The sequence below is a fragment of the Rhodanobacter ginsengiterrae genome (assembly GCF_050026815.1).
Lineage (GTDB): Bacteria > Pseudomonadota > Gammaproteobacteria > Xanthomonadales > Rhodanobacteraceae > Rhodanobacter > Rhodanobacter ginsengiterrae.
Map to the genome: position 1 here is coordinate 55,622 of NZ_JALBWO010000056.1, position 222,029 is coordinate 277,650.

Annotated in this window: 208 protein-coding genes, 7 tRNA genes and 1 pseudogene (1 of these 216 cut by a window edge); 125 read left to right on the plus strand and 91 right to left on the minus strand. The window is 65.7% G+C overall.

Features of this window, described 5'->3' with window-relative positions:
* Positions 1 to 33 precede the first annotated feature (33 nt).
* The gene (locus ACQGNJ_RS13060; RefSeq protein ID WP_426689687.1) at positions 34 to 270 is read left to right on the plus strand and encodes an LPXTG cell wall anchor domain-containing protein; all 237 of its coding nucleotides are present in this window, start codon (positions 34 to 36) and stop codon (positions 268 to 270) included.
* A gap of 49 nt (positions 271 to 319) precedes the next feature.
* Here ACQGNJ_RS13060 and ACQGNJ_RS13065 read toward each other — a convergent pair.
* Together ACQGNJ_RS13065 and rnd are read right to left on the minus strand one after the other, a co-directional pair.
* A tRNA-Ala gene (locus tag ACQGNJ_RS13065) sits at positions 320 to 395 on the minus strand.
* A 59-nt stretch (positions 396 to 454) separates the two neighbouring features.
* Positions 455 to 1,570, minus strand: a complete 1,116-nt coding sequence (rnd, locus tag ACQGNJ_RS13070; RefSeq protein ID WP_426689688.1) for a ribonuclease D — start codon at positions 1,568 to 1,570, stop codon at positions 455 to 457.
* Positions 1,571 to 1,682: 112 nt separating this feature from the next.
* Between rnd and ACQGNJ_RS13075 the strand changes: the two genes are divergently transcribed.
* Positions 1,683 to 3,620 (plus strand): formylglycine-generating enzyme family protein, encoded by a 1,938-nt coding sequence (locus ACQGNJ_RS13075; protein WP_426689689.1) that lies wholly within the window; start codon positions 1,683 to 1,685, stop codon positions 3,618 to 3,620.
* Positions 3,621 to 3,664: 44 nt separating this feature from the next.
* On the opposite strand, the gene ACQGNJ_RS13080 is transcribed toward ACQGNJ_RS13075, so the two are convergent.
* The 21 genes from ACQGNJ_RS13080 to ACQGNJ_RS13180 all read right to left on the minus strand — a co-directional run bounded on the left by ACQGNJ_RS13080 (position 3,665) and on the right by ACQGNJ_RS13180 (position 21,627).
* Positions 3,665 to 3,750: transfer RNA gene (locus tag ACQGNJ_RS13080), tRNA-Leu, on the minus strand.
* 27 nt (positions 3,751 to 3,777) lie between these two features.
* Positions 3,778 to 4,359: a cysteine dioxygenase family protein gene (locus tag ACQGNJ_RS13085; protein WP_426689690.1), complete on the minus strand. Its 582-nt coding sequence runs from the start codon at positions 4,357 to 4,359 to the stop codon at positions 3,778 to 3,780.
* A 94-nt stretch (positions 4,360 to 4,453) separates the two neighbouring features.
* Positions 4,454 to 5,578, minus strand: coding sequence for a homoserine O-acetyltransferase MetX (gene metX / locus ACQGNJ_RS13090; protein ID WP_426689691.1), 1,125 nt, complete (start codon positions 5,576 to 5,578; stop codon positions 4,454 to 4,456).
* A gap of 2 nt (positions 5,579 to 5,580) precedes the next feature.
* Entirely contained in the window at positions 5,581 to 6,642 is a 1,062-nt protein-coding gene (locus ACQGNJ_RS13095; RefSeq protein WP_426689692.1) for a tetratricopeptide repeat protein, read from the minus strand.
* Entirely contained in the window at positions 6,639 to 7,046 is a 408-nt protein-coding gene (locus ACQGNJ_RS13100; protein ID WP_426690053.1) for a cytochrome c-type biogenesis protein, read from the minus strand. Before ACQGNJ_RS13100 ends, ACQGNJ_RS13095 begins: the two co-directional genes overlap by 4 nt.
* A gap of 110 nt (positions 7,047 to 7,156) precedes the next feature.
* Positions 7,157 to 7,699, minus strand: a complete 543-nt coding sequence (locus ACQGNJ_RS13105) for a DsbE family thiol:disulfide interchange protein (protein WP_426689693.1) — start codon at positions 7,697 to 7,699, stop codon at positions 7,157 to 7,159.
* On the minus strand, positions 7,696 to 9,681 hold the full coding sequence (locus ACQGNJ_RS13110) for a heme lyase CcmF/NrfE family subunit (protein WP_426689694.1): 1,986 nt from the start codon (positions 9,679 to 9,681) through the stop codon (positions 7,696 to 7,698). Before ACQGNJ_RS13110 ends, ACQGNJ_RS13105 begins: the two co-directional genes overlap by 4 nt.
* Entirely contained in the window at positions 9,678 to 10,148 is a 471-nt protein-coding gene (ccmE, locus tag ACQGNJ_RS13115) for a cytochrome c maturation protein CcmE (RefSeq protein WP_426690054.1), read from the minus strand. The genes ACQGNJ_RS13110 and ccmE overlap by 4 nt, the downstream gene beginning before the upstream one ends.
* A gap of 23 nt (positions 10,149 to 10,171) precedes the next feature.
* Positions 10,172 to 10,378: a heme exporter protein CcmD gene (gene ccmD, locus ACQGNJ_RS13120; protein ID WP_426689695.1), complete on the minus strand. Its 207-nt coding sequence runs from the start codon at positions 10,376 to 10,378 to the stop codon at positions 10,172 to 10,174.
* On the minus strand, positions 10,375 to 11,133 hold the full coding sequence (locus tag ACQGNJ_RS13125; RefSeq protein ID WP_426689696.1) for a heme ABC transporter permease: 759 nt from the start codon (positions 11,131 to 11,133) through the stop codon (positions 10,375 to 10,377). The genes ccmD and ACQGNJ_RS13125 overlap by 4 nt, the downstream gene beginning before the upstream one ends.
* A gap of 9 nt (positions 11,134 to 11,142) precedes the next feature.
* Positions 11,143 to 11,829 carry a heme exporter protein CcmB gene (gene ccmB / locus ACQGNJ_RS13130; RefSeq protein WP_426689697.1) on the minus strand — a complete coding sequence of 229 codons (687 nt, stop codon included), beginning with the start codon at positions 11,827 to 11,829 and terminating at the stop codon, positions 11,143 to 11,145.
* A gap of 126 nt (positions 11,830 to 11,955) precedes the next feature.
* Positions 11,956 to 12,591, minus strand: coding sequence for a cytochrome c biogenesis heme-transporting ATPase CcmA (gene ccmA, locus ACQGNJ_RS13135; protein WP_426689698.1), 636 nt, complete (start codon positions 12,589 to 12,591; stop codon positions 11,956 to 11,958).
* A 60-nt stretch (positions 12,592 to 12,651) separates the two neighbouring features.
* The gene (locus ACQGNJ_RS13140) at positions 12,652 to 13,059 is read right to left on the minus strand and encodes a DUF3293 domain-containing protein (RefSeq protein WP_426689699.1); all 408 of its coding nucleotides are present in this window, start codon (positions 13,057 to 13,059) and stop codon (positions 12,652 to 12,654) included.
* Positions 13,052 to 14,458, minus strand: a complete 1,407-nt coding sequence (locus tag ACQGNJ_RS13145; protein ID WP_426689700.1) for an FAD-dependent oxidoreductase — start codon at positions 14,456 to 14,458, stop codon at positions 13,052 to 13,054. The genes ACQGNJ_RS13140 and ACQGNJ_RS13145 overlap by 8 nt, the downstream gene beginning before the upstream one ends.
* Before the next feature lie 76 nt (positions 14,459 to 14,534).
* Positions 14,535 to 15,296: an acetoacetyl-CoA reductase gene (gene phbB / locus ACQGNJ_RS13150; protein ID WP_426689701.1), complete on the minus strand. Its 762-nt coding sequence runs from the start codon at positions 15,294 to 15,296 to the stop codon at positions 14,535 to 14,537.
* 126 nt (positions 15,297 to 15,422) lie between these two features.
* Positions 15,423 to 15,920: a polyhydroxyalkanoate synthesis repressor PhaR gene (gene phaR, locus ACQGNJ_RS13155; protein WP_426689702.1), complete on the minus strand. Its 498-nt coding sequence runs from the start codon at positions 15,918 to 15,920 to the stop codon at positions 15,423 to 15,425.
* Positions 15,921 to 16,000: 80 nt separating this feature from the next.
* Complete coding sequence (locus ACQGNJ_RS13160) at positions 16,001 to 17,566, minus strand: DHA2 family efflux MFS transporter permease subunit (RefSeq protein WP_426689703.1); 1,566 nt, start codon at positions 17,564 to 17,566, stop codon at positions 16,001 to 16,003.
* 8 nt (positions 17,567 to 17,574) lie between these two features.
* Complete coding sequence (locus tag ACQGNJ_RS13165) at positions 17,575 to 18,780, minus strand: HlyD family secretion protein (protein WP_426689704.1); 1,206 nt, start codon at positions 18,778 to 18,780, stop codon at positions 17,575 to 17,577.
* Complete coding sequence (locus tag ACQGNJ_RS13170) at positions 18,767 to 20,245, minus strand: efflux transporter outer membrane subunit (protein WP_426689705.1); 1,479 nt, start codon at positions 20,243 to 20,245, stop codon at positions 18,767 to 18,769. Before ACQGNJ_RS13170 ends, ACQGNJ_RS13165 begins: the two co-directional genes overlap by 14 nt.
* A gap of 11 nt (positions 20,246 to 20,256) precedes the next feature.
* Complete coding sequence (locus tag ACQGNJ_RS13175) at positions 20,257 to 20,781, minus strand: MarR family winged helix-turn-helix transcriptional regulator (RefSeq protein ID WP_426689706.1); 525 nt, start codon at positions 20,779 to 20,781, stop codon at positions 20,257 to 20,259.
* Positions 20,782 to 20,859: 78 nt separating this feature from the next.
* Positions 20,860 to 21,627 carry a TatD family hydrolase gene (locus tag ACQGNJ_RS13180; protein ID WP_426689707.1) on the minus strand — a complete coding sequence of 256 codons (768 nt, stop codon included), beginning with the start codon at positions 21,625 to 21,627 and terminating at the stop codon, positions 20,860 to 20,862.
* 170 nt (positions 21,628 to 21,797) lie between these two features.
* On the opposite strand from ACQGNJ_RS13180, the gene ACQGNJ_RS13185 reads away from it, so the two are divergent.
* Together ACQGNJ_RS13185 and ACQGNJ_RS13190 are read left to right on the plus strand one after the other, a co-directional pair.
* Positions 21,798 to 22,379, plus strand: coding sequence for a glycine zipper 2TM domain-containing protein (locus ACQGNJ_RS13185; protein ID WP_426690055.1), 582 nt, complete (start codon positions 21,798 to 21,800; stop codon positions 22,377 to 22,379).
* Between the two features lie 31 nt (positions 22,380 to 22,410).
* Positions 22,411 to 22,905, plus strand: coding sequence for an outer membrane lipoprotein (locus tag ACQGNJ_RS13190; RefSeq protein ID WP_426689708.1), 495 nt, complete (start codon positions 22,411 to 22,413; stop codon positions 22,903 to 22,905).
* 85 nt (positions 22,906 to 22,990) lie between these two features.
* Here the strand turns inward: ACQGNJ_RS13190 and ACQGNJ_RS13195 are convergent, their stop codons facing one another.
* A complete protein-coding gene (locus tag ACQGNJ_RS13195) occupies positions 22,991 to 23,425 on the minus strand; it encodes a cell wall hydrolase (RefSeq protein ID WP_426689709.1) in 435 nt (144 codons plus the stop codon).
* 473 nt (positions 23,426 to 23,898) lie between these two features.
* The gene (gene ygfZ, locus ACQGNJ_RS13200) at positions 23,899 to 24,765 is read right to left on the minus strand and encodes a CAF17-like 4Fe-4S cluster assembly/insertion protein YgfZ (protein WP_426689710.1); all 867 of its coding nucleotides are present in this window, start codon (positions 24,763 to 24,765) and stop codon (positions 23,899 to 23,901) included.
* 81 nt (positions 24,766 to 24,846) lie between these two features.
* Here ygfZ and ACQGNJ_RS13205 point away from each other — a divergent pair, with 81 nt between their 5' ends.
* The 14 genes from ACQGNJ_RS13205 to lpxK all read left to right on the plus strand — a co-directional run bounded on the left by ACQGNJ_RS13205 (position 24,847) and on the right by lpxK (position 37,780).
* Positions 24,847 to 25,014 (plus strand): DUF1674 domain-containing protein, encoded by a 168-nt coding sequence (locus ACQGNJ_RS13205; protein ID WP_426689711.1) that lies wholly within the window; start codon positions 24,847 to 24,849, stop codon positions 25,012 to 25,014.
* A gap of 86 nt (positions 25,015 to 25,100) precedes the next feature.
* Positions 25,101 to 25,496, plus strand: coding sequence for a succinate dehydrogenase, cytochrome b556 subunit (gene sdhC / locus ACQGNJ_RS13210; RefSeq protein WP_426689712.1), 396 nt, complete (start codon positions 25,101 to 25,103; stop codon positions 25,494 to 25,496).
* The gene (gene sdhD, locus ACQGNJ_RS13215) at positions 25,493 to 25,897 is read left to right on the plus strand and encodes a succinate dehydrogenase, hydrophobic membrane anchor protein (RefSeq protein WP_426689713.1); all 405 of its coding nucleotides are present in this window, start codon (positions 25,493 to 25,495) and stop codon (positions 25,895 to 25,897) included. Before sdhC ends, sdhD begins: the two co-directional genes overlap by 4 nt.
* A 24-nt stretch (positions 25,898 to 25,921) precedes the next feature.
* Positions 25,922 to 27,709 (plus strand): succinate dehydrogenase flavoprotein subunit, encoded by a 1,788-nt coding sequence (gene sdhA, locus ACQGNJ_RS13220; RefSeq protein ID WP_426689714.1) that lies wholly within the window; start codon positions 25,922 to 25,924, stop codon positions 27,707 to 27,709.
* Between the two features lie 97 nt (positions 27,710 to 27,806).
* Positions 27,807 to 28,589, plus strand: coding sequence for a succinate dehydrogenase iron-sulfur subunit (locus tag ACQGNJ_RS13225; RefSeq protein WP_426689715.1), 783 nt, complete (start codon positions 27,807 to 27,809; stop codon positions 28,587 to 28,589).
* Positions 28,590 to 28,692: 103 nt separating this feature from the next.
* On the plus strand, positions 28,693 to 28,941 hold the full coding sequence (locus tag ACQGNJ_RS13230; protein WP_426689716.1) for an FAD assembly factor SdhE: 249 nt from the start codon (positions 28,693 to 28,695) through the stop codon (positions 28,939 to 28,941).
* A complete protein-coding gene (locus tag ACQGNJ_RS13235; protein ID WP_426689717.1) occupies positions 28,913 to 29,350 on the plus strand; it encodes a protein YgfX in 438 nt (145 codons plus the stop codon). Before ACQGNJ_RS13230 ends, ACQGNJ_RS13235 begins: the two co-directional genes overlap by 29 nt.
* A gap of 97 nt (positions 29,351 to 29,447) precedes the next feature.
* Positions 29,448 to 30,689 (plus strand): lipoprotein-releasing ABC transporter permease subunit, encoded by a 1,242-nt coding sequence (locus ACQGNJ_RS13240; RefSeq protein ID WP_426689718.1) that lies wholly within the window; start codon positions 29,448 to 29,450, stop codon positions 30,687 to 30,689.
* Positions 30,690 to 30,696: 7 nt separating this feature from the next.
* A complete protein-coding gene (gene lolD, locus ACQGNJ_RS13245) occupies positions 30,697 to 31,395 on the plus strand; it encodes a lipoprotein-releasing ABC transporter ATP-binding protein LolD (RefSeq protein ID WP_426689719.1) in 699 nt (232 codons plus the stop codon).
* A gap of 95 nt (positions 31,396 to 31,490) precedes the next feature.
* Positions 31,491 to 33,791, plus strand: coding sequence for a DNA internalization-related competence protein ComEC/Rec2 (locus ACQGNJ_RS13250; RefSeq protein WP_426689720.1), 2,301 nt, complete (start codon positions 31,491 to 31,493; stop codon positions 33,789 to 33,791).
* A gap of 116 nt (positions 33,792 to 33,907) precedes the next feature.
* Positions 33,908 to 34,564 carry a MotA/TolQ/ExbB proton channel family protein gene (locus ACQGNJ_RS13255; protein ID WP_426689721.1) on the plus strand — a complete coding sequence of 219 codons (657 nt, stop codon included), beginning with the start codon at positions 33,908 to 33,910 and terminating at the stop codon, positions 34,562 to 34,564.
* A gap of 10 nt (positions 34,565 to 34,574) precedes the next feature.
* A complete protein-coding gene (locus ACQGNJ_RS13260) occupies positions 34,575 to 35,006 on the plus strand; it encodes an ExbD/TolR family protein (RefSeq protein WP_426689722.1) in 432 nt (143 codons plus the stop codon).
* Positions 35,003 to 36,787: a lipid A export permease/ATP-binding protein MsbA gene (msbA, locus tag ACQGNJ_RS13265; protein ID WP_426689723.1), complete on the plus strand. Its 1,785-nt coding sequence runs from the start codon at positions 35,003 to 35,005 to the stop codon at positions 36,785 to 36,787. The genes ACQGNJ_RS13260 and msbA overlap by 4 nt, the downstream gene beginning before the upstream one ends.
* Positions 36,788 to 36,796: 9 nt before the next feature.
* Positions 36,797 to 37,780 (plus strand): tetraacyldisaccharide 4'-kinase, encoded by a 984-nt coding sequence (gene lpxK, locus ACQGNJ_RS13270; RefSeq protein ID WP_426689724.1) that lies wholly within the window; start codon positions 36,797 to 36,799, stop codon positions 37,778 to 37,780.
* Here lpxK and hutI read toward each other — a convergent pair.
* The 3 genes from hutI to ACQGNJ_RS13285 are packed head-to-tail and all read right to left on the minus strand — an operon-like array spanning position 37,766 to position 42,112.
* Entirely contained in the window at positions 37,766 to 38,995 is a 1,230-nt protein-coding gene (gene hutI / locus ACQGNJ_RS13275; protein WP_426689725.1) for an imidazolonepropionase, read from the minus strand. The genes lpxK and hutI overlap by 15 nt on opposite strands.
* Positions 38,996 to 39,018: 23 nt before the next feature.
* A complete protein-coding gene (locus ACQGNJ_RS13280) occupies positions 39,019 to 40,512 on the minus strand; it encodes a chloride channel protein (RefSeq protein ID WP_426689726.1) in 1,494 nt (497 codons plus the stop codon).
* Between the two features lie 40 nt (positions 40,513 to 40,552).
* Entirely contained in the window at positions 40,553 to 42,112 is a 1,560-nt protein-coding gene (locus tag ACQGNJ_RS13285) for a GNAT family N-acetyltransferase (protein WP_426689727.1), read from the minus strand.
* A 90-nt stretch (positions 42,113 to 42,202) separates the two neighbouring features.
* On the opposite strand from ACQGNJ_RS13285, the gene ACQGNJ_RS13290 reads away from it, so the two are divergent.
* The 7 genes from ACQGNJ_RS13290 (at position 42,203) to ACQGNJ_RS13320 (ending at position 50,911) form a co-directional block, all read left to right on the plus strand.
* The gene (locus ACQGNJ_RS13290; RefSeq protein WP_426689728.1) at positions 42,203 to 43,573 is read left to right on the plus strand and encodes a formimidoylglutamate deiminase; all 1,371 of its coding nucleotides are present in this window, start codon (positions 42,203 to 42,205) and stop codon (positions 43,571 to 43,573) included.
* Positions 43,574 to 43,652: 79 nt separating this feature from the next.
* A complete protein-coding gene (locus ACQGNJ_RS13295) occupies positions 43,653 to 44,384 on the plus strand; it encodes an ABC transporter ATP-binding protein (protein WP_426689729.1) in 732 nt (243 codons plus the stop codon).
* Positions 44,381 to 46,747: an ABC transporter permease gene (locus ACQGNJ_RS13300; protein WP_426689730.1), complete on the plus strand. Its 2,367-nt coding sequence runs from the start codon at positions 44,381 to 44,383 to the stop codon at positions 46,745 to 46,747. The genes ACQGNJ_RS13295 and ACQGNJ_RS13300 overlap by 4 nt, the downstream gene beginning before the upstream one ends.
* Positions 46,748 to 46,757: 10 nt before the next feature.
* On the plus strand, positions 46,758 to 47,957 hold the full coding sequence (locus ACQGNJ_RS13305) for an efflux RND transporter periplasmic adaptor subunit (RefSeq protein ID WP_426689731.1): 1,200 nt from the start codon (positions 46,758 to 46,760) through the stop codon (positions 47,955 to 47,957).
* A gap of 176 nt (positions 47,958 to 48,133) precedes the next feature.
* Positions 48,134 to 48,340 (plus strand): hypothetical protein, encoded by a 207-nt coding sequence (locus tag ACQGNJ_RS13310; RefSeq protein ID WP_426689732.1) that lies wholly within the window; start codon positions 48,134 to 48,136, stop codon positions 48,338 to 48,340.
* Between the two features lie 213 nt (positions 48,341 to 48,553).
* Positions 48,554 to 49,540 (plus strand): DMT family transporter, encoded by a 987-nt coding sequence (locus ACQGNJ_RS13315; protein WP_426689733.1) that lies wholly within the window; start codon positions 48,554 to 48,556, stop codon positions 49,538 to 49,540.
* Between the two features lie 93 nt (positions 49,541 to 49,633).
* Positions 49,634 to 50,911 (plus strand): MFS transporter, encoded by a 1,278-nt coding sequence (locus ACQGNJ_RS13320; RefSeq protein ID WP_426689734.1) that lies wholly within the window; start codon positions 49,634 to 49,636, stop codon positions 50,909 to 50,911.
* Between the two features lie 179 nt (positions 50,912 to 51,090).
* Here ACQGNJ_RS13320 and ACQGNJ_RS13325 read toward each other — a convergent pair whose 3' ends face one another.
* Positions 51,091 to 52,386 (minus strand): alkaline phosphatase family protein, encoded by a 1,296-nt coding sequence (locus tag ACQGNJ_RS13325; RefSeq protein WP_426689735.1) that lies wholly within the window; start codon positions 52,384 to 52,386, stop codon positions 51,091 to 51,093.
* Between the two features lie 52 nt (positions 52,387 to 52,438).
* Here ACQGNJ_RS13325 and ACQGNJ_RS13330 point away from each other — a divergent pair, with 52 nt between their 5' ends.
* Complete coding sequence (locus ACQGNJ_RS13330; protein ID WP_426689736.1) at positions 52,439 to 52,852, plus strand: hypothetical protein; 414 nt, start codon at positions 52,439 to 52,441, stop codon at positions 52,850 to 52,852.
* Positions 52,853 to 52,896: 44 nt separating this feature from the next.
* Here the strand turns inward: ACQGNJ_RS13330 and ACQGNJ_RS13335 are convergent, their stop codons facing one another.
* From ACQGNJ_RS13335 to ACQGNJ_RS13345, 3 genes are read right to left on the minus strand one after another with little or no spacing between them, the layout of a single operon-like run.
* Positions 52,897 to 53,409, minus strand: a complete 513-nt coding sequence (locus tag ACQGNJ_RS13335) for a methylated-DNA--[protein]-cysteine S-methyltransferase (protein WP_426689737.1) — start codon at positions 53,407 to 53,409, stop codon at positions 52,897 to 52,899.
* On the minus strand, positions 53,406 to 54,917 hold the full coding sequence (locus ACQGNJ_RS13340) for a DNA-3-methyladenine glycosylase 2 family protein (RefSeq protein WP_426689738.1): 1,512 nt from the start codon (positions 54,915 to 54,917) through the stop codon (positions 53,406 to 53,408). Before ACQGNJ_RS13340 ends, ACQGNJ_RS13335 begins: the two co-directional genes overlap by 4 nt.
* Before the next feature lie 49 nt (positions 54,918 to 54,966).
* Positions 54,967 to 55,512 (minus strand): YybH family protein, encoded by a 546-nt coding sequence (locus ACQGNJ_RS13345; RefSeq protein WP_426689739.1) that lies wholly within the window; start codon positions 55,510 to 55,512, stop codon positions 54,967 to 54,969.
* Between the two features lie 165 nt (positions 55,513 to 55,677).
* Here ACQGNJ_RS13345 and ACQGNJ_RS13350 point away from each other — a divergent pair, with 165 nt between their 5' ends.
* Together ACQGNJ_RS13350 and ACQGNJ_RS13355 are read left to right on the plus strand one after the other, a co-directional pair.
* Positions 55,678 to 57,291 carry a tetratricopeptide repeat protein gene (locus ACQGNJ_RS13350; protein ID WP_426689740.1) on the plus strand — a complete coding sequence of 538 codons (1,614 nt, stop codon included), beginning with the start codon at positions 55,678 to 55,680 and terminating at the stop codon, positions 57,289 to 57,291.
* 96 nt (positions 57,292 to 57,387) lie between these two features.
* On the plus strand, positions 57,388 to 58,599 hold the full coding sequence (locus ACQGNJ_RS13355) for a GAF domain-containing sensor histidine kinase (RefSeq protein WP_426689741.1): 1,212 nt from the start codon (positions 57,388 to 57,390) through the stop codon (positions 58,597 to 58,599).
* A gap of 15 nt (positions 58,600 to 58,614) precedes the next feature.
* On the opposite strand, the gene ACQGNJ_RS13360 is transcribed toward ACQGNJ_RS13355, so the two are convergent.
* Positions 58,615 to 58,983 (minus strand): response regulator, encoded by a 369-nt coding sequence (locus tag ACQGNJ_RS13360; protein WP_426689742.1) that lies wholly within the window; start codon positions 58,981 to 58,983, stop codon positions 58,615 to 58,617.
* A gap of 260 nt (positions 58,984 to 59,243) precedes the next feature.
* Positions 59,244 to 59,636, minus strand: a complete 393-nt coding sequence (locus tag ACQGNJ_RS13365; protein ID WP_426689743.1) for a response regulator — start codon at positions 59,634 to 59,636, stop codon at positions 59,244 to 59,246.
* 116 nt (positions 59,637 to 59,752) lie between these two features.
* On the opposite strand from ACQGNJ_RS13365, the gene ACQGNJ_RS13370 reads away from it, so the two are divergent.
* From ACQGNJ_RS13370 to ACQGNJ_RS13380, 3 genes are all read left to right on the plus strand, one after another.
* On the plus strand, positions 59,753 to 61,057 hold the full coding sequence (locus ACQGNJ_RS13370) for a two-component system sensor histidine kinase NtrB (RefSeq protein WP_426689744.1): 1,305 nt from the start codon (positions 59,753 to 59,755) through the stop codon (positions 61,055 to 61,057).
* 74 nt (positions 61,058 to 61,131) lie between these two features.
* A complete protein-coding gene (gene hutU / locus ACQGNJ_RS13375; RefSeq protein WP_426689745.1) occupies positions 61,132 to 62,802 on the plus strand; it encodes a urocanate hydratase in 1,671 nt (556 codons plus the stop codon).
* Positions 62,803 to 62,870: 68 nt separating this feature from the next.
* Positions 62,871 to 64,241 carry an RNA-binding domain-containing protein gene (locus ACQGNJ_RS13380; RefSeq protein ID WP_426689746.1) on the plus strand — a complete coding sequence of 457 codons (1,371 nt, stop codon included), beginning with the start codon at positions 62,871 to 62,873 and terminating at the stop codon, positions 64,239 to 64,241.
* A 96-nt stretch (positions 64,242 to 64,337) separates the two neighbouring features.
* On the opposite strand, the gene ACQGNJ_RS13385 is transcribed toward ACQGNJ_RS13380, so the two are convergent.
* Positions 64,338 to 64,997 (minus strand): guanine nucleotide-binding protein subunit alpha, encoded by a 660-nt coding sequence (locus tag ACQGNJ_RS13385; RefSeq protein ID WP_426689747.1) that lies wholly within the window; start codon positions 64,995 to 64,997, stop codon positions 64,338 to 64,340.
* Between the two features lie 559 nt (positions 64,998 to 65,556).
* Between ACQGNJ_RS13385 and ACQGNJ_RS13390 the strand changes: the two genes are divergently transcribed.
* On the plus strand, positions 65,557 to 65,850 hold the full coding sequence (locus ACQGNJ_RS13390; RefSeq protein WP_426689748.1) for a hypothetical protein: 294 nt from the start codon (positions 65,557 to 65,559) through the stop codon (positions 65,848 to 65,850).
* A 464-nt stretch (positions 65,851 to 66,314) separates the two neighbouring features.
* Here ACQGNJ_RS13390 and ACQGNJ_RS13395 read toward each other — a convergent pair whose 3' ends face one another.
* Positions 66,315 to 66,491 carry a hypothetical protein gene (locus ACQGNJ_RS13395; RefSeq protein ID WP_377324202.1) on the minus strand — a complete coding sequence of 59 codons (177 nt, stop codon included), beginning with the start codon at positions 66,489 to 66,491 and terminating at the stop codon, positions 66,315 to 66,317.
* 260 nt (positions 66,492 to 66,751) lie between these two features.
* On the opposite strand from ACQGNJ_RS13395, the gene ACQGNJ_RS13400 reads away from it, so the two are divergent.
* On the plus strand, positions 66,752 to 67,504 hold the full coding sequence (locus tag ACQGNJ_RS13400; RefSeq protein ID WP_426689749.1) for a transporter: 753 nt from the start codon (positions 66,752 to 66,754) through the stop codon (positions 67,502 to 67,504).
* Positions 67,505 to 67,531: 27 nt separating this feature from the next.
* A complete protein-coding gene (locus tag ACQGNJ_RS13405; RefSeq protein WP_426690056.1) occupies positions 67,532 to 67,660 on the plus strand; it encodes a type II toxin-antitoxin system RelE family toxin in 129 nt (42 codons plus the stop codon).
* 187 nt (positions 67,661 to 67,847) lie between these two features.
* Here ACQGNJ_RS13405 and ACQGNJ_RS13410 read toward each other — a convergent pair whose 3' ends face one another.
* Complete coding sequence (locus ACQGNJ_RS13410; RefSeq protein WP_426689750.1) at positions 67,848 to 68,750, minus strand: AraC family transcriptional regulator; 903 nt, start codon at positions 68,748 to 68,750, stop codon at positions 67,848 to 67,850.
* Positions 68,751 to 69,109: 359 nt separating this feature from the next.
* Positions 69,110 to 69,718 (minus strand): TetR/AcrR family transcriptional regulator, encoded by a 609-nt coding sequence (locus ACQGNJ_RS13415; protein WP_426689751.1) that lies wholly within the window; start codon positions 69,716 to 69,718, stop codon positions 69,110 to 69,112.
* 106 nt (positions 69,719 to 69,824) lie between these two features.
* Here ACQGNJ_RS13415 and ACQGNJ_RS13420 point away from each other — a divergent pair, with 106 nt between their 5' ends.
* The gene (locus ACQGNJ_RS13420; protein ID WP_426689752.1) at positions 69,825 to 71,021 is read left to right on the plus strand and encodes an FAD-binding domain; all 1,197 of its coding nucleotides are present in this window, start codon (positions 69,825 to 69,827) and stop codon (positions 71,019 to 71,021) included.
* Positions 71,022 to 71,365: 344 nt separating this feature from the next.
* Complete coding sequence (locus tag ACQGNJ_RS13425; RefSeq protein ID WP_426689753.1) at positions 71,366 to 73,168, plus strand: putative bifunctional diguanylate cyclase/phosphodiesterase; 1,803 nt, start codon at positions 71,366 to 71,368, stop codon at positions 73,166 to 73,168.
* Between the two features lie 150 nt (positions 73,169 to 73,318).
* Here ACQGNJ_RS13425 and ACQGNJ_RS13430 read toward each other — a convergent pair whose 3' ends face one another.
* Positions 73,319 to 73,906 carry a hypothetical protein gene (locus ACQGNJ_RS13430; RefSeq protein ID WP_426689754.1) on the minus strand — a complete coding sequence of 196 codons (588 nt, stop codon included), beginning with the start codon at positions 73,904 to 73,906 and terminating at the stop codon, positions 73,319 to 73,321.
* Positions 73,907 to 73,951: 45 nt separating this feature from the next.
* On the opposite strand from ACQGNJ_RS13430, the gene ACQGNJ_RS13435 reads away from it, so the two are divergent.
* The 4 genes from ACQGNJ_RS13435 to ACQGNJ_RS13450 all read left to right on the plus strand — a co-directional run bounded on the left by ACQGNJ_RS13435 (position 73,952) and on the right by ACQGNJ_RS13450 (position 76,997).
* Positions 73,952 to 74,383 (plus strand): winged helix-turn-helix transcriptional regulator, encoded by a 432-nt coding sequence (locus tag ACQGNJ_RS13435; RefSeq protein ID WP_426689755.1) that lies wholly within the window; start codon positions 73,952 to 73,954, stop codon positions 74,381 to 74,383.
* A gap of 151 nt (positions 74,384 to 74,534) precedes the next feature.
* Entirely contained in the window at positions 74,535 to 74,963 is a 429-nt protein-coding gene (locus ACQGNJ_RS13440) for a hypothetical protein (protein ID WP_426689756.1), read from the plus strand.
* Between the two features lie 181 nt (positions 74,964 to 75,144).
* Positions 75,145 to 75,567, plus strand: a complete 423-nt coding sequence (locus ACQGNJ_RS13445) for a hypothetical protein (protein ID WP_426689757.1) — start codon at positions 75,145 to 75,147, stop codon at positions 75,565 to 75,567.
* 200 nt (positions 75,568 to 75,767) lie between these two features.
* Positions 75,768 to 76,997 (plus strand): carbohydrate porin, encoded by a 1,230-nt coding sequence (locus tag ACQGNJ_RS13450; RefSeq protein ID WP_426689758.1) that lies wholly within the window; start codon positions 75,768 to 75,770, stop codon positions 76,995 to 76,997.
* 62 nt (positions 76,998 to 77,059) lie between these two features.
* Here ACQGNJ_RS13450 and ACQGNJ_RS13455 read toward each other — a convergent pair whose 3' ends face one another.
* The 3 genes from ACQGNJ_RS13455 to ACQGNJ_RS13465 form a co-directional block, all read right to left on the minus strand.
* Positions 77,060 to 77,401 carry a YciI family protein gene (locus ACQGNJ_RS13455; RefSeq protein WP_426689759.1) on the minus strand — a complete coding sequence of 114 codons (342 nt, stop codon included), beginning with the start codon at positions 77,399 to 77,401 and terminating at the stop codon, positions 77,060 to 77,062.
* 216 nt (positions 77,402 to 77,617) lie between these two features.
* Positions 77,618 to 78,556, minus strand: a complete 939-nt coding sequence (locus ACQGNJ_RS13460; RefSeq protein ID WP_426689760.1) for a hypothetical protein — start codon at positions 78,554 to 78,556, stop codon at positions 77,618 to 77,620.
* The gene (locus ACQGNJ_RS13465; RefSeq protein ID WP_426689761.1) at positions 78,553 to 79,035 is read right to left on the minus strand and encodes a hypothetical protein; all 483 of its coding nucleotides are present in this window, start codon (positions 79,033 to 79,035) and stop codon (positions 78,553 to 78,555) included. The genes ACQGNJ_RS13460 and ACQGNJ_RS13465 overlap by 4 nt, the downstream gene beginning before the upstream one ends.
* Before the next feature lie 769 nt (positions 79,036 to 79,804).
* Here ACQGNJ_RS13465 and ACQGNJ_RS13470 point away from each other — a divergent pair.
* The 3 genes from ACQGNJ_RS13470 (at position 79,805) to ACQGNJ_RS13480 (ending at position 82,337) form a co-directional block, all read left to right on the plus strand.
* Entirely contained in the window at positions 79,805 to 81,379 is a 1,575-nt protein-coding gene (locus ACQGNJ_RS13470) for an ankyrin repeat domain-containing protein (protein WP_426690057.1), read from the plus strand.
* A gap of 165 nt (positions 81,380 to 81,544) precedes the next feature.
* Complete coding sequence (locus ACQGNJ_RS13475; protein ID WP_426689762.1) at positions 81,545 to 81,877, plus strand: ArsR/SmtB family transcription factor; 333 nt, start codon at positions 81,545 to 81,547, stop codon at positions 81,875 to 81,877.
* The gene (locus tag ACQGNJ_RS13480) at positions 81,870 to 82,337 is read left to right on the plus strand and encodes an SRPBCC family protein (protein ID WP_426689763.1); all 468 of its coding nucleotides are present in this window, start codon (positions 81,870 to 81,872) and stop codon (positions 82,335 to 82,337) included. Before ACQGNJ_RS13475 ends, ACQGNJ_RS13480 begins: the two co-directional genes overlap by 8 nt.
* Before the next feature lie 122 nt (positions 82,338 to 82,459).
* On the opposite strand, the gene ACQGNJ_RS13485 is transcribed toward ACQGNJ_RS13480, so the two are convergent.
* Entirely contained in the window at positions 82,460 to 83,386 is a 927-nt protein-coding gene (locus ACQGNJ_RS13485; RefSeq protein WP_426689764.1) for a cupin domain-containing protein, read from the minus strand.
* 133 nt (positions 83,387 to 83,519) lie between these two features.
* On the opposite strand from ACQGNJ_RS13485, the gene ACQGNJ_RS13490 reads away from it, so the two are divergent.
* From ACQGNJ_RS13490 to ACQGNJ_RS13500, 3 genes are all read left to right on the plus strand, one after another.
* Positions 83,520 to 84,056, plus strand: coding sequence for a carboxymuconolactone decarboxylase family protein (locus tag ACQGNJ_RS13490; RefSeq protein WP_426689765.1), 537 nt, complete (start codon positions 83,520 to 83,522; stop codon positions 84,054 to 84,056).
* Positions 84,057 to 84,179: 123 nt separating this feature from the next.
* Positions 84,180 to 84,620, plus strand: coding sequence for a TonB-dependent receptor (locus tag ACQGNJ_RS13495; protein ID WP_426689766.1), 441 nt, complete (start codon positions 84,180 to 84,182; stop codon positions 84,618 to 84,620).
* 357 nt (positions 84,621 to 84,977) lie between these two features.
* Positions 84,978 to 87,359, plus strand: coding sequence for a hypothetical protein (locus ACQGNJ_RS13500; RefSeq protein ID WP_426689767.1), 2,382 nt, complete (start codon positions 84,978 to 84,980; stop codon positions 87,357 to 87,359).
* Positions 87,360 to 87,458: 99 nt separating this feature from the next.
* Here ACQGNJ_RS13500 and pdxR read toward each other — a convergent pair whose 3' ends face one another.
* Positions 87,459 to 88,937 (minus strand): MocR-like pyridoxine biosynthesis transcription factor PdxR, encoded by a 1,479-nt coding sequence (gene pdxR, locus ACQGNJ_RS13505; protein ID WP_426689768.1) that lies wholly within the window; start codon positions 88,935 to 88,937, stop codon positions 87,459 to 87,461.
* A gap of 228 nt (positions 88,938 to 89,165) precedes the next feature.
* Between pdxR and ACQGNJ_RS13510 the strand changes: the two genes are divergently transcribed.
* The 4 genes from ACQGNJ_RS13510 (at position 89,166) to ACQGNJ_RS13525 (ending at position 92,537) form a co-directional block, all read left to right on the plus strand.
* Complete coding sequence (locus ACQGNJ_RS13510; RefSeq protein WP_426689769.1) at positions 89,166 to 90,809, plus strand: alpha/beta fold hydrolase; 1,644 nt, start codon at positions 89,166 to 89,168, stop codon at positions 90,807 to 90,809.
* A 161-nt stretch (positions 90,810 to 90,970) separates the two neighbouring features.
* On the plus strand, positions 90,971 to 91,372 hold the full coding sequence (gene arr, locus ACQGNJ_RS13515) for an NAD(+)--rifampin ADP-ribosyltransferase (RefSeq protein WP_426689770.1): 402 nt from the start codon (positions 90,971 to 90,973) through the stop codon (positions 91,370 to 91,372).
* 201 nt (positions 91,373 to 91,573) lie between these two features.
* A complete protein-coding gene (locus tag ACQGNJ_RS13520) occupies positions 91,574 to 91,927 on the plus strand; it encodes a YciI family protein (protein ID WP_426689771.1) in 354 nt (117 codons plus the stop codon).
* Positions 91,928 to 91,955: 28 nt separating this feature from the next.
* Positions 91,956 to 92,537: a dihydrofolate reductase family protein gene (locus tag ACQGNJ_RS13525; protein ID WP_426689772.1), complete on the plus strand. Its 582-nt coding sequence runs from the start codon at positions 91,956 to 91,958 to the stop codon at positions 92,535 to 92,537.
* 243 nt (positions 92,538 to 92,780) lie between these two features.
* Here ACQGNJ_RS13525 and ACQGNJ_RS13530 read toward each other — a convergent pair whose 3' ends face one another.
* Complete coding sequence (locus ACQGNJ_RS13530; protein ID WP_426689773.1) at positions 92,781 to 93,821, minus strand: cytochrome-c peroxidase; 1,041 nt, start codon at positions 93,819 to 93,821, stop codon at positions 92,781 to 92,783.
* Positions 93,822 to 94,525: 704 nt separating this feature from the next.
* Between ACQGNJ_RS13530 and ACQGNJ_RS13535 the strand changes: the two genes are divergently transcribed.
* Genes ACQGNJ_RS13535 through ACQGNJ_RS13545 form a run of 3 tightly spaced genes read left to right on the plus strand, consistent with a single transcriptional unit; the run spans position 94,526 to position 101,027 of the window.
* On the plus strand, positions 94,526 to 97,435 hold the full coding sequence (locus ACQGNJ_RS13535) for a PAS domain S-box protein (RefSeq protein WP_426689774.1): 2,910 nt from the start codon (positions 94,526 to 94,528) through the stop codon (positions 97,433 to 97,435).
* Positions 97,436 to 97,443: 8 nt separating this feature from the next.
* A complete protein-coding gene (locus ACQGNJ_RS13540; RefSeq protein ID WP_426689775.1) occupies positions 97,444 to 97,824 on the plus strand; it encodes a response regulator in 381 nt (126 codons plus the stop codon).
* On the plus strand, positions 97,821 to 101,027 hold the full coding sequence (locus tag ACQGNJ_RS13545) for a GGDEF/EAL domain-containing response regulator (RefSeq protein ID WP_426689776.1): 3,207 nt from the start codon (positions 97,821 to 97,823) through the stop codon (positions 101,025 to 101,027). The genes ACQGNJ_RS13540 and ACQGNJ_RS13545 overlap by 4 nt, the downstream gene beginning before the upstream one ends.
* A gap of 206 nt (positions 101,028 to 101,233) precedes the next feature.
* Here the strand turns inward: ACQGNJ_RS13545 and ACQGNJ_RS13550 are convergent, their stop codons facing one another.
* On the minus strand, positions 101,234 to 102,241 hold the full coding sequence (locus ACQGNJ_RS13550) for a zinc-dependent alcohol dehydrogenase family protein (protein WP_426689777.1): 1,008 nt from the start codon (positions 102,239 to 102,241) through the stop codon (positions 101,234 to 101,236).
* A gap of 120 nt (positions 102,242 to 102,361) precedes the next feature.
* On the opposite strand from ACQGNJ_RS13550, the gene ACQGNJ_RS13555 reads away from it, so the two are divergent.
* Entirely contained in the window at positions 102,362 to 103,210 is an 849-nt protein-coding gene (locus ACQGNJ_RS13555) for a LysR family transcriptional regulator (RefSeq protein ID WP_426689778.1), read from the plus strand.
* A gap of 158 nt (positions 103,211 to 103,368) precedes the next feature.
* Here the strand turns inward: ACQGNJ_RS13555 and ACQGNJ_RS13560 are convergent, their stop codons facing one another.
* From ACQGNJ_RS13560 to ACQGNJ_RS13570, 3 genes are read right to left on the minus strand one after another with little or no spacing between them, the layout of a single operon-like run.
* The gene (locus ACQGNJ_RS13560) at positions 103,369 to 103,980 is read right to left on the minus strand and encodes a hydrolase (protein WP_426689779.1); all 612 of its coding nucleotides are present in this window, start codon (positions 103,978 to 103,980) and stop codon (positions 103,369 to 103,371) included.
* Positions 103,977 to 104,489 carry a cupin domain-containing protein gene (locus tag ACQGNJ_RS13565; RefSeq protein WP_426689780.1) on the minus strand — a complete coding sequence of 171 codons (513 nt, stop codon included), beginning with the start codon at positions 104,487 to 104,489 and terminating at the stop codon, positions 103,977 to 103,979. The genes ACQGNJ_RS13560 and ACQGNJ_RS13565 overlap by 4 nt, the downstream gene beginning before the upstream one ends.
* Positions 104,486 to 105,409, minus strand: coding sequence for an alpha/beta fold hydrolase (locus ACQGNJ_RS13570; protein ID WP_426689781.1), 924 nt, complete (start codon positions 105,407 to 105,409; stop codon positions 104,486 to 104,488). Before ACQGNJ_RS13570 ends, ACQGNJ_RS13565 begins: the two co-directional genes overlap by 4 nt.
* Before the next feature lie 374 nt (positions 105,410 to 105,783).
* Here ACQGNJ_RS13570 and ACQGNJ_RS13575 point away from each other — a divergent pair, with 374 nt between their 5' ends.
* From ACQGNJ_RS13575 to ACQGNJ_RS13590, 4 genes are all read left to right on the plus strand, one after another.
* Positions 105,784 to 107,406, plus strand: a complete 1,623-nt coding sequence (locus ACQGNJ_RS13575; protein WP_426689782.1) for a histidine kinase — start codon at positions 105,784 to 105,786, stop codon at positions 107,404 to 107,406.
* Positions 107,406 to 108,062 (plus strand): response regulator, encoded by a 657-nt coding sequence (locus ACQGNJ_RS13580; protein WP_426689783.1) that lies wholly within the window; start codon positions 107,406 to 107,408, stop codon positions 108,060 to 108,062. Before ACQGNJ_RS13575 ends, ACQGNJ_RS13580 begins: the two co-directional genes overlap by 1 nt.
* Before the next feature lie 155 nt (positions 108,063 to 108,217).
* Positions 108,218 to 108,829, plus strand: coding sequence for a helix-turn-helix transcriptional regulator (locus ACQGNJ_RS13585; protein WP_426689784.1), 612 nt, complete (start codon positions 108,218 to 108,220; stop codon positions 108,827 to 108,829).
* Positions 108,830 to 109,170: 341 nt separating this feature from the next.
* On the plus strand, positions 109,171 to 109,377 hold the full coding sequence (locus tag ACQGNJ_RS13590) for a hypothetical protein (RefSeq protein WP_426689785.1): 207 nt from the start codon (positions 109,171 to 109,173) through the stop codon (positions 109,375 to 109,377).
* Positions 109,378 to 109,402: 25 nt separating this feature from the next.
* Here ACQGNJ_RS13590 and ACQGNJ_RS13595 read toward each other — a convergent pair whose 3' ends face one another.
* The 3 genes from ACQGNJ_RS13595 to ACQGNJ_RS13605 all read right to left on the minus strand — a co-directional run bounded on the left by ACQGNJ_RS13595 (position 109,403) and on the right by ACQGNJ_RS13605 (position 112,016).
* Positions 109,403 to 110,056, minus strand: a complete 654-nt coding sequence (locus ACQGNJ_RS13595; protein WP_426689786.1) for a glutathione S-transferase family protein — start codon at positions 110,054 to 110,056, stop codon at positions 109,403 to 109,405.
* A gap of 81 nt (positions 110,057 to 110,137) precedes the next feature.
* Positions 110,138 to 111,367: an acetyltransferase domain-containing protein gene (locus ACQGNJ_RS13600; protein WP_426689787.1), complete on the minus strand. Its 1,230-nt coding sequence runs from the start codon at positions 111,365 to 111,367 to the stop codon at positions 110,138 to 110,140.
* Positions 111,368 to 111,536: 169 nt separating this feature from the next.
* Positions 111,537 to 112,016 (minus strand): VOC family protein, encoded by a 480-nt coding sequence (locus ACQGNJ_RS13605; protein WP_426689788.1) that lies wholly within the window; start codon positions 112,014 to 112,016, stop codon positions 111,537 to 111,539.
* Positions 112,017 to 112,310: 294 nt separating this feature from the next.
* Here ACQGNJ_RS13605 and ACQGNJ_RS13610 point away from each other — a divergent pair, with 294 nt between their 5' ends.
* Positions 112,311 to 112,811 (plus strand): pilin, encoded by a 501-nt coding sequence (locus ACQGNJ_RS13610; protein WP_426689789.1) that lies wholly within the window; start codon positions 112,311 to 112,313, stop codon positions 112,809 to 112,811.
* A gap of 215 nt (positions 112,812 to 113,026) precedes the next feature.
* On the opposite strand, the gene ACQGNJ_RS13615 is transcribed toward ACQGNJ_RS13610, so the two are convergent.
* The 3 genes from ACQGNJ_RS13615 to ACQGNJ_RS13625 form a co-directional block, all read right to left on the minus strand.
* Positions 113,027 to 113,413 carry a carboxypeptidase-like regulatory domain-containing protein gene (locus ACQGNJ_RS13615; RefSeq protein ID WP_426689790.1) on the minus strand — a complete coding sequence of 129 codons (387 nt, stop codon included), beginning with the start codon at positions 113,411 to 113,413 and terminating at the stop codon, positions 113,027 to 113,029.
* A gap of 318 nt (positions 113,414 to 113,731) precedes the next feature.
* Entirely contained in the window at positions 113,732 to 114,385 is a 654-nt protein-coding gene (locus ACQGNJ_RS13620; protein WP_426689791.1) for a Vgb family protein, read from the minus strand.
* 9 nt (positions 114,386 to 114,394) lie between these two features.
* Positions 114,395 to 115,615 (minus strand): helix-turn-helix domain-containing protein, encoded by a 1,221-nt coding sequence (locus tag ACQGNJ_RS13625; RefSeq protein WP_426689792.1) that lies wholly within the window; start codon positions 115,613 to 115,615, stop codon positions 114,395 to 114,397.
* A gap of 166 nt (positions 115,616 to 115,781) precedes the next feature.
* Here ACQGNJ_RS13625 and ACQGNJ_RS13630 point away from each other — a divergent pair, with 166 nt between their 5' ends.
* Genes ACQGNJ_RS13630 through ACQGNJ_RS13640 form a run of 3 tightly spaced genes read left to right on the plus strand, consistent with a single transcriptional unit; the run spans position 115,782 to position 117,393 of the window.
* The gene (locus tag ACQGNJ_RS13630; RefSeq protein WP_426689793.1) at positions 115,782 to 116,435 is read left to right on the plus strand and encodes a glutathione S-transferase family protein; all 654 of its coding nucleotides are present in this window, start codon (positions 115,782 to 115,784) and stop codon (positions 116,433 to 116,435) included.
* 20 nt (positions 116,436 to 116,455) lie between these two features.
* Positions 116,456 to 117,223 carry a DUF899 domain-containing protein gene (locus ACQGNJ_RS13635; protein ID WP_426690058.1) on the plus strand — a complete coding sequence of 256 codons (768 nt, stop codon included), beginning with the start codon at positions 116,456 to 116,458 and terminating at the stop codon, positions 117,221 to 117,223.
* The gene (locus ACQGNJ_RS13640; RefSeq protein ID WP_426689794.1) at positions 117,220 to 117,393 is read left to right on the plus strand and encodes a hypothetical protein; all 174 of its coding nucleotides are present in this window, start codon (positions 117,220 to 117,222) and stop codon (positions 117,391 to 117,393) included. The genes ACQGNJ_RS13635 and ACQGNJ_RS13640 overlap by 4 nt, the downstream gene beginning before the upstream one ends.
* A gap of 215 nt (positions 117,394 to 117,608) precedes the next feature.
* Here the strand turns inward: ACQGNJ_RS13640 and ACQGNJ_RS13645 are convergent, their stop codons facing one another.
* Both ACQGNJ_RS13645 and ACQGNJ_RS13650 read right to left on the minus strand, forming a co-directional pair.
* A complete protein-coding gene (locus tag ACQGNJ_RS13645) occupies positions 117,609 to 118,442 on the minus strand; it encodes a helix-turn-helix domain-containing protein (protein WP_426689795.1) in 834 nt (277 codons plus the stop codon).
* Positions 118,443 to 118,469: 27 nt separating this feature from the next.
* Positions 118,470 to 119,468: a VOC family protein gene (locus ACQGNJ_RS13650; RefSeq protein ID WP_426689796.1), complete on the minus strand. Its 999-nt coding sequence runs from the start codon at positions 119,466 to 119,468 to the stop codon at positions 118,470 to 118,472.
* A gap of 200 nt (positions 119,469 to 119,668) precedes the next feature.
* On the opposite strand from ACQGNJ_RS13650, the gene ACQGNJ_RS13655 reads away from it, so the two are divergent.
* Together ACQGNJ_RS13655 and ACQGNJ_RS13660 are read left to right on the plus strand one after the other, a co-directional pair.
* Positions 119,669 to 120,976, plus strand: a complete 1,308-nt coding sequence (locus ACQGNJ_RS13655; protein WP_426689797.1) for a GGDEF domain-containing protein — start codon at positions 119,669 to 119,671, stop codon at positions 120,974 to 120,976.
* Between the two features lie 93 nt (positions 120,977 to 121,069).
* On the plus strand, positions 121,070 to 121,402 hold the full coding sequence (locus ACQGNJ_RS13660) for a hypothetical protein (RefSeq protein WP_426689798.1): 333 nt from the start codon (positions 121,070 to 121,072) through the stop codon (positions 121,400 to 121,402).
* Between the two features lie 6 nt (positions 121,403 to 121,408).
* Here ACQGNJ_RS13660 and ACQGNJ_RS13665 read toward each other — a convergent pair whose 3' ends face one another.
* Together ACQGNJ_RS13665 and ACQGNJ_RS13670 are read right to left on the minus strand one after the other, a co-directional pair.
* Positions 121,409 to 122,866, minus strand: coding sequence for a nitrilase-related carbon-nitrogen hydrolase (locus tag ACQGNJ_RS13665; RefSeq protein ID WP_426689799.1), 1,458 nt, complete (start codon positions 122,864 to 122,866; stop codon positions 121,409 to 121,411).
* Positions 122,850 to 123,431 (minus strand): TetR/AcrR family transcriptional regulator, encoded by a 582-nt coding sequence (locus tag ACQGNJ_RS13670; protein WP_426689800.1) that lies wholly within the window; start codon positions 123,429 to 123,431, stop codon positions 122,850 to 122,852. The genes ACQGNJ_RS13665 and ACQGNJ_RS13670 overlap by 17 nt, the downstream gene beginning before the upstream one ends.
* Before the next feature lie 15 nt (positions 123,432 to 123,446).
* On the opposite strand from ACQGNJ_RS13670, the gene ACQGNJ_RS13675 reads away from it, so the two are divergent.
* Entirely contained in the window at positions 123,447 to 124,217 is a 771-nt protein-coding gene (locus ACQGNJ_RS13675) for a YdeI/OmpD-associated family protein (protein WP_426689801.1), read from the plus strand.
* Positions 124,218 to 124,277: 60 nt separating this feature from the next.
* On the opposite strand, the gene ACQGNJ_RS13680 is transcribed toward ACQGNJ_RS13675, so the two are convergent.
* Both ACQGNJ_RS13680 and ACQGNJ_RS13685 read right to left on the minus strand, forming a co-directional pair.
* Positions 124,278 to 125,129 carry a diguanylate cyclase domain-containing protein gene (locus tag ACQGNJ_RS13680; RefSeq protein ID WP_426689802.1) on the minus strand — a complete coding sequence of 284 codons (852 nt, stop codon included), beginning with the start codon at positions 125,127 to 125,129 and terminating at the stop codon, positions 124,278 to 124,280.
* Positions 125,130 to 125,382: 253 nt separating this feature from the next.
* Positions 125,383 to 125,739, minus strand: coding sequence for a DUF1428 domain-containing protein (locus tag ACQGNJ_RS13685; RefSeq protein ID WP_426689803.1), 357 nt, complete (start codon positions 125,737 to 125,739; stop codon positions 125,383 to 125,385).
* A 154-nt stretch (positions 125,740 to 125,893) separates the two neighbouring features.
* Between ACQGNJ_RS13685 and ACQGNJ_RS13690 the strand changes: the two genes are divergently transcribed.
* Positions 125,894 to 126,112, plus strand: a complete 219-nt coding sequence (locus tag ACQGNJ_RS13690; protein WP_426689804.1) for a hypothetical protein — start codon at positions 125,894 to 125,896, stop codon at positions 126,110 to 126,112.
* 23 nt (positions 126,113 to 126,135) lie between these two features.
* Here the strand turns inward: ACQGNJ_RS13690 and ACQGNJ_RS13695 are convergent, their stop codons facing one another.
* Complete coding sequence (locus ACQGNJ_RS13695) at positions 126,136 to 126,924, minus strand: alpha/beta hydrolase (RefSeq protein WP_426689805.1); 789 nt, start codon at positions 126,922 to 126,924, stop codon at positions 126,136 to 126,138.
* 116 nt (positions 126,925 to 127,040) lie between these two features.
* Entirely contained in the window at positions 127,041 to 127,634 is a 594-nt protein-coding gene (locus ACQGNJ_RS13700) for a DsrE family protein (RefSeq protein ID WP_426689806.1), read from the minus strand.
* A gap of 169 nt (positions 127,635 to 127,803) precedes the next feature.
* Here ACQGNJ_RS13700 and ACQGNJ_RS13705 point away from each other — a divergent pair, with 169 nt between their 5' ends.
* The gene (locus tag ACQGNJ_RS13705) at positions 127,804 to 129,171 is read left to right on the plus strand and encodes a serine hydrolase domain-containing protein (RefSeq protein WP_426689807.1); all 1,368 of its coding nucleotides are present in this window, start codon (positions 127,804 to 127,806) and stop codon (positions 129,169 to 129,171) included.
* 38 nt (positions 129,172 to 129,209) lie between these two features.
* Here the strand turns inward: ACQGNJ_RS13705 and ACQGNJ_RS13710 are convergent, their stop codons facing one another.
* Complete coding sequence (locus tag ACQGNJ_RS13710; protein WP_426689808.1) at positions 129,210 to 129,653, minus strand: SRPBCC family protein; 444 nt, start codon at positions 129,651 to 129,653, stop codon at positions 129,210 to 129,212.
* 285 nt (positions 129,654 to 129,938) lie between these two features.
* Between ACQGNJ_RS13710 and ACQGNJ_RS13715 the strand changes: the two genes are divergently transcribed.
* The 4 genes from ACQGNJ_RS13715 (at position 129,939) to ACQGNJ_RS13730 (ending at position 133,307) form a co-directional block, all read left to right on the plus strand.
* Positions 129,939 to 131,402, plus strand: coding sequence for a dihydrolipoyl dehydrogenase (locus tag ACQGNJ_RS13715; protein ID WP_426689809.1), 1,464 nt, complete (start codon positions 129,939 to 129,941; stop codon positions 131,400 to 131,402).
* Positions 131,403 to 131,524: 122 nt separating this feature from the next.
* Positions 131,525 to 132,127, plus strand: coding sequence for a type II secretion system protein GspG (locus ACQGNJ_RS13720; RefSeq protein WP_426689810.1), 603 nt, complete (start codon positions 131,525 to 131,527; stop codon positions 132,125 to 132,127).
* Positions 132,128 to 132,211: 84 nt separating this feature from the next.
* Positions 132,212 to 132,787 carry a TMEM175 family protein gene (locus ACQGNJ_RS13725; protein WP_426689811.1) on the plus strand — a complete coding sequence of 192 codons (576 nt, stop codon included), beginning with the start codon at positions 132,212 to 132,214 and terminating at the stop codon, positions 132,785 to 132,787.
* A 49-nt stretch (positions 132,788 to 132,836) separates the two neighbouring features.
* On the plus strand, positions 132,837 to 133,307 hold the full coding sequence (locus tag ACQGNJ_RS13730) for a YybH family protein (protein ID WP_426689812.1): 471 nt from the start codon (positions 132,837 to 132,839) through the stop codon (positions 133,305 to 133,307).
* Between the two features lie 27 nt (positions 133,308 to 133,334).
* Here the strand turns inward: ACQGNJ_RS13730 and ACQGNJ_RS13735 are convergent, their stop codons facing one another.
* Positions 133,335 to 134,141 (minus strand): NAD-dependent protein deacetylase, encoded by an 807-nt coding sequence (locus ACQGNJ_RS13735; protein ID WP_426689813.1) that lies wholly within the window; start codon positions 134,139 to 134,141, stop codon positions 133,335 to 133,337.
* 368 nt (positions 134,142 to 134,509) lie between these two features.
* Here ACQGNJ_RS13735 and ACQGNJ_RS13740 point away from each other — a divergent pair, with 368 nt between their 5' ends.
* From ACQGNJ_RS13740 to bla, 6 genes are all read left to right on the plus strand, one after another.
* The gene (locus ACQGNJ_RS13740; protein WP_426689814.1) at positions 134,510 to 135,625 is read left to right on the plus strand and encodes a DUF1615 domain-containing protein; all 1,116 of its coding nucleotides are present in this window, start codon (positions 134,510 to 134,512) and stop codon (positions 135,623 to 135,625) included.
* A 234-nt stretch (positions 135,626 to 135,859) separates the two neighbouring features.
* On the plus strand, positions 135,860 to 136,477 hold the full coding sequence (locus ACQGNJ_RS13745) for a TetR/AcrR family transcriptional regulator (protein WP_426689815.1): 618 nt from the start codon (positions 135,860 to 135,862) through the stop codon (positions 136,475 to 136,477).
* Positions 136,467 to 137,135, plus strand: a complete 669-nt coding sequence (locus tag ACQGNJ_RS13750) for a CPBP family intramembrane glutamic endopeptidase (protein WP_426689816.1) — start codon at positions 136,467 to 136,469, stop codon at positions 137,133 to 137,135. Before ACQGNJ_RS13745 ends, ACQGNJ_RS13750 begins: the two co-directional genes overlap by 11 nt.
* 67 nt (positions 137,136 to 137,202) lie before the next feature.
* Positions 137,203 to 137,466, plus strand: coding sequence for a hypothetical protein (locus tag ACQGNJ_RS13755; RefSeq protein ID WP_426689817.1), 264 nt, complete (start codon positions 137,203 to 137,205; stop codon positions 137,464 to 137,466).
* A 54-nt stretch (positions 137,467 to 137,520) separates the two neighbouring features.
* On the plus strand, positions 137,521 to 138,225 hold the full coding sequence (locus ACQGNJ_RS13760) for a glutathione binding-like protein (RefSeq protein ID WP_426689818.1): 705 nt from the start codon (positions 137,521 to 137,523) through the stop codon (positions 138,223 to 138,225).
* Between the two features lie 102 nt (positions 138,226 to 138,327).
* On the plus strand, positions 138,328 to 139,212 hold the full coding sequence (gene bla, locus ACQGNJ_RS13765; protein ID WP_426689819.1) for a class A beta-lactamase: 885 nt from the start codon (positions 138,328 to 138,330) through the stop codon (positions 139,210 to 139,212).
* A gap of 76 nt (positions 139,213 to 139,288) precedes the next feature.
* On the opposite strand, the gene ACQGNJ_RS13770 is transcribed toward bla, so the two are convergent.
* Positions 139,289 to 141,514, minus strand: a complete 2,226-nt coding sequence (locus ACQGNJ_RS13770; RefSeq protein WP_426690059.1) for a penicillin acylase family protein — start codon at positions 141,512 to 141,514, stop codon at positions 139,289 to 139,291.
* A gap of 202 nt (positions 141,515 to 141,716) precedes the next feature.
* Here ACQGNJ_RS13770 and ACQGNJ_RS13775 point away from each other — a divergent pair, with 202 nt between their 5' ends.
* Positions 141,717 to 142,145, plus strand: a complete 429-nt coding sequence (locus tag ACQGNJ_RS13775; RefSeq protein WP_426689820.1) for a VOC family protein — start codon at positions 141,717 to 141,719, stop codon at positions 142,143 to 142,145.
* Positions 142,146 to 142,368: 223 nt separating this feature from the next.
* The gene (locus ACQGNJ_RS13780) at positions 142,369 to 143,133 is read left to right on the plus strand and encodes a hypothetical protein (protein WP_426689821.1); all 765 of its coding nucleotides are present in this window, start codon (positions 142,369 to 142,371) and stop codon (positions 143,131 to 143,133) included.
* A gap of 98 nt (positions 143,134 to 143,231) precedes the next feature.
* On the opposite strand, the gene ACQGNJ_RS13785 is transcribed toward ACQGNJ_RS13780, so the two are convergent.
* Positions 143,232 to 143,552 (minus strand): hypothetical protein, encoded by a 321-nt coding sequence (locus tag ACQGNJ_RS13785; protein ID WP_426689822.1) that lies wholly within the window; start codon positions 143,550 to 143,552, stop codon positions 143,232 to 143,234.
* Positions 143,553 to 143,770: 218 nt separating this feature from the next.
* Between ACQGNJ_RS13785 and ACQGNJ_RS13790 the strand changes: the two genes are divergently transcribed.
* From ACQGNJ_RS13790 to ACQGNJ_RS13810, 5 genes are all read left to right on the plus strand, one after another.
* Positions 143,771 to 144,547, plus strand: coding sequence for an iron-containing redox enzyme family protein (locus ACQGNJ_RS13790; protein WP_426689823.1), 777 nt, complete (start codon positions 143,771 to 143,773; stop codon positions 144,545 to 144,547).
* Positions 144,548 to 144,659: 112 nt separating this feature from the next.
* The gene (locus ACQGNJ_RS13795) at positions 144,660 to 147,368 is read left to right on the plus strand and encodes a putative bifunctional diguanylate cyclase/phosphodiesterase (RefSeq protein WP_426689824.1); all 2,709 of its coding nucleotides are present in this window, start codon (positions 144,660 to 144,662) and stop codon (positions 147,366 to 147,368) included.
* A gap of 105 nt (positions 147,369 to 147,473) precedes the next feature.
* The gene (gene lipA / locus ACQGNJ_RS13800; protein ID WP_426689825.1) at positions 147,474 to 148,463 is read left to right on the plus strand and encodes a lipoyl synthase; all 990 of its coding nucleotides are present in this window, start codon (positions 147,474 to 147,476) and stop codon (positions 148,461 to 148,463) included.
* A gap of 35 nt (positions 148,464 to 148,498) precedes the next feature.
* Positions 148,499 to 148,840 carry a carboxymuconolactone decarboxylase family protein gene (locus ACQGNJ_RS13805; RefSeq protein ID WP_426689826.1) on the plus strand — a complete coding sequence of 114 codons (342 nt, stop codon included), beginning with the start codon at positions 148,499 to 148,501 and terminating at the stop codon, positions 148,838 to 148,840.
* 1 nt (position 148,841) lies between these two features.
* A complete protein-coding gene (locus ACQGNJ_RS13810) occupies positions 148,842 to 149,792 on the plus strand; it encodes a PLP-dependent cysteine synthase family protein (protein WP_426689827.1) in 951 nt (316 codons plus the stop codon).
* 53 nt (positions 149,793 to 149,845) lie between these two features.
* Here ACQGNJ_RS13810 and ACQGNJ_RS13815 read toward each other — a convergent pair whose 3' ends face one another.
* Positions 149,846 to 151,645 carry a M24 family metallopeptidase gene (locus ACQGNJ_RS13815; protein ID WP_426689828.1) on the minus strand — a complete coding sequence of 600 codons (1,800 nt, stop codon included), beginning with the start codon at positions 151,643 to 151,645 and terminating at the stop codon, positions 149,846 to 149,848.
* Between the two features lie 172 nt (positions 151,646 to 151,817).
* Here ACQGNJ_RS13815 and ACQGNJ_RS13820 point away from each other — a divergent pair, with 172 nt between their 5' ends.
* The 13 genes from ACQGNJ_RS13820 (at position 151,818) to truD (ending at position 167,634) form a co-directional block, all read left to right on the plus strand.
* Entirely contained in the window at positions 151,818 to 153,401 is a 1,584-nt protein-coding gene (locus tag ACQGNJ_RS13820; protein ID WP_426689829.1) for a class I SAM-dependent DNA methyltransferase, read from the plus strand.
* Complete coding sequence (locus tag ACQGNJ_RS13825; protein ID WP_426689830.1) at positions 153,398 to 154,570, plus strand: restriction endonuclease subunit S; 1,173 nt, start codon at positions 153,398 to 153,400, stop codon at positions 154,568 to 154,570. Before ACQGNJ_RS13820 ends, ACQGNJ_RS13825 begins: the two co-directional genes overlap by 4 nt.
* 177 nt (positions 154,571 to 154,747) lie before the next feature.
* Positions 154,748 to 155,362: a type IV toxin-antitoxin system AbiEi family antitoxin domain-containing protein gene (locus ACQGNJ_RS13830; protein ID WP_426689831.1), complete on the plus strand. Its 615-nt coding sequence runs from the start codon at positions 154,748 to 154,750 to the stop codon at positions 155,360 to 155,362.
* A 24-nt stretch (positions 155,363 to 155,386) separates the two neighbouring features.
* Positions 155,387 to 156,250, plus strand: a complete 864-nt coding sequence (locus ACQGNJ_RS13835; RefSeq protein WP_426689832.1) for a nucleotidyl transferase AbiEii/AbiGii toxin family protein — start codon at positions 155,387 to 155,389, stop codon at positions 156,248 to 156,250.
* Entirely contained in the window at positions 156,247 to 159,648 is a 3,402-nt protein-coding gene (locus tag ACQGNJ_RS13840; RefSeq protein WP_426689833.1) for a DEAD/DEAH box helicase family protein, read from the plus strand. Before ACQGNJ_RS13835 ends, ACQGNJ_RS13840 begins: the two co-directional genes overlap by 4 nt.
* A 144-nt stretch (positions 159,649 to 159,792) precedes the next feature.
* Positions 159,793 to 161,463 carry a CTP synthase gene (locus ACQGNJ_RS13845; protein WP_426689834.1) on the plus strand — a complete coding sequence of 557 codons (1,671 nt, stop codon included), beginning with the start codon at positions 159,793 to 159,795 and terminating at the stop codon, positions 161,461 to 161,463.
* A complete protein-coding gene (gene kdsA / locus ACQGNJ_RS13850) occupies positions 161,460 to 162,296 on the plus strand; it encodes a 3-deoxy-8-phosphooctulonate synthase (RefSeq protein WP_426689835.1) in 837 nt (278 codons plus the stop codon). The genes ACQGNJ_RS13845 and kdsA overlap by 4 nt, the downstream gene beginning before the upstream one ends.
* Positions 162,297 to 162,356: 60 nt before the next feature.
* Entirely contained in the window at positions 162,357 to 163,655 is a 1,299-nt protein-coding gene (gene eno, locus ACQGNJ_RS13855) for a phosphopyruvate hydratase (protein ID WP_426689836.1), read from the plus strand.
* Positions 163,656 to 163,672: 17 nt separating this feature from the next.
* Complete coding sequence (gene ftsB / locus ACQGNJ_RS13860) at positions 163,673 to 164,005, plus strand: cell division protein FtsB (protein ID WP_426689837.1); 333 nt, start codon at positions 163,673 to 163,675, stop codon at positions 164,003 to 164,005.
* Positions 164,002 to 164,697: a 2-C-methyl-D-erythritol 4-phosphate cytidylyltransferase gene (ispD, locus tag ACQGNJ_RS13865; RefSeq protein ID WP_426689838.1), complete on the plus strand. Its 696-nt coding sequence runs from the start codon at positions 164,002 to 164,004 to the stop codon at positions 164,695 to 164,697. Before ftsB ends, ispD begins: the two co-directional genes overlap by 4 nt.
* Positions 164,697 to 165,170 carry a 2-C-methyl-D-erythritol 2,4-cyclodiphosphate synthase gene (gene ispF / locus ACQGNJ_RS13870; protein ID WP_426689839.1) on the plus strand — a complete coding sequence of 158 codons (474 nt, stop codon included), beginning with the start codon at positions 164,697 to 164,699 and terminating at the stop codon, positions 165,168 to 165,170. The genes ispD and ispF overlap by 1 nt, the downstream gene beginning before the upstream one ends.
* Positions 165,167 to 166,561 carry a magnesium transporter gene (mgtE, locus tag ACQGNJ_RS13875; RefSeq protein ID WP_426689840.1) on the plus strand — a complete coding sequence of 465 codons (1,395 nt, stop codon included), beginning with the start codon at positions 165,167 to 165,169 and terminating at the stop codon, positions 166,559 to 166,561. The genes ispF and mgtE overlap by 4 nt, the downstream gene beginning before the upstream one ends.
* A 62-nt stretch (positions 166,562 to 166,623) precedes the next feature.
* Positions 166,624 to 167,634, plus strand: coding sequence for a tRNA pseudouridine(13) synthase TruD (gene truD / locus ACQGNJ_RS13880; RefSeq protein WP_426689841.1), 1,011 nt, complete (start codon positions 166,624 to 166,626; stop codon positions 167,632 to 167,634).
* Between the two features lie 13 nt (positions 167,635 to 167,647).
* Here truD and ACQGNJ_RS13885 read toward each other — a convergent pair whose 3' ends face one another.
* The gene (locus ACQGNJ_RS13885; protein WP_426689842.1) at positions 167,648 to 168,193 is read right to left on the minus strand and encodes a Smr/MutS family protein; all 546 of its coding nucleotides are present in this window, start codon (positions 168,191 to 168,193) and stop codon (positions 167,648 to 167,650) included.
* 156 nt (positions 168,194 to 168,349) lie between these two features.
* Between ACQGNJ_RS13885 and surE the strand changes: the two genes are divergently transcribed.
* The 4 genes from surE to ACQGNJ_RS13905 are packed head-to-tail and all read left to right on the plus strand — an operon-like array spanning position 168,350 to position 171,515.
* Complete coding sequence (gene surE / locus ACQGNJ_RS13890) at positions 168,350 to 169,147, plus strand: 5'/3'-nucleotidase SurE (protein ID WP_426689843.1); 798 nt, start codon at positions 168,350 to 168,352, stop codon at positions 169,145 to 169,147.
* 3 nt (positions 169,148 to 169,150) lie between these two features.
* Entirely contained in the window at positions 169,151 to 169,846 is a 696-nt protein-coding gene (locus ACQGNJ_RS13895; protein WP_426689844.1) for a protein-L-isoaspartate(D-aspartate) O-methyltransferase, read from the plus strand.
* Positions 169,846 to 170,454 carry a YqaA family protein gene (locus tag ACQGNJ_RS13900; RefSeq protein ID WP_426689845.1) on the plus strand — a complete coding sequence of 203 codons (609 nt, stop codon included), beginning with the start codon at positions 169,846 to 169,848 and terminating at the stop codon, positions 170,452 to 170,454. The genes ACQGNJ_RS13895 and ACQGNJ_RS13900 overlap by 1 nt, the downstream gene beginning before the upstream one ends.
* Positions 170,455 to 170,507: 53 nt before the next feature.
* The gene (locus ACQGNJ_RS13905; protein ID WP_426690060.1) at positions 170,508 to 171,515 is read left to right on the plus strand and encodes a peptidoglycan DD-metalloendopeptidase family protein; all 1,008 of its coding nucleotides are present in this window, start codon (positions 170,508 to 170,510) and stop codon (positions 171,513 to 171,515) included.
* Positions 171,516 to 171,569: 54 nt separating this feature from the next.
* Here the strand turns inward: ACQGNJ_RS13905 and ACQGNJ_RS13910 are convergent, their stop codons facing one another.
* Positions 171,570 to 171,947, minus strand: coding sequence for an Mth938-like domain-containing protein (locus ACQGNJ_RS13910; protein ID WP_426689846.1), 378 nt, complete (start codon positions 171,945 to 171,947; stop codon positions 171,570 to 171,572).
* Positions 171,947 to 172,243, minus strand: a complete 297-nt coding sequence (locus tag ACQGNJ_RS13915) for a YhbY family RNA-binding protein (RefSeq protein WP_426689847.1) — start codon at positions 172,241 to 172,243, stop codon at positions 171,947 to 171,949. Before ACQGNJ_RS13915 ends, ACQGNJ_RS13910 begins: the two co-directional genes overlap by 1 nt.
* Positions 172,244 to 172,325: 82 nt before the next feature.
* On the opposite strand from ACQGNJ_RS13915, the gene rlmE reads away from it, so the two are divergent.
* The 7 genes from rlmE to ACQGNJ_RS13950 all read left to right on the plus strand — a co-directional run bounded on the left by rlmE (position 172,326) and on the right by ACQGNJ_RS13950 (position 175,770).
* Entirely contained in the window at positions 172,326 to 172,976 is a 651-nt protein-coding gene (gene rlmE / locus ACQGNJ_RS13920; protein WP_426689848.1) for a 23S rRNA (uridine(2552)-2'-O)-methyltransferase RlmE, read from the plus strand.
* A complete protein-coding gene (gene ftsH / locus ACQGNJ_RS13925; protein WP_426689849.1) occupies positions 172,973 to 174,931 on the plus strand; it encodes an ATP-dependent zinc metalloprotease FtsH in 1,959 nt (652 codons plus the stop codon). Before rlmE ends, ftsH begins: the two co-directional genes overlap by 4 nt.
* A gap of 203 nt (positions 174,932 to 175,134) precedes the next feature.
* A tRNA-Arg gene (locus ACQGNJ_RS13930) sits at positions 175,135 to 175,211 on the plus strand.
* A gap of 178 nt (positions 175,212 to 175,389) precedes the next feature.
* Positions 175,390 to 175,466: transfer RNA gene (locus ACQGNJ_RS13935), tRNA-Pro, on the plus strand.
* A gap of 24 nt (positions 175,467 to 175,490) precedes the next feature.
* Positions 175,491 to 175,567: transfer RNA gene (locus ACQGNJ_RS13940), tRNA-Arg, on the plus strand.
* A gap of 15 nt (positions 175,568 to 175,582) precedes the next feature.
* Positions 175,583 to 175,659 (plus strand) — tRNA-His (locus ACQGNJ_RS13945).
* Between the two features lie 35 nt (positions 175,660 to 175,694).
* Positions 175,695 to 175,770 (plus strand) — tRNA-Lys (locus ACQGNJ_RS13950).
* Positions 175,771 to 175,919: 149 nt separating this feature from the next.
* Here the strand turns inward: ACQGNJ_RS13950 and purB are convergent.
* Complete coding sequence (gene purB, locus ACQGNJ_RS13955; protein ID WP_426689850.1) at positions 175,920 to 177,284, minus strand: adenylosuccinate lyase; 1,365 nt, start codon at positions 177,282 to 177,284, stop codon at positions 175,920 to 175,922.
* A 147-nt stretch (positions 177,285 to 177,431) separates the two neighbouring features.
* On the opposite strand from purB, the gene ACQGNJ_RS13960 reads away from it, so the two are divergent.
* Complete coding sequence (locus ACQGNJ_RS13960) at positions 177,432 to 178,823, plus strand: class II fumarate hydratase (RefSeq protein ID WP_426689851.1); 1,392 nt, start codon at positions 177,432 to 177,434, stop codon at positions 178,821 to 178,823.
* Between the two features lie 72 nt (positions 178,824 to 178,895).
* On the opposite strand, the gene ACQGNJ_RS13965 is transcribed toward ACQGNJ_RS13960, so the two are convergent.
* From ACQGNJ_RS13965 to ACQGNJ_RS13985, 5 genes are all read right to left on the minus strand, one after another.
* Positions 178,896 to 179,600, minus strand: coding sequence for a YggN family protein (locus tag ACQGNJ_RS13965; protein ID WP_426689852.1), 705 nt, complete (start codon positions 179,598 to 179,600; stop codon positions 178,896 to 178,898).
* 87 nt (positions 179,601 to 179,687) lie between these two features.
* A complete protein-coding gene (locus tag ACQGNJ_RS13970) occupies positions 179,688 to 180,671 on the minus strand; it encodes a hypothetical protein (protein WP_426689853.1) in 984 nt (327 codons plus the stop codon).
* Positions 180,668 to 181,525: an ABC transporter ATP-binding protein gene (locus ACQGNJ_RS13975; RefSeq protein ID WP_426689854.1), complete on the minus strand. Its 858-nt coding sequence runs from the start codon at positions 181,523 to 181,525 to the stop codon at positions 180,668 to 180,670. The genes ACQGNJ_RS13970 and ACQGNJ_RS13975 overlap by 4 nt, the downstream gene beginning before the upstream one ends.
* Positions 181,522 to 181,917 (minus strand): GntR family transcriptional regulator, encoded by a 396-nt coding sequence (locus ACQGNJ_RS13980; RefSeq protein ID WP_426689855.1) that lies wholly within the window; start codon positions 181,915 to 181,917, stop codon positions 181,522 to 181,524. Before ACQGNJ_RS13980 ends, ACQGNJ_RS13975 begins: the two co-directional genes overlap by 4 nt.
* Before the next feature lie 3 nt (positions 181,918 to 181,920).
* Positions 181,921 to 182,262 (minus strand): hypothetical protein, encoded by a 342-nt coding sequence (locus ACQGNJ_RS13985; RefSeq protein ID WP_426689856.1) that lies wholly within the window; start codon positions 182,260 to 182,262, stop codon positions 181,921 to 181,923.
* Between the two features lie 135 nt (positions 182,263 to 182,397).
* On the opposite strand from ACQGNJ_RS13985, the pseudogene ACQGNJ_RS13990 reads away from it, so the two are divergent.
* A pseudogene (locus tag ACQGNJ_RS13990) lies at positions 182,398 to 183,272 on the plus strand (SDR family NAD(P)-dependent oxidoreductase).
* Positions 183,273 to 183,329: 57 nt separating this feature from the next.
* Here ACQGNJ_RS13990 and ACQGNJ_RS13995 read toward each other — a convergent pair.
* Positions 183,330 to 184,997, minus strand: coding sequence for an amidohydrolase (locus tag ACQGNJ_RS13995; protein ID WP_426689857.1), 1,668 nt, complete (start codon positions 184,995 to 184,997; stop codon positions 183,330 to 183,332).
* A 175-nt stretch (positions 184,998 to 185,172) separates the two neighbouring features.
* Here ACQGNJ_RS13995 and ACQGNJ_RS14000 point away from each other — a divergent pair, with 175 nt between their 5' ends.
* The 3 genes from ACQGNJ_RS14000 (at position 185,173) to ACQGNJ_RS14010 (ending at position 188,153) form a co-directional block, all read left to right on the plus strand.
* Positions 185,173 to 186,147, plus strand: a complete 975-nt coding sequence (locus ACQGNJ_RS14000) for a LysR substrate-binding domain-containing protein (RefSeq protein WP_426689858.1) — start codon at positions 185,173 to 185,175, stop codon at positions 186,145 to 186,147.
* A 63-nt stretch (positions 186,148 to 186,210) separates the two neighbouring features.
* Entirely contained in the window at positions 186,211 to 187,350 is a 1,140-nt protein-coding gene (locus ACQGNJ_RS14005; RefSeq protein ID WP_426690061.1) for a pyridoxal phosphate-dependent aminotransferase, read from the plus strand.
* A 2-nt stretch (positions 187,351 to 187,352) separates the two neighbouring features.
* Positions 187,353 to 188,153: an amidohydrolase gene (locus ACQGNJ_RS14010; RefSeq protein WP_426689859.1), complete on the plus strand. Its 801-nt coding sequence runs from the start codon at positions 187,353 to 187,355 to the stop codon at positions 188,151 to 188,153.
* Between the two features lie 97 nt (positions 188,154 to 188,250).
* Here the strand turns inward: ACQGNJ_RS14010 and arsC are convergent, their stop codons facing one another.
* Genes arsC through ACQGNJ_RS14030 form a run of 4 tightly spaced genes read right to left on the minus strand, consistent with a single transcriptional unit; the run spans position 188,251 to position 192,005 of the window.
* A complete protein-coding gene (gene arsC / locus ACQGNJ_RS14015) occupies positions 188,251 to 188,595 on the minus strand; it encodes an arsenate reductase (glutaredoxin) (RefSeq protein WP_426689860.1) in 345 nt (114 codons plus the stop codon).
* A 26-nt stretch (positions 188,596 to 188,621) separates the two neighbouring features.
* A complete protein-coding gene (locus ACQGNJ_RS14020; protein WP_426689861.1) occupies positions 188,622 to 190,166 on the minus strand; it encodes a pseudouridine synthase in 1,545 nt (514 codons plus the stop codon).
* Positions 190,163 to 191,020, minus strand: a complete 858-nt coding sequence (gene scpB / locus ACQGNJ_RS14025; RefSeq protein ID WP_426689862.1) for an SMC-Scp complex subunit ScpB — start codon at positions 191,018 to 191,020, stop codon at positions 190,163 to 190,165. The genes ACQGNJ_RS14020 and scpB overlap by 4 nt, the downstream gene beginning before the upstream one ends.
* 49 nt (positions 191,021 to 191,069) lie before the next feature.
* The gene (locus tag ACQGNJ_RS14030) at positions 191,070 to 192,005 is read right to left on the minus strand and encodes a segregation and condensation protein A (protein WP_426689863.1); all 936 of its coding nucleotides are present in this window, start codon (positions 192,003 to 192,005) and stop codon (positions 191,070 to 191,072) included.
* A 931-nt stretch (positions 192,006 to 192,936) separates the two neighbouring features.
* Here ACQGNJ_RS14030 and ACQGNJ_RS14035 point away from each other — a divergent pair.
* Positions 192,937 to 193,305 (plus strand): PilZ domain-containing protein, encoded by a 369-nt coding sequence (locus tag ACQGNJ_RS14035; protein WP_426690062.1) that lies wholly within the window; start codon positions 192,937 to 192,939, stop codon positions 193,303 to 193,305.
* Positions 193,306 to 193,397: 92 nt separating this feature from the next.
* Here the strand turns inward: ACQGNJ_RS14035 and ACQGNJ_RS14040 are convergent, their stop codons facing one another.
* The gene (locus ACQGNJ_RS14040) at positions 193,398 to 195,080 is read right to left on the minus strand and encodes a long-chain-fatty-acid--CoA ligase (RefSeq protein ID WP_426689864.1); all 1,683 of its coding nucleotides are present in this window, start codon (positions 195,078 to 195,080) and stop codon (positions 193,398 to 193,400) included.
* Positions 195,081 to 195,231: 151 nt separating this feature from the next.
* Here ACQGNJ_RS14040 and ACQGNJ_RS14045 point away from each other — a divergent pair, with 151 nt between their 5' ends.
* The gene (locus tag ACQGNJ_RS14045) at positions 195,232 to 195,672 is read left to right on the plus strand and encodes a hypothetical protein (protein WP_426689865.1); all 441 of its coding nucleotides are present in this window, start codon (positions 195,232 to 195,234) and stop codon (positions 195,670 to 195,672) included.
* Between the two features lie 134 nt (positions 195,673 to 195,806).
* Here ACQGNJ_RS14045 and acnA read toward each other — a convergent pair whose 3' ends face one another.
* Positions 195,807 to 198,548: an aconitate hydratase AcnA gene (acnA, locus tag ACQGNJ_RS14050; RefSeq protein ID WP_426689866.1), complete on the minus strand. Its 2,742-nt coding sequence runs from the start codon at positions 198,546 to 198,548 to the stop codon at positions 195,807 to 195,809.
* Between the two features lie 265 nt (positions 198,549 to 198,813).
* On the opposite strand from acnA, the gene ACQGNJ_RS14055 reads away from it, so the two are divergent.
* Positions 198,814 to 199,752 (plus strand): LysR family transcriptional regulator, encoded by a 939-nt coding sequence (locus tag ACQGNJ_RS14055; RefSeq protein ID WP_426689867.1) that lies wholly within the window; start codon positions 198,814 to 198,816, stop codon positions 199,750 to 199,752.
* A 154-nt stretch (positions 199,753 to 199,906) separates the two neighbouring features.
* Here ACQGNJ_RS14055 and typA read toward each other — a convergent pair whose 3' ends face one another.
* Both typA and ACQGNJ_RS14065 read right to left on the minus strand, forming a co-directional pair.
* Complete coding sequence (gene typA / locus ACQGNJ_RS14060; protein WP_426689868.1) at positions 199,907 to 201,733, minus strand: translational GTPase TypA; 1,827 nt, start codon at positions 201,731 to 201,733, stop codon at positions 199,907 to 199,909.
* Positions 201,734 to 201,907: 174 nt separating this feature from the next.
* The gene (locus ACQGNJ_RS14065; RefSeq protein ID WP_426689869.1) at positions 201,908 to 203,305 is read right to left on the minus strand and encodes a GntP family permease; all 1,398 of its coding nucleotides are present in this window, start codon (positions 203,303 to 203,305) and stop codon (positions 201,908 to 201,910) included.
* Between the two features lie 171 nt (positions 203,306 to 203,476).
* On the opposite strand from ACQGNJ_RS14065, the gene ACQGNJ_RS14070 reads away from it, so the two are divergent.
* The 3 genes from ACQGNJ_RS14070 (at position 203,477) to ACQGNJ_RS14080 (ending at position 210,249) form a co-directional block, all read left to right on the plus strand.
* The gene (locus tag ACQGNJ_RS14070) at positions 203,477 to 205,705 is read left to right on the plus strand and encodes a TonB-dependent receptor (RefSeq protein WP_426689870.1); all 2,229 of its coding nucleotides are present in this window, start codon (positions 203,477 to 203,479) and stop codon (positions 205,703 to 205,705) included.
* A 178-nt stretch (positions 205,706 to 205,883) separates the two neighbouring features.
* Positions 205,884 to 206,921 (plus strand): extracellular catalytic domain type 2 short-chain-length polyhydroxyalkanoate depolymerase, encoded by a 1,038-nt coding sequence (locus tag ACQGNJ_RS14075; RefSeq protein WP_426689871.1) that lies wholly within the window; start codon positions 205,884 to 205,886, stop codon positions 206,919 to 206,921.
* Positions 206,922 to 206,943: 22 nt separating this feature from the next.
* Positions 206,944 to 210,249, plus strand: a complete 3,306-nt coding sequence (locus ACQGNJ_RS14080) for a hybrid sensor histidine kinase/response regulator (RefSeq protein ID WP_426689872.1) — start codon at positions 206,944 to 206,946, stop codon at positions 210,247 to 210,249.
* A 55-nt stretch (positions 210,250 to 210,304) separates the two neighbouring features.
* Here the strand turns inward: ACQGNJ_RS14080 and ACQGNJ_RS14085 are convergent, their stop codons facing one another.
* Positions 210,305 to 210,964 (minus strand): response regulator, encoded by a 660-nt coding sequence (locus ACQGNJ_RS14085; protein WP_426689873.1) that lies wholly within the window; start codon positions 210,962 to 210,964, stop codon positions 210,305 to 210,307.
* Between the two features lie 159 nt (positions 210,965 to 211,123).
* Between ACQGNJ_RS14085 and ACQGNJ_RS14090 the strand changes: the two genes are divergently transcribed.
* The 3 genes from ACQGNJ_RS14090 to ACQGNJ_RS14100 all read left to right on the plus strand — a co-directional run bounded on the left by ACQGNJ_RS14090 (position 211,124) and on the right by ACQGNJ_RS14100 (position 214,095).
* Positions 211,124 to 212,917, plus strand: a complete 1,794-nt coding sequence (locus ACQGNJ_RS14090) for a 3-hydroxybutyrate oligomer hydrolase family protein (protein ID WP_426690063.1) — start codon at positions 211,124 to 211,126, stop codon at positions 212,915 to 212,917.
* A 102-nt stretch (positions 212,918 to 213,019) separates the two neighbouring features.
* On the plus strand, positions 213,020 to 213,529 hold the full coding sequence (locus ACQGNJ_RS14095; RefSeq protein WP_426689874.1) for a peptidylprolyl isomerase: 510 nt from the start codon (positions 213,020 to 213,022) through the stop codon (positions 213,527 to 213,529).
* A gap of 134 nt (positions 213,530 to 213,663) precedes the next feature.
* Positions 213,664 to 214,095 (plus strand): YidB family protein, encoded by a 432-nt coding sequence (locus ACQGNJ_RS14100; protein WP_426689875.1) that lies wholly within the window; start codon positions 213,664 to 213,666, stop codon positions 214,093 to 214,095.
* A 40-nt stretch (positions 214,096 to 214,135) separates the two neighbouring features.
* Here the strand turns inward: ACQGNJ_RS14100 and ACQGNJ_RS14105 are convergent, their stop codons facing one another.
* Positions 214,136 to 214,390 carry a GlsB/YeaQ/YmgE family stress response membrane protein gene (locus ACQGNJ_RS14105; protein WP_426689876.1) on the minus strand — a complete coding sequence of 85 codons (255 nt, stop codon included), beginning with the start codon at positions 214,388 to 214,390 and terminating at the stop codon, positions 214,136 to 214,138.
* Between the two features lie 161 nt (positions 214,391 to 214,551).
* On the opposite strand from ACQGNJ_RS14105, the gene ACQGNJ_RS14110 reads away from it, so the two are divergent.
* A complete protein-coding gene (locus ACQGNJ_RS14110) occupies positions 214,552 to 215,751 on the plus strand; it encodes a pyridoxal phosphate-dependent aminotransferase (RefSeq protein ID WP_426689877.1) in 1,200 nt (399 codons plus the stop codon).
* A 49-nt stretch (positions 215,752 to 215,800) separates the two neighbouring features.
* On the plus strand, positions 215,801 to 216,787 hold the full coding sequence (locus ACQGNJ_RS14115) for a malate dehydrogenase (RefSeq protein ID WP_426689878.1): 987 nt from the start codon (positions 215,801 to 215,803) through the stop codon (positions 216,785 to 216,787).
* A 66-nt stretch (positions 216,788 to 216,853) separates the two neighbouring features.
* On the opposite strand, the gene ACQGNJ_RS14120 is transcribed toward ACQGNJ_RS14115, so the two are convergent.
* On the minus strand, positions 216,854 to 217,882 hold the full coding sequence (locus ACQGNJ_RS14120) for a MerR family transcriptional regulator (protein WP_426689879.1): 1,029 nt from the start codon (positions 217,880 to 217,882) through the stop codon (positions 216,854 to 216,856).
* Between the two features lie 158 nt (positions 217,883 to 218,040).
* Here ACQGNJ_RS14120 and prpE point away from each other — a divergent pair, with 158 nt between their 5' ends.
* Positions 218,041 to 219,936 (plus strand): propionate--CoA ligase, encoded by a 1,896-nt coding sequence (prpE, locus tag ACQGNJ_RS14125; RefSeq protein WP_426689880.1) that lies wholly within the window; start codon positions 218,041 to 218,043, stop codon positions 219,934 to 219,936.
* A 52-nt stretch (positions 219,937 to 219,988) separates the two neighbouring features.
* Here the strand turns inward: prpE and ahpF are convergent, their stop codons facing one another.
* Positions 219,989 to 221,584, minus strand: a complete 1,596-nt coding sequence (gene ahpF, locus ACQGNJ_RS14130; protein ID WP_426689881.1) for an alkyl hydroperoxide reductase subunit F — start codon at positions 221,582 to 221,584, stop codon at positions 219,989 to 219,991.
* 183 nt (positions 221,585 to 221,767) lie between these two features.
* Positions 221,768 to 222,029, minus strand: the 3' portion of a protein-coding gene (gene ahpC, locus ACQGNJ_RS14135; protein WP_426689882.1) for an alkyl hydroperoxide reductase subunit C. 302 nt of this gene lie beyond the right edge of the window; only the last 262 of its 564 coding nucleotides appear in the window; the start codon falls outside the window, past its right edge; the stop codon is at positions 221,768 to 221,770.

The following is a 222,029-nucleotide window of genomic DNA, read 5'->3' on the forward strand; positions in this document are numbered from 1 at the left end:
GTGGGCAGGCAGTCAACCGGGCGCGCGAGCAGGATGCGCCCGCGCGGGCCGAATACAGGGGTTGCCTTGAACGCATCGGCACTGTGGTGGGGTTTGCTGTTCGGCTCGATCGGCCTGGGCTTCTTCATCTATGGAAAAAGGCAGCAGGCGATCGTGCCGCTGGTCTGCGGCATCGCGCTGATGGCGTTTCCCTATTTCGTCACCGGCACGGCCTGGCTGATCGTCATCGGCATGCTGCTGATCGCGCTTCCCCGCTTCCTCAAGTTCTGAGCGCGCAAACGAAAGGCCCCGGCAATGCCGGGGCCTTTCGTTTGATCCGTGGTGGAGCGGATGGGGATCGAACCCACGACCTCCACGATGCGAACGTGGCGCTCTCCCAGCTGAGCTACCGCCCCACGGAAGCGACGAATATTAGCAGCGCACCGGCGCTTCGCCAAGACCCGCTGTGTGCAGTTCACCCCGGCAGCAGGCCCGGCAGCCGGTCGCGCAACACCTCGCCACGCCAGCCGTCGAGAAAATCCGGCCACTGGGCGGTGACCACGTATTCCTCCAGTACCTTGCGCGGGCACAGCAATCCCGGTGGCAGATCGAGATCGCCCGCGCGGGTATCGACCAGCTGCTTCATCTCGGCCAGCGCCTTCTTTGCCTCGCCCTGCGGATGGGCCGGGATGCGCGCGGTGGCGGCGACTTCCTCGGCGCTGACGGCGGGGACAAGCAGCTCGAACAATTCGCTGCGCTGGGCCGAGCGCAGAGCCCGCTGGCCACGACTGCGTTGTTCGAGATCGCCCGCTGTGGTCGGTGGCTGGTACGCCAGATTCAGCGCGAGGTTGTCGTCGAGCAGCCAGGGGCGCGGCACGTCCAGTCGTCGTGCGCTGCGGTCGCGCCACAGCAGCAGGCGGCGCAGCAGGGCCTGCTGTCCGGGTGACCATTCGGCGGCGCCACGCAAGGCGCGCTGCGGTTGCGGATCGCCATCGCGGTGGCTGGCGCGTTGCTTCAGCCGCGCACAATCTTCGGCGTGCCACGCGCTGCGGTCGCGCTGCTGCAGGCGTTCGGCCAGTTGCTCGTGGATCGTCTTCAGGTAGACCACGTCGAGCGCGGCGTAGCTGCGCTGCGAATCGGTCAGCGGTCGCTGCAACCAGTCCGAGCGGGTTTCACCCTTGTCCAGCTCGTCACCGGCCAGTTCGGCGACCAGCGCGCGGTAGCTGATACCCAGGCCCATGCCGACGAAGGCGGCGGCGATCTGGGTGTCGAACAGCTCATGCGGACCATCGGGCAGCAGTGGTGCGAGGGTTTCCAGGTCTTCGCTGGCGCTGTGCATGATGGTGACGGCCGGGCCGGCGCCGAGCAACGGCTGCAGCGCGGCGCCGATGTCGAACGCCAGCGGATCGACCAGTGCGTAGCGCCCGTTCCAGCCCAGTTGCAGCAGGGCCAGTTGTGGATAGAAGGTGTTGCGTCGCATGAACTCGGTGTCCAGGCCGATCGCCGCGTCTGTCGGTATCGTGGCCAGCCAGGCCTGCAGCGCGTCGGGGTGATCGATCCAGTCGGCGGCAGGGGGTTCGGGCAATGACATCGGTACTCCTCGAGTTTGACGCGGAACGGCGTGGACACGGATTGCCCTGCCGGCAGTTTGTGCCTATGGTGAGCAGCGCACGATAACAGGCCGCACCCAAGGACGCCCATCTATGCCGAACAACGCAACCCTGCGCCGTCAGCGCTTTCTTGGTGGTGCGTTGGGGGTGATCGTGCTGGGGTTCGCGCTGACCTACCATTTCTTTCCGCAGCTGTTCCATGTCGATCCGACCCTTGCGCCTCGCCGGTCGATGTCGCTGGGCGCGGCGGCGCCGGGAAGTGGCCTGCAGCCGGAACGGCAGGCGGCCATCAGCGAACTGAATGCCGGGCCGCCGCTGACGCTTGCGCCGGCGGCGGTGATCGCCGCGCGCAACAGCGCAATGGCCGACCTGCCCAAGCAGCTGAGTGTGGATCCGCCCGAGGTGCAGGCCCTGCTCGATCGTGCTACCAAGGCACTGCACGCCGGCGCGCTGGCCGGTGACGACAACAGCGCCGCAGCCTTGTTCGAGCAGGCGCTGAAGCAGAAGGCGGACAGCCGGCGCGCCGTGCAGGGACTGTTCGACGTGCGCGCGCGGCTGGTGGCGGAGATCGACCAGGACATCGCCGTGGGCGATGTCGACGCGGCGCGCGACTTGCTCGGCGCCTTGCGCACGCTACCCAACGCCGAGGCCGAGGTGGCGCAACTGGAAACCAGTCTGCAGACCTTGGAAAAGGTGCGCCCGATGCTGGCCAGGGCGGCCGGGCTGTTGCAGCAGGGCAAGGCCGACCGGCCTGCCGGTGGCAGTGCGCTGGACCTGTACCACGAGGTGCAGGCGCTGGACCCGCAAAACGCCGTGGCCGAGCAGGGCATCCTGCAGGTGCAGCGTGCGGTGCTGGATCGTGCCCTGGCCGCGGTGGCGCAGAACGATTTTGTCGGTGCCGATCGCGAACTGGCTGCGGCGCAGGTGATCCGCCCGGGCTCGCAGCAGATGCGCGATGTGCACCAGCGCGTCGACGACCTGCGCGAGCAGCGCGCGAGCGGCGTGCTGACCCAGGCTCATACGGCCCTGGATGCCGGCAACGTGGCGCTGGCCACCAGGCTGGCGGACCAGGCCGGCTCGATTGATCCGCAACTGCCTGCGCTGGCGTCTTTCAGCGAGCAACTCACCAACGCGCGCCTCTATGCCAGCTACAAACCCGGTCAGGTCTTCGTCGACCATTACGTCGATCTGCCGGGCAAGACGCCGGCGATGGTGGTCATTCCCACCGGCAGCTTCCTGATGGGCTTGCCGGCGGCGGATACCGACCGGATCGAATCCGCCCAGCCGCAGCATGCGGTGACCATCGCCAAGGGTTTCGCCATGGCGCGCACCGCGGTCACGGTGGCCCAGTTCCGCGAATTCGTGCGCGCCAGCGGCTACGTGCCCGACGCGGTCAAGCTGGGTGGCGCCAGCGTCTACGACGAACGCAGCGGCGCCTTGCGCGACGACAGCACGGCCACCTGGGAGGACGACTATGCCGGGCGCAAGGCCGACGACAATCTGCCCGTGGTGAACGTGTCCTGGGCCGACGCCACCGCCTACGCGGACTGGTTGCGCCAGCGCACCGGCAAGGCCTATCGACTGCCCAGCGAAGCGGAGTTCGAGTACGCGCTGCGTGGCGGCACGCAGACGCGCTACTGGTGGGGCAACGGCACGCCCTCGCGTCCGGTCGAGAATCTCACCGGCTCGGTCGACCGCTCACGCAGCGGCCGGCGCTGGAGCAATGCGTTCCGCGGTTACCGCGATGGCTATTGGGGGCCGGCGCCGGTGATGAGCTTCGCCGCCAACCCGTTCGGGCTGTACGACATCAACGGCAACGTCTCCGAGTGGGTGGCCGACTGCTGGCACGACAGCTACCTGCGTGCACCCACCGATGGCAGCGCCTGGATCAATCCCGGCTGCCGTGCCCACGTGCTGCGCGGCGGTTCGTGGGGCAGCTCGCCCGAACAGGTGGACTCGGCCTACCGGCAAGGCGCCAACGGCGACGCCCGCAGCGGTCGCGTCGGTTTCCGCGTGGTGCGCGAGTTGTAGCCCGACACGAAAAACCCCGCGCGCGGCGGGGTTCTTCAAGGCATTGGTACCGGTGAGAGGACTCGAACCTCCACTGTGTCACCACAAGCGGATTTTGAGTCCGCCGCGTCTACCATTCCGCCACACCGGCATGTGTGAGCGGGAGATTATGCCGGGTTCAGTGGACGCGGTCGAGTCCCAGCTGCCGAATGTCGCGACCGTACCAGCGATCTTCCGGCAGCGGCTGGAACACCGAGCAGCGCAGCATCGGGCCGGAATAGATGTGCAGGCTGACGGTGACGGCGTCGTCGCTGGGGTTGCGGATGCTGTGATATTCGTGTGGCGGTATCAGGCTGCCGGCTGAACCGGCGCCGGCCTGGATCGAGCCGACCGGCTGGAAGCAAAAGCGTTGTTCGTCATGCTCCAGCAATTCGTACTGCACGATTTCCAGCGCACCGTTCCACACGCCTTCGACGCACCACATGCCGTCGTGGTCATGGATCGGCGTGCCCTGGCCCGGACCCCAGGTCATCGCCACCACGCAATAGCCGTGGTCTTCGCTGCGATAGAGCTCGCGGCGGGCGTAGTGTTCGGCATTCGCCTCGAACACGCATTCGGGCAGGGTCACCGACTTGTCGCGGATCATCCGGCACAGGCTGTTGCGCAGGCTGTCGGTGAGTTCGTGGGTGGTGGGCTTGGCCACGGCGGCGTCGATCGCGTCGATCAGGGTGCGGCTGCCGGGGAAATCCAGGGTAAGCATGGCGGTCTCGGGTGGTGCGTGATGCCGGGCATCTTAGCAGCGGGAGGGTTAACGCGATGGCAGTCAAGTGACTCCCACCGACATCGTGGCGTGCTCAGGGCAGGGCGAGCCGGCTCAGGAAACCACCGATCGCATGGCTGTAATTCTCGATGTCGACCAGGAACGCGTCGTGGCCCTGCGGCGAGTCCAGCGCCACGAACTCGACCCGGGCGCCGGCGGCCTGGAGGCCTTGGGCAATCTGCTCCTGCTGCTGCAGCGGGAACAGGATGTCGGTGCTGACGCCGATCACCATCGCCTGTTCGATGCAGATGCGCTGCAGCCCTTCGTGCACGCTGCCGTGGCCGTACTCGGCGATGTCGAACCAGTCGCTGGCGCGCGACAGGTACAAATAGCTGTTCGGATCGAAGTTGCGCACGAAACGCTGAGCGTGGCCTTCCAGGTACGACTCCACCTGGAACTCGCGGCCGAACGGTTCGTCTTCGCGTTGTTCGGGATCGAGCCGGATCCGCGCGAAGCGTCCATTCCATTCCATCGCCGAGCGATAGGTGATCACGCCGAGCTTGCGCGCGATGCTCATGCCCAGGTCGGGATAGGCGCCGCCGTGCTCGGCATGGATGTCGTATTGGCCGTCGTTGAACTGCGGGTCGAGCCGGATCGCCTCGCGCTGCAGCGAGCGGATCGCGATCGCGAACGGTTGCGCCTGCGGCGCCGTGTCCACGCTGATGTGGGTGCGCACGCTGCCTGGATGCAGCAGCATGTAGGCCAGCGCGCTCATGCCGCCCATCGAGCAGCCGATCAGGCAGGCAAGCTGCTCGATACCCAGGCTGGCGACGACGGCATGGGCGGCGTTCGCGACGTCTTCCAGCGCCAGCTCCGGAAAGGCCAGGCGGTAGGGCTTGCCGGTGGCCGGATCGATCGAGGCGGGGCAGGTCGAGCCCTTGTCGCTGCCCAGCGAATTCACGCAGATGACGAACCAGCGCGTGGTGTCGATGGCCTTGCCGGGGCCGGCCATCTCCTGCCACCAACCGGGCGTCGGGTCTTCATCGCACGAGGTCATGTGAGCGCTGGGCGACAGGCCGGTCAGCACCAGCACCGCGTTGCTGCGCGCCGCATTCAGCGCGCCCCAGGTCTCGTACGCAACATGCGCATCATGGAGTTCGCCGCCGCGCTTCATCGCGAAGGGCGAGGGCAGGGCGAGATAACGGCGCGCGTCGCCCATCGTCAATGCACCTTGTCGATGCTGATCTTGATCGGTGTCTTGCTGTCCACCGCGACCACACCGGCATCGCCTTCGAGGTCGCCGGGCTGGGCGACCGGCTGACCGCTGTGACTGATCCGGGCGCCGACGAAGACCTGCGCCACCGTGGACAACTTGAACGCCGGCGTCATCGCCATCGCGTCGTTCAGCGTGACGGTGGCGGGCAGGCTGGCGGGATCGAGTTTCGCCACGGCCAGCGGCATCGGCGGGCCGTCCGGCGAGCGGGCATAGACGAACAGCACGTCGCCCGCGGCCAGTTTGTCTTTCAGTGCCGGCGCCAGCGCCACCTGGACCTGCAGCGAGGCGGTTGGGGCGGTAGCGTTGGCTTCAGCGGGGCGGGTGCTTGAGCTGCTGGCGGGCGCACCACCGGCGCGGGCATCGGCTACGGCGATCTGCTCGGCGACCGATCTGGCGACGCTTGATCCTGGCTCCAGCTGCGGTTGCAGCAAGCGCCAGGTGGCGGCGGCATCGCGATAGTCGCCGCGCTGGAAATCGGCGATGCCGAGCAGCCACAGTCCGCGCTGGCTGTCCGGTTGCAGTTTCACCGCGCGCTGCAGCAGCTCGCGTGCGCGGCCGTCGATGCGATGGTCGGCGCGCTTCATCGAGTCGTTCTCGGCCCAGCCGATCATCGCCTCGGCATTGTTCGGCGACAGCTTCAAGGCATGCTCGAACGCGTCACGTGCGTCGGCCGGCTGGTGCAGCATGCTGCTGGTCTGGGCCAGCAGCATCCAGCCCTGCAGGTCGTCGGGCTGCTGCTGCAGGTGGGTGCGCAGCTCGAGCAGTGCCTGCTCCATCGTCAGCGATGGCGGTGCCTGCGCGCTGGCGCCATTCAGTGCGGCTGGCGTGCCCACCAGCAGATACAACGCGCCGGTACCCAGTGGCAAGGCCAGGGCGATCAGCAAGGCAACGGCGAATACGCTGCGCGGTCGACCCGACTCGCGCCCCTGACGCAGCAGCGGCAACAACAGCACGGCCAGCGCTACCGCCACCATCACGGCAGCAGCTACAAGAAAAGCGATCTTCACCAGTCGTCCCCGGAATCGGTAGGTGTTTCAACCACGCTGCGCGCCGCGCGGCTGCGCTGGCGGATCACCGCCAGCATCACGCCGGCACCGCCGAGCAGAATCAGCAAGGGGCCGAACCAGAGCAGCCAGGTGCCCGAGCTCAGCGGCGGGTCGTACAGCACGAACTCCGAGTAACGCGCGACCAGGTATTGCTTGATCTGCTCGTCGCTTTTGCCGGCCTGCATCATGCGGAAGATCTGGTTGCGCAGGTCACGCGCGATCGGTGCATTGGAGTCGGCCAGCGTCTCGTTCTGGCACATCGGACAGCGCAGCTGATGAGTGAGGTGCTGGAAGCGCAACTCCTGCGCATGATCCTTGAACGGCATCGGCTCGATCGCCTGCGCATGGGCGAAGCCTGCGCACATCAGCAGCGCCAGGAATACCACGCGCAGGAGCCCGCTCGCGGGCGATGCTTTTCCGAATCCCGAATCCCGGCTTTCAACAGACGAAAGTCTGGTCATCCCCAATCCCGGCTTCACGGTGCCTCCTTCAGCATCGCCGCGATGGCCGGCTTCAGTTCCTTCGCCACCACATCGGGGGTGATCGGGCCGATATGCTTGTAGCGGATCACGCCCTTGGCATCGATCAAGAAGCTTTCCGGCGCGCCGTACACGCCGAAGTCGATCGCGGTCTGGCCCGGCTCGTCGGCGATCAGCAGGGCATACGGATTGCCATGTTGTGCCAGCCAGCTTTTCGCATCGGCCGGCGCATCCTTGTAGTTGTAGCCGACCAGGGCCACGCCCAGGGTCGGCGCCTCGGCGCTCAGCACCGGGTGCTCCACGCCGCATTCGATACACCAGCTGGCGAACACGTTGAGCAGGTAGGGCTTGCCGAGCAGGTCGGCCTTGCTGACCATCCGGGTGGGCTCGTACAGCTTGGGCAGGTTGAACGCGGGCGCGGGCTTGTTCAGCAGCGGCGTCGGGATCGCATTCGGGTCGTGCTGCGTGTTCCACCAGATGCCGAAGCCGAACAGGCCGACCAGCAGCATGAAGCCGATAAAGGGAAGCAGGCGGTTCATGCCTGGTTTTCCCGTACCTGCAGGGGCAAAGCTGCATCGGCGCCACCTTCGGCCTGCGCGGTGCGCTTGAGGCGGAAGCGCTTGTCGGTGGCGCAGACGATGCCGCCCAGCATCATCAGCAGGCCGCCGCCCCAGATCCAGCGGATGAACGGCTTGGTGTACAGGCGCAGCGCCCACGCGCCTTCGAGGTTGTTGGCGTCCATCGGCTCGCCCAATGCCACGTAGAGGTCGCGGGTGACGCCGGCGTTCACCGCCGATTCGGTCTGCACCTGACCGCGCGGATAGGTGCGTTTCTGCGGATGCATCACAGCAATCTGCTGGTCGCCGCGGGTCACCGTGACCGTGCCCTGGTCAGCGGTCCAGTTCGGTCCGGTGGTGTGATGCACGCCGTCGAAGCGGAAATCGTAGCTGCCGATGTGCTGGGTTTCGCCCGGCGCCATGCGCACGTCGCGGGTCACGCTGAGCGACTCGGACAGCAGCACGCCGATCACGAAGATGCCCACGCCCAGATGCGCCAGCAGCATGCCGGCCAGCTCGCCGGGATAGCGCCGGCCGCGTGGCATTTCACGCCAGCGCTTGTACGCATACAACAGCACGCCAACGACGATCCACACGCCGGCGGCGACGCCGACGATCGCCTTCAGGTTTCCGTCGACGAAGAAGGCGGCGATGATCGCGCAGGCCAGCGCAGCGATACCCACGCGCAGCAGCAGGCCCTTGAGTACCGGTGCGTCGCCCTTGCCCCAGCGCAGGAAGGGGCCGAATGGCATCAGCAGCACCACCGGCGCCATCAGCAGCGGAAACAGGAAGCCGAAGTAGGGCGGCCCGACCGAGATCCGGCCCAGGTTCAACGCATCGCCGATCAGCGGAAACAGCGTGCCCAGCAAGACCATGGCGGCAGCCACCGCGAACATCAGGTTGCCGATCAGCAGCACCGTCTCGCGCGAGACCACGTTGAACGCCTTGCCGCCGAGCACCTTGGGTGCCCGCAGCGCATACAGCAGCAGCGAGCCGCCGACCACGATGGTCAGGAAGGCCAGGATGAACACGCCACGACGCGGGTCCGAAGCAAATGCATGCACCGAGGTCAGCACGCCGGAACGTACCAGGAAGGTGCCCAGCAGGGACAGCGAGAAGGCGAAGATCGACAGCAGGATGGTCCACGCGCGCAGCGAGCCGCGCTTTTCGGTCACCGCCTGTGCATGGATCAGCGCGGCGCCGACCAGCCACGGCATGAAGCTGGCGTTCTCCACCGGGTCCCAGAACCACCAGCCACCCCAGCCCAGTTCGGCATAGGCCCACCAGCTGCCGGCGACGATGCCGCAGGTGAGGAAGGCCCAGGCCATGTTGGTCCACGGCCGTGCCCAGCGCACCCAGGCCTGTTCCAGCTCCCCGCCGAGCAGGGCGGCGATCGAGAACGCGAACGCCACGGAGAAGCCGACGTAACCCATGTACAGCATCGGCGGATGGAAGGTCATCCCCGGGTCCTGCAATACCGGGTTGAGGTCCGCGCCGTCGCCGGGCATCGGCAGCAGGCGGCCGAACGGGTCGGAGGTGAAGATGATGAAGGCAAGAAAGCCCACCGCGATCAGGCCCATCACTGCGATCACGCGCGAGGCGAACACCTCAGGCAGTTTCTGGCTCAGCGCGACCAGCGCGATCGTCCATACGTTGAGGATCAGGATCCACAGCAGCAGCGAACCCTCATGCGCGCCCCATACCGCAGCGATGCGGTAATACCAGGGCAAGGCCAGGTTCGAGTTGTCGGCGACGTATTGCACCGAGAAGTCGAAGCGCAGGAACGCCCAGGCCAGGATGCCGAACGCCATGGCGACGAACACCGCCTGTCCGGCAGCGGCCGGACGCGCCACTGCCATCAGCGCGCGGTTTCCGCGCCACGCACCGATCAGCGGCAGGATGCTCTGCGCCAGTGCCAGCAGCAGGGCGAGGATCAGCGCGAGTTGGCCGAGTTCCGGAGTCATGGCATTTTGTCCTGTGCCGCAGCGCCTTCTTCGATCTTCTTGCCTTCGTGTGCCTTGGCCATCGCGTCCTTCAGCTCTTTCGGCATGTAGGTTTCGTCATGCTTGGCCAGCACTTCGGTGGCGACGAAATGGGCGTTGTCCATGTGGCCGGTAGCGATCACCGACTGGTTGTCGCGGAACAGGTCGGGCAGGATACCGGTGTACTCCACCGGCATCGCGCCACCGGCGTCGACCACGGTGAAGGTGACCTTGAGCGAATCGCCGGAACGCTGGATCGAGCCGGCCTTGACCATGCCGCCGAGGCGGAAGGTCTTGTAGCTGGCCGCTTCGCCGGATTGCACCTGGCTCGGCGTGAGCAGGTAGTTCATGTTGTTCTGCAGCGCCAGCACGACCAGCACGGCGGCGACGGCGGCCGCGGCGAGGATCGACAGCACGATGGTGAGTCGGCGCTTGCGGGTGGGGTTCATGGGCATGTGGGCAACCGCCCCGGTCAGGGGGATGGTGGAATTGGAATGGATGGGCGTTCCCGGCGTGCACTCTGACGCGCCAGCCGGGCGCGAAGTTCACCGAGCACGCGGCGACGACGCAGGATCGGCGCGACGGTGTCGGCGATCAGCACGAGGAAGAACAGCGCGTAGGCCGGCCAGACATAGGCGGCGTAGCCACCCATGGAAAAAAAGACCTGCAAGGCGCTCATCGGTCGGCCTCGTCTGCGGCGATCTGACGCACCCAGTCCTTGCCGCCCTCGAGGTCGAGCAGGTCGGTGCGCACGCGGCGGAACAGGCTGGCGGCGTAGTAGAACTTGGTGGCGAGGGTCATCGTCAGCAGCGGCCACAGCATGTCCCATGACATGGTGGACTTGCCGAACACGTTGACCGTGCTGCCCTGGTGCAAGGTGTTCCACCAGTTCACCGAGAAATGCACGATCGGCACGTTGATGATGCCGATGATGGCGAGAAAAGCCGCGGCGCGCGCGCCCTGGCGGCGATCCTCGAACGCGTGGTACAGGCCGATCACGCCCAGGAACAGGAACAACAGCACCAGTTCGGAGGTGAGCCGGGCGTCCCAGGTCCACCAGGTGCCCCACATCGGCTTGCCCCACAGGGAGCCGGTGACCAGGGTGATGAAGGTGAACGCGGCGCCGATCGGGGCCGATTCCATCGCCACCACCTCGGCCAGCTTGATCCGCCAGACCAGCGCGATGAACCCGGCCACGCCCATCACGGCGTAGATGAACATGCTCATCCAGGCACTGGGCACGTGGATGAAGATGATCCGGTAGGCGTCACCCTGCTGGTAGTCCGCCGGCGCCAGTACCAGCCCGCCATACAGCGCGACCATGCCCAGCAGCAACGCCAGCGTCGTTGCCCACGGTTGCAGCGTTCCGGCGAAGCGGTAGAAGGTTGGCGGCGAACTCAGCCGGTGCAACCAGAGCGGGATCCAGTTAGACATGGTGAATCGTCATGCGTCCAGGGCAATACGAAGGGCGGCGGCGCAGGCCAGCGGCGCCAGTACCACGGCCAGCACCAGCGAGGCAGCGAGCCAGGCGATCGGCGCAAGCCACGGCAGACCCTGTTGGGCGGCTGCCACGGCGCCGGCGGCGAAGATCACTGCCGGCACGCAAAGTGGCAGCAACATCAAGGCCAGCAGCATACCAGAGCGCCGGGTACCGGCCGTCAGCGCCACCAGCACCGCGCCGAGCAGGCTGAGCAGTGGCGTGGCCAGCAGCAGGGCCAGCAACAGCACCGGAATCACCGCGCCTGGCAGGTGCAGCATCGCCGCCATCAGCGGCGCGATCACGATCAGCGGCAGCGCGGTGGCGATCCAGTGCGCAAGAATTTTCATGCCCAGCATCGGTGCCAGCGGCTGCGGCGCCAGCACCAGCTGTTCCAGCGAGCCGTCCTCGATGTCGCTGGAGAACATCGCGTCCAGCGCCAGCAGCATCGCCAGCAGCACGGTGACCAGCACCACGCCGCCGGCGATCCGCTGCAACAGGCTGTCCTCCGGCCCCAGTGCGAACGGGAACAGCATGGTCACGATCAGCGCGTACAGCACCGGCATCGCGATGTCGCCGCGGCGGCGCCAGGCCAGCGTGAGGTCGCGCCGCAGCATCGCGGCGCAGGCGGTGGCAAGATTCGGCGGGCTCATGGCTGTACTCCCTCCCCTGCTTGCAGGGGAGGGGTGGGGTGGGGTAAAGCTCTTCCGCAAGAGCGAACCCCCTTCCAGCCTCCCCCTGCGAGCAGGGGGAGGAGCTCATGCATGGGGCGTCTCGTCTCAGTCATGCAGGCGGATCCGTCGTGGCTCGCCACCGTGGAAGCTGACCGTGCCGTGGCTGGTAACCATCGCGGCGCCGCCGGCATCGGTATGCCGCTCCAGCAGTTCGTTCACCAGCGCGATGCCGATCCGGTCGAGATTGGCGTAGGGCTCGTCGAGCAGCCACAGCGTGGCAGGCAACAACAGCAGGCGAGCGAGCGCGGCACGCTTCTTCTGGCCGGCGGAGAGCCGGCGTACCGGTTCGTCCTCGTAACCGCGCAGGCCGATCGCGGCCAACACCGACGCCACGCTGACGCCCTCGCGCGAGCCATGCAGACCGGCAGCGACACGCAGGTTCTCGCGCGGACTCAGATCGGCCTTCAGGCCAAGCTGGTGACCGAGGAACAGGATGTCGCCCGCGCACTGGTCGCGCTGCAAGGGTTCGCCGCGCCAACGCACTGCACCGACGCCGATGTGCAGCAGGCCGGCCAGCATGCGCAGCAAGGTGGTCTTGCCGCTGCCGTTGTCGCCCTCGACCAGAGCCAGGTCCCCTTCGCGCAGCTGGAAATCCAGCGGCGCGAACACCGGTTCGTCCTGGCGATGGAAACTCAGGGCCCGCGCTTCGAGCAGGGGTACGGCGGTACTGGCAGCAGTCATTCCCGCGATTGTCCGCAATGGCGTGGGTGCTTGTCCATGCGGCGCACTGCCGCTGAAGCTTCAGTCCAGCATGCGCAGCAGGGCGGCTCCGGCGGCTTCGCCATGGACATAGGCCAGTTGTCCGTGGCTCCTGGCCAACCGGTCCAGCGCGGCGATGTCGGCGCCGATGGCGAACAGACTGGGCTCGCTCCAGCCGCTGCTGCCCACGCCGATGGCCGGCAGCACGATGGTATCCGGCAGGGCTTTCAACGCGGCCAGCAACGCGTACTGGGCAGCGAGGTTCGCTGCCGGCGCACGTCGCCGGGCCTGGGGATTCCAGGCGGTGATGAAGGCCCACGGATGGGCGCCGACCAACCCGGCCAGCGTGTCGGGCAGGGGCAGGTCGACGCGCAGGGTCGCCCAGCTCACCGTGTCGATGCACACATGGTAGGCGGTGGAGCGGAACGCCTCGAGCAGCGCCTCATCCATGACGCAGTGCCGGCAGTGGGGCCAGGGTGGAGACGAACAGCTGTGCAGCCGCGTCGAGATCGATCGCGCCCACGTCAGCCTTGCCGAGCAGCAGTTGCTCCAGCAGCCGATCCTGCGCGCGGCCACGCTCGAGCGCGTAGGCATACGGCAAATGGGTGAAGCTGACCATGCGGTAGCGCGCCATGTAATGAGTGGGGATACGGGCGGCCAGCAGCGCGCCCAGTTCGCGCTTGGCCAGGTAGTGCGGGTCGGCCACCGAGTCGCGCATCTCGACGTAGTTTTCCAGCGCCATGCGGGCGATCGCGTCGGCGTTCGGCTGGCGTACGCGCTGGAATTCGGTGAATACCCCGGCGCTGTCATTCGGTGCTTCGGCCAGCAGGTTCGCCAGCACCACGGTGTCCTCGAAACCGCAGTTCATGCCCTGGCCGTGGAATGGCACGATCGCGTGGGCGGCGTCGCCCAGCAGCAGGGCGCGACCGTCCAGATGCCAGCGCTCGAGGTACAGCGTGGACAGCGTGCCGACCGGGTTCCGTTCGAAGTCCGCGTTGAAGTGCGGGATCAGCGACAGCAGGCCCGGAAACTGTTCGCTGAAGAACGTCGCTGCGGTCCCGGCATCGGTCAGGGTGGCGAAACTCGGCGCCGCGCCCTGCGTCGGCAGAAACAGCGTGACGGTGAAGCTGCCCTCGGTGTTCGGCAGCGCGATGCACATGTAACCGCCGCGCGGCCAGATGTGCAGCGCGTTTGGCTCCAGCGCGTACTGGTCGCGGCCGCCGCTGAGCTGCAACACGGCGGCGGGCAGTTCACGCGACGACGGAATTTCCAGTTCCTTGTAGCCATGACCGAGCGATTCGATGCGCTCGCCCAGCGGGCTGTACGCGTTCATCGCCGCTCGTACTGCGGAACCTGCGCCATCGGCACCGATCAACAGGCCAACCTGCAGTTCGCGTTCCACCCCGGCGGCATCGGCAAGCCGGATGCGTTGTGCGTCGAAGTCGGTACCGATCAGCGACTGTCCGAAATGGAATTGCACGCCGGTCGCCTCGGCTGCATCCAGCAGCAACATGTTCAAGGCGCCGCGGGAGACCGACCAGATCACTTCGCTGTCGTCCACGCCGTAGCGCTGCAACGCGCGGTTGCCCTCGCGATCGTGCACCATGCGTCCGCGCATCATCACCGCGCGTTGCAGCACGTCGTCGGCCAGGCCTGCCGCACGCAATGCCTGCAGGCCGCGTTCGGCCAGTGCCAGGTTGATTGATCGGCCACCGAGGAAGCCGGCCAGCCGCGGATCGGGGCGCTTCTCGTAGACGTCGACCACAAAACCGCGGGTCGCCAGCTGCTGCGCCAGCAGAGCTCCGACCAGGCCGCCGCCGATGAGGGTGATGGATTGTTGCTGCGCCATGCTGCGATCCGTGGAGGGAGTCTGCCCACTGTTCCCCAAGCAGCGCGCGACTGCAATCGCGCGTTGGCGCGGGAACTCAGAAGCTCATGAAATAGCCGCCGTTGACCGGCAGGTTGGCGCCGGTGATGTAACCGGCGTCGTCGGCAGTGAGGAAGGCCACCGCGCGGGCGATGTCCGCCGGCGAGCCGAGTCGGCCGACCGGGATGCCGGCAATGATCTGTGCGCGGATTTCCGCGGAGACCGCGGCCACCATCGGCGTGTCGCAATAACCGGGCGAGACGGTGTTCACGGTAACGCCCTTGCGCGCCGTTTCACGTGCCAGCGCCATGCTGAAGCCGTGCACGCCGGCCTTTGCGGCGGAGTAGTTGGTCTGCCCGAACTGGCCGGTCTGGCCGTTGACCGAACTGATGTTGACGATGCGGCCGAAGCTGCGTGCGGTCATGCCTTCGACCACGTTGCGGCAGATGTTGAACACGCCGTCGAGGTTCACGTGCATCAGCTCGTGCCATTGCTGCGGGGTCATCTTGCGCAGGCCGGCGTCGCGGGTGATGCCGGCCGCGTTGACCACGATATCGACGCTGCCGTGCTGCTGCTCAAGCCGCGAAATCAGTTGCTGGCAGCTGTCGAAGTCGCTGACATCGACTGGCTCGAAGCTGATGGCGCCGTTGAACTCGGCAACGTCGTCGCGGAACGCGGCCACGCGCTCGCTGCGCGATGCCAGGTCCAGCGCGATCACCCGGCGACCGGCCCGGGCCAACTGGCGGCAGATTTCCGTGCCCAGGCCGCCGATGCCGCCGGTGACCAGTGCGACGCGTTGGGGAAGGGCAGTCTGGCTCATCGGTTATCGATCCATGGCACGATCATGCGGCAAGGCAGCACGTGCTGTGCTGCAGCGGACTGATCGGAGAAGGCGGGGGGCAACAAACAAACGGCGCGTCGATGCGCGCCGTCGGCCGGGTCGGAATCAGCCGGACTTCTTGCCGCTGCGGGTGCCGGCACCCGGCGTCGGGATCACCTGGGCCGCGGTGTCGATCAGGCCGCGCTGCATGGCCTGGAAGGCGGCCATGTTGCGCTCGGTCAGGTCGTTCAGCGTGTTCCAGGGCGTCTGTCCCATCAGGCTGTTGAGCTGGCTGCGGAACTGGGTCTGCTGGTCGAGAAACACCTGCAGGCTGCGCTCCAGGTAAGGGCCCATGAAGCCCTGCAGCGAATCGCCGTAAAAGCGGATGATCTGGCTGAGCAACTGTGGCGACAGCATCGGCTGCCCCTTGTCCTCGTGCTCGGAGATGATCTGCAGCAACACCGAGCGGGTCAGGTCCTCGCCGCTCTTGGCGTCGCGGACCTCGAAATTCTCGTTGTCCAGCACCAGCTGGCGGACTTCCTCCAGCGTGATGTAGCTGGAGATTTCCGTGTCGTACAGACGCCGGTTCGGATACTTCTTGATGGTGCGTTTGGTTTGTGCCATGCGCCACAAGCTAGCAGAAGATATTGCGCCGCACCAGTCGACCGGGAGTTTTCATGTTGCGGCCGCCGGCCGCAGCATTTTCAGTGGCCGACCGCGCCGCCGGCGCTGCCGAACGGCGGCTTGGCAAACCACAGCACCGGAATCAGCAGCACGAACAGGATCGCGCAGGCCCAGAACACATCGTTCACCGCCAGCGTGAGTGCCTCGCGCGTCAGCAACTGGTCGACCAGGCCCAGGCTTTGCGTATGCGAGAGCCCCGCATGCGACAGTTGTCCGATGAACCGGGTTGCGGCCGGGTGGCCGGGGCTGACGTACTCGGTCAGCGTCGCATGGTGGGTTTCGCCGCGGTGTTGCCACATTGTCACCATGATCGCGGTGGACACGCTCGAACCGATCGTGCGGCAGAAATTGGACAGGCCCGAGGCGCTGGCGATCTGGTCCACCGGCAGGCCGGACAGGTAAACCTGGTTCAGCGGGATGAAGAAGCACGGGATCGCCAGGCCCATCACGAAACGCGGGATCACCAGCGTGGAGAACGAAGCGGAACTGTCGAAGGTGGAGAACCAGTACGCGGTACCGGCGAACACCAGGAAGGCGAACGTCACCACCGCGCGCAGGTCCAGTTTGTGCATGTTCTTGCCAAGGATCGGCGCGATCAGGAACGCCAGCACGCCGACCGGTGCGGTGGCCAGCCCGGCCCAGGTGGCGGTGTAGCCCAGGGTGATCTGCAGCCACAGCGGGAACACCACGTTGATGCCGAAGAACGCGAACATGCCCAGCGACAGGCTTATCACGCCAACCGTGAAGTTGCGTTGCCTGAACAGCGACAGTTCGACCACCGGATGCTTCGCATGCAGTTCCCACACGATCAGGAAGGTCAGGCAGATCAGCGCGGTGAGGCCCAGCACCAGGATCATCGGTGAGGAGAACCAGTCGTGGTCGTTGCCGTTGTCCAGCATGAACTGCAGCGCGCCCACGCCAACCACCAGCAATACCAGCCCGATCATGTCGATCGGCGCCTTGTAGGTTTTCGTCTCGCGCTTGCGCAGCAGGCCCCAGGTAATCACTGCCGCCGCCAATCCGACCGGCAGGTTGATGTAGAAGATCCACGGCCACGAGAAGTTGTCGGTCAGCCAGCCGCCCAGGATCGGTCCGAAGATCGGCGCCACCACCACGGTCATCGCCCACAGCGCCAGCGCGATGCCCTGTTTCTCCTTCGGATAGTTCGACAGCAGCAGGGTCAGTGACAGCGCCACCATCGGGCCGGAGCCGGCGCCCTGCAGCAGGCGGCCGATCACCAGCATCGGCATGCTGGTGGCCAGGCCGCACAGCATCGAGAAGATCACGAACATCAGTACCGAACCGACGAAGGTCTTCACCTCGCCGAAGCGGCGCGCGAGCCAGCCGGTCAGCGGCTGCATGATCGCGCTGGCCAGCGCGTACGAGCTGATCGTCCAGGTGCCTTCGCTGGGGCTCACGCCGAGACTGCCGGCGATGTGCGGCACCGCGACGTTGACGATCGTCATGTCCAGCACTTCCATGAAAGTGCTGAACGCGACGGCGATGGTGAGCAGCGCCAGCGGGCCGCCGTGCAAGGGCTTCAGCGGCGTGGCGTCGGAGGTGGCGTCGTTTGGCGTGGTGGCCATGGTCCGGCTCAGTGGGCAGCGGCAAGATGGGGCAGATTGGCGCGGATGATCCGGTCCGCTTCCGCATCGGCCTTGCTGGCCATCTGGTCGTAGACGTCGGTCTGCGCCACCGGCGGCTGTGCCGAGGTGTTCGCCAGCACGCTGCCCCGGTCATCGTGGATGTCGACAGTGACATCGGTGGACAGGCCGATCCGCAACGGGTGCTTGTCCAGTTCCCGGTTGTCCAGCGAGATCCGCACCGGCACGCGTTGCACCACCTTGATCCAGTTGCCGGTGGCGTTCTGCGCCGGCAGCAGCGAGAACACGCTGCCGGTGCCGGCGCCCAGGCCGATCACCTTGCCGTGGAATTCGGCATCGTCGCCGTAGACATCCGAGACGATCTTCACCGGCTGCCCGATGCGGATGTGGCGCAGCTGGCTTTCCTTGAAGTTGGCGTCCACCCACAGATCGTGCAGCGGCACTACGGTCATCAGCTGCTGGCCGGCAGCCACGCTGTTGCCCAGTTGCACACTGCGCTCGGCGACGTAGCCGGAGACCGGCGCGTAGATCGCGTTGCGCTGTGCGGCGACCCACGCCGCGCGGAAGTTCGCGCGCGCCTGCAGCACCGCGGGATTCTCCGGCACATCCGTGCCTTCGATCGCCGCATGTGCGGCGGCGGCCTGCGCCTCGGCGGCATCCACCGCAGCCTGCGCCTGGGCCACGCCATCGCGCAGGTGCTGCACGATCTCCGGCGATTCGGCCTGGGCGGCGATCAGCGGCAGGCGGCGCTTCAAATCGGCCTGGGCTTTGCTCAGGTCGAGTCGGGCCGCCGCCACCCGCGCGTCGGCGCCCGTGGCCGAGCTGGTCTGCTGACGCACTCCGCGCACGGCCTGGGCCAGTGCGCTGCGCGCCTGCTGCAGTCGCGTCTCGGCATCGGTGCCATCCAGCTTCACCAGTACCTGGCCTGCTTCGACGCGCTGGGTGTCGTCGGCGAGGATCGCCACCACGGTGCCCGGCACCTGGGCGGAGATGGCCACCTGGTTACCGCCAACATAGGCGTTGTCGGTTTTCACGCGGGTGGAGAGAACCAGCAGCCACAACAGGAACCAGATCACGCCGGCGAGAACGAAGACGCCGGCAACGATCAGCAGGGCGCGGCGACGCTTCGCCGGGTTCTTTGCGGCCATGCCGCTGTCGTTGCTGTCGACAGTGGTTTCGGATTCAGTGGCGCTCATGGTCGGCAGCTCCGGCATTGACAGAAGTGGAAGGGCGAGTGGTGTCGACGGTGGTGCGGTAACCGCCGCCAAGTGCCTTGATCAAGGCCAGGTCGGTACTCAATGCCTGCGCCTGCAACTGGGCGGCAGCATCGTCCTGCTGCAACAGCGTGGCCTGTGCACCGAGGCTTTCGCGCAAGTCGCGCACGCCCTGGCGGGCACGCGCCCGGGCGCTGGCCAGCAAGGCGCGATCGGCGTCCCGTTGAGCCTGCTGCTCACGCTGGCGCGCGGCGACCTGTTCGGCGCTCAGCGACTGGGTGGCCACTTCGCGAGCGGCGATGAGCACCGTGCTGTTGTACTGCGCCACGGCGGCGTCGAGCTGGGCCTTGCTCACGCCATAGTTGGCTTCGAGCGTGCCGCCGTTGAAGATCGGCAGGTGCAACGCCGGCGTCAGCGCGAAAGTACGGCTGCCCGCGGTGAACAGCTGGCCCATGTCGATGCTGGACAGTCCAGCAAGAGCCTTGATGCTGAGGTCGGGGAAGAACTCGGCGCGCGCGGCATCGGTCTGTTTCAGGGCGGCCTCGACCTGCCAGCGACTGGCCGCGATATCGGGGCGACGTGCAATCAGGTCGAGCCCGGCGTTTGCCGGCACGCCGCTGTCGACGCGGGGCAGTGGGCTGGCGTGAAGTTCGGGCAGCTCGGCTGGGGCCACGCCGAGCAGGGAGGCCAGCGCGACACGGCGGATATGCGCCGAGCCATCCAGCGCCACCCGCATCTCGCGCACGGCGGCCAGCTGGGCGCGCGCTTTCTGTGCTTCGTCGGGCAGGTCCACGCCCTGCTGCACGCGCAATTCGACGATGCGGGCGAGATGCTGCTGCGTGGCCAGCAGGCGATCGGCCAGTTGCAGCCGGGCCTGGTCGGCCTGCCAGGCAAAGTAGGTGTCGGCGACCGCGTACTGGATCGCCAACGCGGCGGCACTGCGCTGGGCCCGGGCTGCGCGCGCCTGGTCCAGCGCCGCTTCCATGCTTGCGCGCTTCTTGCCCCACCAGTCGAAGTCGTATTGCAGCTGGACGCCGAGATCGGCCTGGTTGTACCAGCTGAAGCCGAGGAACTTGCTGGGTATCAGGCCATGGTCGCTCATCCGCGTACGGGATACCTGGGCGCTGCCATTCACCGACAGACCAAGCTGGGCCGCGGCCAGCTTCGCCGACTGCTCGGCGTTCTGCACCCGGCTCTGCGCCAGCGCCAGGTCGGGAGATTGCTGCATCGCGCGGTCGATCAAGGCATCCAGTTGCGGGTCGTCGTACTGGCGCCACCAGTCGGTACTCGGCCAGCCGGCGCGTACCGGCGCCTGCAGGCCGGCCAGCGGCGCTTCGTCGTGCAGCGCGGGCGCATCCAGTTTGGCCGGCGCGCGGGCACAGCCGGCCAGCATCAGCACGATTGCGGCTGCCAGCACGATGCGACCGCCGGGCGGGGCATGCTTCATCGGTTTTTCCTTCATGGGTGGCGGCCTTCGTCCAGTTGGTCGATGTTGCCGGCCAGTTTGCGCAACAGGCGGTCCAGCTGACGCTTGTCGGTGGCGCTGAAACCGGCGAACAGGTTGGCAAGGCGCGGAAACATCGGCGGCAGCATCTTCTGCACCATGCGCCGACCCGCCGGGGTGATGCGGATCACCACCTGGCGGCGGTCGCTTTCGCCGGCACCGCGGCTGATCAGGCCGCGCTTGACCAGCGCATTGCCGATGCGCGTCATGTTGGTCGCGCCCTGGTTGGTGTACTCGCACAGCTCGCCCGGGGTCGAGATGCCGTCGGGACGGCTGTACAGGATCATCAGGGTGAGGAACTCGCTGTGGTTGAGCTTGTTCGGCTTCAGCTCGGACTCGAGTTCCTCTTCGATGTCACGGCCAAGCATCAGCATCAGACGGCACAGGCGCGCCTCGGTCGCGGGCATCTGCGGGATGATGCCGCTCACCCGTCCGATGCCTTCGTCCATCATCGCGATGCATTGCTTCAGTTGCGCCATTTCACTGATTCATATTTCACCAGTGAAGTAAAATATCAGCAGGCGACTGGCCCGTGCAAGGGGCTGTTCGTGCGTCGATCAGTCGAGGCCGAACAGTCGGCGGGCGTTCGCGCGGGTCGCAGTGGCGACGTGCTGTTCGGACTCACCACGCAACATGGCCACGCAACGCAGCACTTCGGCCACCCGGGCCGGCTCGTTGCGCTGGCCGCGGTGCCGGCTGTCGGGCTGGTCGGGGGCGTCGCTTTCCAGCAACAGGAATTCGATCGGCATCTCCGCCACGATGCGACGCAATCGGTGTGCCCGCTCGTAGGTCACCGGGCCGCCGATGCCGAGATGGAAGCCGATCGCCCAGAGTTGCCGGGCCTGCTGTTCGCTACCGGAAAAGCTGTGCACCACGCCGCCAAGGCCGCCCAGACGACGCAGTACAAGAATGACTTCCTCCAGCGCATTGCGCGCATGCACGATGACCGGGAGCGCGTGCTCGCGAGCCAGCCCCAGCTGGCTGACGAAGTAGTGGCGCTGCAGTTCCGGATCGAGACTGTCCAGATGGAAGTCCAGGCCGATCTCGCCGACCGCCACCGGTCTGTGCTCACTCAAAAGTGAAGACAGTGCCTGCACATTCGCCGGCACATGATGTGGCAGGAAAACCGGATGCAGGCCCCACGCCGGGTGCAAGGCCGGATGACGTTCGCAAAGCGCGCCAATCACCGGCCAGCTGGCGGCGTCGACGGACGGCACGATCATGGTGTCCACGCCTGCTGCCAGGGCGCGCTGCATGACTTGATCGCGATCGCCGTCGAACGCGAGATCATTGAGGTGCACGTGGCTGTCGGCAAGTTTGAACATGTATGTATTTTCGTGTCGTGGCCGAGGGAACTGCTAGCTGGATGTGAAGATAATGTAGTCGGAGTGAGCTAACTCCGATTCAGTTGGAGCAAGGTTCAATGAGTGTGCATGTTTTTACGCACGCCCCCGCTTCGCAGCCAGCAGCCAGACAAAACAGAGGAGAGATGGTTATGAACAGAATGACGATCAATGTACTGAATATCGCGATCGCTGCAGTACTGGCGACCGGGGTTTCCGCGTGCAATCGAAATGCCGATGCCGGGGTTTCGGACGCATCCGCCGATGCGGGTGCCAGCGGCGATGCCGGGGTGAAGTACGCCAAGGTCATCAGCGTCGATCCGGTGCGTTCCACGGTCAACAATCCCAGGCAGGTCTGCCACGACGAGACGGTCACCCATACCGCTCCGCCGAAGGATGAGCACCGCATTGCGGGTACCGCCATCGGCGCCGTCGTAGGCGGCCTGCTCGGCAACCAGGTGGGCGGCGGCAAGGGCAAGACCCTGGCGACGGTCGCCGGCGCGGTCGGTGGTGGCTATGCCGGCAATCGCATTCAGGCGAGCAAACAACATGGACAGGTGACTTCGTCGGTCGAGCGCAAATGCGAAACCGTGAACAACAACAGCACCAAGATCGTCGGTTACGACGTGCGTTATCAGTACAACGGCGTCACCCGTACCGTGCGCATGGATCATGACCCCGGTGATCGCGTGCAGGTCCAGGAAGGCGTGACCGCCGTATCGGACGCTCGCTGACACTCTCTCCCCCGGAAAAGGAACTGACTCCATGAATGCACTGACCAGCAAGTTCGCACTGGCCGCGGCGATGACCGCCGGCCTCGCTTTGACCGGTTGCGTCACCTCGCCCTACGGCAACAATGGCAACAACGGCGGCTATCAGGCGCAACAGGGCAATTACGGCAACCGCAATACCCGTTGCCAGGCTTGCGGTGTGGTGCAGGAAGTGCAGCAGGTCTATATCGACGGCGGCAGCGGCAACGGCGGCACCCTGGGCGCGATCATCGGAGCGGTAGCGGGTGGCGTGCTCGGCAACCAGGTCGGCAAGGGCGATGGCCGCAAGGCCGCCACGGTTGTCGGTGCGGTAGCCGGTGGCGTGGTGGGCAACCAGGTTGGCAAGCGCAACAGCGGCAATGATGTCGCATGGCGCGTGGTGGTGCGACTGGACAATGGGCAGTACGCCACGGTCACCCAGCGCGAGAACCCGGGCGTCCGCAACGGCGACTATGTCGAGGTTCGTGGCGACCACGTTTATGCGCGCTGATTTGTTGTTCTTCAAGTAGACGTCTAAACGTCCAAACTAAAAGGCCCTCGAAAGAGGGCCTTTTTTGCGCGTTGCTTGAAAGTGCTCAATTCACCGCATAGAACGCGTGTTCACCGATCGTCACGCTGGGACGATTGTGCGACCAGGTCGGCGAAATGGCGGTCGTGGCGAAGTGGTCGGCGCGTGGTACCAGCATGCGACGTTGCGCCACGGGCAATTGCCAGTTGTGCAGCGACGTGCCGGCGATCTGCCATGCCTTGTTGAACGCTTCGAGATTGGTGATCTCGAACGAGCCCGGCGTGGTGGTCGTGGCGAACTGGTGTGGCGAGGTCACCACCTTGCAGACGGTATCGCCCCAGCGACCGCGATCGCGGCGGCGCAGGGCCACTTCCGCCACCGCGAGCTGACCGTTGACCGGTTCACTGCGTGCCTCGAGATACACCGTGGTGGCCAGGCAGGCCTGGTCGGCGACGGGTTGTGGCATCAATGTAGTCAGCCACAACAGCATGGAAAGTTTCATGTTCTGCCTCCAACGTGCTGTACACAGAAAGCAGACGCAGCTTCATGTGCCGTTGCGGTGGACGGGCGGGCAGGCCGTTCCACCTGGATCAATCGCCGCGGCCGAAACTTGTGGCCAAGACGTTTTGCCACGGGATTGTGGCGGGTCGAGCGACGTATGAGGTCGCACGGGGGATTTGGTGCTGGTCGGGCGTGGCGCGGCGCTGTGGGCCGTATTGCCGGCGATCAGTACGCTCTCGTTGATTGCGAGGCGTTGTTCCATCCGGCGGTGTGGCTGCCGGGTCGCGCCGATTCGGAATTCATCCGGTTCGTCGCGTCAATCGACACCCCGTGTTCCGGATGTCGCGATATTCGATCGGCGGAGCCTAGTGGCGGAATGTGCCGCTGGCAAGTGCCGGGTCTGCGGAGTTTAACCGACGCTCATGATGAGGTGACAAGTGCCATCGCGAAAATCATTGCTCGCGCAGATATTGTTCATGCCGGCCACGACGAGAGCAGGGTGATGGCCACGCCATTGTCCAGTGTCAGCGGCGAGCCGTCGTTCGCTTGCGCTGCCAGTTCATCACTCAACACGGCTAGTGCTTCGTGACCCGTGCCGGTCGCAACGACATCGAGCACGCGGCCGACCTCGCGGCCATCCTGTAGCAATGCACTGCCGGCACTTTCCGCTTGCGACAATGTGACGCAATGCAGATGCCGTTTGTGTCCGCCGCGAAAATGCATGCGCGCGACAATTTCCTGGCCGGGATAACAACCCTTGTCGACTGCCACGGCGTGCAGACGCTGCAGGGAAAGCGCCGGCGGCAGCAGTTCACCGAGGCTGGCTTCCGTGAGCCATGGCCAGCCGTTGCGCAATTGCATGAGCCGCCATGCGTCATCGTCCGTGTGGTTGATGACAAGACTGTGCGAGTCGCAGCCGAATGAAATGATGGCGTTGTCGTCGGTGGCCGCAGCGGTGTCGAGCGATTCGCGCACGAGCGATCCCAGCGACAGCGCGGGTCCGCTGGCAAGCCGCCGCGGCGGCAGCGCCGTGATGCTGACTTTCGAGCGGAACACGAAGCGTCGCAATGCCTGGGCCATCGTGGCAGCGCTGCCGCCACGCAGCAGCAGCAGATAGCGATCGTCCGCCACCCGCGCCAGATGAAAAAATGCCAGTACGCGTCCCTTCGGATCGAGCCATGCACTGAACTGCCATCGACCCACGGACAGCGAGGCAACCGCGCTGCTGAACTGGGCATGCGCGAACGTGGACGCGTCGGCGCCTTCGATCTGGAGAGTTTCGGCGGGGAAGGATGGGTTCATGGGGACTGCAAAGTTGGGGGCGCGGGACGGCGGACGCAAGGGCGTGGATACGTTTCGGACAAGCTCGCATGGTTGTACTGCATTGCCGCAAGTATTAACCTTTCACGGCTCACCAAAACCATGTCCAATACCACTGCTCCCCTCGAATCCCTGCCTGCTTCCGTTCCCGCGGAAATCGCTGACGTGCCTGCGGCTACGTCATCGGACAAGGATTCTTCGGAGCGGGCGGTTCCCGATCCCACGCGTTACGGCGACTGGGAGAAGAACGGACGCTGCATCGACTTCTGAACGTTCGCGCTGGCGTCGTCGCCGTCGTGCAAGGGATCAGGGGCGGCGTGGCGTGGACACCAGCGATTCCACACAGGATAGCCGCCATGGCAGATACGCAACGACCGCTCTCACCGCACCTGCAGATCTACAAGAGACAGGTGCAGATGATGTCCTCCATCACGCATCGCGCCACTGGCATCGCGCTGGCGGTCGGCAGCTTGGCGGTGATCGGCGGCCTGCTGCACCTGGCCGCCGGCGAAGAGAGCTTCAACCACTTCAAGGGCATCCTCGGCAGCCCGATCGGCATGATCCTGATGCTGGGCTGGAGCTGGTCGCTGTTCTACCACCTGTGCAATGGCATCCGGCATCTGATCCAGGACGCCGGCATGGGTTATTCGATTCCCCAGTTCGTGCGTTCCAGCTGGCTCTCGATCATCGGCAGCCTGGTGCTGACGGTGCTGGTGTGGGGTTATGTGTTGATGGCCGGAGGCGCTGCATGAGCACGAAACGAGTCGCCGTGGAGGATCGGCGCAATCCGCTGAAGATCGCCCGTGGGCTGGGCTCGTCCCAGTCCGGCGTGAGCCACTGGTGGACCCAGCGGGTGACCGCCGCGGCACTGGTGTTGCTGGGTATCTGGTTCGTGGTGACCGTGCTGTGCCTGTTGCACGCCGATTACGCCACCGCCCGCGCCACCGTGGCCAAGCCGTGGAACTCACTGCTGCTGATCGCCTTCGTGCTGACCATGTTCTGGCACGCCGTACTCGGTCTGCAGGTAGTGATCGAGGATTATGTGCACACTCGCTGGAAGGAAGTTTTCCTGTTGGTGGCGATCAAGTTCCTCGCGGTGCTGGGCGCTCTGGCCGGTGTGCTTGCCGTGCTGCGCATTGCGCTGACCCCATAAGACAACACGCGAGGCCCGGAATTCATGGAAAGCTACAAGGTTCAGCAGCATCTGTATGACGTCATCGTGGTCGGCGCCGGCGGTGCCGGCCTGCGCGCCACCTTCGGCCTGGCCGAGAAGGGCCTCAAGGCCGCCTGCATCACCAAGGTCTTCCCGACGCGTTCGCATACCGTGGCCGCGCAGGGCGGCATCTCCGCCGCGCTCGGCAACATGGGCGAGGACGACTGGCGCTTCCACTTCTACGACACCGTGAAGGGATCCGACTGGCTCGGTGACCAGGACGCGATCGAGTACATGTGCCGCGAGGCGATTCCCTCGATCATCGAACTGGAACACTACGGCGTGCCGTTCTCGCGCACCGAGGAAGGCAAGATCTACCAGCGCCCGTTCGGCGGCATGACCACGCATTACGGCAAGGGCACCGCGCAGCGCACCTGCGCCGCGGCCGACCGCACCGGCCACGCGATCCTGCACACGCTGTACCAGCAGGCGCTGGCGCATGACGCCACCTTCTTCATCGAATACTTCGCGATCGACCTGATCTTCGATGCCGAGGGCAACTGCCGCGGCGTGCTGGCGCTCGACATGAACGAGGGCACCCTGCATTTCTTCCGTGGACACGCGGTGGTGATGGCCACGGGCGGCTACGGTCGCGCCTATTTCAGCGCCACCTCGGCGCATACCTGCACCGGCGACGGTGGCGGCATGGTGCTGCGCGCCGGCCTGGCGCTGCAGGACATGGAGTTCGTGCAGTTCCATCCCACCGGCATCTACGGCGCCGGTTGCCTGATCACCGAAGGCGTGCGCGGCGAAGGTGGTTACCTGACCAATTCCGAGGGCGAGCGCTTCATGGAGCGCTACGCGCCCAGCGCCAAGGATCTCGCCTCGCGCGACGTGGTCAGTCGCGCGATGACCCTGGAGATCCGCGAGGGTCGTGGCGTCGGCGAGCACAAGGACCACATCTTCATCAACCTGATGCACCTGGGTCCCGAGGTGATCAACGAGCGTTTGCCGGGCATTGCCGAGTCGGCGCGTATCTTCGCCGGTGTGGACGTCACCAGGCAGCCGATCCCGGTCATTCCGACCGTGCACTACAACATGGGTGGCATTCCGACCAACTACCACGGCGAAGTCGTGCAGAAGCGCGGCGACGACGTCGATGCGGTGGTGCCGGGCCTGTTCGCGATCGGCGAAGCGGCGTGCGTGTCGGTGCACGGTGCCAATCGCCTGGGCTCCAACTCGCTGCTCGACCTGGTGGTGTTCGGTCGTGCCGTGGCGCATCGCTGCGCCGAGCTGATCAAGCCGGAGACGCCGCACAAGGACCTGCCGGCCAACGTGCTGGACAAGGCGCTGGCGCGTTTTGACCACCTGCGCAACGCCAACGGCAGCAAGCCCACCGCACAGATTCGCCTGGAGATGCAGCGGATCATGCAGTCCGATGCCGCGGTGTTCCGCACCGGCGTCACGCTGAAGGAAGGCTGCGAGAAGATTTCCGCCGTGCGCGATTCGTTCAAGGATGTGCACGTCAGCGATCGTTCGCTGGTGTGGAATTCCGACCTGATCGAGACGCTGGAGCTCGCCAACCTGCTCGACCAGGCGGTTGCCACCATGCACTCGGCCGAGCAGCGCCCGGAAAGCCGTGGCGGTCATGCACGCGAGGATTTCCCCGAGCGCGACGACGTCAACTGGATGAAGCACACCCTGGTGTGGGTCGATGAAGCCGGCAAGCCGCGCTTCGATTCCCGTCCCGTGCACATGAATCCGATGACCGACGAGGTCAAGGCCGTGCCGCCGGCAAAACGCGTTTACTGATTCCGCGAGGCGGCTGCGGCCGCCCCGTGGCGTGGACATCATCAAGTCGTACGGTCTGGGCGCAAGCCCTCCTGCAGAAAGTCGAAGGGTTCAGCACATGGCAGAGTTTTCGCTCCCCAAGAATTCAAAGATCCAGCCGGGCAAGCACTATCCGGCCAAGGATGCGAAGAAGCCGCGCACCTTCCGCATCTATCGCTGGTCGCCGGATGACGGCCAGAATCCGCGCATCGATACCTACGAGGTCGACATGGCCGCGTGCGGCCCGATGGTTCTGGATGCGCTGCTGAAGATCAAGAACGAGATCGACCCCACGCTGACCCTGCGCCGTTCCTGCCGCGAGGGCATCTGCGGTTCCTGCGCGATGAACATCGACGGCACCAACACGCTGGCCTGCATCTGCGCGATCGACAGCGTGGCCAGCGGCGACGTGAAAATCTACCCGCTGCCGCACATGCCGGTGGTGAAGGACCTGATTCCCGACCTCACCCACTTCTACGCACAGTACGCGTCGATCAAACCGTGGGTCCGTACCCAGAGTCCGGCACCGGCTCGTGAGCGGCTGCAGTCGCCGGAAGAGCGCAAGAAGCTCGACGGCCTGTACGAATGCATCCTGTGCGCCTGCTGCTCGACCAGCTGCCCGAGCTACTGGTGGAACGGCGACAAGTACCTCGGCCCGGCGATCCTGCTGCAGGCCTACCGCTGGATCGTCGACAGCCGCGACGAAGCGACCGGCGAGCGGCTGGACGATCTGGAAGATCCGTTCAAGCTGTATCGCTGCCACACCATCATGAACTGCACGCGCACCTGCCCGAAGGGTCTCAATCCCGCCAAGGCGATCGCCGAGATCAAGAAGCTGATGGTGGAACGGCGCTCGGCCTGATCGTGCTTGCACGGTTCGACCTCGACAGGCCGCCGCGTGCGGCCTGTCGCGTTCTGGCGCAACGGCTACACTTGGGCATGCATGGATACGACCGAGCCCCGTGATGGATGAAGCCCGCATCAAGCGCCTGCGCTGGCGCACCCGCCGCGGTACTCGCGAACTGGATGCCCTGTTCGGCGGCTGGCTGGACGAATGTTTTGCCGGCGCGGACGAAGTGCAACGGCAGGCCTTCGACGAACTGCTCGACGTGCAGGACCCGGACCTGTGGGACTGGGTGATGGGTCACGCGCGCCCGGAGCGGACGGACTGGCAGGCGATCATCGATGACATCCGCGCCCGCCATCGGCTTTGAATACCGACCTTCGCCGTTGCTGCGCGGCGTGCTGGTGCTGGTCGCCGCGCTGGCGTTGCTGGCCACGCTGGCGAGCATGATTGCGTGGTGGTCGAAATTGCTGCTGGCAGCGGCAGTGCTGCTGGCGACCTGGATGGCGCTGCGCCACCTGGCCACCGGCTCGGTGGCCGCTGCGGGCTGGAGCGCCGATCAGGCCTGGACACTGCGGCTGCGCAATCACGAGGACGTCCCCGCCACGCTGGGTTCGTTCCGCGTGCTCGGCGGTTTCATCCTGCTGCGCCTGCGCACCGGGGAACACGGGGTGCAAGTGCTGCTGCTGGCTCCCGACAACAGCGATGCGGACACTCGCCGGCGGCTGCGCATGCGATTGGCCACGATCCAGCCGGGCGAGGCGTTGCCGCGCCTTTAGAAGCACGGCAACTTACGCGGCGCAGCAGGGTCTGAGCGAATACCTGATAATGGATGACCGGGCGGCCTGCCCGGCGATTCCCACAAGCGACCCGCCCATGTTCCGACCGCTCGAACTTTTCATCGGCCTGCGCTACACCCGCGCCAAGCGGCGCAACCAGTTCATCTCGTTCATCTCCACCGTCTCGATCGTGTGCATCGCGATCAGCGTGATCGCGCTGATCACGGTGATGTCGGTGATGAACGGCTTCGACTACCAGATGCGCTCGCGCATCCTCGGCGCGATCTCGCACGCCACCGTCTCCGGCATCGGCGAAAGCGTGCAGGACTGGCCGCGCGCGCTGCAAATCGCCGAGGCCGACCCGCACGTGCTGGGTGCCGCGCCCTATGTCGAGAGCGAGGCCTACCTCAATGCCCGGCGTTCCAGCGGGGCGCTGGTGCGCGGCATCGAGCCGGCGCAGGAGCCGAAGGTTGTCGACATCGACAAGCACATGCTCGAAGGCAAGCTCGGTCAGCTGACCCCGGGCAGCTGGAACATCGTGCTGGGCCGCGAGCTGGCGATGACGCTGGGTGTGTCGGTCGGCGACCGGGTGACCATGGTGGTGCAGCAGTTGCGCGCCACGCCGATGGGCAGCGTGCCGCGGATGCGCAGCTTCCACGTCGTCGGCACGTTCGAACTGGGCATGGAGCAGTTCGACTCCGGGCTGGCCCTGGTCAACATGAGCGATGCGCAGAAGCTCAACGACCTGAGCGGCCCGACCGGCATCCGGCTGAAGCTCGACGACCTGTTCAACGCCCGTCCGGTCGCGCGCGAACTGGCCGATCAGCTCGGTCAGGTCTATCGGGTGCAGACCTGGATGGACACCAATGCGAACCTGTTCGCCGCGCTGTCGATGGAGAAGATGGTGATGTTCATCATCCTGTCGCTGATCATCCTGGTCGCGGTGATCAACCTGATCTCGATGCTGATGATGCTGGTCACCGACAAGCAGGCCGACATCGCGATCCTGCGCACGCTCGGTGCCACCCCGCGCAGCATCATGGGCATGTTCATGGTGCAGGGCGTGCTGGTGGGCTTCGTCGGCATCGGCTTCGGCGTCGGCCTCGGTTCGCTGCTGTCGTGGAAGCTGCCGGGCATCATCAAGTGGATCGAGCACACCTTCCACGTGACCTTCCTGTCGCCGGACGTCTATTACATCAGCGAAGTGCCCAGCCGGCTGGACTGGCACGACGTCGGCTGGACCGCGCTGCTGACCTTCGCGTTCTCGCTGCTGGCCACCCTCTATCCCGCGTGGCGCGCCTCGCGCACGCAGCCGGCGCAGGCGTTGCGCTATGAATAAGGCCGTCATGAACGAGAAGAGCGAAAACGTGCTGCGCGCCAGTGGCGTGGCCAAGACCTACGCCGAAGGCGGCTTGCGCACCGACGTGCTCAGTGACGTCAGTTTCACCCTCAAGCGCGGCCAGACGATGGCGATCGTCGGCGCCTCCGGCTCGGGCAAGAGCACGCTGCTGCACATCATCGGCGGGCTCGATACCTTGACCGCCGGCGAAGTGGAAGTGGACGGCCGCGTGCTGTCGACCCTGTCCGACGCCGAACGTGGCCGCGTGCGCAATCGCTCGCTTGGTTTCATCTACCAGTTCCACCACCTGCTGCCGGAATTCACCGCGCTGGAGAACGTGTGCATGCCGCTGCTGATCCGCGGCACGGCGATTGCCGAGGCCGAGCGCCAGGCCATGGCACTGCTGGAGCGCGTTGGTCTGGGCGGACGCAGCCATCACAAGCCGTCCGAACTGTCCGGCGGCGAGCGCCAGCGCTGCGCGGTGGCGCGGGCGCTGGTGACCAGGCCGGCCTGCGTGCTGGGCGACGAGCCGACCGGCAACCTGGACGAGGCCAATGCGGCGCAAGTCTACGAGCTGATGCTGGAGCTCAATCGCGAGATCGGCACCAGCTTCGTGCTGGTCACCCATGACCCGCACCTTGCCGCGAAGATGGATCGCACGCTGGTGCTGCACAACGGCAGCCTGCAGGAAGCTTCGCGCGGCTGAACCATCGCTGGCCCGCGCCTACACGTTTTTCATCCTCATCGCCGCGTCCTGCGCGCTAGGCTCGAAGCCTTCAAGGAAGGAACGGGGCGCGCGGCATGCGGCGACTGACGGCGATCACGGCGGCGCTGGCCTTGCTGCTCGGCGTGCTGCTGGTGCAATGGTTGCCGCAACTGCCATCGCGCGGATGGCTGGCGCTGTCGCTGCCGATCATCGTCTTGCTGGCCTGGCGTTGTCCGCGCTGGCGCTGGCTGGCCTGCCTGCTGTTCGGCGTGGCGTGGGCGGCATGGCGGGGCGGTTTGGCGATGGATGCGCGGCTGCCGCGCGCTCTGGAAGGCGTCGACCTGGTGGCGGTCGGCACGATCGTCGACCTGCCGCTGGCCCATCCGGATGCCAGCCGTTTCACCTTGCGCGTCGAGCGCGCCACGCTGGATGGCCAGCCGGTCGCGTTGCGTGGCCGGGTCACCGTATCCTGGTATGACGATGCCCCGCCGCTGCGACCGTGTTCGCGCTGGCAGCTCAGCCTGCGCCTGAAACGGCCGCGTGGCCTGATGGATCCGGGCGCGGCCGACAGCGAGCGTTCCGCGCTGGAGCGAGGCATCGTGGCCACCGGTTATGTGCGTGACGATCCCGACAACACGCTGCTGGACGGCCGGCGCTGGTGCGTCGCCGCGACCCGCGATGCGGTGGCCCGCGGTATCGCCGCGCGCGTGCGCGACCATCACGATGCTGCCCTGCTGCAGGCTTTCACCGTAGGCGATACCCGCGGCTTGCAGCCGCAGGACTGGGCGGTGGCGCGCGCCAATGGGGTGTCGCATCTGATCGCGATCTCCGGCTTCCACGTCGGCGTGGCGGCGGTGTTCGGCGTGTGGCTGGCGCTGCTGCTCTACGCGCTGTGGCCGGGACTGGGCCTGCACTTGCCGCGGCCGCAGGCGCAGGCTGCCGCCGCGCTGCTGGTGGCGGCGATCTACAGCGCGCTGGCCGGCTTCGGCCTGCCCACCGTGCGCACGCTGCTGATGATTGCGGTGGTGGCGTTGGCGCGTTGCAGTCGACGCGGCAGCAGCGGCGCACAGTCGTTGGCGCTGGCGATGATCGCGATCCTGCTGGTCGATCCGCTGGCGGTGCTGGCGGCGGGCTTCTGGCTGTCGTTCATCGGCGTGTCGTTCCTGATGCTGTGCCTGCAATCGCGCGGGCGCGGCCTGCGTGCCTTCCTGCACGAACTTACCGCAGGCCAGCTGGTGATGACGGTGGCCTTGCTGCCGCTGACACTGTGGTTCTTTGGCCAGGCTTCGCTGGTTGGCGCGCTGTCGAATCTGATCGCCGTGCCACTGGTCAGTTTCGTGATCGTGCCGTGCGCCTTGTGCGGCATGCTGATGCTGGGCCTGTGCCCGCCGCTGGCGACGCCGGTGCTGTGGCTGGCGGCGCGCATCGCCCATGCGCAGTGGTGGCTGCTGGAGCAGCTGGCGAGCTGGCCGGGTGCCCACTGGTACCTGCCGGCGGTGCAGCCGCATGCCTTGCTGCTGGCGGTGCTGGGTGCGCTGTGGCTGTTCATGCCCCGCGGCGTGCCGCTGCGCTGGCTGGGCCTGTTGCTGTTCCTGCCATTGCTGCGACCGCCGCTGTCGTCGCCGCCGGACGGGGCGTTCCAGATGTGGGTGCTCGATGTGGGGCAGGGCTTGTCGGTGTTGCTGCGTACGCGCGACCACGTGCTGGTCTACGACGCGGGTGCACGCTATCCGTCGGGCTTCGACCTGGGCGAGGCAGCGGTGCTGCCGTCGCTGCATGCGCTGGGCGTCAGCCGGCTGGACGTGTTGATGATCAGCCACGGCGACAATGATCACGCCGGTGGTGCCCAGGCCGTGGCGGCTGCGTTTCCGCTCGCGGTGCGCTATGCCGGCGAGCCGGCGCGGATGCAGCTGCCGATGCGGCAGTGCGTGGCCGGGCAGTCTTGGTGGTGGAACGCAGTGCGTTTTCGCGTGCTCAATCCTGCCCCGGGCCAGGGCGATCGCGACAACGACAGCTCCTGTGTGCTGCTGGTCGAGGGGCGCGGCGGACGGGCGCTGCTCACCGGCGACATCAGCTCCACGGTGGAACCGCAGGTGGCCGCGGCGCTGGGGGCGGGAACGCCACCGATCCTGCTGGTGCCCCATCACGGCAGCAAGACTTCCTCCAGCCCGGCTTTCATCGCCCGCGTGCAGCCCCGCCTGGCGATCGTGTCGGCCGGCTGGCGCAATCGTTTCGGCCACCCGAAACCCGACGTGCTGGCCCGTTATGCCGCCGCCGGGGTGGCGGTCTTCAATACCGCGGAGCAGGGCGCGATCGCGCTGGATTTTCCCGTCGACGGCCCGCCCCGCCGCGAACCGGGCTGGCGCCTGCGGCAACCGCGTTACTGGCGCGAGTGAGGAATGCCACGCCCGCCGCAGTACGGGCGGGTCAGACTGCTATCATGCGCGCTTATTGTCAGGTCGCATGTCGGGGTCGAAAAGTGCTGGAAATTCTGCTCGCTGGCGGTTGGGCGATGGTGCCCATCCTGATCTGTTCGGCGATCGCCCTGGCGATCGTGCTGGAACGTTGCTGGACGCTGCGCCGGAAATCCGTGCTGCCGCCCGGCCTGGGTGAAGAAGTGCGGCAGTGGGCGCGTGCCGGCCAGCTCGACCCGAAGCATCTGGACACGCTGTCCAGCGGTTCGCCGCTGGGCGAACTGCTGGCCGCCGCGCTCGCCGTGCGCCGGCAGCCGCGCGAGATCATCAAGGAGCGCATCGAGGACACCGGTCGGCATGTCGTCCACCGGATGGAGCGCTACCTCAACACGCTTGGCACGATCGCACTGATCGGTCCGCTGCTGGGCCTGTTCGGCACGGTGATCGGGTTGATCCGCATGTTCATGCAGGTGATGGCCGGCGGCATTGGCGATCCGGCGAAGATGGCCGGCGGTATCGGCGAGGCGTTGATCTGTACGGCCTCGGGCCTGACCGTGGCGATTCCCGCCTACGTACTGCATCGCTACTTCCGTTCGCGCGTGGCCGGTTACTGCGTGGAGATGGAAAAGCAGGCGACCGCCTTGCTCGACGATCTCACGCTGACCCCGGCCGCAGCGACCGCAGCGGCCGCAGCGGCCACCGTGCCGGTTCGTCCGCGCCGTGCACCGGCGCCGACCGCGCCGGGTGCAGACTGAGTCCGCACCGATGCGTATCAGCAATGATCGCCGCGGGGACGATTTCGAGATCAACGTGATTCCGTTGATCGACGTGCTGCTGACCCTGCTGATGTTCTTCGTGCTGACCAGCACGTTCATCCAGCACTCGCGGCTGCAGGTGACCCTGCCGCAGGCGAGTGCGCAGGATCGCGACCTGAACACCCAGGCGCTGACCATCATGATCGACCGCGACGGTCGCTTCTTCGTGGGCAGCGACGAGGTGATGGGCGAGGGCATCGAGGCGCTGAAGCAGACCATCGCGCGCAACGCCGGCGACGACCGCGACCGCCCGGTGACGATCCGCGCCGACGCGATGACGCCGAACCAGAACGTGGTCACCGCGATGGATGCCCTCGGCCAGCTCGGCTTCACCCGGCTGTCGATCGCGACCTCGCCGACCAAACCTGGCGCGGCGCAATGAGCAAGGGCAAAAGCGGCGTGTGGGATGCCGACAGTCGGCGCGTCTACGCGCGGCTGCTCGGCTACACCCGGCGCTACTGGATGGTCGGGCTGGCGGCGCTGCTCGGCATGGTGATGGATGGCGGCGGCCTGGCGATGTTCACCAAGTTGCTCAGGCCGATGATCGACCAGCTCTTCGCCGAGAAGAATGCCTACCTGATCTTCTGGATGCCGATCTGGATCATCGGAATCTTCAGCTTGCGCGGCATCGGCACTTTCGTCAGCAGCTACGGGATTGCCTACATCGGGCGCAACATCGTGCAGAACATGCAGCACGACGTGTTCGCTTCCTACCTGCGCCTGCCGGCGGCGTTCTTTGGCCATGAACCTTCGGGCCAGCAAATCTCGCGCATCACCTACACCAGTGAACAGGTCGCCTCGGCCTCCACCGACGCGGTGAAGGTCGCGGTGACCGAGGGCGTCACGGTGATCGGCATGCTGTACGTGATGCTGAGCACCAGCGCGTACCTCACCCTGGTGCTGTTGGTGATGATCCCGCCGATCGTGATGATTGCCACCGTGGTCAGCCGGCGTTACCGGCAGATCAGCCGGCGTATCCAGGGCATGATGGGCTCGGTGACCGGTACCGTGGAGGAGTCGGTCGGCGCGCATCGCGAGGTACGCATCTATGGTGGCCAGCCGCACGAGGCAGCCCGGTTCGACGCGGTCACTCACACGACGCGCCGGTTGAATCTGAAGATCGCTGCAACCAATGCGAGCGCCAGTACCGCGATCCAGACCGTGGCGGCGTGCGCGCTGGCCTTGCTGGTATTTCTGGCAACCCGGCCGAGCGTCATCGACCACATCAGCTCGGGCGTGTTCGTCGCGGTACTGACCGCGATGGGTGCGATGCTGCCGTCGTTGAAGCGACTGACCAATGTCCAGGCGAACATCCAGCGCGGGTTGTCGGCTGCCGAAGACCTGTTCGAGGTGATCGACCTGCCGCCCGAAGTCGACCGCGGCACGCGCGAACTGGCGCGCACCCGCGGCGACCTGCGTTTCGACGACGTGCGGCTCACCTATCCGAACAGCGAGCATGAAGCCCTGCGCGGGGTCGACCTGGCCTGTGCGCCGGGCACGGTGACGGCGCTGGTCGGTCGTTCCGGCAGCGGCAAGAGCAGTCTGGTCAGTCTGCTGCCGCGGTTCTATGAGCCGGGTACCGGGCGCATCGTGCTCGATGATGTGGATTACCAGGAATACACGCTGCCTTCGTTGCGGCGCCAGATTGCCTGGGTCGGCCAGAGCGTGGTGTTGTTCGACGATACCGTGGCCAACAACATCGCCTACGGCGAACTGGCCGGCGCCAGCGAGGCCGACATCGTCGCCGCCGCCGAAGCGGCCAACGCGATGGAGTTCATCGCACGCCTGCCGCAGGGGATCCATACCCGCATCGGGCAGAGCGGCAACACGCTTTCCGGCGGCCAGCGTCAGCGCATCGCGATTGCCCGCGCCATTCTCAAGAATGCGCCGATCCTGGTGCTGGACGAAGCCACCAGCGCACTGGATACCGAATCGGAGCAGCTGATCCAGCAAGCGCTGCAGCGACTGATGCGTGATCGCACCACCCTGGTGATCGCCCATCGGCTGTCCACCGTCGAGGGCGCCGACCAGATCGCGGTGATGGACCACGGCCGCATCATCGAGCGCGGCAGGCATGCCGAACTGATCGCGCTCAACGGCCAGTACGCAGCCCTGCATCGCATGCAGTTCCATGACCATGCGGCCGACCAGGCGGGCGACTGAGGAGCGAGCATGGCGCTGATCGACACGCTCGAATCAGCCTGGTATCGCGGCGCCCCGATGCCGTGGTGGGCGGGTCCGCTGGCGATGGTCTACGGCGCGATCACCCGCCTGCGCGGCTGGCTGTTTCGACGCGGCGTGTTGCGCAGCGTGCGGCTGCCGGTGGCGGTGGTGGTGATCGGCAATCTCAGCGTCGGCGGCACCGGCAAGACGCCGCTGACCATCGCTGTGGTCGAAGCCCTGCGCGAGCGTGGCCTGCGCCCCGGCGTGGTCAGTCGCGGTTACGGCGGCAGCCAGCGCGAACCGCTGCTGCTGGGTGCCGCGCCTGATCCGCGCCAGGTCGGCGACGAACCCTGCCTGATCCATGCCAGCGGCGTGCCGGTGGCGGTGGGGCGCGATCGTCCCGCCGCGGCGCAGCTGCTGCTGGCTGCCGGCTGCAACGTGCTGGTGGCGGACGATGGCCTGCAGCATTACCGGCTGGCGCGCGACGTGGAGATCTGCGTGATCGACGGCGTGCGCCGTTTCGGCAATCGCCGCCTGCTGCCGGCCGGTCCGCTGCGCGAGCCGATCGGGCGTTTGCAGCAGGTCGACCTGCGCGTCTGCAATGGTGGCGTTGCCGAACCCGGCGAGTATCCGATGCAATTGCGCGGTGACCGGGTGATCGCGCTGGGTGATGGCCAGGCGCAGCCGCTGGCAGGCTTCAGCGGCCGGCGCGTGCATGCGGTGGCGGCGATCGGCCATCCGCAGCGGTTCTTCGACAGCTTGCGCGAGCGCCGCATCGAAGTCATCGAGCATGCCTTTGCCGACCACCATGCCTTCGTCCCGACGGACCTGGCCTTCGCCGATGGCTTGCCGGTGCTGATGACCGACAAGGACGCGGTCAAATGCGCGGGCTTTGCCCAGCCGGACTGGTGGCGCGTGCCGGTGCGCGCGGCGTTGCCTGCCGCTTTCTTCGATGCGCTGATCGCGCGGATCGAGGCCTCAGGTCGGCACTGATTCGCCGCCGATCCACAGGCTGCGCAACAGTTGCCCGCCGATCCAGTAGCACAGCTCCGCCGGTTGCCTGGCGTGCCACACCGCCAGGTCGGCGCGTTGGCCCAGCGCCAGCGTGCCGCGGTCAGGCAGTCCCAGCGCGCGTGCGGCGTTCACGGTGACGCCGCGCAGGGCTTCTTCGGGCGTCAGCCGGAACAGCGTGCAGGCCATCCCGGCGGCCAGGCGCAGCGACAACAGCGGCGAGGTGCCCGGGTTGCAGTCGGTGGCGATCGCCATGGGCACGTGGTGTTCGCGCAGCGCCGCGACCGGCGGCAGTTTCGTCTCGCGCAGCGCGTAGAACGCGCCGGGCAGCAGCACCGCCACGGTGCCGGCGGCAGCCATGGCGCGGATGCCGCCGTCGCCCAGGTGTTCCAGATGATCGGCGGACAGGCCGCCGTATTCGGCCACCAGCGCGGCGCCGTCCAGGTCGGACAACTGCTCGGCATGCAGCTTCACCGGCAGGCCGAGCTGCTGCGCCCGGTCGAACATCCGACGGGTTTCCGCGCGGCTGAAGCCGATGCCTTCGCAGAACGCATCGACGGCATCGACCAGGCCTTCGGCAGCCAGCGCCGGCAGCATCTCGTCGCATGCCAGCGCCACATACTCGTCGCGCTGCCCGCGGTACTCCTCGGGCAGCGCATGCAGGCCCAGAAAGCTGGTGCGCACGCCGAGTCCGGTGTCGCGACCGATCCGCCGTGCCACGCGCAACATCCGCCGTTCGCTGTCCAGCTCCAGGCCGTAACCAGACTTGATCTCCAGCGTGGTCACGCCGTCGGCGAGCAGGGCGCGGGCGCGCGGCAGCGACTGCGCCAGCAATTGTTCCTCGCTGGCGGCACGGGTGGCCGCGACGCTGGAGGCAATGCCGCCACCGGCACGGGCGATCTCCTCGTAGCTGGCGCCGTTGAGGCGCAGATCGAATTCGTGCGCACGATCGCCGCCGAACACCAGATGCGTATGGCAGTCGATCAGTCCCGGAGTGACCAGCGCTCCGTCCAGCGAGCGCACCACCGCAGCCAGCGCGGCCGGTTCGCCGGGCAGCTCATGCATGCTGCCGAGCCAGGCGATGCGGCCGTGCTGCATCGCCAGCGCGCCGTGTTCGATCAGGCCGTACGCGGCGTCACCGGCGAACGTGGCCAGCGTGGCGTTGATCAGCAAGGTGTCCCAGCGAGGTTGGCTCATGACGAGATCGTTCCGGCAACAGATCAGGGCTGGGCGGGTGGCGGCGGGTCGGCAGGTGTGGCCGGTTCGTCGAACGCGGTGGTGCGAACCGGCGTGGGTGCGGTCTCATCCGATTCGTCGAGCGACTCCTCGGTCAATTCGTACACCACATCCTGGTTGCGCCGCTGGCTGGCCTGTTGCCGCTCGAAATCCTGCACCATGCGTTCGGCGAAATCGCGGTATACCGGAGTGGGGCAGAACAGCGATGCCGCGGCGCGGGCAAGCAGGCAGGCGGCCATGATCGGAATCACCATGTCCTGGTTGTCGGTCAGCTCCATCGCGATCACCGCCGAGGTCAGCGGCGCGCCGGTGACTCCGGCGAGGTAGGCGCTCATGCCCAGCAACACCACCGACGCCGCCGGCGTGTCCGGCAGGAAGTGGGCGATGTTCTGGCCCAGGCCGGCGCCCACGGCCAGCGCCGGCGAGAAGATGCCGCCGGGAATGCCGGCCCAGTACGACACCACGTTGGCCAGCAGCTTGGCGATGCCGAAGCCCTGGTCGGGCATGCTTGCCGCGCCCTGCACGATGGCCCGCGCCTGATCGTAGCCGGTGCCGTAAACGCTGTTGTGCGTGCATACGCCGATGATGGCGAGGGCCAGCCCGCAACCGCCGGCGAAAAGCACTGGCCAGCGTGCGCGCAGGCGGCCAACGTGAGCCAGCGGCCCGCGCTTGCTGAGCAGGATGAGACGCGCAAACAAGCCGCCCAGCAAGCCGCAGATCACCCCGGTCAGCAGCACCGCCAGCCACGCATGTCCGAACGGCAGACTGGCGTCGACCTCGCCGAAATACGAGTAGTTGCCCATGATGCCCAGCGAGACCACGCCGCCGATGATGACGGCGGTCAGCAGCAGGCCGCTGAAGCGGTGCTCGAAGGTGCCGGCCAGTTCCTCGATGGCGAACACCACGCCCGCCAGCGGCGTATTGAATGCTGCCGCGATGCCGGCCGCACCACCGGCCAGGATGAAGCGCGAGGCGGCTTTCGGATCGGTGAAGCCGAAGCGCCGACCCAGCCAGTGGAACAGTCCCGCGCCCACATGCACGGTCGGACCCTCGCGACCGATCGACGCGCCCACGGCCAGCGCCACCAGGGTCAGCAGCATCTTGCCGGCGGCGATCGGCAAGGCCAGCATGCGTGCGCGGAAGCCCTCGTCCTCGATGTGCAAGGTGCCGATCACCTGCGGAATGCCGCTGCCGCGGGTGGCGCGGAACTTGCCCTCGGTGACCCAGGCGAGCAGGGCGAACACGATCGGCGTAAGGATCAACGGAATCCAGATGCCATAACTGAGGATGCGCAGGAACAGGTCGTACGACCACACGCTGGCCTTGGCAAACAGGATCGCCGCCAGCGCCACCAGCACGGCGCCGAACCACAGCACCAGCCGGCGCTTCCACTGATGGGGGGCAAAGAATTCGTGTCCCAGCAACGCCTGCAGACGCGGGTTGGAGGACTTCGACGGGGGCTGCGCAGATTCGGACATGGCGGGGATTATCGCAGACCCCGCCATGCAACCGGAATTTTCAACGCGGCCGCCAGCGCGTTTCGTACAGATCGTAGCGGCGATCCTTGAGATTGGTCACCGCGCCGGCGTTGCGCGCACGGGCCAGGCTTTCCAGCCGCAGGTCGGCGAACAGCACGGTTTCGATGTTCGGCGTGGAGTCGGCGGCGATACCGTCGCGGGCGAAGCCGAAATCGCTCGGCGTGAGGATGCAGCTCTGGCCATACTGGATATCGAAGTTGTTGACCCCCGGCAGGTTGCCTACATTGCCGGACAGCACCACATAGCACTGGTTCTCGATCGCGCGCGCCTGCGAGCAGTAGCGCACGCGCAGGTAACCCTCGCGCACGTCGGTGCAGAACGGCACGAACAGGATCAGCGCCCCCTGGTCGGTCAGGTGCCGGGCCACCTCGGGGAATTCCGAGTCGTAGCAGATCATCACGCCGATCGGGCCGCAGTCGGTGAGGATGGTGGCCGCGCTGTCGCCGCCGGTGATGTTCCACACGTTGCGCTCGCTGGGCGTGGGATGCAGCTTCTCGCGCTCATGCAGCGAACCGTCGCGCAGGCACACGTAGCAGACATTGTGGATGTCGCCGTTGGCCTGTTCGGTCGGATGCGTGCCGGCGATGATGTTGATGTTGTAGTGCACCGCCAGACGGCTGAACAGCTCCTTCACCTGCGGCGTGTAGTGGCTGAGCTTGCGGATCGATTCGAACGGCGACAGTTCGGTGTTTTCGATCGACAGCAACTGCAGCGTGATCAGCTCGGGGAAGGTGACGAAGTCGGCGTTGTAGTCGGCCGCGATGTCGGTGAAGTACTCCACCTGGGTGGCGAACTCCTCGAACGATTTGATCTTGCGCTGCTGGTATTGCACCGAGGCGACCCGCACCGAATCGGGCAGGTGCCGCTGCGAGGAGATCGGCGGCATGTCCGGCTGGTCGAGCAGGCGCGGATTGCGCCAGATCAGGTGCACGGCGTAGCCCAGCGAATCGTGGTCGGACGGCACGTACCCGCGCAGCAGGCCGATCACCTCGAAATCGTTGTTGAGCTGGAAGCTCAGGGTCAGGTCGCGACGCTTGCCCTCCACCACCGCCTGCACATAGCCCTCGGCACTGCCATAGCGCTGCAGGTTCTTCGCCAGTCCCGGGATGCGCCCGCCGAACACGATGCCGCGCAGTTTCAGGTCGGTGCACAGGCGCTTGCGTGCCTGGTACAGCCGCTGGCCGATGCGCATGCCGCGGTAGTCCGGGTGCACCACCACTTCCATGCCGTACAGCCAGTTGCCGTCGGGCTTGTGGCGCGACCCCATGCCGCCGCCGGTGATCTGCGACCAGGTATGCGGGGCGAGTGCGGTTTCCTCGTCGATGCGGAACGTGGCGCAGTAGCCGACGATCCGGCCCTCGTACTCGACCACGAACTGGCCTTCGGGAAAGTGCGTCTGCTGGGAGCGCAGCATTTCTGCGGAGTGGCCCCATTCGGCGGTGTAGATGCGCGCAGTCAGCTCGGCCAATTGCGGTACGTCGTCGAGCTGCGCCTGGCGCAGCAGAAGTTTCGGAGTGTTTTCGCTGATTTTTCTGGTCATGGATGAATTATGCACAGTCCACTTTGCGCTCGGGTGAAGACCGGACGGGGCGCCGGTTACACTGCGTCATTCGATGGCGGAGCGAGCGTGATGAGCGACTGGAGCAATCCTTCGGCATTCAAGGCCGGCCAGCTGTGGCTGGGCGATGGTTGGCAGGTCGATGCCGGCTTCGCGCTGTCGCCCGGCGGCGTGCTGCTCGACCCGCCGGTCGCCGCCGCCGCGTCGATCGGCCACTGGGTGTTGCCCGGCATGCCGAACCTGCATTCGCACGCCTTCCAGCGTGCCATGGCCGGGCTGGCCGAGCGCCGCAGCAAGGCCGACGACAGTTTCTGGAGCTGGCGCGAGACGATGTACGCGTTCGCCGCCGCGATCACCCCGGAGCAACTGCGGGCGATCGCCACCCAGCTCTATGTGGAGATGCTCAAGGCCGGCTACACCCGGGTCTGCGAATTCCACTACCTGCATCATCAGCCCGACGGCACGCCGTACGCGCAGCCCGAAGCGATGTCGCTGGCGCTGATCGAGGCCGCGCGCGAGGCCGGCATCGGGCTGACCCTGTTGCCGGTGCTGTACATCAGCGGCGGCTTCGATGGTCGCGCGCTCACCGCGCGGCAGCGCCGCTTCGGTCATTCGGTGGAAAGCTATCTGCGCCTGCTGGAAACGCTGCGGGGGCATGAAAGCGACGACGTGTGCGTGGGCATCGCGCTGCACTCGCTGCGCGCGGTGCCGGAGCAGGCCATGCGCGAGGTGCTGGCCAGCCCGCTGGCACAGGATGGCCCGATCCACATCCACATCGCCGAGCAGATCGGCGAGGTACAGGACTGCCTGGCTACCCTGGGCGCGCGTCCGGTCGAGTGGTTGTTCGACCATGCGCAGGTCGATCGTCGCTGGTGCCTGGTCCACGCCACCCACCTGACCGACGCGGAGACCGCCCAGCTGGCGCGCAGTGGTGCGGTGGCCGGCCTGTGTCCCACCACCGAGGCCAACCTGGGCGATGGCCTGTTTCCGCTGGCCAGTTTCCTCGACGCCGGTGGCACGCTCGGCATCGGTTCGGATTCGCATATCTCGATCTCGCCGGTGGAAGAGCTGCGCTGGCTGGAATACGGCCAGCGCCTGCTCAGTCGTCATCGCAACATCGCGGCGCGGCAACAGGGTGATAGCGTGGGCGAGACCTTGTGGCACGCCGCACTGGCTGGTGGTGCACAGGCCAGCGGCGTGCCGATCGGCGCGCTGTGTACCGGCGCGCGCGCCGACCTGATCGTGCTGGACGAGCATTCGCCGCTGCTGGCCGCGCGTGATGCGCGTTCGCTGATCGACAGCTTCCTGTTCGCCGGCAACACGCCGCTGGTGCGCGACGTGATGGTGGGCGGCCGCTGGCAGGTGCGCGACTTCCGCCATCGCGACGAGGAGCGGATCGCGATGCGCTACCGCGACGCCGTTAACTCGCTCGGAGTTGTCTGAAGTCATCAATCCATGTGCCGGATACCGCTAGCCTGAGTTTCGTCGCCGCCCTCGGGCGGCCTCCGAACGGAGCGCGAGCATGGCCCTGTCCACGCCTTTGCCAGTCGCGGAGCCGGTGTTCCGCGCCCGCGGCCTCACCAAGACCTACCGCATGGGCGAGGTCGAGGTGCCGGCGCTGCGCGGGGTGGACCTGGACCTGTACCGCGGCGAGTTCGTGGTGCTGCTGGGCCCCTCGGGCAGTGGCAAGTCGACCCTGCTGAACATACTGGGCGGGCTCGACGTGCCCACCGCCGGCGAGGTCTGGTACGAGGGCCATCACCTCACCGGCGCCACGGAGCGCGAGCTCACCCTGTTCCGCCGCGAGCACGTCGGCTTCGTGTTCCAGTTCTACAACCTCATTCCCAGCCTCACCGCGCGCGAGAACGTGGCGATCGTGACCGAGCTGGCCGGGCAGCCGATGGCGCCGGAGGAGGCGCTGGCGCGGGTGGATCTTGCCGACCGCATGGATCACTTTCCCGCGCAGCTGTCCGGCGGCCAGCAGCAGCGGGTGGCGATCGCCCGCGCGATCGCCAAGCGGCCGGCGGTGCTGCTGTGCGACGAGCCCACCGGTGCGCTCGACTCGGCCACCGGCGTGCGCGTGCTGGAGGCGCTGGAGCGGGTCAACGCCGAGCTCGGCACCACCACCGTGGTGATCACCCACAACGCCGACATCGCGCGCATGGCCCATCGCGTGCTGTACCTGGGCGATGGCCGCATCGTGCGCGAGGAGCGCAATGCGCAGCGCATGCCGGCGGCGGAGCTGCACTGGTGAGCGCGCTGGGCCGCAAGGCGGTGCGCGACCTGTGGCACCTGCGCGGGCAGGCGCTGGCGATCGCGCTGGTGATCGCCGGCGGCGTCGCCACGCTGGTGATGTCGCAGTCCACCTACGAATCGCTCACCGCCACGCGCGAGCAGTTCTACCGGCAGGGTGCGCTGGCCGACCTGTGGGCGCCGCTCAAGCGCGCACCCGACACGCTGCTGCCGCAGCTGGCCGCGATTCCCGGCGTGCAGACCGCGCAGGCGCGGTTGCTGGCGCTGGGCACGCTGGGCGTGCCGGGCTTCAACGAGCCGGTGCGCGCCGAGGTGGTGTCGCTGCCGCTGGACGGCGGCCAGCCGCTGCTCAACCGGGTGCAACTGCGCAGCGGGCGGCTGCCCGACCCGGAGCGCGACAACGAAGTGGTGGTGGGCGAGGCGTTTGCCGCAGCCCACGCCTTGCGCGCCGGCGACACCTTGCGCGTGACCCTGCGCGGGCGCCAGCGCTGGCTGCAGGTGGTGGGCGTGGGCACCTCGCCGGAGTACGTCTACCAGAGCCCGCCGGGCGCGGTGTTTCCCGACTTCAAGCGCTACGCGGTGCTGTGGATGAACCGCCACGCGATGGAAAAGGCGCTGAACATGGACGGCGCGTTCGACAACGTGACGTTGCGCCTGTTGCCCGGCGCGCGCGTCGCCGCGGTGATCGCCGAACTCGATCGCCTGCTGGCGCGCTACGGCGGCGTCGGCGCCTACGGCCGCCACGAGCAGACCTCGGCGCGCTACCTGGAGGAGGAGATGCGCCAACTGCAGACGATGGCGCGGCTGTTCCCGGCGATCTTCCTGGGCGTGGCCGCGTTTCTGCTGCACGTGGTGCTGATGCGCCTGGTCGGCACCCAGCGCGACCAGATCGGCGTGCTCAAGGCGTTCGGCTACAGTCATCGCGCGCTGGCGGTGCATTACCTCGGCATGGCCGCGGCGATCGCGCTGCTCGGCGCGGCGCTCGGCATCGCGCTGGGCGCAGGGCTGGGGCGCTGGCTGGCGCATGTCTACCAGGGCATCTACCGCTTTCCGTTTCTTGCGTATCACCTGAGCATCCAGGCGGTTGCCACCGGCGTGGCGGTGAGCCTGGCGGCCGCGGCCGCCGGCGCGCTGATGGCGCTGCGCGTGGCGGTCCGCCTGCCACCGGCCGAGGCGATGCGCGCACCGGCGCCGGCGCGCTTCGGGCCCACCGTGATCGAGCGGCTGGGTTTGCAACGCTGGCTGTCGCAACCGGCGCGGATGGCGCTGCGCGACCTGGAGCGTCGTCCCGGGCGGGCCGCGTTCACCGTGCTGGGGCTGGCGCTGGCCTGCGCCGTGATCATGGTGGGGCGCTTCCAGGGCGATGCGATCGACTACATGGTCGACACCCAGCTCAGCATCGCGCAGCACCACGATCTGGCGGTGAGCTTCATCGAGCCGGCGCCGCGGCGGGTGCTGTTCGAGCTGGCCGCGCTGCCGGGCGTGCGCTCGGCCGAGCCGTTGCGGATGGCGCCGGTGCGGCTGGTGCACGGCCACCGCAGTTATCGCACCACGATCGAGGGGCTGACGCCGGATGCGCACCTGCGCCGGCCGCTGGATGCGCAATTGCGACCGATCACGCCGTCCGCCGATGGCGTGCTGCTGACCGACTACCTGCAGGGCATGCTGGCGCTCGCGCCTGGCGACGAGATCGAGGTGCAGGCGCTGGAAGGCCATCGCCGCGTCCGCCGCGTGCGCGTCGTCGGCTTCGTGCACGAAACCATCGGCGCGCAGGGCTACATGGATCTGGATGCATTGAACCGGCTGCTCGGCGACGGCGACGTGATTTCCGGCGTGCTGCTTGGCGTGCTGCCGGGCGCCGAGCCGGATCTGTATGCGCGGCTGGATCGGCGCCCGTGGGTAGCCGGCATCAGTTCGCGGCTGGCCTCGGTGCGCAGCTTCTACGCCACCATGGGCGAGAGCCTGCTGGTGTTCTCCCTGGTAGCGGCACTGCTGGGCGGGGTGATCAACTTCGGACTGGTCTACAACGCGGCGCGGATCAGCCTGTCCGAGCGCGGCCGCGAGCTGGCCAGCCTGCGCGTGCTGGGCATGACCGAGGGCGAGGTGAGCGCGCTGCTGCTCGGGCAACTGGGGCTGCTGGTGGTGGTGTCGTTGCCGTTCGGCTTCGCCGCGGGCTGGGGGTTGTGCTGGCTGATGGTGCAGGGCTTCCAGTCCGAGCTGTTCCGCATACCGATCCGGCTGACCACCGCCACCTACGCGTTCGCCGGCCTGATGGTGCTGGGCGCCAGCGTGGTCTCGGCGCTGCTGGTGCGCCGGCGCATCGCGCGGCTGGATCTGATCGCCGTGTTGAAGACCCGAGAATGAGGATCCCCCGATGAGCATGAAACCCCGTCACTGGATCGTCGCCGCCACCGCGACGATCGCCCTTGCGGCCGTCGCGTGGTGGGCGCTGCAGACCGCGCCGCGCACGCTGGACGTAACGCAGGTCACCCGCGGTCCGCTGGTGCAGCGCTTCGAGGAAGAAGGGCGGACCCAGTTGCCGCGGCGCTGGACACTGTCCGCGCCGATCACCGGCACGCTGCGGCGCATCGACCTGCTGCAGGGCGATGCGGTGAAGGCCGGCCAGTTGGTGGCGACGATCGAGCCGCTGCAGGGCGCGCTGCTGGATCCGGCCAACCGGGCGCGGCTGCTGGCCGAGGAGCAGGCCGGACAGGCGTCCATGCAGGCGGCGCAGCAGCGCCTCGCCGCGGCGCAGGCGGACGCCCGGCTGGCCTCGCGCGAGGTGGGCCGCATGCGCACGTTGGGCGCATCCGGCGTGGTCAGCGTGGCCGCGCTCGACGAGGCCGAGGCGCGCGTGGCGCGGGCGCAGGCGGCGGCGTCCGCCGCGCTGGCCGAACAACGCGCCGCCGGACAGCAGCGCGCCGCGCTGAGCGCGTTGCTGGAAGGCCAGGGTCGCAGTGGCGGACAACAAATCGAATTGCGCGCGCCGATCGACGGCGTGCTGCTGCGTCGTTATCAGGAGAGCGCCATGCCGGTACAGGCCGGCCAGCCCCTTCTGGAGTTCGGCGACCTGGGCCAGTTGCAGGTGATGGTGCAGGCGTTGTCGCAACAGGCGATCGCGTTGCGGCCCGGCTCATCGGCGCGAATCCTTCGCTGGGGCGGCGAAGGTGCGCTGCCGGCGCGGGTAGCGCGGATCGAACCGGGCGGCTTTACCAAGGTATCGGCGCTGGGCGTGGAGGAGCAGCGCACGCAGGTCTGGCTGGACATCGTCGCGCCGCGCGCGCAATGGGCCCGGCTGGGCGATGGCTACCGGGTCGAAGTGGAGTTCGAGCTGGCGCGTCGACCCGACGTGCTGCAGGTGCCGTCCAGCGCGCTGTTCCGCGACGGCCGGCGCTGGGCGGCATATCGCGTGGACGGCGGTCGCGCACGCCTGACCGAGGTCAGCCCGGGCATGCAGGGCGATGGCTCGACGGAGATCCTGGCGGGCTTGCGCCAGGGCGACCGGGTGATCGCCTACCCGGACGACCGCCTGGCCGACGGCCTGCGCGTGCGCCCGCTGGCCGCGTCACCGTGACCGCGGGCATTCGCTGCGCTGGCGAGGCGGCAGCCGCGGGGCGGCCTGGAACGGAGCGCTACCCGGTCCAGGCCACGGTGATCGAGCTGAACGCCAGCCGACATCGGCTGGCGTTCGCGTCATCGCCACCCGCGGGAATGCGTTTGCGGAGACACATCCACGGCAAGGAGTGTTTCATGCATCGCATCACGTCCCGTCTCGTCATCGCCCCGCTGCTGCTGCTCGGCAGCGCTGTGCTCTCCGGTTGCATCGTGGCGGCCCCGCGCCCGGTCCGTCACGTGCGCGTGGTGACGCCGGTGCAGGTCGAACGTGTGCGCGTATGGGTGCCGGGCTACTGGGCCCCGCGGCATTTCTGGGTCGAGGGTCATTGGCGCTATCGCTGATCGCCCTCCGGCCGGCGGTTCCGGCCGTTCACGCCGGACGTCGGTGAACGCGCGCGGCTCCGGCCAGGACGAGCAGGTCGCCGCCGGTGCTGCTGCGCTGGCCGGCTGCTAGCCGGTATCGCGCCACTGTGTCCACTCCAACAGGGACACCGTCGGGTGGTACGCAAGCGCAGGGAGATTTGCCACACTCGACTCTTTGGCCGATGGGTCGCAATGCGCTCGAACGCTTTTGCCGCGGTGGGACTGGCGCTGACCTCGGCGCTGTTCTTCACGCTCACCTACGTGCTCAATCGCAGCCTGGTCGCTGGCGGCGGCCATTGGGCGTGGGCGGTGATCCTGCGCTACCTGTTCACCTTGCCGATGCTGGCCATGGTGCTGCCGTTCCAGGGCGGTCTGGGCGACTTGCCGGCCGAGTTGCGCCGGCATGCGCGGCCGTGGTTGCTGTGGAGCGGCGTGGGTTTCGTGCTGTTCGGCGTGCCGTTGACCTGGGCCGCGAACAGCGGGCCGTCGTGGTTGATCGCCGGCAGTTTTCAGTCCACCGTGCTGGCTGGGCCGTTGCTGGCGCCGCTGATCTATCGCGATGAACGACGACGGCTGGCCTGGCGTACGCTGGCGCTGGGCAGTCTGATCGTGGCCGGCGTGTTCGCCTTGCAATGGGGGCATGCGCGCGGCCAGTTGAGTTCGCGCGACTGGCTGGCGATCGGCGCCGTGGTGCTGTCGGCATTTGCCTATCCGCTGGGCAACCGCAAGCTGCTGCTGCACCTCGAACACGGCGACAGCCGGCTCAGTGCGGTGCAGCGGGTGTTCGGCATGACGCTGTGCAGCTGGCCGCTGTGGCTGGCCTTCGCGGCGATCGCCTGGTTCACGCTGGGCCCGCCGACGCTGCGCGAGGCGCTGCTGGCCGGCGGCGTGGCGCTGTCGTCCGGCACCATCGCCACCATCCTGTTTTTTCGCGCCACCGACATGGTGCGCAGCGAGCCGACCGCACTGGCCGCGGTGGAAGCGATGCAGGCCGCCGAACTGCTGTTCGCCAGCTTGCTCGGCGTGCTGTTCCTCGGCGAAGCCTGGCCGCGTGGCTACGCTCTGCTGGGTGCGCTGGCGATCATCGTCGGCATCGCGCTGTTCGGCTGGGTCAGCGGCCGTGGTGCGGCGGGCGACAACCAAGCCGTGCGCGCGCTGCGCAGCGATCGCAGTGCCTGAGTCCACGCACGATACGCGGTCGGCGCAGCCGCAGTTGCTGCCGATCACCCTATGCTTGCGTACCGCGACACTCCGCTGCCCAGGATGAGAACGATGCTGGACCCCACTGCGCCGCCGCTAGGCACAGAGCCTTCGGAAACGTCGCATATCCGCCACGGCACACCCGCCTTCCGGCAAACCAACCTCGCGCTGTTCGCCGCCGGCTTCGCCACCTTCGGCCTGCTGTATTGCGTGCAGCCGTTGATGCCGGAATTCAGCCGGCACTACGGGGTCAGCGAGGCGGGTGCAGCGATGTCGCTGTCCCTGACCACCGGCGTGCTGGCCTTCGCGATGCTGTTTGCCGGCGGGGTGTCCGATGCGTGGGGACGCAAATCGATCATGGTCGCCTCGCTGCTGGCCTCGGCGCTGCTGGTGCTGGTGACCGCGGTGATGCCGACCTGGACCGCGCTGCTGATCGTGCGCAGCCTGCTCGGGCTGACCCTGAGTGGCTTGCCCGCGGTGGCGATGACCTACGTCAGCGAGGAAATGCATCCGGAGTCGATTGGCCTGGGGATGGGCCTGTACATCAGCGGCAGCGCGGTGGGCGGGATGGGCGGGCGGCTTGTTTCCGGCGTGCTGGCCGACTTCCTCGGCTGGCGCGTGGGCGTGGCGACGGTCGGCGTGATCGGCATCGTGGCTGCGCTGATCTTCTGGCGCATGTTGCCGGCATCGCGGCATTTCGTGCGGCAACCGCTGCGCTGGCGCAGCCTGCTCGGCCGTTTCCGTGGCATCTTCCACGACCGCGGCCTGCCATGGTTGTTCGTCGAGGGCTTCCTGCTGCTTGGCGCGTTCGTCACCGTCTACAACTATCTCGGCTATCGCCTGCTGGCGCCGCCGTACAGCCTCAGCCAGACCGTGGTCGGGCTGATCTTCGGCATCTACCTGATCGGCACCTTCAGCTCGGCGTGGATGGGCCATCTGGCCGGCCAGCTGGGCCGACGCAAGGTGTTGTGGACGGCCTTGGCGCTGATGCTGCTGGGCGTGGCACTGACCATGGCGCAGCCGCTGTGGCTGGTGATGTCCGGCATCGTGGCGATCACCTTCGGCTTCTTCGGCGGCCATTCCATCGTCAGCAGCTGGGTCGGCCGCCGCGCCGGCGCGGCCAAGGCGCAGGCGGCGTCGGTGTACCTGTTCTGTTACTACATGGGCTCCAGCATCGCCGGCGCCAGCGGCGGCCTGTTCTACGCCGCGCACGGCTGGAACGGCGTCGCGCTGTTCGTCGGCGCGCTGGTGCTGGCCGGGCTGCTGATCGCGCTGTGGCTGTTCCGCCTGGCGCCGCTGGTCAACGTGGCGACACCGCCTGCGCCGATGAGCAGGGGCGCGATGCCGTAGCGCAGGGGCAGAGGGCAGAAGCGCAGGCGCCGTGCTCCTCCCTCTGCTGGCAGGGGGAGGCTGGCGACCATAGGGAGTCCTTCAGGTGAGGGGGTGTTTTTGATCTTCCTGACTGGCTTGAAGAGCGAACCCCACCCCAACCCTCCGCAGGGGAGGGGGCAGAAGCGCGGGCACGGTGCTCAGCGGGCGGCGGGTTTCAGCATGTCTTTCACGGCGTCGTAGTCGCCGTCGTTCGCGGCGGGCGGCACGCCGAGCAGGTGGGTCATCAGCGGATAGACGTCCACATTGGGGAAGGCCGGGACCCGCGCGCCGACGCGGAACGCCGGGCCGTGCGCCACGAAGATCGCCTGCATCAGCGGCTCGGCATTGTCGAAACCGTGGTCGCCCAGGTTCACCTCGCCCTTGCGCCTGGCGGCGTTTTCCGTGGTGGTGATGCGCCAGTGCACGTTGGCCAGGCACAGCAGTTGCGGCACGCGGGCATTGCGGCCGTAGGCCAGCCGTGCCGGCACACGGGTCTTGTCCCAGCACTGCATGTGCTGCTGCGGTTGTTCCAGGGTCTGCTCGACCTTGCGGAAATCGGCGCGCGCCGCGGCGCTGTCCGACTTCGGGTTGAACCCGGCCAGGATGCCCAGGCTGACCCTCTGCACCCGGCCCAGCGGAATCAACTGGTCGATCATCACGTTGTGCGCTTCCGGCACGCTGGCCATGCCGTGGTCGGACACCACGATCAGGTTGATCCGTTCGAACAGCCCGCGCTGCTGCAGCCCCTGCACCAGCTGCGCCATGGCAGTGTCGGTTTCGCGCAGCGCAGCGTCCACTTGCGGCGTATCCGGGCCATAGGTATGGCCGGCGTGATCGACCCCGTCGAAGTACAAGGTCAGGAAGGCGGGGCGTTCGGCGGCGGGCAGGTCCAGCCACGCCAGCACCTGGTCGACCCGTTGCGCCGGCGTCAGCTTGCCGTCGTACGCCAGCCAGTAATCGGGGCGCTGGCCGTGGATGTCGGCCTCCGAGCCGGGCCAGAACATGGTGGCGGTGCGCAGCCCGCGCTGGTCGGCGGTTTCCCAGATCGGCGTGCCCCCGGCCCACCAGCGGCCATCGCTGACCGCGGTGCGGCTGCTCAGCGAAAACTTGCCCAGCCTGGCGTCGAACATCGTGTTGTTGACCACGCCGTGGTGATCGGGGGTGAGGCCGGTGACCAGGGTGTAGTGGTTCGGAAACGTCAGCGACGGAAACGAAGGCTGCATCGATGCCGCCTGCACGCCGCCGCGGGCAAGCATCGCCAGGGTCGGACTGAGTCCGCGCTGCATGTAGTCGTGGCGGTAGCCATCGATCGAGATCAGCAGCAGTGGAACGGCTGGGCCGGATGGGGCGGCGGCGGGCGGGGTGCTGGCGGACGGCGGGATGGGGCGTTGCGAGGCACAACCGAAACTGAATGCCGCCAGGGAACAAAGCAGCACGCGAAACAGGATTTTCATACGAACAACCTTACGATGCATTGAAATCAGCCGCCCATGATCGCGCACACTTATGACCAAGACACGCACTGTTTGGCACTATCCGGTGAAGCGCCTGCTGCTGGCCGGCTCGTTCGTGCTTGCGCCGCTGGGCACGGCGGCGGCCTGGCAGTCCACCACCCAGCCGGCGATCCGGCCGGTGCCGCCCAGCGTGCAGTTCCAGCAGGCCGCGCAGCAGCAGAAGGTACGCGACGATTTGCAGCAGAGCCAGTTGCAGCAGCAATTGCACAACGCCGTGTCCGAGACGGCCAAGCGCCCGTCGGCGAATGACACGCGCAGCCAGGATCAGCTCGACAAGGCCCGGCAGGCGCAGCGCGAACGCGATCGTGCCGCACAGCAGGATCTGCTCGATCGCGAGCGCGATGCGCAGCCCTTGCCGCGCGTGGTGCCGAAGGCGTTGCCGACTTCGTCGCAGGGCGGCGGCTAGTCAGCTCTCGCGTGGCGCCGGCGCGACTGCAGCCGCCGACGCCATCAACCAAACAGGTCGCCGTGCACGCGGCGCCGTTCCAGATCCAGCAGGTAGCGCTTGGTCGGCAGGCCGCCGCCGAAACCGGTGAGGCTGCCGTCGGCGCCGATCACGCGATGACAGGGCAACACGATCGGCAACGGGTTGCGTCCATTCGCGGCACCTACGGCACGCACCGCCAGCGGCTGGTCGATGCGACGCGCCAGCTCGCCGTAGCTGATCGTGACGCCGTACGGGATCCGGCCCAGCTCCTGCCACACCGCCAGCTGGAACGACGTGCCCAGCGGATGCAGCGGCAGCTCGAAGTGCTGACGTTCGCCGGCGAAATATTCCTCCAGCTGCACGCGGGCGAATTGCAACGGAGCGGCCGCACGGACCCAGCCCGGGTGCAGCTGCTTCGGATGCCGTTCGCGCTCGAACCAGATCTGGCGCAGGCCGTGCACGTCCGCGACCAGCCGCAGCGTGCCGACCGGGCTGTCCATTTCGTCGTAGCAGATCGTGTCGGGTCGTTCGGTCATTTACTCATCTCCGCTTTGCGCTGGCGCGATGGCGGCGGCGCGTCCGCTGCATTGCGCCACAAATGCATCACCGCATACGCACGCCACGGTCGCCACGCTTCGGCCTGCGCGGTCAACGCACGCGTGTCGAGCGGCGTGGCTGCCGTGGTCGCCTCGCGGCGCAGGATCAAGTCGGCCGCGGGGAATGCATCCGGGTCGCCGAGCGCGCGCATCGCGATGTAATGCGCGGTCCAGGCGCCGATGCCGGGCAGCGCCACCCAGCGCGCGACGAACTCGTCCAGCGATTGCCCGGCGCGGAAATCCACGCGGCCGTCCAGCATCGCGCGCGCCACGCCGTTGATCGTCGCCGCGCGGGCACCGGTCACGCCGATCTCGCGCAGGTCCGCGGCGGCGAGCACCGCCGCCGTCGGAAACAGGCGCTCCAGCCCCGGCAGCGGCGCCGACGGCAACGGCTCGCCCCAGCGCAGCACGATGCGCGTGGCCAGCGTGCGCGCCGCCGCCACGCTGATCTGCTGGCCGAGGATCGCGCGTACCGCGATCTCGAAACCGTCCCAGCCGCCGGGCAGGCGCAATCCCGGCAGGCGCTGGCGCAGCGGGCCGAGGATCGGGTCATGGCGAAACGTGTCGGTGATCGCCTGCGGGTTCGCGTCGAGGTCGAACATCCGCCGCAGCGTGGTCACCACGCCGAGAATCTGCGTCGGTTGCGGGCACACCAGTTCCAGCTGCAACGCGTGCTCGCCACCGGGCCAGGCGCGCAGCCGCAGCCAGCCCGGCGTGTGCGCCGGACCGAACACGCGCGCGTACGCGTGCTCGTCGACCAGCTCCACGCCCGGCAGCGCACGCGTGCGCAGGAACGCGAGCACGGCGTCGAACGCATACGGCGGTCGGTAGCCAAGTCGCAACAGCAGCGGCGCACCGGCCACCGCACGCGGATGCCGGCGCAGTTCGCGCGGCGCCATCCGGTTCGCCTGGGCGAACGCCGCGTTGAAGCGGCGCAGGCTGCCAAAGCCTGCGGCCAGCGCCACTTCGGTCACCGGCAGCGCGGTCTCGGTCAGCAGCTGCTTGGCGAACAGCAGCCGGCGCGTCGTGTGCACGCTGATCGGCGGTGCGCCGACGTGGTCGACGAACAGCCGGCGCAATTGCCGTGCGCCGATGCCGACGCACATCGCCAACGCGTCCAGCGACTGCTCCGCCAGCGCGCCCGCCTCGATCAATTTCAACGCATGCGCCACCAGCCGGTTGCCGCGCGGCCACTCGTCATGGCCGGGCGCCAGTTCCGGGCGGCAACGCAGGCACGGCCGGTAACCGGCGGCTTCCGCTGCCGCCGCGTTCGCGAAATAGCGCACGTTCGCGCGCTTCGCCGCCGGCGCCGGGCAGACCGGGCGGCAATAGATGCCGGTGCTGCTCACTGCCGTGAAGAACAGCCCGTCGAAGCGCGCGTCGCGGCTGCGCCGGGCCTGTTCGCAGACATGGGGGGCGGGCAGGGCAGGGGCCGTGGACGGGTTCATGGCCGCAGGCTAGCACCGCTGCGGCAGCCTGACTCGCCGTTTTCGGACATCAATGCCGGATGACGGGAAGCTCCGCCACGCTGTTGCCCGGACACAATTCCACGCGAGCGGCGCGGAACGCCGCGGCCTCCGCTTCGCTGGCGGCCTTGCCGTGGTCACCGGCGTCGAACGCGACGCGCCACGCACCGTCCGTCGCGTGACGCCATGTCGTCGCGAATCGGCCGATCGTGTAACGCCGCTTCGCGCCGGCGGCCAGGTTCTCGAACAGGTACGGGCCGCTGGAATACGCCAGCTTGCCGTCGCTGCTCGTCACCACTTGCTGCGGATACCAGTCCAGCCGCACGGACTTCCCCGCAATCATCGCCGACCAGTGCTGCAGGATCGCCGCGCGCCCGCGGGTCGGCTGTGGCGCGTTCGCATCGAAGATCGCGTCGGCCATCAGGTACCCGGCAAACGCTGCCGCATCGTGCTGCTGCACGCTCCGCGCGAACGACAACTCGCGCTGCCACACCGCGCATGCCGGCGTGGCGGCCTGCGCCACCACCGGGCTGACGACGCACGCCAGCAACAGCCACCCACCGCAACGCCATGCCATCGACCTGCTCCCTGCGGATCATCCACCGGCGCAGGATTCCCCCCGGCCGGCTGCGCGACCAGTGCAGGAAGGCAGGGGTGGCGCGGCAAGCGGTGCGAAACACCGCGACAACGGCGGCGTGCGCAGTATGATCGCCAACGTTCGCCTGGCCTGGGGGAGGCCTGCATGACATCATTGCAACGCGGTTTGCTGATCACCGCGCTGGTCCTGCTGGGCCTGGGCGAATGGGTCTGGACTGCGCTCAAGATGCAGTCGCAGGTCAGCCAGATGGTGCATGTGCAGGCGGTGAAACAAGCCCGGACGCATCCGCTGCCCAGTCACGCGTTCAGTCGCGAGCAGGGCTATGCCTTCATCGCCCGGATGAAGCAGGCCGAGGCGATCGCCGATCCGCTGCAGCGTTGCCTGGCCTATCCCGATCCGCCGGACAGCCACTGGTCCCGCGACACGGTGGTGGCGTATTGCCACTACCGCCTGCAACCGTTGCTCACATTCGCCCAGGCGCAGTCGCTGATCCAGCACGGCCAGGCCGCCGAGCTGGATCGCCGCCTGGCCGCCGCGTTGCACGCGCAGCAGACCGACCCGGCCGCGCGCGGGCTGCTCGACCGGATCTACCAGGAAGCGTTCGACGACGGCTCGTTCGATATCCGCCCCACGCTGGACGCATGGAAGCGCGATGCGCCGAACAGCGCGTTCGCGTTCGCCGCCAGCGGCACCGCCTACGTCGCGATGGCCGCCGATGCGCGCGGCAGCGGCTACCTGAGCGACACGCCGGACAGCCAGATACAGGCGATGCACAACTTGCTCGCGCAAGCCGACAGCGACCTGCGCCGTGCCATTGCGCTGAACCCGAAGATGCCGCCCGCACACGCCGCGCTGATCCACGCCGATGGACTGGGCAGTGGGCGCGGCCAAGTCGACGCGGCGATCCGCGACGCGCTGGCCGCGGTTCCGGACGACTACGCCATCTACCTCACCGCGATGTGGACGCGCCAGCCGAACTGGGGCGGCTCGCTGGATGCGATGGACCGGCTCGCTGCCCGGGCGCAAGCGCAGGCGCCGGGGAATCCGCTGATGAAGATGCTGGTGTCGGAGCGGCCGTTCTACGTCGTCTGGCGTTGCGATTGCACCCAGGCGGCCGAGATGGCGGCGTACCCGGACGCGGCGGACCAGCTACCCAACAGCAGCAACCTGTCCTCGATCGGCAAGCTGGCCAGCGACTATCGCAACCAGACCATGTCGCTGATCTATCAGTCCGAAGCGCTGCGCTTCACGCCCGGCGATGAGGATGCGCGCGTCAATCGCGCGTTTGCCCTGGTCGACTACGACGAATCGGCGTGGGCCGTGGCCGACCTCAGCCAGCTGCTGGGCAAATCGCCCGACAACAGGAAGGCGCGCGACGCCCGCGCCTACGCCTACGAAATGCTGGGCGACTACCGGCATGCCGAGCAGGATCTGCGCCAGCTGCTGGCGATGGACCCGCGCGACATGCGCACGCTGTCCAAGCTGGGCGACCTGTTCGTCAACTGGGAAAAGAACTGGGACCAGGGCTGGACCGTGGCCGACCAGTTGCTCCGCGAGCAGCCGCAGGCGCCTTACGGCCTGCTGCTGCGCGCCAGCATCCAGCAACAGCAGCCGCGCGCCGGGCTGGACGCCACCGTCGATCAACTGCAGGCGCAGTTCGGCAAGGACCCGCAGATGGCCAAGATGCTCGTGCGCATGCGCGCAGCGGTGGCGTTGCGCAAGCACACCGGCATCGACGCGCGGCGCAGCGCGCCCTGAGCCGGCTTCGTCGGGCGCCGTCGCCCGCGCGAGCGCGCTGAACGAGGCGGCAGGCATTACCGACAATATTTCAGTGGCCGGGCTAAGCTGCACGGCATGAATACGTACACCAGCCAGCAACTGATACCCGATCGAACGGTGGCCAACGACGTCAAGCGGATCGGTCGGCTGGGCTCCGTGCCGACGATCCTGCAGACCGTCGCGCACACCACCGGCATGCGTTTTGCCGTCATCGCCCGCGTCACCGACACCAGCTGGACGGCCTGCGCCGTGCACGACATGATCAATTTCGGGCTGAAGCCCGGTGGCGAGCTGGTGCTGAATACCACCATCTGCAACGAGATCCGCCAGCACCATCAGCCGGTGATCTTCGGGCAGGCCAGCACACACCCGCAATTTTCAACGCACCCGGTGCCCAGGCAATACGGTTTCGAAAGCTTCGTCTCGATTCCGATCTTCCTGGGCGACGGCGAATTCTTCGGCACCTTGTGCGCGCTCGACCCGCTGCCGGCCAAGCTGGACGATCCGCACGTGATCAAGACCCTGCAGCTGTTCACCAAGCTGATCGCCGCCGAGCTGAAGCACGAGGAGCAGCGCGAGCTCAACGCCAGCGCACTGCACGATGCGCGCGAGTCGGCGAAGCTGCGCGAGCAGTTCATCGCCGTGCTCGGGCACGATCTGCGCAGCCCGCTCAGCGCAATCCAGATTGGCGCCGACCTGTTGCAGTCCAAGCCGATGGATGCCGGTTCCGGGCGCATCGTCAAGCACATCCAGCGCAGTGGCGAGCGCATGGCGGAAATGATCGAGAACATCCTCGACTTCGCGCGGGGCCGGCTGGGCGGCGGCATCCCGGTGAACCTGCAGTCGCAGGGCGACCTCGCGGCGGAACTGCAGCACGTGATCGAGGAAGTGCGCGGAAGCTACCCCGAGCGGGAGATCCAGGCCAGCATGGCGATCGGGCATGCGGTCACCGCCGATTCGCGGCGCATCGGGCAGCTGCTCGCCAACCTGCTCAACAACGCCGTGGCCCACGGCGCGGTCGATCAGCCGGTAGTTGTCGCGGCACATTGCGATGGGCAGGTGTTCGAGCTGTCCGTCACCAACGGCGGTCAGCCGATTCCGCAGGGCAAGATCGGGCGCCTGTTCCAGCCGTTTTCGCGCGCCGCGGACGCATCCCCGCAACCCGGTCTCGGGCTCGGGCTCTACATCGCCTCCGAAGTGGCCAAGGCGCACGGTGGCAGCCTGACTGTCTCGTCGACCGCCGCGCAGACCCGCTTCGTCTTCACCATGCCGCTCAGCCCGGGCTGAGCTCCGGCGGGTCGATCAGTTCGACCTGGCCTGTTCCAGCGCATTCAGCAGCGCGTCCAGCCGGAACGGCTTTTGCAGCACGGCGCAGCTTGCATAGGCCGCCGGCAGTTCATCGGCGCGCAGTCCGGTCAGCACGCAGGTCGGCACTTGCCGCGCGTTCAGCGATGTCAGCAGGGTTTCGGTGGTGGTCGTGGCCAGCCGGTAGTCGATCAGCGCGATGTCCGGCTGCGATGTCGCCAGCAGCTGGCAGGCCTGTTCCAGCGTGGCGACCGGACCCAGCACGCGGTACTGCCTCGACTCGAGGGCGATTTCCAGCGTCACTGAAATCAGCATGTCGTCTTCGACCACCATCACCTGTGGCCAATCGGATGGGGCGGCAGTCACGGGCTGTCGCTCAGTGGAATGTGCATGGCATTGATCCGGGGGAGTGGAGGGCGAGCTGCGGTGGCTTTCTGCAGAAGCGGCATGACGGGGGAACCTCGAGCAGTCGGCGTACGGAGTGCGGGATCTGGTCGTGCCCGGCGCGTTGCCGGCGATGCGTGGCTGCACCCTGGCATCGGTGACGTGCCGAGCGCGTGACAGCACGGAGCCCATCACCCGCGCTGCGGCGAACGCGAAGCGCGCATTGCCGGGGCGTGAGTCGTTCACGGCGTGCGTTCCGCAGGCCCGCTGTTCAACAGCGCACCGGCCACCGCCTGCAGCAGGCTGCGGCGATCGTACGGCTTGGGCAGGAAGGCCACCTTGTCGGGAAAGTGGGCGAAGCTGTCGCGTGGATCACCGGAGATCAGCACGATCCGCAGCGGTCGGTTCAGCCTGGCGCGCTGCGCCAGATCGATCCCGTCGATTCCGCCCGACATGTGGATGTCGCTCAGCAGCAGCTCGATACTGGCGTCGTGCAACAGGATCTTCAGCGCCTCGGTGCCGTCGCTGGCGGTAAGCACGCGATAGCCCTCGGCCTCCAGCACCATGGCGGTGACCTCGCGGGCGCTGCGGTCGTCCTCGGCCAGCAGGATGGTCTGATTCTGCACGCGGGTCATGTTCGATCTCGGCAGATGATGTCTGACGATCGCCCGTGCCGCGTACACGGGCAGTGAGGATCGATTGTGCCTATGCTGTATTTCCCCGGGCTGTGTTCCCCGGTGGGCCACGAGCCATGAACGAACTTGAGCGTTATCGGCAGTTGATCGGGTTCTCCCCGGATGGCGTGCACGAGCTCGACGTGCACGGCCGGATCGTGCGCATGAACGACAGCGGCCGTGCCGTGCTGTGCATCGGCGACCCGGCCGCGGCGATCGGCCAGCCGTTCGTCGCGTTCTGGCCGGCGCAGGCCGCCACCACCATCGAGTCCGCGCTGGCCGGCGCGCGCCAGGGAAAGTCGGTGCAATTCACCCAGGCGCTGCCATCGGCCAGCGGCGAGGAGCGCTGGTGGCTGGTCAGCGTGCATCCGTACCTGGATGCGCAGCAGGTCGACGGCATGGCGGTGATCAGCCATGACATCACCGAGCGGGTCAAGGCGAGGCTGGCGCTGGACATGGTCATCCACCGCCTGCACAGCCGGCTCAGCCACCGCGAGCTGGCCGGCGAATTCGATGTCGTCCGCAACGAGGCGCTGGCGCGCAAACTGGCTCGCGCACGGGTGTTCCAGAAGCAGGTGGTCGATCGTGCCGAGTCGTTGCGGCTGCGGCTTGGCCTGGCCAGCGCCGCGCAGGCCGTGGCCGAACAGGCCTCGCAGCAGGCGCAGAAGAACGAGGCCATCGGCCAGCTGGTGGCAGGCCTCTCGCATGACTTCGCCAACATGCTGCAGATCGCCATCGTGGCGCTCAGCAGCATCCTGGACGACCCGGCCAACCTCAGCGACAGCCAGCGCCGCCTGCTCGGCTACGGCATGGACGGCGTGCGGCAAGCCGCGTTGCTGGCCAAGCGGCTGCTGGCCTTTGCCCGGGTCCATCGGTACACGGCCGAGCCGGTCGAGCTGGTCGGAATCATCCGCGACATCGAAGGCTTCGCCCGCCACAGCCTGGGCGCGGGCGTGGATTTCCAGGTCGAGTGCGGCCACGCCGAACTGCCCACCCTGGGCGACCGCCATTCCATCGAGCAGGCCTTCATCAACCTGTGCATCAACGCGCGCGATGCCTGCAAGGGGCAGGGCACGATCCGCGTTCACCTGGGCGAGCTGGTGGTCGGCGAGGCCGAAGACAGCACGCTGCGGCCGGCGGGTGATTACGTCACGCTTGCGGTCACCGACAACGGCAGCGGCATGGACGAGGCGGTGCGCGAGCGCCTGTTCGAGCCCTACTTCACCACCAAGGTCGAAGGTGTCGGCACCGGCCTGGGTCTTGCCCAGGTGCACGGTGTGGTGCGTCAGGCCGGCGGTTTTGTCGACGTGGATTCCGCGCCCGGCCGCGGCACCACCATGACCCTGGCTTTCCCGCGCCTGCGCCTGCCGGCGCCCGACTAGCGCGCCGGCGACGGGCTAGCCCCGCGCGGGCGCTGACCTATACTCGACGGTCTGACTCACCGGAGCGTTTTGCGATGAATGCACCCACCCGTATCGACACCACCCGCGTCATCCGCGCGCCGCGCGGCAGCGAACTTTCCTGCAAGAGCTGGCTCAGCGAGGCGCCGTTCCGCATGCTGCAGAACAACCTCGATCCGGAGGTGGCGGAGAACCCGGCCGAGCTGGTGGTGTACGGCGGCATCGGGCGCGCCGCGCGCAACTGGGAGTGCTTCGACGCGATCCTGAAATCGCTGCGCACGCTGGAAGACGACGAGACCCTGCTGGTGCAGTCCGGCAAGCCGGTCGGCGTGTTCCGCACGCATGCCGACGCGCCGCGCGTGCTGATCGCCAACTCCAACCTGGTGCCGCACTGGGCCACCTGGGAGCACTTCAACGAGCTCGATAAGAAAGGCTTGATGATGTACGGCCAGATGACCGCAGGCAGCTGGATCTACATCGGCTCGCAGGGCATCATCCAGGGCACCTACGAAACCTTCGTCGAGATGGGCCGCCAGCATTACGGCGGAGATTTGAAGGGGCGCTGGCTGCTCACCGCCGGCCTCGGCGGCATGGGGGCGGCGCAGCCGCTGGCCGCCTCGCTGGCCGGCATGTGCAGCCTCAACATCGAATGCCAGCAGAGCCGCATCGACTTCCGCCTGAAGACCCGCTACGTCGACGAGCAGGCCACCGACCTCGACGACGCGCTGGCGCGCATCGAGAAGTACACCAAAGCGGGCGAAGCGAAATCCATCGCGCTTCTTGGTAACGCGGCGGACGTGCTGCCGGAACTGGTCAAGCGCGGCGTGCGCCCCGACGCCGTCACCGACCAGACCAGCGCGCACGACCCGGTCAACGGCTACCTGCCGCAGGGCTGGACGGTGGAGCAGTGGTTCGAGCGCCGCAAGAGCGATCCCGAAGGCACCCGCGACGCCGCCAAGCACTCCATGCGCACCCACGTCGAAGCGATGCTTGCGTTCCACGCGCAGGGCATCCCCACCTTCGACTACGGCAACAACATCCGCCAGATGGCGCAGGACGTCGGCTGCGCCAACGCGTTCGCGTTCCCGGGCTTCGTGCCCGCCTATGTGCGGCCGTTGTTCTGCCGCGGCGTCGGGCCGTTCCGCTGGGTCGCGCTGTCGGGTGATCCGGAGGACATCTACAAGACCGATGCCAAGGTCAAGGAGCTGATCCCCGACGACGCGCACCTGCACAACTGGCTGGATATGGCGAAGGAGCGGATCAGCTTCCAGGGTCTGCCGGCGCGGATCTGCTGGGTCGGGCTGGGGTTGCGCGACAAGCTGGGGCTGGCGTTCAACGAGATGGTGCGCAATGGGGAGTTGAAGGCGCCGGTGGTGATTGGGCGCGATCATCTGGATTCGGGGTCGGTGGCTTCACCGAATCGGGAGACAGAGGCGATGAAGGATGGGAGCGATGCGGTGTCGGACTGGCCGTTGCTTAATGCGATGTTGAATGTGGCAGGTGGCGCGACGTGGGTGTCGCTGCATCACGGCGGCGGGGTGGGGATGGGGTATTCGCAGCATTCGGGGGTGGTGATTGTTTGCGACGGTTCCGAAGCGGCGGACAAGAGGATTGCGCGGGTGTTGTGGAACGATCCGGGGACTGGGGTGATGCGGCATGCGGATGCTGGGTATGAGATTGCTGTCGAATGCGCCAAAGAGCAGGGGTTGAAGTTGCCGATGACTTAGATGAAGTGGCTGAGTGCGCGATGCCCCCTTGTGCCGGCCTGCTGAAAAATTAATTAAAGGATCTAGCAATGGATGTAATTTCCATCTCGGCTATGGAAGCGCAAAAGATTTTGAGTCGCGAAGAAAGCCACTTTCTCGATTTCAAGGGGAAGGCGATCCTGCCAAGTCGAATAACGAAGAGTATTTCGGCATTTGCAAATGCTGATGGTGGAGAGTTATTCATTGGTGTTGAGGAAGCCAGCTCTGTTTTTTCTTGGTCTGGATTTGAGCGCCAAGAAGATGCAAATGATCTAGTTCAGGCAATCGACGCGGTGCTGCCTTTGGGGCAAGGATGCCGGATGGAATTCCTCAGATCGGAAGGGTTGCCTGGCCTCGTCCTGCACATTGAGGTACTGAAGAGTCGAGCAATTATTGAGACATCTTCCAGAGAGGTTTATATCCGCCGCTCTGCTTCGAACGTGCCGATTCGGTCTGCGGATGCGTTAGATAGACTTCGAATGGACAAGGGGTTGACGTCTTTCGAGACGATGACCGTTGAGGCTTCTGAAGAAGTAATTACAAACAGTTTGGAGGCAATCGGATTCATGCTCGAAATTGTTCCTCATCAAGAGCCTGAGCTATGGTTGAGGAAGCAGGCACTAATTGTTGGAGAAAAACCAACGGTGGCGGGCGTGGTGCTATTCGCCGATGAGCCACAAGCACTTCTTCCTAAGCGTTGCGGTATTAAAGTTTATCGTTATCGAACCTCCGATGAAGAGGGCGCGCGCGAGTCGCTAGATGGTTTGCCAAAGACGATCGAAGGATCGGCATATCAACAGATATATAGCGCCGTCACCACAACCAAAGCTATTGTGGAGAGCATTCGACGTATGACGCCGGATGGCCTGATTGAAATCGAGTATCCAGAAGAAACTCTTCATGAAATTATTACCAACGCCGTCCTGCATCGCGATTACAGTATTCCTGACGACATTCATATTCGCATTTTCGACAATAGAGTAGAGGTAGAGAGTCCGGGGAGTTTGCCAGGACATATCACGCCTGAGAATATATTGGATGAGAGATTCTCTCGCAACGGAAATATAGTTCGAATAATAAACAAATTTCCCAACCCTCCAAATAAAGATGTTGGTGAGGGGCTCAATACTGCATTTCTTGCAATGAGACGCCTTCACCTTAAAGAACCTATGATCGCCCAGAGAGAGGCGAGTGTGCTGATCACGATTCGGCATGAGCAGCTTGCTTCTCCTGAAGACCGAATCATGCAGTACTTGGAGCAAAGCGAATCAATTAATAATGGTACGGCGAGAGAGATTTGTGTGATCCGAGAAGACTGGAGGGTTCGAAGCATCTTTGGCCGCATGGTCGACGCAAATTTGATTGAAAAAGTTCCCGGGAGCACTACGAGTAACACTGCTTATAGAAAAAAGACGAGCTAAAAACTGCCAAGATCCCGGAACCCAAAACAAAGGGGTCAGAGACATTTTTCATCCTTATGAAATGTCTCTGACCCCTTTTCTCCCTGTTTTTCGGAATCATGGTTCGATCGCTGGCCACAAACTCTCAATAAGCCGTGCGTTCTCATCCAGATCCCGCAACGTAGATTTTCGTGGAGTACGTCCGAGATACAAAGTGTTAGTAAACAGGTCGATGAATTCCACTTGTCGGGGCTTAACTTCAATCCCGTTCTCATGGAGCAGCCAATACGCGAATTCCAGCGTGAGACGAGCCGTTTCCGGATCACACTGTTTTGCGCTGGCATTGAAGTAGATGTATCGGTTCTCGCTGCCTTCTTGCGCAACTAAGTCTGGCGAAAGACGCAGCTCCAATCCGCGCATGTATGCATACAACCTCTGAATCGCAACGGGCTTCAAGCCCCGTTCGGCGTGTTTCGATTGCACAAAACTTTCCAGTACCCGCATGCAATGCATGCGACGTGATCCCACCCTGATACCTTGTAACTGTGCTCGGGCGTCGATCAAACCTGAAGCGCCTCGCTCAAGGAAGTCCTTGATGCCTTTGATAGGAGGCGCGTAATACGGCTGCTTGAAAACTTGCGGCTCTTGCTTCGGAAATTTCTGATCATGAAGTAACCGCATTTGTTCTACGGCTGGCAAGCGAATGAATGTGGCTGCGCCACGTACGGAAAGACGTGGTTTCGTGACGACTGGGGAGTATTTCGGAATAGCGCTCATGATGTGGGGTTCCTGACTGCAAACTGCATCTACGAATGAAGAGGGGCGACCTTGCGGCCGCCCCTCAATTTCTTCATTTCCCGCGCAACTTCGACGGCTTGCGAACGGCGCGTTCGGTAACCGTGGTGGGCTTATGTGCTTTTGCGTAACCCACCGAACGGGGTCAGGTTCACTTATCTAGTCTGTGGAAGTTAACCTGATCCTGTTCTTGGCTTATATCACTGGAAATGATATGAGATATTATTCGTTAATGATCGCTTTTCTTTTGGCTGATATTTTTAACACCGAAGGGGGTCAGGTTCACTTATCCTCCGTTCGGAAGTGAACCTGCCCCCGTTTGCCGACCCCGTTTCCGTTGTAGAAAGGCGATGTGATTCCCTGTTTTTCTCCCCTGTCTTGCGGGTGGCCCCATGAGATCGAGTGCAAAGAAACTGGCGGCGTGGTTCTTCGGATGAACACCGAACGGGATCAGGTTCACTTTTGGAGAGGGTGTAAGTGAACCTCACCCCGTTCTTGGCGACCCCGTTCTTGACCCCGTTCTTGGAACCTGACCCCGTTCTTGGATGAAGCCAACTTGCTGCTGGGCAGCTTGCTGGCCCTGGGCAACGTGGTGACCTGCAGTGATCAGGCCGAGCTATCCGACGTCACGCTGTCGATCATGGGCGACGCCATCGTCCGCGACGCGGAGAAGCTGCGCGACATCATCCGCGACGTGAATGGGCAAGAGCTGGAGCCAGCGCGCGGCACGAAACCCGGTTTACGCGAAGAGCGGGCCGCCTACCTCGCGCTGCCCGCGCGTTCGCCCATGGGCAGCGCGTGCTACCTCGTGCGGCAGCATCCGACCTGTCAGTAGCGGGAGGCGGGGGAAGGGCGCGCTTTCCCGGGGCAGGCGTCATGGAAAGTCGCTCTCTCTCTCCCTTTTTGCTGGCCGGAATATCTCAGTCCGGCGCCTTTACCGGGTTCCTGGTTGGGCGGCGTTCGAGTATGCAACGGAGCAGGAGAATGTTGCCGATGGTTTGACCTTCGCCGGATCGGTACGATGTTCGGACAGCGGCCGATCCGTGGCCGGGAGGTTCGGATGGATATGAGTCATCAGGAAGCACGGTTCTTGAAGATGCTGCCATCGCTGGGCCGCAAGGTGCGTGCCGGCAATCCGTGCGAGGTGCTTGGTCGGGACCGACTGCTATCGGATGTGGCCGCGTGAGCGGCCGCTATACGGCAGGTGCCGAAGGGGAGTGCCAGCCGGGCTCCGATGGACGGGTGCTGCGAGCTTGTGTGGAAACCGCGTGGCATCCTTCGCCGGACTGATCGAAAGGGTCAGCGCGCCAGCTGCAGGCCGCTGAACTTGCCGCCGCGCGCGCGCAGGGCGCGCTCGATCTTGCCAATCGGCTGGCCGGTCTCGACGGCCGTGGAACTGGCCACGGCGCGCACGATGACATCTCGTGTGGGCTTGGCAACCTTCGATTTGGCGGCAGGACGGCTGGTGGTTTTCATGCCTATGAATATACACCTCGACCATCTGAAAACGATGCCAGCGACATGACGCGTGGAGCCGCTTCAGTCTTCAGAAAGATTTTTCAGCAAAAGCAGCGGTCAGAGTGCACTTCTTTGGGCTCGCCGCTTTGTAAAGTCGACTCTGATCCCGGTTTCAATGGAGTTTTCGAAAGATGCGTAGCGAAGCGATGGACGTTAGCCGATACCGGGGCACGAACCGGCGATGCCGGGTGGCGATGGGTGGCGGCCGGCATGTCGCCATGCTCGCCATGCTGGTGGCGGGCGGGCTCGGCCTCGCCGCGCCGGCGCGAGCCGACAACCCCGGCTATGACCGTCCCGGCCTCGGCTTCACGCCCGCCGCGCTGGGCGCCGGCGAGCTGACGGTCGAACAGGGCCTGCCCACCTGGACACGTGACCGACAGGATGGCCAGACCACCTCCCAGTACACCGCTGACAGCCTGCTGCGGCTGGGCCTGGGCGACTCGCTGGAGTTGCAGTTCGGCGGATCGCTGTACAACCGCCTGCGCGAAACCAGGCCCGGCGCCGATCAACGCCAGGAGGGGCGCGGCGACAGCAGCGTGGCGCTGAAACTGGTGCTGCCCTCCGCACGTGCATCCTTCAGCTGGGGGCTGCTGGGCAGCGTGGAATTCACCGATGGCGCACCCGCGTTTCGCAACGCCGCGCGCCAATACCTGCTGGGGCTTGCGCTCAACCAGCAGATCGATCCGGCCAACAGCGCCGGCATGTATCTGGAGGACGCGCGCACCGGCGGTCGCGACGCGTACACCGCTGCGATCAATGACAGCCATGCCTTGACCGGCGCATGGACGGTGTATGCCGAAGCAGCCTGGCAACGGCAGCCCGATCGCGGCGGCGGCCTGCTGGCCGGGGCGGGACTGGCCTGGCAGCCGAGCGCGCGCGTGCAGCTCGACGCGGGTTTTCGACACCGTCTGAGCGGCCAGGTGAGCGACTGGTGGGCAGGCCTGGGGGCGGCCGTGTATTTCGGCCACTGACCGGTCGCGGCGGGAGAGCGTCGCGTAATCAAGCTGCGCGCCTCAGATTTCCGCCTGGTCTACCAAGTGCATGACAAGGTGCTCGTGGTCACCGTGATCGCAGTAGGCAAGCGTGAAAAGGGCTTGATCTACCTTGCGGCGAAGAAGCGGCTCTAGAGCTCGCCCACCACGGTGGCGCCGGAGGCCGTCACCGGGATCAACTCGCTTTCACCCCGGTGCCCCCCATGTCCTTTTCCAGTTCCTTGATGGCGCGACAGCGGCGAGTGCTCGATGTGCAGTCGCTGGGACGTGGTGCAGTCCCGACCGGAGTCGCTGCGCCAGCAGTGGATGAGCTGCTCGCGGGTCACTGATGGCTGCGTTCTTTCAGCGGCAGAAACAACTCGACGATGAGTTCAGGTGTCGACCCATCCGGCATGAGTGAGAGCCGGCGCTGGCAATAGATCGGGAAGTCGCGTGCTTCCTCACCGCTGTCTGAAAGCCAGTCGCGATAGAGGTAAATCGCGGCGGGCTCGAGATTGTGGGTATTGCCGGGATAGCGCAGCACCGCGCAGCGTCCGCCGGGGATCACGCCAGCCTTCATCCCCTCATCATTCGTCTCGATCGGCTGATCGGTCCCGACGCACAGGTCCATGCTGTAGTCGGCCGGATTGGCGGGACACCTCTCGGATCGAAACACCTGCAAGCTAGGTCGGCCTGTTTCGGGCGACAGGCCCCTGGCCTTGCACCAGGTTTTGAACCGCTCGATAGTCGTGCCGAGCGTTGCCCGGTCGCCCCGGTGCTCCAGGACCGCCACCGGCATCGGGGGCACATCGCGGATCGTCACGTCGTCGTGGGTAAAGATAATCTGCATGAGCTTGTTCCTTGCGTTGTCCAGAGGCCCGAAGGCGGCGAACCACGGCGCCCAATCGGGCGACTTCCGGAACGACGATGGCGATTGCCCGAACCGCTGGCGAAAGGCACGGGCGAAGGCATCGGGCGCGTCGTAACCGGCATCCATCGCGATGTCGGTGACGCTCTCGGCGTCGTTCCAGGCCAGCCGACGCGAAGCGCGCTTCATGCGGGCAAGCTGGACATAGCGATGCAGGGACAACCCGAAGGTCGCCGCAAACTGCCGATGGAAATGAAACTTCGAGAAGGCGGCCACCCGGCTTACCGCCTCCAGATCCAAATCATCGTCAAGATGCTGATCGATATAGTCCAGCACGCGCTGCATCCGCGCATGATAGTTTCGAAGCGCCGCCTTCATCGTCCGTTTCTCCGTGGTGAACCATGTTGCCGATCAGAGCCATCATGTGCTCGACCGATCTTGCGGTTTTGGCGCAGAAAAGGTGTCAGGGACCAATGGCACTGACTTAAGCTCGTCATCCCCGCGAAAGCGGGGATCCAGCACCTCTGACAGCCTGAAGTCACCGGATTCCTGCTTTCGCAGGAACGACGAAAATTGGAGCTTTGCGCTTAAGTCAGTGCCAGTCGTGTCAGGGACAATTTTCGGTGGGCGCTGGGCGAGTAAATGGTCCCTGACACCTTATGTTGCACGCACTTTCCTGAAGCGAGTGCGGTAAAAAGTCGACCCTGCTCCCGTTTTGGGAACGGTCTCTGCAGGTATCAGGCGTCCAGCGCGCGCAGCAGAACGGGTAGGGCGCCGCGCGTGATCTGCGATGCGCGTATGTGCGGGTCGGTCCACTGCTGCAACAGCAGGCCGTCGATCATGGCCATGATCGCGGAAGCCAACGTCCGCGCCGGCAGATCGCTGCGGAACTCGCCGTGGTGGGCGCCTTGCTCGATGAGACCTGTAAGCAGGGTGCGGAAAGTGCCGAACAACTCGGCGAAGCGGCTGCCGAAACGTTCGCGGGTTTCTTCCACGCCGCAGGCGGACCAGAACTCCAGGGTCAATGGAATGATCTGTTCGTTGGCGTCGATCATCGCCATCACGTGGTTGAACAGCGCCAGGATCTGCGCCTTCGCCGTGTCGGGCGGCACATCGCCGGAGGCGTCCGGTGCGTGCATCGCGCCCAGGGTCATCTGCTCGAAGACGGCGTAGAACAGATCTTCCTTGCTGGCAAAACTCAGGTAGACCGCGCCCTTGCTGATGCCCGCGGCGTCGGCGATCTGGTCGATGGTGGTCTGGCGGTAGCCATGCTTGGCGAATACGCCCATGGCGGCGGCTAGGATGTCTTCGCGCCGTGCCTGTTTGTCGACTTTTTTTGGGGACATGTGAGGGAATCCTTGAATATGACTGACCAGTCAGTCATAGTTGCGATCATGCCCAGCATAGCTGGCTGTGCTCGGCCTTGGCATCCCCTCCAGCAAGGACACTCCCATGACATCGATCCCTTTGCGCGTCGCCATCAGCGGCGCTGGCGTGGCCGGCCCCGCACTGGCGCACTGGCTCTTGCGTGCAGGCTGCGAGCCGACCCTGATCGAAAATGCGCCGGCGTTCCGGACCGGGGGCTACGTGATCGATTTCTGGGGCGTGGGGTACCGCGTCGCCCAGCGCATGGGCATCGAGCAGGCGGTGCGCGATGCCGGCTACCAGGTGCAGCGTCTGGTAGCGGTCGACGATGACGGCCGGGTGCGCGCGAGCATGCGCACTGACGCCTTCGAGCGCCTCGCCGGTGGACGTTTCACCAGTCTTCCCCGCGGCGACCTCGCCGCAGCGATCTACGCCACGGTGGAGCATCACTGCGAGACGCTCTTTGATGACAGCATCACCGCGATCGACGAGCACGATGGCGCCGTCGGCCTGACCTTGCGCAGCGGCAAGCAGCGCGCATTCGATCTGGTGGTCGGTGCCGACGGTCTGCACTCGAATGTGCGAAGGCAGGCGTTCGGTCCGGACGCGGACTACGAGCACTATCTGGGTTGTCGGGTGGCGGCGTGCGTGGTGGAGGACTACCGGCCGCGCGACGAACGGGTCTACGTGATCCACAGTGCACCCGGCAAGCAGGCCGCGCGTTTCACCCTGCGCGACAACCGCAGCCTGTTCCTGTTTGTGTTCCGCAGTGCGGGGACCGCGGATCCCGGCAGCCTGCAGTCGCGCAAACAGGTGCTGCGCGATGAGTTCCATGATGCCGGTTGGGAATGTCCGCGCATGCTCGATGCCGTGGCTCGCGCCGAGGACCTGTACTTCGACGTGGTCAGCCAGGTGCACATGCCTGCCTGGTCACGCGGACGGGTGGCGCTGATCGGCGATGCGGCTGCGTGCATCTCGCTGCTGGGCGGCGAGGGCACCGGATTGGCGATGACCGAAGCGTACGTCATGGCGGGTGAATTGCTGCGCGCCAACGGCGACTATCGGAGTGCGTTCCCGGCATACGAGGCAAGGTTGCGTCCGCTCATCGCCCGCAAGCAGAAAGCCGCGCTGGGCATGATCAACTTTTTCGCGGCGCGCACCCATGCCGGGATCTGGCTGCGCAACATGGGTATCCGCGCGATGAATCTGCCCTGGCTCACCCACCTGATCGCCGGGCGCAGCGTGCGGGACGGTTTCGAACTGCCTGAGTACGGCCTCGGGTAGCGGGATGCGATTGAAAGAATTAAATGGGGAAGTGGCGATTCAGGTTTCCCAGTCGCCCTTTTTCGCCTGGTTCGATCGAAACGACGGCTCTACTCGGTTATCCGGTTGGGCCGCGACCAGCGCGGCGAACGTGCGCCCACACGGGCGTTTCCTTTCCTTTCTACAGGGGTGTATACCCAAGTAACGCGTTCACACATCGTCCGCCAGGACGCGCCGTTTACGCAGGGAGCGTCATGGATTCCGAAAAGGGGAAGATTGACGGCTCGAACGGCGACGCCCGCCTGCTTCGGCATCGGTTGGCACTGACCCGCCTGGCCCAGTGTCTGTGGCAATCGGGCGACGGGTTGCTGCAGGCGTTTGAAGCCATTGCGGAAGCGGCGGCGCGCGTGCTCGATGTCGACAGCGTTTGCATATGGCAATACCGGCCCGACAGCGGCTTCATCTGTGTGCTCGCGCATGAACGAGCCAGTGATGCTCATGATGGAGGGATTTTCGAAGAAGGCCCCGCGCTGGCCGCGATAGCGGTTCACCATCCCGCGCCATCGTCTTTGCCATCGCCGAAATCGCCCGCCGCCGGACCCGCCACGGAGCACCCGTCAGGAACGTGGACTTATGCAGGCATGGTCGGCGTGCCTCCGCATGCGCTGTCGTTGATGGAGACGCAGATATGCGTGGACGGAGAACTTTATGGTGCGGTGGTCTACGAGGCGACGGACCCGGCGCGCGAGTGGCGGCCTGACGAGATTGCGTTCGCCGATGAGATGCGGGATTTTCTGGCGCGGGCGGTGCAGAACGAGCGGCACAGGCGCGCCGAAGTACGTCTGGACTATCTGCAGCTGCATGATCCACTGACCGGGCTTGCCAACCGTACCCTGATGCTGGGGGCCATCAACGATCTGCTCCGGCGCCAGTGCAAGCGACCGCGCCTGGCCGCCTTGCTGTTCATCAGTCTTGATCGCTTCTACGGTGTCAACGAAATAGCGGGTGAGGCGGGTGGCGACATGATGCTGCACGAGGTGGGTGAGCGCATCAATGCCGTGACGCCTGACGAAGCCATTGTCGCCAGGGTCGAGAGCGATTGCTTCGCCGTGCTGATGCCGTGGCTGGCCCAGGAATGGCAGGCCCACAAGCAGGCCGAGGACATTCTGGCGGAGATCAGCCGACCCTTGAAGCTCGAACAGGTCGAATTCTCGGTCAGCGCCAGCATCGGCATCGCGTTCAACCCGGGCGACATGCATACCACCGCGGATGAGCTTCTGCGGGATGCCGACCTCGCCAGCAAACAGGCCTTGACGAGGGGGCGCAATCGTTGCGAGGTTTTCGATTCAGAGCAACATCGCGGCCTTCTGGATCGGCTGTTGATTGAACAGAATTTGCGCGATGCGCTGCATAACGACACGTTGGAAGTGGTTTATCAGCCCGAGCTGGATCTGGCCACGGGCAAGATCGTCGCGGCCGAAGCCCTGTTGCGCTGGCGTGATGCCGAGGGTGTGTTACGGGCGGCAAGTGATTTCATCGATGTCGCCGAGAGTTCGGGCCTGATCGTGCCGATCGGTCGCTGGGTACTGCATCGTGCCTGCAGCGACGCCAACGAATGGCCGGCGGCACCCGACGGCGAGGTCTGTGCGCTGGCGGTGAATCTGTCCGCACGCCAGTTCGAACAGCCAGGCCTGGTGGAAATGGTCACCGAGGTCCTGCGTGATACGTCGTTCGATCCGCAACGACTGTGTCTGGAGATCACCGAGACCGTGCTGATGAGTCGTGCCGGAAGCGCGCTCCAGACGCTGCAAGCGCTCAAGGCCCTGGGTATCAGCCTGGCGATGGACGATTTCGGCACCGGCTACTCATCGCTGGCTTATCTGAAGCGCTTTCCGGTAGACACGCTGAAGATCGACAAGAGCCTGATCGATGATTTTCCGGGCGACCCGCATGCGTACGCGATCGTCTCGGCGGTGGTGGCGCTGGCGAACGCCCTGGAGCTGGAAGTCGTGGTCGAAGGCGTAGAGCAGCTCACCCAGGAGACCGCCTTGCGCGCGATGGGCTGCCACCGCGTACAGGGATGGCTGTATGCCCGCGGCGATTCCCATGTGGCACTCATTGCGCAACTGCAGCAGCAGGGCTGCGGCCCGGTACCGCTTGCGCCTTGAGAAAAGGTGTCAGGGACAATTTATGGCTGCCGCACCAACCGGGTCAGAGCCACTTACATCCGTTTGATTTCGAAACCGGGACGAAGGATTTCGAAACCAGATGAGGGAACCGGAAAACGGGGGGCTAAGGAAGCTGAATGCGTTGACTCGCTATTTCAGTCGCGTATCGGTCGCCACCCAGTTGATCTCCCAGGTTTTGCCGCCGTCGTCCGAGAAGGCCTGTTCGAAGCGGATCGTGTCGGCGTCGAGTGGCGTGATCACGAAACGGACGAAGATGGCGCGTCCATCGAAATCTTCCTGGTCATGGAACTCGCCGCGGCCGTCGATGAATCGGCCGATGGTCGCCTGTCCCAGCGTTCCGTTGCCACTGCTGGCGAAGTTGAGGCTCCATTGGCGCGACCGCGGATTGTAGAGGCGCAGGTTCAGGCCCTCGAAATGGCCGCCCGGACCGTCTGCCGTCAGCTCGACCAGGTTGGCGCGGCCGTTCCAGACCTTGCGCACGGTCGTCACGCCCTCGTATTCCACCCATTCGTCGGATCCCGACAGCGGATGCACCAGACGCTTCAGGTGCGTGTGCCATGTGCCGATCTCGAAATCGAAATCATGCTGGCCATCGCGCGGTGCTTCCGCTGCAATCTTGGCAGGCTTCGCCGGTCGTGCGCGGGCGGGGGGAGCCGGCAGGTATAGCAGCCCAATGATGGCCATCCATGACAAGAAAGCACGGTAACGGTTCGGCATGGCATGCTCCCGGGTGAGTCGAATGACTGAACGCTAGAGGCAGCCATGTCCAGCAACAAGAAGGCACCATCAGGTGCGTATCTGTTGGCCCCGTCCCATCCGCTGGCGGATTGTCCGCTGCATGCGGCCTTTGTAGCGGTCGGTGGCAAGTGGAAGCTCACGATCCTCTATTGGCTCGCACGCGAGCCCAATCACTTTTCCGGTCTGCTACGCCGCGTCGCGCCGATCTCGCACAAGGTGCTGACCGAGCAATTGCGCGGGCTCGAAGCACACGGTCTGGTCGAACGCGTGGTGGCAGGGCCGGTGCCAGCGCCAGTGCAATACCGCCTGAGCGGTTACGGAGAAGCGGTCTTGCCGCTGGTAGAGGAGGCGCGGGTCTGGGGTCTGGCGCACCTTCAGCGGGTGCGCGGCCCGGCTCCGGCGCCGTCGGCGGCAGCGCTGGGCTGTGGCGATGCGCTGAACCGATACGCCAGGTAGCCGGGTCATCTCAGGGACAATTTGATAGAAGTGCGCAAGAAAGATGGCGCCAGAGACTGTCCTTGGCGGCCAAAGAGACTTCTAATTGTCCTTGACGTCTTTTTTGCCGTCAGTTTCGGCTTTTGGCCCAACGCAACAGGGGAGGAGAAAGATGAAGAAGTGGATTCTGTGGATCGCGCCGTTGGCACTGGCTGCCTGCTCGGCGCAGACGAAGTTCATTCCCAGGGGACAGAATCTCGCGACGACCGCGCACCTGATTGCCGATTCGGACTTGCCCGGGGTGTTCCTGAAGCAGGGTGAGCATTACGTCGTCTTCGAAAGCGTGGATGGAAAGCCAATTCATGGCTATTGGGACCTGCGGGTGTCGTCCAATGAGCTGTATCTGATGCCGGGTTCGCACACGTTCGACGTGAGCTACGTGCATGCGGGTGCCGTTGCGCGTGGGCGATTTGCAATCCAGGCGAAGGCCGGCGAGACCTACCTTGTCCATCATGAAGTGCATGCGTACAGCGTGCGCTTCTGGGTCACCAAAGGCTTGCATGGCACGGAACTGGCAGCCACCCCTTTGCCAACGGGTTGATCGATCTGACCTTTCGCTGGCCGGCTGTGGGCGATCAGGTGTGGCATCGACGTCCGTGACCTCAACGCACCAGTGACGGGCAGATACCCGCCCAGGGTCTTGGAGACACGAGTGTTCGCTGGGCGGTTTCAGCCACTTTTTGTGGCCTCGGGACGATAGGAATTTTCTGATAGGAGGGGAAATGAAAAAGGTCATTACGTTGATCATCGCTTGCGCCACACTTGTTGCCTGTGTGCCCAGCAAACCGTTCGTCATGCCAAACGTGGATCGCCAGACCGGGGTACATGTGGTCAGTGAGTACGCAACGGGTACGGCGGACTCAATGTTTTCGCCGCACATCCTCATCGCCAGCATCGATGGCAAGCCCGTCAAGAGGTCGAGTGCGCTGGCGCGATTGCCCGAGGAAGTCTACGTGACTCCTGGAACCCACACTTTTGACCTTCGCTACGTCATGGGAGGCGGCTGGGGTGAGATAAATCTTGCGCTCGACGCCCAGGCGGGCCACGAGTACATCATCGAGGAGATCGACGGGACTGGCGCGCACTTTCTCCTGCGCTTCCGCGATGGATGGAATGGGCCAGTGGTTGGACGGCTTGCGGATTAGTTGTAGGCGTCTCATTGCGAAACAGAGGTCACCATTTCGCCGCCCGAGAGGGAAAACAAAACCGACAAGGTGTCAGGGACAATTTCGGGGCGGCAGCAGGTGTCGTCAAATTGTCCCTGACACCATTCTCGCGTCCTGACCGTCGCGGCTTCGCTCGTCCGGACGCCTATACTTCGCGCACCTCTCCGCGAACCTCCTCCATGCCACAGCGCATCGCCATCGCACTGGGCACCCTGCTGGCGCTGACGGCGATCCGCGTACACGCCGACGACAACGGCTGGGCCACCACCACGCTCACCTATGACGGCGCTGCCATCGGCAACCTCGATGGCGGCGCGGCGCGCTCGTCCACCTACGTCGGCAACGCGCACCTGCGCAGCCTGCTCGACCTGGACCGCGCGCTCGGCTGGACCGGCACCCACGCCTACGTCGACGCACTGTGGATCCACGGCGGCCAGCCCGATGCCTTCGTCGGCGACGCCATGGGCGTCAACAACCTCAGCGCACCGCCGAACCTTCAACTGGAAGAAGCCTGGATCGAGCACAACCTCGCCCAGGCGAACGTCTCGGTGCTGGCCGGGCTGTATGACGTCAACAGCGAGTTCGACCGCACGCAGTCCGGCGGGCTGTTTCTCAACAGCGCGTTCGGCATCGGCCCGGAGTTCGCGCAGACTGGCGTCGACGGGCCGTCGATCTTTCCGCGCACGGCGCTGGGCGCACGCGTTGCCTTCAAGCCAGCCGAAGGCGTGGTGCTGCGCGCGGCGGTGCTCGACGGCGTGCCGCTGATCCGCGATGGGGACCGACTGCGCGCCTTTCAGTCCCGCGATGGCCGTCTCTACGTGGCCGAGCTGGCCCTGCTCAACCGGGCGGGCGCACGCCCGCCCGGCGATGCGCGCCTGCGCATCGGCCGCAACGCGATGCTGCCGATGTACGCCGGCAAGCTCGCCATCGGCGCGTGGCACTACACCACCACGTTCGACCGGCTCGCGCCCGCCTCCGGCGCAGCGCGCCAGCACGGCGCTACCGGCTATTACGCGGTGGCCGACCGCACTGTGGCGCGCGACGCGCATGACAGCCGCCACAGCCTCTCGCTGTTCGCGCAGTTCGGCGCGGGCGATCCGGCCGTGGCCCGCTTCGGCCGTTACCTCGGCGCTGGTGCCGTGCTGGCCGGCCCGTTCGAACAGCGCCGCCAGGACGAGCTGGGCCTGGCCATCGCGGTGGCGCGCAACGGACGCCCCTACCGACAGCAGGAGGCCCCGCGGCCGACCACCGCCACCGAGCGCTCGATCGAGCTGAGCTACCTGGCCCAGGCGAACGACTGGTTTGCCGTGCAGCCAGACCTGCAATACGTGATCCACCCTGGCACCGACCCCACCGTGCGCAACGCCCTGGTGTTCACCCTGCGCTTCGAACTGTCCACCGACCTTTAAACCGTCCGGTAGGAGCCTGCGCGTGGCGTGCGAACCGCACGGGGGCCAGGTTGAGCTGGCCGCTACTTGACCCGGCGAACCTCCTGCGGCCAGCCGCAGGCTTCGGCCAATTTGCCCGCCCATTGCCTTGCCGCTTGCTCGTCGGCCACGTCGATCACGGCGAATCCGCCCAGGAACTGCGGGTTCCGCACGTACGGCCCCTCGGTGAAGGTCAGCGTGCCGCTGGTGGCATCCGCGCTGAAGGCATTTTCCGGGTCTTCGTCCAGGCCTCCGGCGAACACGTAGACGCCAGCCGCCTTCATGTCGTCCACGACCGCGCGTGCAAGCGGACCGCGCGCGGCGAACCACGTCTCGGTGTGCTCGCCGACCCACGCCTGGTTGAAGTAGATGATGTACTTGCTCATGCCATGCCCCGCGGCCGCGCAGCTCCAGTGGCTGCCATTCTCCTCACGACGAACGGGCGAATCGCGGTTCGACACTGGTGGGCAAAGCCGAACCGTGCCACGGCCCTTTCACCTCGCCGCCTCGTCGCCGAGTCTTTCCGGGTCATGGATGAGACGCAGCAGCCTCAGCCGTGACGCCAACCGCGTGTTGCTTCAGATGAGCCGCGCGCTCGGTCGTCACGGGTCCTGCACGGCCAGGCGCAAATCCCAGATGGCTTTGTTCTGGTCCCAGAAAATCGCATAGCGCTGCTCGTGATGCATCGCGTAGTACACGGGGGTTCGGTCACCCGTCTGCATCCAGAACAGGCAGTCCCCAATCAGGCCGCAGCCGAATTCCCGCGTGTCGCGGGGGTCGAGGTAGTTGTTGGTCCAGTCGCTGTCGGACGTCTTGAGTGCGAAATTGACGCGGGCGACGTCGTCGAAGTTGGAAATGCCGACGCCGCCCATTTTCAGGCTCATGGTTGTCATGGTCGGCGGCGGCGCGACCAGGGTGTCGTAACGCGCGAGCGCCGCGGGATGATGGAAGCGCGTCATGAGCGACGCGAATCTCTGCTGCTTCAGTGCCGTGGCGGATTGCGCGTTGAGTACCGTGGACGCGTGCGTCATCTGCGACGTCGCAAGTGGCGAATGGACCGCCGACGCCTGCGTGACGGCGTGGTTGACCATGGCAGTGTGCGACAACTGCTTCGGTGTGGCGTGGGGGATTGCGAGCGTGGCCATGGCGTGCTGCTTGTCCGAATCCGCCGCCGCGTTTGCCACCGGTTCCAATGCCGGCTCTGCCTGCCGGGCGAGGCTCGCCTGGTCCGGCTGGTTGGCCTGGGCCGCGGGTGGCGCTGCGGATGCCGCAGGCGATGTCGAGGCCGTGCCGGTCGGCGCGGGTTGGGCCGCGGGCATCGCGGCCTGAGGTGCGGGTTCATCGTGCATCTCTGGTGCCGCGCGCTGGCTGGCATCCGGCTCGGAGACGGTGCCAGCCGGCGTTGACGGCGTGCTTGCGGTCTGCGCCGCCATCACGGCGGCGGTGCCCTCGGGTGCTTGCCCGCTCTCCTGGCCAGAGCAGCCTGTCAGCAGGATGGCGAGCAGCAGTGGTCCGTAGACATGGCAGGGCGAGATATTCATGGCGCACCTCGATGGTTGTCGTCTGTGCTGTCGGATTTGGCGGTGTCGCCGGCCCGGCGTCCGAGCACGTAACCGGCGATGGTGCCGAAGAGGCCGAGTCCGGGCGAGATCTGTTGCGCGCTGAACCCGGCGCTGATCAGGAAAAGTGTGCCCGTGACGATCAGGTTGATCGCCAGAAGCTGCAGGATTTCATACGAGTTTCGCTTTGGCGTGCGCAACAGAAGGTATTGCACGAACAGGACGGCGGTGCCGAACAGCAGGATGGCGTATGACAGCAGTTGCTCGCGGTCCGTCAGCATGGAGTGCTGCGCCTGCTGTTCGCTCGACAGCCGTTGGGGTTCGCGTGGCGCATTACTGAACGCGCCGGGATTGGGCGGGGCGGTTGTGGTGGTGGTCGGGGCATTCGCGGGCGCCTGCGCGGGTGGGCCCTGCATGGCTCCGGTGCGTGCCGTAACGGCGAGGCAGGCGAGCAGGATCATGGCGGGAATCGCGAAGCGTCGACGATCGCGGTGGCGGTTTCGAGAAGCGAGAGGTGAGAAGTGCATGTCAATCCTCCGTTCCGTGGCGGTCGAAGGAGAAGGCGCTCCACCGACCAGGGCGAGGCATTGGGATTGCGGCAGCCGACGTCCGGGTTGCGGCATCGGGTGACTGGCTTCGTTTCTTGGACGCGTTGGATGTCTTTGCGCAAAGCGCAAAAAGTGCTTGGAGTCTGCGTGGTGCGCAGCGAGCCGGCAGTTACGGTTCCTGGCTTACCCGCCGAGTCGCGCCATGCAGAACCGGTGGGGATATGAAAGCGGGCGTGGACTGCATTCCCCATTCCCCTTCCGCAAGGACCATGGGCGTCCCGTCGGAATTGGCCGGAGTGTACTCAACGGAATTTGCTGCGAGAAGTGCCGAAAAGTCGGAGTGTGCCTTCTTCAGGCTCGACATCGCCATGGCTGCTGCGCACTGTCCATGGACCACACGCAGCCACCCTTATTGCGGGACGGCCGAAACGGCGTCAGGGACGTAACCAAAACGGGGGCCAGGTTCACTTATCCGCCGTTCGGAAGTGAACCTGACCCCGTTCCCGTCCCCCCATGTGTGTTGATTCTCGGCAAGTGCATGGCGCATCATCACCGGGCGCTTCGGGGCGCTCGCGGGTCCGCGCGAAGGACGGAGTCCACCCTGGTTGAACACGCATGACGGCATCCCGTCTCCGTGCTGGCCAGCTTGCGGACCGCCGGCCTCTGCATGGAGGTTGTCGTGATGACCCACCGTATTCTTCCGGACCGTCCGGACATCGATCAGCTGAAGCGTCAGGCCAAGGAGCTCAAGCGACTGGCCACCGGTGGCGATCCCGCCGCGCTCGAACGCTTTCGCATCCTGCCTGCTTTCGCCCATCTGCCCATGGATGCCCTGGCCGGTGTTTCCCTGGCTCTCCACGACGCCCAGTCGGTGATGGCGCGCGAGCATGGCTTTCCTTCATGGAAGGCACTTGCCGAGCGCATCGAGGAGCTGACGCTGCATGGCGATCAAGCGGTGGTCGCCTTCGTCGAAGCGGCGACGGATGGACGCAGCGGACGTGCGCGCCGATTGCTGGAGCGGTATCCCGATCTGTCCCGCGTCAGCTTTCACGCCGCACTTGTACTGGGGGATGCTGTCAGGGTGGAAGCCTTGCTGGCCGAGAATCCCGGACTTGCGCGCGCGCAGGGCGGGCCACGCGACTGGTGGCCGCTGCACTACATCTGTCATACCGCACTTCACGCCGCGGGGCTTGCCGACCCCGATGGCCTGGTGGCGATCGCGCGACGGCTGCTGGCATTGGGTGAAGACGTGCAGCTGCGCTTTCCATGGAAGCACCATGGCGTGCATCGTCCGGTGCTGTGGGGCGCGATGCTGGTGACCGGTTCGCTTCCCGTGGCCGAGGTGTTGCTGGAAGCCGGCGCCGATCCCGACGATGGCGTGACGTTGCCGATACTCGCCAGCGCGGGCGACATCGCCAAGCTGGATTTTCTGCATGCGCATGGCGCCTCTGCCAACCAGCGCTGGGCCACGGACGGAGCGGCCACGCTGTACGCGATCCTGCAGTGGTCGAACGCCATCGATGGCGTGCGCTGGCTGCTTGATCATGGCGCCGATCCGGACCCGGTCTTCGAACCCAACGGTGAGAGCCCCATGCATGCGGCAGCCGCGCGTGGTGACGTGGCCCTGGTCGAACTGCTGGCTGCCCGTGGGGCGGATCTGTCGCGGCGTCGGGCCGACGGCTATTCCCCGTATGCCCTGGCGGCGATGAACGGCAACCGCGCCGTGGCGGAGTGGCTGGCCATGCATGGCGCCAGCGAGGCGCTTGAGCTGGTCGACCAGTTGATCGCCACGGCCAGCCGTGGCGATCGTCTCGCGGTGGACAGCATGCTTGCCGGGCATCCGGCATTGCGCACCCAGATCCGGCCTGAGCACTACGCGGCGCTGTACCGTGCCGCCGAGCAGGGCAGTGCGGATGCGATCGATGCGTTGCTGGCCTGTGGCCTGGATCCGGATCGCGGTGACGAGGCGATCGGCAAGACCGCGCTTCACTGCGCGGCGATGAGTGGGCAGGTGGAGGCGACGCGCTTGCTGCTGGCGCGCGGGGCCTCCACCGCTGTGCGCGATCTGGAATTTCATGCTCAGCCACTGGTCTGGGCCGCCGAAGGGAGCCGTATGTCGGAAAGCCGATGTGGCGACCACGAAGCGGTTGGCCGACTGCTGCTGGATGCCGGCTCACCGATCGAATGGCGTTCCGACCAGCAGCCCCCCGACGCGGTGCTGGAGATCATCGAGGCCTGGCGAAGGGAGCGTCGATAGGCAACTCGACAGCGGGGCGGAGCAGGTCAACGTGTTGGCTGAATAAGGGGTCAGGTTCATTGATCGGTCTTGGTAAATGAATCTGACCCCTTATGTTCTCCCCTTGACATGCAAGCATATGCTTGCCTATAGTTCATGCAACTGATCTCTTGCATGTAACCATCCATGGCCGAAAAGCTCGATGCAGACCTGCTGTTCAAGGCGCTGTCCGATCCGAGCCGACGCAAGTTGCTGGATCTGCTGCATGCGCATGACGGCCGCACGCTCAACGATCTGTGCGAACACCTGGACATGACGCGGCAGGGCGTGACGCAGCACCTGGGGGTGCTGGAGGCGGCGAACCTTGTGGCCACCGTGTGGCGCGGGCGCGAAAAGCTGCACTTCCTCAATCCCGTGCCGCTGCAGGTGATCTACGAGCGCTGGATCGCCAAGTTTGAAAAGCCACGCCTCAAGGCGCTGGGTGACCTGAAACGACGACTGGAGAAAGCCAATGGCTAGATCGACCTTTGTCTACGTGACCTACATCCGCACCACCCCGGAGAAACTCTGGTCGGCCCTGACCGACGACATGGAATTCATGCAGCAATACTGGTTCGGTGTTCACTGCGAAAGCCAGTGGACCACCGGGTCCGAATGGAAGATGGTTCAGGGTGATGGTCAGGTCTCCGATGCTGGCGAGATCGTCGAGGCGGATCCGCCGCGGCGCCTGGTGATCCGCTGGTTGCACCAGAGCAAACCCGAACTGACGGCCGAAGGCGATTCGCTGTGCACGATGGAGCTGGAGCCCAGTGGTGCGGCGGTGAAGCTTTCGATCACCCATACGATCGAGCGCGAACCGTCCAAGCTCATCGCCGCGGTGTCGGGTGGCTGGCCGAAGATTCTCTCCAACCTGAAGTCCCTGCTGGAGACCGGCTCCATTGCCCTGTCGGAGGCATATCCGCCAGCCAGGCAGGGATGAACGCCGATCACCGCGCTGCATCAGGGTTGGGGATCAAAGGGGACGCGGCAAATTCCGCGCGGCCGGATTGAAGGGAACTTGGCTGATTGCTTTAAATGCTCTTGACCGACGCAGGCTTCGCCTCAGGTTGCGGATGCCGCCTCGACCGCCTGGCGACGGAACGCCGCGGGGCTGGTGCCGTGCGCGCGCTTGAACGCCTGCCCGAACGCCGCCCGCGAGGTGTAGCCGCACGCCTCGCCGATCAACTCGACTGGACGAGGGGTTTCGCGCAGCAGCCGCGCGGCGAGATCCATGCGCAAGGCGGTGACCACGTCCATCGGCGTGACCGGCGACAGCTCGGCGAAGTGCCGCGCGAAGCTGGCGCGCGACATGCGGCTGACCTCGGCCAGTCGTTCCAGCGTCCATGGCTGGGCCGGTGCGTCGATCACCGCAGCCAGCGCAGGGCCCAGCCGCGCATCCATCAGCAGGGCGAGCAGGCCCGGTTGCAGATCGCCTTCTTCCATCAGCGTGCGCACCACCAGGGTGAACAGCGCGGCGGACAGGTGCGCGATCACCGCGTCGCCACCGGGTGAGGCCTGCAGGCTCTCGTGGCGCATGGCGTGCATCAGCGTGTGCAGGCCGGCGTAGTCGTCGCGGCCCTGTGTGCGCAGATGCACCACCTCGGGCAGCGCCCGCAGCAGCAGCGCGTGGTGCTGGCCCAGCTCGAAGGTGCCGCAGAGCACGTCGAAATCGCTGCGCGGTGCCTCGCTCGCCACCTCGACGAGGCGGCCCAGCGGGCGGCGCGCTTCGGCAAAGGTCAGCATGGCACCGTCGGCATGGCGCATGGTGTGCGCGGTGCCGCGCGGAAACAGCACCAGGTCGCCGGCCACGAACGGACGCCGCTCGCGGCCGACTTCCAGCACGCCCTCACCGGCCAGCACCACGTGGTAAGGCACCCGACCCGGCGGCGTTTCCGGGTGCGGCACCGACCACGCGCCGGCGAAGCGGCACAGCAGGTCCACCCGCCCGCGCAGGCCCAACGACACCACCAGTGCACTCAAGCTGTCCATCGGTCACCTCAAGACGAACGAAACCAGGATCGAGACGCGCGGAACACGATGGCGGGGGCGCGACGCCCAGCATTGTCACCACCGGCCGATGCCCAAGGCAACGCCGCCTCTTTCTTCCACAGGAGTAACCGCGATGACCCGTTTGCACACGCTCGCCCACGACCAGGCCGACCCGGAAACCGCCGAGTTGTTCGGCACCATCAAGCGCAGCCTCGGCAAGCTGCCGAACGTCTACGCCACCATCGGCAGCAATGCCCCGGCGGTTCTCGCCCACGTGCTCGGCACCGGCGCCACGCTGGCGAAGAGCTCCTTGTCAAAACGCGAGCAGGAAGCGATCAACCTTGCCGTGAGCGAGACCACCGGCTGTGACTACTGCGTGGCCGCGCACACCATGACCGGCAAGCTGGCCGGCTACACGGCGGAGCAGACGCGCGAATTGCGCGCCGGCTCGTTCGCCGCGGATGCGCGCATCGACGCACTGGTGAAGTTCGCTCTGCACCTGGTGCAGCAGCGCGGCACGCTGGACGCCGCCGCGGTCGACGCGCTGAAGGCCGCCGGCTTCGACGATCGCCAGCTGGTGGAGATCCCGCTGGTGGTCAGCGCGATCCTGTTTACCAACATGGTCAATCGCATCAACGACACCACGCTGGATTTCCCCAAGGTGGCGTGAGTCGCGGCGCGACATCGGCGCGGGCGCCCGATGGTGCCCGCGTTCGCTTGTTCACACGGGCACCTTGCCGCTGTCCAGTGCATTCCACGCCCCCGGAATCTGTAGCACAATCGCCCGGCGTCGATGCGCCGCCGGCAGCGCATCGTGCGGCATCGGTGCCGGGCACGGGCTACCAAGGGGAACAACATGACGCTCGATCGGAGATTTTTGCTCTGCGGTTTTGCGTATGCCATCGCGGGCATGGGGCTGGGCATCTCCATGGCCGCTTCGCACAACCACTCGTTGTTTGTTGCGCACGCGCATATCCTGCTGGTGGGTTTCGTGGTGTCTTTCATCTACGCGTTGGTGCACAAGCTGTGGATCGTCGGCGCCCAGTCCCCGCTTGCCGTCTTCCAGTTCTACCTGCATCAGCTGGCCGCGCTGGTGATGTCCGTGGGCCTGGTGCTGCTTTACGCCGGCCGCGTTCCCGAGCCGACGATCGGACCGCTGCTCGGCGTGGCGTCCGTGGGCGTGCTGATCGCCGTGCTGTTGATGGCGTGGCTGGTGCTGCGATCGCCCCGCTGAGAGACAGGCCGGAACAAGGCACGGCACGTCGGCAAGCGGACAGCTACGAGCTCCCGTGATGGGTTGCTTAGATGGCGCTGACCGCCCGGTCGCAGTGTCGGTCAGACCCGACCGGTCCGAGCCGCCAGATGGTGATCGGGAAATTCACTGCGCAGGAGGACGAAGGAGGTCGAACGATGCAACGCAGTCTCCGCAGCGTCCATGGCCGGCAGCTGGTCCGATGCGACCGGGACGAAGGGTGTTGCGTCGGCTCAATCAGCTCCGTCCGCCATGCTGGCCTGCTGTTGAAACCGCCAGTGGTGTAGCGTTCACTGCAGTGCGCCGTGCCAGCGGAGGCGCCGGCCATCAGGGGGAAACATGCGGCGTTCATGGATCGGGCTGTGTCTGTTGATGTACGTCGCCGCCGGTACGGCAGCGATGCCTTCGCCGAAGAGTGCGCCGATCAAGGCGTTCCTCGCGCATACCGACGTCAAGTACGGCAGCGATGACGATGCCAGGACACTTGAAGGCCGGCTCTATGCCTGGGGCATGGATGGGGCTTCACTGGAGGTGCTGCAGACCAGGACGGCGCAGGCGTTCAAGCTGCCGCGCGAACTGGCCGATCAACTTGTGCTGCTCACGCTGCAGCGTGGCGCTGGCAAGGATCGGGATGGCAGTGACGCTGCCTTGATCGATCGGTACATCGCCCTGGCGCATGCCTATCCGCAAAGCCCGCTGGCCATGATCGAAGCGGGGCGCACGATCAGCGTCCCGTTCAGCGAGTGCAACATCGATGCCTACGAGCGACTGCTGCAGGGCAGGCTGCATGCCGACGCGGACAGGGTCGCGCTGTTCCGGCAGTTTGCCTGCTTGCCACTGCTCACCGAACGAACGGCGAACCAGCCTCGGACGACGGAGCCGTACCTCACCCTTGCAACCGATGGCGGGTCGTCCGGCAACGCGCTGCTTGACCTGGCCATCCTGCGGCTGGCCGACGAAAAGGCCCGGCACGATCCCGGCGTATCCGTGCATCGGCGGTTGGACATCCGGACCCGGCACCTGGGCGAAGAACTCGGGCAGGGGCGCCTGGAAGATGCCATCGCTCTTCTGCCGAGCTCGCCGAGCGACATGGATCGCAGCTACCACGATCTACTCGATGCAGACACGCGGCGGGCCATTGCCGCGGCTTACCTCGCCTTGGGACAGATGGCCCCGGCGCAGGCCTGGCGTGACGATCAGTCTGCGAGCCCTGCCGATGGCGCCGCAGTCGGCATGCCCGAGCATGCCAGCGCGAATGCTGCCCTGGACAAGCAGGCCGCGGCCATGGCGGGGTACCAGATACGTCTGCTCGACCGCCTGCTTCATCCATCAGGCGAGGATGCATTCGACCTGCTTGTCGAGCACCATCGCCTGTCCACGTTGGGGGACTCCGGCGGCTACTGGCGCAGTCTGTGGAGCCGCCTGTACAACCGTATCGCGATCGAGCACGGCTACCCGGGTTTCGTCGAGGAGGTGGAGACGTCGATGACCGCGGACACGCTTGCCGAGACCCGCGCCGATGCCCTGCGGCGTTGCCATCGCTGCGCGCAGGATTTGCTGGAGATGGTGGGGCGCGTCGCGGATGAGCCCATGCAGCGTCCCGGTGCCGCGCCGCAAACCGGCAACGGTTCGCAGTTGCCCGCGGCGATGCTGAAGGCGATGGAAACCGTGATCGCCGCTCCGCGGCCCGGCTGGGTGGAGCATCTCCTGCCGGGCGCCTTGCGCACGCCATATCCGAAAGCCAGGTCGCGCAGCATCGAAGACCTGTTCGTGGCACCGGCCACGGCGCACACCGTCGCGCCGCCGTGGGCCGGGCGCTTGCCGGGCGGCGAGCTGGTGCGCTATGAGCAGCAGGGCCAGCGCGTGGTCGCTGTTACCGTGTCGCAGAGTCTCGACCCTACCGGCGAGATCAGTGCAGGTGGCTACTGGATCAGCCTTTCCGATGACAGCGGAAGGCATTTCCAGGCGCCGCTCTACACCGGGCTGCGGATGTTCGAGCCCTACGTGGTGGCGGCGCGCTCGAAGCTGCCCATGCTTGCGGGCAATCATCTGCAGCTCGAGGTGGCGGTGCGCCAGCTCGACGACGAGCACGTCACACTGCCGCCCATTTCCCTGCCGATGAAGGCACGGCGGAACGATCTGTATCTCGACATTCCACTGGTCGAGCTGGCGCGCGACACCGACGGCGATGGACTGACCGACATCGCCGAGTGGGCCATGCTGCTCGATCCGAAAAATGCCGACACCGACGGCGACGGCATACCCGACGGGCGCGATCCGCTGCCGCAGGTGGCCGCCAGCCACGGAGCCGATCCGCACGCTTCGGCGCTGGTAGCGGTGTTGAGCAACCTGTTCGACAAGTCGCTGGGTGCCATCGTCACCACCTCGGCTACGGGCGCCGATCCGGCACAGGCCTATGCGATCACCGGCAGCACGGACAATTACAACAGCGCTCGCGCGATCTTCGTCCAGGCACCTGCCGCCTATTTCTCCGGCGTGGCGATGCGTGGGCGAATGATCGTTCTCGACACGCAGCAGGTCGCTGCGTTCCAGAAGGCGCGCGGCCGCTTCTTCGTCATGAGCATGCCGGTGTTCGAAGTGAGTCACGACGGCAAACAGGCGCTGGTTGTCTGGTCCTCCGGCTGGAGCGGCGGCACATACCTGCTGACATGGCAGGGTGGCCAGTGGAAAGCCGAGTCCTTGCAGGACTGGATCACCTGAAACAGGCGCAAAGTGTCATGCGCCATGGTCGGGGTGGCACTGAAGGGCGGAAGCGACGCCTGCAGAGCGGAAAGGACGTCAGGGACCATTCCGGAGCAGTCACGGGACGGTTGAATTGCCGCTGGAGCGGCCCTTTTCGACCGCCAGACAGGCCTCGGCGAGCCGGGCCCCGGCGCGCTTGAGGCTGGCCTCGGACAAGCCGGCGTAGCTGAGCACCAGGGTGACGTGAGCGGGCGGCATCCGGTGGAAGCGCTCGGCAGAACGGATGCGCACACCGCGCGCCAGTGCCTCGGCCAGCAAGGCCCCGGTGGCGCCACGCGGCAAGCGCGGCAAGTGCACGAAGACCGATCCGCCTGCCACCGAGCCGGTCACCGCCATGGCGCTGCCCAGACGCAGGTGCAGCGCGTCGTGCAAGGCCCGGTGGCGCGGAGCCAGACGGTGTGCGATCCGCCGCAGATCGCGCAGGTACTGGCCGCTGTTGATGCACGCGGCGAGCACGTGCTGCTGCATCGACATGCTGCCGCGATCGGCCAGCCACTTGACCGCCAGGAACCGCTCGCGCAGCGGGCGCGGCACCAGCATGTAGCCCAGCTGCAGCGCGGGAAACATGGAGCGGGCAAAGCTGCTCACGTGGATCACCCGGCCGTGGCGGTCCAGCGACCACAACGACGGCGAGGTACGCACGCCGAAGCGGTGCTCGCAATCAAAATCGTCCTCCACCAGGCACGCATCGTGCGCATAGGCCCATTGCAGCAAAGCGCGGCGCCGCTCCTCGGGCATGACCACGCCGGTGGGAAACTGGAAGGACGGGGCGACGTTGACCAACCGCACACCGTCCAGCGCCGCTGCATGGCGGTCGATGTCCATGCCGTGTGGGCCCACCGGGCACGGCACGATGCGCGCTCCCATCGCCTCGAAGGTATGGCGCACGCTCCACTGGCAGGGTTCCTCCACACCGACGCCATCGCCTTCGTCGAGCAGGACGCGGGCGATGAGGTCGCGTGCCTGCTGGGCGCCACTGACGATCAGGATGTCGTCTGGATCGACCTCGATCGCCCGCTCGACGCTCAGGTAGCCGGCCACGGCCTTGCGCAGGTCGAGGGCACCCTGCAGTTCGGGGAAGTGCGGCGCATTGCGACGGCGCAGCAGCGCCATCAGGTTCTGCTTCCAGGCTTTGATGCTGCGCGGGTCGGACTTCACACGCGGCTGTGCAAGGTCGATCAGTTCCGTTTCGATCACGTCCTCTTCGGGCGCAGGCAGGTCCGCCTCGGGGACGGCAGGCAGCACAGCCCGCCGGGCCAGGCGGGACAGCCGCGGCTCTCTCGGCGGCTCGACCTGTTCCTCCATCAGCGTCTCGCCCGCGGACACGCCGGCGGGGCGCGCATTCACGTAGGTGCCGCTGCCGGATTGCGATGCGAGGTAACCCTCGCTTTCCAGCTGGTCGTAAGCCATCAAGACGACCGTGCGGGAAACTCCCAGGGCGACGGCCATCGAGCGGCTTCCGGCCAGCCGCGCGCCCACCTGGAAGCGACCCGAATCGATATCCCGCCGGATCGACTCGGCGATCTGCACATACATCGGTTCGTCGTTTTGCCGCCTGTGCGCCATCCATGCTCCCCGTGGCGGCTCGAAGTGGTTACATCGAAAAAGTTCGCGACCGGTCATTTACGGTCACGCTCGCCCTGACGATGATCATGCCACGGCTCGCACGACACCAGGACCACCCGGAAAGCCCGCATGCCGATGGCAGTGAATGCCATGGCGCGACTCATGTAGGCAGCCACTATCGACCAGGGAATCATCAGGATGAAGCTCTTTACGTTGTCTGCGCGCAAGCTGCTGGCGTTGATCGCTTGCGTGATGTGCCCGGGGCTGGCCAGCGCCCACAGTGTCGACGATCACAGCGGTGATCCGGCCTACGCCAGGTACTACCACCAGGCGGTGAAGTGGGGCGGCTGTCCGCCATCGTTGTTCACCGACGGCAGCACCATTCAATGCGCCCTGGTCACGGTGCCCGTCGACTGGGCCGCCCCGGGTCAGGGTGACATCACCATCGGCATTTCCCGGCCGCTCAACGCGCCGTCGCACTCCCGTCTGCTGCTGGTCAATGCCGGCGGCCCGGACAACTCCAGCGCTTCCCAGGCGGAGATGCTCGAACAGCTGCAGCCGCAGGTCGAGATCGACCACCTGGTGGTCGGCGTCGACCTGCGCGGCATCACCGATGGCCTGGGCACCCAGGTGAGCTGCGACTATGCGCAGCGCAGCGGTGCCGAGAATTTCATGGACGGCGACAGCCGCAATCCCACGGTCGACAGCGTGCGGGCGCAGCAGGATTGGTGGAATCGTTCGATCGGGCCATGCCTGCAACAGCATGCGACCTTCCTCAAAAACATCACCACGCCCAACCACGCCCGTGACCTGAACCTGGTGCGTGCCGTGCTGGGCTTCCCGCGCGCCGATCTGTTCGGCGTCTCCAGCGGCAGCAGCCTGATGGCGTACGCAAGCCGCATGTTCCCTGACCGGTTCGAACGCGTGGTGCTCGACAGCAACATGAACTGGCGGCATCTGGACTGGCAGCGACAGGCGTTGAGCCGGATGTCGATGGATCAGTTGAACGTGCAGCAGGCGTTCATCCCGTTCATCGCGCGGCACGACGACCAGTTCCACATGGGCACGACCCCGCCGCAGGTGATGACGACGTTCCAGCGCATCTATCAGGCCACGTCGGAGCACCGCATGGGCAGCGTGACGCCGGACCAGGCGCTGGGCGCGATGGACGGCACCGGCATGTGGGTGTTCTGGGATCTGCTGGTGTCGCCGTCGCTGAGCGCCATGTCCCAGGCGCTGGATGGCGACCCGGCGCATATCGCCAGTGCCGAGCAGATCGCCGCGTTCACCTCGGTTGACCTGCGCAGCCAGCCCAGCTTCAACCCGATGGCCGATGTCCTGCAGTGCAACGACTCCGGCTCCACCGATCCGCGGAGCATCGCCCAGAAGATCGCCGACGTGCGCAGGTACTGGGCCATCGGCGCGTCCACCGTGGTGGACAAGTGCCAGCACTGGCCGTGGCAGTCGGCGCTCGACCGCGCTCTGGAGTCGCGCACCAGGGTGCAGGCCCTGCTGGTGCAGAACGAGTTCGATCCGTCCACGCCTTACTCGGAGGCGCTCAAGGATCGGCTCGTGAACGGCCCCGCCGCGCGGATGGTGCTGGTCAACAACGCCACCACCCACGGCGCCATGTTCGACGACAACGCCTGCACCACCAACGCCGAATTTGCCTATCTGAATTCCGGCGCCATGCCGGTCAGGGACGTGGTCTGCCAGGCCAAGCCGATGCACTCCTTCGCCATGCAGGACGCCGTGACCTATGAATACGGCTACCCGGCGACGGGCTGGTGGTTGCCGCCGCCGCCGGACATCCATCAGGTGAGCTGGCTGCTGGTTCCCTGAGCCGCTGTGCCTCGCGGGCAGGCGGGGCGGCCAAAAACAAAAAGGAAGCGCCTTGCGCTTCCCACCATCAATTTATAAAACACAGGGGTGCTTGCGGCAAGCCCCGGTGCGGGATGCAGCATCGCCGGCCTGCCGCCTTGGCAGGACACCGGAAAGACGCGATGACCGAACCGCAGACGTACTATCACGGCACCAGGGCCGACCTGAACGTGGGCGACCTGATCGTGCCGGGTCATGCCTCCAATTTCGGCAGGCGCAAGCAGGCGTTGTTCGTTTACCTGACCGCGACCCTGGACGCCGCCACCTGGGGCGCCGAGCTGGCCGTGGGGGCAGGGCGGGGGCGGATCTACATCGTGGAGCCCACCGGTCCGATCGAGGACGACCCCAACCTGACGGACAAGAAATTTCCCGGCAACATCACCCGGTCGTATCGCTCCCGAAGTCCGTTCCGCGTCGTCGGCGAGGTGGTGGTCTGGCAGGGTCATTCGCCCGAGCGGCTCAGGCAGATGCTCGATCGCCTCGAAGAGCTCAGGCAGCAGGGTGTCGAAGCCATCGAGGAGTGAGCATGATGCGCGAGCGGGGCGGGCGCTCACGCCCCGGGCTTTTTCGGCACCCCGAGCTTTCCCCTGTCCGTCGCCTGCCACCCGACAAACGCCCGAGGTCGAAAACAACGTCCCGAACGGTTGTCGAAATCGGTGGCGGCCGTTCGTCGCTGCAGTGAAGGCCAGCAACCGGCCAGCCTGCAGATCACCCGAGGAACAGACATGCCGCAATATCTGGTGGCGATCCACCACCCCGACAACTACGACGCGTCGCTGGAAGACGATGCGATGGTCCGCGACATCCAGGCGCTCAATGACGAGATGGCGTCGGCCGGCGCCTGGTTCTTCGCCGGCGGACTGCAAGCGGCGCCCCGCGCGAAATCACTGCGCAAGCAGCCCGGCGGAGCGGTGGTGATCACCGATGGACCGTACATCGAGTCCAAGGAACACATCGGCGGCTTCTGGATACTCGACGCAGCCGACATGGATGAGGCGCTGGCGTGGGGACGCAAGGCCGTCGTCGCCTGCCGTGCAGCGGTCGAGGTGCGCGAATTCCTCGTCATGCCGGCGGAATAGAAACGCCCCCCGCAACACGGAGATTCAAATGAGAAAGCTCAAGATCATGGAACACATCTCGCTGGACGGCGTGATCCAGCACTCCGATGATGATGGCGATTTTCCCCATAGCGACTGGACCGCGCCCTATCGGACCCCCGCTGGCCGGGATGCGATCCTCGCCGCGTATGGCACGAGCTTCGACCTGCTGCTTGGCCGTCTCACCTACGATATCTGGTCGGGCTTCTGGCCAAAGGCGCCAGGCAGCCCGATGGCGGACGCGCTCAATGCGGCGACGAAACATGTCGCCACCCATCGTCCGGAAAGTCTTGCCTGGGGCCCGTTCGAAGGCGTTGGACCGGATCTCGTCGCGGGCGTTCGCCGGATCAAGTCGCAGGACGGCCCGGACCTTGTGCTCTCGGGCAGCTCCACGCTGACATCGACGCTGCTAGAACATGGGTTGGCGGATGAAGTCCTGTTGATCGTCTATCCGGTGCTGCTGGGCACGGGGAAGCGCTTCTTTGCGGAGGGAACCCCGCCATGCTCCTTCGAGCTCGTCAGCACGCAAGCATTTCCGTCCGGCATCATCCTCAGCACGTACAAGGTCGCCGGGCCTTTGCAGGCCGCCTAGTCCGCCCGCTTCGCCCGCGCCGGCGCCCGCCAAGCTCTGACGATCCGGCATGACACGCAACGGGGTGACCATGCGGCCCCTGCTGCATCAGCGAGGGCGGCGACCTGCTGCATCAGCGAGGGCGGCGAGTTCCCTTCGCAGCCCTCGTCATCGACCAGGTCCACCAACACGTGGACCTGCACGGTCATTCAGTGTGCGTAGCGGCTGGATTTCACGACCATGCAGGCGTTCTCTTCGTGTGGGCTACGGCTTGGGCCGCGGGGTCGTTGCCACACTGGGTGGCAGGAGCGGCAGTGCGACCTTGGGCTGATCGCCAGTCAACGACCCCAGGAAGACCTCGATCTTGTTCACCTCCTCGTCGCTCAGCTTCGCGCCGAGCTGGCTGCTGCCCATGATCGCGACAGCCTGGCGAAGGTCCCACACCTTGCCCGTATGGAAATAGGGCGCGGTCAGCGCGATGTTGCGCAGCGAGGGCACCCGGAACACGTATTCGTCGCTGACCGTCTTGGTCACCGCGAAGCGCCCCTTGTCCCCGGGCGGGAGAATGTCGGCACCGGGCCGCTCGACCACGCCGAACGGGGCGTACATGCCGCCGCCCACGTTGATGCCGTTGTGACATGCCGCGCAGCCCTTGTTGATGAACAGCGCCAGCCCTGCCTGCTGGTTCGCGTCGAGCGCCTTCTCGTTGCCATTGAGGTAGCGATCGAACGGCGCGTTCGGGGTGATCAGGGTGGCTTCGAACAAGGCGATGGCCTTGCGCACGTTGTCGAACGTGATCGGATCGGGCACGGCTGGATAGGCCCTGGCGAACACGGCGGCGTAGCCGGGAATTCCCTTGAGCTGTTCGACGACATGTGCCTCGGTGGTGTCCATCTCGACCGGGTTGACCAGCGGACCGCCGGCCTGCTGTTCAAGGTCCTTGGCACGCCCATCCCAGAATTGGGCGACATCGAACACCGCGTTGTAGACGGTCGGCGCATTGCGACCGCCATGCTGCCAGCGATGGCCCAGCGAAGTCTCCTGCAGGTCGACCCCGCCCATGCCGACCATGTGGCATGAATTGCAGCTGATGGCGTGGCTCTTGGACAGCCGAGGCTCGAAGTAAAGCATCTTGCCGAGCTCCACCCTGGCCGGGGTCGCCGCATTGCCCGGCAACGGCGGCGCGTTGGCGGGTATCGGTTTGAACAGACCCTGCGCCTGCTTCATCAATGCCGTTTGCGACCATGCCTGACCTGTCGCCAGGGAGGCGAGAACCATCAGTGAAACCAGCTTGATCGACGACATCCGCTGACCCTCCGCAATGGGTGGCAATCGAAACCATCAATGTCTGTGACGCATCCAGGAAACTCTGGTGATGCGGGAACGCGGCGCGGAGCAGATGGCCCGGATGGATGTCGACGGGATCGTCGCCACGCCCGCCGTCCTGGCTCAACCGGAGCCATCGGCTGCGCTTGTCGGTGCCAGGTCACGCTGCCACCACCCCGGATGGTCGGGTCATCGGCACCGAAAGCTGTTGATCGAGATCAACAAAAACGATGCCGAAACGAAGGATCTGGACGACAGGGGGCGGATTCGACTTTCCGGCCGTGCTCCGCGTTGCGGCGCGAAACCCATGCCGAACACGGAAGTAATTTGGCGACGCCTCCCTGTGCAGCCGTGAGCGGTTTCCCGCAACCATCCCGGCGGGTGCGCGGGCCGGGTCGAGGCAGGCCGGCAGGATGCACGTCACAAGCATGTGGCGCATGACCGCTTGCCAATCGAACGCATGCGTGCATGATTGAGTTGAATGTCACGGTCCTGTGGCTTGTCCTTCGGAAAAGGGGCATGGCGGTCATTACGGCCGCCGAGGTGCGGTGACAGGATCCAGCAGGGGGAACCGGGAACGTGGTCTCAACAGGCTTGACCGATACCCTCAGTACGATCCGGGCAAGCCGCATGGGGCTCCGGCCGCCTCCGCCTCGTCGGCATGGACGACCCGGGCTGCGCCCATGCGCCGGCCGCCCGTCTCCGCCATCCAGCGAGGTCGCCGCGTGCTGAGCGCCAAGGCGTTGCGGCCCCGGGGATGGGCATCGTGGTGGGCCTATCCGTACACGGCGGCCGTCACCCTGGCGGCATTGTGGCTGCAGCTGGCTTTGCGTACCGGTGCGGATCCCTCGGCCATGCTGATGGCGTTCGTGGTGTCCATCCTGCTGGCCACCCATGCCGGCGGATGGCGTGCCGGCCTGCTCGCAACCGGGCTGGCATGCCTGCTGGCCGTGTATTGCCTGCTGCCGCCCCTGCACCGACCTGCCATCGGAACGACGCCCGGACTGTGGGCCCTGGTCTGGCTCGGGCTGAGCGGCGCGATCGCCAGTGCACTGCTTGCGGCCGCGCGCGGGAGCGGAACAAGCGCCGATCCAGCCGCCGGCCAGGCGCGGTTCCGCGCCTACGTCGACCAGGCGAGCGATGCGATGTTCGTGCACGATGCCACCGGGCGCCTGAGCGACGTCAACCGCCAGGCCTGCGTTGCCCTGGGCCACACCCGCGAACAACTGCTGCGCCTGGACCTGTCGCAGATCATGCAGGGATTTGACCTGCCGCGCGCCCGACAGTCATGGCAAGCGATGCAACCCGGCCACCTTCTGACCCAGCAGGTGCGGTTGCGGCGACGGGACGGCAGCGCTTTCCCGGCCGAGGTCCGGGTCGGCTGCATCGAACTCGATGACCAGCGCAGCTACCTGTCCATGGCACGCGACACCACCGTGCGCGACGCGCAGCAGGCCGAGCTGCGGCGGATGACCCGCCTGTACGACGCGCTGAGCCAGGTCAACCAGGCGATCGTGTGGTCGCGCAACCGGCAAGACCTGCTCGACAAGACCTGCGAGGTACTGGTCCGACACGGCAATCTGCGCATGGCATGGGTGGGTTGGGAGGATCCAGCCACCCATCGGCTGGCGCCGGTATCGGTGTTCGGGGACGAATCGGCCTACGTGCAAAGCGTCGAGGTCTACAGTGACGACCGGCCGGAGGGACGCGGCCCTTCGGGCACGGCGTTCCGCAGCAATCGTCCCTACATCAGCAACCGCATGCTCGACGATCCACTGGTGCAGCCCTGGCGGGCGGATATTGAACGTCGTGGTTTGCGGTCCTCGGCGTCGTTTCCGGTGCGGATGGGGGCTGCGGTCTGCGCCGTCCTGAATGTCTATTCCGACGAACCGGAGTTTTTCCAGGACAGGGAAATCGCGCTGCTGGAGGAGACTGCCGGCGACCTGTCGTTCGCGCTGGAGAACCTGGCGAGCGAAGAGCGGAAACAGGCCGCGGACGCCAGGGCCCGGAGCGAGAAACTGTTCTCCGACAGCATGATCGACAGCATGCCCGGGGTGGTTTATTTCTATGACGAAACGGGGATGTTCCTGCGCTGGAACAAGAACTTCGAACGCGCCACCGGCTACAGCGCCGAGGAAATCATGCGAATGCGCCCGTCGGAGTTCTTCGCACCGGAAGACCGCGCACTGCTGCAGGAACGCATCGCCGAGGTCTTCTCGTACGGTGAGTCGTCGGTCGAGGCGCCATTTCTGAGCAAGGCCGGGGTATCGACCTATTACCTGTTCACCGGTCGCCGCATCGTGCTCGAAGGCAAGACCTGCCTGGTGGGCATGGGCATCGACATCACCGAGCGCAAACGTGCAGAAACGGCCTTGCGTGAGGCCGAGAAGCAGTTCGAACTGATTGTCGAGCACCTGGACGAAGGACTGGTGATCGCCTCCCCCGACGCCAGCCTGCTGCATTGGAACCCCGCATCGCTGCGCCTGCTGGGCTTTGTCAGCCTGGACGAAGGTCGACGCCGCCAGCGCGAGTTCGACGACATCTTCGACATGTCCACCCTCGATGGCGTACGACTTTCCCCGGAACAATGGCCGCTGGCGCGCAGCCGGCGTGGCGAACTCGTCGAGGATCTCGAACTTCGGGTGCTGCGCCGTGACATGCCCTGGGACCGCCTGATCCGATACAACGGTCGCCGGGTGCAGTACGGTGAAGGCAAGTATCTGGCCTTCATGACGCTCAACGACATCACCGACAGCAAGCAGGCCGAACGCGCGCTGCGCGATTCGCACGAACAGCTGGAGGTGCTGGTCGGTGAGCGCACGCGCGACCTGCGAAGGGCGCTGGTTGCCGCCGAAGCCGCCGACCGGATCAAATCCGCGTTCCTGGCCACGATGTCGCACGAATTGCGCACCCCGCTCAACTCGATCATCGGCTTCACCGGCATCCTGCTGCAGGAGCTGGCCGGGCCGCTGAACGAGGAACAGACCAAGCAGCTGGGCATGGTCCGCGGCAGTGCGCGCCACCTGCTCGACCTGATCAGCGACGTGCTGGATATCTCGAAGATCGAAGCCGGCCAGATGGAGGTGCGCAACGAAACCTTCGACGTGCACGAGTCCCTGGAGCGGGTGGTGGCATCGGTACGGCCGATGGCCCAGAAGAAGCGGCTCAGCCTGGCGCTCGACATCGACCCGGCGTTGCGCGAGATGACCAGCGACCGCAGGCGGGTCGAGCAGATCCTGCTCAACCTGCTCAACAATGCAATCAAGTTCACCGAGCGTGGAGGCGTCCACCTGCGCGCCTGGCGGCTGCCAGCGACGGCAGCCGCCGATGGCGCAGCGCGCATGGCCCGGGTTTGCATGCAGGTCAGCGATACCGGCATCGGCATTCGTGCCGAGGACCTGCAGACGCTGTTCCAGCCGTTTCATCAGATAGACTCGGGACTGACCCGCCAGCACGAAGGGACCGGGCTGGGACTGGCGATCTGCCGTCGATTGAGCTTCCTGCTCGGCGGCGACATCGATGCCAGCAGCACATCGGGAGAAGGCAGCACGTTCACCGTCACGCTTCCCCTGAACAGGACAGACCTGACATGAATCGCACGGTGCTGCTGATCGAGGACAACCCGCAGAATCGCTACCTGGCGACCTTTCTGCTCGAACACAGCGGCTACCGGGTGGTCGCCGCCGAGGATGGCCCGGAAGGCATCCGCAAGGCGCTCGAGCTGCTCCCCGATTTGATCCTGCTCGACATCCAGCTGCCGGCGATGGATGGCTATGCCGTTGCCCGCGCGCTGCGGGAGATACCGATACTGCAGCAGACGCCGATCGTCGCCGTGACGTCCTATGCGATGGTCGGCGACCGCGAGAAATCGCTGGGGGCCGGCTGCAACGGTTACATCGAAAAGCCCATCAACCCGGACACCTTCGTGGCCGAGATCGGCCGGTTCGAGCCACGTCCTCCGACGGACCGGGGCGCCAGATGACGCCGGCGCTGCTGAAACATGTCCTGCTGGTCGACGACAAGGAGGAGAACCTCTACTACCTGGAGGCGCTGTTCAAGGGCCACGGCTATGCGGTGACGACGGCCCAGCATGGCGCCGAGGCCCTGGTCAAGGCACGCGCCTCGCCACCGGACGTGATCATCTCCGACCTGCTGATGCCGGTGATGGACGGCTACACCCTCCTGCGCCACTGGAAGATGGATGCGCGCCTGGCAAGCATCCCGTTCATCGTCTACACCGCGACTTACACCGAAGCCGAGGACGAGCGCCTGGCGATGAGCCTGGGCGCGGATGCCTTCATCCTCAAGCCGGCGGAGCCGGAGGCGTTCCTGGCCCGTGTGCTGGCGGTGGAGGCCAGGATCGATGCGCACCCGGAGCGCGGGTCGCCAACGGCCCCGGAGGACGAGGGCGCGCTGATGAAGGTGTACAGCGAGACCCTGATCCGCAAGCTGGAGCAGAAATCGCTGCAGCTGGAAGAAACCAACCGTGCACTGCAACTGGACATCGAGGCACGGATCCGTACCGAGGAACAGCTGCGGCTGCTCAACTCGGCGGTGATGCAGTCCAAGGAAGCCATCCTCATCACCGACGCGCAGCTGGACCTGCCGGGGCCGCGGATCGTGTTTGCGAACGCCGCGTTCACCCGGCTGACCGGCTATACGCCCGAGGAAGTCATCGGGAAAACGCCGCGCATCCTGCAGGGCCCGGGCACGGACCGGCAGGTGATTGCTCGCCTGCGCGAGCAGCTCGGGCGCGGCGAGATGTTCGATGGCGAAGCGGTCAATTACCGCAAGGATGGCAGCGCATACGACCAGGAATGGCAGATTGCCCCGATCCGCGACGCCGACGGAACCGTGACCCATTTCGTTGCCCTGCAGCACGACATCACCGAGCGCAAGCGCGCCGCCGACGAGCAGCAGCAACGCGGGCAGGAGCTGCAGCGCCTCACCGTCGAGCTCGAATCGGAACGATCGCGCCTGCTCGACGCACAAGCCGTGGCGAAGCTGGGAAGCTGGGAGACCGTGCTCGATACCGGAACCGTGACCTGGTCGGCGGAGAACCATCGCATCTTCGAGACCGACCCGGCAACCTTCAGGCCTACGCACGAAGCGTTCCTGGCGCTGATCCCGCAGGACCAGCGCGACCTGGTCGATGAGGCGTTCAAGCGCTCTTTTGACAGACCGGGTTCCTCTTCCGTCGAACATCGGCTGGATTTCCCGGACAGGCGGGTCAAGTACATCGAGGAACGCTGGCATGTCGTGTTCGACCAGCACGGCAAGCCGCTCAGCGCGCGCGGCACCAGCCAGGACATCAGTCAACGCAAGCTGGCCGAAATCGCCCTGCAGGACAGTGCGCTGCGGATCGAACGGCTCAACCGCGTGTATACCGTGCTGAGCCAGATCAGTGCGCTGAATACCAGGATCCGCGACCGCGACGAGCTTTTGAACGAGGCCTGCAGGATCGCCGTGCACAAGGGCCGGTTCCGCATGTCGATGGTCTGCATCGCCGAGCCCGGCTCGGGCCGGATCACGCCGGTCGCGTCAGCCGGCAAGAGCCCGGTCATCATGGCCGCGGTGCAGGACCTGTTGTCGTCCGGGGAAAACGCCGCCAATACGCTGGTCGCCCGGGTCATGCGCGACAAGGCTCCGCAGATCGTGCATCAGATGCAGGGCGATCCCAGGGTACTGCTCGATGAGCTTTACGCGGCCTCCGGGGTCGGCTCGCTCGCCGCGCTGCCGCTCGTCGTGGACAACCAGGCCATCGGCGCCATCGTCCTGTACGCGCATGACGCCGATTTCTTCCAGAGCGAGGAGATGGGCCTGTTGCTCTCGGACCTGGCCCGCGAGGTGGCGTTTGCGATCGTCCATATCGACAGGCAGGACCGGCTCGACTACCTGTCCTACTACGATCCGCTGACCGGGCTGGCCAACCGGACGCTGTTCCTGGAGCGCATCGCGCAGATGATGCGCAACAACCAGGAGGATGGCGACAGGCTCGCCCTGTTCCTGTTCGACCTGGAGCGATTCAACAGCATCAACGACACGCTCGGCCGCGATGCCGGCGACGCGCTCCTGCACCAGGTCGCGCAGTGGATGATCGACAACAGTCGCGACGCCAGCCTGCTGGCGCGCATCGGCACCGACCATTTCGCCTTCGTGCTGCCCAAGGTCGCGCCGGGCGGGAACATCGCCGGCCTGTTCGAAAAGACCATGGAGCGGTTCCTGCAGCATGAGTTCAAGCTCGATGGCCACGTCTTCCGCATCTCGGCCAAGGCCGGGATCGCGGTCTATCCGGACGATGGCGAGGCCAGCGACATCCTGTTCAAGCACGCCGAAGCGGCGCTCAAGGCGGCCAAGGCGCGGGGCGAGCGTTACCTGTTCTTCAACAAGGCGATGACCGAACGGACCGCGGTGAACCTGGCCCTGGAAAACCAGCTGCGGCGCGCCCTGGACAACAACGAATTCGTGCTGCACTACCAGCCGAAATTGAACCTTGCCAGCGGCGAAATCACCGGCGCCGAGGCCTTGATGCGCTGGAACAGCCCGCACTCCGGGCTGGTGCCGCCAGACCAGTTCATCCCCGTGCTGGAACAGACCGGCATGATCCAGGAGGTCGGCCGCTGGGCGCTGCGCCAGGTGATCCGGGACTACCTGGAGTGGTGCGACGCCGGCCGGGCCGCCTGGCGCATCGCGGTCAACGTATCGGCCCTGCAACTGCGCAACCGCGACTTCGTCGACGAGATTGCCCGACTGGTTTCGGTCGACCCGCGCGCCGCCGACGGGCTTGAGCTGGAAATCACCGAAAGCATGTTGATGGAGGACATCGACCATGGCATCAAGGCCTTCCAGGGTGTCCGCGCCCTGGGCGTGCATATCACCCTGGACGACTTCGGCACCGGTTTTTCCTCCCTGTCCTACCTGACCCGATTGCCGCTTGACGTGCTCAAGATCGACCGCTCGTTCATCCACGACATGACCCTGGGACCCAATGGCGTTTCCGTCGTTTCCAACATCATCAAGCTTGCGCACTCGCTCAATCTCCGGGTGGTCGCCGAGGGCATCGAAACACAGGAGCAGGCCAGGCTGCTTGGCATCCTCGAATGCGACGAGGTACAGGGCTTCCTCTACTGCGAGCCGGTGCCGCGTGACGTCCTGGAAGAAAAGTTCCTGCCGGTGCCGACCTGAGCGGCGGGCCAATCCAGGCACATTTCCCATGCGCTACGGATCGCACGGTCCGCTCCATCGCGTCGATGAAGCGATCAAGCTGGCCCGGCGGTAGCCCTTGCTGCTTGCCGAACCCGCATCGGTCATGGCCGATCCCGTCCAGATGCATCCCGATCAACAGCCATGGCTTCCGTTCGCGGAGCGAGCCGAGGCGCGTTGTTGTGGTTTCAGCCGGCCACGTCCACCACGACCTTGCCGGTGGCCGCGCCGTTCTCGATCAGCTGGTAAGCCTGTTCCGCTTCAGCCAGCGCAAAACGGTGCGGGTCGAGGTGGGTGCGCAGTAGGCCGAGGTCGGCCAGCCGGGTGGCCTCGCGCAGGATCTCGCCGTGATGCGCCCGGCCGTGCCCGGTCAGCAGCGGGCGCAGGGTGAACACGCCGGAGTAGGTCGCGGCACGGAACGACAGCGGTGCCAGCGCGTGCGTGCCCCAGCCCAGCGCACTGACCACGTGGCCGTGGTACGGCCGCACCGCTTCGAACGAAGCATCCAGCGTGGCGCCGCCGACGGTGTCGTAGATGACGTCGAAGCCGTCGCCGCCGGTATGCGCCTGCACATAGTCCGCCACCGGCGTGGTGCCGTAGTCGATCGCGGTGGCACCGTAGCCTTCAATCATCGCCTTCTGCCTGTCATTGCCGGTGGCGAACACCTGGGCGCCATGGGCGCGGGCAAGCTGCACGGCCAGATGGCCCACGCCGCCGGCACCACCGTGCACCAGCACGCGCTGCCCGGCGTGCACCTGCGCCCGATCGACCAGTCCTTCGTACGCGGTGATGAATCCCAGCGGCAGCGCGGCGGCTTCGCGCATCGATAGATGGGCCGGCTTCGGCGCCAGCAGCGCCGCGTCCACCGCCGCGTATTCGGCCAGCGAACCCTGCACGCCGGCGACGCCGCCAGTCATGCCGTACACGGCGTCGCCGATACGGAAACCGTCCACATCGGGCCCCCGTGCCACCACCGTGCCGGCCAGATCGATGCCCAGCACCGCCGGCAGCGGATGGCGCGCGTGGCCGGCGCTGCCGGCGCGGATCTTGGTGTCCAGCGGATTGAGGCCGGCCGCGACCACGCGCACCAGCACCTGGCCCGGGCCGGGCAGCGGCAGCGCCAGTTCGCTGAGGCGTAGCGGCGCGCCGACCTGTTCCAGCACGGCAGCTTTCATGGTGAGGGGAAGGGTGTTCATGGCGAGGTGTCCAGCAGGGAAGGTGCGTCCACGGTAGACCCGGGAGCGATGCATGGAAATCGACGTTTTCGTTTTCTTTCCATGCAAAAATGCATGAATGGGAACAACCGGAGCAGGGTCGTGGAGTGGAGCGACGTACGCATCTTTCTCGCCATCGCGCGCGAGGGTTCGCTGGGCGCCGCCGCGCGCGTGGTCGGGCAGACCCAGCCGACGATGGGCCGGCGCCTGCGCGCGCTGGAGGCCGCGCTTGGCCAGAGCTTGTTCCAGCGCACGGCCGATGGTTTCGTGCTCACCGACGAAGGCGCGGCGGTGATGGCCAGTGCCGAACGCATGGAGGAGGAAGCGCTCGCCTTCGAGCGCCGGCTGGCCGGCCGCGAGAGCACGCTCAGCGGCCAGCTGCGCTTGGCCGCCTCGGACTGGTTCGGCAGCTACGTGCTCACGCCGGTGCTGGCCGAGTTCGCCCGTCGGCATCCTTCGGTGACCGTGGAACTGCTCACCGACGCGCGCCTCTACAGCCTGGCGCGCCGCGAGGCCGATCTGGCCTTCCGCATCAAGGCGTTCGACGAACCGGACGTGATCTCGCGCCGGCTGCTGCGCATGCCCTACGCACTGTACGTCCGCCGCGGCGATCCGCGCCCGCGCAAGGGCGGCCGCGGCGCGCGCCTGGTCACCATGAATGCCGCGTTCGGCGGCATGCCCGACGTGACCTGGCTGAAGAAGCACCTGCCGCAGGCCAGCGTCGCCTTCACCAGCAACAACCGCGAAGCGCAGGCGCGCATGTGCGCCGAAGGCATCGGTGTCGGCGTGTTGCCGACGGTACTCGGCGATGCGTTTGCCGAGCTCAGGCGGGTCGACCTCGGCGACCCGCCGCCGTCACGCGACACCTGGCTCGGCTATCACAAGGACCTGAAGCGGCTGAACCGACTGCGCAGCCTGCTCGACCTGCTTGCCGATCGATTCCCGTCCTGATCGGAAAAACGCCGGGCAACTGAACCAAGGGTGCCAGCCCATCCATCCGCGGACGACAGTTCGAGCTGGACTCAATCGCCATGCTGGCTGGCTCAGCCCGGGAATTGAACGGAACCCGGGCGCTGTCGGAAACAGGCACGGCCAGCCAGGCGGTGGTTTCAGTGGCCGACCTCGGCGAACACGATGTCGGCGAAACCCGCCGCGGTACTCTCGCGGTTCCAGTCGCGCTGCAGTTCGCAGGCCAGCTGGATCCAGCTGACGGGAATGCCGCCAGCCTGGATGATGCGTTGCAGTCCGGCGCGATGGGCTTCCTCCGAGGTGCCGCCCACGGCATCGACCACCACGTAGACCTCGAAGCCTTCCTGCAGGGCATCCAGGGCGGGAAAGACCAGGCAGACTTCCGTCCACAGCGCGACCATGATCAGCTTCTTCCGCCCGGTCGCCTTCACGGCGGCGACGAAGTCGTCGTCTTCCCAGGCGTTGATCGAGGTGCGGTCGACAATCGGCACGCCGCTCAGCACGTCGGTGATGGGAGCCAGCATCGGCTGGTTGTGTCCGCTGCTCACGTTGACCGTCGTTAGCACGGTCGGCATGCCATAGAGCCTGGCGGTGCGGGCAACGGCCACCACGTTGGCGACCAGCAGGCGCTTGTTCATCGAGGCGATCGAGCCGACCTGGACCGGCTGGAAGTCGATGATCAGCAGGGCCGCATTCTGTGCGGTGAGCATGTGGTCGGCGACGGGGTCGCGGGGTGTGGCGGGTGAGGTCATGGCTGGCTCCCTTCGGGTGCGACATCTGGATGGGCAGGAGACTCGTAGCGGGTGTCGGTGGGGCCGTTGCCGGTGATGATCACGGCGACCGGCTCGTTCTCCGTACGGGCGAAGTGCGATGTGTTGGCGGGCTCCGTGTAGAAGCTTCCCGGCCCCAGCGACTTGGACCCGGTGTCGTTCGCGGTGCGGCCATAGCCGAAATGCCAGGTACCCGACACGACCACCGCCGTGCGGTCGTCGCGATGCCGATGCGCGGCGATGCGCGTGTGTGCCGGCACCAGCAATTCGATGGCGTACATGCCGGACTGTGCCGGATCGCCCGCCAGCACGACGGTGCGGATGCCCGCCAGCCCCGAGGTGCCGGCGATGGCGCCGAGCGCCGGGTGCTGCGCTATCTCGCTGGCGGTCATCCGCCGGGCCGGCAGGGGAGCGTCAGGATCCTTGCCACAGGCGGCGCAGGCGACCAGGGCGAGCTGGCAGGCGATGCATGCCTTGAGCAGCGGGCTCATGGTGCGGCATCCACGAAGTCGCGCACCGCCGCGATCGTGGCCGCGGGCTGCTCTTCCATCAGCCAATGGCCGGCGTCGGCAATCACCAGCCCGGTCACGTTGGTGGCTGCTGCGCGCGCCACCACCGCCATCGTCGGCCCGAATGATTTTTCGCCACCGATCGCCAGCACCGGCATGGTCAGCTTGCCTTGCGCGAGGAAGGCCTGGTTGTCTTTCGCATCCTGGTCGAAGGCCGCGAACTGGGCGAAGCCGTCGTGCATGGCACCGGGCAGGGCATAGAGCCTGGCGTAGTGCTGGCGATCCGCCTCGGTGAAACGGCGCGGGTCGGCCGAGAATTCGTTCCAGAAGCGGTCGAGGTAGATGCGCTCGCGGCCCGCCACCAGGCGCTCCATGTCCGGGCCGCCGAAATGGAAATGCCACAGCATGGGACTCTTCAGGATCTCGTCCCAGGGCCCGATGCCCGGGAGCGGCGCGTCCATCAGCAGGAAGCGCCGCACCCGCTCGCGCTGCTCGGCCACGAAGGCGTAGCCGACCATGTTGCCGATGTCGTGGGCAACCACGTCGACCTTGTCCACGTGCAGCGCAGCCAGCACGCCGGCGATGTCGCGACCCTCGTTCTTCTTGTCGTAGCCAGCGGCCGGATGGGCGGAGAGGCCCATGCCCCGCAGGTCGGGCACGATCACGGTGTGGTTGCGGGCCAGAGCGACGGCCAGCGGCTGCCACATGTCGCCGGTCTCGCCATAGCCGTGCAGCAAGACCACCGCCGGGCCGTGGCCGCCGACCCGCACGAAGATCCGCGTTCCGTTGGCGGCGATCGTTTCGGTCTTGAAGTCGGCTGGGTAGGGCTTGACGCTCGCGCTGCACGAAAATGCAGCAAGCAGGAGACTGCATGCGATGAAAAACTTGCGGGTTCGATTCATGACGGGTCACCTCTGGCGTTGCCTGGTGCGACGAACTTAAGTGCCAGCGGGATGCACGGCTTGATCGAACCTGCCGAATTTGTCGATCACTGCTGCGGTGGATGTGTGCCGGCTGTCGCGGGCATTGGCCGTTGCCGGAGCGGGCGGATATGATGATCGCGGGGCAGGGGCCGGGTTCATGGGACATGCTCGCGGGCGTACCCTGCGCATCGTGTCTATCGCCGGATGGCAACAGTCCGCGCGTTGCGGATCAGGTGGGGATCAATGGCACAGCAGCGAAAATGCGTGCGGATCGCCGGGATTTCCATCGTCCCTGTCGCCGCGATTGCAATGGTTGCGCGATCGACCGGCGTAGCGGCTGAAAGAGTCCGGCGATGAGCGAGCATCCTGGTGAAATGGCGGAGCACGCGAGCGCCACGCTCGACGGCGATCTGCAATCCTGGGAAGCCAGCTTCCGCATCGCGATCGACACCATCCCCGGGCTGGCCTGGTTCGGCAGTGCCGAGGGACCGGTCGAATTCCTCAACAAGCAGTGGTGCGATTACACCGGGATAGCCATGGATGATGCCGTGGGCTGGGGATGGACGGCCACCATCCACCCGGACGACATGCCGGGTCTGCAGACGCAATGGCAGGAGGCACTGGTGCAAGGTGTGCCGGGTGAGCTGGAAGCGCGGGTCCGGCGCTTCGACGGTGAGTACCGCTGGTTTCTCTTTCGCTACGCCCCGCTGCGGGACAACACCGGCCGGGTTCTGAAGTGGTACGGCTCCAACACCGATATCGAGGCGCGCAAGCGTGCCGAGGATGCCTTGCTGGCGTCCGAACAACTGATCCGCGGACAGGTCAACGCCCTCAAGAGTTCGCTGGACGCGCTGGCCAATGAGGCGGAGCCCAGCCTGCTGGTCGCCCACACGCTGAGCACGCTTACCGCACAGTTCGGCGCGCACAGCGCCAGCGTCTGGCGCCGGGGGCTTGCCGAGAACACGATGGGGATCGAGTTCGCCTTCGAGGACGGCCGCATTGTGCCGAACACGGCCCCCCGCTTCGCCGGGCTCGACCTCACCTTGCCGATGGAAGACGTCTGGCCCTGGCCGGAAGTGTTTCGCTCCGGGCGACCGAGCGTGATCGAAGACATCCGGCTGGTGCCGCCGTTCCCCTTGCGCGATCGGCTGCTGCCCTTGGGCATCATCACCGTGCTGTTTCTTCCGCTGTTCGTCGCCGGGCGACTGGAGGGTGCCATCGGACTTCGCTTCCAGCGCAAGCGAATCTTCCAGCCCGAGCAGGTCGAACTGGCCCAGGCCCTGGCCAACCAGGCGATGCTGATGATCCGCCTGGCCGAATTGTCGGCGCAGGGGCGCGAGGCTGCCGTGGCACGAGAACGCAATCGCATCGCACGCGACATCCACGACACCCTGGCGCAGGGTTTTACCGGCATCATCGTCCAGCTCGAAGCGGCCGAGGACGCCAGTCGGCGTGGCCTCGGGCCCGCCGCCGAGCAACACGTCGTCACCGCGCGAAACCTGGCGCGCGAGAGCCTCAGCGAGGCCCGCCGCTCGGTGCAGGCACTGCGACCCCAGTCCCTGGAGAAGGGTGGCATCGCCCATGCCCTGCGCGCACTGTTCGACAAATTGACCGAAGGTGTGTCGCTCAGCGGCGACTTCCGGGTGCTGGGGGAACCCCGGGCCCTGCCGGCCGATTGGGAGGAAAACCTGTTCCGGATTGCCCAGGAGTGCCTGACCAACGTGCTGCGCCACGCCCAGGCATCCAGCGTCCACGCCACCATCCGCTTTGGCGAGGAGGAAGTGTCGCTTCAGTTCGACGATGACGGACGGGGATTTGACCCGGCCGCGCGAAGCGAAGGCTATGGCCTGCTGGGCATGCGCGAACGGGTGGGTGCGATGGGCGGGCAGATGGAGGTTGTCAGCTCAAGGGGTCGCGGCACGAGGGTTTCGATCGGTTTGCCGTTGACCATGATCCCGGCGTCGGACCGCAGTTGATGGCGTTGCCGTCGTCCACCGCCAGGGTGCCGCCCGCGACACAGATACGGGTGCTGATTGCCGATGACCACGTCACCGTCCGCGAAGGCCTGGCGGCAATCATCGGGCGGCAGCCGGACATGGTGGTGGTCGGCGAAGCTGCCAACGGCAGGGATTGCGTCGATCGCTGGCTGCAGTACCGTCCCGACGTGACCCTGATCGATCTGTCCATGCCGGTTCTGGACGGCATCGGTGCCATCGAGGCGATCCGCCGTGATGCGCCCTCCGCGCTGTTCATCGTGCTGACCACGTTCGGCACCGACCAGGACATATTCCGGGCGATCAAGGCGGGCGCAAAGGCGTACATGCTCAAGGATGCGCAGCGGGAGGAACTGCTCGATTGCATCCGCGCTGTTCATGCGGGCGAAACCTGCATTCCGCCGTTGCTGGTGGCCAAGCTCGCCGCCGAAGTCAGTGGCGAGGCGCTCACCAAGCGCGAGCTGGAAGTGCTGGCCCTGCTGGCGCGAGGGCGCAGCAACAAGAACATCGCGCTGCGCTTGAGCATCAGCGAGACTACCGTCAAGTCGCATCTGCGCAGCGTCTTCAACAAGCTGCGGGTCCTGAGCCGCACCGAGGCCATCGCCGTGGCGAGCCGGCGAGGTCTCATTCGCTTCTAGGCGGTGCCTTCGTCGATGTCCTCCGAAAGAAGGAGGCCAGCCTCGTTCGTCCGTGCTGCGGAAAGATGGCCCGGCGGATCAATGGATGGCGAGTGCCATCGGCGATAGCTTGTACTCCGGGCAAGGCTGAAATCCGGCTTCGGAGATGCGAGACCATGAACGACCCAGCGCAAAGGGAAGCGTCAGTTCCGATCGCCGTGCAATTTCTGCGGCGGGCATGCCTGGCTCTCGACCAGGATGCCGGCACTGCCAGGCACGAAATTCGCAGGGCATTGGACCTGCTCTTGGATTTCGTGGTTCGCACACCGATGAACCAACCGGTCCATGGACTGGCACCGTGGCAGGCCCGAAGGGTGGTCGATCACGTTCTGGCCCATCTGGAGGCGCCCATTCGAGTCGAAGATCTGGCCACCGTGACGCGGCTGAGTGCAAGCCATTTCTCGCGGGCTTTCAAGCTCAGCTTCCGCATGTCTCCGCATGCCTACATCGTGGCATTGCGGCTTTCGCGTGCGCGTGCGCTGTTGTCGGACAGCAATGAGCAACTGAGCCAGATCGCCGTGGCCTGCGGCTTTGCCGACCAGTCGCACTTCTCAAGAGTGTTTCGCCGCAGGGTGGGCTGCGCTCCAGGGCTTTGGCGGCGCGAGCGCCTCAGCCATCCGATCCATGATCCTGCCGCATCCGCCGAAGATCCTGCGGGCGCGGAAGCTTTGCCACACCGTCGTTTCGAATTTCTGCACCTCGCGGTAGCCGATGATGTGACGGCATGACAGCAGGCGCCAGCGAGTCGGGCGGCGTCGGGCGGTGTTGCCGGGCACGCTGCTCCGATCCGCCCAGCTCGACAGGAAAGTCTTCCGGCCCCGGCGGGGCATCCTTCGTAGGCAGTGCGGTTTCAGCGTGGCTCATGTCGACGGTGGACACGAGATGTCACTTCGGCTCCCGCCCGAAGCCCGCGCGAGGCGGGCCTATTCCCCCAACATTCAAGCGGGAAGAGATTGCGGGAATCAGGTGCGCGCTGAGCTGTGCCGGCCCCTGGTTTCCCGTTCTCGCGTCGGCCGTGCAGCTTGACCACCCGGAGGATGTCCCGGGCGTTCCTGGTATGCACCTGCGCATGGATCTTCCAGCCACCGCCGCGCCTGACGCCGATGATCGTCACATCCTCGAGGACATGGTTGTCTTCGTTGCCGCCGCCGAATACCAGGCCATAGTGTGGATGCAGACCGTTGCGCAGGGCAGCCGGGTTTGTGCCGCCGGTTGGCTGGATGTGTCGCAGGTGGGGATTGGCGCCGTCGACGATGAACGAGCATTCATTTCCTGATTTCGCGACCCGCAGCCGACCTCGATCAACCGACCGGGAGCTGCCTGGCGAACACTTCCCATTGCGCGTCGAAAGCACGCTTGAACGCGGGGCGCGCTTCGCCGCGGGCGACGTACGCGGCGAGGTTCGGGTATTCGTCCAGCAAGCCCGAGGCTTTCAGGCGGAGCAGCACGCCCACCATCATCAGGTCGCCGGCGCTGAACGCACCGTCGAGCCAGTCGGCATCGCCCAGGCGATCGGACAGTTCGCCCAGGCGCTTTCTGATGCGATCCCTGATCAGGGGCAGGCGTTGTTCGGACCAGGGCTTGTCGCCTTCGCCGAACTTGGCGGTCTGCAGATCGAGGATCGGTGGCTCCACCGTGTTGACTGCGGCAAACATCCAGGTGATCGCGCGCGCCCGGGCGTTCGCCTCATCCGGCAGCAGGCCCGCATGGCGCTGGGCGAGGTGCAACACGATGGCGCCCGACTCGAACAGGACGAGATCGCCTTCCTCGTAGGTGGGAATCTGCCCGAAGGGATGCAGCGCACGATGCGCGGCTTCCTTCATGGCGCTGAACGAAACCAGGCGAACCGCGTACGCCTGACCCACTTCTTCCAGCGCCCAGCGCACACGCATGTCGCGCGCGAGTCCCTTGCCGCGATCGGGCGAACTTTCAAAAGCGGTGATGGTGGGGATCATGAGAGGCTCCGGATGATGGCAGGGCACGATCGTGCAGAAGGGTTCGGGAAAGTCGGGTCGCGAGCACGCTGCTCGGGAAGCTCAGAGATAGCTGAGCCACCAGTCCCTGCGTCGCCGCTTCACCCCGGCATACCAGCGGCAGAACGGATAGAGGGCAAGCACCACGAATGCCCACAGCAGGTAGATGACCGGCAGGCTCGCGGCCCAGCCCGGTGGCGCGGTGAACGGGAAGTGGCCCAGATCCGGCGACTGGAACATGCCGTCCACATGGTCGAAGCGCACGTAACAGGCAACGACCGCCAGCAGATGGATCAGGTAGAAATGCAGGACATAGAAGAACAGTGGCACCTTGCCGATGATCAAGGCGGGGCGCAGCCAGCGCGGAGCGCCGCCGTCGAATGCACGCAACAGCAGCAGCGCCGGTCCCAGCGTCATCAGCAGGAACAGCAGCGATGGTGGGTACTTGTTGGTGTTGAGGAACGACAACAGGGTCCACAGTGGTGACTTCTGCACCGACCAGGCGAGCGGATCGCCGTATGCATTCAGCAGCCGCAGCAGCACGAAACCCACGCTGATCCCGAGGCCGAGTCGAAGCAGCAGCGTCCGGCGGCGTTCGTCGCTCCAGCGCCAGGCCTGCCCCAAGACATAGCCCAGCGCCGTCACGCCCAGCCATGGGATCAGCGGGTAGGCGATGAACACGGCGTATCGCGGAGTGTTGATGAGAAAGCCTGGCACGTGCAGCACCGACCACAACGGTGCGAGGCTGCCGAAGGTGCTTGCCGGAATGCCGTCGAGCAGGTTGTGGCCTGCCACCAGGACGATGCCGAACGCGACGATCACCCGGTCCCGCAGATGGATCAGCGCGGCCAGCACGATCATCGACCAGCCCAGCGCCCACAGCACGGTGATGATGGTCACCCGGTAATCGAGGTTGAACTGCAGCGCAAAGCGCATCACGACCACTTCGAGGAACAGCAGCCACAGGCCGCGGGTCAGCAGGAAACGCGACAGTTCGCTCTTCGACAGGCGCCCAAGCGCCAGTCGGGCACCGGTGCCGGTGAGCAGGAAGAACACGGGCGCGCAGAAATGGGTGATCCAGCGGGTGAGAAAAAGCGGTGCCGTGGTGGTGGCCAGGTTGGTCGGACTGCCATCGAGCGCACCGAAGAAGTCATGGACATGGTCCAGCGCCATGATGACGATGATGATTCCGCGCAGCAGGTCGACCGACTCGATGCGAAGGTGGCCGGACAGATGGTTTCCAGGGGAAACGCTTGAATCCGGAAACAGCGTGGTTGCGCGGTCTGTGGTCATGTCGGGCTGCCTTCCGAGTGTGTCGAATTTGCGCTTGCCGGCCTGCGCCGGCGCGATGCAGGGCGAACCCTGCAGGATAGGCGCGAGGACCGGGCGCACGCGCCTGCGATGCAGGGCCTTGCCGGGAGCCTGGTCTCGGCGTCGTCGGGAAAGCTGGCCGCGGCCATCGTCAGCCGCGCCGGGCGGCCTCGATCGCGGCGATGTCGATCTTCGACATCGTCATCATCGCGTCGAATGCGCGCTTGGCCACGGCGGGATCCGGATCGGTGACCGCGGCGCTCAGCACGCGCGGGGTGATCTGCCAGGACAGGCCCCACTTGTCCTTGCACCAGCCACATTCGCTGGCTTCGCCGCCGTTGCCGATGATCGCGTTCCACAGGCGGTCGGTCTCGGCCTGGTCGTCGGTGGCCACCTGGAACGAGAACGCCAGGCCGTGCGGAACCCCGGGCCCGCCGTTCAAGCCCAGGCAGGGGATGCCCATCACGCTGAACTCGACCGTCAGCACGTCGCCCTGCTTGCCGGCGGGATAGTCTCCCGGCGCGCGATGGACGGCGCCGACGGTGCTGTCCGGGAAGGTCGCGGCATAGAATGTGGCGGCGTCCAGCGCGGTGCCGTCATACCAAAGACAAATCGTGTTTTTGCTGATCATCGGAGTGCTCCGGGTTGAGGGCGGGAAGGATGTCCTTCCTTCTCTTCGACGAAGGACAGGCACGCGGATCGACATGGGGCGGAAAAATCCCGAACGGGCCGGAGTACCCTTCGAGCCGACGATGATGTGGACGTCCGCTCCGGCCAGGCTTCCGTGGAGCATGCATGAAACGCGGACATCCGAAAGGGGCCGTTTGCCAGGCCATGACCTTCATGGCGCGCATACATGCTTGCCAGCAGTCTTCGGATGCGGCGTGGTCACGCCAGTCGATACGAACTTCACGGGAGCAACCCGATGCAAACGAACAGAGGCATTTCCCTGATCACGGTCCTGGTGATTCTGGCGATTCTCGCCGTGGTGGCCGCGTTTGCCTTCCCTGCCTGGCACGCTCGGGTGGCCCGCGAGCATATCGAGGAGGCCATCAAAGCCGCCGACGCACCCAAGCTGGTAGTCATGGAAGCGGCGACGACCCATGGTGGACTGGCCCATGTGAGCAAGGACGACCTTGCCTACAACCCCGGCTCCGCCAACGAGTATGTCGAGAAGCTGGAGGTGGGCGACGGTGGCCGGATCACGCTGACTACCCGCAACACGGGCATCGAGCCCGCCCCGGTCCTGGTCTTCCTGCCTGAAGAGCCTGGCAAGGACGATGCCGGCCGGCCGATCAGCTGGAGCTGCACCATGGTGGTCGGCGCTCAATCCTCGGCCCCGCCCGCGTGTGCCGGGGCTGTGCAGGCGCCGAAAGCCGTGCCGCTGCCCGCCGCACCGGCGCCCGCGGCAACCAGCGCTCGCTGATCGGTCGGGCGAAACAGCAAGTCGCGCATCAGCGTGAGCTGGCCCGGTTTCCGGGACGGCGGATGGCGGTGATCTCGCCGCTGTTTCCGCTGTGGCATGAAAGCCGGCCGCCGTCCTCGGATTCGATTCCGCCACGCCCACGCCGGCTCGCATCGGCAGGCGCCATCGTGCAACGAAAGTCCGATGGGTTGTTTCCGCCCTGACGCCCCAACGCTCTAGGGTGCGTCGCACTTGTCCTGCGGGCAGGCGAAATCCACCTCGGCACCGCGACTGGCGGCAAGCGGGATGTTCTTGCGCGTGTCGATGACGGCGCCGTCCTTTTCCAGCACCACCGTGTAGAGCCCCGCTGGCAGCGCGGTGAGGTTGTAGCGACCGCCACTCTTCACCGTGACATGACGACGCAGGCCGGTGACATTTTGCGCGGTGACCGTCTGGCCCGCCGGTGCCTGTCCGAAGATGTGTCCGGAGGTGGATTGAGCGCTGGCGGTACTGAGCCCGCCCGCGCCATAGAGACACACCAGGATCGCCGCAGCGAATCCCGATGCACGAAATGCCTTGCGATAGCCATGATGCATGTTCTGCGGAAGTTTCCAGCTTTTCACTTAACGCTCCCCTTTTCGCGTGGTGGAAGGCCATTGAGCCCAAGCCGACAAGGTCTTGTCGTCGAGCAAGCCATCAGGATGTTAACCCGATTGCAGCCATCATCTGTGCGTTCGAGGCCCATGACGAATGGCACCTGCTCGATGACGCGCCACGAAAAGCTTGATGCGCCAACGCGGGTCGGAGTGCACTTCAAATCCCGCTGCCCCAAGGTTCGCACCACCCGGGCAGTCGTCCAAAAGCCAGCCAGTTCCACGGCAAGTTGAACAGGGTTCAGCCGCAGCCGCAGCCGCAGCACAAGCGGAGCCTCAGGCAAAAGATCAGGCGGGGCTGGATCGCCCTCCTGGGCGGCGGATGGCGGTGATCTTGCCGCTGTTTCCGCCACCGCAGAAAAGTCGATCTCCGCCATCGGATTCGAGTCCCGACACGCCGATACCGGCCGGCATCTGCAGGCTTTCAAGCACGTCGCCGCTGGCGGGGTCGATGTGTCGCACGTCGCTTTCGTCGCCTTCCCAGGTGCCGTGCCACAGCTCGCCGTCGACCCACGTGACGCCGGTGACGAAGCGGTCGCAGGCAATGGTGCGAAGCACTGCGCCGGTGTCCGGATCGACCTGGTGGATCTTGCGCTCGCGGTAGTGGCCGACCCACAGGGTGCCCTCGGCCCAGGCGAGCCCGGAATCGCCACCGGCACCCGGCGCCGGAATGGTGGCGAGTACACGGCCGGTCGCCGGATCGATCTTCTGGATGCGGTTCTCGGCGATCTGGAACAGATGGTGGCCATCGAAGGCGGTGCCCGCGTGTGCGGCGACATCGAGGACACGTGGCGCCTCTTCGGTGCTGTCCGGATCGAAGGCGGTGAGCGTGGCACCGCTGGCGAACCACACGCGCTTGCCGTCGTAGCTGACGCCATGCACGCAATCCACGCCCGGAAAGGGACCGTACTGGCTGATGATGTCGGCGTTTGATCGTTTCATGTGCCCATCCTAGTCGCCGGGGAACGGCGCCGGGAGTAACAAGCTCGTCGGGAATCCGGGCACCGGCGGAGTGATCCAGCGACGTGCCCGGCCACGACCGAATGCGTCGACCTTGCCGGTGCTCGCCAGTGCATCGAGCGCGCGCTGCACACTGCGCTGGCTGCTGCCCAGCACCAGCGCCAGCGCCGAACTTGACCATGCCTCGCCGTCGGCGAGCAGGGCCAGCACGGCGGCATGCGCGTCATCGACGGTAGGCGCCAGCACGACGACCTCGCGGGCCTCGTGGGGTGCCAGCACGAAACCCTGCCTGGTCGCATGGATATCGGCCACGGGTCGAAGCAGGTTGCGCAGACGTCCGACTTCGACGCGCAGGCGCGCGCGATGCGAGTCGTCGGCGTGGCGGGTGCGGAAGGCCTGCGCGATCAGCTTTGCTCTTGGCACATCGTCGGGCCAGGCTTCAGCCAGCGCCTGGGCAAGCGCGAACAACACCGGTCGCCGCTCGAGCGAGACCGGTGAACTTGCACCGTGCACGACGTAACGGCATGCGTCGACGACAACCGCGGCGGAGGCCAGCAAGGCCTCGATGTCGTGCAGTTGCACAAGGCGCTCAGTGCCGCCTGCGATGAGCCGCGCAGCAGGCAGCTCCAGTACGCGGACAGCACGGCGGACTTCCTCCATCAGCGACGGGATGCCCGCCCGACGCGCAGCCTTCTCGGCGCGGCTCAGTGCTGCACGCGCCGCCGCCGCGCGCAGACGACGCATCGCCACGCCGGCAACCACCAGTTCGCAGGCAGCCAGCGACGCGGGTCGCAACAGGGTCATGTCGAGTTCGGCGAGGCTGCGCTCGGCGTCGTCGAGGCGACCGAGCAGCAGCAGGCGGCGGGCCTGCAGATAGCACGCGCAAGCCGCGTTCGCGTGATCGCCGTGCGTGGCCAGGGTGACGCGCGCGGCATCCAGCGCCGTGGTGGGTTCGCCCAATTCGCGCGAGACGAGCGCTATCTCGGCTTCGGCGACGGCGCAGCGTGCGCGGGCCACTGACTCGCGTGGCCCGAAGGCGCGCGCCGCACGCCGCAACAGCACCCTGGCGCGCGCGAGATCGCCGAGCTGGGCCATCGCCATGCCGCGCAGTGCGAGCGCCGGCGCATCGTCGCGCAAGGCGACCCGCTTCAATGCGCCCAGCGGATCGCCGGCTGCCAATGCACGCGCCGCGGCGGTGATCAGCGAGTCCATGCGATCGAGCCCCTGTCAGCGAGCCGGGTTGCATCCAGCCATTTCAATCGCGCCACCTTTGTCACTCCCACCCCTCGATGGCCCGGTTGCAGTCTAGCCCACGATCCATCGCCCACTTGCCGTCGGCAAGCGGTACCAATGAAACGTGAATCCGGGGAGAGACACCATGGAAAAGATGGCTGTATGGGGCTTCAGCTGGGTACCGCCGGTGGCGCAGGGGCTGGTGCGTGACCTGCGCGTGCGCTGGGCACTGGAAGAAGCAGGCATCGCCTATGAAAGCCGCTGGATCGACGCCGACGAGCGCAGCTCCGCCGCTTATCGGCGCAAGCATCCGTTCGGCCTGGTGCCGGTGCTGGAATCCGCTGCGGGAACGATGATCGAATCGGGCGCCATCGTCCATGCGATCGCCGAGCAGTGCGAAGCGCTGATGCCGGCCGGGCAGCGCCAGGAGACGCTGAGCTGGATGTTCACGGCGCTCAACACCGTCGAGCCGCCGCTGTGGAATCTGTTCGTGATGGATGTGCTGCACGGTGATGAAGCGTGGGTGCTGTTGCGACGTCCCGCTGCTGCCGACGAAGTGAAGGCGCGTCTGGCGGCACTGTCCGCATGCCTCGGCGAGCGCGACTACTTGCTGGGCGATTTCACGGCGGCTGACATTCTGATGACCACCGTGCTGCGGTTCATCCGGCATACGGATCTGCTGGCCGGGTTCCCCTCGCTGGATGCCTATGTCGAGCGTTGCGAGGCGCGACCGGCATTCCTGGCGGCATTGCGCACCCAACTGGCCGGTTACGCACGTCACCAGCCGGTAGCGGCCTGAATCCACAAGGAGAATCAATGATGACCCATGACAAGACGGGAACGCGCGCCGAGTGGCTGGCGGCGCGGCTTGTGTTGCTGGACGCGGAGAAGGAGCTGACCCGGCGCAGCGACGCGCTGGCGCGTCAACGGCAGGCGCTGCCGTGGGTGCGGGTCGACCACGCGTACCGGTTCGATACCGAAAGCGGCAGTGTGTCGCTGGCGGATCTTTTCCGCGGACGCTCGCAACTGCTGGTCTACCACTTCATGTTCGGGCCCGACTACGCGGCCGGCTGTCCGTCCTGCTCGTCCATCGCGGACGGCTTCAACGGCTCGGTGGTCCATCTGGAGCACCACGACGTGGCGTTCACCGCCGTGTCGCGGGCACCGCTGGCCAAACTGCAGGGGTTCAAGCAGCGGATGGACTGGACGTTCCCCTGGGCATCGGCAGCGGACGGTAGGTTCAATGCCGACTTCAACGTCGCCTTCAGCGAGGAGCAACTGCGCAAGGGGCCGGTGGATTACAACTACCGGCCGATGGACGTGAGGCCGGCGCTGAATGTCGGCGAGGATGGCTTCGTTGGCCAGATGGCGGCGATGACGCAGACCGGCGTGGCCACCTATCTGCGCGAGATGCCCGGCATGAGCGCCTTCGTGCTGGAGGACGATGTCGTCTACCACACGTATTCCACGTATGCGCGCGGACTGGACGGCCTGTGGGGGATGTATCAGTGGCTCGATCGGGCCCCTCGGGGGCGCAATGAAAACGGCGTCTGGTGGCGGCATCATGACCAGTACGCGCAGGGTTGAGCGATGTCCTGACGGTGGTGTCGCGATGCTTCATCACGGCGCAGATGAAGCAGTCGACGCGCCTGCCGGCGCAGATGGCCGTGCCGCCGCCGATCATGGCGGCGGCGATCCGGCATGTCTTCGCGCCGTCGACGGGCTGGCGCTGGCGGCTGCGCCGTCGTTTGTGCTGATGGCATGCGTGACAGGCTTTCTGCACAGCGGGTCGATGACCATGCCTTGTCCGGCGTCGCACGATGCATCGTCACTCAGCGGCATGACGGTGATGTATGGGCTGATGAGCGTATTCCATGCGGGTCCGTGGCTGAAGCTGCTCACCAGGCGAGGGCGTTCGGCGGCTGGCCATGATCCGCTGTGCTGACGAACGTGCCCTGACAGGGCCACTCCTTCAGGCATCGCGGCTGCTTGCGGCCTGGTGCGCCGCGAGCCCGGCGCATACGGCCGCGGTGTGCTCGTCGGCCGGGAAGGTGCAGTCGATGCGGATCTCGTCCAGGGTCACGTCGAACGGTGCGGCGAAGGTCGTGAAGGTCTCGAAGAAGCGCAGCTCGCCGAACTTGCTGCGGAAGCTGAAGGTGACGATCGGCGAGGAATCACGGCCGGATTCCTGCTCGCGCCAGCGTGCAGGAACGTCGGGATAGGCCGAGATTTCGTCGAGCAACTGGCGCATTCGGCGATCCGTCGGATGGGCGGCGAGGTCGTCATGCAGATGCCGCAGGAACCGGGCGGCAACCTCCGGCCAGTTGGCGATCACCGGGCGAAAATCCTCCGGGTCGAAGATCTGGTGCAGCAGATTGGCGTGCCGGCCCGGCCGGCCGTCCATCAGCATCTGGTTGAGCCTGACGGCGGCCGCATTGGTCACCAGCACATCCCAGTGCCGGTTGATGACGAAAGCGGGATACGGTTCCTGGTGCGCGAGCATCAGGTCGACGGCCTGGCGCATGCGTTCGAGTGCCGGCGCTGCGAGCGCACGTTCGGGATGCATCGCCGCAAAGCCGGCAGCGTGCAGCAAGGCATTGCGTTCCCGCAGTGGCATGCCCAGCGCCTCGGCCAGCCGCGAAACCGTGTCGCGGCTGGCCCGCGCCTTGCCGGTTTCGACGCAGCTCAGGTGTCGCGTCGAGATGCCCGTTTCCAGCGCCAGGTCGAGCTGGCTCAGCCGTCGCGCCGCACGCCACTCACGCAGCAAGGCACCGATCGGCGGAGGGGACACGATGGCCGCTGACATGATGATAGCGAATCCCTGGATGGGACCTCAAGGATAGGCCATGGTGCTCGCAGCAGCACAGGGGGCGAGGTCTGGCTGGATCGCATGGAATTCGATCGACACATCGAGATCGTCCCGCGTGGGGGCGAGTACGGACTCGCCAAACAGGCCAGGATAGGTGGGCAACTTGCGCTCGTAGCCGCGCTCGATCCAGCGTTGCGCGCGTCCCAGGTCCGCGACGCCGAAACTCATGCCAAGGATGCGCGGACCACCGCTGGCCATGGCGTTGGCGGCGATGCCGTCGCCATCGGGCTGCAGCGTCAGCAAGGCGGTCGGCCCGACCGGCACGCAAAAACCGCGCGCGCCAAGCTCGGCCAGCTTGACTGGCACGGCATGGCCAAACCCCATCTTCTGCAGTTGCCGACGGTCGGATGCCGCGTCCGCCGAGACCAGCCATATCGCCGACAGCTCGCGCGCACCGTTGGGGTGTTCGCGGGTGACGCGGTAATCGCCGGCGTTGGCTGGGTCGAACTGATCGGGCGCGTAGTCGGTGGCGTAGTCGATGAAGAAGGTGTTGCTGGACAGCGGCGCGCGATCGAAGGCAAACAAGCGCCAGCCCGGCTTTGACTGGTCAGGGCCACTGAAGAACGGGGTGACGGCGTAGTGGAGGCTTTTGAGCGAGCGATGGATGGCATCGATCGCCGAGGAGCGGAAGCCGAAGGTCCGCGATCCCGGCCCGCCCTTGAGCGCCAGCCGGTCTTCCTGCATGCCCGGGTCGAACGTCGGATCGGGCCGGGTGACGCCGAGCAGTTCGACAAAACTGCTGTCGGCGAAGCGCACGTAGCGATTGGCGACGCCGCCGGGATCACGCCCGGGCCGCACCTGGAAACCCAGTTTGACGGCCATCACCGCGGTCGCCTGGTCCATGCTGCGGCTCCACAGCAGCACGTGGTCAAGCCGCGTGGCGGAGGTCGGCGCAGCAGCCATGGAGGCCTGCGCCGTGCCGAAAGCGAACAACATGGCCAGAACGGAGAGCGTCGCGCGCATGAGCCGGTTCCCTGATGGAGATGCCGCGATTCTCCGATCGGCGTTGCAGGAAAGCCATGACCTCCGAGGTCATGGCTTTCCTCCGCTACCGGGCCTGCGCCCCGCGCCGTGGCTGCCGTTCGCCTGCTGTACGATGGTTCGCGGGTGGCAGCTCGTACCGCAGCTGCTCGCATGTCACGCGACGAAGGAAGGTGGCCGAGATGGGAAGCAGTCTCGAAGTGATGTTGCGCAGGTTGTCGGTACGGCAACGGATGACGGTCATCATCGCGCTGCTGTTGCTGCCGCTTGCCGTGCTCAGTACCGTGAGCATGATCGTGCTGAACGAGCAGGAGATGGCCTTCCGCGATTCGGTCGAGGAGTCGGTGCACGGACTGCTCCCGCTGACCACGTTGGAGTATTACCTCCAGCAGGCGTTGGTGGATGAGTTGCTGGCCGAGTCGCACGACTCGGTGCCGGACTTCGCCGCACTGACCCGGAATGTGGACAACAGCTTCTCGAACATCCAGTTGGGCACGAACAGCGCGGACGTGCCGAAGCAGGTGCTGGACGATGCGCGGAACGCCTGGATGCAGGCGCGTCCTTCGGTTCGTCGCCTGATCGAGCAGGTGCATGCGCAGCATTTGAGCGGTGCGGTGGCCAGCTTGCATACGCGCGCGGAACTGGAGCGCGCCATACAGGACATATCGAGCGCACGCGTGAGTCTGTCCGGCGTGCTCAAGGCGCGCTACGAAAAGGCCGCGGCCCAGCGCATCAGCCAGTTGCACTGGCTGATGTGGAGCTGGCTGATCAGCTTGACCGTGGCCGGGCTGCTGATCGTGATTTTCCTGCGCTCCCTGCTGCGGCCGTTGCAGGCGTTGACCGATGCCGCACGCCGCATCGAGGAAGGTCAGGCAGGCGTGCGCGTCGAGGTCGATGGCCGCGACGAGCTGGCGGTTCTGGCCGAGTGCTTCAACCGGATGACCGCCAACTGGGAGACCACCCAGAGCCATCTGCAGACCGAAGTGATCAAGGACACGCTCACCGGCGTGCTCAACCGTCGCGGTATTCTTTCGCGGCTGGATGCCGAGCTGGACCTGCACCGACTTCGGCAGCAACCGCTGAGCGTGCTGGCGATGGATCTGGATCGCTTCAAGTTCATCAACGATCACTATGGGCACAGCACGGGCGACCGCGCGCTGACCTGGGTGGCCCGCACCATGCGTGGCATGTTGCGCGAGCACGACCACCTGGGACGGCACGGCGGTGATGAATTCATCGCCGTGCTGCCGAACACGAACCATGCCGATGCGCTGGACATCGCCGCTCGCATCAGCCAACTCGTCCGTGAAGGCGCCGCGCGCGAAGCGGCTTACCCGGGAGTGACCATCGGTGTCGCCACCATGCCGGAAGATGGCGACCAGGCCGCATCCTTGCTGGAGGCGGCCGACGCCAGGCTTTACGCGCAGAAGAAGCGTCGCCGCACGACGGCTGATGCGGTGGCGAAGGAAGGACGCGACGCCGGCCGCTGAGCATGTTTCCATGCCATGCATTGCAGGGTTGAAGTACCGCAGACCCATCGCCAGATCGTGATGGTGGATCTCGGCGACAGGGGAAGGGACCAGATGAGTATTCGACGATGGATGGTCGCGCTGGGGTTGCTGTGCGCTCCTTTCGTGCATGCGCATCCTGTGGGCTTTGCCGATCTCGCGCGGCACATGCAATACGATACGGTGAAGATCTCACCTGACGGCAAGTACCTCGCCGCCACGGCAGTGGTACAAGGCCATCCCGTGCTGGCGTTGCTGCGTCTGGCGGACAACAAGGGGCAACTGGTCCGCCCGAACGAGGCGGACTCCGTCACCGACTTCTGGTGGGCCCCTGCCACCCGCGTGGTGTACGAGGCGGGCACACGAAAATGCTGGATTTCATCGGCTCGAGCATCGGTCCCGGGGTGACCAGCATCAGCGCTGCCGGGCACTGAGTTCTTCCCACGGGAAGAGGTCGATCTGGATGACGCGTCGTCGCGCCAGCCCCAGCAATCCGGCCAGGGTGGCGAGATCGAACCATGCGAACCAGTCGCCCCAGCGCGAGTACAACGTGCGGGTTTCGCGCAAGGACAGCTCGCCGACCAGATCGGCGTCGTGTTGTTCGCTGGAGGCCTCGGCCACCACGCGGCCGCGATCATCGCTCAGCGTGAGTCGGCCCGAACGGGCGGCGTGCGCCACCGCGAATCCGCTTTCGATGCCGCGCAGTATCGCCATGCGGCTGTGCAACCAGCCGTCGACGCCGAAGTCCCACGCCGGCACCAGCAGCAGTTGTGCGCGGTGCCCGGCATAGGCTTGCCCGATATCGTGGAAGTCCATGTCCTTGCAGATGGCCAGGCCGATCCGCGGATTGCCGGCGAGCATGGAATAGCTGTCGCCGGGCGTGTACTGATCTTCGAAGCCGGGGATCAGATGGTGCTTGCTGTAGGTGACCGGTGAAACACTTGCGGGGCCCAGCACCATCGACATGTTGCGTTCTGCCGCACCCTTCAGATCCATTCCCACGTCAATCAGCAGGCCACGTTGGTGGGCGAGCTCCGCCAACGCCGGGATGCTGGTGCCGCCCGTGGCGAACGCGGTTTCCGGCATCACCACGATCCTGGCTCCGCTGTCGGCCAGACGCGTGATCGCCGTTGCGTAGCGAACCTGCAATGCCCGGCCCTGCGCATCGTCCAGTGCGGGTCGAACGGGCTTTTCGAGCGACACCAGGCCGATCCGCGTGGTCGTCGTCGCAGCGGCCTGCATTCGCCAACTGCCATAGAGCACGGATGCTCCGATCAACAGCATCGCCACCACGGCGACCGTCGGGCGAGTCTGTCGTGATGATGACGGACATGTCAGCACGGCCAGCGTGGCGGGCATCAGCATGACCAGAAATCCGATGCCCCAGATGCCCGTCACGGCGGCGATCTGGATCACCGGCAACGCATCCATCTGCGTATAGCCGATGTTGCCGAACGTGCCATGGGGTGAGATCAGGCTGTTGAGGTATTCCACCGCCACCCAGACGACGGGTACCGCCAGTGCGGCCGCGAGCGGCTGGCCAACCAACAGCATTCGCCGGAACAGCAGCACGCAAAGCGCGAGCATGACGCCCGGCATCGCGATCACATAAGCGATCACCGCCAGCGGCAGGCCGATGGCGCCGTGCAGATAAGTCCACTGGTTCATTCCGCCCAGGGCCCATGCCAGGAACGCTGCCAGCGCCGCCCAGCCGGCGCGGGTGCGTGGTGCCAGCCACAGCAGCGGGAGGGGCGCCAACCAGGTCAGCCACCACCATGGCCGCAGACCGCTGCCGAACCACCACATCAGGGCGGACAACGCGATCGTGGACAGCCATGCCGTCAATGCAAAGCGATCAAGCCTTGATGCCATCGATCAGTCGCTCCAGGGATTCGAGATAGAACGCACGGAACTGTGCCTCGTCGTAGCTGAAGCGACCGGCCCGATACAGCGCGATCAGGCCATGCGAGTGAGCCCACAGTGTCATCGCCACGCTCCATGGATCATCCCGGCGCAGTACGCCCTGGTCGATCCCTTCGGCGATCGCATCGGCAATCACGTTCAGCGTGGGCGACTGGCGATTGCGGAAGTCTTCGGGGAACTGACGGGCATCGTCACGGCGCAGCGAAAACGCATGGTCGAAGAGGTGCGGATGCTGCAGCGCGTAGTCGAGGTAGGGCGTCAGCAGCGCAGGCAGACGGAGCAGTGCCTCGGGCTGGGTGGCGCGTGTCTGCCATTCCCGCGCGATGACCTGGAAGCTGTCGTCCGACAATTGCTTCAGCAGCGCTTCGCGGCTGGAAAAGTGCCGGTAGATCGCCATCGGGGTAATACCCGCTGCCTGCGCCACGCGACGCATGCTGACTGCGTCGGCGCCACCACGCTCGAACAGCTTCATTGCGGCGCGTCTGATCTTTTCCTTGGTGGCCAGGGGCTTCATGTGTACAGCGTATACTTGATCCGCGCGATGCGTCAAGCCGCCGCCCGACGATTCGGCGGAAGCCACGACTTCGGGATCGGTGACGGTCAACCCGGGTCAGCTTGTGTCCTGATGGCGACCTGGCCACGCCAATGCCAACGATGGCCGCGGGGTGGTTCAATGGGAGACATTGGCAGCGGGTATCCCTTCAGCATGAGCAGCTTGCAATTTCGGGCCGTCATCGAGATCAATGGCATCAATCCGTACGTGCGGGTCAGTGCGGCCCAGGCGAAGCGCTTGAAGGAGGGCTGGCGCAAGCCGTTGCCGGTTCGGGTGCAGGTGAATGGCCAGCCGAAGCCACCGTGGCACATCAACATGATGCCGACCGGCGACGGCAGCTTCTATCTGTATCTGCATGCTGAAGTGCGCAACGCCTCGGCAACCGGCGTAGGCGACCTGGTCAGCGTGGAAGTGGCATTCGATGCGACTTACCAGGCCGGTCCGGTGCATCCCGTGCCGGCATGGTTTGAAGAGGCACTGCAGGCGAACCCGGCGGCGAAGCAGGCATGGCAGGCATTGGTGCCCAGCCGCCGGAAGGAAATCCTGCGCTATTTTTCACAACTCAAGTCGGTCCAGGCGCAGGCGCGCAATTTGCAACTGGCCATCCATGTGCTGTCGGGTGGTCAGGGGCGCTTCATGGCACGATCTTGGAACGTCGAGGAAAAGCCTGATCCGGCCAGGCGCGTGTCGGCACCACGGACCAGGCCCGCCGGTGATCCTGATCGTGATTCGGCTGACGCGCCCTGATGGATCCGCCTGACCACGCCATCCTCCGCCGCGCCGAGGCATTCCGGAATGCCGCAGAGATTAGTCCATGCGCAGGCGCTTGGCGGTGTACATCGCGCGATCGGCGTGCGCCAGCAGTGTCTCGGGATCGGTTCCGTCGGCGGGGAAACAGGCAATGCCGGTGCTGGCGTCCAGTAGGAACAGGTCGTCGGCCAACGCGAAGGGTGGAGCGAGGCGGGCACGCAGCTGGTCGGCCACCGCCTGGGCGGCCTTGGCATCACGACAGCCCGGCAGCAAGACAACAAACTCGTCGCCGCCGACGCGAGCCACCAGGTCATCCTGCCGGACACCTTGTTGCAGGCGCTGCGCAACTTCGCGCAGAACCTGATCGCCGGCCTCGTGACCGCCGCGGTCATTGACGACCTTGAACCCGTCCAGATCCAGGTAGAGCAGGGCGACGCCATGACCGGTCCGCGCCGCATGTTCGATCGCCGCCTGCAGTTCGTGCCGGAAGCGGTCGCGATTGGCCAGCCCGGTCAGCGAGTCATGATAGGCGCGGTATTCCAGCTCACGTTCGAGCCGGCGCAGCTCGGTCACTTCGCGGCCAACGCCGATGCGTACGCCATGTTCGGGCAGCCAGCGGGCCGACCACTGGATGTCGACGCTGTGACCGCTCTTGTGCAGATAGCGATTGCGAAAATGGAGCTGCAGCTTGCCGGTCATTACCTGTTCGGCCTGGGCGGCGGTGGCTGCGCGATCATCGGGGTGAACCAGGTCGAATATCCGCTGGCCCAGCACCTCTTCGGGACGGTAGCCGAAGATGCGCTGGAAGCTCGCGTTGACGAACAGCAGGTGGCCTTCGACATCGACCACGCATACAGCATCGGGCATCAGGTCGAGCACGTCGGCGAGGGGCGGTAACGTCGGAATCATCTATCTGCGGTGGTCGTCTCGTCCGGTATGGGCGCACGGAAAAGCGGTCATGACCATCGTGCGTCACTCCGAAAGCTAGCAGAATCGCTGCACTTTCGGGTGAAGGCCGGGCCCGCCGACACGATACGACACGCCTGCTCCAGCAGCAGGGTCGGCGTGCTTGCCGGCAGCAGCGATGTCGGGGGCAGGCTGCGCCCGTGCCGACTGCCCCGACATCGTGTGCCCATTGACCGAATCGGGTTGCGCCCGTCGACTATGCCGGCAGGCTGACCACCGGGACGAAGCCACCGAAGATCATCCGCTTGCCATCGAATGGCATGGCGCCGGCTGCGTCCATGCGTGGGTCCTTCATGAGCCTGTCCATGCCGGCATCGCGGGTCGCCTTGTCGGGCCACTCCACCCACGAGAACACCACGGCTTCGTCGGGCCGGGCCTGCACGGCGCGGTGGAAGTCGGTGAGCTTGCCTTCGGGTACATCCTCACCCCAGCACTCCATCACCCGGGTGGCGCCGCACTCCATGAAGATGCTGTCAAAGGTCAGGGCGTGCTCGATGAACTGCGCGCGGTTGGCCTGGGGTACGGCGATCACGAAACCGTCGATGTACGACATGGCTGCCTCTCTGCGGGAATGGCCGGCCGACGGGCCGCCTTCACTGGAACGACGAACGGGAACCGCGGCAATCGACAGGCCGCCGCGGGTACGTCGCGGCGACTGCTTGTGCGCGTCGATATAATCGACCGACCGCTTTTCGGACAGACAACACATGCGCAGTTTCGACGATGGCCGCGGCTGCCAGTGGCAAGCCGCGGTGCTGGATGCCTCCTACGGCAGCATGCTGCTGGTGTTCTCCCATGCCGGTGATGGCGAGGTGCGGCAGCTCGCCATGGCCGCGGAAAACCTGTGGCTGGCAGAGCAGCAACTGGCCGACATGGATGAATTGCAGTTGCGCGAACAGCTGGCGGCATCGGTGCCGTGGGGCTAGCAAGGCCGTGGATGTGAACGAGCCTACTTGCCCGAGTCCCGAGGCAAGGCGTCGAGTGGATTGGCTGATCCCGCGCGCTCCAGCAGTACATGCATCGCGGGCTTCCACAGCTTCCAGTTGTGTTTGCCCGGCAGCATGACGACGTGGTCGGCGGGCAGACGCGGGCTCATCATTTCGATCGGCTGGCGGAACGGTTCGTCGGCGCCGTAGGCTAGCCAGGTCGAGCTGGTGCGGCGCGGTCGTTGCGCCCAGTCTTTCAGGTAGCGCCACAGTTCATGCTGGAACGTATCCGGACCGATCGACTGCGGCGGACCGGGCCGCCAGGCGTCGAGGCCGCCGGCCTGGCGGATCTGCCGCTGGCTCGCGTCATCACCCAGGTAGGGCGACAGCAGCAGCAAACCGTCGATCTGGTCGGGATACCGCTGGTCGTACAGCAGCACGCCCAGCCCGCCCAGCGAGATGCCGGCCAGCCATACCTGCCGATACGCCGGGCGCAACGCCGGTTCGATCACTTCATCATGCAGCCGCTCGGCCGCGCGCCCTTGCCGGTAGAACGGCATGGTCAGGCCGGTGAGTATCACGTCCGCGTCGGGCCAGCTCTGCTGGATGATCGCGGCAATGCCGGTGTCGGTCAGCGACTGCAGGCTGTCGCCGCGGCCGGGCAACATCACCACCAGCCGATGCGCCGGCTGCGGTGCCGCGACAAAGGTGGCGGGTACCGGACGGGTAATGTCGCCGCCGGCGGCGCAGCCGGCTACGACAAGCAGGCAGGCGAGCAACGTCAATGTCGGGATGAAACGGAACAGGCGCATGTGGCTACTCGATCAACGGCACGCTGGCCGCGTGCCATCGAGCGTAGCGCACGGCGCGCACGGATAGGTTACGACGCCCACTGCAGGCGCCGTCGATGCCACTGATCCCCCCCGGGCTACAGCTGCATGTAGGTGTAACCCTGTTGCCCGTAGACGACCGGGTCGGTCAGTGCCGACAGGGTGATGGTGATGGCGGGGTCGACGTCGCTGTCCTGCATGTGGTGTTCGGCCATGGCCTGGCTGCAGACCTCCAGCTTCACGCCGGCCTTCTTCAGTGCATGCAGGATCTCCAGGTTGGGATTGTCGTGCTTGAGGTATTTGCGCGAGGCGGCCTGGGTCATGCCGGCCGCGCCTGCGCCGCGGTCCAGCAGCGCCACGATGTGCACGTGTTCCGCCGGCACCTTGGCATAACCGAGCAGATTGACCAGGCGCGCCAGGCGTTCCAGCGAACCATAGGGCTTGCCCTTGTCGCCTTGCGTGGACAGCACGTCGACGAAAATCTTGTAGTCGACGTTGGGGTCGGGCTGGACTTCCACATCGGGACGCGGATGCACGCCACCGAACTTCGGGATCACCGGATACACCCAGGTGGTCGCCGACTCGGCCTCCTTGGCGACGCCGCCGGCGGGCTGGGCGGCGCGGGATGGCGCCCCGACAGCCATCAGCGACAGGCAGGCCAGAACCGCCATGCTCAAAAGCTTGCTCTTCATGACTTTCCCCTCGCCGCGGGATGCGGCCGGCGGGCCATCTTAGCGAGTCCCGTGGCGCCGCGCGCTGCAGCATTTGCATCGCCGGTCAGCGTACCGGATGGACGGTTCTGGCCGGTACACTGGACTCTTGAGAACCGGGGGTTTCATGTCCAGACGGATGAGGACGGTAATGCGCGCGACACTGCTGATGGCGTTGCTGGTGGTGCTTACGCTGGCAGCACTGATCGCGTGGAAGCGGCCTGATCGCGCCTTGCGGGTGGCTACTGCCAATGTGGCGCAGACGCTGTGCGCGGGCGTGTTTGTCTCCGGCCTGGCGCCGGAGCGGGTATTTGCGGAGAACATCGCACCACTGCGCGGCATGCGGATCCTGCTGCCGCACCTGCATTACACGGTCGACACCGCACGACGGAGAGTCAGCGCCAACTGGCGTGGCCGTTTTGTCGCCGAAGCGTCCTGGTATCCGGACTACGGCTGCGCGCTGCCGACCACCACACCGGATGCTGCCACCCTGCAGGCGGCGCATGCCGCGGCTTCGGCGTCTTCGGTTGCGGAGGCTCCGCCGGTGGTCAGCGCGAATCGGGCCATCAACGACGCGCTGGCACACGCCTTTGCCGAACCGGCCAGCGGGCCGCGACGCCATGTGCATGCGATCGTGGTGATGCATGAGGGCACCATCATCGCCGAGCGCTATGCCGATGGCTTCGACCCGCAGACGCCGCAACTGGGTTACTCGATGAGCAAGTCGGTGGTGAATGCGCTGCTCGGCATCCTGGCTCGGCAGGGGCGGCTGGACATGGCCATGCGCGCACCGGTGGCGGCCTGGCAGGATCCCGCGGATCCGCGGCACGACATCACGCTGGAGCAGTTGTCGCGGATGACGTCGGGGCTCGACCTCACCGAAGACGACAGCGGTTTCGACCCGGTATCCACCATGTTGCTGCTGCGCCGTGACATGGCAGCGTTCGCCGCCGAGGCGAAGCTTCGCGTGCCGCCGGGTACGCAATGGGAGTACACCAGCGGCAATACGCTGATCCTCGCCGGCGTGCTGCGCGACAAGGTGGGCGGCGGCGCGCCCGGCCTGATCCGCTTCGCCCATCGTGAGCTGTTCGATCCGCTGGGCATGCGGCATGTGCGGATGGAATTCGACGGCGCGCAGACCCTGGTGGGCTCCACCCGGATCTACGCCTCGGCGCGCGACTGGGCACGCCTGGGGCAGTTGTACCTGGATGATGGCGTGGTGGATGGCCGACGCGTGCTGCCTGCGGGCTGGGTCGCCGATGCCAGTCGCCAGACGCTGGACAGCCTCTATGGCTCCGGCTTCTGGACCAATACCGGCACCGGGGCGGACGGCAGCCACATCATTGCCGGCATGCCGCCCGACGCCTATTTCGCGTCGGGCCTCAACGGGCAGCGCATCCTCATCGTGCCGTCGCAACAGCTGGTGATCGTGCGGCTGGGTGCCACCCTCGACCCGCCGAATTTCGACATGCGCGGGCTGGTCCGGCTGGTCAACGAGGTGAGCGTCGCCCTGCATTGAATGAAGGCGCGCCATGCCGTTTGCGCGCTGTCGGCGGTTCAGGCGGGAATCTCGGCCTCCACCAGCTTGCCCAGCAGCACCAGCGATTCCTGCCAGCCCAGATAGCACTGTTCGAGCGGAATGATCTCGGGCAGACCCTCCTGCACCACGTGCAGTTCGGTGCCGCACGACACCGACTTCAGGATGATCGTCACCATGATCTCGCCGGGCAGGTTGGGGTCGTCGAACTGGTCGGTGTAACGGATGCGCTCGAACGGCGTGAGCTCGACATAGGTGCCGCCGAAGACATGGCTCTGGCCGCTGGCAAAGTGGGTGAAGGACATCTTGTAGCTGCCACCGACCCGTGCGTCGAGATGATGGACCTTGCCGGTGAAACCATTCGGCGGCAGCCACTTGGCCTTGGCCTCGGCATCGAGGAAGGCGCGATAGACGCGCTCGGCCGGCGCGCGCAAGACACGATGCAGGCGAACAGTGTTGGACATGGCGGTTTTCCCGGATGGAGGAGTAGTCCTCATGGATGCCACGAACGAGCCGGGCGCAAATCGACATCGCCAGGGCTTGCGAGTCCGCATGCCGACCGCCACGCCAACCATTTTGCAGTAGCCTGAACGGCGCGGCGCGGCGCGGCGTGGCGCACGCGCACGAGAGCTGCCGGATACGCCCGCGAAGGAGGACGGTACCGTGAAATTGAAGATGAGCGATGCGGCCGTGGCAGGCCCGGTCGGCAACGGCGGGTCCGGCTGTCGACCATTACCGGCGGTGGCGGCATGAGCATGCGCGAGGTCGAGGTCGCCATCATCGGTGCCGGCACCGCCGGCATGTCGGCCTATCGCGAGGTACGCAAGTTCACCGACAGCGTCGTGCTGATCGAGGGCGGTCCGTTCGGCACCACCTGCGCCCGGGTCGGCTGCATGCCCTCGAAATTGCTGATCGCCGCCGCCGAGGCGCGCCATCGGCTGGCCACGCTGCCCGCCTTCGGCATGGCCAGCGATGGCGGCCGGGTGGACGGTCGGGCGGTGATGAAACGGGTGCGCGACGAGCGCGACCGCTTCGTCGGTTTCGTGCTTGAGGCCGTGGCCGGCTTCGATCCGCACAACGTGTTGCGTGCGCATGCGCAGTTCGAGGATCCGCATACGCTGAAACTTTCTGCCGGCGCGGATGGCAGCGTGCCGGAGGTCGAGCAGCTTCGAGCCGGGCGCATCGTCATCGCGACCGGCTCGCGGCCCCGGATTCCCGAGGCTTTGCGCGCCGCCGGCGACCGGCTGATCATCAGCGACGATGTGTTCGACTGGCAGGACTTGCCCGGGTCGGTCGCGGTGTTCGGTGTCGGTGTCATCGGCCTGGAACTGGGCCAGGCGCTGCACCGGCTGGGGGTTCGCGTGCACCTGTTCGGCCGCGACGGCCGGTTGGCCGGGATCAGCGACCCTGAAGTGCGCGCGGAGGCCACGCGGTTGATCGCGGCGGAGTTGCCGCTCAGCCCGGACGTGCATGACGTGCGGGTGGAGCGCGATGGCGATGGCGTGGTCGTGCATTTCACCGCCCCTGGCTGCGCGCCGGCCAGCGAACGCTTCGATTACCTGCTGGTCGCCACCGGGCGCAGGCCCAACGTCGACCAGCTGGCGCTTGAACGCAGCGGCCTCGTGCTGGATGCGCGCGGTGTGCCGCTGTTCGATCCGCAAACCACCCGCGCCGGCGGCAGCCACATCTTCATTGCCGGCGATGCCGAGGCCGAGCGGCTGCTGCTGCATGAAGCGGCCGACGAAGGGCATCTGGCCGGCCAGCAGGCCGCACGCTACCCGGCGGTCTACAAGCATCTGCGGCGCACGCCGCTGGGCATCGTGTTCTCCGACCCGCAGATCGCCTTCGCCGGCCAGCAGTACGCGCAGCTGGTCAGCGCCGGCACCGACTTCGCGGTGGGCGAGGTGTCATTCGAGGACCAGGGGCGCTCGCGGGTGATGCTGGTCAACCACGGGTTGCTGCGCGTGTACGGTGCGCGGGCAAGCGGCCTGCTGCTGGGCGCGGAAATGATCGGTCCGCAGAACGAACATCTGGCGCATCTGCTGGCCTGGGCAATCCAGGCACGGATGACCGTTGCCGACGTGTTGCAGATGCCGTTCTACCATCCGACGATCGAGGAGGGCCTGCGCACGGCATTGCGCGAGTTGCTCAAGGCACTGGGCATGGGAGCGGCGCCACCGCTGCACTGCATCGACTGCGGGCCGGGGGCGTAAGGCGCCACCTGGCAGCTGGCGCCATCGGCTGCAGTCCGCCACGCTGTCGAATGAATTCAGAGAAGTAGAGTCACCATGACTGACTGCAGCGCATTCCTTTCCCGTCCCTGGAGAGTCCCCTCTTGGCTCATGATCTGACTGGCGGTTCGCTGCCACCCGAGCTGCCAGCCGCATCGCGACCGTCCTTGCCCGGTGGCTATTACGCGTTCGGCTGTGCCTCGTTCATTCCCTTGCTGGGCGTGGTGATCGGCATCATCGCGATCATCATCGGCATGACTTCGCGAAAGAAGGGCGGCCGGGTGCTGGCGCTGATTGGTGTGGGCGGGATGGCGTTCAGCGTGATCCTGTATGGCAGCCTGTTCTATTTCGGTTTCGTCCAACGCGGCGGTGTCTACGACGGGTTGCGCGCGCAGTTGGCGCATTCCACCATCGACGCGCTGGTGCCGCAGGTCGAGTTCTATCGGCTGCAGCACGGCGTGTATCCGCCTTCGCTGGATGCCTTGCGCAAGGCGTCCGCGGGACAGGCGATGCCGATGACCACCGACCCGTCGACGACGATCCCGCGACCGTTCTACTACGAGCGGGTCGGCGACGATCACTATTACCTGCGCGGTGTCGGGCCGGATGGCAAGGCGTTCACCGCCGACGACCTGGTTCCCGACGTGGCTGTTCCAGACGGGAGCCGGATCGGCTTGCTCAAGCAGACGCTCCCGAACGGACAGTAGCGAAGGTCGTGCGGAAGATGCAGTCAGCCCGGCGCTGAGGCATGCTGCACGCCGAATGACATCGTCGTGGATCGGGAGCGTCAGGTGGGAAAGGGCAGGCTGGAAGCGTTCAGCGATGGCGTCATCGCGATCATCATCACCATCATGGTGCTGGAACTGAAGGTGCCGCACGACACCGCGCTGGCGGCGCTGGCTCCACTCGCGCCGGTGCTGCTCAGCTATGTGCTGAGCTTTGTCTACGTGGGCATCTACTGGAACAATCACCACCACATGCTTTCGATCATCCATCGGGTCTCGGGTGGCGTGTTGTGGGCGAACCTGCACCTGCTGTTCTGGCTGTCGCTGTTTCCGTTTGCCACGGCCTGGATGGGCGAAAACCATCTCGCCGCAGTGCCGACTGCCCTTTATGGCGTGGTGCTGCTGATGGCGGCGGTGGCGTACTGGATACTCGAACAGGTACTGATCGCCGCCGGCGGTACCGAGTCGGCGCTGCGTGCCGCGATCGGTGCCGACTGGAAAGGCAAGTCCTCGCCACTGGTCTACCTGACCGGCATTGCACTGACCTTCTGGCGGCCATGGGCAGGCCAGCTCGTCTACGCGCTGGCCGCGTTGATCTGGCTGGTGCCGGACCGGCGCATCGAGAAAGTGGTCGGCAGTTGATTCACCCGGGATATGCGGCACCACCATCAAACATCGTTCGGGAGGCGCCATGAAAGCTGCACTGCTTCGGGTGGGTTTGCTGGCATCGTTTGCGTTCGCCCTGGCCGGACCGGTCGGTGCTGCCGCCACTGACGGTGATGCCCGCGCGATCCAGCGGGTGATGGATCAGCAGCAGGCCGCGTGGAATCGCGGCGATGTGGATGCCTTCATGCACGGCTACAAGGACGCACCCGACACCACCTTCGTCGGCGCCAGCGTGCGCAAGGGCTACCGCGCGATCCTGGCAAGCTATCGCAAGCACTACGTCGGCAAGCGGCAGATGGGCACGCTGCGCTTTTCCGCGCTCGACGTACGCCTGCTGCCCGGCAGTCATGGCGAAGTGCGTTACGCCGTGGTCACCGGCCGGTTCCACCTCGACCGCCAGGCGCACGGTGAGGTCGCCCAGGACGATGGCGTGTTCTCGCTGCTGTGGGAGAAGACTCCGGTCGGGTGGAAGATCATCCTCGACCACACCAGCTGAGTCGCTGTGGCGCGGCTTCCTGCCTGGCTAGAGCCGATGCAGGAAGGCCAGCGACTCGTCGCACGCGGCGTTGACCTTCAGCGTCAGCAGCGGATCGGCGCGGGTGCGGCCCAGGGTGACCGCTGCAACCGGCTTGCCGGCGCGTGCGGCGGCATCGACGAAGCGGTAGCCGGAATAGACCATCAGCGAGGATCCCACCACCAGCACCGCGTCGGCCGACTGCCACGCGCGCGCGGCGGCGTCCACCCGCTCGCGCGGCACGGCCTCGCCGAAGAACACCACGTGCGGCTTCATGATGCCGCCGCAATGCGGGCAGGGCGGAATGTCGAACGAGGTGAAATCGTGACCGTCCAGATCGGCATCGCCATCCGGCGCATCGACGGCGTCAAGTTGCGCCCAGGCCGGGTTGCGTTCCACCAGCATCTGCTGGAACGCGTCGCGGGTGAGCCGCGCATCGCAACTCATGCAACGCACCTGGTCGAGCCGGCCGTGCAGGTCGAGCACGCCCTGGCTGCCTGCCCGTTGGTGCAGGCGATCCACGTTCTGCGTCACCAGCAGCTCCACCTGTCCGCGTCGCTCCAGTTCGGCCAGCGCGCGGTGGGTATCGTTCGGCAGCGCGCCGCCGAAGCGTCGCCAGCCGACCAGGCTGCGCGCCCAGTAGCGCCGGCGCGTGGCCGCTTCGTGCATGAAGGCGGCATAGGTGACCGGCGGCGGCCGCTTCCATTGGCCATCGCGGTCGCGATAGTCGGGGATGCCCGAGTCGGTGCTGCAGCCGGCACCGGTCAGCACGAACAGGCGTGGGTGAGCGGCGATGAATTGCTGGAGCGGAGTCATGGGCGCGATATGGGTGCGGGCGGGTTGAAAATACAGGGCCGATCATCGCCACGCTTGTCGCCGCCCCGGTTGGCGGCGATGCTGACGGCAGGAAAATGTACCGCGTCTGCCGAATGGGGACGAGCCTTGGGCACAGGGGTGGGCAGATGGACCAAGCTGGAGTTGAAGATGCTGCACCGGCCGCGTCGCGAAAGATCGACAGCAATGCGTACAAGTTGTGGCACGAAAAGCCGGCAGGAAAGTTCTGCCTCGGCTTTTCCGTGTTCGCGATCGCTGAGGTCCTGGTCTATGGCACCTTGCACTGGATCTTTCCGCTGATTTGAGCAGGGCGGCAGTGCTGCACGCTGCCGGCGCGCTAGCATGGCGAAATGAAATTCACCACATTCGCGATTCCGTTCCGCGCGCTGGCTTTCCCGTTCGCACTGCTGTTGGCCGGCTGCGCCTCGCAGCCGACGCAACCCATGGCGCTGCGCAGCCCGGCGCAGGTGCGCGCGGTACTGGTGCGACTGATGCCGGCCAGTGCCAGCGATCGCACCGGCTGGGCCAGCGACATCCAGGCGGCCTTCGCGGCGCAGCGGATCGAGCCGACCACGTCGAACCTGTGCGCGGTGCTGGTGGTGGCGGAGCAGGAATCCGGCTTCCAGGTCGATCCGGTGGTACCCGGACTGGGCCGGATCGCACGCCAGGAAATCAATCGCCGCGCGGCGGCGAAGCACATACCCGGCTTGCTGGTGGACGCGGCGCTGTGGCTGAAGTCACCCGATGGCCGGCGGTACGGTGAACGATTGGCAGCGGCCCGCACCGAGCGGCAACTGAGTGACATCTTCCAGGATTTCATCGGCATGGTGCCGTTGGGCAAGCGCCTGTTCGGCGGGCTCAATCCGGTGCACACCGCCGGCCCGATGCAGGTGAGCATCGCCTTTGCCGAGGCCCATGCGCAGGACTATCCGTATCCGGTCGAAGGCTCGATCCGCCACGAAGTGTTCAGTCGGCGCGGCGGCCTGTATTTCGGCATCGCTCATCTGCTGGGTTATCCGGTGGCCTATGCCAGGCCGCTGTACCGTTTCGCCGACTTCAATGCCGGCTGGTACGCCAGTCGCAACGCTGCGTTTCAGCAGGCGGTGAGCCTTGCCTCGGGCATTCCGCTGGCGCTGGACGGTGACCTGGTGAAACCGGACGCAGGTTTTGATGATCCGCCAGGCGCGACGGAACTGGCGGTGCGTTCGCTCGCCGGGCCGTTGCAGATGGGCGATTCGGCGATCCATCGTGCACTGACCCGGGGGGAGCGCGAGGATTTCGCGGGCGAAAAAATCTACACCCGGGTGTTCGCGCTGGCCGAACAGATCGGGGGTCGACCACTACCGCGTGCCGTGCTCCCGGGTATCACGCTGAAAAGCCCGAAGATCACCCGCAAGCTCACCACCGCCTGGTTCGCCCAGCGTGTCGATGAGCGCTGGCAGCGCTGCATGGGCCGGGCGGGATAAGCGGCCCAGCGGCTGACTGGCCGGGACCGCCGGCCTGATTCTTCAGCCACTCGGATTTCCCCCCACAGCACCATGCACACGATCGCGGCGGCGAGCAGCACGCTGGCGACCCGCGTGCCGGCTTGCGCGAAAGGGCCGGGGCTTTTCCGGCAAGGCGAAAGCACTTTCTGCTGTCGGACGCCTGCGTTCGTTTCCGCTTGACGTGTAACGATCGTTACATGTAACGTTTGTTACATGAAGACGCGAAAAGAAATCCTGGTTGACGAGCTGGTCGGCTATCTGCTCGAGCATGGCTTGTCAGATCTCTCGCTGAGGCCGCTTGCCGAGGCGCTGGGTACCAGTGCGCGCCTGCTCATCTACCACTTCGAATCGAAGGAAGGGCTGCTGACCGAGGTGCTCGACAGCATGCAGACGAGCCTGCGGCAATCCTTCAGCACCATGGTCGAGCAGCAGGCAGGCCGGTCGGAGCGACCGTTGAAGCGGTTCTGGGACTGGGCGATCGCGCGCGAAAATTATCCGTACCTGAAGCTGCTCTACGAGTTGCAGATCCTCGCCGTGCAGAACCCCGAGGTGTACGGACAGTACCTGCAGCGCAACGCCTTGACCTGGTCGGCGCTGATCGGGACCGCTCTGCCCGAAGCCGAGCGAACCCCCGCGATGGTGACCTTGCTGGGCGCGGTGTTCGACGGCTTGTTCCTGGAGCTGATGAGCACGGGCGGCAGGAAGCGGACTACCCAGGCCATCCTGCAATTCATCCAGTTGGTCGACGGCGCGCGCGCGGCGCGTCCGGCCGTCCGGGAAAAGGTCGCGAAGGCATCAGTGCACGGGGCGAGGGTGAATCATGTCGATTGACGTTGCACCGGTGGTGACATGGCGCAGCAGGCCATGGCTGACCAGCATCGCGGGATTGCTGCTGGCACTCGGCGGCATCAGCCTGCCATTCGGAACGTGGGATCACGCGTTTGCCAGCGTCGGTCACATGGCCGCCAACGAGCTGGTCTATTGGGGACTGGTCGCGGCGATCCTGCTGTACGTGGTGCGGATCGAGCGTCGTCCGCTGACTTCCATCGGGCTGCGGAAACCGGGTGGCAGGGACATTCTCGCGGCGCTGGCGACGGGCGTGCTGATGCTCGCCGTGCTGGCTGTGATGTATCTCGTCGTGCTTCCGGCGCTGCACTGGGACGAGGCACAACAGCTGCAGACCCTGACTGTGCTGCCGTTCTGGTTGCGATTCATCTCGGTCGTGCGGGCAGCGGTTTCCGAAGAGGTCCTGTTCCGCGGCTATGCGCTTGAACGGGTGCAGGAGCTGACCGGCTGCCGTGGTGCGGCAGGCGCGTTCACCTGGGCGATTTTCACGCTGGAACATCTCAGCTACTGGGGCTGGCATCACCTGCTGATCGCAGGCACGGCCGGCGCGCTGCTCACCTTGCTCTACCTGTGGCGCCGCAACCTGTGGGCCAACATGCTGGCGCACTTCATGGTCGATGCTGTCGGCTTTTTGCTGGGATAACCCGCGAGGACGATCACACCGGCGATCGCGAGCAACACGTCGGTCTCGCGATGCTCCGGAGCTGATCGTGTTGCAGCCTGCACGCTGTTCGCGATCTGCAACGTCGCGCCATCACATGCAGGGGAAAACCATGTGGTTTGCATCGTTCATCTTGAATGCGCTGGTAACGGGATTGCTGCTGGCGGGGTTGCCGTTTCCGGGGCATGTCGTCTGGCACAAGTGGCGACACAAGCGACGTTTCGTCGAGATCGCTCGTCGTGCGGGACCGCAGGGCCGCGCGGCCCGATATGTGTTGATCAGCGCAGGGGCAATTGTGCCTTCGCCGTATTGAACCTGCCGATGGGACACCCAACGTAACGATGATCCCCTATCGCAGGAGCAAATCGTGCCCGACCTTTCCGCTTTCCCGATCGCCAGCCGCTGGCCGGCCCGGCATCCCGACCGCATCCAGTTGTACTCGCTCAACACACCGAACGGGGTGAAGGCGTCGATCATGCTGGAGGAAACCGGGCTGGCGTATGAACCACACCTGGTCGACATCATGAAGGACGAGAGCCACACGTCCGAGTTCCTGTCGCTGAATCCGAACGGCAAGATCCCGGCGATCATCGACCCGGCGGGTCCGGGCGGCGAGCCGCTGGCGCTGTTCGAGTCGGGCGCGATCCTGCTGTATCTGGCGGACAAGACCGGTCAGTTCATTCCCGCCGATCCGGCGCAGCGCTGGGAAACCATCCAGTGGGTGTTTTTCCAGATGGCGTCGATCGGCCCGATGTTTGGCCAGGTCGGCTTCTTCAACAAGTTCGCCGGCAAGGACTACGAGGACAAGCGTCCGCTGCAGCGCTACGTCGCTGAATCGAAGCGCCTGCTCGGCGTGCTGGATGGCCGTCTGGACGGCCGACCCTGGATCATGGGCGACGACTATACGATCGCCGACATCGCCACGCTGGGCTGGGTCAACAACCTGGTGACCTTCTACGAGGCGCGCGAACTGGTGGCGTTCGACAGTTTCCGCCATGTCTCGGCCTGGCTCGACCGTGGGCTGGCGCGGCCAGCGGTGCAGCGCGGCCTGGCGATTCCCTCGCGCAACTGAGGCATGCCATGATTTCGCCCTCTCGGTGACCGGTGTGCGCCTGCCGGGAGCGCTAGCCTGCGGGATTCCGGACGGCTGGCGTCCCGCTCACGAGGAGATCCGATGAATCGTCGAAACCTGCTGCATGGCCTGTTGCTGGGCGCGGCGGCGCTGCCGCTGCATCGCCTTGCCTTTGCCATGCCGGCGCAACCGGCCATCAAGGATGCCCTCGCGGCGCGGCTGGCTGCATTGGAGCACCGGCATGGCGGCCGGCTGGGCGTGGCGATGCTGGATACCGGCAGCGGCCAGCATGCCGGCTACCGCGCCGACGAACGCTTCCTGATGTGCAGCACGTTCAAGCTGCTGGCCGCAGCGACAGTGCTGGCGCACGTGGACCGGGGCGACGAACAACTGGATCGACGGATCACCTTCGGCCAGGACGTCTTGCTGAAATGGGCACCGGTAACCTCGCACCATGCAGGCGCGCCGGGCATGACGGTGGCCCAGCTGTGCCAGGCGATGATCACGGTGAGCGACAACACCGCGGCGAACCTGCTGCTGTCCAGCGTGGGCGGTCCGGCCGCGGTGACGGCCTTCGTGCGCGCGCTGGGCGATCCGCTGACCCGGCTCGACCGTACCGAGCCCCAGCTCAACGTGACCCGACCGGGTGATTTGCGCGATACCACCACGCCCGCGGCGATGCTCGGCGACATGCGCGCAGCGCTGCTGGGTAACGCGCTTTCCGCCACGTCACGGCAACACCTGCTCGGCTGGCTGCGCGGTTGCAGTACGGGAATGGACAAGCTGCGCGCCGGCCTGCCGCCGGACTGGCAGGCCGGCGACAAGACCGGCAGCGGGGCGCAAGGCGAAAGCAATGACGTGGCGATCATCTGGCCGCCGCAGCGCGCGCCCTTGCTGGTCGCCGCGTACTACGCGCCCGTCGCGCCGGACGCTGCCGCGGGTGCCAGCGTGCTGGCCGAAGTCGGGCGCATCGCCGCCAGCCTCTGAGCGGGGGCGGGGTGCCGCTCAGGCCATGCAGAGCGGGGAGTGCGATCGCGCGTGCGGCCACGCGCGATCGCCTGCCTCATTCACCCGGGTGATAGACCCGCTCGACATGACCCTGACGTTGTTCAGGCCAGAAATACACCATGCGCAGGTTGCCGGTGGTGTAGCGCTCGGCTTCGTCGTTGAAATGCTTCGAACCGGGGTGACCGCTTTCGCCGCCGGCGGTGATCGCCCGCGCACTGACCTTGGGGCCGAACTCGACCACGGCGACGAAGCTGTTGCCGCTGGTACCGTAATAGCGTTTGGTGCCAGGCCAGCGGTGGGCGCCGAACGAGGCCAGCGAGCCCCAGCGTGAGGACACGAACGGCACCGGGATGCTCGGCTTCCCATCGTCGAAGGTCTGCACGATGGCGCCATCATTGCGCTGGAAGCGGTTGATCTCGCCCCACGGCACGCCCCAATTGCCGAAGTCCTTTTCCAGTCGGTCGGAGGCGTCGGCCAGCGCGTCCAGGCGTGCCTTCGCGCCAGCATCGCCGGCCATGTAGTCATACACCGACTGGTGTTCCGACTCGGCCTGGGCATGCACCCGGTCCCACAGCGTGTCGCCCCAGAACACCGCCAGCGAGGTCGGCATCGAGGCAATGCCCCAGCGGTAATCCCAGCCGCGCAGCAGGGCGACTTGGCCGGCCAGCCGCGGCTTCAGCGGATCGTTGTCGGGCAGCAGGTCGTAGTCGTGGACCACGGCCGGCACCAGCCGCGAAAACGCTGGCAGGAAGGAGTCGAACGCGGCGGTGATCAGCGAGGCCTTGCTGAAGTCGCGCACGCCATCCAGCACGCGAGTGGCGTGGATGCCGCGCGGGTTCTCGCCGAAGGTGTCCATGTAGCGCGGATAGTCCTGCTGCCGCGGGCTGAACTTGCCGGCGGCGGAGTAGGGCCAGTTGTTGGTGTTCATGATCCAGCCGTTCGGCGGATTGAGCAGGTGCGGCGCTTCGTCCAGGGCATGCAGTCCCTGCCAGTCGGTGGCCGGGTCGCTGCCGTCGACCGGCTTGGTGTAGTCGAAGCGGTTGTCGCGTTTCGGAATGAATTGCGGGTGCATGTACGCGATCTCGCCCTTGTCGTCGGCGAAGATCGTGTTGTTGGATGAATTGGCCTTGAGTTGCGCCACCTGCAGGTAGCTCGCATAGTCGCTGGCCTTGGTGCGCAGCCAGCTTTGCTCCAGCGCCGCCATCGGCTTGTTCATCAGCGCGGCGGCGATCCACTTTTGGTCGGCGGCACGCACGATCGGGCCGTGATGGGTGAAGCGGGCGGTGAAGCTGCGGCTGGCCATCGAGCCGTCTTTGGCGCGGTAGCGCAGGGTGATCGTGCGCGAGGTGACCGGTCGCAGTTCCTTGCCGTAGCGATAGAACAGCTGGTCGCCCTTGGGCACGATGGTCTCGGCGAATTCGTCGACCACGTCAGCCCCGGTCGAGGTGTGCATCCAGCCGATGTGCGGGTTGAAGCCCTGGTAGACGAAGAACTGCCCCCAGGTGACCGCGCCGTAGGCATCCAGCCCTTCGTCGCTGGACATCTGCAGTTCGGAACGGAAGAAGAACGAGGTGTGCGGGTTGATCCACAGCAGCGCGTGGCCGTCCGCAGTGAGCTTGGGCGCGATCGCGAAACCGTTCGATCCGGTCGGCTCGACCCAGCTCGACGGGGTTTCCACGCTGGACAGCTTCGCTCCGTCCTTGCCGTAAAACGCCGCGAGTGGTTCGAGCGCGACGCGTTCGATATCGCCGCCGATGCTGCCCTCGCTGAAACTCAGCGCCATCCACGGCTCGAAACGGGTGATCACCCGCGGATGGACGTCCGGATGGGTGGCCAGATAGTAGTTCAGCCCGTCGGCCCAGCTGTTCATCAGCGCCTGCAGCCAGGGCGGACTCTTCGCGTACTGCGCCTTCAATTCGACCGGGTCGATGAACAATTGCTGGCGCAGATCGCTCCAGATCGCCGACTCGCCCTCGGCCTGGGCCAGCCAGCCCAGTGAGTTCAGGTAATTGGTCTCGACCCGGTTGAAGTCGTCCTCGGCCTGCGCATAGGCCATGCCGAAGACGGCATCGGCGTCGGTCCTGCCGTGCACATGGGCAATACCCCAGTCGTCGCGGGTGATGGTGATCGCCTGCGCCTGGCGCTGCCAGCGGGCCTGGTCGGCCGGTGCGCCCTGCGCTCGGGTGGCCAGGCCTGGAGCCAGCAAAAGGCCCAGCAACAGACAGGACAGCCGCCGGCGAGGTGCCGGAAGGCAAGGCGTGTTCAAGGTGTCTGCGTGCATCAGCTTGCCGTCCCCTGGTGTGTTGGCGCTGCCGCGTCCGGGGGAGTTGATCACTAGTTGGCCATCCATGCAAAGCCCGTGCAGCCGGAGCGGCGATCATCGCCGGTCCGCACGGTGTCGATCTCCCGTTGATTCGTTCGTTGCTTGCAGGCAAGCCGATGTTGCAGACCCATCCTGTCCATCTTCAAACGAGGCCAACGCCATGCAGATCCAGCCCTATGTGTTCTTCGACGGTCGCTGCGAAGAGGCCATCACGTTCTACCGCCAGGCAGTGGGCGCCGAGGTCGTCATGCTGATGCATTACGGCGATGGGCCCGACGGCGCCGGCCAGTGTCCCGATGGCACCCAGCCACCGGCAGACAAGGTGATGCATGCCTGCCTGCAGATCGGCTCGACCCAGTTGCTCATGTCGGATGGTTTCAGCGCCGGCAAGCCGGAGTTCAAGGGCTTTTCATTGTCGCTTTCGGCCGTCGACGATCTCGCTGCGCGCCGCATGTTCGATGCGCTCGCCGCCGGTGGCCAGATACATCAGCCGCTGATGGCGACCTTCTTCGCCTCCAGCTTCGGCATGCTGGTCGATCGCTTCGGCATGTCGTGGATGGTGCTGGTGCCGAGCATGCCGACGGATTGATCGGCCGCTGCCAGCCGCCGGGGAGCGTATCGGGGAGATGCCGGATTTGTCCGGATGAACATGTAGGTGCATGACGGGTGTCCACGCAGGATCCGGCTGTATTTTGGTCCCGCGCGGCGCTTTCGCTGAAAATCGCCGACGCAAGCGACCGCGGCATGGCTATAGTCCGCCATGCCGCCCGCGGCGGCTGTCGCTGTCATGCCTTCCCGCCAGGGATCCGACCATGCCCAACTCCATCGATTACCGGCAGAGCGCAAGCTCCTTTCGCAGTCGCCTGAATGCCATTGCCTCGCGCACGAGCGTCGGCAAGAACCGCATCTACGTCGACTCCAGCGGCAACCGCACGCGACGTCAGCCCACGCAGTCCATGGAAGAGAAGCTGAAGTACTACGGCGAACGTCGTTATCACTCGGTCGCGCGGATCCTCGCCCTGTTCGAGATGGTGAGGAGAACCGAACGGCTTGGCCGGCCGGTTCTGGTCGAAAGCACCGGCGCAGTCTGGCAGGCGTATCGCGACCGCAGCGGCGGTGTCGACAATGCCTGCCACACCTGTCCCAGCCACCTCCAGCTGGATGGCAAGCTGCCGACGCTGATCACGCGCAACCGGGGCCTGCAACGGTATCTGGTGCTGGAATTCGCCGACTGCGTCTCGCTGCCGCGCAGCGTCAACAACATCGACAGCATCGTCGATGAAATCGCCGGAAGGCAGGCATTCGTCGCTGCGGCCAGGCTGGTGCTCAATCAGCCGGACACCGGCTGGTTGCAGGGTCTGGAGGCATTCCGCGAGGACATGCGGGGGCTGCTCGGCGACATGGTCGAGACGATCACCCGCCCACCCGGGCCGGAATACCAGGCTTCCAGCGTGCTCAACCAGGAGCGGCTGGATGTTCTGCTGGCGTATTACGAGGGCATCTTCCTGACCAGCACGGCCTCCATCCGGATGGGCAATTTCATCCGCCAGGTCGAGGCGGAAATGGGCCTGCCCTGAGTTGCCGCGGGCGGGGTGCCGGTGATGACCGTCACCTTCCAGCCAGTTCGCGTTCCAGTCCGGACCTCCAACCGTGGTCGGAGGGTGGCCGATAGCCGTCACGACCAGGCACTGGCTTGGTCTTCGCACGCCCGTTGAGACAGGTGCGCCTGCGCGGTGACGTGCAATTGATCGTCCCGGCATACCATGCCTTGTGATTCTTCCAGGCGGCGTGCGGCATCGAGGCGAGCTTGCCTGCCGAGATCGTCGGCGAATTCCGCTTCCCCATGCTCGCGGGAGCTGACCTGAAACGGGCTGGTCCGGTGGTCTGCCGCCAAGCCCCGGCGCGGTTCGGACGGCCGAACCTTGGGCCTCTCACGGCACGCCAGGTTGCGCAGCACAACGGTTCCAAACGGACAAAGCCGACGGGATTGCGGCATCGTAGTCTCCTCGCCCGCCCTGACGACGGCTACTTCCCTGCTGCGACCCGATGGTGCAGGGACCGCGCTGCCGCCGCAGGCAGGGCCTTCCGCGAATGGCGGATCCAGAATTTCCGGTCATCGCCGCAGGCATGCCGGGAAGGCGGCCGGCATCGGACATCCCGGGCCGGTCGAACGACGCAGTAATTCACTGAACCGCCCAATCCGAGGAGAACGCAATGCACAACGAATTCAAACTGACCGGCCCGCAGACCGAGCTGAGCAGCTATCCGCAGTGGGCCCGGGACATGGTGGCCGATTGCGAGAGCACCAAGCGCAGCGTGATCGAGCACCCCTTGTGGGAGGCCATGGCCGATGGCAGCCTTGGCCGGGAAAGTACCGTCAATTTCATGGTCGGCATCTGGCCGGTGATTGAACGCTTTCCGGCCTACATGGCACAGAGCCTGCTGAAGACGCGATTCGGACGCAGTGCCGGTGACAACCTGGCGCGCCGCTGGCTGGTGCGCAACATCCGCGTCGAGCAGAACCATGCCGAGTACTGGCTCAACTGGGCCGAGGGCGCGGGCATTCCACGCGAGGAGGTGCTGCATGGGGTGCCGCCGCACGGCACCGAGACCCTGGCCAACTGGTGCGAGGACGTCAGCAAGCGGGATACACTGGCTGCCGGCATCGCGGCTACCAACTATGCGGTGGAAGGAGCCACCGGCGAGTGGTCGCAATTGATCTACGAAAACCGGCGCTATGTCGAGCGCTTTCCGGAAAAGAGCCGGGCCGGTACGCTGCGGTGGCTGCAGTTGCATGCCGCCTATGACGATACTCACCCGTGGGAGGCGCTGGAGATTGTCTGTACACTGCTGGGAACGGAGCCCTCCGCCGACGAAGTGACGCACATCGGCGAATGCATCAAGCGCAGCTACACCAGCATGCGGATTCTCGCTGACCGCTGCGTCAAACCGCATCGCGTTCTGGATGTGCTGAACGAAGCCGCAGCCTGACGGATCAGGTTCCGGGCAGTGTGTTGCCAGAACGTGATGTGCCAATCACGAACCAAGGGACGCAATGCGCAGTTCGCAACTTAGCTTGCAACGACCGCTGTCACGACGATTGATGCCGCTTGTCTACGGGCTCGTGGGCATGCTGGTATTGATCCTGGCGCTGACTTGGGGCGCACTGCAGTTGCAGGTTGCTCTCGCCGGTTTCCTCAACGGCGAGAGCATCTGGTCGAAGGCGCAGAAGCAGAGCGTGATCTCGCTGGAGAACTACGCTGTTTCCGGCGATCCGGCGGCCCTGGCCAATTATCGTCAGAATTACGACGTGTTGATGGCCGATCGCTCGGCACGCGACCAGATCATGTCCGGAACCTACGACTACGACGAAGTCGCCGGGGCCTTGCATCGCAGCAACACGGTCACCATTGCGATTCCCGGCGTCATCTTCATGCTGCACCATTTTTCCGGCGCGCCCTACATGCGCGAGGCGCTGGACGCCTGGCGTTCCACCGATGACTCGATCCACGACCTGAACACGATTGCCAACGCGTTGGCCGCCAGTTACGCCAGCGGCAGCATGGCCGCGCCGGAAGTCGCCCGCCAGCGCGAGCGCATCCAAGCGATCAACACCTACATCGAGCCGCGCAGCGCGCTGTTTTCGCGCAAGATCGCCGATGGCGCGGTGTGGATGGGCCAGGTGCTGTTCTGGGGCGTGTTCGGCGCGGGCCTGATTGCCACGCTGCTCTGGCTGGACATGGCGCGCCGCATCCTGGCCAGCGTGCGTGGCAGCGAAGAACGCTACCGGCTGCTGTTCGACAGCGCCGCCGACGCGATCGTGATGATCGATGAATCCAGCGGGCGCATCCTGGACGTCAATCGCACCACCTCGACCTGGACCGGGCGCAGTGCCGACGAACTGGTCGGCGACCGCTTCGTCCATCTGTTCGTGCAATCGATGGCCGGTCAGCAGGCCGGGCGCGCCGCCAGCAATCTGCTGCTGGGCGAGCACGGCAGCACGCGACCAGTGGAGTTGCAGACCAGCCTGGCCAACTGGGGCAACCAGCCGGTGCGCCAGGCGATCATTCGTGACATCTCCGAACGCCTGAAAATGGAGCAGGAGCGTCGCATCGCGGCGGAGGCGCTGGCCGGCATCGCCGAGGGCGTGATCATCGCCGACGCCGAGCGGCGGGTGCTGTCCACCAACGCCGCGCATGTGGCGCTGACCGGCTTTTCCAGCCAGGCGCTGAGTGGCCGGCGTCTGGACGAGCATCGTTCGTTGCCGGATGGCAAACCGCTGCCGCCGTCGATCTGGGCCCAGGTCGCGGCCGGGCAGAACTGGAGCGGGGAAGTGCTGAGCAGCCGCAATGATGGCAGCAGCTATCCCGAGCATCTCAGCGTCAGCGCCATTCGCGATGCCGAAGGCGTGCCGCAGTACTACGTCGCCGTTTGCACCGACATTCATGAAGCCAAGGCGAGCCAGCACCGGCTGGAACAGATGGCCCGGCACGACCCGCTCACCGGCCTGGTCAATCGGGCCGAATTCGAGCGCCACTGTGCCGAGGCGCTTGCCGTGGCCGAGCGCGAGCGACTGGCGGTAGTGGTGCTGTTCATCGACCTGGACGCCTTCAAGATCGTCAATGACAGCTACAGCCACGCGATCGGCGATCGGCTGCTGGTCAAGGTGGCCGAGCGGATCCGCCAGCAACTTTCCGATGGCGACGTGGCCGGACGCATCGGCGGCGACGAGTTCACCGTGCTGATCCCGCGGCTGATCCTGCGCGAGGACGCCCGTGCGATCGTCAACCGCCTGCTGGTCAGCTTGTCCGAGCCGCTGCTGATCGACGATTACGAAATCGTGCTCAGCGCCAGCATCGGGGTGGCGGGCTACCCGCTTGATGGAGCCAACGCGGCGATGCTGATTGCCAATGCCGATGCCGCGATGTACGCGGCGAAGGCCGAGGAGCGCAACGCCTGCCGTTTCTATACGCCGATGATGCACGCCGACACCCGTCGCCGCCTGCAGCTGGCCACCGAGTTGCGTCAGGCGTTGGCGCGCAACGAATTCCACCTGGTGTTCCAGCCCAGCGTGGAACTGCGCAGCGGGCGCATCGTGGCGGTGGAGGCCCTGTTGCGCTGGCAACACCCCGAGCGTGGCGAAGTGCTGCCGGGAGAATTCATCCCGGTCGCCGAAGGACTGGGCCTGATCCGGCGCATCGACGAGTGGGTGATGCAGACCACCTGCGCCCAGATCCAGGCGTGGGACCTGGCAGGTGTGCCGCCGATCCGGGTCGCGGTGAACATCTCGGCCCGCTGGTTCGGCCACCCGGCCTTTGTCGACGGCGTCAGGCGCGTGCTGCAGTCGCGGCAGCTGCCGGCAAGCCGTCTGCTGCTGGAAATCACCGAGAGCGCGATGCTGCGCCTCGGCGACGAGATCGAACGCACCATGCAGACCCTGCATGCCCTGGGCATCGAGGTGGCGATCGACGATTTCGGCACCGGCTATTCGTCGATGGCGTATCTGAAGCTGCCGGCGGTGGCCTATCTGAAGATTGATCGTTCCTTCGTCACCGGCTTGCCCGGCGATGCCAACGATGCGGCGATCACCGAGGCGATGCTGGTGATGGCCAAGAGCCTCGGGCTGGTGACCATCGCCGAAGGCATCGAAACCGAGGCCCAGCACGACTTCCTGCTGCGCAGTGGCTGTATCGAGGGTCAGGGCTATCTGTATTCGCGCCCACTGCAGCCGGATGAGGTGCGTCACCTGCTGTGTCCGAACCAGCCGCCGGTGCCCGCGCGGCTGAAGCTGGTGCCGCCCAAGCGCAGCTGATCCGGCGCACCGCGCACGGGGCCGCCCCAGGTGCCTTGATATGCATCAGGGCGTCCGGGCGGATGTCGCGGGAGACTGCATGGAGTTCTCCAGGCCGCGCACCTCATGTCCTCCAGCGAACCCGTTCCCGACGGCAGCAATTACGTCAGCCCGCAAGGCACCCGTGCGGTCAAGGGCGGCATCCGTCCGAATGCGGCCAGCGGCGTGCCGGATGTCGATCGCAAGCCGCCGTGGCTGCGGGTCAAGCTGCCGGGCGGTGCGCAGTACGAGGCGGTGCACGAGATCGTGCGCAGCCACAAGCTGAATACCGTATGCGCCGAATCGAAGTGCCCGAACATCGCCGAGTGCTGGGGGCGCGGCACTGCCACGCTGATGCTGATGGGCTCGGTATGCACGCGCGCGTGCAAGTTCTGCTCGGTCAGCACCGGCAACCCGAACGGCTGGCTTGATCCGCTGGAGCCGTTGCAGGTCGCTGACGCAGTGGCGCTGATGGGGCTGAAGTATGTGGTGCTGACCTCGGTCGATCGCGATGACCTGGCCGACGGCGGCGCGGCGCACTACGCCGCCTGCGTGCAGGCGATCCACCAGCGCGCACCGCAGGCCGCAGTGGAGGCGCTGACCCCGGACTTCGCCGGCAATCTCGCGGCGGTCGCCACGGTGCTCGACGCCGGCCTGGTGGTCTGTGCGCAAAACATCGAGACGGTGGAGCGGTTGACCCATCCCGTGCGCGATCCGCGCGCCGGCTACGCGCAGACGCTCGGCGTGCTGGCCCTCGCCAAGCAACATGCGCCGATGACGCTGACCAAGACCAGCCTGATGCTTGGCCTGGGCGAGACCGATGCGGAGGTCGAGCGCACGCTGGACGACATCCGCGGCGCCGGTGTCGACGTGGTCACCCTGGGTCGGTACATGCGGCCCGGCCCGCATCACCTGCCGGTACAGCGTTTCGTCACGCCGCACGAGTTCCGGCACTACCGCGAACTGGCGCTCGGCAAGGGTTTCCTGGAGGCGGTCGCCGGGCCGCTGGTGCGTTCGAGCTATCGCGCCGAACGCGTGCTGGAGCACAACAACCTCGGACTGCAGCTGGGTGTCTAGCAGCATGCGGCCGGTCACCTGCAAGGAGTGTCGTCATGGAACATCCGATGTATCCGTCCTCCACCGTGGAACTGGCGCACAAGCGCCGTGAATTGGCGCCGGAACCGCTGAAGGCGTTCAAGGCGTTCAGTGCCGCGGCATTTGCCGACGGCGCGTTGCCGAACGTCACCAAGCAACTGATCGCGGTCGCGGTCGCGCACGTTACCCAATGTCCGTACTGCATCAAGGGCCACACCGCCGAAGCCTTGAAGCAGGGGGCCAGCGAGCCGCAGATCATGGAAGCGATCTGGGTCGCCGCCGAGATGCGCGCGGGCGGCGCGTACGCGCACTCCACCCTGGCGCTGGACGTAATGCAACACGCGCACGAGGCGGTCTGAGATGGCCACGCGCTTTGCCACGGTGTCGCGCAGCATCCTCGATGCGGTGGGTGACACCCCGTTGCTGGAGATCGAAGGCGTCTACGCCAAGCTCGAGTTCCTCAATCCCTCCGGTTCGATCAAGGCGCGCATCGCCAAGTACATGATCGAGCGGGCCGAACAGGAAGGTCTGCTCAAGCCCGGCGACACCATCGTCGAGGCGACCAGCGGGAATACCGGCAACGCGCTGTCGATGGTGGCGGCGGTCAAGGGTTACCGCATGCTGGTGGTGATGCCCGAGGGACTGTCCAGCGAACGCGTGGCGATTTCGCGCGCGTTCGGCGCCGAGGTGCTGTTCTGCGGCAACTTCCACGTCAACGAGGCCCTGCAGCGCGCTCGCGAACTCGGCCAGCTGCCGGGCCATTTCGCGCCGGCCCAGTTCGAGTCGGAGTGGAATGTGGAGGAGAATCGCTTGATCCTCGGGCCGGAAGTTCTGGCACAACTGCCCGCCGGCCAGTTACCCGATGCACTGGTGCTTGGCGTTGGCACCGGTGGCACTCTGATCGGCGTCGGCCAGGCGTTCCGCGCGGTCAACCCGAACGTGCGGCTGTTCGCGATGGAGCCGTCCGAATCGTGCACGATCCTCTGCGGCGAAATCGCCACGCATACCATCGAGGGCATTTCCGACGGCTTCGTGCCTGGCATCTTCCAGCGTCATGCCGGCCTGGTGAACGAGGTGCTCAGTGTATCCAGCGTCGACGCGGTGGCCGAGATGAAGCGGCTGGCGCTAAGCCATGGCCTGTTCTGCGGACCCAGTTCGGGCGCGCACCTGCTGGCGGCCAAGCGGATCCGGCAGAATTTCCCCGAGCTGAAGACCGTGGTGACGGCATTCTGCGACGAAGGCGAGAAGTACCTGCATGAGTACTTCATGCAACCGTCGGTCGGTGAGGTCGACGCGACGCACTTCCGCTGAACCGGTACGAGCTTCCGTGGGGCGGGCAGTGCCCGCCCGGCAGGAGGATTTCGCTATAGCGGCGAGCAGTGGCGGTTCAGCCACTCCAGGTCGGCATCGTCCAGCAGCGGACTGAGCGCTGCGCGCACGCCGGCGTGGTAGTCGTCCAGCCACGCGCGCTCTTCCGGATTGAGCAGGCCCGGCTCCAGTGCGCGGCGATCGAACGGGCACATGGTCAGCGTCTCGAAAGCGAGGAATTCGCCGAACTCGGTCTGCTCGGCCTCGACCACCACCGCCAGATTCTCGTGCCGGATGCCGTGCCGGCCGGGCTTGTACAGGCCCGGTTCGATCGAGCTGATCATGCCCGGCTCCAGCGCCACCAGTGCGCCGCCGGCCACGGGCGGGCGAATCGATTGCGGGCCTTCGTGCACGTTGAGGAAGTAGCCCACGCCATGGCCGGTGCCGTGACCGTAATCCATCCCGGCCGCCCATAGCGGTGCCCGCGCCAGCGCATCCAGTTGCGGACCGCTGGCGCCCTTGGGGAAGCGCGCCCGCGACAGGCCGATCATGCCCTTCATCACCAGGGTGGCATCGCGTCGCTGTTCGGCGGTGGTCTCGCCCAGCGCAAGCACGCGAGTGATGTCGGTGGTGCCGCCGAGGTACTGCCCGCCCGAATCGACCAGCAGCAAGCCCTTGGCCTGCAACGTGCTGTGCGATTCGGCGGTGGCGCGATAATGCGGCAACGCGCCGTTGGCCTGGTAGCCGGCGATGGTGGCGAAGCTCTCGCCGACCCAGCCCGGCTGCGCCGAGCGTTCTTCGCGCAGCAGGCTGTCCACGTCCAGCTCGGTGACCGTCATGCCGGCGGCAAGCCGCTGTTCGAGGCGGCGGAAGCCGCGCACCAGGGCGGCACCGTCGCGGCGCATCACGTCGCGGATGTGTTCGAGTTCGTCCGCGCTCTTCACCGCCTTGAAGGCAGTGCTGGGATTGGCCGCGTCGATCCGCGTCACGCCAGGCGGAATGGCGGCGGCAATCGCGTCGACCACGCGGCCGCTGTCCAGCAGCAGGCGATCGGTCGCGCCCAGTTCGTTGAGCACGGAGCTGACCGAGGCGTAATCGGCGATGCCGATGCCGTCGGCAGCCAGTTGCGCGACCACCGCGTCGTTGAGCTTGGCGCGGCCCACGAACAGCGTGGCGTGCTGCTCTGCCTGCACCAGCAGGTGGGCCAGGAAGACCGGGTTGCACTCCACGTCGCTGCCGCGCAGGTTGGTCAACCAGGCGATGTCGTCGAGGCTGGAAATCAGGTGATGGGTGGCGCCCAGCTTGTGCATCGCCTTGCGCAGGCGACCGAACTTGTCGGCGCGCGTGATGCAGGCATAGGCCGGGTCGTGCTCGACCACCGGCGACTGCGGCAGCGCCGGCCGGTCTGCCCAGATCGCGCCGGGCAGGTCCAGGTCGGTGCGCAGGGTGGCGCCGGCTTCGGCCAGGTGGCGCTCGATCTGCGTGCGCGTGGTGACGGCGATGCTGTCGCCGGCCACCGCCAGCACGTCGCCCTGCTGCAGATGCTGCTGCAGCCACTGCAGGTGTTCGGGCGTATGCGGCACGCGCAACTTCATCAGGCGGATGCCGCTGCCGGCCAGTTGCTGCTCGGCCTGGGAGAAATAGCGTGAATCCGTCCACAGCCCGGCCTCGTCCCGAGCCACGATCAGGGTCCCCGCCGAACCGCTGAAACCGGACAGCCATTCGCGTGCCGACCAGTGGGCGGGCAGGTACTCGGAAAGGTGCGGATCGGCGCTGGGAACGAGGACAGCGGCCACACCATGCTGCTGCATGGCCGCGCGCAGGGCGACAAGACGGGCGGGGATGGGGTTGTTCATCCGCCGATATTAACAGGGCGCGGCGCGCCGCTCTTGCGGCACGACACGGCATTGACGGAACCCCGGGCGTGGCGGGGCAGGGCAGGGCCGGCGCGAATCGCTGCCCCTCATCATGTGCGCCGCCAACCCGTATGCTTGGCGTCTTTGCACGCGATTCAAGGAATGCCTCCCCATGCTCACCGGTGAACTGCGCAGCAGGATCGACGCCATCTGGAACGCCTTCTGGTCGGGTGGCATCGCCAACCCGATCGAAGTGATCGAGCAGATCACCTACCTGCTGTTCCTGCGTCGGCTGGATGACCTGCAACTGCTGGCCGAGAACAAGGCCAACCGGCTGAACCAGCCGATCGAACGGCGGATCTTTCCCGAGGGCAAGGACGGCCTCGGCAAGGGCGGCGGGCTCGCCTACGATGCGCTGCGCTGGTCGCGCTTCAAGAACGCGGCGCCGGCCGAGATGTACGCCGTGATCAGCGAGCACGTGTTCCCGTTCCTGCGCACCCTGGGCGGCGACGGCTCCACCTACGCGCACCACATGAAGGACGCGCGCTTCACCATTCCCACTCCGGCGCTGCTGGCCAAGGTGGTCGACCTGCTCGACCAGGTCCCGATGGAGGATCGCGACACCAAGGGCGACCTGTACGAATACATGCTCGGCAAGATCGCCAGCGCCGGCCAGAACGGCCAGTTCCGCACGCCGCGGCACATCATCCAGCTGATGGTGGCGATGACCGCACCGCAACCGGGCGACAGCATTTGCGATCCGGCCAGCGGCACCTGCGGTTTTCTCGTCGCCGCCGGCGAATACCTGCGCGAACAAAACCCCAACCTGCTGCACGACGCCAGACAGCGCGAACACTTCCATCGCCACGCCTTTCACGGCTTCGACTTCGACAACACCATGCTGCGCATCGGCAGCATGAACATGCTGCTGCACGGCGTGGAAAACCCGGACATCCGCTACCGCGACTCGCTGGCGCAGGAGAACGCCGCCGACGAGGAGGCCTACACCCTGGTGCTGGCCAACCCGCCGTTCGCCGGCAGCCTCGACTACGAGAACACCGCCAAGGACCTGCTCGACATCGTCAAGACCAAAAAGACCGAGCTGCTGTTCCTGGCGCTGTTCCTGCGCCTGCTGAAAACCGGTGGCCGCGCCGCGGTGATCGTGCCCGACGGCGTGCTGTTCGGCTCCAGCAAGGCGCACAAGGAACTGCGCCGGCGGCTGGTGGAAGAGCACAGGCTGGACGCGGTGATCTCGCTGCCCGGCGGCGTGTTCAAACCCTACGCCGGCGTCTCCACCGCAATCCTGCTGTTCACCAAGACCCACGCCGGCGGCACCGACCACGTGTGGTTCTACGACATGCAGGCCGATGGCTGGAGCCTGGACGACAAGCGCAACCCGCTGCTGGACGACGACAAGCTGGGCGTGTTTCCCGCCCTTGATCGTCATTCCCGTGGAAGCGGGCATCCAGTGCCGTTGACGCCTGACGACCACGCCAAAAACAATCTGCCCGACATCCTCGCCCGCTGGTCACACCGCGATACCAGTGAACGCCAGCGCCCGCGCACCGCGCAGAGCTTCTGCGTGCCAAAGGCCGATATCGCCGCGCAGGGCTACGATCTCAGCCTCAACCGCTACAAGGAAGTGGTGCAGAAGGAGGTTGCGCATCGTCCGCCGCAGGAAATCCTGGCCGAGCTGGCGACGCTGGAGGCGGAGATTGCACAGGGGATGAAGGAGTTGGAGGGGATGCTCAAGTGAGTGCGTGGAAGAGCGTACCGCTCCATGAAGTCGCCACCATTGAGCGCAACGCCGTGGCCGCGGCTGAAATCGAGAACGCAACGATATACGTCGGCCTGGAAAATATTGAGTCCGGAGGTAAGTTTGTCGGCGTGCGCGAAGTTGATGAAGGTGAGCTCGCCAGCAATAAGTTTGCTTTTACGGATCGCCACGTTCTCTACGGAAAGCTTCGACCGTACCTCGCCAAAATTGCACGGCCAAGTTTCGGCGGGATCTGCAGTACGGACATCCTACCCGTACTTGCGGGGGAGAAACTGGACCGGAATTACCTCGCACACTTCTTGTTGCAGCCAGCAATGGTTGCTTTTGCGAACTCTCGCGCTACTGGTGCGAATCTGCCGCGTCTGAGTCCGCGCGTTCTCGCCGAATTTCGGATCCCACTGCCATCTTTCCAGGAGCAGCGGCGAATTGCGGAAGTGCTGGATCGGGCGGAGGCGCTGCGCGCCAAGCGCCGCGCCGCACTCGCCCAACTCGACAGCCTCACCCAATCCATCTTCCTCGACATGTTCGGCGATCCGGCGATCAACCCGAAGCAGTTACCTCGAATGGATCTCGGGAATATTGTTGTTGATGGATTCCAGAACGGCCTCTACAAACATTCGAGCGAATACGGTTCAGGCACTCCGATTCTACGGATCGATGCCTTTTATGACGGCGTAGTGACCCGGCTGGACGCGCTCAAGCGTTTGAGAGTCTCGCCAGCCGAACTTGAAACTTACGGTCTGCGTGAGGGTGACGTCGTCATCAACCGCGTAAACAGCATGGAATACCTTGGCAAGAGCGCCATCATTCCGGCGTTACCTGAGCCGGTCGTGTTCGAGTCGAACATGATGCGATTCAGCGTCAACCACGAGATCGCGCTGTCATCGTATGTCGTCGCGTTCCTGCAAAGCGGCTTTATCAAAGGTCAGATAGGCGTCGCCGCCAAGCAGGCCGTAAATCAGGCCAGCATCAATCAGAAGGATGTGTCCGGCTTCCGGATCAATGTTCCACCACTCCCCCTCCAGCAAACCTTCGCCCGGCGCATCACCGCCATCGAAGCCCTCAAGACTACCCAACGCACCGCTCTCGCCGAACTCGACGCCCTGTTCACCAGCCTGCAGCACCGCGCGTTCCGCGGCGAACTCTGAGGTCGGTCAGCTGTTCCGGATTTTCGGTACTTGTGCGTGACTACCGTAACCATGGAACGCGAACCGGGTAATGGCGACGCGGGACACGGCGTCTGCGAGGCGCTGGCCGCCAGCCGTTTGTTGCAAATTGACAGCAACTGTTGACATTTGCATAAATAACGCAACATGCTGCGCCTCATGGTCAAGCCGCCCCTCAACCACGAGCAACAGGTGATGAAGCTGGCGCGCAAGCAGCCGCTGCTGCGCGCGCGCGATCTGGCCGCGCATGGGCTGTCGACGATGACGCTGAGCCGGCTGGTGGCGTCGGGCCAGCTGCAGCGGGTGGCGCGCGGCGTGTACAGCCTGCCGGAGCAGGCGATCAGCGCGCATCGTTCGCTGGCCGAGGTGGCTATCCGTGTACCGCAGGGCGTGGTGTGTCTGCTGTCGGCGCTGCGCTTCCATGAGATCGGCACCCAGGCACCGTTCGAGGTGTGGCTGGCGATTCCGCAGACCATGCCGTCACCACGTTTCAAGCAGCCGGCGCTGCGGGTGGTACGCATGTCCGGCGCCGCGCTTACCGAGGGTATCGAGCGGGTAGCGGTGGACGGCGTCAGCGTCCGTGTTTTCAGCCCGGCCAAGACCGTGGCGGACTGCTTCAAATACCGCAACAAGATTGGTCTGGACGTGGCACTGGAGGCGCTGGGCGAGGCCTGGCGCGCGCGCAAACTGACGATGGACGAGCTGTGGCGCTGCGCCACCATCGACCGGGTGCACAACGTGATGCGCCCGTATCTGGAGGCGCTGGGTGCGTGACGCTGGTTTCAGGGGGAACCACGCATGAGCCGAAACGTGGCGGCCTCCGTCCGTGCGCGGTTGAAGAACCGCACCGACGCCACTGATGGCGATTACAACCTGCTGCTGACGCGCTATGGGCTGGAGCGGCTGCTGTATCGGCTGTCGGTGTCGGCGCATGCACCGAACTTCCTGTTGAAGGGCGCACTGCTGTTTCTGCTGTGGCACGAGCTGCCGCATCGACCCACGCGTGATGCCGATTTGCTTGGTTTCGGTGCCGACGATGTCGACTCGGTCGTGACGGTGTTCCGCGACGTGTGCGCGGTGGCTTGCGCTGACGGCATGCTGTTCGATGCCGATTCGGTGCGCGGCGGCGTGATCCGCAAGCAGGTCGGTTACGGCGGTGTACGCATTGAGATGCAAGCGACGCTGGATGGTGCGGTGCTGGTCCTGCAGGTGGACGTGGGTTTTGGCGATGTCGTGACGCCGGCGGCGTTGGAGGTGACGTATCCGGTGTTGCTGGATGACATGCCCGCACCGCAGCTGCGCGCCTATCCGAAATACACCGTATGCGCCGAGAAGCTGCAGGCGTTGTGCCTGCTCGGCATGGCCAACACGCGGCTGAAAGACTACTTCGATCTGTGGCTGCTGCTGGGCGAAGGCACACTGGACGCAGGGCAACTGGCGCGCGCCATCGCTGCCACGTTCGCGCGCCGCGACACGGCGTTGCCGGTGGATTGGCCAGCGGGGCTGTCGGATCTTTTTGCGACCGATGCGGGCAAGCAGCGCCAATGGCAGGCGTTTCTGCGCAAGAATCGGCTGGACGCGCCCGCGCTGGCGGAGGTGATCGCGGAACTGCGGGCTGCGCTGGCGCAGCCGCTGGACATGGCAAGGGGACTGTCGGCGTGAGTCAATTCGTGTTTCTGACGACGGAATGGCCGCAGGTCGCTTCGGCCGCGATGCGCGCCGAGGCGTTGGCGTATCCCGATCCGCGCACCGCCTGCTTCTATGCGCGGCGAGCGCTGGAGCTGGCGGTGGCGTGGGCGTACAAGCACGACCCGGCGCTGAAGCTGCCCTATCAGGACAACCTCAGTGCGCTGTTGCATGAGCCGACTTTCAAGACCGCCGCCGGCGAGGCGGTATTCACCAAGGCGCGGCTGGTCGTGACGCTGGGCAACCAGGCGGTGCACAGCACGCGGCCGATCGCCGCCGCCGACGCGGTGACCGCGGTACGCGAGCTGTTTCATGTGACGTACTGGCTGGCGCGGACCTACGGTCGCAGCGGCCGGCCGGAGCCGGGCTTGCGTTTCAGCCCGGCGACTTTGCCGAAAACCACGCCGGTGCCGGCGCAGACGGTGGCGCAGCTGCAGACGCTGGAAACCCGACTGCACGAGCGCGACGAGAAGCTGTCGACGCTGCTGGCTGACCGCTCGGCGCTGGACGAGGAACTCACGCGCCTGCGCGCGCAGGTGGACGAAGCGCGCAAGGCGGCCGCGGCGCAGCCGGACACGCACGACTATGCCGAGGCCGAAACCCGCGATGCCTTCATCGACCTGCTGCTGCGCGAGGCGGGCTGGGCGCTGGATCAGCCGCGCGACCGCGAGTTCGAAGTGGCCGGCATGCCAAACGGGCAGGGCAAGGGCTTTGTCGACTACGTGCTGTGGGGCGACGATGGCCTGCCGCTGGCGGTGGTGGAAGCCAAACGCACCCGCCGCGATGCGCGGGTGGGCCAGCAGCAGGCGAAGCTGTATGCCGATTGCCTGGAGCAGCAGTTCGGCCAGCGCCCGCTGATCTTCTACAGCAACGGTTACCAGCACTGGCTGTGGGATGACCTGAACTATCCACCGCGGCAGGTGCAGGGTTTCTACACGCAGGCCGAGCTGGTACTGGCGATCCAGCGCCGTCGCACGCGGCAGCCATTGGCCACCGCCGAGGTCAACAGCCATATCGTCGAGCGTTACTACCAGACCCGTGCGATCCGCCGCATCGGCGAGGCGTTCGAGCGCGACCACGAGCGCAAGGCGCTGCTGGTGATGGCCACCGGCTCGGGCAAGACCCGCACGGTGATCGCCCTGGTGGATGTGCTGATGCGCTGCAACTGGGTCAAGCGGGCGCTGTTCCTGGCCGACCGGGTGGCGCTGGTGAACCAGGCCGCGGGGCAGTTCAGGAAGTTTCTGCCGGATGCCGCCGCGGTGAACCTGGTGACCGAGAAGGACACCGAGGGCCGCGTCTACGTGTCGACCTACCCGACCATGATGGGCTTGATCGACGAGCGCGACGACGGCCACAAGCGCTTCGGCCCGGGTCATTTCGACGTGATCGTCATCGACGAGGCGCACCGCTCGGTGTACCAGAAGTACGGCGCGATCTTCGAGTATTTCGACGCGTTGCTGGTGGGCCTGACCGCCACCCCGCGCGACGAGGTGAGCCGCGATACCTACCGGCTGTTCGATCTGGAAAACGGCGTGCCCACCGATGCCTATTCGCTGGAAGAGGCGGTGCGCGACGGCTTCCTGGTGCCGCCGGAGCCGGTGTCAGTGCCGTTGAAATACCAGCGCGAAGGCATCCGCTACGACGAGTTGAGCGAAAACGAGAAGGACCAGTGGGACGCGCTGGAGTGGGACGAGGAAGACGGCGATCCACCCGACAGCGTGAGCGCCGAGGCGATGAACCGCTGGCTGTTCAACAAGGACACGGTGGACAAGGTGCTGGCGCACCTGATGACGCGCGGGCTCAAGGTGGCCGGCGGCGACCGGCTGGGCAAGACGATCCTGTTCGCCAAGAACCAGAAGCATGCCGACTTCATCGCCGACCGCTTCAACGCCAACTATCCGCACTACAAGGGTGAGTTCGCTCGCGTCATCACCTTCAAGACCGAGTATGCGCAAAGCCTGATCGACGACTTCTCGAAGAAGGAGCGCGCGCCCCACCTGGCCATCTCGGTGGACATGCTCGACACCGGCATTGACGTGCCCGAGGTGGTGAACCTGGTGTTCTTCAAGCCGGTGCGCTCCAGGACCAAGTTCTGGCAGATGCTGGGGCGCGGCACCCGGCTGTGCCCGGACCTGTTCGCACCCGGGGAGGACAAGCGCTTTTTCTACGTGTTCGACTATTGCCAGAACCTGGAGTTCTTCAGTCAGGACCTGCCATCGACCGAGGGCAGCTTGGGCGAGAGCCTGGGCGCACGCCTGTTCAAGCGGCGGCTGGAGCTGATCGGGATGCTCGACGTTGCGCTGGCCGGCGGCGCCGCCGAACAACCGCCGTCCTATGCTTCGCCGTCGCTGCCCGAGCTGCGCCAGTCCCTGAGCGGCCTGCTGCATGCCGAGGTGGCGGCGATGAACCTGGACAACTTTGTGGTGCGGCCGCAACGGCGGCTGGTCGAGACCTATGCCAAGGCCGACGCCTGGCTGCGCCTGGACGCGGACGCCATCAGTGAGCTGGGCGCGCAGGTCGCTGGCCTGCCGTCGGCACAGGACAGTGAACCGGAGGAGGCGCGGCGCTTCGACCTGCTGCTGCTCAACCTGCAGCTGGTGTTGCTGCGCAAGGAGCCCGGCTTCGTGCGCATGCGCGATCAGGTTCGCACGATCGCCGGCCTGCTGGAGGAGAAGTCTGCCATCCCGATGGTGCGTGAGCAGCTGCAGCTGATCCATGACGTGCAGGACGAGAGCTGGTGGCAGGACGTGACCGTACCGATGCTGGAGGTGCTGCGCCTGCGTCTGCGCCTGCTGGTACGGCTTATCGACAAGCGCGAACGCAAGACGCTGTACACCGATTTCGAGGACGAACTGGGCGACGAGGCCGTGGTGGAGCTGCCGGGCGTGTTCACGGACGGCGACCTCACCCGCTTCCGGCTCAAGGCCCGGCACTTCCTGCGCGCGCACCAGGACCACCTGGCGATCCACAAGCTGCGCATGAACAAGGCGCTGACTGCCGCCGACCTCGTCGAACTGGAGCGCATGCTGGCTGCGAGCGGTGTCGGCAACGCCGCTGAGCTGAAACGGGCCGGGCAGGAGGCGCAGGGGCTGGGATTGTTCGTGCGGATGCTGGTGGGCATGGACCGCGAAGCGGCCAAGCAGGCGCTGGGCGGCTTCCTGGAGGGCAAGGCGCTCAATGCCAGCCAGATCGAGTTTCTCAACTTGATCGTCAATCACCTCACCGAGCACGGCGTGATGGAGGCGGCGCTGCTCTACGAGTCGCCGTTCATCGACATCGCGCCACAGGGACCGGACAAGCTGTTCACCTCGGCACAGGTGGACGAGCTGGTCGGTGTGCTTGCGCATATACGGTCGAACGCGATGGCCGCCTGAATGGCACCTCGTTCCAGGGGGCCGGGGCGGAACGGTGGCTCCGGGCGGGCGTAGATGAATCATTTCGTACATTTGGCGTGCGAATGGCTCGCAGTGAAGCGCTTCTGCAGCTAAAATGCCTAATTTCCAGCACGGCTGCTTTCCATGACCCCCCTGATTTTCGTCACTGGCGGTGTGGTGTCCTCGCTTGGCAAGGGCATTGCTGCGGCGTCGCTCGCTTCCATCCTCGAAGCACGCGGCCTTTCGGTCACCATGATGAAGCTCGATCCTTATATCAATGTGGATCCGGGCACGATGAGTCCGTTCCAGCACGGTGAGGTCTATGTCACCGACGATGGCGCCGAGACCGACCTCGACCTTGGCCACTACGAGCGCTTCCTGCGCACCCGCCTGACCGGCAAGAACTCGATCACCACCGGCAAGATCTACGAAAGCGTGATCCGCAAGGAGCGCCGCGGCGATTACCTGGGCGCCACGGTACAGGTGATTCCGCACATCACCGACGAAATCAAGCACTGCATCCACGAGGCCACCCGTGGCTTCGACGTGGCGCTGGTCGAGATCGGCGGCACCGTGGGCGACATCGAGTCGTTGCCGTTCCTGGAGGCGATCCGCCAGTTGCGCGTGGAGCAGGGCCCCGAGAAAGTGGTGTTCATGCATCTCACCCTGGTGCCGTTCATCAAGGCTGCCGGCGAGATCAAGACCAAGCCGACCCAGCATTCGGTGAAGGAGCTGCGCTCGATCGGTATCCAGCCCGACATCCTGCTGTGTCGCTGCGAGGAGGCCTTGCCCGAGGCCGAGCGCCGCAAGATCGCGCTGTTCACCAACGTGCCCGAAGCCGCCGTGATCAGTGCGCCGGATGTCGACGTGATCTACAAGATGCCGTTGTGGCTGCACAGCCAGGGCCTGGACGACATCGTGGTGAAGCGGCTCGGCCTGGATGCCGGCCCGGCGGACCTGTCGAGCTGGCAGCGCACGGTCGATGCCGTGGAACATCCGAAGGACGAGGTCACCGTGGCCATCGTCGGCAAGTACGTCGAGCACAAGGATGCCTACAAGTCGCTGGGCGAGGCGCTGCGGCATGGCGGCATCAAGCAGCAGACCCGGGTGAACCTGGACTGGATCGACTCCGAGCAGATCGAGGCCGAGGGCGCGGCCAGCGTACTGGGTCGGGCCGACGCGATCCTGGTGCCGGGTGGTTTCGGCAAGCGCGGTTTCGAAGGCAAGGTGCTGGCGGCGAAATACGCCCGTGAACATGGCGTGCCGTATTTCGGCATCTGTTACGGCATGCACGCGGCGGTGGTGGATTTCGCCCGCCATGTCGCTGGCCTGAGCGATGCCGATTCCAGCGAGAACGATCGCAACACGGCCAACCCGGTGATCGCGTTGATCACCGAGTGGACCACCGCCACCGGCGAAATCGAGCAGCGCAGCGACCGCTCCGACCTCGGCGGCACCATGCGCCTGGGCGCGCAGGAGTGCCGCCTGAAGGCCGGTACGCTGGCGCGCCAGATGTATGGCCAGGACGTGATACGCGAGCGCCATCGCCATCGCTACGAGTTCAACAATCGCTATCGCCAGTCGTTCGAGGACCTCGGGCTGGTGATCTCGGGCAAGTCGATGGACGACCTGCTGGTGGAGATCGTCGAGCTGCCGCCGCAGCAGCATCCGTGGTTCCTCGGCTGCCAGGCGCATCCGGAATTCACCTCGACCCCACGCGACGGCCATCCGCTGTTCAGTGGCTTCGTGCAAGCCGCGCGCGAGTTCAAGGCGGTGCAGGTGGGCGAAAAACTGGCGCAGGAGACAGCGGCATGAAGCTTTGCGGATTCGAGGTCGGCCTGGATCAGCGCTTGTTCCTGATTGCCGGCCCTTGCGTGGTCGAGTCCGAACAACTGCAACTGGATACCGCCGGCACGCTGAAGGAAATCACCGGCCGGCTGGGCATCCATTTCATCTTCAAGTCCAGCTTCGACAAGGCCAATCGTTCCTCGGGCGACAGCTTCCGTGGTCCCGGGCTGGAAGAGGGCCTACGCATCCTGGCCGAAGTGAAGCGCCAGATCGGCGTGCCGCTGCTCACCGACGTGCATGAATACACGCCGATGGATGAAGTGGCCTCGGTGGTCGACGTGCTGCAGACACCGGCCTTCCTGTGCCGGCAGACCGACTTCATCCAGAAGGTGGCGCGCGCCGGCAAGCCGGTGAACATCAAGAAGGGCCAGTTCCTGGCGCCGTGGGACATGAAGCACGTGGTGGCCAAGGCCAAGGCGGTCGGCAACGACGACATCATGGTGTGCGAGCGCGGCGCCAGTTTCGGCTACAACAATCTGGTCTCGGACATGCGCAGCCTGAGCGTGATGCGCGACACCGGCTGTCCGGTGGTGTTCGACGCCACCCATTCCGTGCAGTTGCCTGGCGGGCAGGGCAGTACGTCGGGTGGACAGCGCGAGTTCGTGCCGGTGCTTGCCCGGGCGGCGGTCGCGGTCGGCGTGGCCGGCTTGTTCGCCGAGACCCACCCCGATCCCAGCAAGGCGCTGTCCGATGGTCCGAACGCCTGGCCGCTGGACAAGATGGAAGCCCTGCTGGAAACCCTGCTGGAACTGGATGCGGTGACCAAGCGGCACCGCTTCCTGGAGCAGGATGTCTCCTGATATGCCAGGCGCAGCGATGCGCCCGTTTCAACTCTTTCACCATCAGCTTACGGAAGCCGCATGAGCACCCAGATCACCCGCATCCACGCCCGTGAAATCCTCGACTCGCGCGGCAACCCCACGCTGGAAGCCGAGGTCACCCTGGCCGACGGCGGCTTTGGCCGCGCCGCAGTGCCCAGTGGCGCGTCCACCGGTTCACGCGAAGCAGTCGAGTTGCGCGATGGCGACAAGTCGCGCTATGGCGGCAAGGGCGTGAAGAACGCGGTGGCCAACGTCAACGGCACGATCGCCGGGACGCTGCAGGGTTTCGATGCGGCCGACCAGAGCGGCCTGGACGCGAAGTTGATCGCACTGGATGGCACGCCGAACAAGGGCCGGCTGGGCGCGAACGCGCTGCTCGGCGTATCGATGGCGGCGGCCCATGCGGTGGCTGCCTCGCGTGGCGTACCGTTGTGGCAGTACTTGTCGCACGGCAAGCCCGGCAGCCTGCCGGTGCCGATGATGAACATCATCAACGGCGGCGAGCATGCGGACAACAACATCGACGTGCAGGAATTCATGGTGCTGCCGGTCGGCCTGCCCACCTTCGCCGAGGCGTTGCGCGCTGGCGCCGAGATCTTCCATGCCTTGAAGAGCGTGTTGAAGGGCCGTGGCCTCAGCACGGCAGTCGGTGACGAGGGCGGCTTCGCGCCGAACCTGCGCTCGAATATCGAAGCGCTCGACACCATCCTCGAAGCGATCCACCAGACCGGCTACAAGGTCGGCGGCGAGATCCTGCTCGGCCTGGACGCGGCCAGCTCGGAGTTCTACAAGAACGGCAAGTACGACCTGGCCGGTGAAGGCAAGCAATACAGTTCGGCGCAGTTCGTCGACCTGCTGGCCGGCTGGGCCAGGCAGTATCCGATCATCACCATCGAGGACGGCATGGCCGAGGGCGACTGGGATGGCTGGAAGCTGCTCACCGACGCGATCGGAGAGCGCGTGCAAGTGGTCGGCGACGACCTGTTCGTCACCAACCCCGCGATCTTCAAGGAAGGCATCGACAAGAAGATCGCCAATGCCATCCTGATCAAGGTGAACCAGATTGGCACGCTGTCCGAGACGCTGGAAGCGATCGCGATGGCCGACGCGGCAAAGTACGCGGCAGTGATCTCGCATCGCTCCGGCGAGACCGAGGACACCACCATCGCCGACATCGCGGTGGCCACCACGGCCACCCAGATCAAGACCGGCTCGCTGTGCCGCAGCGACCGCGTGGCGAAGTACAACCAGCTGCTGCGCATCGAGGAACAACTGGGCAGCGCCGCGCGTTATGCCGGCCGCGACGCGTTCCCCAACCTCAGCCGTCTGCCCGGCTGAGCGGGTCGCCTGCTGCCATGCTGCGCTGGGTCGCACTCATCCTGATCCTGCTGCTGATCGGCCTGCAGCTGAAGCTGTGGACCGGCAACGGCAGCATGCGCGAGGTGGACACCTTGCGTGTGGCGGTGAAGAAGCAGGCGGACGACAATGCCCGGCTGCTGCGGCGCAATCAGGCCGTCGGCGCCGACGTGCTCGACCTCAAGCAGGGCGACCAGGCGATCGAGGCGCGGGCGCGCACCGAGCTGGGCCTGATCAAGCCCGGCGAGACCTTTTACCAGGTGGTCGAGCCGCCCGCCGGTGCAGGCAGCAGCGCGCTACCACCCGCTGCGCCACCTGCCGGATCGCCGTGAGCGCGGCGGTGTTGTGGTGCGTCGTGCCGGCCGCGGGTCGCGGCACCCGGGTCGGTGGCGACTGTCCCAAGCAGTATCTGTCGCTGGCCGGTCGCCCGCTGATCACGCACACGCTGGAACGGCTGGCGGCGCATCCGCGGATCGCCGGACTGCTGGTGACGCTGGCCGCGGCAGATGCCCATTGGCCTGGCATCGACACCCTGCATGGCAAGCCGGTACTCACCGCGGTGGGTGGAGCGCAGCGCAGCGATTCGGTGCTGGCCGGACTGGATGCCCTGCCGACCTCGGTTGCGCCGGGTGATTTCGTGCTGGTGCACGACGCCGCGCGACCGTGCGTGCGCAGGGCCGACATCGAGCGGCTGATCGCGCAGGCCGGCGCGAGCGATGGTGGCCTGCTCGGCGCGCCGCTGCGCGATACGTTGAAGCGCGCCAATGCCGCGGGCCACAGCGAGCTGACCGAGGCACGCGACCTGCGCTGGCGCGCCTTCACGCCACAGATGTTCCGGCGTGCTCAACTGTCGGCAGCACTGCGTGACGCGGCACGGCGCGGCGTGAATGTCAGCGACGAGGCGATGGCGATGGAACAGGCAGGTTTCGCGCCGCTGCTGGTCGAAGGCGCCGAGGACAACATCAAGGTGACCACGGTGGCGGATTTCGCGCTGGCCGAGTTCCTTCTTTCAAGGACTGCATGATGCGCGTGGGTACCGGTTTCGATGTGCATGCATTCGGCGAGGGCGACCATGTCGTCTTGGGCGGCGTGCGGGTGCCGCATGCGCACGGCGTGGTCGCGCATTCCGACGGTGACGTGGTGATCCATGCGCTGTGCGATGCGATTTTCGGCGCGTTGGCGCTGGGCGACATCGGTCGGCATTTTCCACCCACCGACGAGCGCTGGCGCGATGCCGACAGCCGCCAGTTCCTGCGCCATGCAGCGAGGCTGATGGCTGAGCACGGCTACCGCCTGGGCAATGCCGACGTCACCGTGATCGGCGAGGCACCCAAGGTGACTCCGCACGCGCAGGCGATGCGCGAAAACCTGGCGGCCGACCTCGACAGCGAGGTCGATCGTGTCAGCGTGAAGGCGACCACCACCGAAAAGCTCGGCTTTTGCGGTCGCGGCGAAGGGATCGCGGCCCAGGCCTGCGTTCTGCTGGAGCGCGTGTGAGCGAAGTCGAAGCCCGCAGCGCAGTCGGCCGGCTGCACGATCAGCTGGAGGCCATGGTTGGCGTGCTTGGTCGGCGCGATGACGATGCCCCGCTGAGCGCCGGGCAGCAGTTCGAGCTGCGTCAGCAACTCGACCAGCTGCATCCGGCCGATATTGCCTTCATCCTCGAATCGCTGCCGCTGGACGACCGCCTGGCGGTCTGGCAGCTGGTCAAGGCCGATCGCGACGGCGATATCCTGCTGGAAGTGTCCGACGCGGTGCGCGAAACGCTGATCGCGGACATGGACCGGCACGAGATTCTCGCCGCCGCCGGGACGCTGGACGCCGACGAACTGGCCGACCTGGTCGAGGACCTGCCCACCGCGATGCTGCCGGAGCTGATGGCGGGCCTCGATGCGCAACAGCGCGAGCAGGTGCAGTCGGCGTTGTCATGGGGGGATGACCAGCTCGGCGCGCTGATGGACTTCGAGATGGTCACCATCCGCGAGGACGTGAGCCTGGAAGTCGTGCTGCGCTATCTGCGTCGCTGGGACGAGTTGCCGGCGCAGACCGACAAGCTGTTCGTGATCAATCAGGACAACCTGCTGACCGGCGTGTTGCCGCTGCACTGGCTGCTGGTGAATTCGCCGGACAAGATGGTCAGCGAGGTGATGGCGCCGGACGTCAACACTTTTCACCCGGCGGACGATGCCTATGACGTGGCGCAGGCCTTCGAGCGCTACGACCTGGTGACCGCGCCGGTGGTGGACGATCGCGGCCACCTGATCGGCCGCATCACCATCGACGCGATGGTCGACGTGATCCGCGAGGAAGGCGAGAGCGAGGCGCTCAGCCGCGGCGGCCTGCGCGAAGAGGAAGACATCTTCGCTTCGGTGTGGGCCTCGCTGAAAAATCGCTGGTCGTGGCTGGCGATCAACCTGGTCACCGCATTCATCGCCTCGCGGGTGATCGGCCTGTTCGAAGGCTCGATCGAACGGCTGGTGGCGCTGGCGGCGTTGATGCCGATCGTTGCCGGCATCGGTGGCAATTCGGGCAACCAGACCATCACCATGATCGTGCGCGCGCTGGCGCTGAACCAGATCACTGCCGAGAGCGCGAAGCGACTGTGGCGCAAGGAGCTGACCGTGTCGCTGGTCAATGGCCTGGTCTGGGGCAGCGTGATCGGCATCGTCGCCTGGCTGCTGTACGACAGTGTGTCGCTGGGCCTGGTGATGACCGCGGCGATGACCTTGAATCTGCTGCTGGCGGCGTTCGCCGGGGTCGGCATCCCGGTGCTGATGACCCGCTTCGGGCGCGATCCGGCGCTGGGTTCCAGCGTACTGATCACCGCGATGACCGACAGCGGCGGTTTCTTCATCTTCCTCGGGCTGGCCACGATCTTTCTGGTCTAGCCCGGGCCGGGCGCGGAAGCCTGGCCGCAGGTTCGTTTCGACTCATCGTTCAAGAGCATCCCATGTCCGAACTTCCCCATGCCTTCGGCAATCCTCCGTTGAGCGGACGCCTGCGCGTCAGTGCCGAAGACTTCCAGGTCGAGGAAGTACTCGGCTATGACGCCGACGGTGCCGGTGAGCACGCCTTGTTGTGGGTGGAGAAGCGCGGGGCGAACACCGACTGGGTGGCGCGCGAACTGGCAAAGTTCGCCGGCGTCGCGCAGATGGCGGTCGGTTACGCCGGCATGAAGGATCGCCACGCGGTAACCCGCCAGGCGTTCTCGGTGCAACTGGCCGGCAAACCCGATCCCGACTGGTCGGCGTTTCCGCACGCCGAGGTGAAAGTGCTGGCGGCGACCCGGCATTCGCGCAAGCTCAAGCGTGGTGCCTTGCGCGGCAATCGCTTCGTGCTGGTCTTGCGTGAGGTGGCGGGCGATCGCCGGGCCGCCGAGCAGGTGCTCGCACAAATCGCCTTGCGCGGCGTGCCGAATTATTTCGGTGAGCAGCGCTTTGGCCGCGAAGGCGGCAATGTGGCCCAGGCGCGCGCGATGTTCGGTGGACGGCGCGTGGAGCGCGACAAGCGTTCGATGCTGTTGTCCGCGGTGCGCTCGCAGATCTTCAACAACGTGCTGGCGGCGCGGGTCGAACGCGGCGCCTGGGATACGCCCATGCCGGGCGAGATCTGGTCGCTGGCGGGCTCGCGCTCGTGGTTCGGGCCGGAGCCATTCAGCGATGCGCTGGGCGAGCGGCTGGCCCGGGCGGATATCCATCCGTCCGGCCCGCTATGGGGGCAGGGCGAGCCGCCGACCGTGGATGAGGCCGGCATGCTGGAACGGGAAATCGCCGCGCAGGACAGCGATCTGGTGGCCGGACTGGCCGCAGCGCGGATGGACCAGGAACGCCGGCCGCTGCGCCTGCTGCCGAAGGACTTGCGCTGGCGCTGGCTTGCCGACGAGGCGCTGGAGCTGTCGTTCGAACTGCCCGCCGGCGCGTATGCCACCGTCGTGGTGCGCGAGTTGGCCTCGATCCTGTAGGAGCGCACCGAAGTCAGCCCTTCAGCAGCACGACCACGGCACCCGTGCCGCCCATCGCCGGCCGGGCAGAGGCGAACGCGACCACATCGTCGCGCCGGCGCAACATGCGGTCAGTGAGTCCTTTCAGCACCGGTCCGTCTGCTTTCGAACGCAACCCCTTGCCGTGCACGATGCGCACGCAGCGCACACCGTGCTGTCTTGCTTCGGCGAGGAAGTCGATGATGCTGGCCTGCGCCGCGGCCGCGTTCATCTGGTGCAGGTCGAGGTCGTCCTGCACGCTGAATTGGCCACGCTTCAGCTGGCGCAGCAACTTCGGCGGATAGCCGTCGCGCAGATAGCTCAGCTCTTCGCCGACTTCAAGCACCGCCGGGTCGAAACCCATGTCCAGCAATTCGCCCGGCACCGCGGCCTCGTCGGCCTCCAGCATGCGCGGATGCGGCATGGGTCGGGTGACTGGTGGCGGCGCCGCAACGGGATCGAGTCGGCGCACCTCCCCGATCGCCTCGCGAAACAGCCGGCTGTCGTTGTCGTTGATCGGAAGGGAAGGGCGGCGCTTCATGGGTTCATGCTAACCAATGCGGCACGGCCGGGCGAATGGCTTTCATGGCGAAGGTCGGCGTGAAACCGGCTGCGCGCTCGGGTAGACTTCGGGACTTGAGTGGTGCGCTGTTGCGGGTTGGCGTGCGCGCCTGCACACAGTTTTCCACGGAGCATCATGCGAGTTCTGGTCAGCAACGATGATGGCGTGGATGCCCTTGGCATCCGCGTGCTTGCCGAGCGTCTCGGCGAAGTGGCGAAAGTGACGGTGGTGGCGCCCGACCGCGATCGCTCCGGCGCCAGCAATTCGCTCACGCTCGACGCGCCGCTGCGCGTATTGCCGATGGGCAATGGCTACTACCGGGTGGCCGGCACGCCTACCGATTGCGTGCATCTGGCCCTGGCCGGGCTGCTTGATGAAGAACCCGACATGGTCGTGTCGGGCATCAACAATTCCGCCAACCTCGGCGACGACGTCATCTATTCGGGTACGGTCTCGGCGGCGATGGAAGGGCGTTTTCTGGGCCTGCCGGCGATCGCCGTGTCGCTGGTCAGTCACGACCACAAGGGCGTGCACTACGATTCCGCCGCCAAGGCCGTGTTGCTGCTGATGCAGCGGCTGCTGGTCGATGCGCTGCCGGCCGACACCATCCTCAACGTCAACGTGCCCGACCGCCCCTGGGCCGAGATCCGGGGCTTCGAGGTCACCCGGCTGGGCCGGCGCCATCGCGCCGCGCCCTGCATCGCGCAGACCGATCCGCGCGGACGCCCGATCTGGTGGATCGGGCCGGCCGGCGAGGCGGACGATGCCGGCCCTGGTACCGACTTCAACGCGGTGCGCCGTGGGTTTGTCTCGGTCACGCCGATCCATGTCGACCTGACCCGTTTCCAGGCGCTGGAAAAAGTCAGCAGCTGGATGCAGCCCTTGAGCGACGAGATGGCCAGCGGCCGCGACAACGCCAGCGAGGTGGCCTGAGCCATGACGCTCTATCCACTGCCGGCGGCGGAACTGAAAGGCGAGGGCATGACCTCGCAGCGCGCACGCGACCGGCTGGCCGCGCTGCTGAAGGACAGCGGTATCCGCGATGCGCGGGTGATCGAAGTGATCCGCAACCTGCCGCGCCATCACTTCATCGACCAGGCGCTGCATTCGCGCGCCTACGAAAACGACGCGCTGCCGATCGGTCACGGCCAGACCATCTCGCAGCCCTGGGTGGTGGCGCGCATGACCGAGGCCCTGCTCGAGCATTTCGATGCCAGGCAGGGCATGCCGCAGAAGGTGCTGGAGATCGGCACCGGTTCCGGCTACCAGGCGGCGGTGCTGGCGGCGCTGGTGCCGCAGCTGTTCACGGTGGAACGGATCGAGGCTTTGCTGCGCCAGGCGCGCCGGCGTTTCCGCCAGCTGGGCCTGACCAATGTGCGTTCGCGCCACGACGACGGCAAGCTCGGCTGGCCGGACGAGGAGCCGTTCGACGCGATCATCCTCACCGCCGCCGGCGACACCATTCCCAGCCGCATCCTCGATCAGCTGAGCCCCTCCGGCGTGCTGGTGGCGCCGGTCGGCTCGCCCAGCCGGCAGACCCTGATCCGCATGCGCGGTGACGGCCAGGGTGACTTCATCCAGGAGGAGCTGGGTCCGGTCAGCTTTGTGCCCCTGCTTGGCGGCATCGGCTGATGCGCCTGTTTGCCGGACTGTATGCCCGCGCACTGACCTGGGCGCGCGAGCCACGGGCGCTGTATTACCTGTCCGGTCTCAGTTTCGTCGAAGCCTTCATTTTCCCGATTCCGCCGGAAGTGATGCTGGCGCCGATGATGCTGGGCAAGCGGCACAAGGCGTTCTTCTACGCCAACGTCAGCCTGCTGTCATCGTTGCTGGGCGCGCTGGTTGGCTACGTGCTGGGCCACTGGGCGTTTCATGCGTTGCGGCCGGTGCTCGATGCGCTGCATCTGCTGGCGCCGATCGAGCAGGGCGTTGCCGTATTGAGCAAGCAGATGGTGGAACACCACTGGGGCATGTTCGGCGTGTTGATCCTGGCCGCCTTGCAGCCGGTGGTGCCGATGAAATTCGTCACCTGGGCCTGCGGCATCATCGGCGTGCCGATCCTGCCGTTCCTGGCCTGCATCGGGCTCGGCCGCGGCAAGCGGGTCTGGCTGCTGGCCCTGCTGATCCGGCTGTTCGGCGAGCGGGCCGAGCGGATCCTGCACAAATATGTCGAGTGGATCGGCTGGACGGCCCTGCTGGCGCTGGGCTTGCTGCTGGCGTGGTGGTTCGTGCTGCGTTGAGTGATGGGCCCGTGAGCTGGCGTCGTCGCATGAAAAAGACCTCACGCCTCGGTATGCTGGTGCCCATGGATCGATATCTTCAATGGCCGGCCTTGCTGGTTGCAGCCTCCCTGTTGTCCGCCTGCGGCACCATGCGCAGCTCGGTGGTGGTGGAACCGGCGCCTGGCAGCCAATACCGGAACCCGCCCGTCACCACGGCGTCTCCCGCGGCCCGCACGCCGATACCGGGTGGCAGTTATGAGGTATCACACGGTGACACGCTCTACTCGATTGCCTTCCGCAATGGCGTGGATTTCCGCGACCTGGCCCAATGGAACTCGATTGCGGCGCCGTACACGATCTGGCCGGGACAACGACTGAGCCTGTCGCCACCGCGCACGCACGCTGCGGCGCCTTCGTCCGTACCACGTCGCACGACCGCGGGAAGCACGACAGCGGTGGCCGCGGCACCGGTCTTCGAACCCTTGCCGACGACCGCGCCCGCCACCCCGGCGGCGGGATCGGCGCCGGTAACGCCCCATGTCACGGCCGCTGCGGCGCCCGTGCCAGCACCCGTGCCGACGAGACCTGTCACGCCAGCGGTGGCGGCCACGGCACCGGGCGTGGTGCCGGTGGCCGGCGTGCCGGCGGCGCCACCCGCGGCCATGCCGCCGCCGGCGCCGCCTGCCGCGGGAGTTTCACGGGTGGTCAGTGGCGTGCAATGGCACTGGCCCGCCGACGGCACCCTGGTGGGGCGTTTCAGCAGCGGTGATGCGATTCCCGGCGTCGAGATCGCCGGCAAGTCGGGCGACCCCGTGCGCGCGGCTGCCGATGGCGTGGTGGTCTACAGCGGCAACGGCCTGGTCGGCTACGGCGAGCTGGTGATCATCAAGCACAGCGACAGTTTCCTGTCGGCCTACGGCCACAATCGCAAGCGCCTGGTCAAGGAAGGACAGCGGGTGAGCCGGGGGCAGCAGATCGCCGAGATGGGTTCGACCGGAACCACGCGCAACGAACTGGAGTTCCAGATCCGCAAGGATGGCAACCCGGTGGATCCGTTGGGCTATCTGCCGCCGCGTTGAAGTGTTCGGTGGCGATGAAGATCACCGCGGTCGCCGGCTGGCGACCAGGTTGACTCAGCCTGGCGGCAGGATGAACGCCGCGATCACCCGTCGGCCTTCGCCGGCCAGCAGGTTGTAGGTGCGCGCCGCGGCGGCGTTGTCCATCACTTCGATGCCGATGTTCTTGCGCAGGAAACCGGCCATGAACTCGGCGGCCGGGAAACTCTGGCGGCTGCCGGTGCCCAGCACCACCAGCTCCGGCTGCAGTGCCAGCAGCTGCTGCACATGGCTGGCATCGAGCATGTCCGCGGCCGTGACCGGCCAGTTCTCGACCGCCTTGTCGGGCGCCAGCAGGAAGCTGGAAGTGAGCTCGCGATCGATCAGGGTGACGCCCTGCGCGCCCACGCGGCGCACATACAGATAACCCTCGGGACGTTCCAGCGACAGATCCATCAGCGTGGCAAGGCGATCTTCGGCTCGTCGACGTTGCGGCGGAACAGCACGACGACATGGCCGATCTGGTGGACTTGTTCGGCCCCGGTGCCGCCGGTCAGCACGTCGATCTGGGCCTGCCGCTCGTCCTTGTCGCCGCCGGACAGCTTCACCTTGACCAGTTCGTGGATAGCCAGCGCCTGGTTCAATTCCTTCACCACCGCCTCGGTGGCGCCCTTGTTGCCCAGCAGGACGACCGCGCTCAGGTCATGGGCGAGGCTGCGCAGGTAACGGATCTGCGAGGAGGAAAGGGCCATGCGGTGGGGCTCGATTCACGGTTGATGAACGGCAAAGGGTATCATGCTGGCATCCCGTTCCCAATCGGCGACTGCAAACGACATGGCCCGCAGCAAAAGCAGTGCAGTCTGGCTGCGCGAACATTTCAACGACGAGTATGTGAAAAAGGCCCAGGCTGACGGCCTGCGTTCGCGTGCCGTGTACAAGCTGGAGGAGCTGATCGAGCGTGATCGGCTGCTCAAGCCCGGTATCAATGTGGTGGACCTTGGCGCGGCCCCGGGCAGCTGGTCGCAGCTGGTGCGCAACCGGCTCGGCGACAGCGGCAAGGTCTTCGCGCTGGACATCCTGCCGATGCAGAGCATCGCCGGGGTCGATTTCCTGGAGGGTGACTTCCGTGAGGAAAGCGTGTTGCACGAGCTGGAATCGCGCCTGGAAGGCCTCAAGGTCGATCTTGTACTGTGCGATATGGCCCCCAATATGAGTGGTGTGGCACTGGCCGACCAGATCCGCGCGATGTCCCTGGCCGAGCTGGCGCTTGATTTCAGCCGGCAGTGGCTGAAACCGGGCGGTTCGTTCCTGATCAAGTTGTTTCAGGGTGTCGGCTTTGACGATTACTTGCGCAGCTTGCGCGCGGACTTCATCCGCGTGACGATGCGTAAACCTAAGGCCTCACGCGCGCGTTCGCGTGAGGTGTATGCGCTGGCAACGGGCCGCAAACCCGTTGCCGCGTCACCGGGCGAGAACCGTGCATGAATGAAACAGCGAAAAATGTGTTGCTCTGGGTGATCATCGCGGTGGTCCTGTTCACCGTGTTCCAGAACTTCAATCCGCGCAGCTCCGCCTCTTCGGACATGGCTTACAGCGCGTTCGTGCAAAGCGTGGACAACGGCAACGTGGCCAATGCCACGATCGGTGCCGACCAGCCCGCCACGATCAGCGGCAAGCTCAAGGATGGCAGCGCGTTCCGTACGGTTGCGCCGATCCTAGGCTTCTCCACCAACGAGGTGGTCAAGCAGATGCAGGACAAGGGCGTCGAGGTTCGTCAGGATCCCTCCGAGGGCTTCTCGCTGATCGGCCTGCTGGTGAGCTGGTTGCCGGTGTTGCTGATCGTCGGCGTGTTCATCTGGTTCATGCGCCAGATGCAGTCCGGCGGTGGTGGCCGTGGCGCGATGAGCTTCGGTCGTTCGCGCGCCAAGCTGCAGGGCGAGGATCAGATCAAGGTCAACTTCAGCGACGTCGCCGGTTGCGACGAGGCCAAGGAGGAGGTCGGCGAGCTGGTCGAGTTCCTGCGCGATCCGTCCAAGTTCCAGAAGCTGGGTGGCAAGATTCCGCGCGGCGTGCTGATGGTCGGCCCGCCGGGTACCGGCAAAACCCTGTTGGCCAAGGCGATTGCCGGCGAAGCCAAGGTGCCGTTCTTCGCGATTTCCGGCTCCGACTTCGTCGAAATGTTCGTGGGCGTGGGCGCAAGCCGCGTGCGCGACATGTTCGAGCAGGCCAAGAAGCACGCGCCGTGCATCATCTTCATCGACGAAATCGACGCCGTGGGTCGCCATCGTGGCGCCGGCCTGGGCGGCGGTCACGACGAGCGCGAGCAGACCCTCAACCAGTTGCTGGTCGAGATGGACGGCTTCGAAGGTACCGAGGGCATCATTGTGGTGGCGGCGACCAACCGACCCGACGTGCTGGATCCGGCCTTGCTGCGTCCGGGCCGCTTCGATCGCCAGGTCGTGGTAGGCCTGCCGGACGTGCGCGGTCGCGAGCAGATTCTCAAGGTGCACATGCGCAAGGTGCCGACGGCCAGCGATGTGAACGCGATGACGATTGCGCGCGGAACCCCCGGATTCTCCGGTGCCGACCTGGCCAACCTGGTCAACGAGGCGGCGCTGTTCGCGGCGCGCGAAAACGCGCGTGAGGTGCGGATGATGCATCTGGACAAGGCGCGCGACAAGATTCTGATGGGTACCGAACGCCGCTCGATGGCGATGAGCGAGGACGAGAAGAAGCTGACCGCCTATCACGAGGCCGGTCACGCCATCATCGGGCGCCTGGTGCCCGAGCATGACCCCGTCTACAAGGTCACCATCATCCCGCGCGGGCGCGCGCTGGGCGTCACCATGTATCTGCCCGAAGGCGACAAGTACAGCATCAATCGCGTGGCGATCCAGTCCCAACTGTGCTCGCTGTATGGCGGTCGTGTGGCCGAAGAGTTGATCTTCGGTGCGGACAAGGTCACCACCGGTGCCTCCAACGACATCGAGCGGGCTACCAAGATGGCGCGCAACATGGCGACCAAATGGGGTCTTTCCGACGAGCTGGGTCCGATCACCTATGGCGAGGATGAGGATGAAGTATTCCTCGGCCGCTCGGTGACCCAGCACAAGAGCATCTCCAACGAGACTGCCAGCAAGATCGATGGCGTGGTGCGCGGCATCCTGGATCGTGCTTACGCGCGCAGCACGGAATTGCTGACGGCCAACCTCGACAAGCTGCACGCGATGGCCGACGCCTTGCTGCAGTACGAGACGATCGACGCGCATCAGATCGACGACATCATGGCCGGGCGAGTACCCGGGCCGCCGGCGGACTGGTCCAAGACCGCGTCGACCGGCAGCACGCCACCGCCTCCGCCGCCGAAGGGTGACGCCGGGCCGGCGGTGGGCAAGGTCGGCGATCCCGCCCCGCAGAATCGCAACGGCTGGAGTGGCTGATCGTCGTTTGGACGGCTATTCGGCGAGACGCGAAAAGGGCGGTCATTGACCGCCCTTTTCGCGCATGGACACGATGCGATGAGTCGGGCGAAGAAATTTTGCGAAAAGGGTTGACGCAAGCGGCCGGAGTCTGAATAATTCCGCTTCTGGCTTCGCCGCCTTGCTTCCCAGACACAAGACCGGCGTGGCAAAGGTTTTACAGTGCGCCCGTAGCTCAGTTGGATAGAGTACCTGGCTACGAACTAGGTGGTCGGGAGTTCGAATCTCTCCGGGCGCACCATTTTTATTCAGTGAGACGGGATGCGTTTTTCCCGTCTTGTTTTCAACCGGAAGCTTGTAGGGTTCGGGTGAAAACGGCGACAGGGAATACCAAGGTGTGCTTCGATACGATTGACTGGGCGAGGCGTCACCCGTAACATTTCAAGGCTTCGGTGGCGACATTGCCGGGGATTCGAAAGCGGGGTATAGCTCAGTCTGGTAGAGCGTTGCGTTTGGGACGCAAAAGTCGGGGGTTCGAATCCCTCTGCCCCGACCAGCGACACGTTCTGCGATAGTGACTGCGCCTGTAGCTCAACCGGATAGAGCATCGGCCTTCTAAGCCGACGGTTGCAGGTTCGAGTCCTGTCTGGCGCACCAGTTGCAAGATTTATGGTGGGTGTAGCTCAGCTGGTTAGAGTCCCGGATTGTGATTCCGGTTGTCGTGGGTTCGAATCCCATCATCCACCCCAGTTCCAATCCGTCAGCGCGGATGCAATCAGTTCATGGGCCGTTAGCTCAGTTGGTAGAGCAGTTGACTCTTAATCAATTGGTCGAAGGTTCGAATCCTTCACGGCCCACCAATAAAACAGCCACCCAGGGAAATCCGGGTGGCTGTTCTCTTTTGAGCTTCCGCACGGGTTGCCCCTGCCTGCCATGGAGGCAAGGGACGAGGCGGACTTGGGCGGGTCCGCCGGTGATCTTCCCTTTCGAGTGATGCGCTGACTCGCGCTCAGATAGTCTTCGCCAACTCCTCGGCCAGTCCGGTATAGCTGCCGGGCGTCAGCTCCAGCAGGCGCTGCTTCGCCCCCGTCGGCAAATCCAGTCCGCCGATGAATTCGCGCATCGAGTCCTTGGTGATGCCATGGCCGCGGGTCAGTGCCTTGAGCTGTTCGTACGGCTCGGGCAGGCCGTAGCGGCGCATCACGGTCTGCACGGCTTCGGCCAGCACTTCCCAGCTGTTGTCGAGGTCGGCGGCGATGCGTTCGGCATTGACGTTGAGTTTGCCCAGGCCTTTCTTCAGCGATTCCAGGGCGACCAGGCTGTGGCCGAACGCGGTGCCCAGCGCGCGCAGCACCGTGGAGTCAGTGAGGTCGCGCTGCCAGCGGCTGATCGGCAACTTTTCCGCGAAATGCCCGAGCAGCGCGTTGGCCAGACCGAAGTTGCCTTCGGCGTTCTCGAAGTCGATCGGGTTGACCTTGTGCGGCATGGTCGAGGAACCGACTTCGCCGGCCTTCAGCGTCTGCTTGAAGTAGCCCAGCGAGATGTAGCCCCAGATGTCGCGGGCCAGGTCGATCAGGATGATGTTGGCGCGGCGCACGGCGTCGCAGTATTCGGCGACGCCGTCGTGTGGTTCGATCTGGGTGGTGTAGGCGTTGTAGCCGAGCCCGAGGCCTTCCACGAAGCGCTGCGAGAACGCGCGCCAGTCCACTTCCGGGTAGGTGATGGCGTGGGCGTTGTAGTTGCCGACGGCGCCATTGATCTTGCCGGAAATCTCCACTGCGGCGAGTTGCTGGCGCTGGCGTTGCAGGCGCGCCACCACGTTGGCGACTTCTTTTCCGAGGGTGCTGGGCGAGGCAGTCTGGCCGTGGGTGCGCGAGAGCAGCGGCAACGCAGCGTTGGCGTGTGCCAGTTCACGCAGTTGGGCAATCACCGCGTCGAACTGCGGCAGCAGCACCTGTTTGCGCGCGTCGCGCAGCATCAGTGCATAGGAAAGGTTGTTGATGTCCTCGCTGGTGCAGGCGAAGTGCACGAACTCCTTCGCCTGCGCCAGGCTGGCGTCGGCGCCGATCTTTTCCTTGATGAAGTACTCGACCGCCTTCACGTCGTGATTGGTGGTCGCCTCGATCGCCTTGATGCGCTCGCCATCGGCTTCGCTGAAGTTGTCCGCGATCGCTTTCAAGGTCGTGATCTGGTGGGCATGGAAGGCTGGGAGTTCGACGATCTTCGCTTCGGCGGCCAGCGCCAGCAGCCATTCGATCTCCACTTGCACGCGGCGATGCATCAGGCCGAACTCGCTGAAGATCGGGCGCAGCGACGCGACCTTGCTGGCGTAGCGGCCGTCCAGCGGCGACAGGGCGGTAAGGGAAGAGGGCATCGGGAAATTTCCGGCAGGGCAGGTAAACGCGCATTCTACAACGTGTGCAACGGGTGCCCGCCCCGTGCCGCGGCACGCCAGCCCTTGATCTGGCGCGAATCGCGCCTATCGTGGCTGGATATTCCTCCCCGACCCCAAGGAACTCGCATGACCACCTTCCGCATCGAACATGACAGCATGGGTGAGTTGAAAGTCCCCGTGGACGCGCTTTACGGAGCACAGACCCAGCGCGCCATCGACAATTTCCCGATCTCCGGCCTGCACCTGCCGCGCCAGTTCATCCGTGCGCTGGGCCTGATCAAGGCCGCGGCGGCCGAGGTCAACCTGGCGATGGGTCATCTGAAGAAGAACCAGGCCGCGGCGATCCGCAAGGCCTCGCTGGCAGTGGCGGAAGGGCAGTATGACGCGCAGTTCCCGATCGATATCTTCCAGACCGGCTCGGGCACCAGCACCAACATGAATGCGAATGAGGTGATCGCGCATCTGGCAGTGAAAGGCGGCACCAAGGTGCACCCGAACGATCACGTCAACTACGGGCAGAGTTCGAATGACGTGATTCCCACTGCGATCCATGTCAGCGCCACGCTCACCACCAGCGAACAGTTGTTGCCGGCGTTGAAGCACCTGAAAAAGACGATCGACAAGCGCGCACGCGAGTTGAAGAACACGGCCAAGACCGGCCGCACCCATCTGATGGACGCGATGCCGATCACCTTCGGCCAGGAGCTGTCGGGCTGGTCGGCGCAGGTCGGCTCGGCGATCGAACGGATCGAGGACGCGCTCAAGCGCATGTGCAGGCTGCCGCTTGGCGGTACCGCCGTCGGCACCGGCATCAATGCCGATCCGAAATTCGGGCCGGCCGTAGCGGCACAGCTGAAGAAGATCACCGGGGTGAAGTTCGAGTCGGCGGAAAATTATTTCGAGGGCATGGCGGCGCAGGATTCGGCGGTGGAGTTGTCCGGCGCGCTGAAGACGCTGGCGGTATCGCTGATGAAGATCGCCAACGACCTGCGCTGGATGAACTCGGGGCCGCTGGCAGGTCTGGGTGAAATCGAGCTGCCCGCCCTGCAACCGGGCTCGTCGATCATGCCGGGCAAGGTCAATCCGGTGATTCCCGAGGCCACCGCGATGGTCGCCGCGCAGGTGATCGGCAACGACGCCTCGATCACCATCGCCGGCCAGTCCGGCAACTTCCAGCTCAACGTGATGCTGCCGCTCATCGCGCACAACCTGCTGCAGTCGATCGGGATACTGTCCAACGTGTCCGTGCTGCTCGCCGACAAGGCGATCGCCGGCTTCAAGATCAACAAGGCACGGGTGAGCGAGGCGCTGGCGATGAACCCGATCCTGGTCACCGCGCTGAATCCGGTGATTGGTTACGAGAAGGGTGCGGCTACCGCCAAGCAGGCTTACAAGGAACATCGCCCGATCATGGACGTGGCGCTGGAGACCACCGGGTTGTCGAAGGACGAGCTGAAGAAGCTGCTCGATCCGATGGCGTTGACCAGGGGTGGCATTCACGGCGGGAGTGGTGGCTGAATTCGCTTCCTGCGAAGTGTGGTGCTGCACCCAAAGCCCTCTGCACCGTGCACAGGGCTTTGGGTGTCCGGATCAATCGGAGAACACGGCAGCGCCTTTCTTGCCGTCCTTGTCCTGCATGTCCTTGCCGCAATCATCGACGTCCTTCTGCTGCATGGTTGCGTAGGGCTTGAACTCGGGCATCGCCGCAGCAAGTTTTTGCTGCGTGGACAGCAGGTCGGGCATCCGCTCGCACAACTTGGCAGCCGCTGCCTGGATCTTGTCGGTTTGTGGCTTGATGGCTGCTTCGATGTCCTTGTCGCTCTTGCCGGTGAGTGCGCCCCATACCCCTTCCTTGGCGGCATTGAGGCCCAGGTCGGCACCTTGTGCGCCGATATCCATGCCGCTTTCGGCGATACCGACGATCTGCTTGCGGTAGTCCACCAGCAGGGCATGTTGCGCCGGCGTGGCTGCCACCTTGTTGCCTGCAATCAGCAAGTCGCCCTGCGGAGTGATCTCGGCTTTGGGACGTGAATCCTTGTCGTTGTGGTGGCTATCGTTGATGTGAACGCTGTTCACGTCGATGTTCTTGGTGGCCAGCTCCTGCTTCGCCTCCTGCATCGCCTTCCGGATTTCTCCGGAAATCATCGACGGGGAGGTTTTTTCGTCGGCGTCCTTGACTGCCTGTGCCGCGTCGCCGGCAACGCCTGGCTGGGAGTCGGCGTATCTGGACTGGCTGCAGGCGGCCAGTGGTAGCCACAGGATCAGTGCGAGCGTGCTGAAAGTGATGTGCTTCATGGGTGTTCTCCTTTATCTACAGAAGCGGTACGGATCGAATCGGGCATGGGGGGGAGGGGCCGCATGTCGGCCCGTCCTTCGCGAGACTCAGCTGTCGTCGCGCCAGCGGCGGAACCAGACGGCACCGGCGAGCAAGCCGAGGCCGACCACCACACCGATCCATAAGTCCGGCGACGCCAGCAGGTGATAGGTGTTCGCCAGGTCCATGAAGCCCATGTTCGGATAGCCGTCGACACTGCTGGAGGCAGCACCGCCGTGCGCATTGAATAGGCTACCGGTGCCGGGGAAGGCGCTGAACAGGCCACGCTGCACGATGTTTTTCCAGAACCAGGCCGTGGGCAGGTTGAACAGACCCATGATGCCGAACCAGCTGATGATCAGGCCGCTGGCCACCGGCAGTGCGACTGCCCACAGGAAGGGCTTGTTGCGGGCCCAGGCCGAGCAGAGCAGGAGCCAGCCGATCGAAGGCAGCGCCCACAGTACATACAGCGGGATGTAGCCGATCAGGTTGAACATCACCCGGAACGGATGCGCCAATACCAGCAGCTGCCAGACATTCACGCCGTGGAAGGACAGGGCTATCGCCAGGATCAGCAGTTGCAGCATGCCGACCACGATGCCCATGACCACCGCAATGATCGGTGCCAGTACGGTGGCGCTCAATACCTTGGACAGTACGGTGCTGGAGTCTGAAACCGGGAGCGACTTCCAGAACAGGATGCTGCGGTCCCGACGATCGTCGTAGAGCGCGCCCAGACAGTAGAAGAACACCACGAAGCCGAGTACCACGGACAGCAGGCCCATCGCCGAGTACATCGCCAGGTCCAGCGCGAAGCCCACCTTGCTCAGGTCACCGGCATCCATGTCGGCAATGACTCGCTGCAGACCGCCGCTGGCCCCGAAGTGGATGCCGTGACTGGCACCGAGGACTTCGGCGGTGATGATGCCCATGATGTTCAGCAGCAGGAAGATGCCGCCGGTGATGATCGGTGCCCAGAAGAAGCCGCCCCGGTGCTCCCAGAATTCGCGCTTCACCAGCCAGTACACATTGTTCCAAGTCTGGGTTTTCATGCGTAGGTTCCTTTCATGGTGGCGACGAACAGGTCGCTGATGGACGGCCGGCGGGTTTCTCCCAGCTGTTCCAGCACCGCGCGGTTCGCGCCGTCAAACAGAAAAATGCTCTTGCCGAAGACCTGACGTTCGTCCAGCGGCTTCAATGCGCGGGCCGCGTCGGCCTTGTCGGCATTCACCATGACTTCGATGTAGCGCTCGCCGACCGCGTCCATGTCGGCATCCAGCACGATCTTGCCGTCGCGGATGAACATCAGGTCGGTGAGGATGTGCTCGACTTCCTCCACCTGGTGCGTGGTGACGATGATCGTCTTGTTCTCGTCGAAGTAGTCTTCCAGCAGGTTCTGGTAGAACTGCTTGCGATAGAGAATGTCCAGGCCAAGCGTGGGCTCGTCAAGGATCAGCAGCCTGGCGTCGATCGCCATCACCAGCGCCAGATGCAATTGCACGATCATGCCCTTGGACATCTGCCGCACGCGCTGGTTGGACGTGAGCTTGGTGCGTGCCAGGAAGGCCTCGCACTTGGCGCGGTTGAAACGCGGGTGCACGTTGGCGACGAAGTCCACCGCCTGGCTCACCTTGATCCAGCGTGGCAGCACGGCCACGTCGGCGATGAAGCACACTTCGCCCATCAGCTTGTCGCGCTGCTTGCGCGGGTCGAAACCCAGCACGTTGAGCTCGCCACTGAAGTCGGTCAGGCCCAGGATCGCCTTCAGCGCGGTGGTCTTGCCGGCGCCGTTGGGGCCGATCAGGCCGACGATGCGACCGGGCTCGATCTGGAAGCTGACGTTGTCCAGCGCCAGCGCCGATTTGTATCGCTTGGTCAGGCCACTGGCCGTGATCACCGCACTCATGATTTTTGCTCCATGTCGGTACCGCCTTCGCGCTTGTCCGTGGCCGCTTCGCGCAGCAGCGTCTTGAGATCCAGTCCCAGCCGTTGCAGCCGTGCAAACAGCGTCGGCCATTCTTCGCGCAGGAACCGCTCCCGTTCCGATTTCAGCAGCGCCTCGCGAGCGCCTTCAATGACGAACATGCCCAAGCCCCTCCGTTTTTCAACCAGTTGTTCGTCGACCAGTTCCTGGTACGCCTTGGATACGGTCAGCGGATTGATCTGATAGTCCGCTGCCACCTGGCGTACCGACGGCAGCGGGTCGCCCTCGTTCAAGGCGCCGTCCAGGATCATCGCCACCACACGTTCGCGCAGTTGACGATAGATCGGGACGCTGTCGTTCCAGGTAATGGTCATGTCTTATTCCTTGCTGATGCGACCGAATTTGTTGCCGAACGAATAGTAGGGCATGACCAATTGCGACCCGAGCAGGCTGAACTGCTGTGTGTTGCCGGATCCGTCCAGGCGCCCCAGGGTCGGCACTGAGCCGATGGCGGCGGTGTCGTTATCGTTCAGCAGGGCGGCGCTGCGCATTTCGGCAGCACTTGGATGGACCTGGACCGGCGCCAGGTTGGTGATGCGGGCGGCGCCATGCTGGCTGGCTGCGGCAGGCTTGCTGTCAACGTTGTAATTGACGACGCTCAGGCTGGCGACGGTGAGCAGGATGGCGGCGGCGCTGGCGATCAGGTTGTGCGCTTTCATGACGGGCCTCCTTGGTGACCTCGTTTGGTGGTGTTGTAGTGAACTATAACACCGACTTTTACAGCGTCAAGAGGAAAGTTGCCCATTGGCAACATGACTGATGGCCTAGGCGGTTCGGCGGACGGATCGCGTCAAATGGCCCTGCGGGCCGGGACGCCAGCGCTGCCGGCAACCACCGGGCTGGCAGCAGCATGCTTGAATGTGCGCATCAATCCGGAGGTGGATGCGGAGCTTGAATTGGCGGGCAAGACCGTCGTTGTCACGGGCGCGAGCAAGGGCATCGGGTTGGCTTGCGCGATCGCCTTCGCGCGCGAAGGCGCCAGGGTGATCGGCGTATCCCGCGATCCGGCGAATCTGCGTGCCGCGCAGGAGCACCTGGCATCCCTGGGTCTGGCCATGAAGGTGCAGCCAGCGGACCTCAAGGACGCTGTCGCAGCGCATTCGGCAATGGAACGCACCGGCAACGATCACGGCCCGATCGACGTGCTGGTCAACTGCGCCGGTGCCGCCCGCCGCGCTGTGCCGGAGGAACTCGATGCGGCCGCCATCCTGTCGGCAATGCAGGCCAGGTACCTCAGCTACATGCACGCGATTGATCCGGTGATCCGCCGCATGGGCACGCGCGGTACGGGCAGCATCGTCAACGTGATCGGGCAGGGCGGCCGTCAGGCCAATCCGCAGCATATCGGTGGTGGTTCGGCAAACGCGGCCTTGATGCTGGCTGCGGTGGGCTATGCGAACGCATACGCCGGCAAGGGGGGCGGGTGAATGCGATCAACCCCGGCATCACCCGCACCAGTCGCGTCGACGAAGGCCTGGATGTCGCAGCGCGTACCAGCGGCAAATCGCGCGAGGCGGTGCTGGCCAGCCAGCTCGCTGGCATTCCGCTGGGACGCATGGCCGAGCCGGCGGAGATTGCCGACGTCGCGGTGTTTCTGGCGTCGGCGTGTGCCAGCTATGTCACTGGCGTGATCATCCCGATGGATGGCGGCAAGACCTCGGCTATCTGATCGCGCCCAGGAGAAGACCGGCAGATTGCCGGCCTGCTCGGCATGTTTTTCCGGCGATCACTCCCTGGCGGCGTAGACCTGTCTGCCACCCACCCAGGTCTGCAGCACCCGGGTATTCCAGAGCTTGCTGGAAGGATCTTTCATGACATCGTGGTCGACCAGGATGAAGTCGGCCCACTTGCCCGGCTCCAGCGTGCCCAGGGTCTTCTCGGCGTGCTCGGCATACGCTGCGTCGAGGGTGAATGCACGCAGCGCCTCGGTCAGCGTCAGGTCCTGCTGCGGATACCAGCCGCCCGGCGGCTTGCCCTGGTGATCCTCGCGGGTGACCGCCGAATACAGACCGTAGAACGGATTGGGCGACTCCACCGGAAAATCCGAGCCGCCGGCAATCACCGTGCCCTGCTTGAGGAAACGCTGCCAGGCATAGGCGCCCTTGATCCTGTCGTGGCCGATGCGGTGCTCGGCCATGTTCATGTCCGACGTGGCGTGGGTGGGCTGCATCGAGGCGATCAGCTGCAGGTTCACGAAACGGGGAATGTCCTGCAGCGAGACGATTTGCGCGTGCTCGACGCGGTTGCGCAGAGCCCTCGCGTCAGGGTGGGTCTTGTATGCCGCCGCGAAGCTGTCCAGCACTTCGCGGTTGGCGCGGTCACCGATCGCGTGGATGCCCACTTGATAGCCCTTGCCGAAGGCCTTTTCGATCTTCGCGGTCATCGTTGCCGGTGGAAGGAACAGCAGGCCACTGTTGCGCGGGTCATCGGAGTAGGGCTTGAGCATGGCCGCGCCACGGCTGCCCAGTGCGCCGTCGGCGAACAGCTTGACGGCACGCACGGTGAGGAAGTCGTTGCCGTAGCCGATCAGCGGGCCGTCCTTGCTGATCGCATCGAAATCGTCGCCCGTGTCGCGGATCATCGCGTAGATGCGCGCAGTCAACTTGTGCGCGTCGGCGTACTGGCGATACAGCTGGTAGCTTTCCAGATCGATGCCGGCATCGCTGACGCCGGTAAGGCCGACGCTGGCCATCTCGGCCAGCGCGGTGTCCAGCGCGGCCACCTTGTCCTGCGTGGTCAAGGCGGGAATCACGGCATTGACCAGGTCGCCGGCGCCATCGACGAAGACGCCATCCGGATTGCCGTTGGCGTCACGCTCGATGCGGCCGCCGCTGGGATCCTTGCTGGCCTTGGTGACGCCCGCCAGCTTGATTGCCGCCGAGTTCGCCCAGCCGGCGTGACCGTCGATGCGGCTCAGCCATACCGGCCGATCCGACACCACGGTGTCAAGTTCCCTGGCCGTCGGAAAGCGCCCCAGCTTCCAGATCTCCTGGTTCCAGCCGCCACCGCGGATCCATTTTGCCTCGGGGTGTGCGGCGGCATAGGCCTTCACTTTGGCCAGGGCTTCGTCCAGCGATGTCGTGCTGCTGAGGTCCACGCTGTTGCGCGCGTAGCCGAGTTCGAGCACATGGCCATGCGCATCGATCAGACCTGGCAACAGGGTTTGGCCGTGGCCATCGACGACCCTGGCGTTGCCCGCGCGTTGGCTCAGGTCAGCGCTGGTGCCGGTGGCGACCACCTTGCCCTGATCCACCAGCAGCGCCTGAAAATGTTGCAGCTTGCCGCTACCGTCCAGCGTGTAGCCGTTGACGTTGCTGACCAGCAGGTCGGCGGCCCGCGTGGCTGGCGACAGTGCCAGCAGGGCAAGCAGTGAGAGGCACAGCGAACGGTTCATGGATGGATTCCGGTGGCGGATGAACGAAGCTCCAGTGTGTCGCTCTGGCCAGGGTTTTTCCACCGCGTGCAGCGCTCGAGAATCCGGTTGACCCTCGACGTAAAGCGGATATATTCAGAACAATCTGGCAGAAAATTGATTATTCATGATCAATCGTCCCTGAAGGGAAACGACGATGACGGTATTGAGCGGCGCCTTGCAGGACCTCAACGATTTGTATTTCTTCGCGGCGGTGGTCGAGCACGCCGGGTTCTCCGCGGCCGGTCGCGCCCTGGGCGTACCGAAGTCACGTCTGAGCAAACGGGTGGCGCAACTGGAGGAGCGCCTTGGTGTACGCCTGCTGCAGCGGACCACCCGCCGCTTCGTGGTGACCGAAGTGGGCGAACGCTTCTACGGCCATTGCCGTGCCGTGCTGGAAGAGGCCCAGGCGGCACAGGACGCGGTGGACGAATTGCGTGCCGAACCGCGCGGCGTGGTGCGCCTGAGTTGCCCGGTGTCGCTGGCGCAGACGGTGCTGGCGCATCTGCTGCCGGACTTCCTGGCGCTATATCCGAAAATGCAGGTGCGACTGTTGTCCAGCGATCGCCGGGTGGACGTGATCGGCGAGGGCTACGATCTGGCGATTCGCGTGCGCAACAAGCTGGATACCGATGCAAATCTGGTGGTCAGGGGCTTCGGCCATTCGCGCACCAAGCTGGTGGCCAGTCCGACACTGCTGAATGTCCATGGGCGACCGGCCCTGCCTGACGAACTGGCAAAGCTGCCTGCCTTGTCGATGCGTGAGCACGAAGGTGCGCAGACGTGGGAACTGATCGATGCGGATGGCATCCAGGTCAACGTGGAAGTGCAGGCGCGCCTGATCACCGGCGACTTCGCCGTGCTGCTGGAAGCCGCCCGCCGTGGCATGGGCGTGGCGTTGCTGCCGGAGTTCGTCTGCGCACCGGCGATCACCGCCGGCGACCTTGAAGTGGTGCTGCCGGAGTGGAGCGTGCCCGAAGGCACCATGCACTTCGTCTATCCCAGCCGGCGCGGGATGCTGCCCGGCGTGCGGGCGCTGGTCGATTTCCTGGCCGAACGGCTGCCGGCTACCACCTTGCTGAAGCACGAGCAGTGCAAGCAGCGTCCACTGGAAGCACTGCCGGGGTACTGATGCGCGCCACCGCGTCGATGCGCTACGCTCGACCTTTTTGGACATCCATACGGCCAAATGACAATGATCGAAACCAAGCTCCCGAAAGTCGGCACTACCATTTTCAGCGTGATGAGCCAGCTCGCGCTGGAGTACAAGGCGGTCAACCTGGGCCAGGGCTTCCCCGATTTCGAGCCGCCGCAGGAGCTGCGCGACGCACTCAACCGCGCCATGAACGAAGGCCGCAACCAGTACGCGCCGATGCACGGCACGGCCGCATTGCGCGAGCAGATCGCTCTGAAGACCGAGCGACTGTATGGCCGCAAACTCAATGTGGACACCGACATCACGGTGACTTCGGGCGCCACCGAGGCGATCTTCGCGGCGATCGCCGCGACGGTGCGCGCCGGTGAGGAAGTGATCGTGTTCGATCCGGCCTACGATTGTTACGAACCAGCCATCGACCTGCAGGGCGCGCGCGCGGTGCATATTCCGCTGACCGTGCCGGCGTTCTCGATCGACTGGCAACGTGTACGCGACGCGGTGACGCCGAAGACGCGGATGATCATGATCAACAGCCCGCACAATCCGTCCGGTGCGGTGTTGTCAGCTGCCGATCTGGAAGCGTTGGCGGCGATCGTGCGCGACACCCGGATCCTGGTGTTGTCGGACGAGGTGTACGAGCACATCGTCTATGAAGGTGCCCACGAAAGCGTGCTGCGTCATCCGGAACTGGCCGAACGCAGCATCGTGATCTCCTCCTTCGGCAAGACTTACCACTGCACCGGCTGGAAGGTCGGTTATGCGGTGGCGCCGGCCGCACTGTCGGCCGAGTTCCGCAAGGTGCACCAATACCTCACGTTCTGCACTTTCCATCCGGCGCAGGTTGCGTTCGCCGAGTTCATGGCCAGTACGCCGCGGCATTATCTGGACCTGCCGGCGTTCTACCGGGCCAAGCGCGATCGTTTCCGCGCGCTGCTGGCGCCATCGCGCTTCAAGCTGCTCGACGTGCCGGGCGGGTACTTCCAGCTGGTCGATTATTCGGCGATACGCGATGAGGACGACCTGGCCTTCAGCCGTTGGCTGGTCGAGCAGGGCGGCGTGGCCGCAATTCCGCTGACGCCGTTCTATGAGCGCGCGCCGGGAACCCGCCTGCTGCGGCTGTGCTTCGCCAAGAGCGACGCCACCATGGAGGCGGCGGCGGAACGGCTGTGCCGGCTATGAACATGCAGGCACTGAAAGTGTCGCTGATCCAGGGCGCCACCCGCTGGCATGACGCGCCGGCCAATCGCGACTACTACGCTGCCCTGGTGCGCCAGGCAAAGGGTAGCGATCTGATCGTGCTGCCGGAGACCTTCCTGTCGGGTTTCAGCAACGATACGCGCGCCAGTGCCGACACGATGCAAGGCGAAGGCGTGGCGTGGTTGCGGGCGCTGGCGGTCGAAGTGGGCGCGGTGCTCTGCGGCAGCCTGGCCATCCGCGAGAACGAGGTGGTCTACAACCGCCTGTTGTGGGTGAGGCCCGATGGCGGGTTTGCGCAATACGACAAGCGCCATCTGTTCCGCATGGCAGGCGAACACACGCGTTACGGCGGCGGCACCGAGCGGCTGATCGTGGAACTGAAGGGCTGGCGCATCTTGCCGCAGGTCTGTTACGACTTGCGTTTTCCGGTGTGGCTGCGCAACCGTCGGCTGGCTGCCGCCGCAGGCGGCATGGACTATGACTTGGCGGTGTTCGTGGCCAACTGGCCGGCGCCGCGTCGACAACCCTGGCGTACCCTGCTGCGCGCCCGCGCGATCGAGAATCTCAGCTACGTGGTCGGGGTGAATCGGGTGGGCGTGGATGGCAACGAGATTCCCTATGCAGGCGACAGCGCGGCAATCGACCCGCTGGGCGAGCCGTTGCTGGAACTGGGGGCGCAGGAACAGGTAGTGACGGTTACCCTGGATCCGGCGACGTTGCTTGCGCATCGCGAACGGTTTCCGGCATGGATGGATGCCGACGCGTTCGTGCTCGATCCCGCTTGAGTGCGACGGTGTCTGGCGGTCGCTCGACCGTCGTTCGGAGGAAAACAAAGAGGCCGCCCCAGGGCGGCTTCTTGTTTTCGAGTCGTCGCCATCGGACTCAGAGTATGGCCAGCACGGCCTCGGGTGGACGGCCAAGGGCGGCCTTGCCGTTGGCGACCACGATCGGGCGCTCGATCAGTTTCGGATGCGCCACCATCGCGGCGATCAGCGCCGGGTCATCGAGCAATGGATTGTCCAGGCCGAGCGTCCGGTAGTCGTCCTCGCCCTGTCGCAGCAGCTGACGTGCATGCATGCCCAACTGCTTCAGCAAGGTCGCCAGCTCGGCCGCCGTCGGCGGCGTGTCGAGATAGTTGACCACCTCGATGTCGCTGCCGCGTTCCTGCAGCAGAACCAACGTGGCGCGTGACTTCGAGCAGCGGTTGTTGTGGTAGATCCGCACCATGCTTCAGAGGTCCTGTATTGCCTAGCTCAACGATTGCCCGAACGGTTGCCGCCGCGACCCGGCGGGCGTCCACCGGCCGGGCCGCCGGGGCGTGCGCCGCCATGCGGACGGTTGCCGCCCTGGCCCTGCGGCCGAGCGGAACCCTGCGGACGATTGCCGCCTTGTCCCTGCGGGCGTGCCTGGTTGCCATGCGAACGATTGCCCTGCGCCTGGCCCTGACCCTGGCCCTGCGGGCGCGGACCACGATTGCCCGGCGCGCGATTGCCGGCCGTGCTGTTGCCGCGTGATTCACCAGCAAACCCGCTGTACGGGTTGCCCGCAGCACGACCTTCGCCACCGCTACGCGCAGCAAAGGGTTTGCCACCGGCCGGGCGACGATTGCCGGCAGCGCCGCCAACGGCATTGCCGCGCGGTGCACCGGGACGACCGCTGCCATCGCGGCTTTCGCCAGCGAACCAGGTGCGTACCGACGGCAGTTCCTGCCCCGGCGCCACGCGTCGGCTCTTGCCACCGCGAGCACCGGCCGCACCGGCGCCGCGCTCGGGGCGCGCCACGTTGCCGTTCACTTCCTTGCCGTCGCGACGCGGCGGCTTGCGACCGCGGGTCGGTTCCTCCCGGATGCGGTCATAAGCGCGTATTTCGCGCGCCTCGTCCTGACCGCCAGTCCAGGCCGTGCCGGCACCGCGTTCGGGACGGTATTCGGTGACGCTGCGGTTGGCACGACGCTGATGCAGCACCGGGCTGAGTGTCAGCACGGGTTGGGCCGCGCCCAGCCCGGTGGCCTGGCGCAACAGCTTGACGCTTTCGGCGTCGAGCGCTTCGCACTCGCCGCGGCGCAGGTTGCGCGGCAATTCGATCTTGCCGTAGCGGATGCGCTTCAGGCGGCTGACCAGGAAACCCTGCGAGTCCCACAGGCGGCGCACCTCGCGGTTGCGGCCTTCGCGGATCACCACGCGGAACCAGCTATGGCTGCCGCCGCGGCTGATCACCGCGATCTCGTCGAAGCGTGCAGGGCCGTCTTCCAGCTCCACGCCGGCTTTCAGCCGTTCGATGAGCTCGTCGGGGACTTCGCCGTGCACGCGGCACAGGTACTCGCGTTCGAGGCCACTTTTCGGGTGCATCAGACCGTTGGCCAGTTCGCCGTCGGTGGTCAGCAGCAGCAGGCCGGTGGTGTTGATGTCGAGTCGACCCACGGCGACCCAGCGCGCGCCCTTCAGGCGCGGCAGCTGTTCGAACACGGTGGGCCGACCCTCGGGATCGTCGCGGGTGGTCAGCACGCCCTCGGGCTTGTGGTAGATCAGCACCTCGGTGTCGTCGCGGCTGTCGGTGGCGACGACGAACTGCTTGCCGTCCATCACCACCCGATCGCCGGATTTCACGCTCATGCCGATTTCGGCGGGGGCGCCATTGAGTTCGACTTCGCCGGCCTGGATGCGCTGCTCGAGCATGCGGCGCGAGCCGAGCCCGGCATTGGCCAGCACTTTGTGCAGGCGCTCTTCCAGCACGGGGCAGTCGGTGTCGATGCGCGGTTCGCGCTTCAGGGATAGAACGGATTTCTGTGGCGCAGTCATGCGCGGTACTCCTCGGGATCTTGCTCGGCGGCGTCGGATTCGACGTCCGCGGCGGGGTTCGCTGCCTCGTCGGCAGTGGCAGTCGGGTGATCGGCGGATGGGCTCGTGTCGGAGCCGGGTTCGTCGTACTCGGGTGAAGCGGCTGACGCGTCGGCGTCGGCCGTGGTGTGGTCAGCATCTGCGGCGTCCGCGGATGCGTGGTGTTCGGTGTCATCGTGGTCCGCTTCGTGCTCCCGCTCGGCCGCAGCGTCCGCTTCCGGGTCGATCGACAGGTCGCGCACGATGCGCGCGGGCAGGGGCTCGGCCTCGAAGCGCATTTGCGGGTCTTCCATGTCGCGGATTTCCGACAACGGCGGCAGCTGGTCCAGCGATTTCAGGTTGAAGTAGTCGAGGAAGCTGCGGGTGGTGCCGAACAGCGCCGGCTTGCCCGGCACGTCGCGGTAACCGACCACGCGAATCCACTCGCGTTCTTCCATCGTCTTGATGATGTTGGAAGACACCACCACGCCGCGGATCTGCTCGATCTCGGGGCGGGTGATCGGCTGGCGATAGGCGATCAGCGCCAGCGTTTCCAGCAACGCACGCGAATAGCGGCTGGGGCGTTCGGTCCACATCCGCGAGATCCACGGGTGCACCTCCTGGCGCACCTGGTAGCGGAAGCCCGACGCGACTTCCTTCAGCTCGACACCGCGCCCCGCGCATTCTTCCGCCAGCGCTTCGAGCGCCTTGGCGATCTGCTCGCGGTTGACCTCGTCGGTGTCGACGAACAGGTCGCCCAGCTGCAGCACAGTCATCGGCTGGGTGGAGGCCAGCAGGGCGGCCTCGATGATGGATTTGAGTTGCTCGATCTGCATAACCTTGGGTCGGATGCCGTTTCGGTCGCTGTCGTTCAGAGGGTGTCGTTCATTCGCCGGAAGCTTCGATCACTGCCGGTTCGCCATCTTGTTCCTGATCCAGCGGCAGCTCGGGGATTTCCATGGCATGACCGGTCTTCGCTTTCACGTAGATCGCTGCCAGCGGTTCCTCCTGGATGATCTCCACCAGCATTTCCTTGGCCAGCTCGAGCATCGCCAGAAAGGTGACGACGATGCCCGGGCGTCCCTCGCTGACGTCGAACAGGCTCTCGAAGCGATGAAAGCTGCTGTCGTCGAGCCGGCTCAGCAATTCACCCATGCGCTGGCGCACGCTGAGCGCCTCGCGCTTGATCGCGTGATGCCCGAACAGTTCGGCCCGGTGCATCACGTCCTTCAGTGCCAGCAGCAGTTCGGTCAACTCCAGCGGCGGCGGCAACTTGATGACGTTGCGCTCACCCACCTCGGCATGGACCACCACGCTGTCGCGTTCCAGCCGCGGCATCGCCTCGATGTCCTCGGCGGCGCGCTTGAACCGTTCGTACTCCTGCAATCGCCGTACCAGTTCGGCGCGGGGATCCTCTTCCAGTCCTTCCTCGGCGGGTGGTCGTGGCAGCAGCAGCCGCGACTTGATCTCGGCCAGGATCGCGGCCATCAGCAGATATTCGGCGGCCAGCTCCAGCCGCATCACATCGCGCATCAGTTCGATGTAGCTCATGTATTGCCGGGTGATCTCGGCAACCGGAATGTCCAGGATGTCGAGGTTCTGCCGGCGGATCAGATACAGCAGCAGGTCCAGCGGTCCCTCGAACGACTCCAGGATGACTTCGAGCGCATCCGGCGGGATGTACAGATCCTGCGGCATCTGCAACATCGGCTCGCCACGCACGATCGCCAACGGCATTTCCTGCTGTTGCGGAACCGACGCGAAGGCGTCCTGCGTTGCAGGTACCGGGCTCTGCGGCTCGACGACGGGCTCAGTGCTCATCAATGCATGTCATGGGGCCGCCTTCGGCGGCTGGCAGTGCGTTCATCAGGATCGGAGTCATTCATTTGCCGGTGCGGCATGCGGATGTCCGTACTCGGAACACGGCGGTGAGGCGATATTCCCCGGGGTGCTGCGTTCGTCAAAAATCATACAAGGCGAGGCGTGGCGTACGCGCTCGTAACGACGGCATGATGAAGCCACTCGCTTGTGGTTCGGTCAGGCAGGTCGCCAGCGACCGTACACGCCAACTGCGGGTTGTCAGCCACGTCAGGGGCGCCAAGCCAACAACGGCGGGAATGAAATCGCGCCTGTTCGCTGGTCGGTTCGAGAGCAATCGCATGGTAACCAGAAGTCGCCGCTGTTGCTCGGCAAGCTGTTTCCGATGGTGCCACGCGTGCTGCAAGGGTAATGGCTGGTCAGCTTCAAGTCCAGCGCTGTCTGGCATGCGTCGGTCTGGCGCTGAAAAGTCCGTCTGGGCGATGGCAACTTTCGCAGCGGGATGGTGCGCAGGCACAATAGGCGGATGGCGCCGGGAAAGCGATGCACGCGGGCAGGCCAGGGGCGCCATCATGTGACCAAGAGCGTCGACTTGCGGCCGGCTTGCGTCAGGGCGAGGCGTCGTCTGCTGCAGGTTGTGCGGCCAGCTGGCTGCCTTGGTCGGCATGCCATGTTCCCGGAGCACCCGGTAGCGGGAGATGGGTGTCCGCTTTTGTCGGGTTCGACTCGCTGAAGGTGCCCCGTTCGCCGCTGCGAGGCATGTAGGTGTTGGACTGGCACGGTGGTTGCTTTGATACAGCCCGACAGGCGCAATCCGTTGTGGCATGGTTGCCTCGTCCATGCAGGAAGCGAGACGACGATTTCCAGGATGAAGGTGAAGCAGCGTCTTTGCCGAGAACAAGAGCAGACGCAAGCACAAACGGATGGTGGACTGATGGCGACCGACAAGAACGGACAGGATGGCGCGGCACCGGAGCAATTGCGTCCGGCGCGCATGCAGATCGAAACGACGGTGTTGATGAGCCGTCACGGCGAGTCGCACCCCACCGAGCTGGTGGACATCTCGGCAACCGGCGCCTTGTTGCGCCGCCCGCTCGGATGGTCGGGCGAGGTTGGGCAGAGTTGGGTGCTCGACATGATCTTCGGTCACAACCTGCATATCCATCTCGAGGCGTCGGTCGCGCGGATTTCCGATCATCACATCGGCTTTTCCTACAGCCGCATTCCGGAGGACAAGCAGGTGCCGCTGTGGAATCTGCTGGGTGGCTACGCCGACATCCTCGAGTACTGGAAAGACGGCTGAATCGATCCGCACGCACGGGGCCTCGCGCTCAAACGAAAAACGCCCGCATGGATCATGCGGGCGTTTCCCTTTGTGGCTGTTGGTGGCCGGGCTCAGGCCGCGGGCTTCTTCTCGTCGCGCAGCTCGCGGCGAAGGATCTTGCCCACGTTGCTCTTCGGCAATTCAGTGCGAAACTCGATCTGTCGCGGCCGCTTGTAGCCGGTGAGGCGATCGTGGCAGAACTGCTTCAGCGCCTCCTCGGTGAGTTGCGGGTCCTTGCGCACCACGAACAGCTTCACCACTTCGCCCGAATGTTCATCGGCCACACCGACGGCGGCAACCTCCAGTACGCCGGGATGCTCCATCACCACGTCTTCCACCTCGTTCGGATACACGTTGAAGCCGGACACCAGAATCATGTCCTTCTTGCGGTCGACAATGTAGAAGTAGCCGTGCTCGTCCATCTTCGCGATGTCGCCGGTATGCAGCCAGCCGTCCGCGCCGAGGACCTTGGCCGTTTCGTCAGGACGCTGCCAGTAGCCCTTCATCACTTGCGGACCGTGCACCATCAGTTCACCGACTTCGCCGGTGGGCAACGGCTGGCCTTCATCCGACCAGATGGCGACGTCGGTCGACGGCACCGGCAGGCCGATCGAGCCGTTGTACTCCTTCAGGTCCAGCGGATTGATGCACACCGCCGGTGAGGTCTCGGTCAGGCCGTAAGCTTCGGCCAGCGTGCAACCGGTGGTCTTCTTCCAGCGTTCGGCCACCGCGCGCTGTACCGCCATGCCGCCGCCGAGGGTGAGGTGCAGCTTGGAGAAATCCAGTTCGGCGAAGCCCGGCGTGTTGAGCAGGCCGTTGAACAGCGTGTTGACGCCGGTCAGCGCGGTGAAGCCGGATTTCTTCAGCTCCTTGACGAAGCCGGGCATGTCGCGGGGGTTGGTGATCAGCCAGTTGAGGCCACCCAGGCGCATGAAGACCAGGCCGTTCGCGGTCAGCGAGAAGATGTGATACAGCGGCAGCGCGGTAATGATCACTTCCCGGCCGGGCTTGGCGTTGGCACCGATCCATTCGCTGGCCTGCAGCATGTTCGCGATCATGTTGCCATGGCTGAGCATGGCGCCCTTGGCCACGCCGGTGGTGCCACCGGTGTATTGCAGGAACGCGATGTCGTCATGCGTCAGGGTCACCGCTGGCAGCGGGTGCGCCGCGCCGCGCGCCAGTGCATCGCGGAAACGCATGGCCTGGGGCAGATGGTAAGCGGGTACCATCTTCTTGACGTGCTTCAGCACGAAGTTGATCAGCGCGCCCTTGGGGAAGCCGAGCAGGTCGCCGATGCCGGTGGTGATGACGTGCATCACCCCGGTTTGCGCCACCACCTGCTGCAAGGTGCCGGCGAAATTGTCGAGCACCACGATCGCCTTCGCGCCGGAGTCTTCCAGCTGATGCTTCAACTCGCGCGCGGTGTACATCGGATTGGTGTTGACCACGATCAGGCCGGCGCGCAGTGCGCCGAACAGCGCGATCGGATACTGCAGGACATTCGGCATCATGATGGCGATGCGATCGCCCTGGCCAAGCTTGAGTTCGCCGGTGAGATAACCGGCGAACTGGCGACTCATCTCGTCGATCTGGCCATAGCTGAGCTGGCGGCCGAAGCTGGAGAACGCCGGGCGATCGCGGAAGGCGGCGAAGGCCTCTTCCAGCACCGCGGGGACCGAAGCATATTGACTGACGTCGATCTGTTCGGACACGCCAGCCGGATACTGCTCCAGCCACGGACGCTCATTGCTCATGCTTGGAATTCCCTGTTTGTCGAAGACGATGGACCCGATGATGGAATCAGGATGTGGTTTGCATCCATCATGGATCATGCGTCAGCTGATTTGAGCATACGCCCGCGTACAGCGGCAAGCCGCACTGCAGCGAGTAACCTCGATGATGTCCATGCGAAAAGCGATTTGCCGACTGCTTGCCTGTGCGGTCATCGTGCTGACCCTGTCGGCTTGCCGGCAGAGCTCCGACGAGGCACAGGTGAGGGCGGCGATCGATGCTGCCGCACAAGCGGCCCAGGCCGGATCGGCCAGTGATCTTGGCGTGCCGATCAGCGAGGATTTCGACGGCAATGCCGGCGAACTGGATCGGCGCAGCCTGACCGCGATGGTCCGTTTGTTGTCGCTGCGCGGCGAACATGTCGGCGTGACCATGGGACCGGTTTCGATCGAGCATCGCGGCGAGCGGATGGTAGCCAACTTCACCGTGACGTTGACCCGCGGCAGTGGCCGTTTGCTGCCCGATCAGCTGGGCGTCTATCAGGTCGAATCGGCGTGGCGCGACGAAGACGGCAGGTGGCGTTGCTACACGGCGAAATGGGAGCATGTGATGTAGCTGCCGCTTGCGGGCGATGTTCTTTCAAATCCCGAATCCCGAACCCCGCGCGAAGGCATCGCTCGCCAGCGGCTTCGGGCAAGAAAAGCGCCCCGGAAGTCGGGGCGTTTTTCTACTTCAGGTTACGCTGAAACTCAGGCAGCCTTCTTGCCGGCCAGCTGACGCAACACGTATTGCAGGATGCCGCCGTGACGGAAGAACTCGCGTTCCTTCGGAGTGAGCAGCATCACGTGCACGGTGAACTGCTTCTTGCTGCCATCGGCGGCGGTGGCGGTGACGGTGGCCTCCTTCGAATTGCCGCCGTCGAGGCCGGTGATGTCGAAGGTTTCGTTGCCGGTCAGGCCGAGCGATTTCGCATTCTCGCCATCCTTGAAGGTGCACGGCAGCACGCCCATGCCGACCAGGTTGGAGCGGTGGATGCGCTCGAAGCTCTCGGTGATCACCGCCTTGACGCCCAGCAGCAAGGTGCCCTTGGCTGCCCAGTCACGCGAGGAGCCGGTGCCGTATTCCTTGCCGGCGATGACTACCAGCGGAGTGCCCGCTTCCTTGTACTTGATCGCTGCGTCGTAGATTGCCAGCTGTTCGCCGCTGGGGACGTGGCGGGTGAAGCCGCCCTCCACGCCATCCAGCATCTGGTTCTTGATGCGGATGTTGGCGAAGGTACCGCGCACCATCACGTCGTCGTTGCCGCGACGGGAGCCGTAGGAGTTGAAGTCGACCGGCTGCACGCCGCGCGAAATCAGGAAACGACCGGCCGGCGAATCCTTCTTGATCGAACCGGCCGGCGAGATGTGGTCGGTGGTGATCGAGTCGCCGAACAGGCCCAGGCAGCGTGCGGCGTGGATGTCTTCGACGGTGCCGACATCCATCGTCATGCCGTCGAAGTAGGGCGGGTTCTTGATGTAGGTCGAGGCTTCGTCCCACGCGTACAGCGCACCGTCCGGCGAGGCGATCGCGTTCCAGCGCTCATCGCCCTTGAACACGTCGGCGTAGTTCTTCCTGAACATGTCCGAGGTGACCGCGCTGGCCATCAGGTCGCTGATCTCCTGATTGCTCGGCCAGACGTCCTTGAGGAACACGTCCTTGCCGTCCGCACCCTGGCCCAGCGGCTCGGTGGTGAGGTCGATGTCGAGCGAGCCGGCGAGGGCATAAGCGACCACCAGCGGCGGCGAGGCCAGGTAGTTCATCTTCACTTCGGCGTGCACCCGACCTTCGAAGTTGCGGTTGCCGGAAATCACCGCGCCCACGCTGAGGTCGCCGGCGCTGATCGCCTGGCTGATCTCCTGCGGCAACGGACCGGAGTTGCCGATGCAGGTGGTGCAGCCGTAGCCGACCAGATAGAAGCCGGTTTTCTCCAGCTCGGTCAGCAGGCCGGTCTTTTCCAGATAGTCGGTGACGACCTTGGAGCCCGGTGCCAGCGAGGTCTTTACCCACGGCTTGGCCTTCAGGCCGCGCGCGGCCGCCTTCTTGGCGACCAGGCCGGCGGCCAGCATCACCGCGGGGTTGGAGGTGTTGGTGCATGAGGTGATCGCGGCGATGACCACCGAGCCGTCACCGACGCGGAAATCCTGGCCGTTCATCGACACATGCTGGCCCGGTGCATTCTGGCTCTGGTCGTGACCCACCGCAGTGTCGCCGCCTTCATTGGCGAAGCGCGCTTCGGCACCGTTGCGCTTGCTGGTGGTGGCACCAAGATTGTCGTTGTAGTTCTGCTTGACGTCGGTCAGCAGCACGCGATCCTGCGGGCGCTTCGGGCCGGCCATCGATGGCTTGACCTCGGCCAGGTCCAGTTCCAGCGTGGTGGTGAACTCGGCGTGCGCGCTGTTCTCGTCGTGCCACAGGCCCTGGGCCTTGGCATACGCTTCGACCAGCGCGACCTGGTCGTCGCTGCGGCCGGACAGGCGCAGGTACTTCAGCGACTCGGCGTCGACCGGGAAGATGCCGCAGGTGGCACCATATTCCGGCGCCATGTTGCCGATGGTGGCACGGTCAGCCAGCGCCAGATGCTGCAGGCCCGGGCCGAAGAATTCAACGAACTTGCCAACCACGCCCTGCTTGCGCAGCATCTGCGTCACGGTCAGCACCAGGTCGGTGGCAGTAGCGCCTTCCGGCAGTCGGCCGATCAGCTTGAAGCCGACCACCTGCGGAATCAGCATGGACGACGGCTGGCCCAGCATCGCGGCTTCGGCTTCGATGCCGCCCACGCCCCAGCCCAACACGCCCAGGCCGTTGACCATGGTGGTGTGCGAGTCGGTACCGAACACGGTATCCGGGTAGGCCCACTGCTGGCCGTCCACTTCGTTGGCCATCACCACGCGGGCCAGATGCTCCAGATTCACCTGGTGCACGATGCCGGTACGCGGCGGCACCACCTTGAAGTCGGCCAGCGCTTTCTGGCCCCAGCGCAGGAAGCTGTAGCGCGCCTGGTTGCGCTCGAATTCGATCGCGACGTTCTTTTCCAGCGCGTCTTCGCTGCCGAACACGTCGACCTGCACCGAGTGGTCGATGACCAGTTCGGCCGGCGACAGCGGGTTGATCAGGGTCGGGTCACCGCCCAGTGCCTTCATCGCGTCGCGCATCGCGGCCAGGTCGACCACGCACGGCACGCCGGTGAAGTCCTGCAGCAGCACGCGTGCCGGCATGAAGGAGATTTCGGTATCCGGTTCCTTCTTCGCGTCCCAGTTGGCGACCGCTTCGATTTCCTTCGAAGTCACGTCCACGCCATCTTCGTGGCGCAGCAGGTTTTCCAGCAGGATCTTCATCGAGAACGGCAGCCGCTTCAGGTCGAAGCGCTGGCCCAGCTTGGCCAGGCTGGCAAAGGCGTATTGCTTGCCATTGACCTCGAGGGTGTCGCGTGCGGAAAAGGTGTCTTTCATGGGGACGAGCTCCTGGCTGAATCCTGCGGCTGGGACGACTGGACGAAGACGCCGGACGGCGTGCGGGGTCCACCAGTCCGGTAAAAACGCAATTATCGCGCAAACCCCGAAAGTCCGCGAACGGAATGGTCGCCAGATCGGGGCTGCCTGGACCCGGCGCGCGCCTGCGGGCGACGACGACGGGTACACTGCGCGAACGGCTCACGGCCGACTACGCCGCACAGGATGGCCTCGATGACCACCGCACGCAAACGCCTTTGATGACATGCAGCATTCGATGATTTCGATGGGCCTGGCGGCCGTCTCGCTGCGCGACTTCGCGCTGGTGCAGGCGGTGCATCGCCATGGCAGTTTCAACAGTGCGGCGCGGGCCATGCACATCAGTCCGTCGGGCTTGTCGCATCAGGTGCAGAAAGTCGAGCAGGCGCTGGGTGCGCCGTTGTTCGAGCGCGGTGGTCGGAAGATCGTGCCCACGGCGGGCGGCCAGCGATTGCTGCAGCAGATCGACGCCGTACTGGCTGCGGCCGAACATTTGCAGCAAGTGGCCCGGGCCGGCGCGGTAGCGTTTGGCGGCGAGCTGCGCCTGGGTGTGCCCGCCTCGTTGGGTCCATACCTGCTGCCGCATCTGATCGCGCCGTTCCCGCAGCATTTTCCCGGTGCGCGGCTGGGCATTTCCGAGGGCAAGCCGCGGGGCTTGCTGCGGCGGTTGAGCGAGGGCGAGCTCGATGCGGTACTGGCGCCACCGACAGCCGTGCTCAGTGGCATTGCCACACGTCCGTTGTTCTTCGAGCCGTGGGAGTTGATGCTGCGCGCGGATCATCCACTGGCCGGGCAGCACGACATCGCGATGGATCAGCTCGATCCGGCCGAGGCCACGCTGATGGCCGAAAGCCATGCTGACGGGCTGCAGTGCGAGGGCAGCGAGCACGGCCACGTCCAGGATGTGAGTCTGGAAAGCCTGGCGGCGCTGGTCAGTCTGCGCGGCGGCTATGCGCTGGTGCCGGCTCTGGCGCATGAGCGACTGGCCTCGATGCCGAATATCGCACTGGCGAAATTGAAGGGGCCGGCTTCGGGCCGTGACATAGCACTGTACTGGCGCGACGCGTCGCCGTGGCACGAGGACCTGCATGCGTTCGCCGAGCTGTTGCGCAAGCTGGCACGGCAGAGGCCGGGGCTGCGGGTCAGGGGTGCCAAAGCCGTGTAGGAGCGCATCTTGTGCGCGATGCTCTTCTCGCAACGTGACGGAAAGCATCGCGCACAAGATGCGCTCCTGCAGTTTTCCGGGTGGATCATCGCAGGCTCGACAGACAGAAGGCCGCCTCGCGGCGGCCTTCTGTTCAATCACCTGAAGCGAAGACTCAGCTGCGCGAAGCGCGCTTGCGGTCGTTCTCGGTGAGGTGCTTCTTGCGCAGGCGGATTTCCTTCGGGGTAACCTCGACCAGCTCGTCGTCGTCGATGAAGTCCAGTGCCTGTTCCAGGGTGAACTTGATCGCCGGGGTCAGCTGGATCGCATCGTCCTTGCCGGAGGCGCGCATGTTGGTCAGCGGCTTGGGCTTGATCACGTTGACGGTGAGGTCGTTGTCCTTGGCGTGGATGCCGACCAGCTGGCCTTCATACACGTTGTCGCCCTCGGCGGCGAACAGCTTGCCGCGATCCTGCAGCGGCCCCAGCGAGTAGGCGGGGGTGGTGCCACCGGCGTTGGCGATCATCACGCCATTGAGGCGCTTGGCGATCTGGCCGTCTTCCTTCGGACCGTAGTGGTCGAACACGTGGAACAGCAGGCCCGAACCCTGGGTCAGGGTCTTGAACTGGTTCTGGAAGCCGATCAGGCCACGCGCCGGGATCTCGTAATCCAGACGCACGCGTCCCTTGCCGTCGGACTCCATGTTCTTCAGCTGGCCCTTGCGCACGCCGAGCCGTTCCATCACGGCACCCTGGTGGACTTCCTCCACGTCGACCACCAACTGCTCGATCGGCTCCATCTTCTGGCCGTCGATTTCCTTGATGATGACCTCCGGGCGCGACACGGCCAGCTCGTAGCCTTCGCGGCGCATGTTCTCGATCAGCACCGACAGATGCAGCTCGCCGCGGCCGGAGACCAGGAACTTGTCGGCGTCGGAACCCTCCTCGACCTTCAGCGCCACGTTGTGCACCTGCTCGCGATCCAGACGCTCACGCAGCTGGCGGCTGGTCAGGAACTTGCCGCCGGAAAGATCCTTGTTGCCGGCGAACGGCGAGTTGTTGACCTGGAAGGTCATCGAGATGGTCGGCTCGTCCACGGTCAGCGCCGGCAACGCCTCGGGCGTATCCAGCGCGCAGACGGTGTCGGAGATGGTCAGGTCGGCGATGCCCGAGATCGCGACGATGTCGCCCGCCTCGGCGGTTTCCTGCTCGATCCGCTCCAGACCGAGGAAGCCCAGCACCTGCATCACCTTGCCCTGGCGCTTCTTGCCGTGGCGATCGATCACGGCGACCGGCATGCCCTTCTTCAGGATGCCGCGCTGGATACGGCCGATGCCGATCACGCCGACAAAGTTGTTGTAGTCGAGCTGGCTGATGCGCATCTGGAACGGGCCATCCGGATCCACGTCCGGCTTGCTCACGTGCTGCATGATCGCTTCGTACAGCGGGGTCATGTCGCCTTCGCGCACGTTCTCATCCAGGCCTGCGTAGCCGTTCAGGGCCGAAGCGTAGACGATCGGGAAGTCCATCTGCTCCGGCGTGGCGCCGAGGCGGTCGAACAGATCCCACACCTGCTCGACGACCCACTCAGGGCGCGAACCGGGGCGGTCGACCTTGTTGATCACCACGATCGGCTTGAAGCCCATCGCGAAGGCCTTCTGCGTCACGAAGCGGGTCTGCGGCATCGGGCCGTCCATCGCGTCGACCAGGATCAGCACCGAGTCGACCATCGACAGCACGCGCTCGACCTCGCCGCCGAAGTCCGCATGTCCCGGCGTGTCGACGATGTTGATGCGGTTGCCCTTCCAGGTGATCGCCGTGTTCTTGGCCAGGATCGTGATGCCACGCTCCTTTTCCTGATCGTTCGAGTCCATCACGCGTTCGGCCAGCACCGTTCGCTCGGCCAGGGTGCCGGACTGCTTGAGCAGGCAATCGACGAGGGTGGTCTTGCCGTGATCGACGTGGGCGACGATGGCGATGTTGCGCAGGTTTTCAATAGACATGGGATCGACTCGGGCGGCGCAGGGCCGTCACGCAGGTTTTTGAAGGACGAATTGACCGATTATACGGAGTTGTGTGACAACTTGCCCGTCATTTCTATCATTCGTTCACCTGGCCTGGGCATCCGGGTCGTGTCCGCCCGGCAGGTACCGCACCAGGAAGCCTGGAGCAGGCGCTCAGACTACGCCAGTCAGGTAGTAGGTGGCGATCACCACCAGCACCGCCAGGGTCTTGATCACGGTGATCGCGAATATGTCCTTGTAGGCCTGCCGATGGCTCAGCCCGGTCACCGCCAGCAAGGTGATCACTGCGCCGTTGTGCGGCAGGGTGTCCATGCCGCCGGACGCCATCGCGGCGACCCGGTGCAGCACCTCCATCGGGATGCCGGCGGCATTCGCGTTGGCGATGAAGGTTTCGGCCATCGCCCCCAGCGCGATGCTCATGCCGCCGGACGCCGAGCCGGTGATGCCGGCCAGCGCGGTGACGGTGACCGCCTCGTTGACCAGCGGATTGGGGATCGAGTGCAGCGCATCGGCAACCAGTTTGAAGCCGGGCAAGGCGGCGATCACGGCGCCGAAACCGTATTCGGAGGCGGTGTTCATCGAGGCCAGCAGGGCGCCGGCCACCGCCGCCTGGCTGGCCGCGGCAAGCCGTGAGTTCACCACGCGCCCGGCAAACACCAGCACGCAGAGAATGCCGACCAGCAAGGCGCCTTCGACCGCCCAGATCGCAGTCACCTTGGATACTTCCTGCACCACTGGCTCGGCCTGGCCGACCACGCTGGGCAGGAACGATTGGGTCTCGCCGTAGAACCGCGGGATCAGACCAGTGAACAATTTGTTGCATGCGCCGACCAGCACCAGCGGCAGCAGCGCGACCAGCGGATGCGCCAGCTTGCCGCCGTCGAACGGGGCCGGCTCGTTGACCAGGTTGTCGCCATAGCCTTCGCCGGCCGCGGCGGCCTGGCGCCGGCGCCAGTCCAGGTAGCTCAAACCGACGATCAGGATGAACACGCCGCCGATCGTGCCCAGCCACGGTGCAGCCCAGGTGTTGGTGCCGAAGAACGCGGTGGGGATGATGTTCTGGATCTGCGGCGTGCCCGGCAGCGAATCCATGGTGAAGGTAAAGGCGCCCAGTGCGATGGTGCCCGGGATCAACCGTTTGGGGATGTCCGACTGGCGGAACAGTTCGGCGGCAAACGGATACACCGCGAAAACCACCACGAACAGCGACACGCCGCCGTAGGTCAGCAGCGCGCACACCAGCACAATCGACAGGATCGCCCGCCCGCGACCGACCAGACCGATCGTCGCGGCCACAATGGATTTGGAGAAGCCGGACAGTTCGATCAGCTTGCCGAACACCGCGCCCAGCATGAACACCGGGAAGTACAACTTGAGGAAGCCGACCATCCGGTCCATGAACAGGCCGGTGAACATCGGTGCGACCAGTGACGGATCGGTCAGCAGCACGGCGCCGAGTGCAGCGATCGGCGCGAACAGGATGACGCTGTAGCCGCGATAGGCCGCGAACATCAGGAAGCAAAGCGCGGCCAACACGATGAGAAATGCCATTCCGCGAGGCTCCCGGACGCTCTGCGCCCATACGATGGACTGCGAGTATCCCCAGCTTGGGCCGGAGCGGGCACTGTACGAAGGTACAAGTGCCCGGGGTAGCCGTCCTGCCTATGCTCGCCTGCATCAGCATCCATCACCGATGGCTGCGTCACCTGCGAGGGGAAGGTCATGAAGCGCACGCATCTCAGTCTGGCGATGGGTCTCACGTTTGGTCTGTTCTTTGTCGCGCCGCTCAGTGCGCAGCAACAGGCTGCGGGCGACGTGGACACCGGCGCCGGCAAGCCGGTCAACGCCAAGCAGCTGGAGCAGGTGACGGTGACGGCCCGCAAGCGCGAGGAAACCCTGCAGGATGTTCCGATCGCGGTCAGCGCATTCACCGCCGCCTCGCTGTTCAAGCAGAATGTGCAGAACCTTGCCGACCTGCAGGGCAAGGTGCCGTCGCTGCAGATCTATGCCGCGCGCGGCTCCAACACCACGCTCACCGCCTACATCCGCGGCGTCGGCCAGGCCGACCCGACCTGGGGCTTCGATCCGGGCGTGGGCATCTACCTCGACGATGTGTATCTGGCGCGTCCACAAGGCGCGGTACTCGACGTGTTCGATGTCAGCCGGATCGAAGTGCTGCGCGGGCCGCAAGGCACGCTGTACGGCAAGAACACGATCGGCGGCGCGATCAAGTATGTCTCCAATCCGCTGCCAGTGAAGAGCGAAGGCTCGGTCGACGTGACGGTCGGCACGCACGGCGAGAAGGACGTCAAGGCAAGCCTCGGCGGCGCCAGCGCCGACCAGGTCTGGCGCGCGCGGGCAGCGGTGGCCAGCCAGCACAACGACGGCTTCGGCAAGAACCAGCTCAGCGGCAGCCGCAACGGCAACAAGAACACGAACGCGGCACGAGCCACGCTCGGCTTCTTCCCGACCAGCAGCTTCAACGCACAACTGTCGGTCGATGGCGTGCGCGACAACTCCAATCCGCGCGGCGCCAAGATGCTGATCGCCAACAAGCTCGATCCGGCCTACGCGCCACTGTCGAGCGACTTCGACACCCGCGGCGGCATGGCCCAGGTCAACCACACCAAGCTCTATGGCACGGCGCTGACCCTGAACTGGATCGCCAGTCAGGACTGGTCGTTCAAATCGGTCACCGCGCTGCGTGGATCGTCGACCCTGACCAATATCGACTTCGACACGCTGCCCGAAAAGATCGCCGACGTCAGCGCGATCTACAAGGACCACCAGTTCAGCCAGGAACTGCAGGCCAACTACGATGCAGGCGGCAGCGTGCACGGCGTCGCCGGCCTGTATTACTTCGACGGTTCAGCCACCGGACAGATCCACAACATCTTCCTCGGCTCGCCGCCGTACAGCACGCTGGGCCTGTCGCAGTACGGCAGCACCGGCGGGCGCATGGGTACCAAGAGTTACGCCGGCTACGGCGATTTCACCTGGGACCTCAGCCCGGCCTGGAGCCTGGACGTCGGCCTGCGCTACACGCACGAGACCAAGACCGCGCTGATCCAGAACTTCGGTTTCTCCAATGCAACCTTCAGCACGAGGGTCTCCACGGTCGCCAACTTCAGCGGATCGCACGCCACCAACAACGTCTCGCCGAAAGTCTCGCTCGACTGGAGCGCCAGCCAGCAGATCAAGCTCTACGCCAGTTACAGCGAGGGCTTCCATTCGGGCGGCTACAACATCCGCGCCAACTGCGTCGCCGTGCCGGATTCGTGCCGCCCGATCGACGACGAGAAAGTGCAATCGTTCGAGCTGGGCAGCAAGATGACCTTCCTCGACGACCGCCTGATGATGAACACCGCGGCGTTCCACAATGTGTACTCGAACATCCAGCTGTCCGTGTTCAGCTCGTACACCTTGCCGAACGGCAGCCAGGGCTTCTTCGGCGACTTCACCAATGCGGGCAAGGGGCACATCGACGGCCTGGAAGAGGAGTTCGCCTGGAAGCCCACCGAGGAATGGACCTTCAGTGGCAACTTCGCGTACCTGCATACCAAGTACACCCAGTTCATGACCAAGGGCGTCAACGTCGCCGACCAGCAGAAATTCACCAATGCGCCGAAATGGTCGGGCGGGCTGTCGCTGGAACACAGCCACGCGCTGGCCGACGGCGGCAGCCTGACCGCGCGCATCAACTACACCTACCAGAGCCTGGTGTATCCGGAGACCACGCTGTCGCCACTGATCGCGCAACCGGCCTATGGCCTGTGGAATGCGGGCGTGATCTGGCAGATCAGCCAGCCGTGGACGCTGAGCCTGCAGGGCACCAACCTGGCCAACAAGTCGTACCGCACCACCGGCTACAACATCGGTTCGCTGGGCATCTTTACCGGGTTCTATGGCGCCCCGCGAATGGTTACCCTCAGCGCGCGTTATACGTTCTGATCAGGCTGTTCGCGTAGCCGTGGGAGAGGCAGGGGCTGCCAGCGCAGCATTGTCGCGCACCTTCTGTCGAGCCGGCGGCCCGCATTCAGTCAACGGTTCCAGCATCGTTGCAGGCCTGCTGTCGGCACGACGTGCAGCCGCCCCTGTCAGAGCCCGAGCCATCTCAGGAGCAGGTCACATGAGCGATAAATGGATCCGGCGAGTTCTCTGCGCGGTGCTGGCAGCCGGCGTCGGCTTGGCCACCGCGAAGGATGCCGGTGCACCGCTGCCCGGACTGAAGATCGACCGCGCGCGCGTGGCGGTGGTCGGCTTGTCCTCCGGTGCGTACATGGCCAGCCAGGCGCAGCTGGCGTATCCGGAGCTGTTTCCGAATGCGGCACTGGTGGCTGGTGGCCCGTTCGGTTGTGCTGGCGGCAAGCTGGACGTTGCGCTCGGCAGCTGCATGAAGGGCGTGCCCGCACCGGATGTCGCCGCGCTGGTGGCGAGCGCCGAAAAGCGTTCCGCCGCGGGCGACATCGGTGCGCTGAAGGATCTCGCGCATGCACATGTCTACCTGTTGCACGGCGGCGCCGACGCACTCGTGGCGCCGGCGGTGGCGGAGGCCGGTGCACATTTCTACGAGCAACTGCGCGATGGCGCGTCGGGGCTGCAGGGCATGCAGGTGCATGACGATGGCCAGCGTGCGTTCGCGCACAACCTGCCGGTGATTGCCGCTGGCGACGACTGCGACAAATCGGTCGCGCCGTATCTCGGCCACTGCGGTTTCGATGCGGCGGGCGAGATTTTCACGCAGATGTTCGGCAAGCCGGCGCATGCGGCGACCGCAGCGCGCGGCGAACTGCGCAGGTTCGACCAGGACGCGCTGCGCCCTGACGGAGTCGATGCCTTCATGGCCAAGACCGGCTACGTCTACCTGCCACCGACCTGCCTCGCCGGCAAACCGTGCGGCGTGGTGGTCGCGTTCCATGGCTGCAAGCAGAACGCCGAGGCCGTAGGCGAGTCGTTCGTCAAGGATGCCGGCTTCAACCGCTGGGCCGACGTGTACGATGTGGCCGTGCTATATCCACAGACACGCGCGAGTTTCGCGCCCTTGAATCCGCAAGCATGCTGGGACTGGTGGGGATATTCCGGAGCCAACTACGACAGCCGCCAAGGCGTGCAGTTGCGCTGGCTGGTGAACGCGGTTCGCGCGTTGGGCTTGCCGCCCACGCACTGATCGACGGCGTGCGAAGCCGATCATGCTGAGCGCTGGCGTCATCGCCTTCGCCGCGCTGTGCTGGCTCGGTTTGTTGTTCGCAGTGGCCCTGCTGGGCGAGCGCCGCCCGCAGCTTTTCGAGAAGCGCTGGGCGATCGTCTATGCGCTGTCGCTGGCGATCCACTGCACCTCGTGGACGTTCTACGGCACCGTCACCCAGGCCAGCCGGTCTGGCTGGTGGCTGCCGCCGACGTTTGTCGGCGCCATCCTGGTCTATCTGTTCGCGCTGAAATTCCTCGGCCGGATGGTGCAACTGGTACGCGAGTACAACGCCGGTTCGCTGGCCGACCTGATCGCGGTGCGGCTGGGTCGGCATTCGGGACTGGCGGCGCTGGTCACCGCCGTGGTGGTGATCGGGATCGTGCCGTACATCGCGCTGCAGCTGAAGGCGGTGGCGATGAGTTACGGCATCCTCAGCCAGGGGCAACTGGCCGAGTCCGAGCCCTGGCAGGACAGCGCCTTGTACGTGGCGCTGCTGATGGCGCTGTTCGCGATGCTGTTCGGCACGCGGCGCGCGTCGACCATGGCGCACAACCGCGGGCTCGTGCTGGCGATGGCATTCGAGTCGCTGTTCAAGCTCGGCGCGATGCTGGCGCTGGGCACGTTGCTGTTCGCCACCTTGCCTGCAGGCCTGCCGATCAACGTGCCGGCAGCGCCGGACAGCGGCGGCTTCCCGGCGCTGATCCTGCTCGGCGCGCTGGCGATGTTCACCATGCCGCACCAGTTCTACGCTGGCATCGTCGAGTGCCGTGATGACGGACAATTGCGCACCGCGCGCTGGCTGTTTCCGCTGTACCTGTTGCTGATCTCGTTGCCGATCCTGCCGCTGGCGCGGCTGGGCGATGCCTGGCTGGGGCCGAGCGGCGTGTCCTCGGACATGTATGTGCTGGCCTTGCCGCTGGCGCGCGGCGAACACGGGCTGGCCTTGGTTGCCTTCCTCGGCGGCCTGAGCGCGGCGACCAGCATGGTGGTGATCGCCACGCTGACGTTGAGCCTGATGGTGGTCAACCATTTCATTGCCCCGCTGCGCGTGCGTTCGGGCTGGGGCCGCGACGAACATGGCGACCTGCGCGGCGAGCTGCTCACTTACCGGCGCGTGGCGATCCTGGTGGTGATCCTGCTGGCCTGGGCATACAGCCGTGTGCTGGCACGCAACGAGGCGCTGGCCGACATCGGCGCGATCTCGTTCTCGGCGCTGGCCGGATTGGCACCGGCACTGCTGGCCGCGGTCTATCGTCCGCAGTTGGGATCCCGCGCGGTGATCGCCGGGCTGGCCACCGGCACCGTGGTCTGGGTCTATGCGGTATCGCCCACGCTGTTGCCGTCGCCGCATGGCTGGCTGCACGACGGCCCGTTCGGTTGGTACTGGCTGGCGCCGGATGGCCTGCTCGGACTGGGCAACTGGAACCGGCTCGGCCGGGCGGTGGTGACCAGCCTGCTGGTGAATATCGCGGTGATGCTGCTGGTGGCCGGTTCGCGCTACGGACAGGCGCCGCGAGCGGCGAGCGTGGGCGATGTCGGCCAGGTCGAATTGCGGGCGCTGGCTGCGCGCTTCCTGCCGGCCGAGCGGGTCGCCCATTTGTTTGGCAGCACGCCGGCCACCGGTCTGGCTGGCCGTGTCCAGGTGGCACAGGTCGAGCACGAGCTGGCGGCGGTGATCGGCGCGGCGTCGGCGCGCCTGCTGCTGGAAGTGGTGCATCGGCAGGGGCGCGATGACCTCGACACGGTGGTCGCCATCGTGGATGAGGCCGCGCAGGACTTGCGCTTCAACCAGCGCGTGCTTGAGGCGGCGCTGGAGAACATGAGCCAGGGCATCTGCGTGGTCGATGCCGAGCTGCGACTGGTCGCGTGGAACACGCCCTATGCGCGCTTGTTCAACTACCCCGCCGAGCTGCTGCAGGTCGGCCGCCCGGTCGCCGAGCTGACCCGCCACAACATCGATGCCGGCATGCTTGGCGCCGGTGAAGTGGAGGCCCGCGTGCAGCGCCGCCTCGCGCACATGCGCGCCGGTACCCGGCATCTTTCCGAGCGGCGTTTTCCCGATGGCACGATGGTGGAGATTCGCGGCAATCCGATGCCCGGCGGCGGCTTCGTCGCCACCTTCACCGACGTCACCGCGTTCCGTCAGGCCGAGTCGTCGCTGAAGCGGGTCAACGAGACGCTGGAGCTGCGGGTGGAGGAGCGCACCTGCGAACTGGCGGCGGCGTCGGCCGACGCGCAGGCGGCGAACGAGGCGAAGAGCCGTTTCCTCGCCGCGGTCACCCATGACCTGATGCAGCCGCTGCACGCGGCGCAGCTGTTTGCGCATTCACTGACCGAACGGGGTGGCGACGCAGACACGGCGCAGCACCTCAACGGTGCGCTGGCGGCAACCGAAGGCCTGCTGACCGGCCTGCTCGACGTGGCGAGACTGGAAGGCGGCCGCCTGCATCCGCAGCCACGCGCGTTTCCCCTGGCCGAGGTGCTCGATCCGCTGGCCGCCGAGTTCGGTGCCATTGCGCGGGACCGTGGCGTGCAGTTGGACGTGGTTGGCACCCGCGCCTGGGTGCATTCCGATCCGCAGTTGCTGCGCCGCGTGCTGCAGAACTTTCTGTCCAATGCCGTGCGGTATGCCGGCCACGGCCGCGTGCTGCTCGGCGCGCGCCGACAGGCTGGCCAGCTGCGGGTGGAGGTGTGGGACAGCGGTCCGGGCATTGCCCCCGAAGAACAGCAGCTGATCTTCCAGGAGTTCCATCGTGGCAGCACGGCGGGCGGGCAGGGGTTGGGCCTGGGCTTGTCGATCGCGCAGCGCATGGCCGGCTTGCTCGGTCATCCGCTCGGGCTGCGCTCCTGGCCAGGTCGCGGCAGCGTGTTCCACCTGCTCGTGCCGGGCGCGCCGACGGTCTTGCGTTTGCCGATCGTATCGGCGGCCCCCCAATCGCTGGCGGCGGGACGCGCGCTCTTACTGGACAACGAACCGGCGGCACTGGCGGCGCTCAGCAGTCTGCTGCGCAGTTGGGGCTGGCAGGTGCATGCCGCAGGCAACGACGTGCAGGCATTGGCCGCGCCGTGGCGGCCTGATCTGCACATCCTCGATTTCCACCTTGATGGCGGGCAGACCGGTCTTGATGTGTGGCATCGATTGAGTGCGCTGCACGCCGAGGTACCCACCGTCATGCTGACCGCCGATCGCGACAGCGAGCTGCGCCAGCGACTGCAGGACGCGGGCATCGGCGTGTTGTACAAGCCGCTCAAGCCGCTGGCGTTGCGACAGGTATTGCAGCGCGTGCTGATCGGAGCCAGTGCCTGAGCCGCGGATGGGGACAATGGTTCGCAGCTTGCGGCGAGAGCCTGTCCGGCCTGTCTCAAGCCATGCGTGCCGGTTCGCCCAGGTCCAGCGTGCGCAAGATCATCCCTGCCTGGGTCCGGTTGCGCACGCCCAGCTTCTCGAAAATCGCTGTGGCATGCGCCTTCACCGTGCGCTCCTGGATGCCCAGCCGGTCGGCGATCTGCTTGTTGAGCAGGCCTTCGGCGAGCAGGGCCAGTACGCGGTATTGCTGCTCGGTGAGGCGGGCGAGCCGGCTGGCCAGATGGGTGTCGGTCGGATCCGCCGGCAGCGCGGCGACGGCGTCGGCCAGTGCGGGCGGCAGCCAGTTGCCACAGTCGAGCACGCTGCGGATGGCCTTGCCGATCTCGGCGGGGCTGGTGCTCTTGGGGATGAAACCTGCCGCGCCGTGATCGAGCACGCGGCGCACGATGCGCGGTTCGTCGTGGGCGGAGATCACCAATACTGCCACGCCCGGGTGCTGGCCGCGCAAGGCGGCGAGGCCGGACAGGCCCTGGCTGCCGGGCATGTGCAGGTCGAGCAGGATCAGGTCGGTATCCGGCGTGGCTTGCAGCAGGTGGAAAACTTCGGCGAGATCGGCCGCTTCGTTGATCTCGCAGCCGGGCAGGCTGTCGCCAGCGGCCAGCCGCAGCGCGGCACGGAACAGGGGATGGTCGTCGGCAATCAGCAAGCGGGTCATGCCATGGAAGTTAGCCGGCTGCAACGCCTGCGTCGAGTTCGGCGTCGTGGGCGCACTGGACTTTCGTACGATGGTGGCCGCGCGAACGCTTGCTATGGTGGGTGGATGAAGAATTCCGCCCGTGCCTTGCTGCTGTTCTGCTTCGTGCCCGCTTCGGTCATGCTGTCCGCTTGTGCCAGCCATGCGACGGGGAAGGAATCTGCCATGCCAGAGGTCGATTACGGAGAAGTGCGGGTGACCGAACATCGCGGTCACGATGATCTGTTGAGCGCCGGTCTGGGACTCGCCGGTCTGGCCGGTGCCCCGGTGCCGTTCGCCAACCCGCTCGATCCGGGCGCGGAGGAACTGCGTCGGCGCGCGATCCAGGCCAGTTGGAAAGGCATCGCCGACCTGGGCCCGCTGGGTGGTTACGGCACGGTTTATGGCGCTGTGCCCGACGTGCCGGGGCGTGAATATCAGGCGTTTGTGCGCATTCCCGGCGCGCGTTCGCCGCATCGCGTGTTGCTGCAGTTGCCTGATCACTTCGATCGACAGAAACGCTGCCTGGTGGTGACCGCCTCGTCCGGTTCGCGCGGCGTCTATGGCGCGATCGCACTGGCGGGCGCGTGGGGCCTGCCGCATGGTTGCGCGGTGGCCTATACCGACAAGGGTGCCGGCACCGGCTATTACGACTACGCCGACAACAGCGGTGTCGCACTGGATGGGCGTCGCGCCAGGCGCGGCGAGGCGATCCTGGAATTCCAGCCGCAGCCGGCGCCGCCTGCGGTAGGCATCGCGATCAAGCACATGCACTCCGGTGACAATCCCGAGGCCGAATGGGGACAACATGTGCTCCAGGCGGCGCAGTTCGGATTGGCCATGCTGGACCGTGCCTATCCGGCCGAGGCGCCGTTCACGGCGCAGAACACCAGGATCATCGCTACCGGCATTTCCAACGGCGGTGGCGCGGTGCTGCAGGCAGCGGGGCTCGACCACGACGGCTTTTTCGCCGGCGTGGTGGCGCTGGAGCCAAACGTGCACGTGAAGGAGCGCGGCCGCGCGTTGTACGACTACGTCACCGAGGCGGCGATCTGGTTGCCCTGCGCGCTGAGCGTGGAAGCGTTCGCCGGCGTGCCATTGGCCCGTGGCCCGCGCGGCACCGCGTTGCCGGCATGGCCGATTCGCTGCGCCAGCCTGCGCGCGCAGGGCAAGCTCAGTGGCAACACGCTGGCGCAACAGTCCGCCCAGGCGCGGGACTATCTGCATGCGCGGGGCTGGACCGACGAGGCGATGAGCACGGCGGCCAGCACCACCGCCTTCGACCTGTGGCGCGTGATTGCCGCCGGCTACGCATCTTCGTATTTGCGGCGCAGCGTCGGCGTGATGCCCTGCGGTTTCCACTATGCAGCGATCGGCGCCGGCGGTGCGCCCGGCCTGGCTGATCCGGTCACGCGGGCAGCCTGGTGGGCGGATGGCTCGGGCATTCCGCCGGGCAATGGCATCGGCTTGTTTGGCGGCGTCAGCGTGTCGACTGATCCCACCTTGTCAGGCAATGAATGCCTGCGTGCGTTGTGGACCGGCGACGACCACGAGGCCCAGGCCCTGCACGCCTCCGTGGCCGCGACGGCGGCCCGCTTGCCGCGCCGGGACCTGCCGCTGTGGATACTGCATGGCGCCAGCGACGGCCTGCTGCCCACCGCGTTCAGTTCCGAGCCGTATGTGGAATGGTTGCGCGATGAGGGGCGTCGGCCGATCTACTGGAAGGTGCCACACGCGCAGCATTTCGATGCGTTCCTCGCCCTGCCGGGTTTCGGCGAGCAGCACGTGCCGTTGTTGCCTTATGGGTATGCCGCGCTGGACCGGTTGTGGGCCCATCTGTATGAAGCCGAGGCGTGGCCGGTGAATCCGCCGACGCCGGACGCGCAGCCGCGGGGTACGGTTGCCTTGACCCGCCGGACGCTGGGGCTGCCGTAGCCCCGGCCGGCAGCCTGAGCCTTTGCCGCGATGCTGGGTTATTCTTGACGGCCCTGCGCCCGTGTCGAGGCGCAGAGCAGCTTTCGAACCTCAAGGATCTCCATGACCATCAACGTCACCTTCACCACCAATCGTGGCCCGATCCACCTGCGCCTGCATGAAGACAAGGCGCCGGTCACGGTCGCCAACTTCGTCAACCTGGCCAGACGCGGCTACTACGACGGCTTGTCGTTCCATCGCGTGATCGCCGACTTCATGATCCAGGGCGGTTGCCCCGAGGGCAGCGGTCGTGGCGGCCCGGGCTACAAGTTCGAGGACGAGTTCAATGCCTCGCTCCGTCACGACAAGCCGGGCGTGCTGTCGATGGCCAATGCCGGTCCGCGCACCAATGGCAGCCAGTTCTTCATCACCCATGGCCCCACGCCGTGGCTGGACGGCAAGCACAGCGTGTTCGGCGAAGTGCTTGATGCGGCCGACATGGACGTGGTCAACACGATCCAGCAGGGCGACACGATCGAGAAGGTCACCGTGGAAGGCGACGTCGATGCCTTGCTGGCCGCGCAGTCCGATCGCGTCAAGGAATGGAATGCGGTGCTCGACCAGCGCGGTTGAGTCCAGGCCTGCCAGATGAGAGGAAGCCGCCGGTGGTCAGCCGGCGGCTTTTTTGTGTGTGGCAGTCATGACAGCTGCCGCTGCCCCAGCCTATGATCCGTCGGCAGCATGTGCATTTACTCAAGGAGAGGGCGATGTCATTTCTCAATGATTTGCTGGGAGGCCAGGGGCAGCAGGCCGGGGCAGTGCAGGCGGGTACCAGCTCACTGATCGTCGTTGCCGGCCAGTTGATTGAGAAGGCCGGTGGCGTGCAGGGGCTGGTCAACATGCTGCAGCAGCATGGGCTGGGTGGTGCCGTGCAGTCCTGGGTAGGCGCCGGAACGAACCAGCCGGTGTCGGGTGACCAGTTGGGTCAGGCCCTGCAGGGCGGCGGACTGGGTAATCTGGTGCAGGAAGCCGCAGGCAAATTGGGTGTTGATCCCAGTGTTGTGCTGGGCGGCCTGTCGCAGGTTTTGCCGCATGCGGTCGACCACATGACGCCGGATGGTCAGGTGCCGGCGCAGGGTCAGGGCAGCGGTTTCACCCTGGGCATGCTGGAAGGTCTGGCCGGCAAGTTGCTCGGCTGAAGAACTTCCCCGGTGGAGCAGGGCTCCACCGGGAGACCGGTCAGGCCGACTTGCGCCTGACCAGGTGGTAGAGCAGCAACAGCACGATCGCGCCGATCACCGAGGCGATGAAGCCGGCGGATTGCCCTTCCTGATACCAGCCGAACACGCTCTGGCCGGCCCAGGTCGCCAGCAGCGAACCGGCGATGCCGATGATCGCGGTGATGATGAAGCCGCCCGGGTCCTTGCCCGGCATCAGCAACTTGGCCACCAGGCCGACAAGCAGTCCGATCAGAAATACCCAAAGCCAGTGCATGTGGATCTCCTTTGCTGGTGAGCTCGGCCCGCACTTCGTGCGGACCAGTCCATCATGCCCGGATCGGGTCATGACTGTGTACCCGGCGGTTGGTCAGCGCCGGCATGCCGCTGCGTGATAAAATGGCGGCCTTTGCTTCCTCCCCCGTGCGTGAGATATCCATGCCCCAGCTCGCCCAGCGTGTCGGCCGCGCCAAACCCAGCGCGATCATGGTGATTGCCGAAAAGGCAAAGCAGCTCAAGGCTGCCGGCCGCGACATCATCAGCTTTTCGATCGGTGTTCCGAACTTCCTGCCAGGCGAGCATGTGTATGTCGCGGCCCGCGAGTCGCTGTCGCACGATAGCGGCCAGTACGGCAGCAACCGCGGCGCCGAGTCGCTGCAGGACGCCTTCCTGCAGCATATCGAGGCGCTGGGTTTCAGCGGCTACACGCGCGCCAACGTGTCGATCGGCATCGGCGCCAAGCAGGTCTTGTACAACCTGGCCGAGGCACTGCTGAACGATGGTGACGAGATCTGCTTCGCCGCGCCGTACTGGACCACCTACCGCGACATCGCCGACATCATGGGCGCGCGGATCAACGTGATGCATTGCGGGCCGGAGCAGAACTACAAGCTCACCCCGGACCAGCTCGACGCCGCACTGGCGCGCAAGCCCAAGGTGTTCCTGTTCAACAATCCGTCCAACCCGACTGGCATGGTCTACACCGGCGAGGAAATCGCCGCGTTGGCCGAGGTGCTGCTGAAGCATCCCGACACCTGGGTGATCACCGACGACATCTACAACTCGATGGTGTTCGATGGTCTGGGCTATCACAATTTCGTGTTCGCCAGGCCCGAGCTGCGCGAGCGGGTGATCTTCGTCGACTCGGTGTCCAAGACCTATGGCATGCCGGGCTGGCGCGTCGGCCTGCTGGCCGGTCCGGAAGTGGTGGCCAAGGCGATCTCCACGCTCAACTCCAACCACATCACCAGCTTGCCCGAGGTGATCACCGCGGCGGCGGTGGCGGCCTTGTCCGGTCCGCAGGACGTGCCGCTGCAGAAGTGTCGCGAGTTCGCCGCGCGCCGAGACACCGTGTTTGCCGCGCTCGGTGCGATTCCGGGCGTGGTCTGTCCGCGGCCGCAGGGCGCGTTCTACGCGTTTCCGGATATTTCGGTGGCGTTCGGCAAGAGCCACGACGGCCACGTGATCGAAAACGATGTCGACTTCTGTGCTGCGCTGCTCGAAGCCAAGGGAGTGGCGTGCGTACCGGGTTCGGCGTTTGGCGAACCGCGCGCGCTGCGCATCTCCTACACCTGCCCCGAAGCGCAGCTGGCGCCGGGTCTTGCCCGCGTCGCCGAGTTCTTTGCCGAGCTGACGTGAGCCTGCACAAACACAACGTACTGAACATTCCCCCGAAGGAGTTGCCACGATGAAAGCCCCCGTTCGAGTTGCCGTGACCGGCGCAGCCGGCCAGATCGGTTATGCCTTGCTGTTCCGCATCGCCGCCGGCGACATGCTGGGTCCGGATCAGCCGGTGATCCTGCACCTGCTGGAAATCACCCCGGCGCTGCCGTCGCTGCAGGGCGTGGTGATGGAGTTGAACGATTGCGCGTTCCCGACCCTGGCTGGCGTGGTCGCCACCGACGACGCGAACGTCGCCTTCAAGGATGTCGACTACGCGCTGCTGGTCGGCGCCCGTCCGCGTGGCCCGGGCATGGAGCGCAAGGACCTGCTGGAAGCCAACGGCGCGATCTTCGGCCCGCAGGGCAAGGCGCTGAACGACCACGCCAGGCGTGACGTCAAGGTGCTGGTGGTCGGCAACCCGGCCAACACCAATGCGCTGATCGCCCAGCAGAACGCGCCGGACCTGGACCCGACGTGCTTCACCGCGATGGTCCGTCTGGACCACAACCGCGCCAAGGCGCAGCTGGCTGAAAAGACCGGCAAGCACAACACCGACGTCAGGAAGATGACGATCTGGGGCAACCACAGCTCGACCCAGTACCCGGACCTGTCGCAGACCACCGTCGACGGCAAGCCGGCGCTGAGCCTGATCGACCAGGCCTGGTACGAGAGCGACTTCATCCCCACCGTGCAGCAGCGCGGCGCGGCGATCATCAAGGCGCGCGGCGCTTCTTCCGCCGCTTCGGCCGCTTCGGCCGCGATCGACCACATGCGCACGTGGGCGCTGGGCACCGCCGAGGGCGACTGGGTTTCGATGGGCATCCCGTCGGACGGTTCCTACGGCATCGCGCCGGGCGTGATCTACGGTTACCCGGTGACGGTGAAGGACGGCAAGTACACGATCGTGCAGGACCTGCCGGTCAGCGACTTCTCGCGCGCCCGCATGGATGCCACCGACAAGGAACTGCGCGAGGAGCGCGCCGGCGTCGAGCATCTGTTCGCGAAGAACTAAGCCGGCCTGCACGGCATGAAGAAGGGCGACCTGATGGTCGCCCTTCTTTTGTGGGCAGGGCCTCGATCAGTGCGATGGATGCTTCATGCTGTCGATGGCCTGCCGAACATAGCCCAGCAACGTATCGTCCACCGCGCTGCCGCTGCGCAGCTCCGGCTCCTGCGCATACGCTTCGCGGATCCGCGCATGCGTCACCGGATCGTCGCCGGCATACGTGCGGAACAGCTCCATCCAGCGTGTGGCCAGCTGCTGTGCGTGCGGGTTATCGGGCGGGATGTTTTCAGCGACGGCCTGACGCAGCTCGGCGATCAGTGCCGGCCACGCATGCATCTGCTTGCCGTAGTAGGCGCGCATCCGATGCATTTCGGGCGGTTCGAGATAGCGCTCGAAGATCGCCAGTCGACCCGCAACCGTGGCCTGCTCCACGAATTGCTGCAGCTCGCGGGTAATCCCGCTGCGCTCGCGCAGGCCAGGTTCACTCTCGTTCATCGCGTGCAGGCGCATCAGGAGCGCCGGGTTGTTGCCGGTGCCGCGTTCGACCATCGTCATCCAGCGCTGCGCGAGCCCGTGCGCTTCGGCGTCATCCGCCGTCGTGCCGCGATCCATTGCCGACTGTACGGCGCCGACCAGGGCACTCCAGTCGGTCAACACGTTCGGGTCCGTGTGCAGTGGCAAGGTCTTCAGTTCGTCGGGCGAAAAGTATTTCTCGTACATCGTCATCAGCTCCAGCGTGTCCAGCCAGTCGGCCAGGTCGGGGGACTGTCCGTCCAGCAGTTGCTTGCGCAAATGTGCCAGCCGCTCACGCAGGCGGGTACCTTCGGCAAGCTCGCGATCGATCTGTGCCATCTGCTGGTCGACCACTTCGACCAGCGGCCGCAGCGGTCCGGACAGGGCTTTGCCGATGTCGGCCAGCGACAGGCCCAGCTGACGCAGGGCCTGGATACGGTGCAGGCGTTCGATGTTCGCCCGGTCGTAGTGTCGATAGCCGGCAGCGGAGCGTACCGAAGGGGTGAGCAGGCCGATGCTGTCGTAATGATGCAGCGTGCGGACGGTGAGTCCGCAGCGCCTGGCGAGTTCGCCCACGGTCAACAACATGGCTTGCCTCCTTCTTCGGTATGCGAAGCGCACACTGGGGCCTCACGTTACGTGAGGGTCAAGCGCAGCGGAAGCTGCCTTTCAACTACGACCATTGTCGCGATGATGCGGCGCGCGGGCTGCTCTAGGCTGGCTGCAACGAGACCCGGGAGCTGGCCATGCGCTACGAGGAGTTCTACCGCCAATCGATCGACGAGCCGGAGCTGTTCTGGGCCGAGCAGGCACGACGGATCCACTGGGACACGCCACCGTTGCAGATTCTGGATCAGTCGAACCCGCCGTTCCGGCGCTGGTTCGTCGGCGGTACCACCAACCTCTGCTACAACGCGGTGGACCGACACCTGGCCGAGCGTGGCGAGCAACTGGCGCTGGTGGCGATTTCAAGCGAGACCGGGGTCACCCGGGAGTTCACTTATCGCCACTTGCATCGCGAGGTAAACGTATTCGCCGCGGTGCTGCAATCGCTGGACGTGGGCAAGGGCGACCGGGTGGTGATCTATCTGCCGAACATGGCCGAGGCAGTGTTCGCGATGCTGGCCTGCGCGCGCATCGGGGCGATCCATTCGGTGGTATTCGGTGGTTTTTCCGCGCATAACCTGGCACTGCGTATTGATGACGCGCAGCCGAAGCTGCTGATCGCCGCCGATGCCGGCATGCGCGGCGGCAAGGTGGTTGCGTACAAGCCGCTGGTTGATGCTGCATTGAATGAAGCTTCGGCGCCGCCATCCCATGTACTGCTGATCAACCGCGGACTCGATCTGCAGATGACCCGGGTGGCTTGGCGCGACCTGGATTACGCCGAACTTCGCTGCACCCATGAAGGCGCCGAGGTGGCGGTGACCTGGCTGGAATCGAACGAGCCGAGTTACCTGCTCTACACCTCCGGTACCACCGGCAGGCCGAAGGGCGTGCAGCGTGACGTGGGTGGTTACGCGGTGGCGATGGCGTTGTCGATTCGCACCATCTTCGATATCGCGCCGGGACAGGTGATGTTCTCCACCTCCGACGTGGGCTGGGCGGTGGGGCATTCCTACAACGTCTACGGTCCGTTGATCGGCGGCGCCACCACGTTGTTGTACGAGGGCCTGCCGACGCGTCCTGACGCGGGCATCTGGTGGGCGTTGTGCGAGCGCTACGGCGTGCGCACGATGTTCTCCTCCCCTACGGCGATCCGCGTGCTGAAGAAGCAGGACGAGAGCTGGCTGAAGAAGTACGACCTGTCGAAACTGAAGTGGCTGTTCCTGGCCGGTGAACCACTCGACGAGCCGACCGCACAATGGATCACCGTTGCGCTCGGCGTGCCGGTGATCGACAACTACTGGCAGACCGAAACCGGCTGGCCCGCGATCACCCTGATGCCGGGGCTGGATCTGAAGCCGGTGAAATTCGGTTCACCCGGCCTGCCGGCACCCGGCTACCGGATGAAAGTGATCGATGAAAACACCGGCAAGGAAGTGCCCAACGGCACCAAGGGCGTGCTGGTGCTGCAGCCGCCACTGCCACCGGGCTGCCTCAGCACCATCTGGCGCGATGACGACCGCTATGTTCACAGCTACTTCAGCCATTTTCGCGAACTGCTGTACAGCTCGCTCGACTGGGCCGTGCGTGACGACGATGGCTACACCTATGTGCTTGGCCGCACCGACGACGTGATCAACGTGGCCGGGCATCGGTTGGGCACGCGCGAGATCGAGGAGGCCGTGGTCAGCCATCCGGCGGTGGCCGAGGCGGCCGTGATCGGGGTCAATGACGAGTTGAAGGGGCAGGTGCCGATCGTGTTTGCCACGCTCAGGCAGGATGCCGGGGCCGGCACTACGGCGCTGGCGCAGCAGATGCAGCAGCGCGTGGTCGAGCAGCTCGGCGGTGTGGCGAAGCCCGCGCGGGTGTACGTGGTCCATGCCTTGCCCAAGACCCGTTCCGGCAAGTTGCTGCGCCGTTCGTTGCAGGCCTTGGCGGAGCAGCGCGACCCGGGCGACTTGTCCACGCTGGATGATCCGGCGGCGCTGGACGACATCCGCCTGGCGCTGGAGCGCGGGCCGGATCAGGACGGTTGACGGGCTGTGCAGGAGCGCACCGAAGTGCGGTCCTGCAGGCGGCCTGCATGGATCAGGCGGCGACGGCTTCTTCGGTCTTCGTGGTGACGACGGGGCTGCGGATCAGATGATCGAAGGCGCTCAGCGCGGCCGTTGAACCGGCGCCCATCGCGATCACGATCTGCTTGTACGGCACCGTGGTGGCGTCGCCGGCGGCGAAAACGCCGGGCAGCGAGGTCTGGCCGCGATCGTCGATCACGATCTCGCCGCGCGGCGACAGTTCCAGCGTGCCCTTCAGCCACTCGGTATTCGGCAGCAGGCCGATCTGCACGAAGATGCCTTCCAGCTGCAGCGTGTGCATCTGCTCGCTGTTGCGATCACGGTAGACCAGGGCGCTGACCCGCTGGCCATCGCCCAGTACCTCGGTGCTCAGCGCGCTGACGACAATGTCGACGTTGGGCAGGCTGCGCAGCTTGCGCTGCAGGACTTCATCGGCGCGCAGCTTGCTGTCGAATTCGATCAGGGTGAGGTGGGCCACGATGCCGGCCAGGTCGATCGCCGCCTCGACGCCGGAATTGCCGCCGCCGATCACCGCCACGCGCTTGCCCTTGAACAGCGGGCCATCGCAATGCGGGCAATAGGCCACGCCCTTGTTGCGGTATTCGTTCTCGCCGGGCACCCCCATCTGCCGCCAGCGGGCGCCAGTGGAGAGGATCACCGTCTTCGATTTCAGCGTGGCGCCGTTGGCCAGCTGGACTTCGACCAGGCCGCCGGTAGCCTCGCTGGCCGGTAGCAGCTTCTCGGCATGCTGCAGGTTCATCACGTCCACGTCGTACTCGTGCACGTGCTGTTCGAGTGCGGCGGCGAGCTTGGGACCTTCGGTGTAAGTCACCGAAATGAAGTTCTCGATGCCCATGGTGTCCAGCACCTGGCCACCGAAGCGCTCGGCCGCGACGCCGGTGCGGATGCCCTTGCGCGCGGCATAGATGGCTGCCGCGGCGCCGGCCGGACCGCCGCCGACGATCAGCACGTCGAACGCAGCTTTCGCCTTGATCTTCTCCGCCTCGCGCGCACTGGCGCCGGTGTCGAGCTTGGCGACGATCTGTTCCAGGCTCATGCGGCCCTGGTCGAACACCTCACCGTTCAAGTACACGGTAGGCACCGACATTACCTGGCGCGCATCGACTTCGTCCTGGTACAGCGCGCCGTCGATCGCCACATGCTGGATGCGCGGGTTGAGCACGCTCATCAGGTTGAGCGCCTGGACCACGTCGGGGCAGTTCTGGCAGGACAGCGAGAAATACGTCTCGAACTTGAAGTCGCCATCAAGATGGCGAACCTGCTCGATCGTATCGGCGGCCGCCTTGGACGGATGACCGCCAACTTGCAGCAGGGCCAGCACCAGCGAGGTGAACTCGTGGCCCATCGGCAGGCCGGCGAAGCGCACGCCAACGTCGGTGCCGATGCGATTGATCGCAAACGAGGGCTTGCGCGGCTCGCTGTCGTCGCGGCGCAGGCTGATCTTGTCGGACAGCGCGGCGATCTGGTGCAACAGCTCGTCCAGTTCCCGCGACTTGGCGCCATCATCGAGCGCGGCGACCAATTCGATTGGCTGGACCAGCTTTTCCAGATAGGCCTGCAGCTGGGTCTTGAGGCTTTCGTCGAGCATGGCTACCACTCCAGTGATGGATGCGCGGGAATCGCGAAGGGAAAAGAAGCTTGTGACAGCAGCCTGCGCCGGAGGGGGAGGGCGGCAGGCGGAGAGCGTTGCCGGGGCGCAAGCCGCTGACAGAAGCATCCGGATGGGGAGCAACCGGGCGCTTGCAGCGCCCGGTTCCGATGCAGCGATGAATCAGATCTTGCCGACCAGGTCCAGCGAAGGCGCGAGGGTCTTGTCGCCTTCCTTCCACTTGGCCGGGCAGACCTCGTTCGGGTGGCTGGCGACGTACTGCGCGGCCTTCACCTTGCGCAGCAGTTCGCTGGCGTCGCGGCCGATGCCGCCGGCATTGATCTCGACGATCTGGATCTTGCCGGCCGGGTCGATCACGAAGGTGCCGCGATCGGCCAGGCCCACTTCCTCGATCATCACGCCGAAGTTGCGGCAGATCGTGCCG

Excerpts from the sequence above, each read along its gene's own strand:
- ACQGNJ_RS13625 (WP_426689792.1), bottom strand. The coding sequence starts at position 115,615 with ATGGACTCGCTGATCACCGCCGCGGCGCGTGCATTGGCAGCCGGCGAT.
- ACQGNJ_RS13490 (WP_426689765.1), top strand. The coding sequence starts at position 83,520 with ATGACCCGTTTGCACACGCTCGCCCACGACCAGGCCGACCCGGAAACC.
- ACQGNJ_RS13100 (WP_426690053.1), bottom strand. The coding sequence starts at position 7,046 with ATGTGCGCAGGCTTCGCCCATGCGCAGGCGATCGAGCCGATGCCGTTC.
- ftsB (WP_426689837.1), top strand. The coding sequence starts at position 163,673 with ATGCTGCGCTGGGTCGCACTCATCCTGATCCTGCTGCTGATCGGCCTG.
- ACQGNJ_RS13335 (WP_426689737.1), bottom strand. The coding sequence starts at position 53,409 with ATGACCGAACGACCCGACACGATCTGCTACGACGAAATGGACAGCCCG.
- ACQGNJ_RS13570 (WP_426689781.1), bottom strand. The coding sequence starts at position 105,409 with ATGAATCGAACCCGCAAGTTTTTCATCGCATGCAGTCTCCTGCTTGCT.
- truD (WP_426689841.1), top strand. The coding sequence starts at position 166,624 with ATGTCCGAACTTCCCCATGCCTTCGGCAATCCTCCGTTGAGCGGACGC.
- ACQGNJ_RS13895 (WP_426689844.1), top strand. The coding sequence starts at position 169,151 with ATGACGCTCTATCCACTGCCGGCGGCGGAACTGAAAGGCGAGGGCATG.
- ACQGNJ_RS14055 (WP_426689867.1), top strand. The coding sequence starts at position 198,814 with ATGCAGCATTCGATGATTTCGATGGGCCTGGCGGCCGTCTCGCTGCGC.
- prpE (WP_426689880.1), top strand. The coding sequence starts at position 218,041 with ATGCGCTACGAGGAGTTCTACCGCCAATCGATCGACGAGCCGGAGCTG.
- ispF (WP_426689839.1), top strand. The coding sequence starts at position 164,697 with ATGCGCGTGGGTACCGGTTTCGATGTGCATGCATTCGGCGAGGGCGAC.
- ACQGNJ_RS13560 (WP_426689779.1), bottom strand. The coding sequence starts at position 103,980 with ATGACCTCACCCGCCACACCCCGCGACCCCGTCGCCGACCACATGCTC.
- ACQGNJ_RS13655 (WP_426689797.1), top strand. The coding sequence starts at position 119,669 with ATGGGAAGCAGTCTCGAAGTGATGTTGCGCAGGTTGTCGGTACGGCAA.
- ACQGNJ_RS14095 (WP_426689874.1), top strand. The coding sequence starts at position 213,020 with ATGACCATCAACGTCACCTTCACCACCAATCGTGGCCCGATCCACCTG.
- ACQGNJ_RS13410 (WP_426689750.1), bottom strand. The coding sequence starts at position 68,750 with ATGAAGGCGGCGCTTCGAAACTATCATGCGCGGATGCAGCGCGTGCTG.
- lolD (WP_426689719.1), top strand. The coding sequence starts at position 30,697 with ATGAACGAGAAGAGCGAAAACGTGCTGCGCGCCAGTGGCGTGGCCAAG.
- ACQGNJ_RS13480 (WP_426689763.1), top strand. The coding sequence starts at position 81,870 with ATGGCTAGATCGACCTTTGTCTACGTGACCTACATCCGCACCACCCCG.
- scpB (WP_426689862.1), bottom strand. The coding sequence starts at position 191,020 with ATGCAGATCGAGCAACTCAAATCCATCATCGAGGCCGCCCTGCTGGCC.
- ACQGNJ_RS14065 (WP_426689869.1), bottom strand. The coding sequence starts at position 203,305 with ATGGCATTTCTCATCGTGTTGGCCGCGCTTTGCTTCCTGATGTTCGCG.
- hutU (WP_426689745.1), top strand. The coding sequence starts at position 61,132 with ATGAATGCACCCACCCGTATCGACACCACCCGCGTCATCCGCGCGCCG.
- ACQGNJ_RS13710 (WP_426689808.1), bottom strand. The coding sequence starts at position 129,653 with ATGTCCAACACTGTTCGCCTGCATCGTGTCTTGCGCGCGCCGGCCGAG.
- ACQGNJ_RS13430 (WP_426689754.1), bottom strand. The coding sequence starts at position 73,906 with ATGCCGAACCGTTACCGTGCTTTCTTGTCATGGATGGCCATCATTGGG.
- ACQGNJ_RS13680 (WP_426689802.1), bottom strand. The coding sequence starts at position 125,129 with ATGATTCCGACGTTACCGCCCCTCGCCGACGTGCTCGACCTGATGCCC.
- msbA (WP_426689723.1), top strand. The coding sequence starts at position 35,003 with ATGAGCAAGGGCAAAAGCGGCGTGTGGGATGCCGACAGTCGGCGCGTC.
- ACQGNJ_RS13565 (WP_426689780.1), bottom strand. The coding sequence starts at position 104,489 with ATGAGCCCGCTGCTCAAGGCATGCATCGCCTGCCAGCTCGCCCTGGTC.
- ACQGNJ_RS13180 (WP_426689707.1), bottom strand. The coding sequence starts at position 21,627 with ATGTTCAAACTTGCCGACAGCCACGTGCACCTCAATGATCTCGCGTTC.
- ACQGNJ_RS13735 (WP_426689813.1), bottom strand. The coding sequence starts at position 134,141 with ATGACTCCGCTCCAGCAATTCATCGCCGCTCACCCACGCCTGTTCGTG.
- ACQGNJ_RS13900 (WP_426689845.1), top strand. The coding sequence starts at position 169,846 with ATGCGCCTGTTTGCCGGACTGTATGCCCGCGCACTGACCTGGGCGCGC.
- ccmB (WP_426689697.1), bottom strand. The coding sequence starts at position 11,829 with ATGAGCCCGCCGAATCTTGCCACCGCCTGCGCCGCGATGCTGCGGCGC.
- ACQGNJ_RS13610 (WP_426689789.1), top strand. The coding sequence starts at position 112,311 with ATGCAAACGAACAGAGGCATTTCCCTGATCACGGTCCTGGTGATTCTG.
- ACQGNJ_RS13290 (WP_426689728.1), top strand. The coding sequence starts at position 42,203 with ATGAGCGACTGGAGCAATCCTTCGGCATTCAAGGCCGGCCAGCTGTGG.
- sdhA (WP_426689714.1), top strand. The coding sequence starts at position 25,922 with ATGGAAAGCTACAAGGTTCAGCAGCATCTGTATGACGTCATCGTGGTC.
- ACQGNJ_RS13750 (WP_426689816.1), top strand. The coding sequence starts at position 136,467 with ATGTCGATTGACGTTGCACCGGTGGTGACATGGCGCAGCAGGCCATGG.
- ACQGNJ_RS13630 (WP_426689793.1), top strand. The coding sequence starts at position 115,782 with ATGGAAAAGATGGCTGTATGGGGCTTCAGCTGGGTACCGCCGGTGGCG.
- ACQGNJ_RS13205 (WP_426689711.1), top strand. The coding sequence starts at position 24,847 with ATGTCCAATACCACTGCTCCCCTCGAATCCCTGCCTGCTTCCGTTCCC.
- ACQGNJ_RS13285 (WP_426689727.1), bottom strand. The coding sequence starts at position 42,112 with ATGACCAGAAAAATCAGCGAAAACACTCCGAAACTTCTGCTGCGCCAG.
- ACQGNJ_RS13250 (WP_426689720.1), top strand. The coding sequence starts at position 31,491 with ATGCGGCGACTGACGGCGATCACGGCGGCGCTGGCCTTGCTGCTCGGC.
- ACQGNJ_RS13550 (WP_426689777.1), bottom strand. The coding sequence starts at position 102,241 with ATGAACACCCTTCCCCTCACCATGAAAGCTGCCGTGCTGGAACAGGTC.
- ACQGNJ_RS13770 (WP_426690059.1), bottom strand. The coding sequence starts at position 141,514 with ATGCACGCAGACACCTTGAACACGCCTTGCCTTCCGGCACCTCGCCGG.
- ACQGNJ_RS14030 (WP_426689863.1), bottom strand. The coding sequence starts at position 192,005 with ATGAGCACTGAGCCCGTCGTCGAGCCGCAGAGCCCGGTACCTGCAACG.
- ACQGNJ_RS13260 (WP_426689722.1), top strand. The coding sequence starts at position 34,575 with ATGCGTATCAGCAATGATCGCCGCGGGGACGATTTCGAGATCAACGTG.
- ACQGNJ_RS13060 (WP_426689687.1), top strand. The coding sequence starts at position 34 with ATGCGCCCGCGCGGGCCGAATACAGGGGTTGCCTTGAACGCATCGGCA.
- ACQGNJ_RS14010 (WP_426689859.1), top strand. The coding sequence starts at position 187,353 with ATGCAGGCACTGAAAGTGTCGCTGATCCAGGGCGCCACCCGCTGGCAT.
- ACQGNJ_RS13370 (WP_426689744.1), top strand. The coding sequence starts at position 59,753 with ATGAACGAACTTGAGCGTTATCGGCAGTTGATCGGGTTCTCCCCGGAT.
- ACQGNJ_RS14070 (WP_426689870.1), top strand. The coding sequence starts at position 203,477 with ATGAAGCGCACGCATCTCAGTCTGGCGATGGGTCTCACGTTTGGTCTG.
- ACQGNJ_RS13780 (WP_426689821.1), top strand. The coding sequence starts at position 142,369 with ATGCCCAACTCCATCGATTACCGGCAGAGCGCAAGCTCCTTTCGCAGT.
- ACQGNJ_RS13575 (WP_426689782.1), top strand. The coding sequence starts at position 105,784 with ATGAGCGAGCATCCTGGTGAAATGGCGGAGCACGCGAGCGCCACGCTC.
- typA (WP_426689868.1), bottom strand. The coding sequence starts at position 201,733 with ATGTCTATTGAAAACCTGCGCAACATCGCCATCGTCGCCCACGTCGAT.
- ACQGNJ_RS13295 (WP_426689729.1), top strand. The coding sequence starts at position 43,653 with ATGGCCCTGTCCACGCCTTTGCCAGTCGCGGAGCCGGTGTTCCGCGCC.
- hutI (WP_426689725.1), bottom strand. The coding sequence starts at position 38,995 with ATGAGCCAACCTCGCTGGGACACCTTGCTGATCAACGCCACGCTGGCC.
- ACQGNJ_RS13715 (WP_426689809.1), top strand. The coding sequence starts at position 129,939 with ATGAGCATGCGCGAGGTCGAGGTCGCCATCATCGGTGCCGGCACCGCC.
- ACQGNJ_RS14100 (WP_426689875.1), top strand. The coding sequence starts at position 213,664 with ATGTCATTTCTCAATGATTTGCTGGGAGGCCAGGGGCAGCAGGCCGGG.
- ACQGNJ_RS13635 (WP_426690058.1), top strand. The coding sequence starts at position 116,456 with ATGACCCATGACAAGACGGGAACGCGCGCCGAGTGGCTGGCGGCGCGG.
- ACQGNJ_RS13970 (WP_426689853.1), bottom strand. The coding sequence starts at position 180,671 with ATGAAAACCCAGACTTGGAACAATGTGTACTGGCTGGTGAAGCGCGAA.
- ACQGNJ_RS13985 (WP_426689856.1), bottom strand. The coding sequence starts at position 182,262 with ATGAAAGCGCACAACCTGATCGCCAGCGCCGCCGCCATCCTGCTCACC.
- ACQGNJ_RS14040 (WP_426689864.1), bottom strand. The coding sequence starts at position 195,080 with ATGAGCAATGAGCGTCCGTGGCTGGAGCAGTATCCGGCTGGCGTGTCC.
- ACQGNJ_RS13485 (WP_426689764.1), bottom strand. The coding sequence starts at position 83,386 with ATGGACAGCTTGAGTGCACTGGTGGTGTCGTTGGGCCTGCGCGGGCGG.
- ACQGNJ_RS13775 (WP_426689820.1), top strand. The coding sequence starts at position 141,717 with ATGCAGATCCAGCCCTATGTGTTCTTCGACGGTCGCTGCGAAGAGGCC.
- ACQGNJ_RS14110 (WP_426689877.1), top strand. The coding sequence starts at position 214,552 with ATGCCCCAGCTCGCCCAGCGTGTCGGCCGCGCCAAACCCAGCGCGATC.
- ACQGNJ_RS13975 (WP_426689854.1), bottom strand. The coding sequence starts at position 181,525 with ATGAGTGCGGTGATCACGGCCAGTGGCCTGACCAAGCGATACAAATCG.
- ACQGNJ_RS13320 (WP_426689734.1), top strand. The coding sequence starts at position 49,634 with ATGCTGGACCCCACTGCGCCGCCGCTAGGCACAGAGCCTTCGGAAACG.
- ccmD (WP_426689695.1), bottom strand. The coding sequence starts at position 10,378 with ATGAGCGCCTTGCAGGTCTTTTTTTCCATGGGTGGCTACGCCGCCTAT.
- ACQGNJ_RS13450 (WP_426689758.1), top strand. The coding sequence starts at position 75,768 with ATGCCACAGCGCATCGCCATCGCACTGGGCACCCTGCTGGCGCTGACG.
- ACQGNJ_RS13600 (WP_426689787.1), bottom strand. The coding sequence starts at position 111,367 with ATGACCACAGACCGCGCAACCACGCTGTTTCCGGATTCAAGCGTTTCC.
- sdhC (WP_426689712.1), top strand. The coding sequence starts at position 25,101 with ATGGCAGATACGCAACGACCGCTCTCACCGCACCTGCAGATCTACAAG.
- ACQGNJ_RS13145 (WP_426689700.1), bottom strand. The coding sequence starts at position 14,458 with ATGGCGCAGCAACAATCCATCACCCTCATCGGCGGCGGCCTGGTCGGA.
- arr (WP_426689770.1), top strand. The coding sequence starts at position 90,971 with ATGACCGAACCGCAGACGTACTATCACGGCACCAGGGCCGACCTGAAC.
- ACQGNJ_RS13830 (WP_426689831.1), top strand. The coding sequence starts at position 154,748 with ATGGTCAAGCCGCCCCTCAACCACGAGCAACAGGTGATGAAGCTGGCG.
- ahpF (WP_426689881.1), bottom strand. The coding sequence starts at position 221,584 with ATGCTCGACGAAAGCCTCAAGACCCAGCTGCAGGCCTATCTGGAAAAG.
- ACQGNJ_RS13705 (WP_426689807.1), top strand. The coding sequence starts at position 127,804 with ATGCGCGCGACACTGCTGATGGCGTTGCTGGTGGTGCTTACGCTGGCA.
- ACQGNJ_RS14115 (WP_426689878.1), top strand. The coding sequence starts at position 215,801 with ATGAAAGCCCCCGTTCGAGTTGCCGTGACCGGCGCAGCCGGCCAGATC.
- ACQGNJ_RS13475 (WP_426689762.1), top strand. The coding sequence starts at position 81,545 with ATGGCCGAAAAGCTCGATGCAGACCTGCTGTTCAAGGCGCTGTCCGAT.
- rnd (WP_426689688.1), bottom strand. The coding sequence starts at position 1,570 with ATGTCATTGCCCGAACCCCCTGCCGCCGACTGGATCGATCACCCCGAC.
- ACQGNJ_RS13085 (WP_426689690.1), bottom strand. The coding sequence starts at position 4,359 with ATGCTTACCCTGGATTTCCCCGGCAGCCGCACCCTGATCGACGCGATC.
- kdsA (WP_426689835.1), top strand. The coding sequence starts at position 161,460 with ATGAAGCTTTGCGGATTCGAGGTCGGCCTGGATCAGCGCTTGTTCCTG.
- pdxR (WP_426689768.1), bottom strand. The coding sequence starts at position 88,937 with ATGTATGTGCAGATCGCCGAGTCGATCCGGCGGGATATCGATTCGGGT.
- ACQGNJ_RS13420 (WP_426689752.1), top strand. The coding sequence starts at position 69,825 with ATGACATCGATCCCTTTGCGCGTCGCCATCAGCGGCGCTGGCGTGGCC.
- ACQGNJ_RS13170 (WP_426689705.1), bottom strand. The coding sequence starts at position 20,245 with ATGAAGCATGCCCCGCCCGGCGGTCGCATCGTGCTGGCAGCCGCAATC.
- ACQGNJ_RS13125 (WP_426689696.1), bottom strand. The coding sequence starts at position 11,133 with ATGTCTAACTGGATCCCGCTCTGGTTGCACCGGCTGAGTTCGCCGCCA.
- surE (WP_426689843.1), top strand. The coding sequence starts at position 168,350 with ATGCGAGTTCTGGTCAGCAACGATGATGGCGTGGATGCCCTTGGCATC.
- ACQGNJ_RS13995 (WP_426689857.1), bottom strand. The coding sequence starts at position 184,997 with ATGAACCGTTCGCTGTGCCTCTCACTGCTTGCCCTGCTGGCACTGTCG.
- ACQGNJ_RS14085 (WP_426689873.1), bottom strand. The coding sequence starts at position 210,964 with ATGACCCGCTTGCTGATTGCCGACGACCATCCCCTGTTCCGTGCCGCG.
- ACQGNJ_RS13785 (WP_426689822.1), bottom strand. The coding sequence starts at position 143,552 with ATGCCGCAATCCCGTCGGCTTTGTCCGTTTGGAACCGTTGTGCTGCGC.
- ACQGNJ_RS13525 (WP_426689772.1), top strand. The coding sequence starts at position 91,956 with ATGAGAAAGCTCAAGATCATGGAACACATCTCGCTGGACGGCGTGATC.
- sdhD (WP_426689713.1), top strand. The coding sequence starts at position 25,493 with ATGAGCACGAAACGAGTCGCCGTGGAGGATCGGCGCAATCCGCTGAAG.
- ACQGNJ_RS14005 (WP_426690061.1), top strand. The coding sequence starts at position 186,211 with ATGATCGAAACCAAGCTCCCGAAAGTCGGCACTACCATTTTCAGCGTG.
- ACQGNJ_RS13465 (WP_426689761.1), bottom strand. The coding sequence starts at position 79,035 with ATGATCCTGCTCGCCTGCCTCGCCGTTACGGCACGCACCGGAGCCATG.
- ACQGNJ_RS13255 (WP_426689721.1), top strand. The coding sequence starts at position 33,908 with ATGGTGCCCATCCTGATCTGTTCGGCGATCGCCCTGGCGATCGTGCTG.
- ACQGNJ_RS13325 (WP_426689735.1), bottom strand. The coding sequence starts at position 52,386 with ATGAAAATCCTGTTTCGCGTGCTGCTTTGTTCCCTGGCGGCATTCAGT.
- ACQGNJ_RS13365 (WP_426689743.1), bottom strand. The coding sequence starts at position 59,636 with ATGACCCGCGTGCAGAATCAGACCATCCTGCTGGCCGAGGACGACCGC.
- ACQGNJ_RS13105 (WP_426689693.1), bottom strand. The coding sequence starts at position 7,699 with ATGAACCGCCTGCTTCCCTTTATCGGCTTCATGCTGCTGGTCGGCCTG.
- ACQGNJ_RS13810 (WP_426689827.1), top strand. The coding sequence starts at position 148,842 with ATGGCCACGCGCTTTGCCACGGTGTCGCGCAGCATCCTCGATGCGGTG.
- ACQGNJ_RS14035 (WP_426690062.1), top strand. The coding sequence starts at position 192,937 with ATGGCGACCGACAAGAACGGACAGGATGGCGCGGCACCGGAGCAATTG.
- ACQGNJ_RS13305 (WP_426689731.1), top strand. The coding sequence starts at position 46,758 with ATGAGCATGAAACCCCGTCACTGGATCGTCGCCGCCACCGCGACGATC.
- ACQGNJ_RS13500 (WP_426689767.1), top strand. The coding sequence starts at position 84,978 with ATGCGGCGTTCATGGATCGGGCTGTGTCTGTTGATGTACGTCGCCGCC.
- ACQGNJ_RS13605 (WP_426689788.1), bottom strand. The coding sequence starts at position 112,016 with ATGATCAGCAAAAACACGATTTGTCTTTGGTATGACGGCACCGCGCTG.
- ACQGNJ_RS13445 (WP_426689757.1), top strand. The coding sequence starts at position 75,145 with ATGAAAAAGGTCATTACGTTGATCATCGCTTGCGCCACACTTGTTGCC.
- ACQGNJ_RS13650 (WP_426689796.1), bottom strand. The coding sequence starts at position 119,468 with ATGCGCGCGACGCTCTCCGTTCTGGCCATGTTGTTCGCTTTCGGCACG.
- ACQGNJ_RS13915 (WP_426689847.1), bottom strand. The coding sequence starts at position 172,243 with ATGGCCCTTTCCTCCTCGCAGATCCGTTACCTGCGCAGCCTCGCCCAT.
- ACQGNJ_RS13380 (WP_426689746.1), top strand. The coding sequence starts at position 62,871 with ATGGATGTAATTTCCATCTCGGCTATGGAAGCGCAAAAGATTTTGAGT.
- ACQGNJ_RS13460 (WP_426689760.1), bottom strand. The coding sequence starts at position 78,556 with ATGAATATCTCGCCCTGCCATGTCTACGGACCACTGCTGCTCGCCATC.
- ACQGNJ_RS13660 (WP_426689798.1), top strand. The coding sequence starts at position 121,070 with ATGAGTATTCGACGATGGATGGTCGCGCTGGGGTTGCTGTGCGCTCCT.
- ACQGNJ_RS13330 (WP_426689736.1), top strand. The coding sequence starts at position 52,439 with ATGACCAAGACACGCACTGTTTGGCACTATCCGGTGAAGCGCCTGCTG.
- acnA (WP_426689866.1), bottom strand. The coding sequence starts at position 198,548 with ATGAAAGACACCTTTTCCGCACGCGACACCCTCGAGGTCAATGGCAAG.
- ACQGNJ_RS13695 (WP_426689805.1), bottom strand. The coding sequence starts at position 126,924 with ATGCGCCTGTTCCGTTTCATCCCGACATTGACGTTGCTCGCCTGCCTG.
- ACQGNJ_RS14120 (WP_426689879.1), bottom strand. The coding sequence starts at position 217,882 with ATGTTGTTGACCGTGGGCGAACTCGCCAGGCGCTGCGGACTCACCGTC.
- purB (WP_426689850.1), bottom strand. The coding sequence starts at position 177,284 with ATGCCCTCTTCCCTTACCGCCCTGTCGCCGCTGGACGGCCGCTACGCC.
- ACQGNJ_RS13885 (WP_426689842.1), bottom strand. The coding sequence starts at position 168,193 with ATGAAGCGCCGCCCTTCCCTTCCGATCAACGACAACGACAGCCGGCTG.
- ACQGNJ_RS13545 (WP_426689776.1), top strand. The coding sequence starts at position 97,821 with ATGACGCCGGCGCTGCTGAAACATGTCCTGCTGGTCGACGACAAGGAG.
- ACQGNJ_RS13535 (WP_426689774.1), top strand. The coding sequence starts at position 94,526 with ATGCGCCGGCCGCCCGTCTCCGCCATCCAGCGAGGTCGCCGCGTGCTG.
- ftsH (WP_426689849.1), top strand. The coding sequence starts at position 172,973 with ATGAATGAAACAGCGAAAAATGTGTTGCTCTGGGTGATCATCGCGGTG.
- ACQGNJ_RS13140 (WP_426689699.1), bottom strand. The coding sequence starts at position 13,059 with ATGGATGAGGCGCTGCTCGAGGCGTTCCGCTCCACCGCCTACCATGTG.
- ACQGNJ_RS13400 (WP_426689749.1), top strand. The coding sequence starts at position 66,752 with ATGCTCGCCATGCTGGTGGCGGGCGGGCTCGGCCTCGCCGCGCCGGCG.
- ACQGNJ_RS13510 (WP_426689769.1), top strand. The coding sequence starts at position 89,166 with ATGAAGCTCTTTACGTTGTCTGCGCGCAAGCTGCTGGCGTTGATCGCT.
- phaR (WP_426689702.1), bottom strand. The coding sequence starts at position 15,920 with ATGGCACAAACCAAACGCACCATCAAGAAGTATCCGAACCGGCGTCTG.
- ACQGNJ_RS13530 (WP_426689773.1), bottom strand. The coding sequence starts at position 93,821 with ATGTCGTCGATCAAGCTGGTTTCACTGATGGTTCTCGCCTCCCTGGCG.
- ACQGNJ_RS13230 (WP_426689716.1), top strand. The coding sequence starts at position 28,693 with ATGGATGAAGCCCGCATCAAGCGCCTGCGCTGGCGCACCCGCCGCGGT.
- ACQGNJ_RS13185 (WP_426690055.1), top strand. The coding sequence starts at position 21,798 with ATGAACAGAATGACGATCAATGTACTGAATATCGCGATCGCTGCAGTA.
- ACQGNJ_RS13620 (WP_426689791.1), bottom strand. The coding sequence starts at position 114,385 with ATGAAACGATCAAACGCCGACATCATCAGCCAGTACGGTCCCTTTCCG.
- ACQGNJ_RS13175 (WP_426689706.1), bottom strand. The coding sequence starts at position 20,781 with ATGGCGCAACTGAAGCAATGCATCGCGATGATGGACGAAGGCATCGGA.
- ACQGNJ_RS13730 (WP_426689812.1), top strand. The coding sequence starts at position 132,837 with ATGAAAGCTGCACTGCTTCGGGTGGGTTTGCTGGCATCGTTTGCGTTC.
- ACQGNJ_RS14000 (WP_426689858.1), top strand. The coding sequence starts at position 185,173 with ATGACGGTATTGAGCGGCGCCTTGCAGGACCTCAACGATTTGTATTTC.
- ACQGNJ_RS13745 (WP_426689815.1), top strand. The coding sequence starts at position 135,860 with ATGAAGACGCGAAAAGAAATCCTGGTTGACGAGCTGGTCGGCTATCTG.
- ACQGNJ_RS13960 (WP_426689851.1), top strand. The coding sequence starts at position 177,432 with ATGACCACCTTCCGCATCGAACATGACAGCATGGGTGAGTTGAAAGTC.
- ACQGNJ_RS13395 (WP_377324202.1), bottom strand. The coding sequence starts at position 66,491 with ATGAAAACCACCAGCCGTCCTGCCGCCAAATCGAAGGTTGCCAAGCCC.
- ACQGNJ_RS14045 (WP_426689865.1), top strand. The coding sequence starts at position 195,232 with ATGCGAAAAGCGATTTGCCGACTGCTTGCCTGTGCGGTCATCGTGCTG.
- ACQGNJ_RS13165 (WP_426689704.1), bottom strand. The coding sequence starts at position 18,780 with ATGAGCGCCACTGAATCCGAAACCACTGTCGACAGCAACGACAGCGGC.
- ACQGNJ_RS13495 (WP_426689766.1), top strand. The coding sequence starts at position 84,180 with ATGCGCCGCCGGCAGCGCATCGTGCGGCATCGGTGCCGGGCACGGGCT.
- ACQGNJ_RS14105 (WP_426689876.1), bottom strand. The coding sequence starts at position 214,390 with ATGCACTGGCTTTGGGTATTTCTGATCGGACTGCTTGTCGGCCTGGTG.
- ccmA (WP_426689698.1), bottom strand. The coding sequence starts at position 12,591 with ATGACTGCTGCCAGTACCGCCGTACCCCTGCTCGAAGCGCGGGCCCTG.
- ACQGNJ_RS13905 (WP_426690060.1), top strand. The coding sequence starts at position 170,508 with ATGCTGGTGCCCATGGATCGATATCTTCAATGGCCGGCCTTGCTGGTT.
- ACQGNJ_RS13110 (WP_426689694.1), bottom strand. The coding sequence starts at position 9,681 with ATGACTCCGGAACTCGGCCAACTCGCGCTGATCCTCGCCCTGCTGCTG.
- ccmE (WP_426690054.1), bottom strand. The coding sequence starts at position 10,148 with ATGAACCCCACCCGCAAGCGCCGACTCACCATCGTGCTGTCGATCCTC.
- ACQGNJ_RS14090 (WP_426690063.1), top strand. The coding sequence starts at position 211,124 with ATGCTGTCCGCTTGTGCCAGCCATGCGACGGGGAAGGAATCTGCCATG.
- ACQGNJ_RS13345 (WP_426689739.1), bottom strand. The coding sequence starts at position 55,512 with ATGGCATGGCGTTGCGGTGGGTGGCTGTTGCTGGCGTGCGTCGTCAGC.
- ACQGNJ_RS13670 (WP_426689800.1), bottom strand. The coding sequence starts at position 123,431 with ATGAAGCCCCTGGCCACCAAGGAAAAGATCAGACGCGCCGCAATGAAG.
- ACQGNJ_RS13645 (WP_426689795.1), bottom strand. The coding sequence starts at position 118,442 with ATGTCAGCGGCCATCGTGTCCCCTCCGCCGATCGGTGCCTTGCTGCGT.
- ACQGNJ_RS13470 (WP_426690057.1), top strand. The coding sequence starts at position 79,805 with ATGACCCACCGTATTCTTCCGGACCGTCCGGACATCGATCAGCTGAAG.
- ACQGNJ_RS13355 (WP_426689741.1), top strand. The coding sequence starts at position 57,388 with ATGAATACGTACACCAGCCAGCAACTGATACCCGATCGAACGGTGGCC.
- ACQGNJ_RS13980 (WP_426689855.1), bottom strand. The coding sequence starts at position 181,917 with ATGACCATTACCTGGAACGACAGCGTCCCGATCTATCGTCAACTGCGC.
- ACQGNJ_RS13795 (WP_426689824.1), top strand. The coding sequence starts at position 144,660 with ATGCCGCTTGTCTACGGGCTCGTGGGCATGCTGGTATTGATCCTGGCG.
- ACQGNJ_RS13440 (WP_426689756.1), top strand. The coding sequence starts at position 74,535 with ATGAAGAAGTGGATTCTGTGGATCGCGCCGTTGGCACTGGCTGCCTGC.
- ACQGNJ_RS13665 (WP_426689799.1), bottom strand. The coding sequence starts at position 122,866 with ATGGCATCAAGGCTTGATCGCTTTGCATTGACGGCATGGCTGTCCACG.
- ACQGNJ_RS14075 (WP_426689871.1), top strand. The coding sequence starts at position 205,884 with ATGAGCGATAAATGGATCCGGCGAGTTCTCTGCGCGGTGCTGGCAGCC.
- ACQGNJ_RS13385 (WP_426689747.1), bottom strand. The coding sequence starts at position 64,997 with ATGAGCGCTATTCCGAAATACTCCCCAGTCGTCACGAAACCACGTCTT.
- ACQGNJ_RS13435 (WP_426689755.1), top strand. The coding sequence starts at position 73,952 with ATGTCCAGCAACAAGAAGGCACCATCAGGTGCGTATCTGTTGGCCCCG.
- ACQGNJ_RS13190 (WP_426689708.1), top strand. The coding sequence starts at position 22,411 with ATGAATGCACTGACCAGCAAGTTCGCACTGGCCGCGGCGATGACCGCC.
- ACQGNJ_RS13195 (WP_426689709.1), bottom strand. The coding sequence starts at position 23,425 with ATGAAACTTTCCATGCTGTTGTGGCTGACTACATTGATGCCACAACCC.
- ACQGNJ_RS13965 (WP_426689852.1), bottom strand. The coding sequence starts at position 179,600 with ATGAAGCACATCACTTTCAGCACGCTCGCACTGATCCTGTGGCTACCA.
- ACQGNJ_RS13235 (WP_426689717.1), top strand. The coding sequence starts at position 28,913 with ATGACATCCGCGCCCGCCATCGGCTTTGAATACCGACCTTCGCCGTTG.
- metX (WP_426689691.1), bottom strand. The coding sequence starts at position 5,578 with ATGGGCGACGCGCGCCGTTATCTCGCCCTGCCCTCGCCCTTCGCGATG.
- ACQGNJ_RS13815 (WP_426689828.1), bottom strand. The coding sequence starts at position 151,645 with ATGAACAACCCCATCCCCGCCCGTCTTGTCGCCCTGCGCGCGGCCATG.
- ACQGNJ_RS13910 (WP_426689846.1), bottom strand. The coding sequence starts at position 171,947 with ATGGATCTGTCGCTGGAACGTCCCGAGGGTTATCTGTATGTGCGCCGC.
- ACQGNJ_RS13455 (WP_426689759.1), bottom strand. The coding sequence starts at position 77,401 with ATGAGCAAGTACATCATCTACTTCAACCAGGCGTGGGTCGGCGAGCAC.
- bla (WP_426689819.1), top strand. The coding sequence starts at position 138,328 with ATGAATCGTCGAAACCTGCTGCATGGCCTGTTGCTGGGCGCGGCGGCG.
- ACQGNJ_RS13240 (WP_426689718.1), top strand. The coding sequence starts at position 29,448 with ATGTTCCGACCGCTCGAACTTTTCATCGGCCTGCGCTACACCCGCGCC.
- ACQGNJ_RS14020 (WP_426689861.1), bottom strand. The coding sequence starts at position 190,166 with ATGACTGCGCCACAGAAATCCGTTCTATCCCTGAAGCGCGAACCGCGC.
- ACQGNJ_RS13740 (WP_426689814.1), top strand. The coding sequence starts at position 134,510 with ATGAAATTCACCACATTCGCGATTCCGTTCCGCGCGCTGGCTTTCCCG.
- ACQGNJ_RS13700 (WP_426689806.1), bottom strand. The coding sequence starts at position 127,634 with ATGAAGAGCAAGCTTTTGAGCATGGCGGTTCTGGCCTGCCTGTCGCTG.
- ACQGNJ_RS13340 (WP_426689738.1), bottom strand. The coding sequence starts at position 54,917 with ATGAACCCGTCCACGGCCCCTGCCCTGCCCGCCCCCCATGTCTGCGAA.
- lipA (WP_426689825.1), top strand. The coding sequence starts at position 147,474 with ATGTCCTCCAGCGAACCCGTTCCCGACGGCAGCAATTACGTCAGCCCG.
- ACQGNJ_RS13585 (WP_426689784.1), top strand. The coding sequence starts at position 108,218 with ATGAACGACCCAGCGCAAAGGGAAGCGTCAGTTCCGATCGCCGTGCAA.
- eno (WP_426689836.1), top strand. The coding sequence starts at position 162,357 with ATGAGCACCCAGATCACCCGCATCCACGCCCGTGAAATCCTCGACTCG.
- lpxK (WP_426689724.1), top strand. The coding sequence starts at position 36,797 with ATGGCGCTGATCGACACGCTCGAATCAGCCTGGTATCGCGGCGCCCCG.
- ACQGNJ_RS13845 (WP_426689834.1), top strand. The coding sequence starts at position 159,793 with ATGACCCCCCTGATTTTCGTCACTGGCGGTGTGGTGTCCTCGCTTGGC.
- ACQGNJ_RS13075 (WP_426689689.1), top strand. The coding sequence starts at position 1,683 with ATGCCGAACAACGCAACCCTGCGCCGTCAGCGCTTTCTTGGTGGTGCG.
- arsC (WP_426689860.1), bottom strand. The coding sequence starts at position 188,595 with ATGGTGCGGATCTACCACAACAACCGCTGCTCGAAGTCACGCGCCACG.
- ACQGNJ_RS13835 (WP_426689832.1), top strand. The coding sequence starts at position 155,387 with ATGAGCCGAAACGTGGCGGCCTCCGTCCGTGCGCGGTTGAAGAACCGC.
- ACQGNJ_RS13580 (WP_426689783.1), top strand. The coding sequence starts at position 107,406 with ATGGCGTTGCCGTCGTCCACCGCCAGGGTGCCGCCCGCGACACAGATA.
- ACQGNJ_RS13160 (WP_426689703.1), bottom strand. The coding sequence starts at position 17,566 with ATGGCCACCACGCCAAACGACGCCACCTCCGACGCCACGCCGCTGAAG.
- rlmE (WP_426689848.1), top strand. The coding sequence starts at position 172,326 with ATGGCCCGCAGCAAAAGCAGTGCAGTCTGGCTGCGCGAACATTTCAAC.
- ACQGNJ_RS13315 (WP_426689733.1), top strand. The coding sequence starts at position 48,554 with ATGCGCTCGAACGCTTTTGCCGCGGTGGGACTGGCGCTGACCTCGGCG.
- ACQGNJ_RS13415 (WP_426689751.1), bottom strand. The coding sequence starts at position 69,718 with ATGTCCCCAAAAAAAGTCGACAAACAGGCACGGCGCGAAGACATCCTA.
- phbB (WP_426689701.1), bottom strand. The coding sequence starts at position 15,296 with ATGAGCCAGACTGCCCTTCCCCAACGCGTCGCACTGGTCACCGGCGGC.
- ACQGNJ_RS13595 (WP_426689786.1), bottom strand. The coding sequence starts at position 110,056 with ATGATCCCCACCATCACCGCTTTTGAAAGTTCGCCCGATCGCGGCAAG.
- ACQGNJ_RS13350 (WP_426689740.1), top strand. The coding sequence starts at position 55,678 with ATGACATCATTGCAACGCGGTTTGCTGATCACCGCGCTGGTCCTGCTG.
- ACQGNJ_RS14080 (WP_426689872.1), top strand. The coding sequence starts at position 206,944 with ATGCTGAGCGCTGGCGTCATCGCCTTCGCCGCGCTGTGCTGGCTCGGT.
- ACQGNJ_RS13690 (WP_426689804.1), top strand. The coding sequence starts at position 125,894 with ATGCGCAGTTTCGACGATGGCCGCGGCTGCCAGTGGCAAGCCGCGGTG.
- ACQGNJ_RS13790 (WP_426689823.1), top strand. The coding sequence starts at position 143,771 with ATGCACAACGAATTCAAACTGACCGGCCCGCAGACCGAGCTGAGCAGC.
- ACQGNJ_RS13805 (WP_426689826.1), top strand. The coding sequence starts at position 148,499 with ATGGAACATCCGATGTATCCGTCCTCCACCGTGGAACTGGCGCACAAG.
- ACQGNJ_RS13590 (WP_426689785.1), top strand. The coding sequence starts at position 109,171 with ATGGATCTTCCAGCCACCGCCGCGCCTGACGCCGATGATCGTCACATC.
- ACQGNJ_RS13280 (WP_426689726.1), bottom strand. The coding sequence starts at position 40,512 with ATGTCCGAATCTGCGCAGCCCCCGTCGAAGTCCTCCAACCCGCGTCTG.
- ACQGNJ_RS13225 (WP_426689715.1), top strand. The coding sequence starts at position 27,807 with ATGGCAGAGTTTTCGCTCCCCAAGAATTCAAAGATCCAGCCGGGCAAG.
- ACQGNJ_RS13310 (WP_426689732.1), top strand. The coding sequence starts at position 48,134 with ATGCATCGCATCACGTCCCGTCTCGTCATCGCCCCGCTGCTGCTGCTC.
- ACQGNJ_RS13685 (WP_426689803.1), bottom strand. The coding sequence starts at position 125,739 with ATGTCGTACATCGACGGTTTCGTGATCGCCGTACCCCAGGCCAACCGC.
- ACQGNJ_RS13820 (WP_426689829.1), top strand. The coding sequence starts at position 151,818 with ATGCTCACCGGTGAACTGCGCAGCAGGATCGACGCCATCTGGAACGCC.
- ACQGNJ_RS13520 (WP_426689771.1), top strand. The coding sequence starts at position 91,574 with ATGCCGCAATATCTGGTGGCGATCCACCACCCCGACAACTACGACGCG.